Origin of the sequence: Streptomyces sp. NBC_00820, from assembly GCF_036347055.1 — a bacterium.
Classification (GTDB): Bacteria; Actinomycetota; Actinomycetes; order Streptomycetales; family Streptomycetaceae; genus Streptomyces.
In genome coordinates, this window is record NZ_CP108882.1 from 6859992 (window position 1) to 7088836 (window position 228845).

Genomic DNA, 228845 nt, shown 5'->3' on the forward strand with positions numbered 1-228845 from the left:
GCCATTGCAGCCATCCCCGGGCGGGCGAAGAATCGGTGGCATGACGCAGCGAACCGTCCTCGTCGTCCTCTTCGACGGCGTGCAGAGCCTCGACGTCACCGGACCCGTGGAGGTCTTCGCGGGTGCGGAGCAGATCCGCCCGGGGTCGTACCGCATTTGCACGGCCTCCCTGGACGGCGCCCCTGTGCGCACCTCCAGCGGGCTCACCCTCGTACCGGACACGGCGCTGGCGCGGGCGCCCGGACCGCACACTCTGCTCGTCCCCGGCGGGCAGGGCACCCGCCGCCGTGACCCGCTCCTGACGGACTGGCTGCGCGCGCACGCGCCCCGGGCCGAACGGCTGGTCTCGGTGTGCACCGGGGCCCTCCTGCTGGCCGAGGCGGGCCTGCTGGACGGCCGGCGGGCCACGACCCACTGGGCGTACTGCGACACGCTCGCCCGCGCCCACCCGGCCGTCGAGGTCGACCCCGCGCCGATCTACGTCCGCGACGGCGAGGTCTTCACCTCGGCCGGCGTCACCTCCGGCATCGACCTCGCCCTCGCCCTCGTCGAGGAGGACCTGGGCCGCGAGGCCGCCCTCACCATCGCCCGCCACCTGGTCGTCTTCCTGTGCCGGCCCGGCAACCAGGCGCAGTTCAGTGCCCAGCTCGCCGCGCAGACCGCGCGGCGCGAACCCCTGAGGGAAGTCCAGCAGTGGATCACCGAGCATCCCGCTGGTGACCTGGCCGTCGAATCGCTCGCCGCCCGCGCCCGGCTCTCGCCGCGTCACTTCGCCCGCGCCTTCCGCGAGGAGACCGGCATGACGCCCGGCCGCTACGTCGACCGCGTCCGTCTCGAACACGCCCGCAGGCTCCTGGAGGACAGCTCCGGCGGCATCGAGGAGATCTCCCGCGCCAGCGGCTACGGCACCCCCGAGGCGATGCGCCGCGCCTTCACCAAGGCGCTCGGCACCTCTCCGGCGGCATACCGCGGCCGTTTCCGCCCCGCCTCCGCCACCTCTTCCGCACGCTGAAGGCCACGCAGACGAAGGGAAACACCATGCAGATCGCCATCGTCCTCTACGACCGCTTCACCGCCCTCGACGCCGTCGGCCCCTACGAGACGCTGGGCCGGCTCCCCGGCGCCGAGACCGTCTTCGTCGCCGAGCGCACGGGACCCGTCCGCAACGAGACCGGCAACCTCGCGCTCACCGCCGACCGGACCCTCGCCGACGTGCCGGCCCCCGACATCGTGGTCGTCCCGGGCGGCCCCGGCCAGACCCCGCAGATGGACAACGAGGTCCTCCTGGACTGGCTGCGCGCGGCCGACGCCACCAGCACCTGGACGACCTCGGTGTGCACCGGCTCCCTGCTGCTCGCCGCGGCCGGGCTCCTGAACGGCCGCCGCGCGACCTCGCACTGGCTGGCCCTCGACACGCTGCGGGAGTTCGGCGCCGAACCCACGGGGGAGCGGGTCGTGTTCGACGGCAAGTACGTCACCGCCGCCGGTGTCTCCTCCGGCATCGACATGGGCCTCACCCTGCTCGGCCGGCTCGCCGGCGACGAACACGCCCAGGCCGTCCAGCTGCTGACCGAGTACGACCCGCAGCCGCCCTACGACGCCGGATCCCCGCAGAAGGCGCCCGCGCACCTCGTCGAGGAACTGCGCTCCGGGAGCCGGTTCATTCTGCGGTAGGCACGCTCCAGGTGAAGCGCGGCCGCCTGCGCTCCAGGAACGCGGCGACCCCCTCCGCGGTGTCGCCGCTACCACGGGCCTGCTCCGCCCAGTAGGCGTCCCGGTCGGTGCGGCCGTTCGCGAACTCCTTCGCCGCGGCCTGGGTGAGCTGAGAGCGGGACACCAGGACCTGGGTCAACTCGGCAACCCGCTTGCCGAGTTCGCCCTCGGGCAGCACCTCGTCCACCAGCCCCGTACGCAGCGCCCGCCCGGTGTCGATCAACTCGCCGGAGAACAGCAGGTACTTGGCGGCCGCAGGACCCACCAGCGAGACCAGCCGCCGGGTCGAGGACGCGGGATACACGATGCCGAGCTTCGCGGGCGTCACCCCGAACAGGGCGCCCTCCTCCGCCAGCCGCAGATCGCAGGCCGCCGCGAGCTGCGACCCGCCGCCCACACAGTGACCCCGGACCGCGGCGACGGTCGGCTTGGGGAACGCGGCGAGGGCCTCCTCGGCGGCCACCGCCAGCCGCTGGGCCTCCTCCGGCGAGCCCCGGAGCGTGGAGATGTCCGCGCCCGCGCAGAAGGTGCCCCCCTCGCCGGTCAGCACCAGCGCCCGCACGCCCGGGTCGGTGGCCAGTCCTTCCAGCAGGGGTGGCAGGGATCGCCACATCGCGGCCGTCATGGCGTTGCGCTTGGCCGGGTGGCCGATGACGACGGTGGCGACGGAGTCGGTGACCTGGTGCGACAGACGGGGCTCCATGAGGCCGGATGCTATCGGCCGGACGGTATCGGCCGTTACGGAGCCGTGGTCAGCGGGGACAAAGAGGGTGTAGCAGGCATGGAGGGCGACTGAGGAGGCGGCGATGGCCAGGTCCGGTAAGCCGCGGGGCAAGGCGGCGAAGCTGCATCGCGGGTTCAGCTGGCTCGCGGTGCTCGGTGTGGTGCTCGTGATCGCCGGACTCGTGGGGCTGGTCTACACCGGTGTGGCCACACTGACCTCGATGATCCTCTTCGGATGGCTGCTGCTGATCGGCGGAGTGGTGGGGCTGCTGCACGCGGTGCAGGCACGGGGCACCAGTTTCTTCTGGCTCGGCGTCATCGTCGCCGCCCTGAACATCGCCGCCGGTGTCGTCGTCATCCGCATGCCCCACGCCGCGGCCGCCGCCCTCACCATGTTCGCCGCCCTGCTGTTCCTCGCCGCCGGACTCTTCCGGGTCGTCGGCAGCCTGGTGGTACGCGGTTCCCAGTTCGGCTGGACGCTGCTGCTCGGCGCGTTCGACCTGCTGCTGGGCATCCTCGTCCTCATCTCCTGGCCGGGCAGCAGCCAGTACGTCATCGGCGCGTTCTTCTCGCTCTCCCTGCTCTTCGACGGCCTCGGCCTGATCGCCACCGGATACGGCGGCCGTCGCGTGGCCGGCCTCCTCGACGAGCAGACCCCGGGCAAACCCGTACAACACGAATAGTTCGCGAAGCGGCGCCCGGAGGGCAGGAACGGTCCTTTAACTGGCGACATCAGACGCAGGCGGTCAGAAACGTTCGATACTCGCTGACTTCTGTTCAGTCATCCGGAGTGATGCCGATCGTTACCAACACTCGACGTGTGGTGACAATCGAGCGCGAGGGTGGCGACCGGACGATGGACGACCACGGGCACGGGGGCGTCCCGCGACCAGCGGAGGGCGGCGCGCGGCAGCCGCCCGGCCCACTGCCGTACGAGGGAGTCTGGCGGTTCACCGCGGCCGCCGTGGACGCGTCGGTCCCGCAGGCGCGGCACGCCGTACGGGACCTGCTGCTGCGCCAGGGCGTACCGGTCTGCGACGACGTGGTGCACGGACTGCTGCTGATCGTCTCCGAGCTGGTCACGAACGCGGTCCGGCACGCGGCGCTGCTGTCGCCGATGCTCGCCGTGGAGGTGGCCGTCGGGGCCGAGTGGGTGCGGGTGTCGGTGGAGGACAACCACCCCTACCGCCCGACCGCCCTGGAGGCCGACCACGGCCAGACCGGTGGACGGGGCCTGCTGCTGGTCCGTGAGGTGGCCCGGGAGGCGGGCGGGGTGGTCGACGTGGAGCACACCGCGAGCGGCGGCAAGGTGATCTGGGCCGCCCTGCCGCTCAAGCCCGCGACCCTGCTGTAGGGGACCGGCCGCGCGGGCGGCTACCCCGGGTCGCGCGGGCCGGTACCCCGGGTCGCGGGGGCCGACTACCAGCCCGCGTGGGGGCCCGTCAGTTCCCTGATCGCCGGCCGGGCCGCGTCCAGCACGGTCATGAACCAGGCGGAGAACGGCTCCCGGGCGTGCCGCTCCGCGAGCTCGGCGGCCGTCACGAAGGCGGTCGCGCCGATCTCCTCGGGGTCCGGGGCGAGCGAGGCCTGCACCAGGCCGACGAACAGGTGGTTGTACTCCTGCTCGACCAAGCCCGAGGCCGGGTCCGGGTGGTTGTAGCGGACCGTGCCCGCCTGGGCCATGAGCGACGGCGAGACGCCCAGCTCCTCGTACGTCCGCCGGGCCGCCGCCGCGAAGGGTGCCTCGCCGGGGTAGGGGTGGCCGCAGCACGTGTTGGACCACACACCGGGGGAGTGGTACTTGCCGAGCGCCCGCTGCTGGAGCAGCAGCCGGCCCTGCTCGTCGAAGAGGAACACCGAGAACGCCCGGTGCAGCTGTCCCGGCGGCTGGTGGGCGGCGAGCTTCTCAGCGGTGCCGATCGTCACGCCGCTCTCGTCGACCAGTTCCAGCAAAATCGCCTCTGTGGCGCCGTTCGACGAGCTGTGCGTCTCGGTGGCAGGTGTGATCGGCATACCCATCCTTAGCCTCGGTCTTCGCACCCCAAGTCTGCCGTACGAATCCGGCACTCCCGGCACTTCCCCCGCACGTCCGCATGTCCGCATGTCCCGCGCACGGGGTGGCGCCGCAAGGGGGGACTCGATAGGGGATCGTGCCCGGGGCCCGACTCCGGGAACCTCGGTGACGTGTCGAACACAAGTGCACACGTTCAGCATGCCGCCGGCTCCGCGTGCGATGTCCCGCGACTCCGCCCAGGGACCCTCAACTCCGCCCAGGGACCCTCAGTGGCAGAGCCGCGACTCGTGCGCCGCGTGCCCGCTCGGCTCCAGCTGGAAGGTGCAGTGTTCCACGTCGAAGTGGCCGCCGAGGCAGCCCTGCAGCTCGTGCAGCATCTTCTCGTGGCCGATGGCGTTCAGCACGTCCGTGCTGACCACCACGTGCGCGGACACCACGGGCATGCCGGAGGTGATCGTCCAGGCGTGCAGATCGTGCACGTCCTCGACGCCGTCCAGACCCAGGATGTGGGCCCGGACCTCCGCCATGTCGACGTCCTTCGGGGCCGCCTCCAGCAGCACGTCCAGCGTCTCGCGCAGCAGCTTCAGCGTCCTCGGGACGATCATCAGGGCGATGGTCAGCGAGGCGATCGGGTCGGCGATCTGCCAGCCGGTGGTCAGGATCACGGCCGCCGAGATGATCACCGCCAACGAGCCCAGCGCGTCCGCGGCGACCTCCAGGAAGGCGCCGCGCACGTTCAGGCTCTCCTTCTGCCCGCGCATCAGCAGGACGAGTGACACGCTGTTCGCCACCAGGCCGATCCCACCGAACAGCATCATCAGACCGCCCCGCGTGTCCGCGGGTGTGACGAACCGCTCGACCGCCTCGAACAGCACGTATCCGCCGACGCCGAGCAGCAGCAGGCAGTTGGCCAGGGCGGCGAGGATCTCGGCGCGGGCGTAGCCGAAGGTGCGGTTGGTGCTCGGCGGCCGGTTGGCGAAATGGATGGCGAGCAGCGCCATGCCGAGACCCACCGCGTCGGTCGCCATGTGCGCGGCGTCCGCGATCAGGGCCAGCGAGTCCGCGAGCAGACCGCCGGCGATCTCGACCACCATGATCGTGAGCGTGATGCACAGCGCCACCCGCAGCCGGCCGCGGTACGCGGCCGCGGCCGTACCGGTGCGCGGCGCGTGTGTGTGGCCGTGGTCGTGCCCTGCCCCCATGAGAAAACCGTCCTTCCGCGTCGCGCCCTGGATCACAGTGAACTACTGGCGGGGGTCATCGGGCAACGCGGCACTGAACACCGTTGTCATGTGCCCTGACCTGCGTAAACGAACCGCTGGTCAGGGCGATGGCGGCCTACTTCGCGAGGTCGTGGTGCAGCCGCCAGCCCTGCCAGGCCGACTCGACCATCTCGCGCACTCCGCGCCGGGCCCGCCAGCCCAGCTCGGTGGCGGCCCGCTCGGCCGAGGCGACCGCGCGCGGCGCGTCCCCCGGGCGGCGCCCCTCCACGACGGGCGGCCGCCGGTCCCCGGTGACCTCCCCGACGACCGTGATCAGCTCGCGCACCGAGACGCCCTCGCCCCGGCCGATGTTCAGCGTCAGGTCTCCGGCCGGGCCGCCCTCGCCGAGCCGGCGTGCGGCCGCGAGGTGCGCCTCGGCCAGGTCGGCCACGTGAATGTAGTCACGGACACAGGTGCCGTCCGGCGTCGGGTAGTCGGCTCCGAAGATCCGCGGCGCCTCGTCGCGGGTGAGCCGGTCGAAGACCATCGGGACGATGTTGAAGACCCCGGTGTCGGCGAGTTCGGGCGCCGCGGCGCCCGCCACGTTGAAATAGCGCAGACATACGGTGGAGATCCCGTGCGCCTTTCCCGCCGCCCGCACCAGCCACTCCCCGGCCAGCTTGGTCTCGCCGTACGGGTTCACCGGCGCGCACGGGGTGTCCTCCGTGATCAGCTCCACATCCGGGTTGCCGTAGACGGCCGCCGACGACGAGAACAGCAGCCGCCGCACGCCGGCGGCGGTCATCGCCTCCAGCAGCACGGCCAGGCCGCCGACGTTCTCCCGGTAGTAGCGCGTGGGCTCGGCCACCGACTCGGCGACCTGCTTGCGCGCCGCGAGATGGACGACGCCCGTGACGCCGTACTCGGCGAAGACCCGCCTGAGCAGGTCCCCGTCCAGCGTCGAGCCCTCGACCAGCGGCACGCCCGCCGGGAGCCGCTCGGGCACGGCGGCCGACAGGTCGTCCAGCACCACGACGCGCTCGCCGGCCTCTGTCATGGCCCGTGCCACATGCGCTCCGATGTATCCGGCTCCGCCGGTGATCAGCCACGTCATGGTCGCCCACCCTATGCCGACCCGTGCCGGGTCCTCCCGCGCCCGTGACCACGATGTCCGTGATGACGGGGGATGCCCGGGTCTGTGGGCGCGGTTTGTGGGGCGGGCCCCGAATCCCTGATGATGATCGCGGCAAAGGCCGGGGCAGCCCCCTGTGGGCCGGTCCGTGAACGGCCGGTGAACGTCGGCCCCGGCCCATCGGATAGCCTCTGCCGACATGCCGCCCGGGAGTCGCAGGCCGCGGCGCCCACCACGCAGAAGACCGGCGCCGACGTGCCGGCACCCAGGGAGTGAGTTCGGTTGTCGACCGCCATCGTGACCGGTCAGCCGGTCCCCGGATCGTCTCTCGAGCACGATCTGCGGTCCCTCGGCTTCGACGTGCGTACGGCCGCCGATGCCGTCGAGGCGGAGACCCTGCTCGCGGCCGCCCCCACCGGTGACCGCGTCGCCCTGGTCGACGCGCGCTTCGTCGGCCACCCGCACGCGCTGCGCCTCGGCCTGACCGACCCGCGCTTCCCGCTGGCCGCCGTCCCCGGCGCCGTCACCGCCCAGCCGGCCGCCCGGCAGGCGCTGACCCGGGCACTGGCCCGCGAGACCTCCGCCGACGACCGCTCCGCCGAGAACGCGGACCCGGCGGAGCCGGAAGCCGTCGCCGACGGCCTCGCCGACCGCGTCGGCACCGCCCTCGACGCCGAGGACGCCGGTGTCCACCGCCCCGAGCTGGGCAGTCTGGTCGCCGCCGTCCCCGCCGACCCGCAGGCCCGCAACGAGGCACGGCAGGCCGTCGCCGCCGTGGACGACGAGGCCGTACGCCTGAAGTCGGCCGTGAAGTCCCGCGACGGCTTCTTCACCACGTACTTCATCAGCCCCTACTCGCGCTACATCGCCCGCTGGTGCGCGCGCCGGGGCCTGACCCCCAACCAGGTCACCACCGCCTCGCTGCTCACCGCGCTCATAGCGGCGGGCTGTGCGGCGACGGGCACGCGGGCCGGGTTCGTCGCGGCCGGCGTGCTGCTGATCGCGTCCTTCGTCCTGGACTGCACCGACGGCCAGCTCGCCCGCTACGCCCTGAAGTACTCCACGCTCGGCGCCTGGCTCGACGCCACCTTCGACCGGGCCAAGGAGTACGCCTACTACGCCGGTCTCGCCCTCGGCGCGGCCCGCGGCGGAGACGACGTGTGGGCCCTCGCGCTCGGCGCGATGATCCTGCAGACCTGCCGGCACGTCGTGGACTTCTCCTTCAACGAGGCCAACCACGACGCCACCGCCAACACCAGCCCCACCGCGGCCCTCTCCGACAAGCTCGACAGCGTCGGCTGGACGGTCTGGGTGCGCCGGATGATCGTCCTCCCCATCGGTGAGCGCTGGGCCATGATCGCCGTCCTCACCGCGGTCACCACCCCCCGCATCACCTTCTACGTCCTCCTCGTCGGCTGCGCCCTCGCGGCGACGTACACCACGGCCGGGCGCGTGCTGCGCTCGCTGACCCGCAAGGCGAAGCGGACCGACCGGGCGGCGCGGGCACTCGCGGAGCTCGCCGACAACGGCCCGCTCGCCGGGATCGCGGCGCGCGTGCTGCCCGCCCCCCTCGGCTCCCCGCTCCTGGTGGCGCTCGCCGGCACGGCGATCCTCGCGGTGTCCCTCTTCGCGGGCCACTCCGGGGAGACCTGGGCGCCCGTCGCGGGTGCCGTCGTCTACACCCTCACGTCCGGTCTGGCGCTGCGCCGCCCCCTCAAGGGCGCCCTCGACTGGCTGGTCCCGCCCCTGTTCCGGGCCGCCGAGTACGGCACCGTCCTCGTCCTCGCGAGCAAAGCGGGCGTGAACGGGGCCCTTCCTGCGGCTTTCGGCCTGGTGGCCGCCGTCGCCTACCATCACTACGACACGGTGTACCGCATCCGCGGCAACGCCGGAGCGCCCCCGGCCTGGCTGGTGCGCGTCACAGGGGGACAGGAGGGGCGGACTCTGCTCGTCACCGTCCTGGCCGCCCTGCTCACCGCCTCGCAGTTCACGGTCGCGCTCACGGTTCTCGCCGTGTACGTGACCCTGCTGGTGCTCGTCGAGAGCATCCGCTTCTGGGTCTCCGCAGGAGCCCCAGCCGTACACGACGAAGGAGAACCCGCATGATCGGCCTCGTGCTGGCGGCCGGCGCCGGACGGCGCCTGCGCCCCTACACCGACAGCCTTCCCAAGGCGCTGGTGCCGGTGGGGCCCGCGGGCATAGAGGGCGAACCCACGGTTCTCGACCTCACCCTCGCCAACTTCGCCGAGATCGGCCTCACCGAGGTCGCGATCATCGTCGGCTACCGCAAGGAAGCCGTGTACGAGCGCAAGGCGGCCCTGGAGCAGAAGTACGGCCTGAAGCTCACCCTCATCGACAACGACAAGGCCGAGGAGTGGAACAACGCCTACTCCCTGTGGTGCGGCCGTGACGCCCTCAAGGACGGCGTGATCCTCGCCAACGGCGACACCGTCCACCCGGTCTCCGTCGAGAGGACGCTGCTCGCCGCCCGCGGCGACGGCAAGCGGATCATCCTCGCCCTCGACGCGGTGAAGTCCCTCGCGGACGAGGAGATGAAGGTCGTCGTGGACCCCGCCAAGGGCGTCCGGAAGATCACCAAGCTGATGGACCCGGCCGAGGCCACGGGCGAGTACATCGGCGTCACCCTCATCGAGGGCGACGCGGCCCCCGAGCTCGTCGACGCGCTGAAGACCGTCTGGGAGACCGACCCGCAGCAGTTCTACGAGCACGGTTACCAGGAACTGGTGAACCGAGGCTTCAGGATCGACGTCGCGCCCATCGGCGACGTCCGTTGGGTCGAGATCGACAACCACGACGATCTCGCCCGTGGACGGGAGATCGCGTGCCAGTACTGACCCGGCTGATTCCCTCGCCGGTCGTCGTCGACATCCGCCCGGGTGCCCTCGACGACCTGGCCTCCGTCCTCGCCGACCAGCGCATCTCGCACTCGGGCCGGCTCGCCGTCGCCGTCAGCAACGGCTCCGGCGCGAAGCTGCGCGAGCGCATCGCCCCGACACTGCCGGGTGCCACCTGGTACGAGGTCGGCGGCGGCACCCTGGACGACGCGGTCCGGCTGGCCGGCGACATAAGGGCCGGCCACTTCGACGCGGTCGTCGGCCTCGGCGGCGGCAAGATCATCGACTGCGCCAAGTTCGCCTCGGCCCGGGTCGGCCTGCCCCTGGTCGCCGTACCGACGAACCTCGCGCACGACGGCCTGTGCTCGCCCGTCGCCACCCTCGACAACGACGCCGGGCGCGGCTCCTACGGTGTGCCGAACCCGATCGCCGTCGTCATCGACCTCGACGTCATCCGGGACGCCCCGGCGCGCTTCGTGCGCTCCGGCATCGGCGACGCCGTGTCCAACATCTCCGCCATCGCGGACTGGGAGCTGGCCAACCGGGTCAACGGCGAGAAGATCGACGGACTCGCCGCCGCCATGGCCCGCCAGGCCGGCGAGGCGGTGCTGCGCCACCCCGGCGGCATCGGGGAGAACGACTTCCTCCAGGTGCTGGCCGAGGCGCTGGTGCTCAGCGGCATCGCCATGTCGGTCTCGGGGGACTCCCGGCCGTCCTCCGGCGCCTGCCACGAGATCAACCACGCCTTCGACCTGCTCTTCCCCAAGCGCGCCGCCAGCCACGGCGAGCAGTGCGGGCTCGGTGCCGCCTTCGCGATGTACCTGCGCGGAGCGCACGAGGAGTCGGCGCACATGGCGGGAGTGCTGCGCCGGCACGGGCTCCCGGTGCTGCCGGAGGACATCGGCTTCACGGTGGACGAGTTCGTCCGCGTCGTGGAGTTCGCTCCGGAGACCAGGCCCGGCCGCTACACGATCCTCGAACACCTCGACCTCAAGACGAACCAGATCAAGGACATCTACGCCGACTATGTCAAGGCCATCGGTAGCTGAACTCCGTCCGGTCGTCCACCCCGCGGGGGTGAAGGACCGGCGCAGCGGTGAGCACTGGGGAGGGCGCCTCTACATGCGAGAGGTGTCCCTGCGCGTCGACCGCTACCTGGTGAACACCAGGGTCACGCCCAACCAGCTCACGTATCTGATGACCGTCTGCGGAGTGCTCGCGGCCCCGGCCCTTCTGGTGCCGGGGATCCCGGGCGCCGTGCTCGGTATCGTCGCCACCCAGCTGTACCTGCTGCTGGACTGCGTCGACGGCGAGATCGCCCGCTGGCGCAAGCAGTACTCGCTCAGCGGCGTCTACCTGGACCGCGTCGGCGCGTACCTCACCGACGCCGCCGTCCTGGTCGGACTCGGCCTGCGCGCCGCCGACCTGTTCGGCAGCGGCCGGATCGACTGGCTGTGGGCCTTCCTCGGCACCCTTGCCGCCCTCGGCGCCATCCTGATCAAGGCCGAGACCGACCTGGTCGGCGTCGCCCGCCACCAGACCGGCAGGGAGCCGGTCAAGGAGGCCGCGGCCGAGCCCCGCTCCTCCGGCATGGCGCTCGCCCGCCGCGCCGCCTCGGCGCTGAAGTTCCACCGGCTGATCCTCGGCATAGAGGCCGCGCTGCTGATCCTGCTCCTCGCGATCGTGGACCAGGTCCGCGGCGACCTGTTCTTCACCCGGCTCGGCACCGCCGTGCTCGCCGGCATCGCCCTGCTGCAGACCCTGCTGCACCTGGTGTCCATCCTCGCGTCCAGCAGGCTGAGGTGAACGGCATGAAGGTCGGCGCGGTCATCATCACCATGGGCAACCGGCCCGAGGAGCTGCGGGCGCTCATCGACTCCGTGGCCAAGCAGGAGGGCGACACCGTCGAGGTGGTCGTCGTCGGCAACGGCTCGCCCGTCCCGGACGTCCCGGAGAACGTACGGACCATCGAGCTGCCCGAGAACCTGGGCATCCCCGGCGGCCGCAACGTCGGCATCGAGGCCTTCGGGCCCGGCGGCCGCGACGTCGACGTCCTGCTCTTCCTCGACGACGACGGCCTGCTCGCCCGCCACGACACCGCCGAGCTGTGCCGGGAGGCCTTCGCGGCGGACCCGGCGCTCGGCATCGTCAGCTTCCGCATCGCCGACCCCGAGACCGGCGAGACCCAGCGCCGGCACGTGCCCCGGCTGCGCGCCTCCGACCCGATGCGCTCCTCCCGGGTCACCACCTTCCTCGGCGGCGCCAACGCCGTCCGCACCAAGGTCCTCGTCGAGGTCGGCGGCCTGCCGGGCGAGTTCTTCTACGCCCACGAGGAGACCGACCTGGCCTGGCGGGCGCTCGACGCCGGCTGGATGATCGACTACCGGTCCGACATGGTGCTGTACCACCCGACGACCGCACCCTCGCGGCACGCGGTGTACCACCGCATGGTCGCCCGCAACCGCGTCTGGCTGGCCCGCCGCAACCTCCCCCTCCCGCTGGTCCCCGTCTACCTCGGGGTCTGGCTGCTGCTCACCCTGCTGCGCCGCCCCTCGGGGCCGGCCCTGAAGGCCTGGTTCGGCGGCTTCAAGGAGGGCTGGACCACCCCGTGCGGACCGCGGCGCGCGATGCGCTGGCGTACGGTCTGGCGGCTCACCCGGCTGGGCCGCCCCCCGGTGATCTGACAAGCTCGACCGTGCGGGACCGTGCGCGTCCCCGGTGTTCCCTCGCGGACCGCCGGGTACGCGCACGACGAACGCAAGGCGAACGGCGGCGCGGCCGGAAGACGAACCGACGAACCCGACGCACTCGATGACGAGAGCTTCCACCCGTGAGTGAGCCCCTCGAGGGAGACCACATGAGTGAGACCGAATGAGCGAGACCCCGTGAGTGAGACAACGCATGACGGCACCGTCGCGGTGAGCGCGGCTCCGTCGCCCGACGAGGGACTGACGGCGGCCCAGCTCGCCGCCCGTTACGGGCTCGCCGTGAGCGGCGCCCGGCCCTCGCTCGGCGAGTACATCCGTCAGCTGTGGGGACGGCGCCACTTCATCCTCGCCTTCTCCCAGGCGAAGCTGACCGCGCAGTACAGCCAGGCCAAACTCGGCCAGCTGTGGCAGGTGGCGACCCCGCTGCTGAACGCCGGCGTGTACTACTTCATTTTCGGCGTCATCCTGCACGCGAGCCGGGGCATGTCCCAGGACGTGTACATCCCGTTCCTGGTCACCGGCGTGTTCGTCTTCACCTTCACCCAGAGCTCGGTCATGTCGGGCGTCCGCGCGATCTCCGGCAACCTCGGTCTGGTCCGCGCCCTGCACTTCCCGCGCGCCGCGCTGCCCGTCTCGTTCTCGCTGCAGCAGCTCCAGCAGCTGCTGTTCTCGATGATCGTGATGTTCGTCGTGGCGGTCGGCTTCGGCAGCTACCCGAGCGCGTCCTGGCTGCTGATCGTGCCGATCCTGGTGCTGCAGTTCCTGTTCAACACCGGACTCGCGCTGATCGTGGCCCGCATGGGCGCCAAGACGCCGGACCTCGCCCAGCTGATGCCGTTCGTCCTGCGGACCTGGATGTACACCTCGGGTGTCATGTTCTCCATCAGCAAGATGATGGAGGGCCGCTCCGAGCTGGCGGTCAGGCTGCTCCAGCTGAACCCCGCGGCGATCTTCATGGACCTGATGCGCTTCGCGCTGATCGACGGGTACAGCGCCTCGGACCTGCCTCCCCACGTGTGGGCCATAGCCCTGTTCTGGGCCGTGGCGGTCTTCTGCGGCGGCTTCGTGTACTTCTGGAAGGCGGAGGAGAGGTACGGCCGTGGCTGAGCAGAACGCGCAGAGCGCCGAGGACCACCGCCCGACCGTCATCGCCGACGGGCTGCACATCGTCTACCGCGTCAACGGCGCGAGGACCGGCAAGGGCAGCGCGACCGCGGCCCTCAGCCGCATCCTCAAGCGAGGCTCCGACGACACGGCGCGGGGCGTGCGCAAGGTGCACGCCGTGCGGGGCGTCTCCTTCACCGCCTACCGGGGCGAGGCCATCGGCCTGATCGGCTCCAACGGCTCCGGCAAGTCGACCCTGCTGCGTGCCATCGCCGGGCTGCTGCCCGCGGAGAAGGGCAAGGTCTACACCGACGGCCAGCCCTCCCTGCTGGGCGTGAACGCGGCCCTGATGAACGACCTCACCGGTGAGCGCAACGTCATCCTCGGCGGTCTCGCCATGGGCATGTCCCGCGAGCAGGTCAAGGAGCGCTACGAGGACATCGTCGAGTTCTCCGGGATCAACGAGAAGGGTGACTTCATCACCCTGCCGATGCGCACCTACTCCTCCGGCATGGCGGCCCGCCTGCGCTTCTCCATCGCCGCGGCGAAGGACCACGACGTCCTCATGATCGACGAGGCGCTGGCCACCGGTGACCGCAAGTTCCAGAAGCGCTCCGAGGAGCGCATCCGGGAGCTGCGCAAGGAGGCCGGAACGGTCTTCCTGGTCAGCCACAACAACAAGTCCATCCGCGACACCTGCAACCGTGTCCTGTGGCTGGAACGCGGCGAGCTGCGCATGGACGGACCCACCGAAGAGGTCCTCAAGGAGTACGAGAAGTTCACGGGCAAGTGACCCCCTGCCGACACGGGCCCCGCCGGAACCCTCCGGCGGGGCCCCGCGTCTGCAAAGGAAGCGTCAACTCCGGGCGCCCGTAGGAATCTTGGCGCCAATCGGTGTGTTGTTGTGATGCGCGGGACACCCCGACGGACCAAGGCGCGTTGTACAACGTAAGCTGTACCGGTCCCGGAATGCGGCAAGTGGGGCGATAATGCGCGACACCCACTGCCGGGCAGCCCCCGGACAGCCGGGCGGCGTGTCCGAAATAGTGTGTATTGGGTCGGCAGTGTAGAACGGGAGATGTGACGGCAATGGCTACGGAAACTCCCCAGCTCAGCGCAGCAGGTGCCGTCCCCGCCCCGGGCAGCGCGCGGTGACGGGAACCGACACGGCGCCGGAACTGGAGAGCGCCACGCTGGACAAGGCCGCGAGTGAGAACTTCCCCGTGGCCCCCTTCTTCCTGCCCCGCGACTGGCGCGACGACCTCATGGCCGTCTACGGCTTCGCCCGCCTGGTGGACGACATCGGCGACGGCGACCTGGCCCCCGGCGGCGCCGACGCCCGCGCCCTCGGGGTCGCGGCCGCCGAGGCCGAGGACCGCCTGGTCCTCCTCGACGCCTTCGAGGCCGACCTGCGCCGCGTCTTCGACGGCACCCCGCACCACCCCCTGCTGCGCCGCCTCCAGCCCACCGTCCGCCGCCGCGCGCTCACCCCCGAACCGTTCCTCGGGCTGATCGCCGCCAACCGCCAGGACCAGCTCGTCACGCGGTACGAGACGTACGACGACCTCGTTGCCTACTGCGAACTGTCCGCCAACCCCGTCGGCCGCCTCGTCCTCGCCGTCACCGGCACCGCGACGCCCGAACGGATCCGCCTGTCCGACGCGATCTGCACAGCGCTGCAGATCGTCGAACACCTCCAGGACGTCGCCGAGGACCTCGGCCGCGACCGGATCTACCTGCCCACCGAGGACATGAAGCACTTCCACGTCCAGGAAACGGACCTCGCCGCGAAAACCGCGGGCGCGTCGTTGCGCGCGCTGGTCGCGTTCGAAGCACAACGCGCCCGCGATCTGCTGAATGAAGGCTCCCCCCTGGTGGGTAGCGTCCACGGCAGGCTGAGGCTGCTGCTGGCGGGGTTCGTGGCCGGGGGAAGGGCGGCGATCCGGGCGATCACCGCCGCCGAGTTCGACGTACTTCCCGGCCCGCCCAGACCCGGCAAGGTCCAGTTGCTGCGTGAGGTGGGCGTGGCCCTGCGAGGAGAGGGGTGATCCAGGCCGTGGAGTCTCCACCGCACGTGTCCGCACCGGTACTCGCCGCCTACAGCTACTGCGAGACCGTCACCGGACAGCAGGCCCGCAACTTCGCGTACGGCATCCGTCTGCTGCCGGCGCCCAAGCGCCGCGCCATGTCGGCGCTGTACGCCTTCTCCCGGCGCGTCGACGACATCGGCGACGGCGCTCTGCCGGGCGAGATCAAGGTGGCACGCCTGGAGGACACCCGGGCGCTGCTCACCCGCGTTCGCGGCGGCGAAGTCGCCGAGGACGACACCGACCCGGTGGCCGTCGCCCTCACCCACGCCGCCCGCGCCTTCCCGATCCCGCTCGGCGGCCTCGACGAGCTGATCGACGGCGTCCAGGCCGACGTGCGCGGCGAGACCTACGAGACCTGGGACGACCTCAAGGTCTACTGCCGCTGCGTGGCCGGTGCCATCGGCCGCCTCTCGCTCGGCGTGTTCGGTACGGAACCGGGCGCCCGCGGTGCCGAGCGCGCCTCCGAGTACGCCGACACCCTCGGACTCGCGCTGCAGCTGACCAACATCCTCAGAGACGTCCGCGAGGACGCCGAGGGCGGCCGTACCTACCTGCCCGCCGACGACCTCGCCAAGTTCGGCTGCTCGGCCGGGTTCGCCGGACCGACCCCGCCGGAGGGCTCCGACTTCGCGGGCCTCGTCCACTTCGAGGTGCGACGGGCCCGCGCCCTGTTCGCCGAGGGCTACCGCCTGCTGCCCATGCTCGACCGGCGCAGCGGCGCGTGCGTGGCCGCCATGGCCGGCATCTACCGACGGCTCCTGGACCGCATCGAGCGCGACCCGGAGGCCGTGCTGCGCGGCCGCGTCTCGCTGCCCGGACGCGAGAAGGCCTACGTCGCCGTGCGCGGCCTGTCCGGCCTCGACACCCGGCACGTGTCCCGGCGGACCGTCAGGAGGCGCGCCTGATGACCCCCGCGGCCCGCGCCGGTTCCACCGGCCCGATGCGGCAGGCAACCCTCCGCTGCGGCGTGGCGTCCCAGACTGAGACGGCCGTGCGTGCACCGTTCAACCAGCACGCTCGGCACGTACGGGAGGACGCACGATGAGCGACGGCTCGCGCTCCGCGGCGGCACCCTCGGGAACCCCGGCACCCGCGGGCCCGGCGGCCCGCAGCGCCGTGGTGGTCGGCGGCGGGCTGGCCGGCGTCACCGCGGCACTCGCGCTCGCCGACGCGGGCGTCCACGTCACCCTGCTCGAAGGCCGGCCGAGACTGGGCGGCCTCGCCTTCTCCTTCCAGCGCGGCGATCTGACCGTCGACAACGGCCAGCACGTCTACCTGCGCTGCTGCACCGCCTACCGCTGGTTCCTCGACCGGATCGAGGGCACGGCGCTGGCACCGCTGCAGGACCGCCTGGACGTGCCCGTCGTGGACGTCACCAAGCCCGAGGGCCGGCGGCTCGGCAGGCTGCGGCGCGACCCGCTGCCCGTCCCCCTTCACCTGGGGCGCAGCCTGGCCGCCTATCCGCACCTCTCGCTCGCCGAGCGTGCCGCGGTCGGGCGGGCCGCGTTCGCGCTCAAGGGGCTCGACCTGACCGATCCGGCCCTGGACACCCAGGACTTCGGCAGCTGGCTGGCCGCACACGGCCAGTCGGCACGCGCCGTCGAGGCCCTGTGGGACCTGGTCGGTGTCGCCACCCTCAACGCGGTCGCGGGTGACGCCTCGCTGGGACTCGCCGCGATGGTGTTCAAGACCGGTCTGCTGTCCGACCCGGGCGCGGCCGACATCGGCTGGGCCCATGTCCCGCTGGGCGAACTGCACGACCGACTGGCCCGCAAGGCGCTCGACTCCGCGGGCGTGCGTACCGAGGTCCGTACACGCGTCACCTCCGTCTCCATCAACGAGAACGGGACCTGGAGCGTTCAGGTTCCCGGCGAGACGCTCCGGGCCGACGCCGTCGTCCTCGCCGTACCCCAGCGCGAGGCCCACGACCTGCTGCCGCCCGGCGCCCTCGACGAGCCCGGCCGGCTCCTGGAGATCGGCACCGCGCCGATCCTCAACGTGCACGTCGTCTACGACCGCAAGGTCCTCGCCCGGCCCTTCTTCGCCGCCCTCGGCACCCCCGTGCAGTGGGTCTTCGACCGCACCGACGCCTCCGGACTCGGCGAGGGCCAGTACCTGGCGCTGTCCCAGTCGGCCGCGCACGACGAGATCGACGCGCCCGTCGCCGAACTCCGCGCGCGCTACCTGCCCGAGCTGGAGCGGCTGATCCCCGGCACCCGCGGCGCCGCGGTGCGGGACTTCTTCGTGACCCGGGAGCGTACGGCCACGTTCGCCCCCACCCCCGGCGTCGGGCGGCTGCGGCCCGGCGCCCGCACCCAGACCCCCGGCCTGTACCTGGCCGGAGCGTGGACCGCCACCGGGTGGCCCGCGACCATGGAAAGTGCGGTCCGCAGCGGAGTGAGCGCGGCCGACGCCGCGCTGAGCGCCCTGGGCCGGCCCCGCCCCCGCCACCTCTTCGAGTTCGAGGAGGCGGCCTGATGCCCGACCAGTACGCGGCAGGCCCCCGCACCCCCGGAACCGCAACAAGAGGAGAGACTGTGCCCACTGTGCCCCCGGCCTCGAGAGCCGCCGACGCGGTGGACGTGACCGCGCTGCTGGAGCGCGGCCGGACGCTGGCCACACCGGTCCTGCGTGCGGCCGTGGACCGGCTGGCGCCTCCCATGGACACCGTCGCCGCCTACCACTTCGGCTGGATCGACGCCGCCGGCAACCCCGCCGACGGCGACGGCGGCAAGGCCGTACGCCCGGCCCTCGCCGTCCTCTCCGCCGAGGTCACCGGCGCCGCGCCCGAGGTGGGCGTCCCGGGCGCGGTCGCCGTCGAACTGGTCCACAACTTCTCGCTGCTGCACGACGACCTGATGGACGGCGACGAGCAGCGCCGCCACCGCGACACCGTCTGGAAGGTGCACGGCCCGGCCCAGGCCATCCTCGTCGGCGACGCCCTGTTCGCCCTCGGCAACGAGGTCTTGCTGGAGCTCGGCACCGTCGAGGCCGGCCGCGCCACCCGCCGCCTGACCACCGCCACCCGCGCCCTGATCGACGGTCAGGCACAGGACATCTCCTACGAGCACCGCGACCGCGTCAGCGTCGAGGAGTGCCTGGAGATGGAGGGCAACAAGACCGGCGCCCTGCTCGCCTGCGCCTCCTCCATCGGCGCGGTGCTCGGCGGCGCCGACGCCGCGACCGCCGACGCGCTGGAACGGTACGGCTACCACCTCGGCCTCGCCTTCCAGGCCGTCGACGACCTCCTCGGCATCTGGGGCGACCCGGACGCCACCGGCAAGCAGACCTGGAGCGACCTGCGCCAGCGCAAGAAGTCCCTGCCCGTGGTCGCCGCGCTCGCGGCGGGCGGCTCCGCCTCCGAGCGGCTCGGCGAGATCCTTGCCGCCGACGCCAAGAGCAGCGAGTTCGCGACCTTCTCCGAGGAGGAGTTCGCCGCCCGCGCCGCCCTCATCGAGGAGGCGGGCGGCCGCGCGTGGACGGCCGAGGAAGCGCGCCGCCAGCACGCCGTCGCCGTCGAGGCCCTCGACGCCGTCGACATGCCCGACCGGGTGCGGGACGCCTTCACGGCGCTCGCCGACTTCGTCGTCGTACGAAAGAGATGATCGCTATCGGTCGAATAGCCCTCGCTTAGTCGCCGGCCGGTGCGGAGGGACGACGCAGCACCGGCCGACGGCGGACCCGCAGCAGCACGACTCGTACGACTGCACGAAGGGGAAGCCATGACAGCGACGACCGACGGAAGCACCGGGGCCACGTTGCCGCCCCGGGCAGCCGCGGCCAGCGAAACCGACATCAGCACCCCCGCGGCGGCCGGGGTACCCCAAGCCGCCGAACGCGCCGCGAGGCGGGCCACCGACTTCCTGCTCACCCTGCAGGACGACCAGGGCTGGTGGAAGGGCGACCTGGAGACGAACGTCACCATGGACGCCGAGGACCTGCTGCTGCGCCAGTTCCTCGGCATCCGCGACGAGGCGACGACGAAGGCAGCCGCCCTGTTCATCCGCGGCGAGCAGCGCGCGGACGGCGCCTGGGCCACCTTCTACCGCGGCCCCGGCGAACTGTCCGCCACCATCGAGGCGTACGTCGCCCTGCGGCTGGCCGGCGACGAGCCGGACGAGCCCCACATGGCGAAGGCCTCGGCGTGGGTCCGCGAGCACGGCGGTATCGCCGCCGCCCGGGTGTTCACCCGGATCTGGCTCGCCCTGTTCGGCTGGTGGAAGTGGGACGACCTGCCCGAACTCCCGCCGGAACTCATCTACTTCCCGTCCTGGATGCCGCTCAACATCTACGACTTCGGCTGCTGGGCGAGGCAGACCATCGTCCCGCTCACCGTCGTCTCGGCCAAGCGCCCGGTGCGCCCCGCGCCCTTCCCGCTGGAGGAGCTGCACACCGACCCGGCCGACCCCAACCCGGCCAAGCCGCTCGCCCCGGCGGCCAGTTGGGACGGTGCCTTCCAGCGCCTGGACAAGGCGATGCACCAGTGGCGCAGGATCGCCCCGCGCCGGTTGCGCGAGGCCGCGATGAACTCCGCCGCCCGCTGGATCATCGAGCGCCAGGAGAACGACGGCTGCTGGGGCGGCATCCAGCCCCCGGCCGTCTACTCGATCATCGCCCTGCACCTGCTCGGCTACGACCTCCAGCACCCCGTGATGCGCGAAGGCCTCGCGTCGCTGGACCGTTTCGCCGTGTGGCGCGAGGACGGCGCCCGGATGATCGAGGCCTGCCAGTCCCCGGTGTGGGACACCTGCCTCGCCGCCATCGCGCTCGTCGACGCGGGCCTGCCGACGGACCACCCGCAACTGGTCAAGGCTGCCGACTGGATGCTCGGCGAGGAGATCGTCCGGCCCGGCGACTGGACCGTGAAGCGGCCCCAACTGCCGCCCGGCGGATGGGCGTTCGAGTTCCACAACGACAACTACCCCGACATCGACGACACCGCCGAAGTCGCCCTCGCGCTGCGCCGGGTCCGCCACCACGACCCGGACCGGGTGGACGGGGCGATCGGGCGCGCGGTGCGCTGGAACCTCGGCATGCAGTCCAGGAACGGCGCGTGGGGCGCGTTCGACGTGGACAACACCAGCCCGTTCCCCAATCGGCTGCCGTTCTGCGACTTCGGCGAGGTCATCGACCCGCCGTCCGCGGACGTCACCGCGCACGTCGTGGAGATGCTCGCCGCCGAGGGCCTCGCCCACGACCCGCGCACCCGGCGCGGCATCGACTGGCTGCTCGCCGAACAGGAGCCGGACGGCTCGTGGTTCGGACGCTGGGGCGTCAACTACATCTACGGCACCGGCTCGGTGGTGCCCGCGCTGACCGCCGCCGGCCTGCCCGGCTCCCACCCGGCGATCCGGCGGGCGGTGACCTGGCTGGAGCGCGTGCAGAACGACGACGGCGGCTGGGGCGAGGACCTGCGCTCCTACAAGCACGTCAGGCAGTGGAGCGGCCGCGGCGCCTCCACCGCCTCACAGACCGCGTGGGCGCTGATGGCGCTCCTCGCGGCCGGGGAACAGGACTCCAAGGCCGTCGAACGCGGCGTCCAGTGGCTGGCCGACACCCAGCGCGAGGACGGCTCCTGGGACGAGCCCTACTTCACCGGCACCGGCTTCCCCTGGGACTTCTCCATCAACTACCACCTCTACCGGCAGGTGTTCCCGCTCACCGCGCTCGGCCGGTACCTGCACGGCGACCCCTTCGACCGCGGGCTCCTCGACTCCGGCGCGAGGGCCCGCACCGAGGCCGAGGGGAGCTGAATGGACACCCAGCCCGCACCGGCCCCGCTGCTGATCGCCTGCGCGCTCGGCATCGAGCACCTCGCCCTGCGCACCGGCGACCGCGGTGGCGCCGGCGGGCCGTTCACCGTCGTCCGCACGGGCATGGGCCCGAGAGCGGCGGAACGCTCCGTCACCCAGCGCCTCGCCACCCCCGCGCTGGCCGACGCGGCGGTACTGGCCACCGGCTTCTGCGCCGGCCTCGCCCCCGGCATGCACCCCGGCGACCTGGTGGTCGCCGAGGAGACCCGCGACCCGCGCGGGACCGTCCCGTGCGTGAGCACCGACCTGCTGGTGAAGGAACTCGCGCGCGCCGTCCCCGGGCGCACGGTCCACACCGGCCCGCTCACCGGCTCCGACCACGTCGTCCGCGGTCCCGAGCGCTCCGCTCTGCTGGCGACCGGCGCGATCGCGGTCGACATGGAATCGGCGGCCACGCTTCTGAGCGCCGTCCGCGCGGGCGAGCGCCCGGTTGCGGCCGTACGGGTGGTCGTGGACGCTCCAGAACATGAACTCGTCCGGATCGGCACGGTGCGCGGTGGAATATCAGCCTTCCGCGTCCTTCGTGCCGTCCTTCCCGCATTTTTCGAATGGCACCGTTCCTTGCTGCTCCCCCGGAGGTGAGCCAGATGGCCATGCCGTTGCGTCAGTCCATCAAGGTCGCTACATACCTGGCTGAACAGAAGTTGCGCAGGCGGGACAAGTTCCCGCTCATCGTGGAGCTGGAACCGCTGTTCGCCTGCAACCTCAAGTGCGAGGGCTGCGGCAAGATCCAGCACCCGGCCGGTGTGCTCAAGCAGCGCATGCCGGTGGCCCAGGCGGTGGGCGCCGTGCTGGAGTCCGGTGCGCCGATGGTGTCCATCGCCGGTGGCGAACCGTTGATGCACCCGCACATCGACGAGATCGTGCGCCAGCTGGTGGCGAGGAAGAAGTACGTCTTCCTGTGCACCAACGCCATGCTGCTGCGCAAGAAGATGGAGAAGTTCACGCCCTCGCCGTACTTCGCCTTCGCGGTGCACATCGACGGCCTGCGCGAGCGCCACGACGAGTCCGTGGCGAAGGAGGGCGTGTTCGACGAGGCGGTGGAGGCCATCAAGGAGGCCAAGCGGCGCGGCTTCCGGGTGACCACCAACTCCACCTTCTTCAACACCGACACCCCGCAGACGATCGTCGAGGTGCTCAACTTCCTCAACGACGAGCTGGAGGTGGACGAGATGATGATCTCGCCCGCCTACGCCTACGAGAAGGCTCCCGACCAGGAGCACTTCCTCGGCGTCGAGCAGACCCGCGAGCTGTTCAAGAAGGCGTTCTCCGGCGGCAACCGCCGACGCTGGCGGCTCAACCACTCCCCGCTCTTCCTGGACTTCCTGGAGGGCAAGGTCGACTTCCCGTGCACGGCCTGGGCGATCCCGAACTACTCGCTCTTCGGCTGGCAGCGCCCCTGCTACCTGATGAACGACGGGTACGTGCCGACGTACCGCGAACTCATCGAGAAGACCGACTGGGACAAGTACGGCCGCGGCAAGGACCCGCGCTGCGCCAACTGCATGGCGCACTGCGGCTACGAGCCCACCGCCGTCCTCGCCACCATGGGCTCCCTGAAGGAGTCGCTGCGGGCCATGCGCGAGACCGTCTCCGGAAACCGGGAGTAAGGCGATGGCCGCCGTTCCCTTGGGCGTTCCCGAGGTACCGGCCCGGCCGGTCGCACCGCGGCGCGAGTCGCGGCGGATCCAGGTCGGGCCGGTGGCGGTCGGGGGTGGAGCCCCGGTGTCGGTGCAGTCGATGACGACGACCCGTACGTCGGACATCGGTGCCACCCTGCAGCAGATCGCCGAGCTGACCGCGTCCGGCTGCCAGATCGTCCGCGTGGCCTGCCCGACGCAGGACGACGCGGACGCGCTCGCGACCATCGCGCGCAAGTCGCAGATCCCGGTGATCGCGGACATCCACTTCCAGCCCAAGTACGTCTTCGCGGCCATCGAGGCCGGCTGTGCGGCGGTCCGGGTGAACCCGGGCAACATCAAGCAGTTCGACGACAAGGTCAAGGAGATCGCGCGGGCCGCCAATGACCACGGCACCCCGATCCGCATCGGCGTCAACGCCGGCTCCCTGGACCGGCGCCTGCTCCAGAAGTACGGCAAGGCCACCCCGGAGGCGCTGGTCGAGTCGGCCCTGTGGGAGGCGTCCCTCTTCGAGGAGCACGACTTCCGCGACATCAAGATCTCCGTCAAGCACAACGACCCGGTCATCATGATCGAGGCCTACCGGCAGCTCGCCGCCCAGAGCGACTACCCGCTCCACCTCGGCGTCACCGAGGCCGGTCCCGCCTTCCAGGGGACCGTCAAGTCGGCCGTCGCCTTCGGGGCGTTGCTGTCGAGGGGGATCGGCGACACCATCCGCGTCTCCCTGTCGGCGCCGCCCGTCGAGGAGGTCAAGGTCGGCCTCCAGATCCTGGAGTCCCTGGGGCTGCGGCAGCGCGGCCTGGAGATCGTCTCCTGTCCGTCCTGCGGGCGGGCCCAGGTCGACGTGTACAAGCTCGCCGACGAGGTCACGGCCGGCCTGGACGGCCTGGAAGTGCCGTTGCGGGTCGCGGTGATGGGCTGCGTGGTCAACGGGCCCGGCGAGGCCCGCGAGGCCGACCTCGGTGTGGCCTCCGGCAACGGCAAGGGCCAGATCTTCGTCAAGGGCGAGGTCGTCAAGACCGTCCCCGAGTCGAAGATCGTGGAGACCCTCATCGAGGAGGCCATGAAGCTCGCCGAGCAGGTGGAGCAAGCAGACGAAGTGGGTTGAACAACAGCACGGCACGGACCGAGAGGGGGCCCAGCGTGACGATTCTGGAGACTGTCCGGGGACCACGTGACCTGAAGGCGCTGTCCGAGGCGGAACTCGGCGAACTGTCCGCCGAGGTGAGGGAGTTCCTGGTGACCGCGGTGGCGAGAACCGGCGGCCACCTAGGGCCCAACCTGGGCGTGGTGGAGCTCACCGTCGCGCTCCACCGGGTCTTCGAGTCACCGGTCGACCGCATCCTGTGGGACACCGGCCATCAAAGCTACGTCCACAAGCTGCTGACGGGGCGTCAGGACTTCTCCAAGCTGCGCGGCAAGGGCGGCCTGTCCGGCTATCCCTCGCGCGAGGAGTCCGAGCACGACGTCATCGAGAACTCCCACGCCTCCACCGCCCTCGGCTGGGCCGACGGACTCGCCAAGGCCCGCCAGGTGCTGGGGGAGCGGGGCCATGTGGTCGCGGTCATCGGCGACGGCGCGCTGACCGGCGGTATGGCCTGGGAGGCGCTGAACAACATCGCGGCCGCCAAGGACCGGCCGCTCATCATCGTCGTCAACGACAACGAACGGTCCTACGCCCCCACCATCGGCGGTCTCGCCAACCACCTCGCCACCCTGCGCACCACCGACGGCTACGAGAAGGTCCTCGCCTGGGGTAAGGACGTCCTGCTGCGCACCCCGGTCCTCGGCAACCCGCTGTACGAGGCCCTGCACGGCGCGAAGAAGGGCTTCAAGGACGCCTTCGCCCCGCAGGGCATGTTCGAGGACCTGGGCCTGAAGTACGTCGGCCCGATCGACGGCCACGACATCGGCGCCCTGGAGTCGGCGCTGCGCCGCGCCAAGCGCTTCCACGGCCCGGTCCTGGTCCACTGCCTCACCGAGAAGGGCCGCGGCTACGAGCCCGCCCTCGCCCACGAGGAGGACCACTTCCACACCGTCGGCGTGATGGACCCGCTGACCTGCGCGCCGCTCGCACCGGCCGGCGGCCCCTCGTGGACCTCGGTGTTCGGCGACGAGATCGTGCGGATCGGCGAGGAGCGCGACGACGTCGTGGCGATCACGGCGGCCATGCTGCACCCGGTCGGACTCGGCAGGTTCGCCGAGCGCTTCCCCGACCGCGTGTGGGACGTGGGCATCGCCGAGCAGCACGCGGCCGTCAGCGCGGCCGGGCTCGCCACCGGCGGACTGCACCCGGTCTTCGCCGTCTACGCCACCTTCCTCAACCGCGCCTTCGACCAGCTGCTGATGGACGTGGCCCTGCACCGCTGCGGGGTGACCTTCGTCCTGGACCGGGCCGGCGTCACCGGAGTGGACGGCGCCTCCCACAACGGCATGTGGGACATGTCCGTCCTCCAGGTCGTCCCCGGCCTCCGTATCGCCGCCCCGCGCGACGCCGGCCAGCTCCGCGCCCAACTGCGCGAGGCGGTCGCCGTGGACGACGCGCCCACCCTGATCCGCTTCCCGAAGGAGTCGGCCGGCCCCGAGATCCCGGCGCTCGACCGTGTCGGCGGCATGGACGTCCTGCACCGCGGCGAGCGCCCCGACGTCCTGCTCGTCGCCGTCGGCGTGATGGCTTCGGTGTGCCTCCAGGCCGCCGACCTGCTGGCCGCCCGCGGCATCGACTGCACGGTGGTGGACCCCCGTTGGGTCAAACCCGTCGACCCCGCCCTGCCGGGGCTGGCCGCCGGACACCGCCTGGTCGCCGTGGTCGAGGACAACAGCCGTGCGGCCGGCGTCGGTTCGGCCGTCGCGCTGGCCCTAGGCGACGCCGACGTGGACGTACCGGTACGGCGGTTCGGCATCCCGGAACAGTTCCTCGCGCACGCCAAGCGCGGCGAGGTGCTGGCCGACATCGGTCTCACACCCGTCGAGATCGCCGGCCGGATCGGCGCGAGCCTGGCCGTCATGGACACCAGGGGCACGGCCGACGCCGACGGCACAGCCAAGGAGAGGCAATGACCACGGAGTTCGACCTCGGCGCCCTCCTCGCCGAGCGCGGGGCGGAACGCTACGAGCTGCACGCGAAGTACCTCAACCCGCAGCTGCCGCGCATGCTGCACACCATCGGCTTCGACAAGACCTACGAGCGGGCCGAGGGCGCCCACTTCTTCGACGCGGACGGCAACGACTACCTGGACATGCTCGCCGGGTTCGGGGTGATGGGCCTGGGCCGCCACCACCCGGTCGTCCGCAAGACGCTGCACGACGTGCTGGACCTGAGCCTCGCCGACCTCACCCGCTTCGACTGCCCGCCGCTGCCCGGCCTGCTCGCCGAGCGGCTGCTCGGCCACAGCCCGCACCTGGACCGGGTGTTCTTCGGCAACAGCGGCACCGAGGCCGTCGAGACCGCCCTGAAGTTCGCCCGGTACGCCACCGGCAGGCCGCGGATCCTGTACTGCGACCACGCCTTCCACGGCCTGACCACCGGCTCCCTGTCGGTCAACGGCGAGGGCGGTTTCCGGGACGGCTTCGCCCCGCTGCTGCCCGACACCGCCGTACCCCTCGGCGATCTCGACGCCCTCGCGAGGGAGTTGAAGAAGGGTGACGTCGCCGCCCTGATCGTCGAACCGATCCAGGGCAAGGGCGTGCACGAGGCGCCGCCCGGCTACCTGCGTGCCGCCCAGGAACTGCTGCACAAGCACAAGGCGCTGCTCATCGCCGACGAGGTGCAGACCGGCCTCGGCCGCACCGGCGACTTCTACGCCTACCAGCACGAGGACGGTGTCGAACCGGACCTGGTGTGCGTGGCCAAGGCGCTCTCCGGCGGCTACGTCCCGGTCGGCGCGACCCTCGGCAAGGACTGGATCTTCAAGAAGGTCTACTCGTCCATGGACCGCGTCCTGGTCCACTCCGCGAGCTTCGGCTCCAACGCCCAGGCCATGGCCGCCGGTCTGGCCGTGCTGTCCGTCATGGAGGACGAGCAGATCGTCGCCAGGGCCCGTACCACCGGCGAACTGCTGAAGTCCCGGCTCACCGCGCTCGTCGACAAGTACGAGCTGCTGGCCGACGTCCGCGGCCGGGGCCTGATGATCGGCATCGAGTTCGGAAAGCCCGGCTCGCTGAAGCTGCGCAGCCGCTGGACCATGCTCCAGACCGCCCGCAAGGGCCTGTTCGCGCAGATGGTCGTCGTACCGCTGCTGCAACGGCACCGGATTCTCACCCAGGTCTCCGGCGACCACCTGGAGGTCATCAAGCTGATCCCGCCGCTGATCCTCGACGAGGCCGACGTGGACCGCTTCCTCGACGCCTTCACCGCCGTGATGGACGACGCGCACAGCGGCGGCGGCCTGATGTGGGACTTCGGCAAGACACTGATCAAGCAGGCGGTGGCCAACCGGTAGCGCGGCACGCGGCCGGGGTTACGAGGAGAGCCCCGGCCGCCGGACCGGTCCACATCGCGGGGCGCCCCGGCCGCCGGTCCGGTCCACGCCGCGGGGCGCACCGCCCGCCCGCGTACCGGTTCCAGTCCGCCGCCGCCCGAATATTCGTTCGTGTGGGCGTGTCGCGACCTGCGACAATCCGCGGATGCCGACGACCGCGGAACAACTGCTCAGCGCACTCGAACCACTGCCGTTCCCGGCCCGCCTCACGCTCACCGCGCGGACCGGCCGCCGGCTCGCGGACGACGGTCGGCTCACCGCACTCCTGACCGACCTCGACGCGCGCGGGCCGTACGAGCGCCGGCTCGCGGCACTGGCCGCGCTCGCCGGACGGGACTGCGGGTTCCTCACCGCGCGGCTGGCCGACCCCGACCCGGTCGTCGCCGGGTACGCCCTGCGCGCGGCCCGCGTCCTGCCCGTACCGGACGAGGCGCTGGAGGCGGCGTACGACGACGCGCCGGCCGCGCTGCGCAAGCGGCTGGCCGCCACGCTCGCCGCCGGCGGCCGCACCGCGCTCGCCGAGCAGCTCGTGCGGAGGCTGGGAGCGGAGTGGGGAGACGCAGAGGCGGCCCGCCTGCTGGCCGTCTGTTCCACCGGGTTCGTCGCCCGGGAGCTGCCCCGGCTCGCACACGCCGTCGACGGCTGGACGAGGCTCGCCCGCCGCCATCCCGACCCGGTACTGGACCACGCCGAACGCGCCCTGGCCGAACGGGTCGGCAGCCGGCAGCGGGAGGACTGGTGGCGCCTGAACGCCACGACGGTCGCGGCGCTCGCGCAGCGCCGCCCCGAGCGGGTGCTGGCGCTGCTGGAACGGTACGGGCCGCACAGCCTGCCGCTCGGGCTCAACCGCGCGCTCGGCGCCCTGGTCGCCGCCGACGCCGACCGTGTGATCCGCTGGCTCACCTCACCCGACCGCCAGGGACAGCGTCACGAGGCGGTACCGCCCCCCGGTGTGCTGCGCAGGCTGGTGCGGGCCGAGCCGGAGTCGCTGCCGGAGCTGGGCCGTCACTGGCTGCGCCGCAGCGCCCACTTCACCGCGCTGGTCAAGGCCATGGCCCCCGGTCGCCGTCCGGCGTTCGTCGACGCGGTCGCCGGCGGCGCGCGCGGGGTCCCGGCCCCCTTCGTCGTGCTCGACCTGCTGCCCCGCGAACGCCGCTGGGCGGAAGTGCGGCGGGCGGCGGCCGATTTCGGGGACCCGGCCGATTTCTGGGACGACCTGGACACCCTCGCCCACGGCCCGTTCGACGAGGCACGCTCCGCGCTGTTCGCCGCCGCGCGCCGGCCCGACGCGGACGATCGGGAAACCGCCTGGTTCCTGCTGGTGACGTGTGCGGCCCGGGACGGTGGCCGTGAGGCCGTCACCGAAGCGCTCACCGCGATGGGGCGCCTGCGCAACGAGCGGGACCTCGTGCGCGCCGCCGCGCTCACCGCGCTCGGCGCGGTGCGTTCGCGCCGGTTCGACCCGGGCCACGCCCCCCTGCTCGACCGGATCGCCGTCGACGCCCTGAAGGCACGGGACTGTTCGGCCGGCAGCCTGACCGCGCTGCGCACCCTGGCCGAGCGCGTCCTGACCGAGCACGCCGAGGACAGCGACACGGCCCTGCGGAGCTGGGCTCTGAGCACCCTGGAGCGGATGGCCGGCCGGGTCGGCGTACCGGACCTCGGCCCCCTGTACCGGGTGCTGCGGCGCGGCCAGGAGCACGACGTGTTCGAGGCACTGCGGCCCTGGTTGCGGACCGCGGCCGGCCGATCCGAATTCCGGCTGCTGCTCGCCCTGGCCGACGCGTTCGGGCCGCGTGCCCGGCAGTTGCCCGAGCTGCAGGACATGCTGGCCACGGCCCTGGAGCACGGCGACGACACGACGTTCGAGGCGGCCGCCCGGCTGTGGCTGGCCGCACCGGCCACCCGTGACGAACGGGTGGCCAGGATCATCGCGCTCGAACCGTCGGCGGTCGTCCTCCCCTGCGTCCGGCGCGTGCTCGCCCGGTCGCGCACCGATCTGCTGGACACGCTGCTCGCCGACACCCCGCCGTACGGACGCTTCCTGGTCCCCGGTGCCGCGCGCCCGCTGCCGGACCTCGCCGACGCCGGTCGCTGGCTGCCCCGGCAGCAGCGGGCCGCGGCGCTCCTGGCCGGCCGGACGGCCGCCGACAGCTCCCTTCCGTCGGACGACCGGGCCGCCGTGCTCCTGGCGGCCGCACCGGTTCCGGAACTGGGACACGCCCTCGCGGTGCGGCACAAGGACGACGCCGACGTGGTGGTGGCCGAAGCGGCGCTCGCCGCCCTGGCCCGGACCGACCGGCCGCAGGACGCCCTGCCGGTACTCCTGGAGCAGGCCGGCACCGACCGGGCCCGGGTCGCCGTCTACGCGGCGAGCCGCGCCGCCCGCTTCACCGCTCCGTCCGAACTCGCGGTGGCCCTGGGTGCCCTGCTCACCGGGGAGAGCGCGAAGGTCACCTCGCGCAAGGAGGCCGCACGGCTCGCGGCCCGCCACCTGCCGCCCCGGCAGGCGGTCGCCCTGCTGGCGTCCTGCTTCCGTGCCCCCGGGAGTCACCCCGACATGCGGGCCGCCGTCGTACGTGCCCTGCCGCCGCTGCTGGACGTGCCGGAGGCCTGGAGCCTCCTCGACGCGACCGCGCACGACGACGCCTCGCAGGTGCTCCAGGCCGTGGTGGAGATCAGCCCCTGGGAACCGGCCGCCGCGCACCGCGCCAGGTACGCCGCCGTGATCGACGCGTCGTACGACGCGTGCCTGGCGCGGTACGACGGTTACTCCTCCTACGGTGTGCTGCGGGCCGTGGCCGTCTGGTCCCGGTATGCCCCGGAGCTGGCAGGCCGCCTCGCCCGTACGGTCGGCGACCTCGGCGACCGCAGACACTGGCAGTACGCTGCGTGGGCCCTGCGTGACCTCGCCGCCTCCGACGTCCCGCATCCCCTGGGCGGCGCGGCTCCCGGCAGCGTGCTGCACGGCGCCGTGACCGAGCTGCTGGCCGCGATGCACACGCCCGAGGGCGGCCGCGACGCGTTCGAGGACCGGGACCAGCCGGCGCTGCAACGGCTGCGGACCCTGGTGACACCGGCCTCCGGCGGGTCCGACCGGCCCGAGGTGCTCCGGGCGGTCGCCGGACTGCTGGCGCGGGAACCGCTGCTGGCGGCCGAACGCGCCGACCTCCTGTGCAGACTGGTCGGCCAGGCTGTGGAGCCGGACGACCTCTTCGCGCGGCTGCGGGATCTGGCGGACGCCCTGGAAGGGGCCGGAGTGAGCGTCGCCGTCCGGGCCGCGGGCCGGCTGGGGGCCGACTGGGCGATCGGCGTCCAGCCCCGGCGCGCCGAGGCCCTGCTCGTCGCGGCCGGCCGGCTGGCCCGCGAGGGCGGCACCGTCCCCGGCCTGCTGGCGGCCGGTCTGGTGACCGCAGCGGGCGGCGTTCTCGACTGGCCCGAGGAGTGGCGGTCGTTGCTGCGCCTGCTGCGCGCCCATCCGCACCCCGACGTACGGCACCAGGCGTACCTGAGCATGACGAAGAGCGAGTGACAGGATGAACATCGGGTCCGGTCCGGTCCGGGTCCGGTCGATCGCGGCCGTTTTTGCCTCTGAGGCAACAAAATTGCCCGGCAGGCAATTCTGCGGCTGAATAGAGGCATGAACGCCTCAGAAGCCGAACCGCCGGCGGGCCCGGGCGGTGCGGGCGGCGGCGAGCTGCCCGCCGTGGCGCCCCAGCTGCGGGCCCTGCGCCGACGCGCGGGCCTCACCCTGGAGGCCGCGGCCCGCTCGGCCGGGCTCTCCCCGGCCCACCTGTCCCGGCTGGAGACCGGGCAGCGTCAGCCCTCGCTGCCGATGCTGCTCGCGCTCGCCCGTATCTACGGTACGACCGTCTCGGAACTGCTCGGCGAGGCGGCCGCCGAGCGGGACGCCATCGTGCGCGCCGCCGACATGGAGCCGACCCGCGCGGGCGGCTGGACGTACCTCCAGGCGGGGGCGCCCGGACGCGGCATGCAGGCGCTGCGCGTCCAGGTGCCGTACGGCGCCCAGGGCGACATGGTGCGCGTGCACCCCGGCGAGGAGTGGCTGTACGTCCTGAAGGGACGGCTCAGGCTGCGCCTCGGCGACACCGCACACCTGCTCGCGCCCGGTGACAGCGCGCACTTCGACTCCCTCACCCCGCACCGCCTCGCCGCCGAGGACCACGACGGCGTGGAGCTGCTGTTCGTCCACACCCTGCTGCAGAGTCCCACGGCCACGCTGTGCCTGGGCCCGCTGACCGGAGAGCTGCCATGAGCGACTTCGAGGAGAAGTTCCCCCGTTCCCTCTGGATCCGCCTGATCATCTACATCGCCCTCGGGCACGTCCTGGCCGCGTTCCTCTATCTGCTGTTCGCGCTGGGCGCGAAGGGCTGACGAGGGCGATGCCCGGACGGGCTCAGTCCAGGAACCGGTCCCGCAGCCGCTCCCGGTGCGCGGCCGAGAAGCCCAGGCCGCTCTCCAGGTAGGCGTCGGTCCCGCCCCAGGTCTCCTCGATGCTCGCGAAGGCCGCCGCCAGGTACTCCGTGCGCGCGTCGAACAGCGGGCTGAGCAGCTCCATCACCTCGGGCGTGTACGCGTCCGCCGGAGCGCCGTTGCGACGGACCTTGTAGCGGCGGTGCTTGGCGTTGGACTCCAGGTAGTCGGCGGTGATCGCCTCGCGCTCCACGCCGAGCGCGAGGAGCGTCACGGCTATGGAGATGCCCGCGCGGTCCTTGCCCGCCGCGCAGTGCATCAGCGCGGGCACGCTGTCCTCGGCGAGGGCGTGCAGCACCTGGGAGTGCTCGGCCGTGCGCTCCTTGACGGTCCTCCGGTAGGAGACGACCATCCGGTCCGCCCCCTTGCCGTTCGCGAGAATCCCGCGCAACTGGCCGAGGTCGCCGTCGCGGACCAGCTTCCAGAACTCGGCACCGTCCGCCGGGTCGCTCAGCGGCAGGTTCACGTTCCGCACACCGGGCAGCTCGACGTCCGGGCCCTCCAGCCGCTGGTCGGCGGCGTTGCGGAAGTCGAAGACCGTGTGCAGGCCCAGGGAGGAGAGGAAGGCCGCGTCCTCGTCGGTCGCGTGCGCGAGGTGGCCGCTGCGGAACAGCACTCCGTGCCGCACCGTGCGCCCGTCGACGGTCGGCAGTCCGCCCACGTCACGGAAATTGCGGACTCCGGTCAGCTCGGGCTCGGTCGACGGGACCTGCTGCGTCACGGGGGCTCCTCCCGGTCGGCCCCGCCGGCGCTGATCGCGGACGGGCGCTGCGTCGACGATACGACATCGGTTTCCTGGGGTCGTGAGTTGTCCACAGGCATTGCCACCAGGGGATACGGGGCCTGATGATGTCCGCGCGTGAGCGTATCCGTTGACACCTGTGAGGTCTCGATGGTCGACATCGCCCGGAACGGTCGCACCTGGCTCCTGTCGGGGCCCGGCAGCAGCTACGCCCTGCACCTCACCGAGGCGGACGAGCTGGTGCACCTCCACTGGGGCGCGCGCATCGCCCTCGCCGACGCGGAGGAACTGGCGGCCCATCCGCTGCCCGGGTACCGGCCCTTCGAGTCCCCGCTCGACGGCCGCGAGGAGTACCCCGTAGAGGGCGGCCCCCGCTTCACCCGCCCCGCCCTGTCCGTGCGCACCGGGGAACGGCGCGGCACCGAGTGGCGCTTCGTGTCGTACGACATCCGGGGCCGGGGTCGGGGCGCTGACGGCGTCCAAGACGGTGCCGGTGGTGCCGGTGGTGCCGGTGGTCCCAGTGGTGCCGGTGGCTCCGGCGGGCCGGGGGACGCCGGGAGTGACGGCGGCGCGGAGTTGCGGCTGCGCTTCGACGACGACGGGCTCGCCGTGACCCTGCACTACCGGATGCGCGGGGACGTCGTGGAGCGCTGGGTGACGGTGGCGAACGCCGGCCACGCGCCCGTGGAGCTGCTGCGCGCCGACTCCGCCACCTGGACGCTGCCCGACCGCGAGGGCCGGCGGCTGTCCCAGCTGCACGGCCGCTGGGCCGCCGAGTCCCTGCTCACCACCGCGCCCCTGACCTACGGCGAGAAGATCATCGGCAGCCGCCGCGGCCACACCGGCCACCAGCACCTGCCCTGGGTCGCGCTGGACACCGACGCCACCGAGGAGCACGGCGAGGTCTACGGCTGCGCGCTCGGCTGGTCCGGCTCCTGGCGCATCGCCGTCGCCCAGCTCCCCGACGCGCGGGTACAGATCACCGGCGGCGCCGGCCACGACGACTCGGGCCTGCTGCGGCTCGCGCCGGGGGAGTCGTACACCACCCCCGTCTTCGCGGGCCTGTGGAGCGACGGCGGCTTCGGCGGTGCCAGCCGTGCCTGGCATGCCTACCAGCGGGCGCATGTCATCCCGGACGCGGAGCGGGACCGGCCGGTGCTGTTCAACTCCTGGGAGGCGACGAACTTCGACATCTCCGAGGAACAGCAGGCCGCCCTCGCCCGGCGGGCGGCGGAGATCGGCGTCGAACTGTTCGTCGTGGACGACGGCTGGTTCGGCGCCCGCACCAGCGACCGGGCCGGACTCGGCGACTGGACCCCCAGCCCCGACCGCTTCCCGCGCGGCCTCAAGCCGCTCGCCGACCAGGTGCACGGACTTGGCATGCGCTTCGGCATCTGGGTCGAGCCCGAGATGGTCAACCCCGACAGCGACCTCTACCGCGCCCACCCCGACTGGGTGCAGTACCAGCCGGGGCGCGGGCGCACCGAGTTCCGCAACCAGCTCGTCCTCAACCTCGCCCGCGAGGACGTCCGCGAACACCTGTGGGAACAGCTCGACGCGCTCCTGGCCGGCGCACCGATCGACTACGTGAAGTGGGACTTCAACCGCTGCTTCACCGACGCCGGCTGGCCCGGGGAGCCCTACCCGCAGCGGCTGTGGGTGGACCATGTCCGCGCGCTGTACGGCCTGCTCGACCGGCTGCGGGCGGCCCACCCCGAGGTCGCCTTCGAGTCGTGCTCGGGCGGCGGCGGCCGGATCGACCTCGGGGTGCTCGGCCGCACCGACCAGGTGTGGACGTCCGACAACACCGACCCGCTCGACCGCCTCGCCATCCAGCACGGCTTCAGCCAGATCCACCCCGCGCGGGTCATGGCCGCCTGGGTCACCGACAGCCCCAACACCCAGCTCAACGGGCGCCACAGCTCGCTGCGCTTCCGCTTCGTCAGCTCCATGGCGGGCGTGCTCGGCATCGGTGGCGACCTCACCGCGTGGACCGCGGAGGAACTGGCCGAGGCCCGGGGGTGGGTGGAGCTGTACAAGGAGATCCGCCCCGTCGTGCAACGCGGCGACCTGTACCGGCTGCGGCCGCCGACGGGCGGGGCGGGAGGGACGGGAGGAGCGGAACGGACGGACGGCCTGAGCGCGGTGCAGTACGTCCTCGGGGACGAGACGGTGGTCCTCGCCTGCCTCCAGGCCCAGCGTTACGGCGAGCCGGTGCCGGCGCTGCGGCTGAGGGGGCTCGACCCGACGGCGTCGTACGCGTGCCGCGAGACCGGCGAAGTGCACCGGGGAGCCGTGCTGCTGCACCACGGGCTGCGCCTGCGGCTGCGGGGCGACCTCGACGCGGCGGTCGTCCGGCTGCGCCGGATCCGAGTGCGGGGGTGATCGCACGGTCAACGCGCCCGCCACGAAGCGTATTCCTGGATGGCAAATCATTTATGAGTGTCTTATCTCACCCCCCGTCAACCCCTTCCTACGGTCGCGTAGGTCACATCGCAGGGTGAATCATGCATTCCTGTGGCAGACGATTCGAAGAATGACAACAGATCAGTGATCGGGTCGTACGTGGCGGTGGGGGACAGCTTCACCGAGGGCGTCGGCGACCCCGGCCCAGACGGGGCGTTCGTCGGGTGGGCCGACCGGTTCGCGGTCCTGCTCGCCGACCGGCGGCCCGAGGGCGACTTCGCGTACACGAACCTGGCCGTGCGCGGCAGACTGCTCGACCAGATCGTGGCCGAACAGGTGCCGAGGGTCGCCGAACTGGCCCCGGACCTCGTCTCCGTCTGTGCGGGCGGCAACGACATCATCCGGCCCGGCACCGACCCGGACGAGGTCGCCGAGCGCTTCGAGCGGGCGGTGGCCCGACTGACCGAGGCCGCGGGCACCGTACTGGTGACGACCGGCTTCGACACCCGTGGCGTCCCGGTGTTCAAGCACATGCGGGGCAAGATCGCCACGTACAACGGGCACGTACGCGCCGTCGCCGACCGGTACGGCTGTCCCGTGCTCGACCTGTGGTCCCTGAAGTCCGTGCAGGACCGCAGGGCCTGGGACGACGACCGGCTGCACCTCTCGCCGGAGGGGCACACGCGCGTGGCGCTGCGCGCGGGCCAGGCCCTCGGCCTGGCGATCCCGGCCGATCCGGAGCAGCCCTGGCCGCCGCTCCCGCCCCGGGGCACGCTGGAGATCCGTCGCGACGACGTCCACTGGGCCCGCGAGTACCTCGTCCCGTGGATCGGCCGGCGCCTGCGCGGCGAGTCCTCCGGCGACCACGTGACGGCGAAGGGCACCCTGTCGCCGGACGCCATCAAGATGCGGATCGCGGCGGTGGCCTGACGCCCCGCCTTTGGGCCGCGCCACCGCGGACAGGCGGCGACCGGACGCCCGTGAGGACGTCACGGGCCGCCGCCCGCCCGCGGCCGTCCGCGCCCCGCCCGCGCTCGCCCGATGCCGGACTGGTGCAGGTCGGTCCTTCGAGTGGCAGCTCACCCTTCCTGTGCGGCTCACCGCTCCCGCTCGGCTCACTGCTCCCGCTCGGTCAACGCCTCGCGCCCCAGACCCAGTTCGCGGTCCAGAGCCTCATCCGCCCATGCCTGGGCCCGGGTTCGCGGGATCGCGCCCGGATACGACGTCATCTGCACGGCCAGCCCGTCCAGGAGGGCCGTCAGCCGCAGGGCCGCGTCCGCCGGGTCGGGGCAGTCGAACTCGCCCGCGGCCACGCCTTCGGCGATGACCTCGGTGATCGAGGCCTTCCACCGCCGGTCGAGGTCCCGGGTGACCTCCCGGAGGGCGGGCTCGCGCAGCGACACCGCCCAGCCCTCGATCCACAGCCGCCAGCCCTTGGCCTGGCCCGTGGGCGCGTACCACCGTACGGCCGCCCGCAGCCGGCGCAGCGCGGAGGTGCGCCGGCCCAGCAGCTTGCGCAGATGCGCGAGGTCCCCCTCCGCGGCATGGGTGAACGCGGCGGAGACCAGCTTCTCCTTCGTCGAGAAGTGGTACAGCACCAGCGCGTTGCTCACCCCGAGCGAGGCGGCCACATCGGCGATCCTGACCGCCGCCACGCCCCTCGCCCCGATCTGCTCGATGGCGGCCCGCAGCAGCTCCTCCCGCCGCTCGGCCACGCTCAACCGCACTCTAGCCACGCGGTCACCCTAATCCGTGGGCCGGGAACGCGTGGAGCGGGTGGAGCGGGGCGTGCCGGTCACCGGTACCAGCCGAAGCGTTCCGCGATCACCGGCAGCCGGTCGTCCACCAGGGCGTGCGCGGCGGCGCGCGGGGTCGTGCCGTCGGCCTCCGCACGGGCCAGCATCAGGTCGATGAGGGTGCGCATCGAGCGGCGCACCCGCTCGAACGCCTCGTCGGCGAACGGGCCGATGTCCCCGAACAGGGTCCACCACCACCACGCGTTCGTCCCGGAGTTGACCACCACGTCGGGCAGCACGGTCACCCCGCGCGCGGCCAGCAGTTCCTCCGCCTCGGGCAGCACGGGCATGTTGGCGGCCTCGACGATCCAACGAGCCGTGATCCCCGCCTGGTTGACCGGGTCGATCGCGTACGACACGGCGGCGGGCACCAGCACGTCCGCCCCGGCGGACAGCCAGGCGTCGCCCGGCAGTTCGTGGTCGCCGGGACGTAGCGCGGAGCGGTCGACGGTGCCGAACGCGTCCCGTGCGGCCAGCAGCGCCTCGACGTCGAGGCCGGCCGGGTTGGCGATCGTCCCCTTCACGTCGGCGACGGCCACGACCGTCAGACCCGCGCGCGTGAGGAAGCGTGCCGTGGCCCCGCCCATCGTGCCGAGGCCCTGCACGGCCACCCGGGTCCCCCGGTACGGCACCGACGCCCGGTCCAGGGCCGCGAGGACCGACTCGGCGACGCCGCAGCCGCCGACCAGCTCGTCCAGGCCGATGCCGTCCACCTCGACCGCGAAGGCGTCCGCGAGCCGCTCACGGGCGGCCGTCTCGTCGTCCAGCAGCGGGTACACCGCCTGGATCGAGGAGACCAGACCGGCCTCCGCCGCCGCGCGGTCCACCAGGTCCTGGGTGAGGCCGAGGTCCTCACCGGTGGTCCAGAAGCTCTCGACGTGCGGCCGCACGGCACGCAGATAACGCACCAGCAGCCCGTACGCCTCCGGGTCCCGCGGATCGCAGTCGATGCCGCCCTTGGCGCCGCCCAGGGGGACGTAACGGCCCTCGGGGTCGTAGTGCAGGGCCTCCTTCATCGTCATGCCGCGCGCGAGTCCGGTGACCTCCTCCAGGGTGCAGCCGGGCCGCATGCGCAACCCGCCGCTGGCCACGCCCCGCACCAGCCGGTCGACGACCAGGAAACCCCGGCGGCCGGTGACGTGGTCGGTCCAGACGATCGACATCAGGGGCGCGGTCATGGGGTCTCCTCCGGATACTGAACGGCAGGTCAGTATCCGGAGTGGGTTCGGGCCATGTCAATGCGCTGAACAGAGGTTCAGTAGTGACGTGGGATGTGAGGGGACACACCGGAGCCACCCCTCCGGTACGCCGGCCGGCCGACCATAATGGAGACCTCAGCCATGCCACCTGGAGGTACCGTGACCGGTCTGCGTTCCCAGAGTTTCGGGCTCCGCGCGCTACAGCCCGAAGCCTTCGGCGCGGAACCTCGAGGTGAGCGCCTCGCGCGCATCCGTCGCTCGCCCCACTTCAAGGACGGCGTCTTCCAGAACCCCGGCGGCACCGCGCACACCCGGCCCTCCGCCTCCCCGCTGGACCTGGCGAAGATGTACTTCGACCAGGACACGCGGCCCCTGCGCGCCCCCGACGGCACCCTCCCGGTGCACGCCACCACCTTCGCCGACCTGGCGAAGCCGCCGGTCACCGGGTTGCGCGTGACCTGGATGGGGCACTCCAGCGTGCTCGCGGAGATAGACGGTCACCGTGTCCTGTTCGACCCCGTCTGGGGCGAGCGCTGCTCCCCGTTCCCCTTCGCCGGACCCAGGCGGCTGCACCCGGTGCCGCTGCCGCTCGCCGCGCTCGGCCCGGTCGACGTCGTCGTCATCTCGCACGACCACTACGACCACCTCGACATGCCCACGATCAAGGCGCTGGCCGGCACCGACACCCTGTTCGCCGTGCCGCTCGGCGTCGGCGCCCACCTCGAACACTGGGGAGTGTCCCCGGACCGGCTGCGCGAGCTGGACTGGCACGAATCCGCCAAGGTCGGCGGCCTCACCCTCACCGCCACCCCGGCCCGCCACTTCTGCGGCCGCGGGCTGCGCAACACCCAGCACACCCTGTGGGCGTCCTGGGTCGTCGAGGGCGACGAACACCGGATCTACCACAGCGGTGACACCGGCTACTTCGACGGCTTCCAGGACATCGGCGCCGCGCACGGCCCCTTCGACGTCACGATGATCCAGATCGGCGCGTACAGCGAGTACTGGACCGACATCCACATGACGCCGCAGGAGGGGGTGCGCGCGCACCTCGACCTCCAGGGCGGCACGCCGCACGGCGTGCTGCTGCCGATCCACTGGGGGACCTTCAACCTGGCCTTCCACCCGTGGGCGGAGCCGGGGGAGTGGACGAGGGACGCCGCCGAGGAGGCCGGCCAGGCGGCCGCGTTCCCCCGGCCGGGTGAACCCTTCGAGCCGGCGGGCACCCTCCCGGCCCAGGCCTGGTGGCGAACCGTGTCGGCGCCGATCGACCGTCCCTGGCGCCGCCCCGAGGCGCCGCGGATCTCGCCCGAAGCCCCCCGGACGGACATCGACCTCGCCTGCGACCGGTGACACCGGCGCGGCATCGCGTGTCCGTGCGAGCATGCCCGGCCCGTCCGCCCGCGGTGGGACCCAGGGCGACAGCCGACGCCGCTGTCCGCACGCGGGTTCAGCGGTCCGGGCGTGGAGGAGGGGCGACCGGAACGGGGTAACCGGTCGCGCCCCGCGTCACGCTCAGCCCCGCAGCCGGACCGGCACCTCCTGCCAGCCGAAGGCGATGAACGACGGCACCTGCCGCAGCTCACCCTCCTCGAAGGCCGGCGCCAGACCGGGGAAGCGGTCGAACAGCGCGGGCAGCGCCGTCAGGGCCTCCATCCGGGCCAGCGGCGCGCCGATGCAGCGGTGCACACCGATGCCGAACGCCATGTGGTCGTCGGCGCCGCGCGCGGCATCGAAGACGTGCGCGTCGTCGCCGTAGTGCGCCGGGTCCAGCCCCGCGGCGGCGTACGTCGTGATGATGGCGTCCCCGGCCGGAATGGTGACCTCCCCGACCTTGAGGTCGCTGACCGCGTAGCGCAGCGGCAGGGAGGTGATCGAGGGGTGCACCCGCAGCGTCTCGTCGATCACCGCGTCCCAGGAGATCTCACCGGACCGTACGGCCGCCAGCTGCCCCGGGTCGGTCAGCAGGGCGACGACGGCGTTGCCGATGAGGTTGACGGTGGTCTCGAAACCGGCGCCGATCACCAGCAGCAGCGTGTACAGCAGCTCCTCGTCGCTGAGCCGGTCGCCGTCCTCGTCGCGGACCCGGATCAGCTCCGTGGTCATGTCGTCGCCCGGGTGCTCGACCTTGAGCGCGATCAGGCCGCCCAGCACCGTCCCGATCCGCTCCTGCACGAACGCGGTGTGCTCCGGGCCCGGGTCGGAGGTGTCCATGATGGCCGCGATGAGCTCGGCGGTGTCCCCCCGCATCTCCGCGGGCACACCGAACAGTTCGCAGATCATCCGCATCGGCAGCTCGTGCGCGAACAGCTGCTTGACGTCCACCGGTCCGCCGTCGGCGCCCGCCTTCTCCACGGTGTCGAGCAGCTCGGCCGTGATCGCCTCCACGCGCGGGCGCATCGCCTCGGTGCGCTTGTGCGTGAAGCTCGGCGCCACCAGCTTGCGCAGCCGCGCGTGCTCCGGGCCGTACGTGGTGAACATGTTGACGACGCCCACCCAGCCCAGGACCCAGCCCCAGGAAGGGTGTTCGCCGAGCTCGGGCCACAACCGCCAGTGCAGCCGGGGGTCCTTGCTGACCTGTGGGTCGAGGATCAGTTCCTTGAGGACGTCGTATCCGGTGGGCGCCCAGGCCGGTATGCCTCCGGGCAGTTCGACGGGCACGATCGGGCCGAGGGCGCGCAGCTTGGCGATCTCTGCGGAGATGTCGGTGCCGAACGGGTCGATGACGACGCGGTCGACGGGGTCGGTCACGGTCACGGCAACTCTCCAGAAGGACGGGGGGATCGGGGACTGAACCGCACGGGCAGCGACGTCAGCGAGCGGTGGAAGGGACCGGGCCGCCAGCTGAGGTGCTCGCGCGGCAGGACCGGCTCCAGATCGGGCAGCCACTGGGTGAGGCGTTCGATGGCCTCCGTGGCGATGAGCAGCGTGTGCTGCTTGACGGGGCAGCCGTGCGGGCCCGCCGACCAGGACAGATGGGAGGCGTCCCGCGGCCTGCGGCTGCCCCCGGCCGCCTGCTCCGCGGTGTGGGCCAGCGCCCCGTAGGAGATGACGACCGGCACCGCGGCCCGGATCCACGCCCCGTGGAAGGAGACCGCCTCCCGGGCGAAGTGGATGCCGTAGTTCGCCAGCGGCGTCTCGTGGTGCAGGACCTCCACCACGGCGTCCATCACGGGACGCGCGCCGCTGGTGAGCGTGGAGTAGTACGCCGGGTTGCCGAGGATGCGGGAGAGCGCGTTGGACACCAGGTTCGCGGTCGGCTCGTGACCCGCGCCGAGGGTGAGGAACATCTGCCAGGTGACCTCCTCCGCGGTCAGCCCGGCCGGATGGTCCAGCAGCCGGCTCGGCAGGTCGTCGCCGCGCCGCTCGGCCTTGGCCGCGATCAGCTCCAGGACGTACTTCCCGAACTCCGCCTCGCCCTCGGCGGCTTGAGGACCACCCTCCATCATCTTGCCGAGGCCCTCGTTCAGGCGGTCGCCCGCCTCGTCCGGCAGCCCGAAGAGGTTGTTGAAGACCAGCGCCATCAACGGCCGGGCGAACTCGGTCACCAGGTCGGCCTCGCCGTTCGGACCGATGCGGTCCACCAGCAGCCGCACCGCCCGGTGCACCCGGGCCCGCAGGTCGTGCGGCTCGACCTGGTCGAACACGTCGATCAGCGCGGTGCGGTAGCGCAGGTGCGTGTCGCCGTCGGCGAACAGCGCGTTGGGCCGCCACCGCATCATGCCGAGCAGCGGACAGTCGTCGGCGACCGTCGCCTCCCACGGGCGCGGATCGTGCGAAAACGTTTCCGTGTCGTGCAGCAGGTCCAGTGCGGCCCGCCGGTCCGTGACGACGTACGCCGGTACGCCCGGCGCGAGTTCGGCCCAGCCGACCGCGCCCTGGGCACGCAGGGCGGCGTAGTAGCGGTGCGGGTCGAGCGCGAAGCCGTCCTCCCACAGGCGCACCGGCGCGGAGCGGGAGAAGGCGTGCTGAGCGGGGTAGGTGGTCACCGGCCCTCCGGGGGATGACGGTCGATGAGGTGCTGGACGAGGGCGAGCAGGGCGTCGATGGAGGAGTCGGTGTCCCGGGCGTCACAGGTCACCATCGGCGTGTGCCCCTCCAGGTCGAGGGCGGCGCGCAACTGCTCCTCGGTGTAGTGGCGCGGCGCGTCCGGGAACGCGTTGAAGGCCACGGCGTACGGCAGCCCGGTCTCCTCGACCAGACCGAGGACGTCGAACGAGGCGTCGATACGACGGCTGTCGACCAGCACGAGCGCACCGAGCGCCCCGTACGCGATGTCATCCCACAGCGGCCGGAACCGCTCCTGGCCGGGGGTGCCGAACAGGTACAGCACGACCCCGCCCGGCAGGCTGATCCGGCCGAAGTCGATGGCGACGGTCGTCGTCGACTTCTCCCGGATCCCGTCGAGGTCGTCCACCTGGGCGGACGCCTGGGTGAGCTGTTCCTCGGTGTGCAGGGGGCGGATCTCGGACACCGAGTCGATCAGGGTCGTCTTGCCCACCCCGAAGGGGCCCGTGACGAGGATCTTCACCAGGTCGCGGGCGGTGTCGGGCAGGTGGATGCCGCTAGTTGTGCTTGAGGGCGCGGAGGCCATCGGCCACTCTCTTCAGCAGGTCGGGGTCGAAGCGGTCGGCGGGCGGGATCGGCGCGCGGGCGAGAACCAGGTCCCGGTCGAGCAGGCCGGCGGCCAGCACCCGCACGGCGGAGACCGGCAGCTCCAGCAGAGCCGCGGTCTCCGTCACGGTCAGCGCACCGCCGTCCAGCAGGTCCAGCAGGGCCAGTTGGGCGGCGGGGAGATCGGCGGCCGGATCGACGGGCGCGGTCCGGTCGCCGGCGCTGAGCACCGACAGCCGCTCCAGATGGGGACGGCTGGGCTGGGCGACGCCTCCGGTCGACAGATACGCGGGAACCAGGGGACGGCCGCCCCTGCGGCCGGTCATGCCGGCGCGCCTCCGTCGGCGTCTCGGGGCGCGGCCGCCATCGCCTTCTCACCCAGCCGGGCCACCTGGGAGTGGACCCGGTGTGCGAGCAGGTCCAGACGCACCTCGGGGTCGCCGTAGGCGGCGACACAGGTGCCGTGGTCCGTCGGCACGATGAGGACGTATCCGTGGTCGGACTCGATGACGACCTGGCGTATCTCGGCCCGGTCCCGGTCGGCGAACGCGGCCGCCGCGGTACGGCAGGCGCCCTGCACGGTGCTGGTGATGGCGGCCACCCGCTCCGCGGAGGGCTGCGTCAGCGCGTCGGTGTAGCCCGTCACGAGTCCGTCCCTGGTGAGCAGGACGGCGGCGACGACGTGCGGCACTTCCAGGATGGGGTCGAGCACCCACACGGTGTCGCCTGCTTCGCGACTGGTGGTCATCGAGCCGCTCCCCCTTCGTTCTTGTTCGGTTCGGTGTCGTTGACTGTCGGTTCGGTGGGTGCGGGTCCGGTGTCCCGCGTGTCAGCCCGCCCGGGCGCGCGGCCGGCCGCGGTTCCGTGCTGGAGGGCGGCCATCGCTGCGGCCGACTCCTCGGGGCGGCGTGCCGGCCCGGCCGGAGCGGCCGCGGCGGGAGTGGCCGCTGCGGGAGCGTCGGCCCGGCCACGGCGCCGCCGCTGCGGAAGACCGCCGGAGTCCCGCGGACCCTGGTGCCCGGATCCCGGGGCGGTGTGCTCCTGTTCGGCTCCGTAGCCGTGGCCGGAGTCCTGGCCGGAGCCGTGGTCGGAGCCGTGGTCGGCGTCCGGGGCGGCGGTGGGCGCGGCCGGGGAGACGGCCGGCGCGGTCCGGGGCGTGGCCGCGCCGTCCGTGGCCGGTGCCTTCCGGGTCGAGCGCGGGGCGCTGGCCGCCGGCGGCTTCTCGGCCGGGTCGATCCTGCTGAGCAGGTGGCTCTCGACCCGCAGCACCGCGCGCACGCCGCCGTACGGCGACGGGGACGACAGGTCGACGCCCAGGTCGAACTGCCGGGTCAGCTGGCCGATCGCGGCCAGTCCCATGCGCGGCGGGTCCCCGAGATCGGTGAGCAGGATCGGGTCGGTGCCGGCCACCAGCCGCTGGGCGCGGGCGCGTTCGTCCTGGCTCATGCCGAGGCCCGCGTCGTCGACGGTGACACAGACCCCGTGGTGGACGTGCTCCAGGTTGACCACGACATCGGTTTCCGGGGCGGAGTGCCGCAGCGCGTTGTCGAGGAGTTCGGCGACGATGATGGCGACCGGCTCGACGGCGTGCGACACCAGGGCGGTCCCCGGTTCGAGATGGTTGTGGACCTTGATCCGGTGGTAGCCCGCGAGCCGGGCCTGCCCGCCGGTCACCGCGTCCACCAGGTGGGACTCCTCACGGGCGAGTCCCACCCAGGCCCCGCACACCACGGAGGCGACCTGCGCCCGACGCAGCGACTGCTCGTTCTCGTGGTCCAGGGCGTACAGGGTCTGCGCCAACTCGGGCTCGTCGTAGCGCTCCTGCAGCCCTCGCAGCGCGTCCTGCAGCCGGTACAGGGCCGCCTGGATCTCGCGGGTGGCACCGCGCAGGCCGGCCTGTGCGGCGGCGTCGATCCGGGTGCGCTGCGCGGTCAGTTCGGCGCGCAGCGAGAGCAGGAGCCGTTCGAGGGCGACCCCCGCCGGCGTTCCGGTGATCTCGGATCGCGCCGGGCCGGGCACCGTCACATGCGGATGGGTCAGCTGCCGGGCTGCGGCGGGTATGCGCTGGGCCGCCAGATGCTCCGCTTCGGCAGTGAACGACCGCTGGGTTTCCTCCAGTTGGGTGCGTAGCGTGGTCAGCTCGGCCCGCAACGCGTGCTGCCGGCGCAGGGACCGCAGCAGGCTGCCGCCGAGTGCCAGCGCGGACAGCGTGCCTGCGGCCAGACCGCCCGTCACCAGGTCCGGTGATTCGATCATCTGATGGGTTCCAAGGAAGTGGGCAAGGGGATTCCGTGACCCTCTCGCGAGGTGTTCGGTGCACAGTACACACCGTCATTGATCGATCTCGCACTGTTGGGCGGCAAGTTGTTCCGAAAATGATCAAGGACTGGTCGGCTTGCGTACGGACTGTCGGAAATGCCTTACGTCAGGGGCAAGTTGACCAGGCAGGGTGGCGGGTGGCGGCCCCGGTCACCCGGCGTCCGTACCCCCTTCGGCGTGCACGCCGTGGGCGGGGTTCGGCGCGGCGGTACGGGTCTCGGTCCGCACGGCGGTACGGGTCTCGGTCCGCACGGTGGCACGGGTCTTGGTCCGTGCGGTGGTACGGGTCTTGGTCCGTGCGGCGGCACGGCGGCGCGCCGGCGTGAGCGCTCGGGGCGTGAGGTGCGGGGCGCAGGGGTGCGGTGGCCGCCTGCCGGGGCGCCGCGATCGCGACGGGAGGGTCGGGGCGGCCTCGCCGCGGTCCTACGGCCGGGATGTCAGGCCGGGGCGCCGCGAAGGACGCCCCGGCTCAAGGTGACACGCGCGCGGCGACGTCCTCCACGCACTCCAGCAAGGCGGGCGCGTGCGCGCGGAGTTGGCCCTCGTCGGTGAGGATCACCGTGGCGGCGAGGGAGATGGCCAGGGGCTGGGAGCCCTCGGGCATGCCGGGCAGCGCTGCCGCGATCGAGCGCACCCCGATCTCGTTCGCCTCGTCGACCTCGGCCCAGCCGCGCCGTCGTACGAGTGCCAGCTCGGCGCGGAGCAGGTCGGGGTCGGTGACCGTGCGCGGGGTCACCGCCGCGAGCGGCTCCGACAGCAGGCGCTCGCGGTCCTCCTCCGGCAGTCCGGCGACGAGCGCCTTGCCGAGGGAGGTGGCGTGCCAGGGGTTGCGGGTTCCCTCCGCACTGCGCAACTGGAGGTGCTGGGTGCCCTGGACGGAGAGGACGAGCAGGACGTCGGCGCCCTGGAGGACGCCCGCGATGACGGGCAGGCCGGTGCGCGCGGCGAGCCGGCGCATCGGAGCCGCGGCGGCGGAGTAACCGGCGGGCGAGCGCTGGAAACCGCGCGACAGCTCCAGTACGCGCGAGCCCAGGGCGTAGCGCCGGGTGTCCTCGTCGTACGCGGCGAACCGTTCCTCGACGAGCCGGCCCAGGATGCGGTGGGCGCTGCTGACGGGGAGGTGCGCGGCGCGGGCGGCGGCGCTCACGCCGAGGCCGGCGGGGTGCTCGGCCAGTACGGTGAGCAGCCGCAGCCCCCGGCCCAGCATGTCGTCGCCGGATGGTGTGGTCACCGTGTGCGCCTCCGTCGTTCTGTGCCGCTGCTGCCGCTGCTGCCGCTGCTGCCGCTGCTGCCGCTGCTGCCGCTTGTGTCTGGGTCTGTTGCCGGGGCCGGGGCCGGGGCCGGTGGGGTGGGGTGCGGCGGCCGTCGTACGTACGCCGGGCCGGCCGCCGCTTCGACGATCACCGTACCGGGGCCGGCCGGGCGGTCACGGGCCTGGGCTCGGGCACGGCCAGGGTCAGTCCGGCGGCGATCAGGGCGCACACCGCCATCAGCCCGAAGGCGCCCGCGTCGCCCAGCTGGGTTCCGCGCACCCAGCCGACCAGGTAGGTCCCGGCGAAGGAGCCGAGTGCGCCGAAGGAGTTGACCAGCGCGACGGCGGCACCCGCGATCCCGGGCGGGGCGAGGGTCGTGACGAGCGCGAAGTACGGGCCGTACGGCGCGTACAGGCACAGGCCCGCCACCACGAGCAGGGCGAGGGCGAGCGGGAAGTTGCCGCCGGCCGCGTAGGAGGCGAGCAGGGCGAGTCCGCCGCAGGCCAGCCACGGCCACACGGCCACCCGCCGCCGCCCGCTGCGGTCGGACAGGCGGGAGTTGAGCAGCATCGCGCCGGCCGCGCAGGCGTACGGGATCGCGGTGAGCAGTCCGGTGGCGCCGATGCCCTCGCCGGAGCCCTTCTTGATGATGGCCGGGAGCCAGAAGACGAAGCCGTACATGCCGAAGGACCAGAAGAAGTACTGCGTGGCCATGGTGAGCACCGCGGGGGAGCGCAGCACCCTGCCGTACCGCTCGCGCAGCGTGCCTGTCACCGGCGGTGCGGCGGCCTGTTCCGCGGCCAGGTCGGCGCGCAGCAGGGCGAGTTCGTGCTCGGGCAGTCCGGGAGCCTGCTCGGGGCGGTCCTTGACGAGCCACAGGCAGCACAGGCCCCACAGCACCGAGGGCACCCCCTCGGCGATGAACATCACGCGCCAGTCGGAGACCGAGACCAGCCAGCCGGACACCGCCGACAGCCACATCACGGTGACCGGATTGCCCAGGATCAGGAAGGTGTTGGCCCGCCCGCGCTCGCCGCGCGTGAACCAGCGTCCGAGCAGCATGACCATCGACGGCAGCACCGCGCCCTCGACGACACCCAGCGCGAAGCGGACCGCGATCAGCTGGGCGGGGCTGCTCAGCAGACCCTGCGTCACGGCGAGCAGCCCCCAGGCCACGGTCGACCAGGCGACCAGCCGGCGGGCGCTGCGCTGCTCGGCGTAGATCGTCCCCGGGATCTGGAAGAAGAAGTAGCCGAGGAAGAACGAGGCCGCGATGAGGGAGTCGGCGCTGGCGGACAGCCGCAGGTCGTCGGCCATGCCGCCGGCGGACGCGATCGCGTAGTTGGACTTGTCGAGATAGGCGAGCGAGTACGTGACGAACGCGACCGGCATCAGGTACCGGGCGCGCGCCGACCGCCAGAATCCGGTGGGCGCGGGCACCGCCGGCTGCGTCGCGGCGGTGTCGGTGGCGGGTGACGTCGCTGTCATCCCTGACCCCCTGTTTTCCGTGAGGTGGAAAGTGTTTCACTGGACGGGAAGCACGGTACGAGAAGGAGAGTCCGATGACCAGAGCCCTTCACCACTCCGCCACCGGCGTACTGCTCCCCTGGCCCGATCTGGACCGGGGGTACGGCCCCTGGCCCCCGGGGGTGGAGGTGCACGTCTGGGACGGCGTGACGCCGGACGGCGAACCCGCCGAGGACGCGCTGGCCCGCATCGGGCTGTGGGTCATGCCCTACGCCGTGCCCGACGCCGCACGCCTGCTGCCCCGGCTGCCGCACCTGCGGGCGGTGCAGTCGCTCAGCGCCGGTGTCGAGAAACTCCTGCCGCTCCTGCCCGCCGGGGTCACCCTGCACAACGGCCGCGGCCTGCACGACGCCTCCACCGCCGAGCACGCCCTCGGGCTGATGCTCGCCGCGCAGCGGGACCTCCCGCGGTGGGTCACCGACCAGGCCGCCGGCCGCTGGGAACCCCACTTCACGCGCTCCCTCGCCGACGCCCGCGTGACGATCGTCGGCTACGGCTCCATCGGTGCAGCCCTGGAGCGGCGCCTGCTCGCCTGCGAGGCCCAGGTCGTCCGGGTCGCCCGGCGCGCCCGCCCCGAGGAGGGCGTCCACGCCGTGGCCGACCTGCCCGGTCTGCTCCCGGAGACCGACATCGTCGTCCTCGTGCTGCCCGAGAACCCGGACACGGTCGGTCTCTTCGGGCCCAAGGAACTGGCCGCGCTGCCCGACGGAGCGCTCGTGGTCAACGTGGGCCGGGGCCGGACGCTCGACACCGAGGCCCTGCTCGCCGAGACGCGCGGCGGCAGGCTGCGCGCCGCCCTCGACGTCACCGACCCCGAGCCGCTGCCCGCCGACCACCCCTTGTGGCATGCCCCCGGGGTGCTCCTCACCCCCCACGTCGCCGGTGGCTCAGCCGCGTTCCGTCCCCGCGCGGAACGCCTCGTCGTCGACCAGGTCCGGCGCTTCGCCGCCGGGCAGCCGCTGCTCCACCCGTTCCCCCGCGACTGACCCGCCTGTCAGGAAAAGGGCCGGTGCACATCTGTGCGCACCGGCCCTTGCTGTTTTCCGATGGCCATTTCTGATCGATTCAGATCGATTTCACTTTCCTTCGTCTCGGGAATTCGACGCGGTTATCGATCGGCCGTACGACGCTTAATACCAGAGCGGGATGCTGCGTGGGGGAGTTTGCCAACTGGCCTCCGAACGCCATGCGCAGGCAACTACCGTGAGTGTCCGTCGGGTGGCGCAAGGCCTGTTTCCGTCGGCTTTTCCCGCCGTCCGACACCGCGATCGCCCATGCCCGTATCGCGCACCGCGCGTGGAATTCCAGGCCCGACGGACCAGTACGAGGACGCAGATGTCTCATCTCCGTGCACCGGCCGCCCGAACCGACCGCAAAGAAGGCGGCCGGCACGGACGGCCGGTCGCCCGAACCGCTCCCGAACTGCCCGAGACACACATACGGCCCCAGCTCATGCGGCTCGCCGTGCTCCCGCCCGTCGCGGTCGCGCTCAGCGCCACCGCGGCCGTCATGTTCAGCATCCGTTCCACGGGAGCGCGTACCGGCATCACCCTCTGGGCGGTCCTGGCCGCGGCCGTCACCGTGACCGTCGCGGGCATCCTCATCGCCGCCGTGGCCGCCGACCGCGCCGCCCGTTCGGTCACCGAGCGCGTCGGGGCCCTGCGCCGCAGCGCCGCGCGCGGCGAGGCCGACCTGCGGGGTCTCGTGGAGGCCATGCGCCGGGGCGACACCCCGCCGCAGCGCAAGCCGCGCCGCAGACCGCCCGCGGACGCGGACGACTTCGAGCTGCTCGCCGCCGACCTGGCGCGCGCGCACGACGGCGCAGTCACCGCCGTCGTGCAGGCCGCCCAGCTCTCCAGCCACACCGGCAGCGAGCAGAAGCTCGAAGTCTTCGTCAACCTCGCACGACGCCTCCAGTCCCTCGTGCACCGCGAGATCTCGATCCTCGACGACCTCGAGAACGAGATCGAGGACCCCGACCTGCTCAAGGGCCTCTTCCACGTCGACCACCTGGCGACCCGCATCCGCCGCCACGCCGAGAACCTCGCCGTCCTCGGCGGCGCGGTCTCCCGGCGGCAGTGGAGCAACCCCGTCGACATGACCGAGGTGCTGCGCTCCGCCATCGCCGAGGTCGAGCAGTACTCGCGGGTCAAACTGGTGCCGCCCATCGACGGCGAACTGCGCGGCCACGCCGTCGCCGACGTCATCCATCTGCTCGCCGAACTCGTCGAGAACGCCACGGTGTTCTCCGCGCCGCACACCCAGGTCCTGCTGCGCGCCAACCTCGTCACCTCCGGGCTCGCCGTGGAGGTCGAGGACCGCGGACTCGGCATGCCGGTCGGCGAACAGACCAGGATGAACGCCCTGCTCGCCGACCCCGACCAGGTCAACGTGGCCAGCCTCCTGGCCGACGGCCGCATCGGGCTGTACGTCGTCTCACAGCTCGCCCGCCGGCACGGCATCAGCGTGCGCCTGCAGACCAACATCTACGGCGGCGTCCAGGCCGTACTCGTCGTCCCGCAGGCGTTGCTGGGGACGGCGCCGGGTGTGCTTGGTGCGGGTGCGGGTGCGGGTGCGGGTGCGGGTGTCGGTACCGGTTTTGGTTCCGGTTCCGGTTCCGGTTCCGACACCGGTGTGCATGGGGTGCTGGAGGCGGCGGGGGACGCGCGGATGCCCGTCCCTCCGCAGCAACTTCCGTCCGGGGCGGACGCGGTGGCCAAGGCGGGCGTGAACGGTTCCGGTCAGCCACCGGCCACCGGCCGGCGGCGGCACGCGCAGCGCGGCGGCGGCAGGGGCGGTGCCGGGAAGAACGGCGGCGCCGAGAACGCGGGCACACCGCCGCCGCTCCCGGTACGGGGCGCCCAGGAGCAGCGGCCCAACCCTGCCGAGGCCGTCCCCGGCATCAGCGCCGAGCACCGTCCCGTGGTCGAGGCCCACGCCGGTGCCGTGCCCACCCCGCGCGACGGAGTGGTCCGCGGCACCATGGACAAACCCCAACTGCCCCGCCGGCGCGCCCAGGAGCACATCGTGCCCCAGCTGCGCGGCGGCCCCGCCCCCCGCCAGGACGGTGACACGGTCCCCGGGCACGACCCCGGCCTGATGGCCGCCTTCCAGCGCGGGATCGGACTGGCCGAGGCACAGCAGCACATGGAGGCCGCGGAGTCGGCGGAGCAGGCGTACGGGGAGTCGTATCCCGTGGAGGCGGCGTACATGGAGCCGACACCCATGGGGGCGGCCCCTATGGAGCCGGCACACATTGAGGCGGCACCCATGGGGTCGGTGGACGGCGTGCCGGCATACCTGGGTTCGGCGGACACGGATGCCGGGCACACAGACGCCGCGCACATGGATGCCGTGCACACGGACTCCGTGTCCATGGAGCCGGCCGACGGGGCGGCGTACGTCCTGGAGACGACAGGAACGAATTCCGCGCACATGAACTCCGCGCACATGGGTGTTGCGCACCTGAACGCGGCGCACATGAACGCCGTGCACATGGGTTCCGCGCCCATGGAGCTGTCCTGCATCGAACCCGCGAACGGGGAGAGGACCTACACGGATCCCACGCCCGCATCCACCACCCCCGCATCCCCCACCCCCGTGGACCCCCTGAACGCGGTCCCCGCGTCTCAGCCGCACGTCCACACGCCGGCCCCCGCAGCCGCGCCCGACGCGGCGCCCGAGGCCGCCGGCCGATCCGACGGGAGCGCAACGGCCGGATGACCCCCGTCACTCCCACTCGCCGTCCGACCCGCGCCTCCCTTTCCACCCCCATCCCCACCCCCACCCCCACCGCGACCTCCACCCCCACTCCCAGCGCTCGCGCTGACCTTCGTACCCCAAGGAGTCGATCCACCATGGCGAGCGATGCGCCGAGCGCCCACGCGTCCGACCTCGACTGGCTGCTCAGCGGCCTCGTGCAGCGCGTACCGCACACCGGCAGCGCGGTGCTCCTGTCCTGCGACGGACTGGTGAAGGCCGTGCACGGTCTCGACCCCGACAGCTCCGACCACATGGCGGCCCTGGCCTCCGGGCTGTACTCCCTCGGCCGGAGCGCGGGCATCCGGTTCGGCGACGGCGGGGACGTCCGGCAGGTGGTCGTCGAGCTCGACTCGACGCTGCTGTTCGTCACCACGGCCGGCTCCGGCACCTGTCTCGCCGTGCTCGCAGGCAGGGAGGCCGACGCCGCCGTGCTCGGCTACGAGATGGCGATGCTGGTCAAGAGCGTGCGCCCCTACCTGGTGACCGCCCCCCGGCAACACGCCGTCGAACCCACGGTGATGAGGCCTTGAGCGTGGCCGCAGCCGGCGACGGGCCCTGGCTGGACGACGCGGCCGGGCGGCTGGTGCGCCCGTTCACGGTCAGCAACGGCCGTACCGAGCCGAGCATCGCCCTGGACCTGATGTCGCAGGTGATGGCCACCGGGGTCACCCCGCTCGGCTACCTCGGCCCCGAGCACGCGCAGGCGCTGAACCTGGGCCGCGCGCCCGTCTCGGTCGCCGAGGTCGCCGCGCATCTGAAACTGCCCGCCGTGGTCACCAAGGTGCTGCTCTCGGACCTCGTCGACTGCGGGGCGCTGACCACCAAGCCCCCCGCGTTCCACCACAACCCCACTGACCGGTCTCTGCTGGAGGCAGTGCTCGATGGACTACGACGACAGCTCTGACCCGTTCCCCACCGCGCTCAAGATCCTGGTCGCGGGCGGGTTCGGGGTCGGCAAGACCACCTTCGTGGGAGCGGTCAGCGAGATCGCGCCGCTCAGCACGGAGGAACTGCTCACCACGGTCGGCGCAGCCACGGACAACCTCGACGGCATCGAGAACAAGGTCGAGACGACGGTCGCCATGGACTTCGGGCGGATCACGCTCGATCCGGAGCACGTCCTCTACCTGTTCGGCACGCCGGGGCAGGAGCGGTTCTGGTTCATGTGGGACGAGCTGTCGGAAGGGGCGCTCGGCGCGGTCATCCTCGCCGACACGCGCCGCCTGGAGGAGTGCTTCGCGGCCGTGGACTTCTTCGAGGAGCGCGGCCTCGGCTTCGTCATCGCCGTCAACGAGTTCGACGGTGCGTTCCGTTACGAACCGGACGAGGTGCGCGCGGCCCTCGACCTCGACCCCGGCATCCCGGTCGTCCGCTGCGACGCCCGGATCTCCAGCTCCGGTGTGCAGACCCTGCTCACCCTCGTACGTCATCTCATCGCCCACGCCCCGGCGCCCGCACCCAGCCACGGCGCCCACATGTGACACCCCCACATGTGACACCCCGCATCTGTCCCCTCTGCAGCCCCCATCTGCCCCCACATGTGACCCAGCCACACCGCCCACGGAGACGTCATATGAGGTACGCCCACAGCGACGGAGCACGGTCATGAGCTACGAGCCCGCCCGGCCGGTCCGGGGCCTGCTGCTCACTCCCGAGGACAAGGAAGCCCCCGCCCGGATATCCCGGCTGCGCCGGATGGGGCTGGGGGACTGGCCCGAACCCGCCCTGGACGACTTCGCGGACCAGCTCGCCCGGCTCACCGGGGCGCCGTACGCCATGGTCAACTTCGTGGGCCAGGACCACCAGTTCTTCGCGGGTCTCAGCACCCCGCCGGCCGCGCCGGTGGTCCGGGAGGACGGCAGCAGGCCCGAGATCGGCCGCACGCTGCCGCGTGGCCATGGCTTCTGCCTCCATGTGGTGGTCCGCCGTAAGGCCCTGGTGCTGGAGGACGTCCGCGACTACCCCCGCTTCGCCGGCAACCCGGTCGTCGACGACTACGGCATCCGCTCCTATCTCGGTGCCCCGCTGACCGACGGCTCGGGCATGGTGCTCGGCACCGTGTGCGCCGCGGACACAGCGCCCCGGGCCTGGGGCAGGTCCGGGCTGGACACCATCAAGGCACTCGCCGCCGATCTCGCCGTACGCATCCAGCGGGCCGCCGACGACGGGCTGCCCGTCTGAGCCGCCGCGCCCGCCGGGCGGGGAGCTCCCGTGCGAGGAAACCCGCAGGCGGGAGGCGCGCGGCGGACGTGAAGGAAACCTGAGGCGCCGGTTAAGAAAAGATCGATGGACCCCGGCCCGCACATACGGCAGATTGCAGGGTGATTTCACCCCTCTGACCCGGTGCGGGCGCCTTCGGCATGCCCGCGGCCGGGACCTCACCCCACAGGAGCCGTGCGTTGAAGGCGCTGGTCAAGGACAAGGCGGAGCCCGGGCTCTGGCTCACGGACGTACCGGAGCCGGCCATCGGTGCCGGTGACGTACTGATCAAGGTCATGCGGACCGGTATCTGCGGCACCGACCTGCACATCCGCGCCTGGGACGGCTGGGCCCAGCAGGCCATCCGCACCCCGCTCGTGCTCGGACACGAGTTCGTGGGCCAGGTCGTGGAGACCGGCCGCGACGTCACCGACATCAGCGTCGGCGACCGGGTCAGTGGCGAGGGCCACCTGGTGTGCGGCAAGTGCCGCAACTGCCTGGCCGGACGCCGCCACCTGTGCCGGGCCACCGTCGGCCTCGGTGTCGGCCGCGACGGCGCGTTCGCCGAGTACGTCGCGCTGCCCGCGTCGAACGTCTGGGTGCACCGCGTCCCCGTCGACCTCGACATCGCCGCGATCTTCGACCCGTTCGGCAACGCCGTGCACACCGCGCTGTCCTTCCCGCTGGTCGGCGAGGACGTCCTGATCACCGGCGCGGGCCCGATCGGCCTGATGGCCGCCGCCGTGGCCCGGCACGCGGGCGCCCGCAACGTCGTCGTCACCGACGTCAGCGAGGAGCGCCTGGACCTGGCCCGCAAGATCGGCGCGACCCTCGCCCTGAACGTCTCGCAGACCACGATCGCCGACGGACAGCGCCAACTGGGCCTGCGCGAGGGCTTCGACATCGGCCTGGAGATGTCCGGCCGCGGCGAGGCCATGCGCGACATGATCGCCAACATGACGCACGGCGGCCGGATCGCCATGCTCGGCCTGCCGGCCCAGGAGTTCCCGGTCGACTGGGCCCGGGTCGTCACCTCGATGATCACCATCAAGGGCATCTACGGCCGGGAGATGTTCGAGACCTGGTACGCGATGTCGGTGCTGCTGGAGGGCGGACTGGACCTCGCCCCCGTGATCACCGGCCGGTACGCCTACCAGGACTTCGAGGAGGCCTTCGCCGACGCGGCGAGCGGCACCGGCGGCAAGATCATCCTCGACTGGACCGTGTAAGCGGCACGCAGCCGCACGTCCAACCCCCTTACGCGTCCGCATACTTCAGGAGCCCCCTCCATGTTCGACTCCGTCCGCGACGATCTGCGCGCCACCCTCGACGAGATCCGCGCCGCCGGCCTGCACAAGCCCGAGCGGGTCATCGGCAGCCCGCAGTCCGCGACCGTCAGCGTCAGCGCCGGCGGCCGCCCCGGCGAGGTCCTCAACTTCTGCGCCAACAACTACCTCGGCCTGGCCGACCACCCCGAGGTGATCACCGCCGCCCACGAGGCGCTGGACCGCTGGGGCTACGGCATGGCCTCCGTGCGCTTCATCTGCGGCACCCAGGAGGTCCACAAGGAGCTGGAGGCCCGCCTGTCGGCGTTCCTCGGCCAGGAGGACACGATCCTCTACTCCTCCTGCTTCGACGCCAACGGCGGCGTCTTCGAGACCCTGCTCGGCGAGGAGGACGCGGTCATCTCCGACGCCCTCAACCACGCCTCCATCATCGACGGCATCCGCCTGTCCAAGGCCCGCCGCTTCCGCTACGCCAACCGTGACCTCGCGGACCTGGAGGCCAAGCTCAAGGCGGCGACCGAGGCCGGCGCGCGCCGGAAGCTGATCGTCACCGACGGCGTCTTCTCCATGGACGGCTACGTCGCCCCGCTCGCCGAGATCTGCGACCTCGCCGACCGCTACGACGCGATGGTCATGGTCGACGACTCGCACGCCGTCGGCTTCGTCGGCCCGACCGGCCGCGGCACGCCCGAGCTGCACGGCGTCATGGACCGCGTCGACATCATCACCGGCACCCTCGGCAAGGCCCTCGGCGGTGCCTCCGGCGGCTACGTCGCCGCCCGCGCCGAGATCGTCGCCCTGCTGCGTCAGCGCTCGCGCCCGTACCTGTTCTCCAACACCCTCGCCCCGGTCATCGCCGCCGCCTCCCTGAAGGTCCTCGACCTGCTGGAGTCGGCCGCCGACCTGCGCGTGCGCCTCGCCGAGAACACGGCCCTGTTCCGCAGCCGGATGACCGAGGAGGGCTTCGACATCCTCCCCGGCGACCACGCCATCGCGCCCGTCATGATCGGCGACGCGGCCGAGGCGGCCCGCATGGCGGAGCTGCTGCTGGAGCGCGGTGTGTACGTGATCGGCTTCTCCTACCCGGTCGTCCCGCAGGGTCAGGCCCGCATCCGCGTCCAGCTGTCCGCCGCGCACTCCACCGAGGACGTCGACCGTGCCGTGGACGCCTTCGTCGCCGCGCGCGCCGAGCTGGCAGCCTGACCAGGGCGGACGCCTTGCGATAATGAGGGCATGATCGAAGCGCGGCGGCTCCACATCCTCCGTGCGGTGGCCGACCACCGCACGGTCACGGCGGCGGCCGCCGCGCTGTACCTCACCCCCTCCGCCGTCTCCCAGCAGCTGACGGCCCTGGAGCAGGAGACCGGCCATCGCCTGGTCGACCGCGGCGCGAAGGGCGTCCGGCTCACCCCGGCCGGCGAGATCCTGCTCAGCCACACCAACGCCGTTCTCGCCCAGCTGGAACGGGCTGAGGCGGAGCTGGCCGCCTACGGCTCGGGGGAGGCCGGCGCGGTCACCGTCGCGGCCTTCGCGACCGGCATCGCCCAGGTCGTCGCCCCCGCCGTGGCCCGCCTCGCCGCGGCCGCGCCCGGTGTCCGCGTCCGGGTCCAGGACGCGGAGGGCGACGAGAGCCTGTCGATGGTCCTGGACCGGCAGGTGGACGTGGCGGTCGCCGTCGAGTACCGGGGTGCGCCGCCCGCGGACGACCCCCGCTTCACTTACGTCCCGCTCTACGCCGAGCCCTTCGACGCGGTCGTATCGGTCGGCCACCGTCTCGCGGACGCCGCCGTGTTCCCCCTCGCCGAACTGTCCAAGGACCCGTGGATCGGCCCCTACCCCGGCAATCCCTGCCACGACGTGGTCGTCCTCGCCTGCGAGAGCGCCGGGTTCCAGCCCCGCCTCGAGCACTCCTCCGACGACTTCCGCGCCGTGGTCGCCCTGGCCTCGGCGGGCGCGGGCGTGGCCCTCGTACCCCGCTCGGCCCTGCGCGGCATGGACCTCACGGACGTGGTCGTCCACCCCGTCGGCGGGGTGGCGCCGACCCGGCGCGTCTTCGCGGCCGTACGCCGGGGAGCGGAGCAGCACCCGCTCATCCGCCCGGTGCTGGAGGCGCTGGGGCGCGCGGCGCGGGCTTAGGGAACCGGCCACCGGCCTTCCGCGGTCTGGGCTGTCATGCGTGTGACGATGATCCTCCCGGCCCTGACCGAGGCGACCAGCCCCCTGTTCCGGCCGATCAAGTACTCGCTCTTCCCGCCCCTCGGCCTCGCGACCCTCGCCGGACACCTCGACCCCGACGACGAGGTCACGCTCCACGACGAGCACGTGGAGCGCCTCGACCTGGACTCCCTGGACACCCCCGACCTGCTGGTGATCCAGCCGTACATCACCTCGGCCCGGCGCGGCTACGAGATAGCCGACCACTTCCGTGCCCGGGGTGCCCACGTAGCCATGGGCGGCCTGCACGTCACCTCGCTCCCCGACGAGGCGGCGGCCCACGCGGACACCGTCTTCACCGGCCCCGGGGAGGACACCTGGCCGCTGTTCCTGAAGGACTTCCGCGACGGCGTCCCCGCCCGCCGCTACGACTCCAAGTCCCGTACGCTCGCCGGACTCCCGCCCATAAGACGCGACCTGATCAAGCGTCACCTCTATCTGGTCCCCAACTCGATCGTGGTCACCCGTGGTTGTCCGCACCACTGCGACTTCTGCTACAAGGACGCCTTCTTCGAGGGCGGGAAGTCGTTCTACACGCAGACCGTCGACGACGCCCTCGCGGAGATAAACCGTCTGCCCGGCCGCCATCTCTACTTCCTCGACGACCACCTGTTCGGCAACCGCCGCTTCGCGGAAGCCCTGTTCGACGGCATGAAGGGCATGGGGCGGCTGTGGCAGGCGGCGGCGACGGTCGACTCCGTACTGAAACCAGGCCTGTTGGAGCGCGCCGTGGAAGCGGGGCTGCGCAGCCTCTTCGTCGGCTTCGAGACGGTCAACGACGCGAATCTCGCCGAGCGCCGCAAGAACCAGAACATCGGCACCGACTACGCGGCAGCCGTACGACGCCTGCACGAGGCCGGAGTCATGGTCAACGCCAGCTTCGTCTTCGGGCTCGACCAGGACGGCCCCGACGTCTTCGACCGCACGGTGGCGTGGGCGGTCGAGCAGGGCATCGAGACGGCGACCTTCCACATCATGACGCCCTATCCGTCGACCGGCCTGTGGAAGCAACTGGAGTCCGAGAACCGCATGGTCCACCGCGACTGGGACCTCTACGACACCCGTCACGTCGTCTACCGGCCCCAGAGGATGACACCGAGTCAGCTGGAGGAAGGCTACTGGCGGGCCTACCGCGACTTCTACCGCTGGTCCAGCATCTGGCGGGGCTCCGCCGCCCAGCCCGGACCGCACGAGCGGCTCCGGCACCTCGCGTACGCCGGCGCCTGGAAGAAGTTCGAGCCCGCGTGGGACCTGCTGATCCGCTCGAAGCGCGTGGTGCGGGCCCTGCCCGCGCTGGAGCGCACGCTGGCGGCGTTCGGCGGGAGGGAGTGAGCTGCCGCGGTGAGTGGTGAGTGGTGAGCGGTGACGGGTGACGGGGTTCCGGGGGAGGGAGACGGGGGGGCAGGGGGGCGAGAGGCGGGGGCCGGGGTGACTGTCAGTGGCACGGGCTACGGTGCGTGGCATGCCGGATGCAGAAGACGTACGCCGTGTCGCCCTGTCCCTCCCGGACACCACGGAGAAGGTCGCCTGGAACATGCCCACGTTCCGGGTGGCGGGGAAGATGTTCGCCACGCTCCCGGAGGACGAGACCTCCGTCGCCGTGCGCTGCCCGAAGGAGGAGCGCGAAGAACTGGTGCTGGCCGAGCCCGACAAGTTCTGGATCGCCGACCACGAGGTCCAGTTCGCCTGGGTGAGAGCGAGACTCTCCGCCGTGGACGACGAGGGCGAGCTGCGCGACATCCTCGCCGACTCCTGGCGCCAGGCGGCCCCGCCCCGTCTGCTGGAGGCCCACCCCGAGGTGGGCCCGCCCGGAAACCGCTGAACCCCGGCGGCAGCCGCGCCCGCCCGCTGCCTCGCGGGACGCTCACCTGCCGCCCGCGGCCGCCCGCGCTCCCACGAACGTCCCGATCCGCTCGCGCAGGCTCCCCGCGTCCAGCCCGTGCGCGGCCACGTGCTCCTCGATCGTCCCGTAGCGCCGCAGCTCGCGGCGCCCGACGCCGAGTCCCAGCACGCGGTGCGGCACGTCGGCCAGCGCCTCGCTCGCGGCGGCCGTGGACGTGCCGGCGAGATACGGCTCCACGAGGACGACGTCCGTGCCGGCCGCCTCGGTGGCCCGGCGGAGCCCGGCCGCGTCGAAGGGCCGTACGGTCGTCGCGTAGAGGACGGTCACGTCCAGACCCTCGGTGGCGTCGAGCACGGCGTCCAGCATCGGACCCACCGCGAGGACGACACCGGCGCGCCCCTCACGGACCCTGCGGAAGCGCTGCCCGTCCACCGGCCGCCCGAGCCGGTTGGACTGCGCGGAGAGGCGGACGTACACCTTGTCGTCGCCCGCGGCGACCGCGTGCCGCAGCAGGGTCTCCGCCTCGTCCGGGTGTCCGGGCACATGGACGGTCCAGCCGTCCAGGGTGTCGAGGAGGGCCACGTCACCGGGCGCCATGTGCGTGAAGCCGCCGGCCGGCCAGTCGAAGGAGGCGGCCGCGCTGACCAGTACCGCGCCCACGTCCTGGTGTCCCAGGTCCAGCTTGACCTGCTCGAAGGGACGCTCCACGAGAAAGGAGGCGAAGGTGTGCACGACCGGCCGGAGCCCGGTGAGCGCCAGTCCGGCCGCCGCCCCGACCAGGAGCTGTTCGCGGATGCCGACGTTGATCACCCGGTCCGGATGCCGGCTCTGTGCCGCGGCGAAGCCGTCCTTGCCGATCTCGGCGAGGACGACCGCGACCCGCGGATCCTCGTCGAGCAGCCGGGAGACGACGGGGGCGAAACGGTCACGCATGGTGTCCATGAGAGGGGCTCCTTCCACTGGTGCCACTGGTGCCATTGATTCCGCTGATTCCACTGGTCTTCGGGAAGCGCGCCGCCGTGAGGGCGGGCGCGAGGTCAGACGGCGTACTTCGGCTCGACCCGGGCGACGACGACGTGCGGGCGCCCCGGATGCGGTGCGGTGAACGCGGCGTGCAGAGCCGCGTGATCACGCCCGTCCACCGTCACCGCGGACCAGCCCGCGGCCTCGAACCGGGCCGCGATGCCACCGGGCAGGGCGTGGCTCGCGGAGGCGTTGTCCACGACGACCGCGTGCAGCCGGTCGAGCCCCGAGGCCCCGGCGAAGGCGATCGCCTCGTGGTTGCTGCCCTCGTCCAGCTCGGCGTCCCCGGTCAGCACCCACACGGCCGGATCGCCCAGCCCCTGCGCCCGCAGACCCAGCGCGGTGCCCACCGCGATCGGCAGCCCGTGTCCGAGCGATCCGCTGCCGATCTCGGCCCCCGGCACCAGCACCCGGTCCGGATGATGGCCGAGCGGGGAGTCGTACGCCCCGAACCCCGCCAGCCAGTCCAGCGGCACGAAACCCTTCGCGGCGAGGACGGCGTAGTACGCCATCGGCCCGTGCCCCTTGCTCAGCAGGAACCGGTCCCGGGCCGGGTCGTCCGCGCGCTCCGGCGTGACCCGGAGCACACGGTCGTAAAGCACCCACAGCACGTCGAGGGTGGAGGTGGCCGCCGGGCCGTGCTTCTCGTCCCCGGTCATGAGCGCCATCAGCCGGGGCAGGTCGTCGTAGCCGTGGGTCCCGCCGGCCGGGCCGTACGCACGGCTGTCTTCCGCTGTGATCGTCATGTCGGCGATCATGCAACCTCAACCAAACTTGAGGTCAACCCCCCGAGCGGGTGCGCGACCACCGACCCGAGTGCGGTATTGTTTCCCTGCACGTTGCGACCGGGGAAACCCCAGGTCAGACGGCAACGGGACGTGGCGCAGCTTGGTAGCGCACTTGACTGGGGGTCAAGGGGTCGCAGGTTCAAATCCTGTCGTCCCGACTCGTGAGAGTCGCAGTTCAGGGGCCGCTTCGGAGAAATCCGAGGCGGCCCCTGAACCGTTTTCGGGGACCGGTTGGGGACCAACTGCCTTGACCGTGCCAGTGGGCGACGGCGATCGGGTGCGGAAGGGATCGCGGGGCGCGTCGTCCCAGTGAGCGGCATCGCGCAGTGCGGCGGTGGAGGTGGCCGGCTCCCGTAGATCGAACGGGCACGAGCCGGCAGGCCAGGTGGAATGTTCCACTGGAGGATTAAGCTCAGCTTCATGCTTGATGTGCGTCGTCTGACGGTTCTGCGCGCCGTGGTGACCAGCGGCTCGGTGACCGCCGCGGCGGCCCATCTCGGCTATACGCCTTCAGCCATCAGTCAGCAGGTGGCGGCCCTGGAGAAGCAGGCGGGTGTGGCACTGCTCGAACGGGTCGGCCGGGGGGTGCGGCCGACGGCGGCCGGGCAGTTGCTCGCTGAGCACGCCGCCGTTATCGGCGGGCAGGTCGCCGCGGCGGAGACAGCGCTGGCCGACCTTCGGGAGGGTCGTACGGGCCGGTTGGCGATTCGGTACTTCACCACGGTCGGCTCTTCCGTGGTGGCGCCGGCACTCGCCCGCCTGCGGGAGGAGTTCCCGGGAGTGCGCATCGATCTGAGGATGAACGATCCCGACGACCCGCTGTCAGAGGTGACGCAGGGGCATGCCGACCTGGCCATCGTGATCAGCCCGCACGGCCGGACGTATGACGGCGTGTGCCTGGTGCACCTGCTCGACGACGCGTACCGCGTCGTCCTGCCGAAGGGGCACAGACTCGAGTCGAAGCGGGTCATCGATCTCGGCGATCTCGCCGACGAGTCGTGGGTGGGCAGTGAGCTGTCCGGCGCGTGCCTCGACACGGTGATCGATGCCTGTGCGGCCGCGGGTTTCAGCCCCGACTTCGTCGTGGAGAGCGGGGATTACGCCACCGCGCAGGGGTTCGTCGCCGCCGGGCTCGGTGTGAGCCTGGTCCCGAACATGGGGCTGCTCAGTCATCATCCCGGTGTCATGGTGCGGAAGGTGCGCAATCCCGAGCCGGTCCGAGCCATCCACGCGGCGGTACGGGAGGCATCACTTGGTCAGTTGGCCATGCAGGGGCTCATCCGCGCCCTCAAGGCCGCAGCGGCACGCTGAGTTTCCTCTGACGAGGTGACGCCCTCAATGCGTCGGGTGCACCTCGACGCCCGCCCGCCCCGTTTCACGATGTAGCCGGCCTTAATGCGGGTGTAGTTCTTTTCACTTGTCCTTCCAGGTTGATGCGAGCACCGTTTCACGCATCGACCGAACAAGGAGCAAGTGTGTTGAGCGGTGTCGCCGGCAAGACCTGGGCTTGGGCGCGGATGGGCGTACTCGCCCTCCTGTGGGGATCGACGTTCCTGTGGATCAAAGTGGCCTTGGAGGGGTTCTCCCCCGTCCAGGTCACCTTCGTGCGGTGCGTGCTCGCGTCGCTCACGCTGCTGGCGGTCTGCTTCGGGACAGGGCAGCGGCTCCCGCGCGGCACTGCGATGTGGGGGCGGATCTTCGTGGCCGCCTTCTTCTGCAACGCTCTCCCCTTCACCCTGTTCAGCGTCGGTGAGCAGTCCGTCGACTCCGGCGTGGCCGGTGTGCTGAACGCGACGACGCCGCTGTGGTCCGTCCTGATCGGCATCGCCATCGGGACGGAGCGAAGGGTGCGCCCGGTCCGGCTGGGCGGCCTGCTCCTGGGCTTCGTGGGAGTCGTGGTGATCTTCGCTCCCTGGCAGCAGACCGACAGTGTCGGCTGGGGCGCCCTGGCCATCGTCGGAGCGGCGGCGAGCTACGCCGTCGGCTTCGCCTGGATGGGACGCGCCCTCGTCGGCAAGGGCATTCCCACCATCTCACTGTCCTCGGCCCAGATCCTCGCCGCGACCGCGCTGACCGTCCTCACCCTGCCGGTCGGCGGCCGGTCGGCGGTGCACGCCCAGGCGACCACGGTGATCGCCGCCGTCGTCCTGGGCATCTTCGCGACAGGCGTCACCTTCCACCTCACGTACCGGATCATCGCGGACGAGGGTGCGACCAACGCCGCCACCGTCGGCTATCTGCTGCCGGTCGTTTCCGTTCTGCTCGGCGCCGTCGTGCTCGACGAGGACTTCAGCCTCCGGGTCGCCGCGGGAATGGTGGTCGTGCTCGTCGGCGTCGCCATGACCCGCCGTCAACAACGCACGCCGTCCCCGTCGGCCTCGCCTGCGCAGTCGTCATCCGCACCAACTGCCTCTCACGCCGGCCCGGTTCTGCCCAAGTGACAGTCCCGCTCGCCGCGACAGAACAGAAAGAGCAGGACACGCACGTGACCGCAGTGACCGTTTCCACCTCACCAGCAGCATCGCTGCGTACGGATGCCGTCGTGATCGGCGTCGCCAAGAGCTCGAAGGGCCTGGCCCTGGCACCGGGCGCGGAGGACGTGGCGACGTCGTACGACGGTGGCCTCGTCGAACTCCTGGGCACTCTCGGCATGACCGGTGCCGAAGGCGAGGCGATCAAGCTCCCCGCCCCCGCGTCGGCCCGGGCCGGCTTCGTCCTGGCCGTCGGACTCGGCGACGCCGTGGACGACGGCGCATACGACGCCGAAGCGCTGCGCCGGGCGGCCGGCGTCGCGGCCCGCGCCCTGTCCGGCACCGGCACGGCGGCCCTGGCGCTGCCTGCCCGGACCGCCGACGCGGTGGAGGCGCTGGCGCTGGGCGGTGTGCTGGGGGCGTACGCGTTCACCGGCTACCGCACGTCCACCGACGGCAGGGCCCCCGTCGGCGAGCTGGTGATCCTCACGGACCCCGAGGGCCACACCGCCGCAGCGGTCGCGGCGACGCGCGCCGAGGTGGTCGGGCAGGAGCTGAACCGTGCCCGCGACCTCGTCAACATGCCGGCGAACGACCTCTACCCGGAGAGCTTCACCGCGACCGTGCGCTCGGTCGGCCAGAGGTACGGACTGCAGGTGGAGGTGCTCGACGAGACGGCACTGGCCGACGGCGGTTTCGGCGGCATCATCGGGGTGGGCCAGGGCTCGGCGAGTCCGCCGCGGCTGGTGCGTATCGCCCACACGCACCCCGAGGCGCGGACGCACCTCGCGTTCGTCGGCAAGGGAATTACGTACGATTCGGGCGGCATCTCGTTGAAGCCGGTCGGCTTCAACGAGATCATGAAGCGGGACATGTCCGGCGCCGCGGCGGTGTTCGCCGCCGTCGTGGCCGTCGCGCGCCTGGGGCTGCCCGTCAACGTCACCGGTTGGCTGACACTGGCGGAAAACATGCCGTCCGGCTCCGCCGTCCGCCCCGGCGACGTGCTGCGGATGTACGGCGGCAGGACAGTGGAGGTGGTCAACACCGACGCGGAGGGGCGCCTGGTCCTCGCCGACGCCCTGGTGCGGGCGAGCGAGGACAAGCCGGACGCGATCGTGGACGTGGCCACCCTGACCGCGGCGATGAAGATGGCACTGGGGCACCGCATCTTCGGCGTCATGTCCAACGATGACACGTTCCTTGACCGTGTCCTGCACGCCGCCCGGCGGACCGGCGAGGAAGCGTGGCCGATGCCGCTGCCGGCCCAGTTGCTCACGGGCCTGGCCTCGCAGGTCGCCGACATCGCCAACTCCGGCGAGCGAATGGGCGGCGGCCTCGCCGCCGGCCTGTTCCTGCAGGAGTTCGTGCCGGCCGGCCTCTCCTGGGCCCACCTGGACATCGCAGGACCGGCCTTCCACGAGGGCAGCCCCTACGGCTACACGCCGCGTGGCGGCACCGGATCCGCAGTCAGGACTCTCATCGGACTGGCCGAGGACACGGCCCACCGTCCCCCGCACGCGGCAGCCGCGGAGGGACGCAAGTGAGCGCCATGTACGACGGCCGGGACCCGCAGATCAAGCCTCCGCTGGACCGCGTCGCCACCGAGGGCGTGCCGAAGCCCTTCGGCCACTACGCACAGGCCACCGTCACACCCGACGGCACGATCCATGTCTCCGCGCAACTGCCCGTCGGCGGGGGAGCGCTACCCGAATCCACTGTGCCCGTGCAGGCGCGCCAGGCGCTGTCCAATCTCCTGTCGATCGTCGAAGCGGCAGGCGGTGCAACTGATTCCGTTGCCAAGGTGACGCTGTATGTCACCGACATCGCCGACTGGGAAGCCGTCGACCGGGTCTTCGGCGAGGCGTTCGGTGACCACCGTCCGGCCAGAGCGGTTCTCCAGGTGGCGGGACTTCACCACGGATTCAAGGTGGCGGCGGACGCCGTCGCCTGGCGGATCGACGAACAAGCCGCCCGGCGGATCGACGAAGAACAGGGGACACGGCGACGGTGAGGACCCTCTACCAGATCGACTCCTTCACGCGCACGCCCTTCACCGGCAACCCAGCAGGCGTGGTGCCCGACGCGGAGGGCATGACGGACGCGGCCATGCTCGCGGTCGCACGCGAACTGAACAACTCCGAGACCGCCTTCGTGCTGCCTGCCGACGGCCCCGACCATGACGTGCGGGTCCGCTTCTTCACCCCGACCACGGAGGTTCCGGCCTGCGGGCACGCCACAGTGGGGGCGCACTTCGCGCGCGCGGTCGAGTACGGACTGCCGTCGTGCTCGGTCGTGCAGAAGACCGGTGGCGGACTGCTTCAGCGGGTGGAGATCCACCGCGACGGCGACCACGTGCGGATCGGCATCCATCAGGGAGCCGCCGCCTTCGGCCCGGAACTGGACGGCGACCAGGTCGACCGGCTGCGGGAAGCGCTGGGTGTCCGGGCCGGGGCTCTCACCGGCAGCGGTCCGGTCCAGATCGTGTCGACCGGGCACTCCAAAGTGCTCGTGGAGCTGTGCGACCGGGCAGTGGTGGACGGACTGCGCCCGGATTCCGCCGCGTTGACCGAGCTCAGCCGGGAGGTGGGGAGCAACGGGTTCTTCGTCTTCACCCGGGCCACCTCCGACCCCGGCCTGCTCACCTGGTCCCGGATGTTCGCGCCCGCGATCGGCATCCCGGAGGATCCGGTCACCGGCAACGGGCACGGGCCCCTCGGTGCGTACCTCGTGCACCACGGCATCGTCGCGGCCCCGGAGGACGGCTGACCTTCACCGGGCGTCAGGGAGCTGCCATGGGACGGCCCGGTGACGCCCACGTGTGCGTCGACGCGACGACCGCCGGCGAACTCCTGGTGTCCGTCACCGGTGACGCCGCGACCGCCTTCCGGACTCAGCTGAACGCCTGACGGTGCCCCGCGCACCTCATCGAGATATGTGCATCGTGAAATTGCAGGTCACGGGGCTGGTGTGCGCGGGGTTCAGGATGCTCAAGCCGGTCGGGGCCCATGGCTCCGGTCAAGATCGTCCGTCAGCGGGCGACTCCACGGTGCGTCAGGACGGGCAGAGCCCTCACCGACGCGGTCGCCCACGTCGGGTCGGCGCGTACGTTACCGAGGGCGCGTCAGTTCTTCAGGTGGGCGAACCCGTGCTCGACCGGTGCCCCGGACGGCCGTCAATGCCTTGTCGGACAGCTTCTGCCCTCGCGTCAGGGGCAGTTCCGGGCGGCCTTGTAGCCGGTGATCACCGCCGGGTGCGGATCAGCGCGCCGTCCAGTACCGCCACCCACCTCCAGTAGGAGGCCGGCGATGCGGGCGGTGCGGACAAGGCCGTTGGGGCCCTCGGCGGCGTGGCCCGCACGCCGCCGGATCGGACGCGTGCAAGCAGGAGCCTGGCCCGTCGGCACAATGGATTTGGGGATTTCCCCCTGCTCTGGGGGTCAAGGGGTCGCAGGTTCGAATCCTGTCGTCCCGACCATGCGGAAACGCGGGTCGGGGGTCGTTCCCTCATCCATGGGAGGGCGGCCTTTCGTGCGTTCGGGGGTGTGGTGGTCGCAGCCACGCAGCCACGCAGCCACGCAGGCCCGGTGGGCGGACCGCGGTGAGTCGCAGCGGAACCGTTCGGACGCTGCGGAGGCGGAGGCGGAGGCGGAGGCGGAGGCGGAGGTGGAGGTGGAAGCAGGGGTGGCAGCGAGGAGCACGGCGGCGCCAACCTCGGGGGACGACGCTGTACGTCGTAGGGGAGGAGCGGCCAGGGGTACTACTGGGCGTTGCTCCATCCGGTTGTGCTCGAATACGAGGCCAGCAGGTCCACCACGAAGACCAGGGTCGATCCCGCCGGGATCAACGGCGAGGGCGACTGGTTGCCGTAGCCGAGACGCGGGGGAACGATGATCTCGCGTCGGCCGCCGACCTTCATCCCCCTCACCCCCCGGTCCCAGCCCTTGATGACCTTGCCACTGCCCAGGGCGAACTTGTACGGCTCGCCCCGGTCCCACGAGGCGTCGAACTCCCTGCCGGACTCGAAGGTCACCCCGACATAGTGGACCCTGACCACCATGCCCGGCTTCACCTCGGGCCCGTCCCCGACGACCAGGTCCCGGACGGTCAGCTCGGTAGGAGCGTCACCCTCGGGAACCTCGACCTCGGGCTTCGTCAGTTCACTCATCGCAGCCTCATCACTCTCCGTCGGAAGCCGTCGCACGGTCCAGCCGTACACATGGACACTCCATGCGGCAGACGGCCACGCTACCGAGTCATCTCTACCTGTCCCCAATGTCCCGTGCGGGCCGCGCCGCCGCCCGCACGGCGACAGTCCGCTCGTCGGCGAGGAGTGGCCCAGCGGCCCGTATCCGGTGCTGACCTCCACAAGCGCGTTCGCCGCGAGCATCAGGGCCCTGGAGGAGGGGCGCAGCCCCGCCGACGGCTTCCTCTCCTTCGACGGCCGGCGACTCAGGCCTTGTCGAGCCAGTCGGGCAGCGGCTCGCGACGCTCCTGCCACGCGTCGGGGACTCCGGCCAGGCCGGTGCGCGCCGCGACCGTGCCGCCGGTGATCGCGCAGGTGGTGTCGACGTCGCCGAGCCCCTCCGCGGTGGTCCACAGCGCGTCGACGAGGCTGTCCAGGTGCCAGGCGGCGGACCACAGAGCGAAGGCCACCGTGTCGCTCGCGCGGATCCGCTGACCGTTGCCCAGGACATCGGCGGCCCGCCACGGCTCGGTGTCCGCGGGCAGGTCGGCAGCCTTGTGCAGGCCCTCGCGGACCTGCCCGGCGGGCGTGCGCTCGGCCACCTCCCGCAGCAGCGCCGAACCGTGCGGCGCGGGCTGGTTCCGGCTGCGCGCGGCCAGGGCCGCGGCCAGTGCCACAGCCACCGCGCCCGCGATCCCCTCCGGGTGCGCGTGCGTGACCTCGGCGGAGAACGCGGCCTGCTCCGCCACCTCGTTCAGGTCCTCACAGAACCACGCACCCAACGGCGCCACCCGCATCGCCGCCCCGTTGCCGAGACTGCCCTGGCCGCCGAAGAGGGTCCGCGTCTCCGCGCGCCAACTCGACGGCTGCTCCGCGAGCTTGGGCAGCAGTTGATGCATGCCGTACCCGTAGCCGCGGTAGGCGTCGGCGAGGTAGGTCGCGGCGAACGTGGCCGCCAGGTCGTCCTGGTGCACCGCGCCGTGCGCTGCCAGGACACGGTAGACCGACAGTGCCATCGCCGTGTCGTCCGTCCAGTGCCAAGGCGACTCCTCAGGCATCCGGCGCGCTCGGATCGCGTCGAACGCCTGCTGAGCGGGACGGAAGAGGGGAAACCAGCGCTCGCCGAAAGCGTCACCGAGGGCCAGGCCTTCCAAGGAATCACGAGCGGCATCAGACTGAGGCATGGGCTGCATGCTGCCAGCGCTCTTCACCCCCGCGCACCCGGATTCCGTCTCGGTCTCACCCGTGCCGCTGTGCCATGGCATCGGTCGGACGTGCTGAGTCCTCCGGTCCGGATCCCGATACGGGAGAACCTGGCCCGTAGTCGCCGAGCCGGGTGGTGACCTGGTCGGGTGGGGAGCCGCAGTCCAGGCCGTGGGCCGTGCTCCGGGCCACCACCTGGGCGAAGAAGGCGAGTTCACTCATCCCAGCCTCCCGTTCCGCGGCGGTGACGAACTCCTCAGCCGCAGGCCGGCGATCCGGTCCTCGACCGTACCGGGCCAGTGTGGGTTGGGCAGGCCGTCGTGGGCCATGTGCTCCCTGCGCCACAGGCGTGGCCACAGGTCCCGTTCGCGAGGGTGGAGGTAGTGAGGCCGATGGCAGGCACACGAGCGCTGTACCACTCCGCAGCCGCGGCACAGGTCGATGAACCCGTGGCCGGTCGAACGGGACACCGCGGGCAGGCCGCTGCCGCAGTCCGCGCAGCCGGGCAGTGCTTCGCCGTTCGCCAGGCCGATCTTGCGGTGGACGAACTCGGGCAGGGCCAGGGCTGGATGGCAGAGCGGATCGAGCTGGAAGCAGCTCTGCTGCCCGTGGCGGTGCCACCACGTGCCCGGGCGTCGTGGGGCTCGCTGACCGGCATGCTTCTCGCGTCGCCGCTGCTCGGCATACCGGGCGTCCTCGGCCAGACGGAGCAGGCGAGCCTCGTGAAGCTCGTGCACCGCACGTTCCAGGGACTCTGGATCGGCGTCGACGTCGCGGGGGATCGCGGCGCTGACGGTCAGGTGGTGGTACGTGGCGCGGAAGCCGTATGGGGCGTACACGGTGAGGCAGGTCCGCAGTGCCGCGTGGCGTCGCCGCGCCGGAAGCGTGCGGTCGAGCACGAGCCGACGGTGCGTCAGGAAGCTCGCCATCAGCTCGGCCTTCGCAGTGGTGCGGTGATGTCGAGCGACCGGTCGACCGCGCTGACCAGTGCCTGCGCCGACCGGGGCACGTGCTGCTCGGCCCATGCTGCGACCAGCAGCAGGAAGTGCGCGAGGTCCTGCTGGACCCCGGCGAGGAGCCGGGGGAGCTCGGTACGGGCGATCTCGATCACCGGGCCTGGGCGCTCGCCGTCCGGGTGGAGCCGGACGGTGCTCTCGCCAAGTTGCTCGGCCCACGGTGTCGGGTCGTGGCCGAGCCACAGCTCGTCACCGGCGGCGATCTCCAGCCACCCGCGCCAGTCCTCCAGTCCGCAGCAGCAGCCGGGCGTCAGCGTCGTGCCGGTGCGCGTGTCCTGTACACGGAGCCCCCCAGGGGCGACGAACCCCTCCTCGTGCAGCAGTGGGTTCAGAAAGGCGTCGGCCGGGTCGGTCGGACGGTCGTCGGCCCGGCTGGAGTTGTAGCCGGCCATGGTGGCCATCGCCATGCCGACCTGCTCATCGCTCAGCGTGCCGTTCAGCGGGGTGAGGTGGCAGGGCGGTTGCTCGGGGACCGGCCAGAACTCGAAGCCGGGGAGCGTGCCGGTCTCCAGTACGGGGTGTATGACGATCACCAGCCCAGTGTCGCGGACACCTGCCCCGGTGGCCGCCGAATATCAGCGCCACTGGATCGCCACCGTGAGGGGTGCCCGGGGGTGCCGGCCGATGACGTCGGCATGTCTCACGGAGAGTGCCCGGCGGCAGGGGCTGTGAGCCCGGTCGGGGACCACGCGGTGCGGACGGCGGTCCTCGGGGGCCAGGGGGCGCAGGTTCAGATCCTGTCGTCGCCTCACACGATCGTCGGCGGCAACCCGGCCCGGCCCATCTGTCAGCGCTTCGCCGACGACGGCATCGAGCGCCCTCTGCCGGCGGCGAGTCAGATGTCGCCGGTGCCGAGCTCGGTGCGAGCAGCCTTCAGGAACGGTTCGGCTTCTCGGAGAGGAAGGCCCAGACCGGCACCCCACCAGGCACATCGCTGTAGGTCGCGTCCGCCAGACGGCTCGCGAACTCGTAAGCGGTGCGGCGTACTTCACGCCCGGGCGACAAGTTCGATGGCCTTCTGCCGCAGCCACATCTCGTGGGTGAGCTCGGGAGAGCCGTGGAAGTACTCCTTCTCGTGGTAGCGGTGTTCAGCCGCCTTCTCCACCCGCTGGCAACTCTCCAGGAAGCCGAGAATCGCCTCTTTGCGCTCTGCCCTGAGAGCGGTCGCCGCTGCGGCGGCCGTACCCTTCTTGGACTCGACCATGTTGAGGTACTGCGCCGCGAACGTCGTTGCCGCTCCGGCGGCCACGCCGGCGATCGACACCACGGCCGTAGCCACATCCAGCGCCATCGAACCCCCCCCCCGCCGATGACGGAAGACCCTAGGGGGTGTCGTTTGGATCAGCTCGGGTCCGCGACGCCCGGCACGGCACCTCGCCGCGTTGTCGGATCAGCCGAGTACGTCCAGTACACGGCAGATCCTCCGCCTTGCGAGGCACCGCACCGGACGCCGCGGCCTGATCCGACCTGACCCAAACGACACCCCCTAGCGAACCGAAGCGCCGGCGACCAGATACCGCATGCTCTCCGAAACGCGGCGACGGTTCTCGGCCAGGGACCGTTCCGGAGGAGTTCGAAGCGGTCCCCGACGCGCTTTCCGGGGACCAGGTGCCGTTGACGGCCTCCTGGTCCGCCCCTTGCGGCCGCTCTCCTACTTGAGGCCGCTGAGCATGACGCCCCGGATGTAGTACTTCTGCAGCAACAGGAAGAGGACCAGGACCGGCAGGATGCTCAGGACGAGGCCGGCCATGACGATGGGCATCGTGCGGGCCGGGTCGACGTGGTCCTGGAGGAGCTGGATGCCGACGGGCAGCGTCATGACGTCAGGGTTCGCGGTCGAGACGAGCAGCGCCCAGATGTACTCGTTCCAGGCGTCGACGAAGGTCAGCAGCCCGAGCGTCACCAGGACCGGCTTGGTCTGCGGCACCACGATCCGCCACCACACGGCGAACTCGCCGGCCCCGTCGATGCGCGCGGCCTCCAGGACCTCGTCCGGGATCGCGACCATGAACTGGCGCGTCAGGAAGATCCCGAAGCCGTTGACGAGGAACGGCATGGCGAGTGCCGCGATGCTGACGGTCAGGCCCGCGCCGCCGCGTCCGAACAGGTCGTTGCCGCCCGCGAGCGGCCAGTGCACCAGGATCAGGAAGTGCGGGATGAAGAAGAGGAACGGCGGGAACATCATCGTCGAGAGGACGAGACGGAAGATGAAGTTCCGTCCGGGGAAGCGGAGTTTGGCGAGCGCGTAGCCCGCCAGCGACGACGTGAGCAGCACCGAACCGGTGATCAGGGCGGTGGCGACGACGCTGTTGCGGAACAGCACCGGCAGATCGAGCTGGTGGAACGCCGCCCGGTAGTTGGACAGGTCGAACGCCTGGGGAAGGAACCGGTACGGCAGGGTGCCGGACTCGCCCGGCCCCTTGAAGGACGTCATCACCATGTCGAGGAACGGCACCACCGTGAGCACGGCGCCGGTCACGACCACCAGGTACGACAACCACGGGAAACGGCGGCGGTTCATGCGTCCTCCCCCTTGCGCCGGAAGATCCACAACTGCACCAGGGTGACCATGAGGACCACCACGAACAGCACGAACGCGGCCGCGCTCGCCGTGCCCCAGTCGCCGTACGAGAACGCCTGCCGGTACATCTCCAGCGCGGCCACGTTGGTCGCGTCGCCCGGGCCGCCCTTGGTCATCACGATGATCAGCGCGAAGGACTGCAGGCCGGTGAGGAACTGGGTGACGGTCACGAACAGCAGGGACGGCCGCAGCAGCGGCAGGGTGATCTTCCAGAAGACGGTGACGGGCCCGGCGCCGTCGAGCGCGGCGGCCTCGTAGTACGACTCGGGTACGGACTTCAGCCCCGCCGTCAGGATGAGGATCGCCGAGCCGACCGAGGCCCAGGCCTGGACGACCACGACCGAGGGCAGCGCGGTGTCCGGGTCCGTGAGGAACGCCACCGAGTCCAGCCCGAGGGCGTTGAGGACGCCGTTGGCGAGGCCGCCCGGCTCGTACATGTACTTCCACACGTTGCCGACGGCGACGACGGTCGTGACGATCGGCAGGAAGTACAGGGTGCGCCACACCCCCTGGAACCGCAGGTTGTCGATGCAGGTGGCGACGAGCACGGAGCCGGCCAGCGCGAGGGCCACGGTGCCCAGGGCGAACAGCAGCGTGTTGGTGAGGATCGGCGCCAGGAACGTCGACCCGTCCGCGAACAGTCCGGTGAAGTTGTCCAGGCCGACCGGACGGATGTCGCCGAGCGCGAACCCGGCCCAGTGGGACATCGACAGCAGCAGCGCGAAGCCGAGCGGCAGGATCAGGAAGACCGCGAAGAACAGCAGCGTCGGCGCCAGGAACAGATAGGCGACGGCGGCCTGGCGGCGCCGGCTCCGGACGCGGCCGCCCACGGCGGGCCGGGCGGGCGCGGTGGACGTGGCGGGCCCGGCCGGCCGCGGGCCGTGTGCCTGACCGGTCGCCTCCGGCACCAGGGAGTTCACCATGAGCGCGACACCTCCTGATCGACCTGACGGCGGGTGACGCGCAGCGCCTCGTCGACCGACCGCTGACCTGTCCACAACGCCTCGAGGTTCTTGCGCAGCAGCGACTTGGCCTGCTGCGCGCCCGGCATGTTCGGCTCCGGCACCGCGTACGCCAACGCGTCCAGGAACGGGCGCAGGTTCGGATCGCCGCCCGCGCCCAGGAGCGTCCGCATGTCGTCGGCGCGGCCGGTGAGGGAACCGACCGACACCTGCAGGGAGCTCATCCGGGTCGCCGCCGCACTCCGGCCGGCGCTGCGCACGCTCACCTTCTCGGCGTTGAGCCAGCGCAGGAACTCCCAGGCCTCGCGCGGATGCCTGCTGGCCGTGTTGACGCCCAGCATGAAACCGGTCGAGAGCGTGGCACGCCGGTCGCCCGCCTCGGGCACGGGCACGGGCGCGACGCCGACATCGCGGTAGTCCGCGCCCATCTGAGCCTTCAGGCTCCCGGTCCACCAGCCGGCGCTGACCACCATGGCCACCTGCCCGGACTGGAACGCCTTGTACACGTTGACGCCGGGGGCGCTCGCGCCTTTGGCGACGAGGCGGTGCTCCAGGTCGAACACGGCCCGGCCGGCCGGCGAGTCGATGGCGGTGCGCCTGCCGTCCGCGGAGACGAACGTCCCGCCCGCCGCGTTGAGCAGGGCCAGGGTCTGGCCGACGGTGGTGGAGTCGTCGTAGGTCGACAGGCCGAACCCCTGCACCAGCGTGTTGCCGTACCGGTCCCGCCGGGTGGTGCGGTACGCCGTCTCCTCCAGCTCCCGCCAGGTCCGCGGAGGCCGGTCGACGCCGGCCTCGCGCAGCAGCCGCCTGTTGTAGTACAGGGCGTACGTCTGCACCTCGGTGGGATAGCCGTAGACCTTTCCCCCCACGGACGAGGATCCGACCGCGGCCCGGCCGTAGCCGCGCGTGATCTCCTCGGCGTGCTCGGACGGCGCGGACCGCAGGACACCGGCCCGGACGAGCTGGCCGTTCCACAGACAGTACGGCTGGAGGATGTCGGCGCCCTGGCCCGCGGCCTGCCGGACCATGAACGTGGTCAGCAGATCCGTGAACTCGACCGCCTTCGTAAGCACCTTGACCCGGTCGTGGGTGGCGTTCCACTCGTCGACCGGACCCCGCAACGCCTCCTTGAGCTCCCCGCTCGCGTAGTGGGAGAGCAGGGTGAGGACGATCGGGTCGCCGGGCCGTCCGGTGCCCTGGTGCGGTGCGGCGCATCCGGAGACGAGCAGTGCCGAGGGGAGCGCGAGCGCGAAGTGACGGCGGCTCAGGCCGCCGGTGTGCCGGGGCGGCGTCACCGGACGCTCTCCCGGCGCATCACGCGGAACACCCGGGTCGTGGTGAAACCGGTCTTCCGGTAAAGGTGTCCGGCCGGGGAGCGCTCGCCGGTCCACAGGAACCACGCGGAGTGCGCCCCGCGCGCCCGCATCCGCTCCAGGACCAGGTGGAGCAGGACCTTGCCGAGTCCGGTGCCGCGCATCTCCTCCAGTACACCGAACGGGCCGAACCGCTCGTCCACCGACGCGTACGCGCCGTGCATCGCCCAGCCGGCCAGGCGCTCCGAAGGGTCCCGTACGACGACGATCCGGTCCAGCGGTGTGCCCGCTGCCGCGTACTCCCGGATCGCGCGCGCCCAGTCCGCACTGAAGCGGCTCCCGGCGAGCGCGACCAGATCCACCAGGTCGTCGTCGGACGGGGTGGCGAACCGGTAGCCCCGCTCGGTCAGTTCGTCCCGGAGCAGCGCGACATCCTCCGGGAGGCGGTAGCCGACCAGGCCGCGGTCCATCGCCGCCGCCTCGTACAGCGTGCGAAAGCCGAGGGATTCGAGGAGGCCGGCCGCTTCCGGGTACGCCTCGGCGTCCAGGCCGGGGAGGACGTAGTGCGGGGTGTACGAGGCGAAGTCCACCCGGGTGCGGCCGTGGCCGTGCAGCCAGTCGAGGGCGTCGGTCAGCAGCCGGCGGCCTAGACCGCGCCCGCGGGCGGCGGGGTCGGTGAAGAAGAACGGGATCCAGCCCTGCTCCGGCTCCAGGTCGGTGCCGGTCATCGGCGTCAGGCGGCGTACGGCGTAGGCGGCGCCGACGACACGGTCGCCGTCGACGGCGACCCGGAGCCCCTCCGGATCGAAGTTGGCGTCGAGCAGCACCAGGGAGCGGAAGCGGTCCGGGGTGATGGGGTCGGCAGGCGCGCTCCGGCGCCACGCCTCCACCAGCCGCGGGCCGTCGCCCGCGCGAAAGCCGCGGATCCCGGCCCGGGACGGCGTCGTGCGATCGGTCATCGACGGGGTTGTCCTTCCATACGCGGGTCGCGGACGGCGTCGGCGGCCGCCCGCGGCGCTGCCTCGGTCTGGTGCGGGGGCGCGGCGCCACGGCGATGGGCGATGGGTGGTGGTGGCGACAGGTGGGTGCGGTGGCGGCGGCGGTGGTGGCGACGGGCTGTGGTGGGTGCGGCGACGGTGTGAGGGCAGTCCGGCGCGGACGCGCGGGAGGGTGTCCGTGCCGTGGGTGGCTGTCGGGTCGGCACGGGCGTCCGCTCCTCCTTTCGGGGCAGAACCGCAGGTCGCCGTGGTGGGACAGGGAGTCTCAGGAATAGAGCAGGGTGTCCTCGCCGGCCCACTGGCCGGGCGGCGCCGGGGGATCGCACAGCGGCAGTGGGTCGTCACCCGCGTCCACGGTGTGCCGCAGCCGGTCGGACCCCCAGAGCAGGTCGACGAAGTGACGGTGACCGGTGCCCTCCGCGCCGCCGTCCGGGCCTCGCCAGGCGAAGCCGTCCGGGTACAGCCGCCGAAGCGTGGCGAGCATCGCGACGGCGGTGCGCACGGGAGCGAACACCTTGCGGTCGGTGACGTGGAGCTGGACCCCGCGCAGCGGCCGTCCGGCGTACTTGTGGAAGGTCGGTACGTACCGCAGGTCACGGAAGTGCACCCCCGGCAGGGCGAGTTCGGCGAGCGAGGGCGCGAACCGCGCGTCGACGTACGGGGCCCCGACGATCTCGAAGGGCTGTGTCGTACCGCGGCCCTCCGAGAGATTCGTTCCCTCGAACAGGCAGGTGCCGGGGTAGACGGTGGCGGTGGCCGGCGTCGGGATGTTCGGCGAGGGCGCCACCCACGGCAGGCCGGTGGCCTCCGCGTCCATGGAGCGCTGCCAGCCGACGGCCTCGATCACCGTCAAGTCGGCTGCCCTGCCCGCTGCTTGGGGCACGGCCGAGGTGTTGAGGAGCCGGGCGAGTTCGCCGCAGGTGAGACCGTGCCGGACCGGCGTCGCGGCGCGCCCGACGAAGCTGGCCCAGGCCGGATCGAGCAGCGGACCCTCGCTGACGAGCCCGCCGAGGGGATTCGGCCGGTCCGCGACCACGAACCGTACGCCCGTACGGGCCGCCGACACCATCAGGTCGTACATGGTCCACACGTAGGTGTAGAACCTGGCCCCGATGTCCTGCAGGTCGTACACCAGGGCGTCGACGCCGCTCGCGCGCAGCAGTTCGTCGAGGCGCCCGCCGTCGCACCCGTAGGTGTCGTGGACCGGCAGGCCGGTGGCGGGGTCCGTCCGTGCGGCCTCGCTCTCGCCGGCCTGGGCGGTCCCGTGCAGTCCGTGCTCGGGACCGAACAGGGCGACCAGTCGCACGCCGGCGTCGAGCAGCGCGGGCGCGGCCGGGCGCAGGCCGGGGAGGACACCGGTGTGGTTGGTCACCAGCCCGAGCCGACCGGGCCCGGCGAGTCCGGGCGACGCGTGCAGGCGTGCGATCCCGGTCGTCACCGCGACTCGGTCGTCCGTGCTCATCCTTTGCCCCGTCTGCCGGTGACTCCTCAAGGCGACTGACCGAAATTTACTGTCATGTCTTGGAATTTGGCAATCATCCACCCATGGTTCGCGCCGAGTGGGAGCCGTCCGCCGGGGCCGGTGGCACCAGTTCCTCCATCAGGGCCGAAGGCAGCGACGGGTTGGCGGCAGCCGCTTGTACCACTTGCCAGTCGTCGTCGGCGAGCAGGCCGGCGATGACCTGCGGCGGCAGGGACGGGTGTCCGGCGGCCACCGGCCGTGCCCGCCGGTCCGCCAGGCAGGCGAGCAGCGCCGGTCCCGTCGCGTCGCGGCGCCTGGCGATCTCGCGCAGCGCCTTCCCGGCCGGCGGCACGTGTCCGCTCAGGTCCTCGAGCAGTGCCGGCGACGCGTCCGGGTTGCCGGCCACCATGGCGGCGACATGGACGCCGTGGCGTTCGAGCATGCTCCGCAGCTGAGCCTCCGACAGGCCCGGGTGCGGCGCTATGGACTTGACCACCTTCGCGTCGGGGTCGGCGGCCAGCGCGTCGCGGATCCCGGCCGGCAGATCGCGCCGTTCGGCCAGCAGCATCCGCATCACCGGATCCGGGGACCGGGACAGGTGCTCGACCTCGGAGGGGGAGGCGCGGGCGATCCGCGGGAGCAGGGTGGGGCCGATCCTGACGGCGGCGGCCAGGCGGGAGAGCACGTCGAGCGGCACGCACGGGTGGTGCGCGAGGGTGCGCTGTACGTCGTGGCCGCGGTCGTCGGCCAGCACACGGATCACGGCGTCGTCGATCGTCGGATTTCCCGCGAGCTCGGCTCGGACACCGGGGTCGGTGTCACCGGCGAGGCGCGCGGCCGTCCTGGGCGGCAGGCCGGGGCGGGCCGCGAGCCGGGCGCGCAGCAACGCCGAGGGGTGGTCCGCGAACCGCAGGAGGGCCTCGACGGGCGTGGCGGGGTTCTCGAGCGCTCGCTGCGCCAGCTCATGGACGGTGGACTCGTGGGAACCGTCGCACGAGGCACCGGACCGCAGATCGCAGTCGAGCCGGGGACACCCCGGATCGTGCGTGAAGGGCGTCTCCTCCCTGTCGCAGACCAGGCAGCGTTCCACCGGAGGCAGCCCCTCGCCGGTGACCAGCATCGCCAGCACCTCCGGCGGCGTCGCCTCGTTGGCCGCCACCGCCTGGCGGACCTCGGCGTGCGGATGCCGCGCGAGGCGGGCCGCCATGTCCGGCGTCGTCCACCACGCGAGTTCCGTGACGACCCGTACGTCCGGGTCGGCGGCGAGCGTCTCCCGTACGTCGGCCGGAAGGCCGGGACAGGCGGCCAGCCTCTCCCGGCGCCCGGCATCCGGGTCTCCGGCGAAGAGCCGTGCCCACTCCGGGGCACCGGAACGCTCCTCCAGCAGGGCGAGCGCGGCCCGCGGCTGTGCGACGGGGTCGATGTCGGCGGCGGTCAGCAGACCGGCGTACGCGAGTCGTACGGCGTTCTCCTCGGCCCGCGCGGCCAGTTCGGCCGTCTGCTCACGGGTGAGGTCCGCGCGATCGGCGAGGGACTCGTCGATGTCGGCGTCCGCGACGGCGATCAGGCGATCTACCAGCTCGAAGGGCAGCGCAGGGTTGGCGGCGAGCCCGCACAGTACGTCGTTCACGGGGCGCCATTCTGCCGATGCCGATGCCGATGCCGATGCCGATGCCGATGCCGATGCCGATGCCGATGCCGGGGCCGGGGTCGGGGTCGTGCGGGGGTGCGGCCGACGGATGAAGGTGTCGGTGAGTTGCCGCTGACGGGCCGCCATGTACTGAGTGGCGGAAGCGGCGCCGGAGCTTGGCGCCCGCTCCGGCCGACGCGTGCGCGCGTGCGTGTGTGAGCCGGTGCGGGCGGCTGCGGGCGTGGGCGGGTGCGGGCGGACCCGGCGGCAGGCCGGGCCGTGGGGGCGGCGTCCGGCAGGGTTCAGTGCCTCTGCGACGACAGCGCGGCGGCGACCCGTTCGGACACCCCCGGCGGGGTCGAGGCGTGCGGGGAGAACCTGAGCGAGTCGGTGCGCACCGTCGGCGTGACACCCTCGGCGTGCAACGCCTTCGCGACGAGGGACGGATCGCGGTCCGGCAGTGCGAAGGAGAGGATGCCCGCGCGCCGTGCCGGGTCGGTGGGGGAGAGGACGTGACCGCCATACTCCCTGACGACCTCGGTGAGTTCGGCGATCCGCGCGGCGATCGTGGCCTCGATCGCCGCGACGGTGTGCCGCTCCACGAGGTCCAGCGCGGCCGCGAACGAGGCGGCCGCCACCGGGCTCAGATTGGTGATCGACCACCGTCGCGCGTCAGGGGCGGGGGAGTGCTCCGCCCCGTCGAAGATGCCGACGTCCTGGACGCCCGTCCAGCCGGTGAGGACCGGCTCCAGGGTCTCCAACGCACGGTCGGACAGCACGGCGAAGCCGGTGCCCCAGCCCGCGCGCAGCCATTTCTGACCGCCCGCGACCACCACGTCGGCCGCGTCCCAGGCCATCTCGGCCACGCCGAACGCCTGGATGGCGTCCACGATCAGCAGCCGGTCCGGCCCGATCGCCTCGCGCAGTGCCCCCAGGTCGGCACGGAAGCCGGTGCGGAAGTCCACGGCGCTGACGGCCACGGCGACGACGTCGTCGGTCAGCGCGGCGCGGACCAGGCCGGGGGTGACCCCGCCGCCGGGCGCCGGGTCGAGCCAGCGCGGTGTGGCCCTGCCCAGGTGCGCCGCACGGCGCCACGGATAGTGGTTGGCGGGGAAGTCGGTGCGCGGCGCGAGGACCACGCCCTCCCGGATGCCGAGCGCGGCGTGGAACAGGCCGGTGGACGCGTTCGGGAGCAGCACGGTGTGCCGGGCGTCGGCGCCCGCGAGGCGTGCGACCGTGTCCCGCGCGGTCTCTTCCGCGCGCATCAGTCCGTCCACGGTGGTGTGGTCGGCGCGGGCGGACTCCTCCATGGCTCGCGCCGTGGCGGCCACGGCGTCCCGTGACGGCGGGCCGAACCGCGCGAAGTCGAGGTATCCGGCGGGCGTGTCGAAATGAGTTGCGTACGACGTGAGCACGGGGCTCGTCCTTCCGGGGCGGGGCGGGGCGGGGCGGGGCGGTTCGGGCGGCGCGGTTCGGGCGGCGCGGGCCGTGTGGTGGCGGGTGTGTCGGGTGAGGGGTGTGCGGTGCGCGCGTCGGCGTACTGGCGCGTCCCGCCGTCCGCCCTCGCGTGCGTGTCCCCGCCCGCGGGCACGGTACGCGCCCCGCAGCCTGCGGGCGGCCCCGGGGCTGTCCGCGATGGGTGTCGGTCCGCGGCGGGTGGCCCCCGTGGGTACGGCTCCCCGCCGGTGGGACCACAGGGGCGCGGGCCCTCGCGTCGCAGTGCCGCAAGCGCCGGCCGCGAGACTCCGGTGCCGGCGGGGAGGCGGAAGGGGACGGCCGGGCGCCCCTCCTCAGGGGTGCCCGGCCGTCCCGTTCGGCTGCGCCTGTGTCTGTGCCTGTCGCTGTGCCCGTGCGGGCCCGGCTCAGTGGCCGCCGGATCCCTCGGGGCGCGCGTGGCGCGGCAGGAGGAACGCGAGCAGGAACGTCAGGGCGAGCATGCCGTCGACGATCCACAGCACCGTCTTCATGACGGAGCCGAAACCGCTCTGGAAGGCCGACGACGCGGTGACCTTCAGCGCGGCGGGTATCCGGGCGCCGGCCTGGGGTGAGGTGATGGCGGACCGGGTGTCCTTCTCCAGGCGTGCGCAGGACGCCGGGGTCGCGGCGGGGTCCTTGGCGACGGCGCGGTCCGAGGCGCAGGCGCGCAGGTCCCTCACGACGCGGTCCTGAGCGGCGGGCGCGACGTGCGCGGCGGCCAACTGCCCCCGCAGCCCGGCCGAGTGGTGGTCGACGGCGGTGGCGATCCCGCCGCCCAGCAGGCCGAAGAACACGGTGCCGAGGATGGCCACGCCGAAGGCGCCGCCGAGCTGCTGGACCGCCGTCATGGTGCCGGACGCCGAACCCGTCTCGTGCTGCTCGACGCTGGCGAGCACGATGTCGAAGAAGGGCGCCATGAGCAGGCCCATCCCGATGCCGGTGACGAGCAGCGACGGCAGGAGCTGCCAGGGGCCGACGCCGCTGCCCACCGTGTCGAGGGTCAGCCACACGCCGAACACGCCGAGCGCCATGACCAGCGCGCCCGCCTGGAGCACGGTGCGTCCGAACCGGACGACACCCTGGGCGATCCCGAAGCCGACGATCATGCCGCCCGACCAGGGCACCATCACCAGTCCGGCCTTGAGCGGCGAGTAGCCGAGGCCGATCTGGGTGTAGAGGTTGAAGACCAGCATGAAGCCCTGCATGGCCGAGAAGAAGACCAGTCCGAGGATCATGCCGCCGCTGAATCCGCGCTTGCGGAAGAGGCTGGGGACGACCAGCGGGTCCCGGCCGGCCTTGCTGCGGGCCGCCTCGTACCTGCCGAAGGCGACGAAGACGACCACCGAGGCGCCCATCATCACGAACGTCCACACGGGCCAGTCGTACTCACGGCCCTGGACCAGCGGGAAGATGAGGAGCAGTGCGGCCAGCGAGACCAGGAGCATGCCGGGGATGTCCAGGCGCGGCCGGCTTTCGGACCGGCCCCTCGGGAGGTAGCGCAGCGCGCCGAGGAGGGCGGCGGCGCCCAGCGGCAGGTTGATCAGGAAGATCATCCGCCAGCCGGTGCCGAAGTAGTCGGCGTCCACGAGCCAGCCCGCCAGGATCGGCCCGCACACCGCGGACAGTCCCATGACCGGGCCGAACATGCCGAAGGCCTTCTGGGACTCCTTCGGCGGGAACATCTCCTTGATCATGCCGAGGCCCTGCGGCAGCATCACCGCGCCGAACAGCCCCTGCACGACGCGCGCGGCGATCAGCATCTCGGGCGAGGCGGATATCGCGCACAGCAGCGAGCCCAGGGTGAAGCCGGCGGCCCCCACCATGAACATCCGGCGGCGCCCGTAGATGTCCCCGAGGCGTCCTCCGGTGACGAGCCCGACGGCCATCGAGAGGGTGTAGGCGGCGGCGAGCCACTGCAGAGTGGAGGCGCCTCCGCCGAGGTCGGCCCGCATGGAGGGGCCGGCGATGTTCGTGACCACCGCGTCGAGGAGGTCCATCACCTCGGCCGCGAGGATCACGAAGAGCGCGGCCCAGCGCCACCGGTAAGGCGCTGGTGCGTCGGGGGGCGTCTCGGTGGACGCGACATCCGTGGTGGACATCGGAACTCCTCGCGGATCGGCCGCGCCGGAGTGAGGACCCGCGGGCGCGACGTGATGGATGGAAGGAATGACGGTCGGATGCGCCCTCCCGACTCGTCGGCAAGGCGGGAGAGACGCAACGGCCGGACGCGCGAGAGAACAGTGTTCACTTTAACAGAACACTGCTCACCTGGTGAACGGCGTTCATTAAGATATAGCGCAACTTCGATGCGCGGACAAGATATATCGCGTTCGCGTGCGGCGGACCTGCTCACCGAGGGAGAACACTGTTCTCCCGGCGCCTAGACTGTCCTCATGACCGACGCGGCCGCCGGCAACCCCGCATCCCCTCCGCCGTCTCCCTGGGAGCGCGAGCGTCCCGCTCGTCCGCACGCCGCCCCCGCGCGCGCACCGCTGTCCCGCGACCGGGTCGTCGAGGCGGCCTTCGCCGTGCTGGACCGGCAGGGGCTCGACGGGCTGTCGATGCGCCAGGTGGCGGCGGAACTCGGGGTCACGGTCTCCGCCCTCTACGCCCACGTCAGTTCCAAGGACGATCTCCTGGAGCTGATGTACACCCGGCTCTTCGACGGCTTCCAGATGCCCGAGCCCGATCCGCGGCGGTGGCGCGAGCAGGTCCGGGACTACGCGCGCTCCGGGCGGAAGCGGCTGCTGGCCCACCGCGACATGGCCAGGATCTCCATGGCTCACGTCCCCTTCACGGCCGAACTGCTCCCGCACGTCGAGGCGTTGCTCGCCGTCTTCCGTACCGCCGGACTGCCCGACCGCATCGTGGTGGAGGCGGGCGACCTCATCTCCACCTACATCGACGGGTTCGTGCTGGAGGAGGGCATGTGGCAGGACCGGGCCGCCCGGCACGGCGGTGGCGGCTCCTCCCTGGCCCGCCCCGACTGGCGCGAGATGGCCGACGAGATGCAGAACTACTTCGCGTCCCTGCCCGCGGAGGACTTCCCCCATCTGCGCGCCCTGGCCGGGATGATGGTGACGGAATCCTCCGACGAGCGGTTCGACACCGGCCTGGAGATCATCCTGCGCGGCCTGGCGAGCTACCTGCCGGACCCGGCGGCTTCGGGCCCCGACGCCTGACCCCACCGCAGCCTTACTGTGAGCCCGCCGCGGGCTCACTGCGGTCCCACCGCGCCTCCACCGCGACCCCGCCGCGACGACGCTGCGACCCCACCGCGATGCGCGGGGCGCGTCGGGTGTACCGCGGTGGGTGAAACATCCGGTGCTGGAGCCCGCCACCTGACGTTCCCTCTCGACCGTCCGACCTGCGTCCGGGCCGCACCAGAAGTGGTGGCAGCAGTGGTCGGAGGCCGACGAGCGGGCCGTCTTCGAGGCCCTGGAGCGCACCGACACCGCCGATCTCGCGGACCGCCTGGTGGACGAACTCTCCGGCGGCCGGCGGCAGCGGGTGTGGATCGCCATGGCCCTGACCCAGGACATCGACCTGCTGCTCCTCGACGAGCCCACGACGTACCTGGACATCGCGCACCAGGAGGTGGAGGTCCTGGACCTGGTGCGCGGGCTCGACCTCGAACGCGGCCGTACCGTCGGCGCCGTCCTGCACGACCTCGACCAGGCCGCCCGCTACGCCGACCACCTCGTCGCCATGAAGGACGGCCGCATCGTCGCCCAGGGGCCGCCGGAGGAGATCGTCGCCGCCGAGATGGTCCAGGACGTCTTCGGGCTTCCCTGCGTCGTCGTCCCGGACCCCGTCACCGGCGGCCCGCTCGTCGTCCCCGCTCGCGCCTGGCAGCCCGAGCCCGAGCCCGAGCCGGAGTGCGAGCCCGAGTCCGCGCCGGCGGCACCGACCCCCTGACCGTCCCGGCACCGACCCCCTGACCGTCCCGGCTCCGCCGTCGGGGCGAAAACTCCCGACCCGGGACCGGGACTCGCGGTGAGCCAGGTTTGGCGGCCGGAATTTCGGCCAGACGGACATACGTACCGTTTGTCCCCAGTCGCTGGGGCCGGGTGTTCGCCGGGACTGGGCAGGCGCTGGGACTGGGCAGGCGCTGGGACGGAGCAGGCGCCCATACCCCGGGCCTGCCCGGGACGGGCAGGCGGCGCGACGGCTGGGGGGACGATGGGCGAGGGTGGCATGCGCAGCGTGGGCGTGGAGGAGGAGCTGCTGCTGGTGCACGCCCGCAGCGGTGAGCCGCTGGCCCTGTCCGGTGCCTTCCTGGCGGCCGCGGACCGGTCGGCCGGGCAGCCGCCACCGAACGGGGGTGGGCCGGGACACGCCTTCGAGAAGGAACTGCAGCAGGAGCAACTGGAGTTCGCCACCCGGCCGGTGACGCAGATGGGTGAACTCCAGCACGAGATCGTCCGGTGCCGCGCCGAAGCCCGCCGGCACGCGGCGTCCGCCGGGGCGCTCGTCGCGGCCCTCGCCACCTCACCGCTGCCCGCGAGGCCCTCGATGAACGCGGGGAAGCGGTACGACTGGCTGGGCAGGCAGTTCGGCCTGACCGCGCAGGAACAGCTGACCTGCGGCTGTCACGTCCACGTCTCGGTCGAGTCGGACGAGGAAGGCGTCGCGGTGCTGGACCGGATCCGTCCCTGGCTGCCCGTGCTGACCGCGATGAGCGCCAACTCCCCCTTCTGGCAGGGGGAGGACAGCGAGTACGCGAGCTACCGCAGCCGGGTGTGGAACCGGCTGCCCTCGGCCGGCCCCGTGGACGTCTTCGGGTCCGCCGACCGCTACCACGAGCAGGTCCGTGCGATGCTCGGCACCGGTGTGCTGCAGGACGAGGGGATGGTCTACTTCGACGCGAGGCTGTCGGCGTCCTACCCCACCGTGGAGATCAGAGTGGCCGACGTGTGCCTCGACGCGAGGACCCCCGTACTCCTGGCCGCCCTCGTCCGGGCCCTCGTCGAGACCGCCGCCCGGGCCTGGCGCGCCGGGGAGCCGCCCGCCCGCATCGGCACGCACCTGCTCCGGCTGGCGGCATGGCGGGCCGGCCGGTCGGGCCTGGACGGCCCCCTCCTCCACCCGCAGACCATGACGGAGACGTCGGCGGAGCGAGCCGTCCGGGCGCTGTACGCCCATGTCCGGCAGGCCTTGGCCGAGTACGGCGACGAGGAACGGGTCCGGGAGGGCATCGCGGACCTGCTGGACCGGGGCAACGGCGCGCGCTTGCAGCGCGAACTCCTGCGCACGCGGGGCTCTCTCGCCGCCATGGTCACGGACTGCGCCCGTATCACCACCGGTTCCCCGCTCTGAGTCCGCTCCGGGTCAGCGGGTCTTGACCTCGTCGGCGCCCAGGCCGCGGTCGACGCCGTGTGCGACGACGTTCTGCCCGGCGTGACCACCGAGGGACGCGTCCAAGCGGGCGACGGGATCGTCCTGATCCGCAAAGGCCCGGAGGAACTCAGCGTCGCCGACACCGACGCCCTGCTCTACCTGCCCGACCGCGACCCCGAGAAGCTGCGCAGGGCGCTGGAGATCCCCGTCCTCAGCCCCGGATGGCAGCAGTCCTTCCGGGAACTCGCCGCCCGGCTGCCCGGAGGCGAGGCGGGTCGGCAGGGCGGACGCCCCGACGGCCGGCGGCCCGGAGAGGAGCCGGGATGGCCGGGCTTCAGGACGATGCGCGTCGCGCGCATCGTCCCCGAGACCCCGACCGTCTCATCGATCTACCTCGCCACCACCGACGGCACGCCCCTGCCCGAGGCCCGCCCCGGCCAGTACCTCTCGCTCCGGCTCACCGTCGACGGCACCGCCCCCGCGGTGCGCAGCTACTCGCTGTCGTCCGTGCCCACCGCGGACACCTACCGCATCAGCGTCAAGCGCGAGCCCCACGGCCAGGTGAGCGGCTACCTCCACGCCACGCTCCGTGCCGGGGACCTCGTGGACGTCGCCCGCCCGCGCGGAACCTTCGTCCTCGAAGACGGCACCCGTCCGGTCGTCCTCGCCTCCGCGGGGATCGGTGCCACCCCCGTGCTCGCCATGCTCCACCGGCTCGCCGCCGCACGAGACCCGCGCCCCGTCCGGTGGGTGCACATCGCCCACGACCGCGCCCACCACGCCTTCGCGGACGAGGCCCACGCCCTGCTGGCGCGGCTCCCGCACGCGCACGAGCACATCTACTACACCGCCGAGCCCCCGCAGCCCGGCGCCGCCCACATCACCGAGAGCCACATCGCCGAGGCCCACATCGCCGAGGGCCGCCCGACCGCCCGATCCCTCACGGCCATGGACATCCCCACCGACGCCGACGCCTATCTGTGCGGACCGCTCGCCTTCATGGACGACTTCGGCGCCCTCCTGCGCGATCACGGCCTGCGCCCCGAGCGAATCCGTACGGAACAGTTCAGCGCCCTGCCCGCCATCACCCCCGGTGTCGTCGCGGCCGCGGCGACCCGGCCGCACCAGCCGTCCGGCCCCGCCGGCACCGGCCCGCTCATCACCTTCGCCCGCAGCGGCATCGCCACCCCGTGGTCGTCCGGCTACGCGTCCCTCCTCGAACTGGCCGAGGCCTGTGACATCCCCACTCGCTGGTCCTGCCGTACCGGTGTCTGCCACACCTGCGTCACCCCCCTCGTGACAGGCGACATCGCCTACACCACCCCACCCCTCGAACCCCCCGAGCACGGCACCGTGCTCGTCTGCTGCAGCGAGCCGACCACCGAAGTCGTCCTGGACCTCTGAAGTCCGGGTCCGGTGGCCGCCGGCCGGGGAGCGGTGGCCGCGGGCAGGTGATCGGTGGTCGGGCCGTCAGCGGCGGGAGGCCGGGCGCTTGGGCGGTGCGATGCGCACCCGGCGCTCGACGGGGGCGTTCTCGATGTCGTCGAGCTGGGCGACGACCGTGCGGCGCAGGTCGTCGTAGTCCTCGAAGTGGTGGTCGTGGTACAGCGTGTGGCCGGTCCACATCAGGTTGGCGCACACCCGCGCCGGGACCCGGCCGGTCCGCGCGCCCATGCCGACCAGAGCCACCGACTCGATGCTGCCCGGCGCCTGCTGGTTCTGCCGGAGGATCGCCTGGAACGCGGCGGCGCAGGCCAGCGCCACGTTCAGGGTCTGGCTCACGTTCTGCGAGGACGTCTCCATCGTCGGCGTCGAGATCAGGAACTTCGGGGTGACGGCCCCCGACGGCACGCACACCGCGCTGCCCACGGGGAGGCTGCCCGCGAACCGGTCGCGGATCGCCCGCTGCACGCGCAGCTGGATGCCCGCCCCGAGGTGGCGCTTGATGGCCGCGTCGACTCCGCCGTCCATCCGGCCCCGGGAGTTGGTCGGGGTGACCCAGGCGTCGGTCTTCTCGTCGAGGATCGAGCCCTGGCGGATCTCTATTCCGGGGGTGTCGGCGAACGCCGCCCGCCAAGCCTCCACCACGTCCGTGTCGAGGTCGGTCAGTACCACCCTGAGCGGCGTCCGTACGCGGTCCGCGGTCATGGTTCGCTCCCATCGAGAAACGGCTGTCCAATTCGGTGATCACCACGCTATCGCCCACCACTGACAGTGGATCAAAAGGTGCGATCCGGACTCTGTTGACGCCGATCGCGATGTCAGACCCCGCTGTTAACGTGCCGCCCGTTCCCGATCGGTACGGTTCGACACCCCGGAGTCCCGCCACCATGAGCGATGCCAACACCCCTGTCACGCCCGACCCTCAGGACCCGCTGGGCCTGGCCGGCCTGTTCGACGGCGGCGGTGAAACGTGGCTTCCGCTGCTGAAGCCCGTCATCGAGGCGCAGCCGGACGCGGCCGACTTCATCGGCCCGGGGCGCGGACCCGAGGTCGTCCCGGTCCGCGAGCTGACCTTCCAGGCGCTCAAGCCCCACCCGCCGCACAAGTGGAAGGTCGTCGTCTTCGGCCAGAACCCTTACCCGCGGCCGGAGAGCGCCACCGGCATCGCCATGTTCGACAACACCTTCCACGACTGGAAGGACAGTCAGTTCGGCAGGGTCGTCAGCATCCGCTGCATCATCAAGGCGGCGGCGATGTGGAAGTACGGGATACCCAAGAAGACCCCGATCGCCGACATCCGCGCGCTTCTGAAGAAGCAGGACACCGTCCAGCCGCCGGAGTGGTTCCAGGCGATGCTCACGCAGGGCGTGCTGCTGCTCAACGCGGCGCTCACCGCCAGCGCTGACGGGGCGATGGGAACCGATCGGCACACGGCGTTCTGGCGGCCCGTCGTCGAGCGCACCGTCGAGGAGATCCTGCGCGCCAAGCAGGACGCGGACGAGGAGGACCGGGGTGTCGTCTTCGCGTGGTGGGGTGCGCACGCGCGCAATCTGAAGAAGATCGTCCTCCAGCTCCAGAAGAAATACCCCGACGTCGAAGTCCGCCATATCGACCACCCCAATCCGGCGGCCCAGGGCGACATCTTCTGCGAGGGCGATCACTTCGGCGTGGTGAACGACGCCCTCGCCTCGCTTGGCGCCGACGCGATCGACTGGCTGCCGAGCAAGGGCTGGAACCAGCATCCGGCGCAGGGCGACGGGACGGACGGCGAGGTCGCCGAGCGCATGGGAGCGTTCATCGCGTCCACCATGGAACTGCACCAGCTGTATCTGGAGCGGCTCGCCGGCGTGAAGGACGAGGGACTCGTCCTCCCCGAGATCACCGGCGTGTTCGACACCCCGCTCATGGACTTCCGGGAGGCCTCCGGCCCGGTCGCCAGGCTGCTGACGGGTCTCGACCGGCATGTCGAGCGGTCGTACGACTTCGGCAAGCGGCGGGCCGACGAGACGGCCGACGGCCTGTCCGCCGACGCGATCGCCGCCCTCCACCTCTACACCTGCGAGTCGGCGTTCTACCGGGAGATCAACGCCGCCCTGCGCGCCCCGGACCGGTCCAGGATCGTGCCGTACCTGCCGTATCTGCGCCTGCTGTTCTCCGCGGTCTCGCGGCTTCCCGCGCGCCGGGAGCCGCTGTGGCGCGGGGTGTCGCTGGACCTGCGCGCCCAGTACCCCCTCGGACGGACCGTGACCTGGTGGGGCGTGTCCTCGTGCACGCCCAAGCTGAGCGTGGCACGGGCGTTCCTCGGCGGCCGCGGCAAGCGCACGCTCTTCGAGGTGCGGCCCCTCCAGGCCGTGGGCATCCGCGACTTCTCCGCGTTCAGGGACGAGGAGGAGTTCATCCTCCCGCCGGGAACGCAGCTCAAGGTGACGGAGGTGAAGGCGGAACGCGGCGGCCTGTACACCGTGAAGCTGACCGAGCTGGAGGAGCAGACGCTCGTTTCCTGAGCGGCGGGAACGGGGCGGGAACGGGAGCGGGGGCGGGGTGGGAACGGGGGAGGGTCCCCGATCCGGGCACAGGTCACCGGCCGCCCACCCGCCCCTTGCCCGGTACGCACACCCACGCGAGGACCGCCGCGATCAGATAGGCGAGGGCGCCGACGGCCATGCTGGTGCGCACTCCGGCGCCGTAGCCCGCGCTCGTGGCGAGCAGGCTGCCGCCGAGGGCCACGCCGCTGGCGCTGCCGATCTGACGGGTGGTGTTGAACAGGGCGGAGGCGGCCCCCGCGTACGCCGGGGGCGCGGCGCTCATCACCGTGGCGGTCGAACCGGTGAGTGCGAAGGACGTACCGAATCCGACGGCCATCATCGGGGCCACCAGCAGTGGGTAGGCGGGATCGGTGCCCGCCGCGGCCCAGCCGGCCAGGCCCAGGGCGCCCAGGAGCATGCCGGTGACCACCAGCGGGCGGTCCCCGGTACGGCGGGCGAGCCGCCCGGACAGCACGGAGGCGAACATCGTCATCGCCACCGCGGGGAACAGCGCCAGTCCGGTCCTGAGGGCACCGAAGCCGCGCTGGTGCTGGAAGTCCAGGCTGGCGGTGAACACCATGCCGTAGAAGCCGAAGTTGAACAGCAGCCCGACGGCGGCCCCGCCGGTCATGGCGCGCGAGCGGAGCAGGCGCGGCGGAAGAACGGGAGACCGGGCGAGCCGCTCGCGCCACACGAACGCCCCGACGGCCGGTACGACCAGGCCCAGCCCGGTGAGGACGAGGGGGTCGGACCAGCCGCGCCGGCCCGCCTCGTTCAGCGCGCCGGTCAGCAGGGCCACCGCCGCCACCACGGCACACTGCGCCGGCCAGTCCAGGGCCCGGCCGGGCCGGCGCGGTGAGGGTGCCACGTACCTCGATGTGAGCACCAGGCAGGCCGCGCCGACGGGCAGGTTGATGAGGAAGACCCAGCGCCAGCCCGCCGTGGACACCAGCAGCCCGCCCAGCAGCGGTCCGGCGGAGGCCGCGATGCCCGCCATCGACCCCCACAGTCCGAAGGCACGCGAACGCGCCGCGGGCAGCGGGTAGGCCTCCTGGAGCAGGGCGAGCGAGCCGGGGACGATCAGCGCCGCGCCGAGCCCTTCCAGCAGCCGGGCCGCGACGAGGAACGCGGCGTCCGGCGCGGCGGCGCACGCGGCCGAGGCCGCCGTGAACACCGTGACGCCCGCGCGGAAGACGCGCCGGTTGCCCAGCCGGTCGCCCAGCGCGCCACCGGTCATCAGGAACCCGGCGAAGACCAGGGTGTACCCGTCCGTGATCCACTGGATGCCGGTGAGCGAGGCCCGCAGCTCCCGGCCCACCACCGGCACGGCGACGTTGATGATCGTGACGTCCAGGATGACCATGAAGTACCCGGTGCACACGGTCAGCAGCGGTGCCATGGACCGCCGCGCGGGCGCAGGGGGGCCGGACGCGCCGCCACCGGTCGACTCCGCGAAGGGCACGACGCCGGCTCCGTTCTGTCCGCGGGACCCCCGGACGGCCATCATGCCAAGGGGATCGCGGGCCCTCGGCCAGGGCGCGCCCGCAGACCGCCCGGTCCGCCCCGAGCACCCGGTCCGACCCGAGTGCCGGACCGACCGAATGCCGGACCGCTCGGTCTACCCCGAGCGCCGGTCCGCCGGACCGGCACTCCGAGTTGCCGCAAGTTTCTGCAACTTCTTGCCATGCGTGCGGCGGACTGTTTGACTCGCACAGCTCCCCGAGCCGATGAGTCGACGAGAGGAACCAGCAGACCTCCATGAGCACCGAGACCGACGTCCTCGTCCTGGGTGGCGCCGGCGTGGACACCATCGTCCACGTCCCGGAGCTGCCGCTCCCGTACGCCGACAGCTACATGATCCAGCCGGGAATCGAGACACGCGCGGGGCAGAGCGGGGACTTCGTGGCGCTCGGAGCGAGCGCCCTGGGGCTGCGCACCCATCACCTCGACCTGGTCGGTGACGACCACGAGGGTGACCTGGTCCGCGCGCTCCACCGCGACCGGGGCATCCCCTTCACCGGGATCCACTCGCCCGGCGGCACGAAGCGCGCGGTCAACCTGGTCGGACCCGACGGGCGGCGGCTGTCGCTGTACGACGTCACGCGCGCCCAGGAGCCCGACCGGCTGCCCGAGGAGACCGTGCGCGCCCTGGCCGCCTCCAGCCGTCACGCCCACGTCGTCATCACCCACCCGTGCGCGCTCGCCATGCCCCTGCTGCGCGAGGCCGGCCTGACCATCTCCACCGACCTGCACAACTGGGACGGCGTCAACCCCTACCACGAGCCCTTCGCCCTGGCTGCGGACCTCGTCTTCCTGTCGACCACCGCGCTCACCGACCCCGAGGCGACCATGCGCTCGATCGCCGCCCGCGGCCGGGCCCGGATCGTCGTGGCCACCGCCGGCGCCGAGGGCGCCTATCTGCTGGCCGACGGCGAGCTGACGCACGTTCCCGCCGTCGCGCCCCCGGCTCCCGTGGTCGACTCCAACGGCGCGGGCGACGCCTTCGCCTGCGGTTTCCTGTTCGGCTGGCTCGACGGCGAGGATCCCCTGCGGTGCGCCCGGTACGGGGCGGTGGCCGGGGCGTACGCCTGCACGGTGCCGTCGACGCGCGCGGACGCGATCGGCAGGGACGAACTCCTCGCCCGTGCCGCGGAGTCGCCCCACGAGGACGCCCTGGCGGGAGAGGCCGACGCACGGTGACCACCCCGACCGGCAACACCCCGCCACATGAGGCCAGTTCCGGCAGCCCGTCCGGCAACGCACCTTCCCGCGAAGCCAGTTCCGGAGCCCTGACCGCCCGTACCCCGGTCTCCGGGAGCGCGAACGAACTGCCCCGCGGACGGCTCGTGTACGGCTGCATGGGCCTGGGCGGCGGCTGGGACCGTACGCCGTACACCGCCCAGGACGTCGACCACGCCCAGGCCGCCGTGGAGGCCGCGCTGGACGCGGGGATCACTCGCTTCGACCACGCGGACATCTACCGCTTCGGCAAGTCGGAAGCCGTCTTCGGCGAGGTGCTGTCCCGGACGCCCGGGCTGCGCGGGCGGATCGAGATCCAGACCAAGTGCGGCATCCGGCTGCCCGAGGGCGACCGGCCCGGCCTGTACGACCTCAGGGCCAAGAGCATCCTGCGGTGCGTGGAGGAGAGCCTGACCCGGCTGCGCACCGACGTCATCGACACCCTGCTGCTGCACCGCCCCGACCCGCTGGCGGCCCCCGACGAGATCGCCGAGGCCCTGCACGCGCTGCACGGACAGGGCCTCGTACGGCGGTTCGGTGTCTCCAACATGAGCGCCGCGCAGATCGCCCACCTCCAGGCCCGCCTCGACGTGCCCCTGGTGGTCGACCAGCTGGAGATGAGCCTCGCCCGACGCGACTGGGTCGAGGCGGGCGTGCTCGTGAACACCCCGGCGGCGGCCGGAGTCGGCTTCCCCGAGGGCACCCTCGAACACTGTGCCGGCCACGGCATCGAGCTGCAGGCCTGGGGAGCGCTGGCCGGCGGCCGCTACACGGACGGCACGGACTCCCCGGCGGCGGCGCTGATCCAGGTGCTGGCCCGGCGGCACGGCACGACCCCGGAGACGGTCCTGCTGTGGTGGCTGCAGCACCATCCGGCGGGCATCGTCCCGGTCGTCGGCACGAGCCGGCCCGCACGCATCCGTGCCTGCCGGGACGCGGCCGTCCGCCCGTCCGCCCTCACCCACGAGGAGTGGTACGAGCTGTGGATCGCGGCCCGGGGCGCCCCACTGCCCTGACCCGCACCGCCGGACGCGGCCGCCGCCCCGCCCACAAGAGGCGGACCCTCGCGGGCACTTGCCCGCGAGGGGACGACGGACGCCACGAAGGCGACGGGACCGGTGCGGCGCGGAACTCCCGGGCCGGCGCGGGTCAGGACACGACACCCACGTGGGCCAGCGCCTGCTTCAGCAGCACTCCGTGCCCGCCCGGCATCTCGCTCTGCACGGCAGGCGAGGCGGCCTCCTGCGGGCTGAACCACACCAGGTCCAGCGCGTCCTGCCGGGGCCGGCAGTCGCCGGTCACCGGGACGACGTAGGCGAGGGACACCGCGTGCTGGCGCGGGTCGTGGTACGGGGTGACGCCCGCCGTCGGGAAGTACTCGGCGACCGTGAACGGCTGCATGGAGGGCGGCACCCGGGGGAGGGCCACCGGGCCGAGGTCCTTCTCCAGGTGGCGCAACAGCGCGTCACGGACCCGCTCGTGGTGCAGGACACGGCCGGAGACCAGCGTCCGGCTGACCGTTCCGTCCGGGCCGATGCGCAACAGCAGCCCGATGCTGATGACTTCGCCGTTGTCGTCCACGCGGACGGGCACCGCCTCGACGTACAGGATCGGCATGTTGGCCCTGGCCAGTTCCAGCTCGTCCGTGGTCAGCCAGCCGGGTGTGGTCTCGGTCATGTCAGACATTGCTTGATCATACTTTCCGGGTGGGGCGTCCGCCGGGTTCACGGGCGGATCGGGATTCGGGCAGTCCGTACAGTCGGCGGGCGTTGTCGTGGCTCGTCCAGGCCGCGACGCGCAGGGCGTCGGGCAGGCTCAACTCGTCGGCGGTCACCCGGGCTTGCAGCATCGCGGCCAGCCCCTGCCGGAAGGAGAGCGCGCCCAGGTGGTGGAACTCGGCCACACCATAGGCGTCGGAGCTGTACAGCAGTTTGCGGAACGGGGTGATCTCCAGCGCCTCCTCCAGCACCGCCCGGGAACGCGCCGGACCCGTGTAGTGCAGGGCGAGTCCGACATCGAGGTACACCCGTTCGAACACCGTTGCCAGGTAGGCGGCTTGACGGTGATAGGGCCAGCAGTGCAGCAGCAGGACCGGGATCGTACCGGCCGTCAGGTGCAGCCAGTCGGTCAGCAGGGCCGGGTCGGCGCGGTGCAGCCGTACGTCCGCGTCACCGAAGCCGGTGTGCAGCTGGAGGGGCAGGCCGAGATCGACGGCCGTCCACAGCAGGTGCCGTACGAGGACCGGTTCGGACAGCCGGCCGCCGTCCACGAGCCAGCGCGCGGCCGCCCGTGTCACCTCGGCGCCGGCGGGGCGGGCGGGGTCCAGGGCGAAGCCGGTGCGGTAGGCCGCGACCGACTTCACCGCCACCACCCCGGGCCGCCGTACGGCCTCCTCGGCGGCCGCCCGGAACTCCCGCGCGTACGCGTCCGCCTCGACACCGCGCGCGGCGACCGCCTCCGCGACCCCCTCCAGCCGTACGACCTCGTAGGCGGCGGCCCCGGGGGCCGCGGCCAGTTCGGCGGGGGAGGTGACGGGGTGCGGGGCGTAACCGGTGTCCACACAGAACGCCTCGGCACCGGAGGCGGTCAGGAAACGCCGGTTGACCTCGCGCCAGCCGAGTGCGGCGCGCCGGGCCAGGTAGTCGGCCGGCGGCGCGTGGCGGGGGAGGTCCAGCAGGGGCGCGCAGTGCCGTCGTACGGCCACGCCGACCGGGCTGTCGAAGGACGAGACACCCGGCCACGACTCGCCCTCGGTGATCAGCGACTCGAACTGCGCGGGGGTGAGGTCCGCGGTCACGGCGCCGTGACAGTGGTGGTCCACCAACGGCATCGCGGCGAGGGGCTCCTGGAGCGCGCCGGACGCGGCCATCGTCAGTACACCCAGCGGTAGGCCGCCGCCACCCGCGCGTCGTCCAGGCCCTCGGCGGCGGCCGCCTCGCCCCGCCGTACGGCCGTCACCGCGTCCGCCAGGACCGGGCCCAGCGCGGTCCGCAGCACCTGGTCGGAGTGGAACTCCCGGGCGGCCTCCGTCAGCGACACCGGCAGCCGGCGTACACCGAGGGCGGCCGCCTCGTCCGGGCCGTACCGTGCCGGGTCCCCGGTGATCTCCCCGGGCAGCGGGCGTGCGTCGGCGATCCCGTCGAGGCCGGCGGCGATGACGCAGCCGAGGGCGAGGTACGGATTCGCGGCCAGGTCGACGGGTTTGACCTCCAGGTTGGCGTCCTGGTCCCGGCGTCCGGCCGTCCCGGTGACGACGCGCAGCGCGGCCTCGCGGGTCTCCCGGCCCCAGGCGGTGAACACCCCCGCCCACTGGGAGGGCCTGAGCCGCAGATAACTGGCCGGGCTCGGCGCGGTCACCGCCGTCAGCGCGGGCAGCCGGGCCAGCACGCCGGCCAGGAAGGACTCCGCGGCGGCCGTCATGCCGTAGCGGCCGTCGCCGCCCGCGTGCAGGTTCCGGCCGTCGCGCCAGCAGGAGAGGTGGAGATGGCCGCCGTTGCCGACGCCCCCGGCGAGCACCGCCGGGGCGAAGGACACCCGCAGACCGTGGCGCCGCGTCACCGCCCGGATCGTCTGCCGCACCAGCACGCTGAGGTCGGCCGCCGCCACCGGGTCCAGCGCGCCCACCGAGATCTCGAACTGCCCGGCCGCGTACTCGGGATGGACCTGGTCCACGTCCACGCCCTGAGCGTCCAGCGCCGCCAGCAGATCGGCGGTGCAGTCGCTCAGCTCGACCTGCCGGATGGCGCCGTACGCCGGACCCGACACCGCGGGCACGAACTCCCCGGCGGGCGCCGAGTCCAGCCCGACCGCCCACTCGATCTCCACCGCGGCCCGGAAGGCCAGGCCGTGTCGCTCGGTGGCCTCCGTGACGATCCGGCGCAGGAACGTGCGGGAGCATCCCGGGTGCCGGGCGCCTTCCTGGGTGATCCGGTCCACCGGCGCCCACGCCCAGCCCGGCTGCCCGGCCAGGACGGTCAGCTGGTCGAGATCGGGGTAGAGGCGCAGATCGCCGTCGGGGGAGCCGAGGACGTCGGTGGTGACGACCGAGTCGTCGGCGAGGAACGTGTCGAAGACCGGCGACATGCCCACCCCCCAGGCCACCGCCGACTCCAGCCGCGCCGTCGGGATCGCCTTCACCCGGCCGACGCCCGCGGTGTCCACATACGCGAGCACGATCCCGCGCACGCCCCGCGCGGCCAGGTCCGCGCCGAGCGCGGCGACCCGCCGCAGGTCACCGGGACGCCCGCCTGGCACCGGATCGGCAAGGGTGGTCATACGTCCTCCTCGGCGGTTCGGTTCCCGCGCCACCCGGGCCGGGGGACGGCCCCGGCCCCGGCCGCGCGCGGACCGGGGGAGCCGGCCCGCCCCGGCGTGCACGGGTCGGGAGCCGCCCGCTGCCCGCGGTGCGGGAACCGGTGAGCGCCCCCGGTCCTCCGCGTTGTCGGGGTCAGGGTTTCACGGCCACCGCGCCGAACTGCGGCACCACCACGGCCGAGTCGGACGCGGGCCGCCACCGCGAGCACGGCACGAGCCCCGGCTCGACCAGGTCCAGACCGTCGAGGAACCCGGCGACCTCGGCGCGTGAGCGGGCGGTGATCGGTGGGGTGGCGTGGGCGTTCCAGAAGTCCATCGCCGCGATGTTGCCCTCGCCGCCGACGTCGGCGTCGGAGGTCGGGTGGCTGAGCACCAGGAAGCTGCCGGAGGGCACTCCTTCATGAGCCGGCGCACGACGTCCCGGGCCTCGTCCGCGTCGAGGACGAAGTTGAGGATGCCGAGCATCATCACCGCGACCGGCCGCCCCAGGTCGAGCGTCCCGGCGGCGCGTGCGACGACCGTGTCCGGGTCGCGCGCGTCGGCGTCGACGAAGGCCGTGGCCCCCTCGGCGGTACCGGTGAGCAGCGAACGGGCGTGCGCCGGCACGGCCGGGTCGTTGTCGACGTACACGATCCGTGACTCGGGCGCCACGGCCTGGGCGACCTCGTGGGTGTTGCCGCCCGTCGGCAGCCCGGTGCCCACGTCGAGGAACTGCCGTATCCCGCGCTCGGCGGCCAGGAAGCGCACCGCGCGCGCCAGGAAGCCGCGGTCCGCGCGGGCCACGGCGCGGATCACCGGGAACATCCCGGCCACGTGTTCGCCGACCCGCCGGTCCACCTCGTAGTGGTCCTCGCCGCCGATCCAGTAGTTCCAGACCCGCGCATTGTGCGCCACGGAGGTGTCCGGCCGCACCGGGCCCGCCACCGGGGAGTGGCTGTCGCTCACGTCGCCGCCTTTCTCGCGGGCCCACCTGGGCGCGTCCGCCGACATTGTGCCGCCCGCCCGGTCGCGCTGTCCCGGGAAACGCGCGGCGTGACGGCCGGACGACCCTCCGTACCGGCGTGCGAGGCGGCGGAGGCCATGAGGAACACTGGTCGGTGTTCGCGTGTTGTACCCCGCCCCGACCGGAAGCAGGACATGTCCGTCACGCCCGCCCCCCTCCTCGACGCCACCGACCTGCCGCCCGGCCCCGCCGACATCCGGCTGGTCGTCACCGACATGGACGGCACCCTGCTGGACGACGACAAGCGCGTACCCGAGGGTCTGTGGCCGATGCTCGCCGAACTGCGCCGGCGCGGGGTGCTCTTCAGCCCCGCGAGCGGCCGCCAGTACGCCACGCTGGCCCGGGAGTTCGCGGACGTCGCCGAGGGCATGGCGTTCATCGCGGAGAACGGCACCTACGTGGTCCGCGACGGCGTGGAGCTCAGCTCCGACCCGCTGGAGCGGTCCGTCGCCGCGCGGGTCGCCCGGACGGTACGCCGGCTCGTCGCGGACGGTGTCGACGCCGGAGCCGTCGTCTGCGGCAAGCGGTCCGCCTACGTCGAGCGGACCGACGAGGCGTTCCTGGCCGAGGTGCGCAAGTACTACGTCGAACACCGCGTGGTCGAGGACGTCACCGCCGTCGACGACGACGTCATCAAGGTCGCGCTGTTCGACTTCGGCTCCGCCGAACACACCACCGCCCCCGCGCTGGAGGAGTTCCGGGCCACCCACCAGGTCGTGGTCTCCGGCGAGCACTGGGTCGACGTCATGAACCGCACCGCCAACAAGGGTGCCGCCCTGCGCGGACTCCAGCGCGAACTCGGCATCACACCCGCCCAGACCATGGTCTTCGGCGACTTCCTCAACGACCTGGAGATGCTGGACGCCGCCGACTGGTCCTTCGCCATGGCCAACGCCCACCCCGAGGTCGCCCGCCGGGCCCGCCACATCGCCCCGTCCAACAACGACAACGGAGTGCTGCGGACGATAGCCCGGGTCGTCGGCGTACCCCTGTAACGGGCGCGTTCGGGACTTCAGCGGTTCGGCACGTTCAGGACTTCAGTGCGACCCCGCCGTACAGCGAGACCGGCCCGTCGTACGCCGGCCCGCCCTCGGGCCGCCAGTCGGCCACCGACACGATGCCCGGCTCGACGAGGCCGAGTCCCTTGAAGAACATGCCCACTTCGGCGTGCGAGCGGGCCACCAGGGTCACCCCGCCCGCCGCGTAGGCGGCGATGCCCCGCCGGACGTTCTCCGGTTCGAAGTCGGCCGTCATCATGGACAGCACCAGGGCGCTGCCCGGCGCCAGCGCGTCGACAAGGGTCGCCACCAGTTCGCGGGCGCCGTCCTCGTCCGCGACGAAGTGCAGCAGGGCGATGAGGGAGAGGGCGACGGGTCGGCCGAAGTCCAGGACGGCGGAAGCCTGTTCGAGGATGTTCTTCGGGTCGCGCGCGTCGGCCTGCACGTACTCGGTCACGCCCTCGGGCGTACCGCGCAGCAGCGCGCCGGCGTGGGCCAGCACGATCGGGTCGTTGTCGACGTACACCACGCGGGTGTCCGGGGCGACGGACTGGGTGATCTGGTGCAGGTTGGGCTCGGTCGGTATGCCCGTGCCGATGTCGAGGAACTGGCGGATGCCCGTCTCCTCGGCCAGCACCCGCGTGGCCCGGCGCATGAACGCGCGGTTGGCGCGGGCGGCCTTCGGGGCGCCCCCGTCGATGGCCGTGATCTGCCGGGCGAGTTCCTCGTCGACGGGGTAGTTGTCCTTGCCGCCGAGGAACCAGTCGTAGACCCTGGCCGGATGTGGCCGGGTGGTGTCGATCTCCTGGACGTCCGGTCCCGTGCCCGTCACGTGCCACTCCTCCGCTCGGCGGGTCCCGGCGCTCACCCGGGGCGTGCGAGCAGTCTGACATGGTCAAGTGGCCCGGCGCAGGGGGAATTCGGACGTCAGTCCGAACGGTTTGCTCTTCAACTCGGCTGCCCGCGAACTTGGTTGGGTGACGCCGTCGAGCCGTCGAGCCGTCGAGCCGTCGAGCCGTCGAGCCGTCGAGCCGTCGAGCCGTCGAGCCGTCGAGCCGTCGAGCCGTCGAGCCGTCGAGCCGTCGGTCAGCGGTGCGCGGATCAGCGGTGTGTGGGTCAGCGGTGCGCGGGTCAGCGGGGGAGTACCTCGTCGAGGAAGCGCGTCACGTCCGCGAACACCTCCGCCCGGTTGGTCTCGTTGAACACCTCGTGCCGTGCCCCGGCGTAGATCCGCTCGGTCGCCCGGCCGTCGCTCAGCCGCTCCACCCCCACCCGGCTGCCGGGCAGCGGCACCAGCCGGTCGTCGTCCCCGTGCAGCCACAGCAGCGGCAGCGGGCCGATGTCACCGCCCTCCGCGACCGTCTCCAGGGTCCGCACGAACGCCTGGAGCGTCGGCCGCTTCATCGGGCCGTGCCAGACCAGCGGGTCGGCGGCGTAGGCGGCGCCCACGGCGGGGTCGCGGGAGAGCGCGGCGGGGCTGATGGGGGTGTCCGGGATCTCGTCGAGGGCGAGCAGCCGCCCGGGCAGCTTCCACGCGCCGATCACCGGACCGGACAGGATCAGCGCGCTCACCTCGTCGCCGTACCGCTGCGCGTACCGGGCCGCGATCAGGCCGCCCATGGAGTGGCCGAGCACGACGAGCGGCAGACCGGGATGCGCGGCGCGAGCCGGCCCGGCCACGCGGTGCAGGTCGGTGACGACGTCCTCGAAGTCCTCGATCAGCACCCGCTCACCGGCCGACCTGCCGTGGCCGACGTGGTCCGGCGCGTACACGGCCGCGCCGTGGCCGGTGAGGACGTCCGCCAGTTCGCCGTACCGGCCCGCGTGCTCGCCGTAGCCGTGCGCCACCAGCACGAGCAGGCGCGGAGCCGGGTGCGGCCACTCGTGCACGGCCAGCGCCCCCCGGGTGCCGGCCAGGGGGTGCTCACGGACGCGGGGCGTGTGGGGCATGTCTCCTCCGGCTGCCTGGGTGAAGCTCCGGGGAGATCTTCCCAGGCGGTCGGTGCGCGGTCTATAGTCAAAAACTAGCAGTGCTAATTAAGAGGTACCGCCACCACACACGTCAGGTACGTGCTGATCCACAGCGTCGTCGGTCAGGAGTCCAAGTCGTGCGTTCCGTCCACTTCGCGGCCGCCCGCCGCACCCCCATCGGCAAGCTGCGCGGAGCCCTGTCCTCCCTGCGGCCCGACGATCTCGCGGCGACCGTGATCCGCCACCTCGTGGCCGAGGCCCCCGCCCTCGACCCCGCCCGGATCGACGACGTCTACTGGGGCGCCGCCAACCAGGCCGGCGAGGACAACCGCAACGTCGCCCGCATGGGCGCCCTCCTCGCCGGCCTGCCCGACTCCGTGCCCGGCGCGACCGTCAACCGGCTGTGCGCCTCCGGCCTCGAAGCGGTCACCGCGGCCGCCCGCACCATCGCCGCGGGCGAGGCCGACATCGTGATCGCGGGCGGCTCCGAGTCCATGAGCCGCGCCCCCTTCGTCCTGCCCCGCCCGGACGAAGCCCTGCCGCCGCGCATCGAGACCTACGACACCCGTCTCGGCTGGCGCCTGGTCAACCCGGCCATGAAGGACCTCCACGGCGTGCTGTCCATGGGCGAGACCGCCGAGGAGGTCGCCGACCGGTACGGCATCTCCCGTGACCGCCAGGACGAGTTCGCCCTGCGCAGCCACCAACGGGCCGCAGCGGCATGCAAGAACGGCCACTTCGACGCCGAAATCCTGCCCGTCGAGCGCCCGGACGGCGTCGTCGTCGAGCAGGACGAGTGCGTCCGCGAGGACACCTCGCTGGAGAAGCTGGGGCGCCTGAAGCCGGTCTTCCGGGCCGGCGGCACGGTCACCGCCGGCAACGCCTCGCCCATGAACGACGGCGCGGCCGGACTCCTGCTGGTCAGCGAGGAGGCCCTGAACGACCTGGGCCTGGAGTCCCTCGGCCGGTACGTCGCCGGCGCCTCGGCCGGCGTCCACCCCGACGTGATGGGCATCGGCCCGGTCCCGGCCACCCGCAAGGCGCTCGCCCGCGCCGGCTGGGAGGTCGCCGGCCTCCAGGAGGCCGAGTTCAACGAGGCGTTCGCCGCGCAGGCACTCGCCTGCGTCGACCAACTGGGCGTCGACCCCGACCTGGTGAACCCCTACGGCGGCGCGATCGCCCTCGGACACCCGCTCGGCTGCTCCGGCGCCCGCATCCTCACCACCCTGCTGCACCGGATGCGCCGCACCGGCGGCGCGCGAGGCCTGGCCACCATGTGCGTGGGCGTCGGGCAGGGCAGCGCGGTCCTGGTCGAGAGGCCGTAGGCCGTAGGCCGTGTCCGCGACGTCCCGCCCGGCCCGCGACCCGCGGGCGGACGACGTCACTTCGCGGACACGACCCGGCCACGAGCCGACCGGGGCTCCCGCACGGGGAGCCGGCAGGTCCGGCAGCAACACGAGCAGCAAGGCAAGCAAGGAACGGAGCACCACCCCATGGCAACCCTGTCCGTCGCCGCCATCCTCGCCGAGAACGCCCGGCGCCGCCCCGACAAGACGGCACTCGTCGAAGGCGAACTGCGGCTGTCCTTCGGGGAGGTGTGGCGGCGCTCCCTCGCCCAGGCCGGAGCGCTCGCCGGACTCGGCGTACGGCCGGGGGACCGGGTCGCCCTGATGGCTCCCAACACCGCCGAATTCCCCGTCGCCTACTACGCGATCACGGCGGCGGGCGGCGTCGTCGTCCCCGTCCACCTGCTGCTGTCCGCGCGCGAGGTGGAACACGTCCTGAAGGACAGCGGCGCCACGCTGCTCCTCGTGCACCCCGCCCAGGCGGAGACCGGCCGCGCCGCCGCCGACGCCCTCGGAGTCCGAGTGGTCGTACTGGACGAGGAGTTGGAGAAGCTCGCGGCCGACGCCGAGCCGCTGCCGTCGTACGAGACCCGGAACGCCGACGACCCGGCGGTGGTCTTCTACACCAGCGGCACGACCGGCGTGCCCAAGGGCGCCGTGCTCAGCCACTTCAACATCGTGATGAACGCGACCGTCAACGCCTTCGACGCCAACGACATCCGCGCCGACGACATCGCGCTCGGCGCGCTGCCCCTCTTCCACGCCTTCGGCCAGACGGTGTCGCTCAACTCCACCTGGCGCGCGGGCGCCACACTCGTCCTGCTGCCCCGCTTCGACGCGGCCCGCGCGATCGAGCTGATGGTGAAGGAGGGCGTGAACACCTTCCAGGGCGTGCCGACCATGTTCGTCGCGCTGGCCGCGGCCGCCGAGTCCGCGGCGGCCCTGCCCGAACTGCGCGTCTGCGTCTCCGGCGGGGCCTCACTGCCGGTGGCCGTTCTGGAGCGGTTCGAGGCCGCGTTCGGGGCGCGGATCTACGAGGGCTACGGGCTGTCCGAGACCTCCCCGACCGCCACCGTCAACCAGCCCGTCTTCGGCACCCGGGCCGGCACCATCGGCCACCCGCTGTGGGGCGTCGACGTCGAGATCGCCCGCGCGGACGCCGAGGACCGTGTCGAACTCCTGCCGCCCGGCGAGCTGGGCGAGGTCGTCATCCGCGGCCACAACGTCTTCTCCGGCTACCTCGGCCGCCCGGAGGCCACCGCAGAGGCCCTGGTCGACGGCTGGTTCCGCACCGGCGACCTCGGCGTCAAGGACGAGGACGGCTTCCTCAGGATCGTCGACCGCAAGAAGGACATCATCATCCGCGGCGGCTACAACGTGTACCCGCGGGAGATCGAGGAGATCCTGATGCGCCACCCCGGCGTCGCCCAGGTCGCCGTGATCGGCCTGCCCGACGAACTGCACGGCGAGGAGGTGTGCGCCGTCGTCGTACCCGCCCCGGGCACCGACCCCGACGCCGCCGGGATCACCGAGTGGTCCAAGGAACACCTGGGCAAGTACAAGTACCCGCGGCGCGTGGAGTTCACGGACGCCCTGCCGCTCGGGCCGAGCATGAAGGTGCTCAAGCGGGAACTCCGGACGCGGTACAGCGGCTGACGCGGGCGCGCGCCCGCGATCGCACCGGGTCGGCCCCGGATCGCTTCGCGTCGCACCGGGGCGGCCCTGAATCGCACCGGATGGACTCCGGACGGCTCAAGGTCGGCCCCGGATCGATTTCGGACGGCTCGAGATCGGCCTCGGATCGACCCCGGATCAGCCCCGGACCGCTTCGGATCGACCCGGATCGCTTCGAATCGCGGGACAGCGCTTACCAGGCCCGGATGTGTGCACATAGCATCGGTCTCCGCATGAACACGATGACGCTCTGGCACATATCCGGCTGGGAGTTCGCCGCCCTCGCCCTCGCAGCCCTTCTCGTGGGCTTCTCCAAGACCGCCGTCAGCGGGGCCAACACGGTCAGCCTCGCCGTCTTCGCGGCCGTCCTGCCCGCCCGCGCCTCCACCGGCGTGCTGTTGCCCCTGCTGATCGCCGGCGACGTACTCGCCGTCCTCACCTACCGGCGGCACGCCCACTGGCCCACGCTGTGGCGGCTGTTCCCGGCGGTGGCGGTCGGCGTGGTGACCGGCACCCTCTTCCTCGTCTGGGCCGACGACGGGATCGTACGGACCTCGATCGGCGCGATCCTGCTGCTGATGACCGGGGTCACGCTGTGGCGGCGGCGCCAGGCCGGGACGGAGGACGAGCCGGACGCCGTCACCGGCCGGGCGGGCCGCGTCAAGGCCGGCTCCTACGGCGTCCTCGGCGGGTTCACCACCATGGTCGCCAACGCGGGCGGCCCGGTGATGTCGATGTACCTCCTCTCGGCCGGCTTCCGGAAACTCGGCTTCCTCGGCACGTCCGCCTTCTTCTTCCTCATCGTGAACGTCGCCAAGGTCCCCTTCAGCGCCGGCCTCGGCCTGATCGACGGCCGCTCGCTGCTCCTCGACGCCGCGCTCGTGGTGTTCGTCGTACCCGGCGCGTTCGTCGGCAAGTGGGCCGTGAACAAGATCAACCAGCAGCTCTTCGACCGACTGGTGATCGCGGCGACGGTCGTGGGCGCGCTGGAGCTGCTGCTGAGCTAAGGGCCGCCTTCCGGGACGCCCCGCGGACGGACCATGGCGCGACACCGCATCCCCTACCCTCACCCCCATGTCCCCGCACGTCCTGATACTCGGCGGCACCACCGAGGCCCGGCGCCTCGCCACCGACCTCGCCGCCCGCCCCGGCGTCCGGGTCACCACCTCGCTCGCGGGCCGGGTCGCCCGGCCGGGCGCGCTGGACGGCGAGGTGCGCACGGGCGGCTTCGGCGGCGCGGAGGGGCTCGCCGAGTGGCTGCGCGCGCACCACGTGGACGCCCTGGTCGACGCCACCCATCCCTTCGCCGAGTCGATCACGGCGAACGCGGCCGCAGCGGCCAGGGCCACCGGAATCCCGGCGGTCGTGCTGCGCCGCCCCGGCTGGCAGCCGGGCCCCGACGACCTCTGGCACTCCGTCCCGTCCCTCGCCGTGGCCGCCGAGACCCTGCCTCGGCTCGGCCGCCGGGTGTTCCTCACCACCGGCCGCCTGGGCCTCGCGGCCTTCGCCCACCTGACGGACCGGCACTTCGTCATCCGCTGCGTGGAGCACCCCGACCCGCCACTGCCCCCGTGCACCCGAGTGGTCCTCGCCCGGGGCCCGTTCACCCTCGACGACGAGAGGGAGACGCTGCGCGTCCACCGCGTCGAGGTACTGGTCACCAAGGACAGCGGCGGCGCGGCGACCGCCCCGAAGCTGACGGCCGCCCGGGAACTCGGCCTCCCCGTCGTCGTCGTACGCCGCCCCGGCCTGCCACCCGGCGTCACCGCCGTACCGGACGTGCCGGCCGTACTGGACCGCCTGGGGTTCGGGACCCGGTGACCGCGTCTGCGGCGTGATCAGCCGGACAGGCCCTAACCCTTGTCCGGGTGCCGGCGCAGCAGATACGTGTCCATGATCCAGCCCTTGCGCTCGCGGGCCTCGGCCCGCAGCCGCTCGATGCGCGGAGCGGCCTCGGCGATCGGTCCGGATACGAGGATCTCGTCCGGGGTGCCCAGGTAGGCGCCCCAGTAGATGTCGATGTCCTCGCCGGCGTACTCCCGGAAGGCCTGGTGCGCGTCGAGCATGACGACGACGTCGTCCACACCCTCAGGGAAGCCCTCGGCGAGGCGCCGCCCGGTGGTGATCTGCACCGGGCGCGCCACCCGGTTCAGCCCCGTGCGGTGGCGGGCGACCAGGGTGGAGACGCTGCTGATGCCGGGTATCACGTCGTACGTGAAGTCCACGGCGCCGCCCTCCAGCACCTCCTCCAGGATGCCCAGCGTGCTGTCGTACAGCGAAGGGTCCCCCCAGACGAGGAACGCGCCGGTGCCGTCCTCGCCCAGCTCCTCGGCGATCAGCCGCTCGTAGATCCCGGCGCGGGCACGGCGCCAGTCCCCGACGGCCGGTGAGTACGCGTCCCCGCCCGCCTTCCGGTCCCGCTCCGGGTCCCGGACCGCCACGATCCGGTACGACCCCTCGGGCAGATGCGCGTCCAGGATGTCCCGGCGGAGCTGAGTCAGATCACTCTTCACCTCACCCTTGTCGAGCAGGAAGAACACGTCCGCGCCACGCAGCGCCCTGACCGCCTGCAGGGTCAGCTGGTCGGGGTCGCCCGCGCCGATACCGATGACATGAATCTTTCGCACACCCCGAGTCTGCCCCATCCCACTGACAGAGCGTCCACCGCCTCCTCACGGCCCGCGACGACGGGGCCGGGGGCGCGGCAACAGGGGTTGGGCCGCGGGGACAAGGGCCCGGCCGCCAGGGCGTGAGCGATGGCGGCCGGGCCCTGGAGTGGGCCCTGGAGTGGGCCATGACGTGGGCCATGGCGTCATCAGTGGCGGCCGGCCGGGGCATCAGGGGCCGAGCCGAGGTGCCTCCGCCCCCGCGTCGACCGGTCCGGCCCCCTGCTCCACCCGGGCCGCCAGCTCCCGGGCCCAGCCGGCGAGCCCGGCGATGTCCACTCCGTAGGGCCGGTCCTCGCCCCGCTCGGCAGCCCAGGCCTCGACCGCGCCCGCCCCGCGCCGCAGCAGCCGCGCGCCTCCGGTGGTGTTCCCGCGCGCCGAGTGCGTGAGCCCCACCGCCAGCTGGGCCATGCCCCGCCACAGAGCGCGCTCGTCCTCGGGGCCCGACTTCCAGGCGTCCTCGAACACCTCGTGCGCGTGGAACGGCTTCCCCGCCGCCATCAGTGCCCGCGCCTCGGCGACCGTCTCCTCCGGGGTCCGTACGACCCCCTCGGGCTGCCGCTCGACCCCTGCCGAGCCGTACGGCAGCGGCCGCCCCAGCCCGTCCCGGGGCCGGGCGCTCCGCGCCCGCCCGGCGATGTCCCGGTCCCGGCCGTCGGCCGGCCCTCCCGCAGCCGTGTCCGTGTCTCCCATGAGACCGATTGTCCCTCCGCGCAGGGGGCCGTCTTCGATACAGCCCCGTACGTGGGGTAAAGTGCTGTTCGCGCGATCACGCGGGTCACCGCGAGTGAGTGCATCGGGACGTGGCGCAGCTTGGTAGCGCACTTGACTGGGGGTCAAGGGGTCGCAGGTTCAAATCCTGTCGTCCCGACTCGAAAGAGTCGCAGATCAGGGGCCGTTTCGGAGAAATCCGGGACGGCCCCTTGATCGTTTTTGGGAACCAGTTGGGGACCAGCGCACTTGACTTCGCTGAAGCGCACCCTGACCAGTCAAGGTGCGCCATATCGTCCGTCGGTGCGCACACTTTCCGCCCTCCGCGGGGCAGCGGCGTGCCCGTGCTGCCGGCCACCTGTGCCCGGTGTGTCGAGGACGGCTTCCCGACCTCAAGAGACGGCTGGAGGCCGCGGGGAACCTCTCTGAGCTGCCGGACAGCGGCTGACGGTTCCGCCGGTCGGGCTTCGTCGATGGCCAAGCGATGACCTGCCTGCGCCGGGCGCGCACCACTTCTCGCCGCGGCCGAGGGCAGGCGCAACGCTTTCCAACTGTGTTGGTTGGGTGTGGGTGTGTGCACGGGGGAGTGCACCTGTGTTCATGGACGGCTCGCCACCGGATTGGGATCGGCTTCCGGTCTCGGCTGAACGACGGTGGACCCGGCTGGATGAGACGCAAAGTGAGACGGGCGCGGCGGTCGTTGCCAGAACAGCCCCGCACTGGGCCGTACTCGGCTGTTGGGCCAACGAAGCAAGAGGCCGTGCCGGGCGTCGCGAGCGTCAGAGGTCTTCGACCTGTGATCATGGAGCGTTCATTGAAAGTGATCGACGAGGACCTCCAGGTCGCGGGCGCCGACACACCGCCGCCGTGTGGCCCTCGCGGGAACGCGTTGTAGGTGATGTGGTGAACTGGTTGACCTCGCTGCCGGCGGTGGTGCTGGTTGTGGGCGGGCTCGTACTTGCCTTACTGGTCGCGGCCGTTGCGCGGGTCGGCGTCCGGGCGCTCGTACCGGTCGGGGAACAGGACCGGGTGCCGCAGATCGCCACGCCCCTGATGCCGACACTCGGCGCTGCCTTCGCGATCTTCGCGGCACTCTCGCTGGCCAGCGAGGCCGGCTACTTGCGCGCAGCAGAGGGACTGGTGAGCGACGAGGCGGCCGCGGCCTCCCGCCTGGCATGGGCGGCGACAAGTCCGCGAGTCCAGTCGGAGCCGATCCATGCGGCACTGCTGGACTACTTGCAGACCACGCGTGTCAGGGAATGGGCGGGTACAGCAGCGGCGTCCGGTGACGACCCGGCCACCGCTCGCGCGATCGCACGGCTGGAGCGGAGTGTGCGCACCGAGGCGGCTCGGCCCGAGGCGGGAACCCCGACTGGCACGGAGCTGGTGGTTTCCCTGGACGGTGTCACCAGCAGTCGTCGCGCCCGCGTCGCGGCCGCCTCGCGCGACGTCCCCGCGCTCTACCTGGTCACGCTTGTGGTCAGCGGACTGGCCTTGATCGTGAACTCTGGCGCACTGGTCTTCCGCAGCAGCCTGCGAACGTCACTGCTCGTCGTGGGTGTTGCGAGTGTGGTCGGGCTGAGCCTGGCGTTGCTCTTCGCGCTCAGCGCGCCCTGGAGTGGACCGCTCATCGTCAGTGGGCATCCACTCGACACCATCATCGGGGACCTGAAGTCCGGCTTCTTCGATGGTAGGCCATAGGCGGCGGGCGCGATCAGTACGCCGACAACTGGTCACCGCGGTGGCGTTGCGGCTGTTCGTGGAGCGCGGTCCGGATGTTCCGTTCACCGAGATCGCCAAGGAAGCGGGCGTGGGGGTCGGGACGGTCTACCGCCACTTTCCGGCGCGGGAGGACCTCATCGAGGCCGCATACCGTTCGGAACTCGATGCCGTGTGCGCTGCGGCCGGGGAGCTCCTCGCGGAGATGCCGCCCGCCGACGCCCTGCGCGTCTGGATGGACCGCTTCGTCGACTACTGGGCCACCAAGATCGGTCTGACGGATGCGATCCGGGCCGTCGTGGCCGCAGGCGGGAACCCGTTCGCGCAGAGCCGTGAGCGGCTCGATGACGTGGTCGGTGAGCTGCTGTCGGCGACCGCGGCGGCAGGAGTCACGCGACCCGAGGTCGATCCGGACGATGTCGTGGTGTCGCTCAGCGGCATCGCCATGGTCGCCGGCGTGCTCGAGGAGCGCGAGCAGGTAGGTCGGGTACTCGACCTCCTGTACGAGGGGCTACGAGCCAGGCCGTGAGCGGTGAGGCCGCCCGCGCCTCGCTCCGAGTTCGCGGGAACTCATGATCGGGGGCTCCGATCGGCATCGTCGCGAAGAGGGCGGGGTTCCGCGCTCGCCGGTCGAGGGGCGCGCCTCGCGGCCCTTCGCGCCCCATGGCCGGACGGCGGTCGCTCCGGCGGCAGTCCCGCTCGTGTGGAGCTTCGCCGGGTGGGAGGCGATCACCCACATGGCGGGTGAGTTCCGTTCCCCGGCCCGTGTCCTGCCGCGGGGGACGACGGTCGCGGTCGCCATGGTCGGGATGCTGTACCTGACGGCGGCCACTTCGACGAGCACGTGTGCGGCGGACCACGGCAACTCGGCGGAGGGCAAGCCTCATCCGGTGACGGTGTGCCGGGTTACGTCCCCGTCGTCGTACGTCCCAGTGCGGCAGGGTGCATGGCCGTCTTGCCGGTCCTCCTGGGTGTCAGGCCGGCGATTTGCGTGCGTACGGTGTGGAGCTTTGCCGGGTGTGCGCAGCGAGCCCGACTGTCCAAGCGTCCAAGATCTCTCTACGGTTGGTGACCGAGGTTCTGTGGGGCTGGATGGTCGAAGGGGGCTGTGTGGAAGCCGAGTTGGCTGCTCTTGCCGCGTCGGGGGCCACGACGCTGGTCGGGCTGATCGTGTCGGAGTCCTGGGAGCGGGCGAAGGGTGGCTTGGTCCGGTTCTTCGGACGGCGTGCTCCGGGTGCGGCTGCCGAGGAGGAACTGCAGGAAGAACGCGCGGAGTTGGACAGGGCGCGGACGGCAGGGGACGCCGATGCCCGGGAACGGGTCCAGGAGCGCCTGCGGCAGCGACTGGAGGAGATCCTCCAGGGGGATCCCGGCGCGGCGGAGGAATTGGCCCAGCTGTTGTCCGCGGTGGCGCCGGACGCGTCACGCACCTTCGTCAACCTGGTCAGTGGAGGGGTGAACCACGGTCCGGCCTTCCAGGGGTCGCACATCCATGGCGGCATCACCTTCCATGTCCAGTCGGCGCCGACTCCTGCTTCGGGCCTTGCGGTCAGACCTGATCAAGTGCCGCTCGTGACCGTGAAGTACAGCAACCGGCGGGCCGAACTCGCGTCCCTGGACGCCACACTCGGCCCCCGCGTGGAGAGGGCCGGATCCGTCGCTGTCGACGTACTGGACGGACTTCCCGGAGTGGGTAAGACGGCCATGGCCTGGCGGTGGGCGGAGACGGCCCAGGAGCGGTTCCCGGACGGGCAGTTGTACGTGGACTTCGCCGCCCTGCGTGACCAGGTCACACCGATGGCCGGTCCCGGGGCGGATGTCTCCGAGGCCCTGGCCATGTGCCTGCGGTCGCTGCCGGGAGGCGACATCGGCATGCCGGGTTCGCTGTTGGAGCGGACCAACCAGTTCCGGTCGCGGACGGCCGACCTGCGGATCCTGCTCGTCCTTGACGACGTGAACCATCCCGCGCAGGTCCGCGCGCTGATCCCCAAGGGGCCGGGCAGCGCTGTCCTGGCCACGAGCCGGCTCAGGCTCGGTGAACTGGCCGTGCAGAACGTCGCCCGGTTGATTCGCGTCGACCCCCTGGACCCGCACGGCGGGCTGGAGCTGCTGAGGGACCGGTGCGGTGCGGAGGCGGTCGAGGCCGAACGGGAGGCCGCGGAGCGCCTGGTGGAGCTGTGCGGCGGCCTTCCTGTGGCCCTGCAGGTCGTGGCGGCACGGCTGGTCACCGGTGACAGCCCGGGCATGGCGGAACTGGCCGCCGAACTCGACGACGAGGCCGGCCGGCTCGCCGCACTCGCACTGGACGGAGAGGAGTCTTCGGTGTCCGTGGTTCTTGGGCCCTCCTACCGGCTGCTGTCGCCCGACGCGGCCCGGCTCTACCGGCTGCTCGGATGGCTGCCGTTCGGCACCTTCGACGCCGGCGTGGCCGCGGTTGCCGCCGGCGTCGACACGAAGGGCGCGAAGCGCCTGCTGCGCGTTCTGGTGAAGGCGAGCCTGCTGGAGGCCATGAACGACGGCCGGTACCGCATGCACGATCTCGTGCGCCTGCATGCCCGGGAACGTGCGGTCGAGGAGGAGCCGGAACCTGAAAAGGCGGCGCTGACCGAGCGAGTGGGCACGCACTACCTTGTCCTGACCGCGTTCGCCGACCGGGCGCTCAGGAAGGAACGGCTGCGGATCGCCGAGCTTTCGGACCTGCTGCGGGACGCGGACGACCCGTTCGCCGCCGCCGACGGGCCGCCGGTGCTGGAGTGGCTGGACACCGAACACCCCGCCGTCCTGGCGATCCTGCGTGCGGTCGTCAGGTGCGAGCTGTACACCCTCGGCTGGCAACTTGCCGAGAGGTTCTCGGTGTTGTTCCTGTATCGCCGCTACCTCAGGGCGTGGCGGGAGACGCTGGAGCTGGGCATCGAGGCTGCTGCGGCAGCGGCGGCCTCCGCGGACACGACGGAGGAGAACGCGGAGGCCGCCAGGGCCGGGGAGGCCAGGCTGCGCAGCCTGTTGTCGCGCCCGTTGCTGGACCTCGGCGAGAACGACCGCGCGAAAGAGCAACTGGAGAAGGCCGTCGCTCTCGCCGACGCGACTGATCGCCTCGTTCTGCGTGCCTCCGTGCAGGAATTCCTCGGCCGGTACCTGGATGCCGTCGAGCCGGCCCGCGCTGTCGCGGCGTACCGGCGTTGCCTCGAACTCAATGAGCAGGCTGGCGAAACCCGTGGTGCCGCACTCGCCGTCTTCTTCCTCGGATGCGCTCACGACGCCCGAGGTGATCACGCGGAAGCACTGGTGCTGCTGCGTCGGGCACAGAGGGAGCTGGAGGGCCGTGCGGAGCCCGACACGCGGATGGCCGCGCGGGTGAGGGCCGCCATCGGTGTCGTACACGGTCATCTCGGCGACACCGAGGAAGCGATCCGTGAACTGCGAGAAGCGGTTCGGGGTCTGGGCGGCGTGGCGAAGGGAATGGAGTACGAGGCGAAGGCCCGGGAGCAGCTCGCCGACGTCGCGCAGCGGGCGGGCGGCCGTGCGGAACTGGTGCGGGAGTGCCTGAGCGCGGCCGCTGACATCCACGAGGCGCTCGGCAGTCACTCCCGGGCGCGGGAACTGCGGCGACGGTTGGGGGAACTCGGCGATTGAGGCCGGTTCTTCGGGCGGGAACGGGCGGCTATCCGGGTGACAGGGTGGGGCGGAGTCGTAGAACGACGTCCTCGTCCCGCACCTCACCGATCCGCAACGTCACTTGGGCGTCGTCCAGTGCGAGCCCCGCGCGCAGACAGGCGTAGACGACCGCCGTCGGAAGGCACGGGTCCATCGCCGGGCCCGTGACAGCCACCTCCACCACCCGGCCGTCCCTGAGCCCCACCAGACAGTTGCTCCCGCGCACCGACGAGGCGGCGAGAAGGCTTCCGGGCAGCCGGGTGAGGGTGTCCTCGATCCAGCGCAGCGCGCCGACCGGCGTGGGGGCGGGGTCCCGTCGGACAAGTACCGAGGCGCTCTCCGTCAGGCGGAGGTCACGCTCGTCGTCGGCACAGGCCAGGTGCGTGAAGCAGGTGGAGGATTCCGGGCGGGCTCCGCCGTACGCGGTCACGGCCGCCGGAACGCGGTGCACGGTGACGGTCGGCGTCGTACTGTCCCCGGTGACGTCGCAGGTCACCTGCCACGAGGTGACCGGCGTGGCAGGTGGATCCGGCACCGGCAGTACCAGGGAAGCCGGTGGTGGGGAAGCCGGCTCCGGGAGCTTCAGCAACTGGTAGAGAGCGGCACGGAGCCGGGCGAGGGCATGTCCCGGCTCGGCGAAGGCCTGCGCCGCGACCGTCGCGTACCGCTGGGGCGTGTGCTCGCGTACGACGTCCTCCACCTGTTGGCGCAGATCCCCCCGTGGATCGATCCGGGGCGCGACGGCCGCCAGGCTGTGGACGGCCGTTCCGGGCACCGCTTCGTGACCGAACGCGGCGAGCAGCAGCGGTGTACCGGTCGCCGCCCCGTACAGCGTCACCGAGCCGTGATCGCCCACGAGGACGTCCGCGGCGACGAGCGCGGACCGCCAGGCATGGATGGGCGGCATCAGCAGCAGGCCCGCGTCCAGGGCGGCGGCCTGCAGGTTGTGGAGCTGCCAGGCCCCGTGGGCCGACCACACATTGGGGTGGACGATCGCGCCGACGCGGGCCTCGTCGCAGGGGAGTCGGGCGAGGAGACGCGGGAGCAGGTCCGGATGGCTCCCCAGGAGGGAGGTGGGCCCCCAGGTGGAACTGACCATGACCAGACGCTGATCGTCCGCGACGCCCAGCGCCTGCCTGTATGCCTTCCTGCGTGTCCGGCTCGCGATCAGCTCGTCGAAGCAAGGGTCGCCGACCAGCAGGGTGCGTCCGGCCGCCTTCGGGTGGGTGGCGAGCAACTGCTCTTCCTGAGCCGGGTGCGAGACCGCGAGCCAGGCCCGCCCGCTCTCCAGCAGGGAATCCGGCACGACCCCGGACAGCCTCTCGCGCGAACTTCGCGAATCGGGCACGCGTTTCTGGAAACCGACGCCGTGGGGCAGTACCAGCACGGGGCAGTCGCCTTCGGGTACGTCGATGTTCTCGCTGGCGGAGAGGATGAGGTCGGGGGAGATGTGCCCCAACTGCTCCCAGGGGGCGACCCGGCACCCGGCAGCGTGGAGGAGTTCGAGGACGCCGGCGTTGAAGGCGGAGGTGGGGTCGTGGGCGAAGACGACGGTTACGCGACTGTCGCCGCGCAGGAGTGCCGGCAGCGTTTCGAGGACGCGTACGGTCGAGGTGACCGTACGGGCGGCCACGACCAGGGTGCGTTCGCCGTGGAAGGTGCTCCAACGGTGGGCGTCATGCCCCACGGGCACGCGCAGTGGCCGGCTATCGAACAAGGCCGCCACCCCTGACAAACCCAAGTCTCCACGCGGCTCGCGGCTCGCGGCTCGCGGCTCGCGGCTCGCGGCTCGCGGCTCGCGGCTCGCGGCTCGCGGCTCGCGGCTCGCGGCTCGCGGCTCGCGGCTCGCGGCTCGCGGCTCGCGGCTCGCGGCTCGCGGCTCGCGGCTCGCGGCTCGCGGCTCGCGGCTCGCGGCTCGCGGCTCGCGGCTCGCGGCTATGGTGCTCTTATCGGGTTTCAAGCCGTTTGGCAATCTTTCGGGGCCTTTTGTGGCGGGTACACGGGCGCGTGAACTCGTACACGGTAACGAATCACATCGACCGCAACGTAAGCATCGGTCACCCGGGGCGGCGAGGCACAGGGCGGACTCGTGGCCGGGGCGTAGAGGCATCGATTGACCGGGAGATCTAAAAGAAGCGGTCGAACTCCTCGCCTCGATTGATCCGGTTCCTGCGCTCGCTGTCTCAGCCGGGCTGGTCGGGGGAGGGGCTGATGGCGCTTTCCGCGCCGTAGAAGCGGCCCTGGTCGCACAGGGAGTCGATCTCGGCGTTGTCCTCCTCGCTCAGCTGCGCATCCAGCGCGACGCTGATGACGCGTCGGGCGTGCGCCAACCGCCGAGCGACTACGAACTCGTTCAGGTCCTGCAGGACTGCGACGACCTCGTCGAGGGACATGCGAATCTCTCGGGAGGACATGTCCATCGGTCGACCTCACTCCATAACTGGTTGCTCAGGCCCCAGATCCCGCTCTCGCGGACGCGGGGCTGGTCCGGGAACGCGGGCGGCTACCGATGAGCATCGGTACGTGAGCAGGCGATCCGACCGTGACCGCAGGTCAGCGCATAGATCCCGCGCGTTGGCGGGAGGTGTCATGCGCGGCACAGCTACCCGACGACCTGACGACCCGACGACCTGACGACCCAACGACCCGACGACCCCAAGGCGTCGATGCGTTACCAGGCCGGGCGGGGGTCCCGGAGTTCCGGCGGTGTGTGCTTGGGCAGTTTCTGGTGCATGTCAGTGCGCAGCAATGTGCCGGGGTTCGGCGCGTATCTCTCGGTCTGCGGTGCAGGCGGGTGGAACCGCTCCGTGCGCGGCAACGTCACCTCCACCAGCTTGCCGTCGTACATCATCCACAGGCCGAAGCAGTCGTCGTCCTGGTCGCGGATCAGCACCTGCACCCCGCCCGGATTCGACCAAGGCAGCGACTCCAGTTCCTTGAGGAGCCCGGACCGTCCCCGCTCCTTGTCGAACTCGATCGCCCAGCCGTACCCGAAGCCGCCGTCCTGGCCCTGCACCGGTTCGAACCGCCCCCGCCAGCTGCGCCCGGGTTGCTCCCGGGTCAGCGGTTCCATCACGTCGTCACTGTAAGGGGCCAGCACGATGACGTCCGCGGCTCTGCTCATGGCGAGATGGGACCACGCACCGCGCCGGCCCGGCAACCGATTACCCGCGCGAGCCCCAGCACTTCCCCGCCTCACCGCCGGCTTCATCGCCGGCTTCATCGACCGCGACCGGCAGGAGTCCGTGCTCAGTCCGCCCAGCGGCGCTCACTCTGCGCGGAATGACGTTCCCGCCTTGCCGCGGTGCTGTCTCACCGAGGAGATGGAGGCCACTGTCATGGTCCGGATGTCCCGCACGGCGCTCACGCTGAGCATCCTGATCACCGCGTTCGTCGCCCTGATCGCCACCGTGCTGACGGCCGTTCTTTCGCGGTTGGACGGCAGCCGATGGCCGGCCGCGGTCCTGGACGGCGGTGCCGCGTTCGGCGGTGCTCTCACGCTCGGCGCGCTGCTGATCGCCCTGTATCTGTCCCTCTGAGCGGCGGTCCGGGTCATGGCCACAGTCTGCTCAGGTCCGACAGGGCCCGGCACAGTGCCGTCGCCGCCGCGGCAGTCGTACGGCCCGCCGTCACCGAGAGCCGTTCCGGCGCCTGCGCGCCGCATGGCGACAGGATCTCCACGGCTTCATGACATGATGCTGACCAGTGGTCATGGCAGGGGAGGTGCGGGGTGCCGACGGGAACATGGGAGCGGTTGCCCGAGGCAAGGCGGGCGGCGATCGTCCGGGCCGCGGAGGACGAGTTCTCGGCCCGTGGTTTCTCCGGCGGCAGCCTCAACACCATCGCCCGCAACGCACGCGTGGCCAAGGGCAGCCTGTTCCAGTACTTCGCCGACAAGGTCGACCTGTACGCCTATCTCTCCGAGCTGGCCAGTCTGCGCATCCGGGCCGCGATGGAACTCCGGATCCGTACGCTCGACTGGGACGCGGGGTTCTTCGCGGCGCTCACCGGTCTGACGCTGGAGTGGGAGGCCTACTTCCATGACCACCCGCTGGAGCGGGCGCTGACCGCCGCGGCGAACCTGGAGCCGGACAGCGCGGCGCTGGGCGCGGTGCGCCGGGTGGTCAACGAGCACTACCTGGCCGTACTGGGGCCCCTGTTGAGGGACGCGAAGGACAGGGGGCAGCTGCGGGCGGACGCGGACCTCGACGCGTTCCTGTCCATGCTGCTGCTGGTGCTGCCCCATCTGGCGCTCGCGGCCCACCATCCCGGACTCGACCCGGTACTGGGGCTGAGCACCGGACGGTCCGAGGACCGTTCCGCCGCGGTCATCCGTCTTGTCGAGGTGTTCCGGGCGGCGTTCGGGGTGCGGGAGCCGTCGGGTCCGCGCTGACCGGGCCCCTGGCCCCGGGGAGCCATTCGAGCAGCGTGGTCAGCGGCGGTTCGCGCCAGTCGCGGTCGAGCATCAGGTCGTGGCCCATGCCGGGGAACTCGCGCAGGGTCGCGCCGTAGCGTCGTGCCGTCCTGCGTACGTCGCCGATCGGGACCAGGCGGTCGTCGGGCGTGGCCAGGACGAGGACCGGCGCTCCGCCGCGTGGCGGGGCGGGCGGCCGGTGGAACAGGAGCTGGTACTGCGCCAGCGGCGACTCCGCGCCGCAGCGGGCGGCCTGCCGTAGCGCCTCCTCCTGCGTCAGCTGGGCGAAGAGGTATTCGGGCCGTAGTGGCAGGGAGCCGCCGCCCATCATGCGCAGGGCGTCCAGCGGGTGCCGGCGGGCGATGGACAGCAGCGAGCCGAGAGCCGGATGCGCGGGCACCGGGGCGACGAGCACCCCGGCGTGGGCCGCGTAGCGGGCGAGCGCCTGCTGGACGACCAGGCCGCCCATGGAGTGGCCGACCAGGACGGGCCGCCGGGGCAGCGAGGCCGCGACGTGCACGACGTCGTCGACGAAGTGGGACAGCCGGGCCGTGCGCAGACGGCCTCCGCTGCCGCCGTGCCCGCGCAGCGAGAGCGCGTGGGCGGTGTACCCGGCGGCCGCCGAGGCCGCGAGCCAGTGCTCCCAGCACCACGCGCCGTGCCCGAGGCCGTGCACGAACAGCAGGGGTGGCCGGCCCGGCTTCTCGACGGCCGGGGTGGCGGTGAGTACTTCCAGGTCGCGGGGGCCGCGGCGCGATGTGATGACGACTGAAGGGTTGCCTGTCATGGGCCGCGACTCTAGTGTGACCGTCGGTCATATGACCAGTGGTCATGGCTGACTGAATCGCCACGCCAGTCATGTCCCTCCCTTCGAGCCGCCATGGAGACATCCATGTCCAGCCCCGTAGCCGCCTCCACCTCCGCCACCCGGCCCTCCCCGCCCCGTCCGAAGGCCTGTGTGATCGGTGCCGGATCCTCCGGAATCGCCGCCGCCAAGGTGCTGCATGAACGCGGCTTCGACTTCGACTGCTTCGAACTGTCCGACCGGGTCGGCGGCAACTGGGTGTTCGGAAACAGCAACGGCGTCTCGTCGTCGTACCGGTCGCTGCACATCAACACCTCGCGCTCGCGCATGCAGTTCAGCGACTTCCCGATGCCGGAGCACCTGCCGAACTTCGCCCGCCACGACCAGATCGCCGCCTACTTCGACGCCTACGTCGACCACTTCGGCTTCCGTGACCGCATAGCGTTCACCACGGGAGTCGAACAGGTGACACCCCTCGACGGCGGGGGCTTCGACGTGCGCCTCAGCACGGGGGAGACCCGCCGGTACGACGCCGTCCTCGTGGCCAACGGCCACCACTGGGACCCGCGCCTGCCGGAACCGTCCTTCCCCGGCGCGGAGACCTTCACCGGCGAGCAGATGCACTCCCACCACTACGAGGAGGAGTCGCAACTGGCCGGCAGGAAGGTCGTCGTGCTGGGCATGGGCAACTCCGCCATGGACATCGCGGTCGACGCCAGCTACCACGCCCAGGAGACGTACCTGGCCCACCGGCGCGGGGTGCACGTCATCCCCAAGTACGTCTGGGGGCGGCCCTACGACTCGATCGGCGGGCACGAGATGATTCCCGCCGCGCTGCGCTGGCCGATGGCCCGGATCCTCATGCGGGCGGCCACCGGACCGATGTCCCGCTACGGGCTGCAGGATCCCGACCACCGCTTCGCCGAGGCGCACCCGACCATGTCCAGCCGCATCCTGGACCGTCTCGCGCACGGCGCGATCACCCCGAAGCCGAACATCGACCACTTCGACGGCCCCGACGTCGTCTTCAGCGACGGCAGCCGCGTCGCCGCCGACCTCGTCGTCTACTGCACCGGCTACCGGATCTCTTTCCCCTTCTTCGACAAGGACTTCCTCGACCCCGGCGCCGACAACGACATCCGGCTCTACAAGCGCATGTTCCATCTGGACGTGCCCGGCCTGTACTTCATCGGCCTCGTCCAGCCGCTCGGCGCCATCATGCCGATCGCGGAACGCCAGTCACTGCTGGTCGCCGATCACCTCGAAGGGCGCTACGCCCTGCCGCCGCGCGCCGCGATGGACGGGGAGATCGACCGCTACCAGAAGTCCCTCGCCCGGCGGTACGTCGCGAGCAAGCGCCACACCATCCAGGTCGACTTCGACGACTACATGCGCGCCCTGCGCAAGGAGCGCGCCGCCGGCTCGGGAGGAACGCGCCGAGGACGGCCGGTACCGGCCCGCGGCTGAGTCGTCACACCGGCCTGCGGCTGAATCGCAGGTCCGAACTGCCGGGCTGAATCGCCGGGTTGAGCCGTCCGAACCGTGCTGGGCCATGCCGTGCCGTCCGGCCGTGCCGCCTCTCCCCTCCCCGGCAGGGCCGCCGTGGCCGGTCGCGAGGCCCGGTCAGGACGGTTCGGTGTCGCGCAGGCTCCGGAAGAAGGCGCGGATGTCGCCGACGAGCAGGGCGGGCTGTTCCATCGCGGCGAAGTGGCCGCCGCGGTCGAACTCCGTCCAGCGGACGATGTTGTCGCCGCGTTCGGCGATGTGGCGCAGGACGATGAAGTTCTCCTGCGGGAACGAGGCGAACGCGGTGGGCGCGGACGACGGCTCGGGCGGCTTGCCCCAATAGGCCGCGTGGGCACGCTCGTAGTAGATACGGGCGGAGGAACCGGCGGTCCCCGTCAACCAGTACAGCATCACGTTGGTGAGGAGGTGATCGCGGTCGACGGCGTCCTCGGGCCGGTCGGCGGAGTCCGTCCACTGCTTGAACTTCTCCGCGATCCAGGCGAGTTGGCCGACGGGTGAGTCGGTGAGCGCGTAGGCGAGGGTCTGGGGACGCGTCGACTGGATGTCGGCGTAGCCCTGCTCGTCCCGGCTCCACGCCCGCATCCGCTCCCAGGAGGCCAGGGTGCGCTCCCGCTCCGCCGGGCTCAGGACGGCGAGTTCCTCCTCGGTCGGCTCGGCCGTTGCCCCGGCGCCGGGGATCATGTTCAGGTGGACGCCGATGACCCGGTCCGGGCGGATGCGGCCCAGTTCGCGGGAGACGGCCGATCCCCAGTCGCCGCCCTGCGCCCCGTAGCGGTCGTAGCCCAGGCGGTGCATCAACTCGGCGAAAGCGGCCGCGACTCGACGGTACTCCCATCCGCTCTCGCGGGTGGGGCCGGAGAACGTGAAGCCGGGAATGCTAGGCAGGACCAGATGGAAGGCGTCGGCGGGGTCGGCGCCGTGTGCCCGGGGGTCGGTGAGAGGGCCGGCGATCCGCTCGAACTCCACGACGGAACCGGGCCATCCGTGCGTGATGATCAGCGGTGTGGCGTCCGGTTCCGGGGAACGGATGTGCGCGAAGTGGACGTCCGCGCCGTCGATCGTGGTGATGAACTGCGGCCACCGGTTCAGGCGGGCCTCCGCCGCCCGCCAGTCGTACGTGTGCCGCCAGTAGTGCGCCAGCTCCTTCAGGTAGTCGCGTGGGACGCCGTAGTCCCATCCGGCGTTCGGCAGCTCGTCCGGCCAGCGGGTGCGGTCGAGTCGGTGGTGCAGGTCGTCGAGGTCGCTGTCCGGGATCGATACGCGGAAGGGCCGGATGCCGGTCTCCTGGGGTGTCGTCATGCCGGCGCAGTCTAGGCGGCCGCCCGCCGGCCGGATCGGCAATTTCCGGGGGCCCCGATGGCGGGATCGGCAACTTCCGGGGGCGCGATGCCGGGCGCGGGCCCGCGCCGGGTGCTCGCGCGGACGGTCGGGTTGCTCATGATTCAGGCAGAGCGGCCGGGGAACTCGGCCGGGCATGATCCGGACCATTCTGCGAGGCGGCGTGGCCGGCGCCGCCGGTACGACCGTGCTCAATGCCGTGAGCTACGCCGACATGGCATGGCGCGGCAGATCCGCCAGCGGGGTTCCCTCCCAGGTCGTGGACAAGCTGGCCCGCGACGTGCGGCATCCCGTCCCCGGCTCCGGCGAGACACGGGACAACCGGCTGTCCGCCCTCGGCGCGCTCGCCGGCATCGGAGTCGGCTGCGTTGTCGGGGTGTGCGTCTGCCTGCTGTACGACGCCGGCGCCCGGATGCCCTGGTGGTGGGGAAGCGTGGCGACCGGGGCCCTGGCCATGGCCGCCGCCGACGTCCCCATGGCGCGGCTGGGGCTGAGCGATCCGACCACCTGGTCGGGCGCGGACTGGGTGTCGGACATCGTGCCCCATCTGCTGTACGGCGCAGCCACCTACGGCATCGTGGCGGCGACCGCGGAACGCCGCTCGTGACACCCGCCCCGACCGGATGACCGGCGACGCCCCGCCGTTCACGTAGGAACGCCGCCAGGTGGGGTACTCGGGACTCGGGTACCCGGTCACCCGGGCTAGGGGGTGTCGTTTGGATCAGCTCGGGTCCGCGACGCCCGGCACGGCACCTCGCCGCGTTGTCGGATCAGCCGAGTACGTCCAGTACACGGCAGATCCTCCGCCTTGCGAGGCACCGCACCGGACGCCGCGGCCTGATCCGACCTGATCCAAACGACACCCCCTAGGTGGCCCCCTGCCCGGCGCCGACCGCCGGGCTCCGGTCTCGCACAGAAGGAGGAACGGCCATGGGCACAGTGAGGGAATCGGTCGAGGTCGACGTACCGGTCCGGACCGCCTACAACCAGTGGACACAGTTCGAGGAGTTCCCGAACTTCATGGAGGGCGTCGAGGCGGTGGAGCAGCTCGACGACACCCACAACCACTGGATCACCAAGATGGGCGGGATACGGCGGGACTTCGACACGGAGATCGTGGACCAGCTCGCGGACGACAGGATCACCTGGCGCTCGATCAGCGGGGACACCCGGCAGAGCGGCAGCGTCCGCTTCCAGAGCCTGGGGAACGACCGGACCCGCGTGGAACTCGTCATGGACGTCGAGCCCACCGATCCGGTCGAGACGGTGGCCGACTGGATCGGCGTGATCGACCGGCGCGTCAAGGGCGACATGCGGCGCTTCAAGGAGTTCATCGAGACGCGCGGCGACGAGTCCGGTTCGTGGCGCGGCCGCGTCACCCCTGGCTGAGAGTCTTTGCCGGCTCCCGGCTCCCGGCTCCCGGCTCCCGGCTCGGCTCCCGGCTCCCGCCTCCGCCGCGCCGCCGCGCCCGCGTCACCCCTGGGCGGCGCTGCCCGCCCCCTCGTCGGCGACCACGGCGGACTCGCCGCCGGTCAGGGCCAGCAACTCGGTGAACGTCGTACGGAACACGGTGTGCGGCAGACCGGCGCCCGCCCACACGTGGTCGTGGTCGTCCAGGGCGACGTCGACCAGCGTCCGGACGGGTCGCGGGTGCCCCACCGGGGCCACGCCCCCCACCTCCTGGCCCGTCACGGCGAGCACGAAGCCGGGATCCGCGCGCCGGATCCGGCCGCGGCCCACGTTCAGGACGCGGGCCAGCAGCCGCGTGTCCGCGCGGTGCGCTCCGCTGGTCAGGACGAGCAGCGGTTCACCGCCCACGGTGAAGACCAGACTGTTGGCGACGGCGCCGACCGCGCAGCCGAGCTGTGCGGCCGTCTCCGCCGCGGTGGGCGCCGGGGCCGGGAGTTCGACCAGTTCCGCGGTGCTGCCGTGCTCACGCAGAGCCGCGTGAACGCGGCGTACTCTCTCGTGCAAGGTCACTCCCTGTCGTCTTTCATGGCGCTGAGCGCTGGTGCTGAGTGCTGAGCGCTGACTGCTGAGCGTCGAGTGCTGGGCGCTGAGCGTCGAGTGCTGAGCGCGAGCGTTGCGCTCAGGCGCGGACCGCGAAGTTCCGCGCCGTCACTCCTCGGCGGCGGGTTCGCCGGGGGCGGGCTCGTCGGTGGGTATGGCTGCGGGTATGTCGGCGGCGGGCTCGTCGTCCCAGGCCAGTGAGCTGATCCGCCAGCCGTCCGGCGTCCGGACGAACTGGACGGTCTTGTGGCCGGCGCCCTCGAACCACTCGCCGTAGAGGAAGCCGGACTTGCGGTAGTCGCTGAACCGCTGCGCGACCGAGCCGAACATCTCGGTACGCTCGGTGACCTCCGCCTCGGAGAACTCGGTCAGCGTCCCGTCGGTGAGCATCTTCTCGCGGGACGCGATGAACGCCTCGATGTCGTAGACGAGCGGATCGTCGCCGATGTTCTTGATGATCAGCCCCTGCGGGAGGAAGACCCGGCGGATGACGTCGAGGTCGGGCCGGCGGCCGCCGGTGGTGGTGAAGGCGCCGAAGAGGTCGCGCATCAGCCGGTCGATCCCGGCCTTGTAGCCGACGCCCGGTAGGTCCGCCGGGGGCGGCCACTCCTCGGCGAGGACCGACCAGACCTCGCTGTCGCGCCGCACCCCGCGGTACGTAGAGCGCTGCCGCAGCACACCCTCACGGGTCATGCCGAGCCGGCGGGCGACCTCGACGCTGCGGACGTTCCCGGGCGCGACCCACCACTCGACCCGGCTCATCCCGCGTTCCGCGAACGCCCAGTCGACGAGCGCCCGGCACGCCCGGGTGGCCAGGCCCTTGCCCTGCCCGGCCGGCTCGAGCCAGCAGCCGATCTCGCACGTCCCGGCGGCGGAGTCGAAGCGGGTGAACATGACGCCACCGACGAGCGTGCCGTCCAGCCAGATGCCGTGGATCCGGCCGCCGTCCGCGGCCAGACGGTCGGCGTAACGCTGGAGGGTCGCGGTGGCGGAGCCGAGGTCGGTGCTGAACGTCGCCCAGGGTATCCACGGGTCTACCAGGGGCCGGGCGCGGTCGATGTGCGCGAGGAACTCCTGGGCCTGCCAGGGTTCCAGCGGGCGGAGCTGGGCGGCGTCGGTCAGCGGCAGTGCGAACACGGGGCACCTCGTTCCCTAGGTACGTAACAAGCGTTCGGTACGTAAGCTAGCATCATGCCGCCCGCACCCGGAGACCGTGAAGCCCGCCGCGACGACGTATCGGAGGCCGTGTGGCGCGTACTCGCCGACAAGGGGTTCGGCGGACTGACCCTGCGCGCCGTCGCCGCCGAGATGGGCGCCTCCACCGGGCTGCTCATGCACTACTTCCCGACCAAACGCGCCCTGCTCACGCACGCCCTGGACCTGCTGGAGAGGCGCACGGCCCAGCGTCCCCGGCGCGCGCGTCCCGCCGCCGGCCTCGCCACCGTGCGCGTCATGCTCCTCGACATCCTCCCGCTGACCCCGGACGACACCGCCCGCAACCGCATCTGGGTCAGCTCCTGGGACCTGTCCCTGGCCGACGAGGAACTGACCGCGGACCAGGCGGGGCGCTACGCCCGGTTGCGCTCGACGATCCGCCCGCACCTGGACGACGCGCGGCGGCTCGGCGAACTCCCCGCCAGCGCCGACCCGGAGCAACTCGCCGCCACCGTCGTGGCGTTCACCCACGGACTGGTCGTCCAGGCGCTCTTCGACCCCGCCCGGTTCTCCGAGGACGCGCAGGTCGCCGCGCTCGACGGCTTCCTCGCCTCGCTCGCGTCGCCGTGCCCGGCGGGTGAGATCCGACGCGTCGCCGTGCCCGGCGGGTGAGATCCGACGCCGGGGACGATCCGGCGGCGGGAAAGGTGGGGGAGGGGAAGGCGTTCGAGGCGGGAGGGGTTCCGAGGGAGGAAGAGAACTGACGAAGGCGGACGAAACGCCGCGGTAATCCTTCCAGCCCTCCCCAAAACCGGCGAACATCCCCGTCATGGACCTCCTTCTCGTCGTCAGCGCGTTCAACAGCCTGTCCCAGCGCGTGTACGCGGAACTGTCCGACCTCGGGCACCGGGTGGACGTAGTCCTCGCCTCGCACGGCCCCGACGCGGTGCGCGCCGCCGTACGCGAGCGGCGCCCGGAGCTGATCCTCGCCCCCATGCTGAAGTCGGCGCTGCCCGAGGACGTGTGGCGGGAGCACACCTGCCTGATCGTGCACCCCGGACCGCCCGGCGACCGCGGCCCCTCCTCCCTGGACTGGGCCATCGCCGAGGCGGCGCCGCACTGGGGGGTGACGGTGCTTCAGGCGGAGGCGGCGATGGACGCGGGACCCGTCTGGGCCGCGGAGCCGTTCCCGGTACCCGCGGCGGGCAAGAGCGACCTGTACCGGGGCGAGGTCTCCGACGCCGCCTCGGCCGCCGTACTGCTGGCCGTACGGCGCTACGGCGACGGCTCGTACAAGCCGCGGCCGCAGACCGGACCCGACGTCCGCGTGGTCTGGCGCGACGCCTTCCGCCAGGAGCGGCGGCGGATCGACTGGGCGGACGACGACACGGACACGGTGCTGCGCAAGCTCCGCGGAGCCGACTCCCAGCCCGGCGTCCTGGACGAGATCCTCGGCCGCCAGGTGTTCCTGCACGGCGGACACCCCGAGGACCGGCTGCGCGGCCGGCCCGGTGAGCTGCTCGCCACCCGCAACGGCGCGGTCTGCCGGGCCACCCGGGACGGCGCGGTGTGGATCCCGGAACTGCGCCCCCGCAAGTCCTCGGGCGACCCCGCGCCCTTCCGGCGCCCGGCGGCCTCCGTGCTCGCCTCCTTCCCGCCGCCCGGCGCCGCGCGGACGGCGGGCCCGCGCTCCGGCGACCGCCCCTCGTGGCTGCCGGAGGACCCCGCTCCGCTCGAACTTCCCCGCGACCGGCACACCTGGACCGACATCCGCTACGAACAGCGCGGCGACGCCGGGTTCCTGACCTTCTCCTTCCCCGGCGGGGCGATGAGCACCGACCACTGCCGCAGGCTGCTGGCCGCCTACCGGTACGCGCTCACCCGCCCCACCTCGGTGCTGGTCCTCGGCGGAGCGCGCGACTTCTTCTCCAACGGCATCCACCTGAACGTCATCGAGGCGGCCGCCGACCCGGCCGGCGAGTCCTGGCTCAACATCAACGCCATCGACGACCTGGTCGAGGCCGTGCTGCGCACCACCGACCGGCTGGTGGTCGCGGCCCTCGGCGGCAACGCGGCGGCCGGCGGCCTCATGCTCGCCCTCGCCGCCGACGAGGTGTGGTGCCGCACGGGCGCCGTCCTCAACCCGCACTACCGGCGGATGGGCCTGTACGGCTCGGAGTTCTGGACGTACACGCTGCCGCGCCGCGTCGGAGCGCGCACGGCCGTCCGGCTGACGGACGAGGCACTGCCGGTGAGCGCCGCGACGGCCGCGCGGATCGGACTGGTGGACCGGCTGGTGCCGGTCCCGGCACGGGAATTCACCGCCGAGACCGGGCGCATGGCGGGCGCGCTCGCCGCGGGCCCCGGCCTCGCGGAACGGATCGCCGCCAAGGCCGCGGCCCGGCGGGCGGACGAGGAGGCACGGCCGCTCGCGGAGTACCGGCGCGCCGAACTCGCCCGCATGCGCACCGTCTTCTTCGATCCGCGCGCCCCCTACCACGCCCTGCGGTCGGCCTTCGTCCGCAAGCAGCCCGCGGGCTCCGCCCGGCCGCTGTCCCCCGTCGGCGAACAGACCACCGGAGGCCTCGCATGACCCGTACCGACGAGCGTCTGCTGATCGCGGGCGTCGGCAACATCTTCCTCGCGGACGACGCCTTCGGCCCCGAGGTGATCCGTGCCCTGGAGCAGCACCCGCTGCCGCCGGGGACCCTGGTGCGGGACTTCGGCATCCGCGGCCTCGACCTCGCGTACGAGCTGCTCGACGGCTACACCACCGCCGTCCTGGTCGACGTGGCCGAACGCGGCCACCGGCCCGGAACCCTGTCGCTGATCGAGCCGGACCTCCCCGACGGCCGCCCGGGCGCGGCCCCGCCCGAGGCCCACGGCATGGACCCGGCGAAGGTCCTGGCCCTCGCCGCCCACCTGGGCGACGGGACGCTCCCGCGCGTCCTCGTGCTCGCCTGCGAGCCCCAGGTACGGCCGCGCGCCGACGAGGACATCGCGCCCGGCCTCAGCGCCCCGGTGCGCGACGCCGTCGGGCACGCGGTCGAGGCCCTGCACGTCATGGTCCCGGTGCTGCTCGCCGACCCCGCCGCCACACCCCCGTTGAGCCGCCAGGAGGAATCCGCGGACCCGTCCGGGGCCGGTCTCGCGCGCTAGGCCGCCGGGGCGTCGAGGATCGGCAGTGCGACGCGTCTTGCCTCGATGTGTCCCCGAGCCGATCGCGAGGAGCAGCGCCATGTGCGATTCCGAGGACGTCACCCAGGCCGTCCTGGCGAAGAACGACAGCCTTGCCGAGAACCTGCGCGCCGAGCTGGCCCGGCGCGGTGTGAGCGTGGTCAACCTGCTGTCCAGCCCGGGCAGCGGCAAGACGGAGCTGCTCGGGCGGGTGCTGGCCCGTGCGGTGGAGCGGGGCGTGCCGGTGGCCGCGCTCACCGCCGACCTGGCCACGGAGAACGACGCCCGGCGCCTCGCCCGCTCGGGCGCGCCGGTGAAGCAGCTGCTGACCGACGGGCTGTGCCATCTGGAGGCCCGGCAGCTGCGCGGCCACGTGGACGACTGGATGCCGCGCGACACCTCGGTGCTCTTCGTGGAGAACGTCGGCAACCTCGTCTGCCCGGCGTCGTACGACCTCGGGGAGAGGCTGCGCATCGTGTTCATGGCGGTGACGGAGGGCGAGGACAAGCCGCTGAAGTACCCGACCTCCTTCGGCTCCGCCCACCTGGTGGTGCTCACCAAGACGGATCTGGCCGAGGCCGCGGGCTTCGACGAGGAGGCCTTCGTCGAGCACGTGCGGCGGGTCAACCCCGGGGTGGAGGTCCTGCGGTCCTGCGCCCGCACGGGCGAGGGCGTCGACCCCCTCCTGGAGCGCGTGCTCGCCGTGCGCGACGGCGCCCCCGTCCACCGGCCGCCCCTCGCCCCGCACCCGCACGGTCACGTCCACGTGCGCGACCACGCGGACGGCCACAGCCACAGTCACGGCGACGGCCCCGGTCGCGGCAACGGTCACGACCACGCGGGAGGGGACACCCGGGACGCGTCCGGCCTCCCGGCCGGCCGCGTCTCGTGACGACGACCCCCGAGGCGGTCCGCCGCCGCGTCCGGGTGCGCGGCACCGTGCAGGGCGTGGGCTTCCGCCCCTACGTGCACCGGCTCGCCACCGACCTGGCGCTCGCCGGCTTCGTGAGCAACACGGCGTACGGCGTGCTCATCGAGGTCGAGGGGCCGGCCCCGGGCGTCGCGGGCTTCTGCGACCGGCTGGCCGCCGAGCCGCCCCCGCTGGCCACCGTCACCGGTGTCGACGTCGAGCACCTGCCCGCCACGGGCGCCGACGGCGCCTTCACGATCCGCTCGACCGACCGGTCCCCGGGCCGCACCCAACTGCCGCCCGACACCGCGCCCTGCGCCGACTGCCTGCGCGAACTGGCCGATCCGGCCGACCGCCGCCACCGGCACCCCTTCGTCACCTGCACCCACTGCGGCCCCCGCTTCACCATCGCCACCGCGATGCCGTACGACCGGGCCGCCACGACCATGGCCGGCTTCCCGATGTGTCCCGCCTGCGCACGGGAGTACGGCGATCCCGGCGACCGCCGCTTCCACGCCCAGCCCGTCGCCTGCCCGGACTGCGGCCCCCGGCTGCGCCTGGTGCCCGCGGCCGGCAGCGGCATCCCCGCCGCCCGGGACGCCGACGCCCTGAGGGCCGCCAGGGCGCTGCTGGCCGACGGACGGATCGTCGCCGTGAAGGGCCTCGGCGGCTACCACCTGGCGTGCGACGCCACCGACGCCCGCGCCGTCGACACACTGCGCGCCCGCAAGGCGCGCGGCGGCAAGCCGTTCGCGGTGATGTGCCCGGACCTCGACACCGTGCGGCGCATCGCCGAGGTGTCCGCCGCCGAGAGCGCCGCCCTCAGCGGTCCCCGGCGCCCCATCGTGCTGCTGCGCCGCCGAACGGACACCGGCGCCCCCGCCCTCGCGCCCGGCGTCTGCCCCGGCAGCCCGCACCTCGGCGTGATGCTGCCCTACACGCCCGTGCACACGCTGCTGCTGGGCCTGCCCGGCGATCCGACCGGCCCGCGGACGCTGGTCATGACCAGCGGCAACCGCTCCGGGGAACCGATCGTCACGGACGACGACGAGGCGCTGACCCGGCTCGCCGGACTGGCCGACGCCTGGCTCGCCCACGACCGGGTCATCGCCTCCCCGTGCGACGACTCGCTGCTGAGGGTCCGCCCCGACGGCACCGAACAGGTGCTGCGCCGCTCACGCGGTTACGTGCCCCGGCCGGTGCGCCTGCCGGTCCCGGTACGCCCCGCGCTCGCGGCGGGCGGCGACCTGAAGCACGCGCTCTGCGTCGGCGAGGGCGACCAGGCGTGGTTCGGCCCGCACATCGGCGACATGGGCGACCTGGCCACGCTGGAGGCCGCCGAGCGCGCGGAGCGCCACCTGCGGAGCCTGACCGGCGTCGCCCCCGTACTCGTCGCGGCCGACCGGCACCCGGCCTACCACTCGGCCCGGTGGGCGCGCCGACGCGCCGCCCAACTGGGCTTGCCCGCACCGGTGTTCGTGCAACACCATCACGCGCACATCGCCTCGGCCATGGCCGAGCACGGCCTCGACGGCACCACGCGGGTCATCGGCGTCGCGTTCGACGGCACCGGATACGGAGACGACGGCACCGTCTGGGGCGGCGAGTTCCTGCTCGCCGACTACACCGGCTACCGGCGCTTCGCCCACCTCGCCCCCGCCCCGCTCCCCGGCGGCGACGCGGGCGTGGCCAACCCCTGCCGGCTGGCCCTGGCCCGGCTGTGGGCCGCCGGACTGCCGTGGGACGCCGACCTGCCCAGTGTCGCGGCCTGCGAGCCCGCGGAACTCGCCGTACTGGAGCAGCAGTTGACGCGTCAGGTGGCCTGCGTGCCGACTTCCGGCATGGGGCGGCTCTTCGACGCGGTGTCGTCCCTCGCGGGCGTGTGCCACCGCGCGGGGTACGAGGCGCAGGCCGCCCTGGAGCTGGAGGCCGCGGCAACCGCGGCTTGGGGCGCGGAGACGGCCGGGGGCCCCTCGGCGTACGCCTTCGGTATCGCCGCCGGCCCGGGTCCCGTGCGGTGCGACCCGGCACCCGTGCTCCGGGCGCTCGTCGCCGACCTGCGGCGCGGTACCCCGGCACCGGTGATCGCCGCGCGCTTCCACCACGGGGTCGCGCGGTGCGTCGTGGAGATCTGCCGGCGTGCGCGCCGGGCCACCGGCCTTGTCACCGTGGCCCTCACCGGCGGCGTCTTCGCCAACGCGCTCCTGGAACAGACGTGCGCGGCCCTGCTGGCCGAGGACGGTTTCACCGTCCTGCGGCACGGCGAGGTCCCGCCGAACGACGGCGGCCTGGCACTCGGGCAGCTGGTGGTCGCGGCACACGGACGACAGGGCCGGCCGGGCGTGCGGCGGACCTCGGACAGCGCATTCAGCAACGAGACGGAGTGACCCATGTGCTTGGCAGTGCCTGGCAAGGTCGTGGCCATCGACGACAGCGCCGACCCGCTCACCGGGCTGATCGATTTCGGCGGTGTGCAGAAGCGGGCGTGTCTGGAGTACGTCCCCGACGTGCGGGTGGGCGAGTACGTCATCGTGCACGTCGGCTTCGCGCTCCAGCGCCTGGACGAGGAGTCCGCGCTGGCGTCCCTGCGGCTCTTCGAGGAACTCGGGCTGCTGGAGGAGGAGTTCGGGGACGCGTGGCAGCAGGCGGAGCGCGAGGCGGGAACCGCCCCGGCGTCCACCGCCCCCGCGCCCACCGCCGCTGTGGCGGCGGACCAAACGGAGAGTGGGAGCGAGGCCCGGTGAAGTACATCGACGAGTTCAACGACCCCGCTCTGGCGCGGCGGCTGCTGGACGAGATCAGCGCCACCGCCACCCGGCCGTGGGCGCTGATGGAGGTCTGCGGCGGCCAGACCCACTCCATCATCCGGCACGGCATCGACCAACTGCTCCCCGAACAGATCGAGTTGATCCACGGACCCGGCTGCCCCGTGTGCGTCACCCCGCTCGACGTCATCGACCAGGCCCTGGAGATCGCCTCACGTCCGGACGTGATCTTCTGCTCCTTCGGCGACATGCTCCGCGTGCCGGGCAGCGACCGCGACCTGTTCCGGGTCAAGGGCGAGGGCGGCGACGTCCGCGTGGTCTACTCGCCCCTCGACGCCCTGGAACTGGCCCGCAAGAACCCGGACCGGCAAGTGGTGTTCTTCGCCATCGGCTTCGAGACCACCGCCCCCGCCAACGCGATGGCCGCGCACCAGGCCCGCCGCCTGGGCCTGACCAACTTCAGCCTGCTGGTGTCCCATGTACGGGTGCCCCCGGCCATCGAGGCCATCATGACCTCCCCGGTCTGCCGGGTGCAGGGCTTTCTGGCCGCCGGCCACGTGTGCAGCGTGATGGGCACCGCCGAATACCCGGCACTGGCCGAGCGGTTCGGCGTACCGCTCGTGGTGACGGGATTCGAACCGCTGGACATCCTCGAGGGCATCCGCCGGGCCGTGCGCCAACTGGAGCGCGGGGAGCACCGGGTGGAGAACGCGTACGCGCGGGCCGTGCGCGAGGACGGCAACCCGGCGGCCATGCGCATGATCGAGGAGGTGTTCGAGGTCACCGACCGGAACTGGCGCGGGATCGGACGCATCCCGTCGAGCGGCTGGCGGCTGACCGAGGCCTTCAGGGCGTACGACGCCGAGCACCGCTTCGACGTCGGCGGCATCCGCACCGAGGAGCCGGCCGAGTGCCGCAGCGGCGAGGTGCTCCAGGGGCTGATCAAGCCCACCGAGTGCGGCGCGTTCGGCACCACCTGCACCCCGCGTACCCCGCTCGGCGCGACCATGGTCTCCAGCGAGGGCGCCTGCGCGGCCTACTACCTGTACCGCCGGATGAACGGCCCGACGCCGCAGGCCGCCCGGGCCACGCGGGAGGAGATGAACCCCGTTGCCTGACCTCACCGACACGACCCCTGGGACGACCGCCGACACGAGCGCCGGTACGACCGCCGGCACGAGCGCCGGTACGGCCGTCGACCCCGCCGCCTGGACCTGTCCCGCCCCCCTGCGCGACCAGCCCGTCGTGGTGATGGGGCACGGTGGGGGAGGCGTCCTCTCCGCCGAGCTCATGGAGCACGTCTTCGCGCCCGCCTACGGCAACCCCACCCTCGCCGCGCTCGCCGACTCCGCCGTCCTCGAACTCGACGGCGCCCGGCTGGCGTTCTCCACCGACTCCTACGTGGTCCGGCCGCTGTTCTTCCCCGGCGGCAGCCTCGGCGACCTCGCGGTCAACGGCACCGTGAACGACCTGGCGATGAGCGGGGCGCGGCCCGCCTGGCTGTCCGCCGCCTTCGTGCTGGAGGAGGGCGTGCGGCTGACCGTGGTCGAGCGGATCGCGCGCGCCATGGGAGCGGCCGCCGAGGCGGCCGGGGTCACCATCGTCACCGGGGACACCAAGGTCGTGGAGGCCGGGCACGGTGACGGCGTGTACGTCACCACCGCCGGGATCGGGCTCGTCCCCGCCGGGGTCGACATCCGTCCCCAGCGGGCGCGGCCCGGCGACGCCGTCATCGTGAGCGGCCCGATCGGCCTGCACGGCGTGGCGGTCATGAGCGTGCGGGAGGGGCTGGAGTTCGGCGTCGAGATCGCCAGCGACACCGCCCCGCTGGCCGGTCTGGTCGCCGCGATGCTGGCCGTCACCCCGGACGTCCACGTGCTGCGCGACCCGACCCGGGGCGGTCTGGCCGCGTCCCTCAACGAGATCGCCCGCGCCTCGGGCACCGGCGTCCGGCTCCGCGAGCGTGCCGTCCCGGTGCCGGACGCCGTGGCCAACGCCTGCGGTTTCCTCGGTCTCGACCCCCTCTTCGTCGCCAACGAGGGGCGGCTCGTGGCCTTTGTGCCCGGCTCCGCGGCGGAGGAGGTCCTCGCGGCGATGCGCGCGCACCCGCAGGGCACCGGCGCCGCGCTGATCGGCGAGTGCGTCGCCGAACACCCCGGCATGGTCGTGGTCTCGACCGGACTCGGCGGCACCCGGGTGGTGGACCTGCCGCTCGGCGAGCAACTGCCGCGCATCTGCTGACCGGTACACACACGGCACGGCCCCGCCGCAGGCGCACAGCGCGCCGACGGCGGGGCCGTACCGCGTCAGGTTCGCGCCGGTCGCGGCTCGATCCCGGTGATCTCCAACTCCCGGCCGCTGCGCAGGTCGTTGGACGGCTGATCGCAGCGCGGGCACCAGAAGAACGGCGGCATGCCCACCGCGAACTCCTCGGCGCACGCGCCGCACCAGGCCTGGGCGGTGACCTGTTCCACCACGAGCCTGGCCTCCGCCAGGGCGGTGCCCTCACGGGCCACCTCGAAGGCGAAGTCCAGGGCGTCGGGGACGACCCCCGCCAGCTCCCCGACCCGGACGGTCACCGCCGCGACGGCGTCCGTCCCGTCCGCCCGGGCCCGCGCGTCGGCCTGCTCGATGATCGCGGTCGCGATCGAAAGTTCGTGCACGGCCGGCTCAGGGGTACCGGCGGTTCGCGCGGCAGCCGCCCGTCATCCGCCGGATGCGCACCTCACGCACCAGGCTCGGGAACTCCCGGACGACCAGTACCAGGGCGAGCAGACCCAGCGCCAGGGCCTGGGCCTTCAGTACCCGTGGTCCCGTCATCGTCCCGGCTCCCGTGCACGTGTCCGCTGGTCTTTGCGCTGCGTGGAGTTTCATCTGCGGTGACTCCCTCCTGCTTCCTCATCCCGGCGGGATGTTCGGCATGATCTCCAGGAGAGCGTCATGCCGCTTCGGGCTGATCCCGGTGGAGCGGCGGGCGTCCGCGGTGCCGTCCTCGTAGTGCCCGGGCTGTGCCTCGTACGGCCCCTCGTTGCCCTCGTGCATCCCGCACACATGCGTGGGGGTGTCGGGTTTGACCTGGGGCCGGCCGACTCTGATGTTGCCCATGAGGTGCTCTCCTTTCCTCGGCTTTTTCGGCTTTTCTCGCCTCCGCGCCGCGGAGGACGTGCTCACGGCCGCTCGGTGAGGTCCTCGAAGAACCGCTCCACGGCCGGCCAGACCCGCCCGCCACCGGACAGGCCCCGCCACTCCCGGCGTACGACCGCGATCATCCGGTAGCAGTCGTCGACCGGCACGATCCAGTGGTGGTCGAGACCGTGGACGGTGTTCACCAGCAGGGCCTCCACGTCGGGTGCCACGGACGCGAGCTGCGGAAACGCCGCCACCATCTGCTGCCAGGCCGCCGCGTCCACCTCCCACCGCATGGCGCCCGCCGGGCTGGGGCCCTCGGCGGTGACCGTGCCGTCGGACCGGGGCACGAAGAACACCAGCCCGACGGGTACGCCCAGGATCTCCGTGTCGACCCGGGGGAGCCGGACCCGGCGCCGCGGCAGGAGCCGGTAGCGCCCGTCGCCCGCTGCCTCGTCGCCGAACAGCACCGAACAGGGGCCACAGACGCAGCGCACCTCGTCGTCGCCGCGGTCGTACAGGTGACGGTGCTCCTCGGGCACCGGCGCGGCGCACAGCTCGCACCGCTCCGCCGCGGCCGTCGCCGTACGGTCGGCCGAGGAGCGGATCAGGCGGGCCAGCGCGCCGTCCGTGCTCACCGCGCACCCCGGAGGGTGAGCGTGGCCAGCGGGACGAACGCCGGTGCGGCCTGCCGGGCGGGGGCGGCCGGCAGCGCCTCCACCGCCGTCAGCTCCGGAGCCACGGCGAGCACGGCCTCGCGGACCGCGTCGGTGACCTCGGCCGTACCGCCGCCGGCACCACACCCGGAGCCGCAGCCGGAGGGCGCCGTCACCCGGATTTGGCCCACCTGCCCCTCCAGGCCGGCCCACTCGACGTCGCCGCCGCGTTCGCGTACGGCGGGCCGCAGCCGTTCGACGGCACGGGCGGCCCGGCGTTCGACGGGCTCGGGGTGGATCGCGTGCAGCACGAACAGGTGCCCCAGCAGCTCGTCGTCGGCCAGGCGTCCCGCCAGCTGCCCGTCCGCGTGGTCCATCACCCGGGCGAGCGCCTCGCCGTAGACCTCGGTGAGCAGCTGTACCGACTCGATCGCGGAGCGCGTGGCTGGGCCGGGCACCGATTCCAGCTCGGCGAGCAGCTGGTCCAGATGGGCGAGGCGGGCCTCCACCGCGGGGTCGGCCAGGCGGCCGGCGCCCTCGGCCTCAGCCATGGTTCGCCCCGTACGTCGGCGAGTGCAGGGTCGTCAGCGTCTTGCCCTTGCCGACGTACATGTGCACACCACACGGCAGACACGGGTCGAAGCTGCGCACCGTGCGCATGATGTCGACGCCCTTGAAGTCGTCCGGCCCGTTCTCCTCGAAGATCGGCTGCCCCTGGACGGCGTCCTCGTAGGGTCCGGGCGTGCCGAACTTGTCGCGGGGGCTGGCGTTCCACGGGGTCGGCGGGTACGGGTGGTAGTTGGCGATCTTCTTGTCCTTGATCACCAGGTGGTGGGAGAGGACACCGCGTACGGCCTCGTGGAAGCCGCAGCCGATCGCCTCGTCGGGCACCTCGAAGTCCTCGAACACCTTGGTCTCGCCGGCCTGCACCAGCCCCATGGCCTCCTCCACGAACTGCAGCGCCATGGCGGCCGCGTAGGCCACGAAGTACGGCCGTGCGCGGTCCCGCTCCAGGGTGTTGCTCCACTTCGGGATGCTCCACTCCAGGGTCGTCTCCGGCAGCGTCTCGCCCGCCGGCAGGGAGATGCGCACGCTGTTTCCGGTGGCCTTGATGTACGGGGTGTCGACCAGCCCGCTCAGCGCGGTCGACCACAGCCGGGCGAGCGGGCCGCCGCCGGTGTCGAGGGCGAGGTGGTCGCCGGTCCTCTTGTCGTACCAGCGCGGGCTCATCACCCACGTGTACTTGTCGTTGAAGTCCCGCTTCTGCGGCATGGGGATGGTGGTCTGGTTCCACGGGTGCCGCATGTCGACGGGGTTGCCCAGCGGGTCGCGGGTGACGAACGGCTGCTCGTTCACCCAGTCCTCGTAGAACGAGCTGCCCAGCATGATGCGGATGCCGAGGTTGATGTCGACCAGGTCGTTGGTGACCAGTTTGCCGTCGACGACGATGCCCGGGGTGACGTACATCGCCTTGCCCCACTCGTTCATCGTCTCGTAGCGGTAGTCGCAGACGGCGGGGTCCTGCCAGGCGCCCCAGCAGCCCAGCAGGATGCGGCGGCGGCCGACCTCCTCGTAACCGGGCAGTGCCTCGTAGAAGAAGTCGAAGACGTCGTCGTTCATGGCGACGGCCTTCTTGACGAAGTCGATGACCCGCATCAGCCGGCTGAGGTAGTCGGTGAAGACGGCCGGGGTCGGCATCGTGCCGACGCCGCCCGGGTACAGCGTGGACGGGTGGACGTGCCGCCCCTCCATCAGACAGAACATCTCGCGGGTGACCCGCGAGACCTTCAGGGCCTCCTTGTAGACCTCGCCCTCGAAGGGGTTGAAGGCCTTCATGATGTCGGCGATCGTCCGGTAGCCGTGGATGTCACCGCGGGGCGCGTCGGTGCGTTCGGCGCGGGCCAGCACACTGGGGTTGGTCGCCTTGACCATGGCCTCGCAGAAGTCCACGAACACCAGGTTGTCCTGGAAGATCGTGTGGTCGAACATGTACTCGGCCGCCTCGCCGAGGTTGACGATGTGCTCGGCGAGCCGGGGCGGCTTGACGCCGTACGCCATCTGCTGGGCGTAGTCGGAGCACGTGGTGTGGTTGTCGCCGCAGATGCCGCAGATGCGGGAGGTGATGAAGCCCGCGTCCCGCGGGTCCTTGCCCCGCATGAACACCGAGTAGCCGCGGAACAGCGACGAGGTGCTGTGACATTCCACGACTTCCTGGTTGGCGAAGTCGATCTTCGTGTAGATGCCCAGGTTGCCGATGATGCGGGTGATCGGGTCCCAGGACATGTCCACGAGCTGCGGGGGTTTGCGTCCTGTGCGCCCGGCCTCGGTTGTGGTCATCGGTGTTACAGCCCCTCGGTGTCGGTGTCGGTCTCTTGCGGGTGGGGGTCGCGCGCACGTCAGGCGCGCCAGTACGGGTCGTAGCCGGTGGTGAGCTTGCGGCCCTTGTGGCGCCACTTGGTCTCGTGGTTGACCATGTGGTTCGTGAGGCCGCGCAGGCGGCGGATGACCGCCCCGTACGGCTTGATGGCGAGCGTCGACAGCGTGGATCCGGGCGGCTCGTCCATGAACGGCATGAACGCGTCGGGGAAGGCGGGCATCGTGCAGCCGATGCAGATGCCGCCGACGTTCGGGCAGCCGCCGATGCCGGCCATCCAGCCGCGCTTGGGCACGTTGCAGTTCACGACCGGACCCCAACAGCCCGTCTTCACCAGGCACTTGGGGGAGTTGTAGTCCGTTGCGAAGCTGCCCTGCTCGTAGTACGAGCCGCGGTCGCAGCCCTCGTGGACCGTCTTGCCGAACAGCCACTGCGGGCGCAGCATGTGGTCCAGCGGGGGCGGGGGAGCGGTGCCGGCCGCGTGCCGCAGGACCCAGATCAGGGTCTCCATGAAGTTCTCGGGCTGGATCGGGCAGCCGGGCACGTTCACCACGGGCAGGCCGCTCTGAGCCGTGAAGTCCCAGCCCAGGTAGTCGGCGAGGCCCATGCAGCCGGTCGGGTTGCCGGCCATCGCGTGGATGCCGCCGAAGGTGGCGCAGGTGCCCGCGGCCACCACCGCCCAGGCCTTGGGGGCGAGTTTGTCGATCCACGCGTTGAGGGTCTCCGGCTGGCCGGTCTCCGGGTCGTTGCCGAAGGAGGTCCAGTAGCCGTCGCCCTCGATGACGTTCTGGTTGGGGACCGAGCCCTCGATGACGAGGATGAAGGGTGCGCCCAGGTCGCCGCGCGCCGCCGCCCGGTAGGGGGCGAGGAACTCCTCGCCGCCCAGGGTCGGGGAGAGCACCTTGTTGATCAGGTTGACCTTCGGCAGGCCCGGGATCAGGCCGAGTATGACGTCCTCGATGGAGGGCTGGTCGGCGGCCGTCAGGGAGACGGTGTCGCCGTCGCAGCTCATCCCCTCGGAGATCCAGAGGATGTAGATCTCGTCGAAGCCCCGCCGCACCTCGGCGCGGCCGGGGTCGCCGCTGACGTCGGTGGTGCCGCTGGTGCCGCTGTGCCTGGTCATGTCCTCGGCCTCCACTGGGGGTGTGGGAGTGGGTCGGGTGCCGCTGGGGGAGCCGGTGTCTACGGCTCGTCCGGGGTTCCGGCGGGCTCGATGGGCTCGAGTTCGTCGGGCCGGAAGTAGTGGAAGCGGCCGTACCAGGTGTGCAGCTCGGCCGCCGGATCGTCGTCGACGGTGACGGCCACGTGCGTGCTGCCGTCCACGTCGTGGAAGACGGCGGCCACCTGTGCGCTCCGGCCGGCCAGGAACATGTCCTGCGCGTCGGCGCCCCGGCCCCGCGGGCGCAGCCGCACGCGGCAGCCCTTGCCGACGCGCCTTCCGTCGACGAGCACGGTGTCGGTGGCCGGGGACAGGCCGTCGTCACCGCCCTCCTGCCACCAGGCCGGCCGGCCGGGGACAGCGGGACCAGCGAGGTCGGTGCCGACACCGAGGCCGGGGGCGAGGGGGCTCGTGGGGCCGTAGGGGTTGCCGGGGCCGCTGGGGCCGCTGGGCCCGACAAGGCCGGTGGGGCTGGTGAGACCAGTGTGGTCAGCGGGGCTGGTGAGACCAGTGTGGTCAGCGGGGCCGGCGAGACCAGTGGGACCAGTGGGGCCGGCCGGGGTCAGGGAGCGGACGGCGCCGTGCAGTCGCTCGAAGACCTCCGGGGGCATCGTGTCGACCCGGTCGAGGATCGCGGCGGCGCGCGGATCGGTGGCGCGCGCCTCGCGCTTCTCCTCGTCGGTCAGCAGCATCGTGCGCAGGGTGAGGATCTCGTCGATCTCCGCGGCGTCGTGCAGATCGCCCGGGCTCTCGGGCGCCACCTGCGGGTGATCGGGGAGGATGATCGGCGCGGAGAGCAGGAGGTCGCCGGTGGCCCCGTCTCCGTCCCCGTCGGCGTCGCCGTCGGCGCCGGCCGGGCCGGTGGGGGGTGCGCCGCCGAGGACGGGAAAGGTGAACTCGTTCCGGCAGGCCCGGGTGTCCTCGCGCAGCGCGGCGGGCGGATCGATCAGCGACACGAAGTCCACGCCCTCGCCGGCGAGGAGGGTGTGCGTCGCGATGAGGGCGCCGCGCAGCGCCTCGTCGCGCGGGGTTCGCGGATCCGGCGCGGGCCCCGCGTGCACCGTGCGCACCCGGAGCCGGCAGAGATCCTCGGACAGCCGCTCGGCCACGAGCGTGGTGCGGGCCCGCACCTCCTCGCGACGGCGCACCACCCGCCCGATCCCGTCGGGCAGCGGTTCGCTGTCCGTTCCGGCCGGCGCTTCCACCGCGAGGGTGTGCTCGCGCCGCAGCAGGTCCTCCAGTGGGACGGTGAGCCCGGCCTCGCGGGGCACCGCCTCGTCGAAGCTCAGATGGGCCGTGCCGTCGTCCGTGTGCAGGGACGCGACCGCCCGGTGGCTGCCGTCGCGGCCGGCCTCCTCCACCTGCTTGTGCTGCAGCTGGAGGTAGCGCACCCGGATCCGTACGACCGCGTCGGGCCGTCGTACGCGCAGCAGGCACTCGGTCCGCTGGTACCAGGAGTCCGCCGAACCGGAGACGCCGACGACGACGGGCCCGGACTGTTCCACCCAGTCCCGGGGGAAGAGCACCCCGAACTGCCAGCGCACGCGGTTCTTGGCCGAAGACCGGCGGTAGGGATACAGCAGGTAGCCCTCGTAGAGGACGGCGTCGGCGACGGCGCTCACCTGCTCGAAGCCGTACCGGGAGCGGCCTGCCGCCGGCCCCCTGTCGGTCTCGGTGACGGCACAGACCGCACTGCCGTCCTCGACCAGGCCCTCCGACATCCCGCCTCCTCGGATCCGTACGCGCGTGCGCCCATGCCTTCCACCACCGTCACACCGCCGACGCAGACTCGCCTCCTCCAGCCCAGCGGCGTTGAGCCGTTCGAGCGATCGGCGGTGGAATCGGCCGTGAGGTCGGCCGTAGGCGCGGGGCGGGGCGGGGCGTGGCACGGGTGCGACACGGATGCGACACGGGTACCGGGAACGCGACGAGGGGCCGTGCCGGATCTGGTCCGGCACGGCCCCTCGAAGGTCTTCAGTTGTGTTGCGTCGTACTGCTGCGTGCTGTGCCGTGCCGCGGTTTCGGGGCCGGCGGCCGCCGGGTCACGCCGCCCGCTGCCGCCGTCCCGCCATCACCGCGAAGATGATGATCCCGACGAACAGGAACAGCACGCCCTGGTACACCGCCGCGTAGCCGGCGCCCGCGACGAGCCAGACGGAGAAGCCGGCGGCGACGCCCGCGATCACCAGGTCGCGCACCAGCCGGGCCGGGGCGACCTGGTCGCGGCGGCCGCTGATCAGGTGGAACAGCTGCGCGGCGGCGGCCAGCAGGTACGGCACGGTGGCGGTGAACGTGGTGATGAGGATCAGGGACTCGAAGACCTTGCCGGAGCCCGACATGTAGTTGTAGACGGTCAGCAGCGAGGCCAGCACCACGGTGACGACGACGCCGACGGTCGGCACGCCCCGCTTGCGGCGGCCGAAGGCGGCGGGGAACAGGCCGTCCTGCGCGGCGGCGTACGGGGTCTGGGCGCTCAGCAGGGTCCAGCCGTTGAGGCAGCCCACCATCGACACCAGCGCGGCGAGCGCGACGGCCCAGCCGCCCCAGGTGCCGCCGAACATGGCGTTCACGGCGTCCGAGAAGGGCGCGGTGGACTTCACCAGGTGGTTGTGCGAGACCGTGCCGAAGACGGACAGGGTGCCCAGCAGGTAGACGATCGCCGCACCGGCGGTGCCGATGACCGTGGCGCGCCCCACGTTGCGCCGCGGGTTCTTGACCTCGCCCGCGCTGACCGCGGCGGACTCCACACCGAGGTAGGAGAAGAGCAGCAGCGCGGCGGAGGCGGACACCGCGCTCAGGGTGCTCCCGCCGCTCGCGTGGAAGGGCCCGAGCTTGTGCGGGTCGAAGAAGAACAGACCGCCGATCGCGACGAGGAGCAGCGGAGCGAACTTCAGCACGGTGGAGACGAGCTGCACGGCGCCCACGTACCGGGTGCCGGCGAAGTTGGAGAGGGCGGGCAGCCACAGGATGACCAGCGCCGCCAGGCACGCGGTCCAGCGGTGGCCACTGACCGGGATCAGCACGTCGAGGTAACCGACGGCCGCGACGGCGAGCGCCGCGTTGGAGACCCAGGTGGTGATCCAGTACGACCAGGCGGTGAGGAAGCCGGCGAAGTCGCCGAAGGCCTCGCGGGCGTAGACGTACGGGCCGCCGGTCGCCGGGTTGCGCTCGGCGAGGCGGCCGAACACCAGGGCGAGCGCGATGGCGCCGACGGTCAGGACGCCGAAGGCGACCAGGCTGACCGTGCCGAACGGGGCGACGGAGGCCGGGAGCAGGAAGATGCCCCCGCCGATGATGTTGCCCATGACCAGGGCGGTGGCGACGGGCAGCCCGAAGCGGCGGGCGTGCTTGCCGGTGTTGCCGTGCTGGTCCTCACCGGGAATCTCGTGGGCGCCCGGGGGCGCCGGAGCCGTCTGCGGGGCGGTCCCGGTGGCGTGCATGCGTGGCGTTACCTCTCAGAGAACTGGTGTTCCCGGGATCGCCGGGACCAGCCCATGGTCCGTGATGCACCGCGCCGGTGCCAAATCACCGTTTCTTGTGCCGTAAAGGACGCCCGATCATGCAAAAACCTTTCTTCGTAGGCGCGGGGGCCGGGAGAAATTGCGGTCGGTGTCCAGGGGGTCGCTCAGCGGAACCGGCTGGTCAGGCCCTGTACGAGCCCGAGGAACGGTCTCAGCGGCGCGGTCTCGGCCCCTGTCCGAGCCCGAGGCGCGGCCTCAGCTCTTGTTCGAGCCCAGGGTCAGGCCGCTGACGAACTGGCGCTGGAGCGCGAAGTAGACGATCAGGGTCGGAACGGCGGTGAGCAGGGCCCCGGCGGCGACCAGGTTGGGGTCGGTGAAGTACTGACCGGAGAGGTTGTTCAGGGCCGAGGTGACCGGCATGTTCTCGCCGGTCGAGATCAGCACGAGGGCCCAGAAGAAGTCGTTGTAGATCCAGATCGACAGCAGCGTCGCGAGGGCCGCCATCGCCGGCTTGCACAGCGGCAGCGTGATCTGCCAGTACAGCCGCCACACCGAGGCGCCGTCGACCAGCGCGGCCTCGGTCAGTTCCTGCGGCAGCGAGCGCATGTAGTTGCTCAGCACGAAGGTGCAGAACCCGGACTGGAACGCCACGTGGATCAGCACGAGCCCGAGCGCGGAGTCGTACAGCTTCCCGCTCGCGGTGACGCCGGGCAGGTCCGTGAGCAGGTACAGCCGGTACAGCGGGGTGATGATCACCTGTTGCGGGAGCAGGTTGCCCGCCGTGAAGACCAGCAGCAGCGCCAGATTGAGGCGGAAGTCGAAGCGGCTGACGCGGAAGGCGACGCAGGAGGACAGGAACAGGGTCAGCAGCACGGCCGGTACGGCGATGATCAGCGTGTTGCCGAAGTAGTGCAGCATGTCCGACTGCTCGAACGCGTTCGTGAAGTTGTCCAGGTTCAGCGTGTCCGGCCAGGACACGTAGCCCTTGGAGCTGGTCTCGCCGTACGGCCGCAGCGCGGAGAAGACCGCCCACAGCAGGGGCGCGAGCCACGCCAGGGCCGTACCGGCGAGGAAGACGTGCAGCATGATCCGGGCCGGACGGACCGGGGGCCGCCGCTTCGGTCCGGCGGTGACGGTGGAGGCGCTCACGATCGCCGTTCCTTCCGGAAGGCCGCCACCAGGTACGGGATGATCACCGCGAGGGAGATCACCAGCAGGACGACGGCGATCGCCGACCCGTAACCGATGCGGCTGGACTCGCCGATGATGTTGTTGGTCACCAGGATCGACAGCAACTCGGTGCCCTGCGCGCCCTTGTTGAAGACGAAGACCAGGTCGAAGGCGCGCAACGACTCGATGACGGTGACGACCAGGACGACCGTGTTGGTCGGGCGCAGGGTCGGGAAGACGACGTGCCTGAACGTCTGCCACTCGCCCGCGCCGTCCAGCGCGGCGGCCTCCCGCAGCGACGGGTCGACGCTCTTCAGGCCTGCCAGGTAGAGGATCATCATGTACCCGGTGTGCCGCCAGGACGCGGCGACCAGGACGGCCCACAGGTTGAGGTCGGGGTCGCCGATCCAGTCGATGTAGTGGCCGGGCTCGTTGGCTCCGGTCAGGCTGTTGATCAGGCCCGTGTCCGGGTTGTAGACGAGTTGCCAGACGAAGCCGATGCACGCCATCGAGATGACGACCGGCAGGAAGTACGCGGTCTGGTAGACCCGGCTGAACCGGATCCGCTTGTCCAGCTGCACGGCCAGGAACAGGCCGAACGGCGTCGGGACGAGGATCAGCGCCACGAACCAGACGGCGTTGTGCTGAAGGGCCGGCCAGAACTGGGGGTTGTCCTCGAAGAGCTGCCGGAAGTTGTCCAGGCCGACCCACTTGATCGAGTCGAACCCGATGCCGTCCCAGGTGGTGAAGGCCAGCGCGACGGAGGCGAGGGCGGTGACCCAGACCAGGATCAGGTGCAGGACCGTGGGCACGCCGACCATCGCGGCGAGCGTGAACCGGTCACGGCGGGTCAGCAGGCGCCGGCGGCTCCGCGCGGCCCGCCGCTTCGCGAGCGCGGGGCCCGCGGGCGGCCGCGCGGCCGCCTCCGGGGACTGGGTGGTGGTCGTGTCGGTGGTCATCGGGCCGCTCACGAGGACGCGAAGATGGTCTTCTTCTGGCGCTCGATCGACGACAGCAGTCCGTCCACGCCCTTGGGGTTCTGGATGAACTTCTGGAGCGCGGGCTGCATCACCGTGGAGGTGAAGTCCGGCCGGCTGTCGCGGTCCATGAACTGGGTGAGGGTCTTGGCGTTGCCGATCATCGTGAACGCCTTCTTCTGCAGCGCCGAGTACGCGGAGGTGTCGGCCTTGTCGGAGGCGGCCACCACGCTGGAGTCGGTCTTGAGGTAGACCTCCTCGGCCCCCGGAGTGCCCAGGTACTCCAGCAGCTTCGCGGCGCCCGCGTGGTTCTTCGGTGCCTTGCTGAGCATGAAGCCGTCGGTCGGCGCCTCGACCGTGTCCTGGCCGTAGGCCGGGTCGATCTCGGGGAAGGCGAAGAAGTCGAGGTCGTCCAGGTCCGCCTTGTCCGTGAACTGCTGGGCCACGAAGGAGCCGAGGAGGTACATGCCGGCCTTCTTCGCCACCAGCGTCTGCGCGGCGTCCTGCCAGGTACGGCCCATGGCGCCGTCCTGGTGGTAGGGCAGGATCTCGGTCCAGTGGTCGAAGACCGCCCTGACCCTGGCGTCGGTCCAGGAGGCCTTGCCGGCCATCAACTGCACGTGGAAGTCGTAGCCGTTGAGGCGGAAGTCGATCTGGTCGAAGGTGCCCATCGCCGGCCACGCGTCCTTGTCGGCGAAGGCGAGCGGCACGAGTCCGTCCCCCTTCATCCGCCGGCACAGGGCGACGAACTGGTCCCAGGTGGTGGGGACTTCGTAACCGTGCTGCCGGAAGACGCTGCGGCGGTAGAAGACGGCCCACGGGTACGACGTCATCGGCACGAAGTAGTACTTGCCGTCCTCGCCCTTGCTGAGCTTCCTCATCGCCTCCGGGAAGTTGCCGCCGATCTTCTGCCACACGTCGTCCAGCGGCGTGGCGAGCTTCTTCGCCGCGAAGAACTGCATGCGGTACCCGGCGAACCAGTTGAACACGTCGTCCGGAGTGCCCTGGAGGTAGGAGTTGATCTGCTCCTGGAAGGTGTTGTGGTCCTTGGTGTTCACGTGGACCGTGAGTCCGGACTGCTTCCTGAAGGCTTCGTAGACGGTCTCGAACGCCTTCTTCGGCACCGCGTCCGAGGCGTTGGAGCCTACGGAGACGGTCTTCGGGTCGGAGCCGGACCCGCTGCCGCCGCAGGCGGACAGCAGGGGTACGCCCGCGCCGGCGAGGACGGCGGCGCCGCCGGCTCCGCGCAGCAGCGAGCGACGGCTGGGACCCGGGACGCGGGGGTCGGAAGGGGAAAGGCGCATGGCGGCTCCTGAGGCGTGCGGGATTCGACCGAGGGGATGAGCCAGTCACCGAGAGGTGTTCAAAACCAGTCAGAAACCAACTAGGGCCTTTCTTCCGGATCAGGCCGGCTCCGGTCTGCGGTGCCTTCTGGCCGACCCGAGCGGGGTCTGGTGCGTGCAGCTGCAAGGCGGAGGAGGGAGTCGACGCGGCGCGTCGGCGAGTGACGACAACGCAGCAGATGTGCGTGCCAGACCCCGCGACCCCGGCAAGATCCGGAAGAGAGGCCCTAGGCCGAACACCGTGGCGTAATCACAGCCTCAGGTCCGCTCACGCGTCAATAGGTGTGCCGGTACGGGGGTGCGGCTTGCCTGAAACGTGATCGGCGCCTCCGCTCCGTCCGGGCCGGGCGTCAGGTCAAATTGCTTGCTGCTCAGGCCTGTTGGTGGGGCATGATGGCGCCGGAAGTGATCAGTGTTCCGTCGCTTTCCGCCGCCTGTGTGCCGCTCTGTCTGGACCTGATTTGAAATAATGTCTTGACAAAGTATTGACACTGGGTTCGGCAGGGACTTGGATCGCGTGCCAACGCAACAGCGTTCCTTCCCCCGTAGCGCAGTGAGGTGCACCAAAGATGGACCGCTCTTCTCGCTCCCGGTCCCGCAGGCCGGCCCTCGTCGTGGCCATGGCCACCGCGGTGGCCCTCACCCTCGCCGGCTGCTCCAGTGGCTCCGGAGGGAAGAAGGCCGAGGAGGGAGGGCCGGGTGCCTCGGCGGGCAAGGCCGACACCCCCCGGATGACGGTCGCGCTGGTGACCCATCAGTCGCCGGGCGACACCTTCTGGGACATCGTGCGCAAGGGCGCCGAGGCCGCCGCCGCCAAGGACAACGTCAAGCTGATCTACTCCGCGGACCCGAACGCCGGCAACCAGGCCAACCTGGTGCAGAACGCGATCGACCAGAAGGTCGACGGCATCGCCGTCACCCTGGCCAAGCCGGACGCCATGAAGGACGCCATCGGCAAGGCGAACGCGGCGAAGATACCCGTGGTCGGCCTCAACTCCGGGCTCAGCGACTGGAAGAAGCTCGGCCTGCTGGAGTTCTTCGGTCAGGACGAGACCGTGGCCGGCGAGGCCTTCGGCAAGAAGCTCGACGCGGTCGGCGCCAAGAAGGCCGTCTGCGTCATCCAGGAGCAGGGCAACGTCGGCCTCGACCAGCGCTGTGACGGGTTGAAGAAGACCTTCTCCGGTACGACGGAGACGCTGTACGTCAACGGCACCGACATGCCCTCCGTGAAGTCGACGATCACGGCCAAGCTCAAGCAGGACAGCGCCATCGACCACGTCGTCACGCTCGGCGCCCCCTTCGCGCTGACCGCGGTGCAGTCGGTGGGCGACGCGGGCAGCAAGGCCAAGGTCGCCACCTTCGACCTGAACAAGGACCTGACCGGCGCCATCAAGAAGGGCACCATCCAGTTCGCGGTGGACCAACAGCCGTACCTCCAGGGCTACCTGGCGGTCGACTCCCTGTGGCTGTACAAGAACAACGGCAACTACAGCGGGGGCGGCGAGCAGCCGGTGCTGACCGGTCCGGCCTTCGTCGACAGCTCCAACGTCGACCGGGTCGCCGAGTTCGCCACGAAGGGCACCCGGTGATGAGTGCGGCCCCACAGGCCGGGCCGGCGGTCGACGGGCCGCCGGCGTCCGGCCCGAAGGACACCGACGGCCGCACCGCCCACCGCCCGCCGGTCCTGCGCCTGCTGGCCCGGCCCGAAGTGGGCGTCTTCCTGGGCGCCATGGCCGTCCTGGTGTTCTTCCTGATCGCCGCGCCCTCGCTCCGTCAGGGCGGCTCGATGGCCACGGTCCTCTACCAGTCCTCGACCATCGGCATCATGGCCCTGCCCGTCGCCCTGCTGATGATCGGCGGGGAGTTCGACCTGTCCTCCGGCGTCGCCGTGATCACCTCCGCGCTCACCGCGAGCATGCTCAGCTACCAGCTGACCGTGAACGTGTGGACCGGTGTGGCCGTAGCCCTCGTCCTCTCCCTCGCGGTCGGCGCGCTCAACGGCTGGATGGTCGTACGGACCAGGCTGCCCAGCTTCCTGGTCACCCTCGGCACGTTCCTCATCCTCCAGGGCGTCAACCTCGCCGTCACCAAGCTCGTCACCCGCAACGTCGCCAGCGACGACATCAGCGACATGGACGGATTCGGCCAGGCCAAGAAGGTCTTCGCCTCGTCGGTCGACATCGGCGGCGTCCAGGTGAAGGTCACGGTCTTCTACTGGCTGGCCTTCGCGGCCCTCGCCACCTGGGTCCTGCTGCGCACCAAGTACGGCAACTGGATCTTCGCCGTCGGCGGCAGCAAGGAGAGCGCGCGTGCCGTCGGCGTCCCGGTGGACTTCACCAAGATCACGCTGTTCATGCTGGTCGGCTTCGGCGGCTGGTTCACCGGCATGCACAACCTGTTCTCCTTCAACACCGTGCAGTCCGGCGAGGGCGTGGGCCAGGAGCTGATCTACATCGCCGCGGCCGTCATCGGCGGCTGCCTGCTCACCGGCGGGTACGGCTCCGCGATCGGCCCGGTCTTCGGCGCGTTCATGTTCGGCATGGTGAACCAGGGCATCGTCTTCGCGGGCTGGAACCCCGACTGGTTCAAGACCTTCCTCGGCGCGATGCTGCTCGGCGCCGTCCTGATCAATCTGTGGGTCCAGCGCACGGCCACCCGGAGGTGAAGCGATGACCGACAACGGAACCGGAACCCACGGCGCCGTCCTCCCGGAGGCCGCGGCGTCGTCCACGGACGCACCCCTCGTCGAACTGCGCGGCGCGGGCAAGTCCTACGGCAACATCCGCGCCCTGCACGGCGTCGACCTCAAGGTCCACGCGCGGCAGGTGACCTGCGTCCTCGGCGACAACGGCGCGGGCAAGTCCACCCTCATCAAGATCATCTCAGGGCTGCACCGGCACACCGAGGGCGAGTTCCTCGTGGACGGCGTCCCGGTGCGCTTCGGCACACCGCGGGAGGCCCTCGGCAGGGGCATCGCCGCCGTCTACCAGGACCTCGCCACGGTGCCCCTGATGCCGGTGTGGCGGAACTTCTTCCTCGGCTCCGAGCTGACCAAGGGGCCCTGGCCGGTCCGCCGCCTGGACATCGCCCGCATGAAGGAGACCGCCGACCGGGAACTGCGCGACATGGGCATCGTCCTGGACGACCTGGAGCAGCCCATCGGCACGCTCTCCGGCGGCCAGCGCCAGTGCGTGGCGATCGCGCGCGCGGTGCACTTCGGCGCCCGCGTGCTGATCCTGGACGAGCCGACCGCCGCGCTGGGCGTCAGACAGTCCGGTGTCGTGCTCAAGTACATCGCCGCCGCCCGCGAGCGCGGCCTCGGCGTCATCTTCATCACCCACAACCCGCACCACGCTTACATGGTCGGCGACCACTTCAGCGTCCTGCGCCTCGGCACCCTCGAACTCAGCGCCGCGCGCGACCGCATCACCCTGGAGGAGCTGACCAACCACATGGCGGGCGGCGCCGACCTCGCCGCGCTCAGGCACGAGCTGGCGCAGGTGCGCGGGGTGGACGTGGCGGAACTGCCGGAGGCGGAGGACCTCGCCGCACCCGCGGCGGACCCTGCCGGGAACGAGGCCTGAAGGGCGGGAACCGGCGGACGGGCGCGGGCGTTGTCATGGATGACGGGGGCACCCGCCGGTGACGGGAGGGCGAGATGACAGACCGCACGCAGGCCCGGCAGACATCCGCGCGAGCCGCGGACGCGGAGGAAGCCGCGGAGGCCACGGAAATGGTGGTCGCCATGGTCGCGGCGGACGCCGTGGACGTGACGGGGACGACGGACGCGGCGGGTCTGCGCCGGGCCCGCTTCGGCGTTCTGCCCGAGCGGATACGCCCGCAGGACACGGTGGAGACCAGCCCCGCGACGCTGCCCGACCCGGCGCGCGACCGCTACCACGCGGACGAGTGGCTGGTGCGCTACTGCGGCTGAGGCGCGAGGGCGGGGACGGCGCCACGCGAGATCAGGCTCTCGGCGCAGTCCAGTACCGTCCGGGCGGCGGGCCGGGGCTGCCAGCCGAGCAGGCGGTGTGCCTTCTCGGTGATGTGCCGGCTGCGCCGGCCCAGTGCCGGGGTGATCTCGCGCAGCGTCCGGTCCCCGAACCGGGCCGCGAGACGTACGGCGAAGTCCGGGAGCCGGCGCGTGGAGACGAGCCGGCCCTGGTCCCCGAGTCCGTCCCGCAGCACCTGCGCCATGTCCGCCATCCACATGAACTCACCGGTGGCGAGGAAGCGTTCGCCCGCCGCGGCCGGCGCGGTCATGGCCCGCAGGTGGACGTCCACCAGATCCCGTACGTCCACGATCTCCAGACCGATCCGCGGGATGCCGCGCATCGCCCCGGAGAGCATGCGCGCGACGATGCCGACCGAGCCCAGGCTGTCCGTGGCGAGGACGGGGCCGAACACGGCGCCGGGCAGCACCGTGGTCAGCTCGGTCGGACCGTCGTGGCGGGCCATGAAGTCCCAGGCGGCCCGCTCCGCGAGGGTCTTGGCGCGGCGGTAGGGGATCAGCGTGGGATCGTCGGGATCGGTCCACAGCGACTCGTCGGTGACGCCGTCGGTGGCGTACGACGAGGGGCTCGCCGCGTTCGCCGCGGACGTCATCACCACGCGGGACACCCCGGCCGCCGTCGCGGCGCGCAGCACGCGCAGGGTGCCGTCCCGGGCCGGGGTGAGAAGGTCGCCCGAGGCCGTCGTACCCAGCGGTGAGGCCACGTGCTGGACGCGGTCCACGCCGTCGAGCGCGGCCTCCCAGCCAGCGTCGTCGGTGAGGTCGGCGACGGCGAAGCTCAGCCGCCCGGCCGGGTCGACCACCGTGGACACGGCCTCGGTGACGGCCCGCTCGCGGCCGGGGGAGCGCACGGTCGCGCGCACGGAGTGACCGCGCCGCAGCAGCTCGGCGACGCACCAGCCGGCGATGTATCCGGTACCACCGGTGACCAGGACGAGTTCGGACATGACCGTCCTCCACGGAAGAAGGGTGAGACAGGGTGGGGTATGCCAGAATGGCAGGAAACGGAGGGCCCTCCGCTATGACTCCAACGTACCGGAGGGGCCTCCGGTAAGCAATCGGAGACTGGACGGAAACCGCACCCGTGAACCCGCAGCCCGCGAAGCCGACCCGGAAAGACGCCCGCGACAACCGCGCCCGCATCCTCGCCGTCGCGCGCGAGGAGATCGCCGCGTCGAGCACCGCCTCCCTCACCGCGATCGCCAAGAAGGCGGGCGTCGGCATCGGCACGCTCTACCGGCACTTCCCGACCCGCGAGGCGCTGATCCTGGAGCTCTACCGCCGCGACCTCCAGTACCTCATCGACCTCGCGCCGCGCCTGCGCGACGAGCACCCCCCGCTGACGGCCCTGCGCCGGTGGTTCGACGAGGTCGCCCGGTACGGCCGGCTCAAGTTCGGCGTGGCCGAGGTCATCCACGCGGCGACGGACAACGGCCGCGAGGACGAGTTCTACGGACCCTTCGTCCAGGCGATCGCCGTCCTGCTGGAGGCCGGCGCCGCCGACGGCTCCCTCAAGGCCGGCATCGACCCGGAGGACGTGCTGCTCCAGCTCAGCGTGTTGTGGCGGATCGACCCGGCGCGTGACGGGGAGGCGCGGGCCGCCCGGATCATGGGGCTGATCGTGGACGGACTCCGCGCCTGACGTCCCCTCCCGAGGGCGCCGCCCGGGTCAGGCCGTGCGGACCTCCGCGAGGGTCACCGGCCGGTGCTCGCGCAGCGACAGGGCGCACGCCTCGGCGATCCAGCCCGCCTCCAGCGCGTCCTCGACGGTGCAGGGGGAGGGGCGCGTGCCGGCGACGACCTCGGTGAACGCCCCGAGTTCAGCGCGGTAGGCGGCGGCGAAGCGGTCCATGAAGAAGTCGTGCGGGGTACCCGACGGGAAGGTCACGCCGGGCTCGACCGAGCGCAGCGGCAGCCGGTCGTCCAGGCCGACGGCGATGGAGTCCGCGAAACCGTGCAGCTCCATCCTCACGTCGTAACCACGGGCGTTGTGGCGGGAGTTGGAGACCACCGCAAGCGTGCCGTCGTCCAGGGTGAGGAGCGCGGAGGTCGTGTCGGCGTCGCCCGCGTCCGCGATGTACTTGGCGCCCCGGTTGCCGCCGGCCGCGTACACCTCGCGGACCTCGCGCCCGGTCACCCAGCGGATGATGTCGAAGTCGTGCACGGAGCAGTCGCGGAAGATGCCCCCGGAGGCGGCGACGTACGCGGCGGGCGGCGGCGCGGGATCGAGAGTCGTCGAGCGGACCGTGTGCAGCGCGCCCAGTTCACCGGCCCGGACGGCGGCCCGCGCGGCGGCGAAGCCGGTGTCGAAACGGCGGTTGTAGCCGATCTGGACCGGCACCCCGCTGTCCCGCACCGCCTTCAGCACCTCGGTGCCCTCCGCCATCGTGCGGGCGACGGGCTTCTCGCAGAACACCGGGACACCCGCCTCGACGCAGGCCAGGACCAGTGCCGGGTGGGCGTCCGTGGCCGCCGCGACGACCACGCCGTCCACCCCGGCCGCCAGCAGCGCCTCCGGCGAGTCCGCGACCTCGGCCCCGAACCGCTCCGCGGCCGCCTTGGCCGCGTCCGCCGACGGGTCGGCCACGACAAGTGACTCGACGACGTCCAGCCCGGAGAGGGTCTCGGCGTGGAAGGCGCCGATGCGGCCGAGGCCGAGGATTCCGATACGCATGTGATCCGCTGCTCCCTGTGTGTGATTGCCGTGCGCGGCCGGGGCTCCGCCCCCGGCCGCCGACCGGCACGCGTGCCCGCGCGCCGATCCAGGTCGTCACGCCCCGTCCCGCGCCCAGGGCACCGCCATGTCGGCCCGGTCCCGGTCCCAGTTCCAGTCCCCGTCCCGCGCGCAGGGCGCCGTCACGTCGGCCCAGGTCCCGTACCGTGCCGGGGTGCCGTCACGTCGACCCACGTCCCGCTCGAGGCCGACTCCGCCATCGCGTCCAGCACGGCGGCGCTGTGCACCGCGTCCGCGAGCGTGGCGCCGTACGGCTCGCCCTCGGCGATCGAGCGCAGGAACCGGTAGGCCTCGATGACCTTCAGGTCGTCGTAGCCCATCGCGTTGGCCGCGCCCGGCTGGAACGCGCCGAACTCGCCGTCGCCCGGGCCGACGTACACCGTGCTCACCGGCTGGTCCTGGTACGCCGTACCGCGGCTGACACCCAGTTCGTTCATCCGGCGGAAGTCCCAGAACACCGCGCCCCTGGTGCCGTGCACCTCGAAGCCGTAGGCGTTCTGTTCGCCGACCGAGACCCGGCAGGCCTCCAGCACGCCTCGGGCGCCGGAGGCGAAGCGCAGCAGGCAGCCTGCGTAGTCCTCGTTCTCGACCGGGCCCGGCTCGCCGCCGGAGGCGAGGGCGTGACCGGCGGTGGCGCCCGTCGGACGGGGCCGCTCCGGGACGAAGACGGCCGTGTCGGCGGTGAGGGAGACGATGTCGCCGAGCAGGAAGCGGGCCAGGTCGGCACCGTGCGAGGCGAGGTCGCCGAGCACCCCGCTGCCCCCGCGCTCCCGCTCGTAGCGCCAGGTCAGGGCGGCGTCGGGGTGGGCCGCGTAGTCGCTGAACAGGCGGACGCGCGCATGGGTGACCCTGCCGATCTCGCCGGAGGCGATCAGCGCTCGGGCGGTCTCCACGGCGGGCGCGGAACGGTAGTTGAAGCCGACCGTGCCCTGTACGCCGGCCTTGGCGACCGCGTCGGCCACCGCTCGGGCGTCCGCGCCGGTCAGCCCGACCGGCTTCTCGATCCAGAGGTGCTTGCCCGCCTCGGCCATGGCCACGCCGATCTCCCGGTGCAGGAAGTTCGGGGACGTGACGCTGACGGCCCCGACACGCGGATCGGCGGCCACCTCACGCCAGTCGCGGGTGGCCGACACGAACCCGTACCGCTCCGCGGCCTCCTCGGCCCGGCCCGGTACCGGCTCGGCGACCGTCACCAGCTCGGGACGCAGGGGCAGACGCGGATAGTGGTGCCGGACGCGGGCGTACGCCTGGGTGTGCACCCGGCCCATCCAGCCGAACCCGACGACAGCGACACCGAGCGCTTCCACCATGACAGCCCCTCGTCCGACCGGTCCCTCTCCTGCCCGGGCCACCTTTGTGCGGACATGGCCGGGTGTCAACATCCCCACCGGCGGCGGACGCGTCGGGCCCGGGACGGGTGGCGGGCGTGCCGGGCGCGGGTGATCGTGGGGAGCATGGCTGACTCCACGGCGGCCGCCGGCGAGCCCCGCCGGGGGCACGACACGCGCGAGGCCATCCTGTTCGGCGGGGTGTACGGCGCCGTCCTCGCCAGCGCGATGGTCGCCGCGCTCAGCCAGCACGGCCACAACTCCGCCGGCAGCCGCCGCTACGACGCCGCGTGGCTGCTGGTCACCGCGCTCGCCTCGGCCCTCGCCCACGGCTACGCCCACTACATCGCCGAGCGCGCCCCGAACCATCGCGGGGCCGTCCTGCGCAGCCTCGCCGCCGAATGGCCCCTGGTCGTGACCGTCCTGCCGACCGTCCTGCTGCTGGCGGGCGGCGGCTGGGGCTGGTGGCCGTCGGACCAGGTGGAGTACCCGGCGTTCGCTCTCAACATCGCGATCCTCTTCGCCCTCGGGGTGATCACCGCCCGTCGGGCCGAGCGGAGTTGGCCGGGCGCGGTGCTCACCGGCCTGGTGGACGCGCTGCTGGGCGTCATCGTGGTGGTGGCGAACGCGTTCATCCATTGACCCGTACGGCCCTTTCACCTCCCTTCGCCAGGTACTCGGCGCGGGGTTGGGCATGCAGTCGGTATGACCACCGAAGACACCACAGCCGCGCCGGGTGCGCGTGTGCGCGCCGCGACCCGAGCCGTCGTTTCCGAGGACACCGCCGGCGCGATGGGCCGGGCTGCCGTACCCGGGGATGTCGCGGGCGCGATGGGCCGGGCTGCCGTACCCGGGGATGTCGCGGGCGCGATGGGCCGGGCCGTCGTACCCGAGGACGGTGCGGGCGCGGGGGACCGAGGTGCCGTACCCGAGGACGCCGTCGGCGCGGTGACCCGGCAGGTTCTCGACGGCCTGCGCGCCACCGGGGACGACCGCCTGCGCGAGCTGCTCACCGCGCTCGTCCGCCATCTGCACGGCTTCGCGCGCGAGACGCGGCTGACCCAGGGGGAGTGGGAGCGGGCGATCGGGTTCCTCACGGCCACCGGACAGGCCTGCACGGACACCCGGCAGGAGTTCGTGATGCTCTCCGACGTCCTCGGCCTGTCGATGCTGGTCGAGACGTTGCACGAGCACGGTGCGCCCGGCGCCACCGAGTCCACGGTGCTCGGCCCCTTCCACATGACGGCGTCCCCGCCGCGAGCCCTCGGCGCCACCATCGACCTGGTGGGCGGCGGCGAGCCCTGCGTGGTCAGCGGCCGGATCCGCTCCGCCGACGGCACCCCGCTGCCCGGCGCCGTCCTCGACGTCTGGCAGGCGGACGGCCACGGCTTCTACGACGTCCAGCGCCCGGACGTCCAGCCGCCCGGCAACGGGCGCGGCCTGTTCACCGCCGACGGCGAGGGACGCTTCCGCTTCCGCACCTGCGTGCCGAGCGCGTACCCCGTCCCCACCGACGGCCCCGTGGGCGCGCTGCTGCACGCCACCGGCAGGCACCCCTACCGCCCCCCGCACATCCACTTCATCGCCACCGCCGAAGGGCACGCCCCGCTCACCACCCACATCTTCGTGGCGGGTGGTGCGTACCTGGACTCGGACGTGGTGTACGCGGTGAAGGACAGCCTGGTGCGGGACTTCACCCCGACCGACGACCCCTCCCTGGCGCGGGAGTACGGCGTGGCGAACCCCTTCCGGCACGCCCGCTTCGACCTGGTGCTGGAGCGCGAGGCGGGCGAGGGGACGTAGGGGCGCGCGGAGGAAGGGGGAGCCGGCCTCAGCGGCCGGCGCGTACCCCGTCCAGCGCGATCGACAGGACACGGTCGCGCTGGGCGTCGTCCTCGAACGCGGTGGCCGTGATGCCGGCGACCATGCGCAGCAGGTCGCCGAAGTCCATGTCCTTGCGGGCCACGCCCTCCCGCTGGGCGCGCTCCAGGAGGGGACCGCCGGCCGAGTACATCGAGTCGCGGCAGGCGGTGAAGATGTCGGACTCGCCGTCGAGGGCCTCGCGGACCGCGCGCTTGGTGACCATGTAGCCGGCGAACCGCCTCAGCCACGCGGTCAGCGCCTCCCACGGCTCCCGGTCGGCGACCTCCACGGAGGCCTGGCAAAGGGCGTTGACCTCGTCCGCGTAGACGCTCTCGAAGAGGTCGCGGCGGTTGGGGAAGTTCCGGTACAGGGTGCCGATGCCGACGCCGGCCCTGCGGGCGATGTCCTCCAGGGAGGCGTCGGCGCCGTGCTCGGCGAAGGCCTCGCGGGCGGCCGCGAGGAGGGCGTCGTAGTTGCGGGCCGCGTCCTTACGGTGCGGCCGGCGGGACGCGACGATCTCGCTGACGGGGAACGGCGTGGCCGTCACTGATGCCTCCCGGGGGAACAGGTTGAAACGGAGGTGCGCCTCCGCTACAGTGGAGGGGTACCTCCACTTTACCAGTGGGGGGCTGTGTGGCCACGGGCGGTCATGCCCGGACCCCGACCTCCCCCTCGCCTTCTTGGCTTCCTCGTCTTCCTCGTCTTTCTTCTCTCACCCGTGTGGCACGGGACCGCGCCGGAAGCGCGGCCCGTCCCCGGTCCCGTACACGCAAACCCTCCGCGTCCTGACTCCGGAGAGGCTCCTCCATGCCCCGCAAGTCCTCCCGCCTCACCTTCGCGGTCCTCGCGACAGGTGCGGGCGTCTTCTCCATGCTGCAGTCGCTGGTCGCACCGGCCCTGCCGACCGTCCAGCACGCCCTGCACACCTCGCAGTCCACCGCGACCTGGGTGATGACGGCCTACCTGCTGTCCGCCTCGGTCTTCACCCCCATCCTCGGCCGCGTCGGCGATCTCGTCGGCAAGAAGCGCACCCTCGTGGCGGTCCTGGTGGCCGTCCTCGCGGGCTGCCTCATCGCCGCGCTCGCCCCGACCATCGGCGTGCTGATCGTCGCCCGGGTGGTCCAGGGCGTCGGCGGCGCCCTCTTCCCGCTCGCCTTCGGCATCATCCGGGACGAGTTCGCGCCGTCCGAGGTGAGCGGCAGCATCAGCAACCTGTCCGCGGTGATCGCCGCGGGCGGCGGCGTCGGCATGGTTGCCGCAGGCCCCATCGTCTCCGCCCTCGACTACCGGTGGCTGTTCTGGATCCCCGTGGCCGTCGTCGCCGCGACGATCCTGATAGCCCTGCGCTATGTCCCCGAGTCCCCCAAGCGTGCGCAGGGGACGGTCAGTTGGCTCGGCGCCGCCCTGCTGTCGGCGTGGCTGGTGGCGCTCCTGCTCCCGCTCAGCCAGGCCACACGATGGGGCTGGGGCTCCGCGAAGACCCTCGGCCTGTTCGCCGCCGCCGTGGCGCTGTTCGCGCTGTGGCTCACGACCGAGTCGCGCTCCCGCAGTCCGCTGATCGACTTGCGCGTGATGCGACTGCCCACGGTGTGGACGACCAACGCGGCCGCCCTGCTCTTCGGTGCGGGCATGTACGCGATCTGGTCCTTCCTGCCGGGCTTCGTCCAGATGCCGTCCGCGGCCGGCTACGGCTTCGGCGCGAGCGTCACCGAGTCCGGGCTGCTCATGCTGCCGATGCTGATCGCGATGTTCGCCTCCGGCATCCTCTCGGGGCGCCTGGAACCCCGCCTCGGCGCCAAGGTGCTGCTCACCACCGGCGCCGCGCTCGGCGCGCTCGCCTGCGGCTTCCTGACCTTCTGGCATGACGAGCAGTGGCAGATAGCCGTCGTCGCGGGCCTGTTCGGCCTCGGCATCGGACTGGCCTTCTCCTCCATGGCCAACCTCATCGTCGGCAGCGTCCCGCCCGAGCAGACCGGCGCCGCGACCGGCATGAACGCCAACATCCGCACCATCGGCGGCTCCATCGGCGCCGCGCTCACCAGCGTCCTGGTCACCGGCCGGCTCCAGCCCTCCGGACTGCCGTACGCCTCCGGCTACACCCACGGCTGGGCCCTCCTCGCCCTGCTCTGCCTCGCCGCGGCCGGCGCCGCCCTCCTGGTCCCGGTGCGCCGCACCGCCGGCCGCGTGGTCGACCCCGTTCCCGCGGAGGCGGCATCGGCACCCGTGCGCGTGCGGTAGTGTTGACCTGCGTGATCACGCGGAACGCTCCGTGTGAGACCGCAACGGGACGTGGCGCAGCTTGGTAGCGCACTTGACTGGGGGTCAAGGGGTCGCAGGTTCAAATCCTGTCGTCCCGACTCGTGAGAGTCGCAGTTCAGGGGCCGTTTCGGAGAAATCCGAGGCGGCCCCTGAATCGTTTTCGGGGACCGGTTGGGGACAGCCTGCCTTGACCGAGTCAGCGGGCGGACGAGGCGCCGGGTCGCGAACCTGACAGCCGATGTCGGTGGGGCAAGCCCCGCCCAGGGTGCGCAGCGCGGGGTGCGGGTCGGGCCTGTACGTGCCGTCCGACCCGGGCGGCCCCGACGAGCACGCCAAGCACGGCCAGCTTCTGGTCTCGATCGGCAAGATGTTCGAGAAGGGGCAGAAGATGGGCACCGGTCAGTGCAACGTCAAGCGGTACAACCGCCAGCTGCGTGACCTGATCATCTCCGGGCGCGCCAAGCCCAGCTTCGTGGTGTCCCACGAGTTGCCGCTGGAGCAGGCCCCGCAGGCGTACGAGAAGTTCGACAAGCGGATCGAGGGCTACACCAAGGTGGTGCTGCACCCCGGTCACGACCTCGCCGCCTGAGGCACGGGTCCGGGCACGCGCGGGTGCGCAGGGGGTCAGTGCAGCGGCACTGACCCCCTGCGCACCCGCGCGTGCCTCGTGCGGTGGTGGAGTGGCTTGTTTGCGATCGGGATCGATTTCGAGAGTGGAGTGCGCGCGAGCCGCTGGGGCTACCGCCGGTTACATGATGAAACCGCTCAAGTAGATTGCGTTTCACTGATCGCGGGGCGCCGGCGGATTTCGGCCGGGCGCTAACTGTTGTCCAGCAAACGGGAAGCGATAATGATCCGGGAGGCCGGCCCTATATCGCCCCGCGCCGTCATGGTTCGTCAAGCGGATCACCAAGGATTCCAAAAGCGGTCCAATCGGGCACCGCTCGTTGAAGTCGGTACAGACTGTTGACGCGGCCATTACACGGCAGACACAATCCTCCCCGGTGGACGCGGGTAGCGATGCCCCACCATCGAGAGGCGTACGATCCTGCGAAGGGGCGATATGCAAACGATCGACCGTGCACCTCTGATGGAGATAAGACCCCGGCTGCGTAATGACGTGGTATTCCTTCGCGTCGACACCGGAATCTATCTCAGAAGTTCAGAGACTTCCTGCGTCCTCAAAGGCGCCGGCGCGTATGAGTGGATGTCCGTCCTCGGCCCGCGAATGACCGGCGAATCCAGCATCGCCGAATTATGTGATGGGCTGGACGACAGCCGTCGTATAACCGCCGTCGGACTGATACGCACCCTGCTCGACCGGGGCTTCGCCCGCGCCGTTCCGCGTCCTGACGTGCAGGTGCTGCCGGCCGCCGTATCGGATCTGTTCGCGCCGCAGATCAACTTCGTGGAACATTTCATGCACGCGGACCAGCGGACGCCGCAGGAACTCTTCGCGCGGTTCCGCTCCTCCCGGATCCTGGTCAGCGGACCGCCCGGGAGCGTCGCGGCGGCAGCGGTGCGCGGCCTGTTGCGCAACGGACTGGCCGAGACCACGCTGGACGACGCCGCGTGGGGATCGGAATTCGACACCGAGACGGCTCGGCTCGCGGAAGCGGGCGCACCGGCACACGTCGTCGTGCTGCCGTCGACCCCCGAGGATCTGACGCCGTACGACGTCGTGGTGGCCGTGGCCGACGGCTCGCGCGGCGGTGCGCTGCTCGAACTGACCGAACGGCTGCACGGCGCCCTGCGGGGCCCGCGCCTGGTCCCGGTGGTGGCCGACCGGGACCACGTGGTGCTCGGGCCGGTCTCCGGACCCGCGGAGCAGCCCTGCTGGGTGTGCGCGCGGCTTCGGCTGTCCGCCAACTCCGATCCCCGGCTCATGGCCGACTTCTGGCGCGCGATGGCGATCGGCCCGACCGGCGGTGAGGCCCCGAACGCCGGTGACACCCCCGGCGGCAGCACGGTGGCGCAGTCCATGGCCGGCAACGCCGTCGCGTTCGAGGTCTTCCGGCTGCGCACCGGCCAGTTGCGGCCGGACGACGAGCGGCACGCCGTGATCCAGGACCTGACCACACTCGAGTCCGGCCGCGAACGGGTGCTGCCGCACCCCGGATGCCCGATGCGGCACCAGCGGGTGGAGCCCGACGACGCCGTACGCCCGCCCGCCGACGACAGTGACGCCTATGGGCGAGCGGCTGTTCTGGTCTCCCCGGAATTCGGTCTGCTGTCCGGCTGGACGGACGACTCGATCCGGCAGATCCCGCTCAAGACCGGCCGGGTGCGGCTCGGGCCGGCCGGATCGCCGGCCGACGAAGCGCGCGAGATCGCCGCGTTCGACGCCGACACCGTCCTGGTCGCCCGCACACGCGCGGTGCAGGCGGCGGTCGTCTGCTACCTGGGCAGGCTCGGGCCCTCCGGGCTGCCGGACCAGGCCGGCCCGGCCGCCCCCCTGGACGGGGACGTGGTGCCGGCCGAGCGGCTCGCCCTGTTCAGCGGCCTGCCCGTAGCCGAGGAGGACCCGGCAACGCGGGCCCGGCTGTCCGCCGTGTCCCTGCACGACGGCAGCCATTGGCAGGTGCCGGCCGCGGCCGTCCACCCGCTCTCCCCGGCCAACTCCCGGCTGCTGTTCGAGCCGAGCCCCGCGGGCGCGGCGGCCGGCTGGACTGTGGCGGACGTACAGGAACGCGGGCTGTGCTCGGCGCTGGCGCAGCGCGGGCTCGTCCGCGCGATCCGCGGCGAGGAACCGGCCCTGCCGCTCACCGAGGAGTGGCTGGCCGGCGACGACGAGACGGCCTTCGCGCTCGGCAGTCTGCGGCACATCGGCCGAACCGCCCGCCTCTACGCGCTGCCCGGCGCCGCACCGGCCTTCGCGGTGCTCGCGGTGGTCGAGGGCGCCGATGGCGGCGCGGTCGACTGGGCGACGGGCTCGGCGCTGTCGGTACGGGCCGCCGTACGCGAGGCGGTGCGGGACGCCGTCGGACTCGCCGTCGGCCGGCACTACGAGGGCGCGCCCCTGGACCCGGGCGACCCGCTCGTGGCCGACTTCGACCCCAGGACCCTCGCCGAGGGCGACGCGAAGGCCGAGTGGTCCTTCGACCAGCCCGGGATGCCGATGCCCGAAGCGCTCGGCCGACTGGACGCCGACGGCACGCGTGTCCTGTTCGCCGACACGACCCCCATCGACCTGAGCGCGGTCCGCGCCATGGTCACCGGAACGATCCTGCTCGCCGAGAAGTAGCGCGGCGGCGAGCCGGCCCGCGCCCCCGAGGCGCGCCACGGTTCTCGGAACACAGGTTCCGGGTGCACATCCCACATCACGAAGGGAGGATCGCCATGTCCGCTGAGCTCAAGGACGAACTGAGCGCTCTGGAGAGCGCGACGTTCGAGATCGAGGAGATGACCGACGAGTCCGTCGAGCTGGCATGGTCCAGCTCGTCCTGCTCGTGCTCCAGCTGCTGCTCCTGCTCCACCAGCAGCTGCTGCTCCTGCAGCAGCAGCACCAGCTGACGCAGGCAGCTGACCGGGCCGGTGCGCACCTGTCGCCGGCCCGGTCGTCCGGCTGACACGTGCGGCCGCCCGACGCGACGGACCCCGTCGCCGAGGCCGGCGGCCGCACCCCCCATCTTCGAAGTGACTGGGTGGACGGATGAATGTGGTGTCGAACGCGGTGACCACCGCGACGGTCCCGGACGACGGCCCCCGGGTGACCGACGTCGTCCGCGACTATCTGGCCGGCCGCGCCGGCGCGGGCGTCACGGTCGACGTCGGGGTACTCGGCCTGCCGGCACGGTCCGCGCCGGCAGCGTCGAACAGGGACCGCCCGGTCGGCGAACTCGTCTACCCGGTGCGCCTGTACGGCGGGACCATGCTGATGGGGCCGCTGCACCGGGCCGACGGCACGAGTCGGCCGTGCGGCCGCTGCCTGGACCGCCGCTGGCTGGCGCTGCGCCCGGTCGAGGAGCGCGGGCCGATCGAGGACGGCGCGGACGCGTGGGCCGCGGGCGACGGATCCTCACTCACCGCCTTCGCCCTGGAACAGATCGCGCAGATCGTGCACGCGGAGACCGCCGACGGTGAACTCGCCCCCGGCGACCGGCGGATCGGCCGGATCGTGGAGCTGCGGACCCGCGACCTGACGACCGTCCGCCACGACCTGATCCCCGACTCCGAGTGCGAGAACTGCGCCACCCCGGCACCCGACACCGCCGACGGCGCGCGACTGCCGCTTCACCCGCGGCCGAAGCCGGGACCGACCACCTACCGGGGCGCGTCGGCGGCGGATCTGACCCTGCCGACCGGCGGCCTGGTCAACGAGGTGTGCGGAGCGCTGGCGAGCGCGGCCCGCCGCGTCTACCAGTGCAGCGCCACCCTGCCCGTCAGCGGGTACTTCCGGGTGCGCAGCAAGTACGACTTCCACGAGATGTGGTGGAGCGGGCAGTCGCAGAGCTCGGCGAGCAGCGAGCGGTACGGCATCCTTGAGGGCCTGGAGCGGTACGCGGGTCAGTTCCCGCGGGCCAAGGACCCGAAGACGTACGGCAGTTACCGCGAACTGGCGCCGGACGCCCTCGACCCCGCGTCGATGGGCTCGTACCGCCCGGAGTTCTACGTCGGACACCACGACTACTACCAGCCCTACCGTCCGGACACCCCGACCCACTGGGTGTGGGGCTACTCCTTCGGCGATCAGCGGCCGCTGCTGGTGCCCGAGCAGTTCGTCTTCTACCTGGACCGCCGCCCGGACCGGAAGTTCGTCCAGGAGTGCTCCAACGGCTGCGCCAGCGGCAGCAGCGTCGAGGAGGCTCTCCTGCACGGCATGCTCGAACTCATCGAGCGCGACGCGTTCCTGCTGTGCTGGTACGGCGCCGCCAGGCTGCCGGAGATCGACCAGGCGACCGTCGTCGACGAGGAGGTCCAGTTCGTACTGGACCGGGTCGCGCGGCTCGGCTACCGGATGCGCCTGTTCGACATGCGGGTGGACGTCCCCGTACCCGCCGTGATGGCGGTGGCCGAACGGCTGGACGGCGGCCTCGGCCGGCTGTGCTTCGCCGCCGGAGCGAGCCTCGACCCGGTGGAGGCGGTGCGCGCGGCCATCGCGGAGACCGCCTCCTACATCCCGGGCATGGACGAGCGGGTGGAGGCGAGACTGCCCGACCTGCGCGCGATGGTCACCGACTACGACCGGGTGCACGAACTCACCCACCACGCGTTGCTGTACGGTCTGCCGGAGATGGCACCGGCCGTCGACTTCCTGCTCGACGCGGCGCCGCCCCGGTCGATGGACGAGCTGTACGGCGCCTGGCTCGCCCAGCGGCCCGAGAGCCTGGACCTGGCCGAGGACGCGCGGTTCGTGATGGAGCGGCTGCGCGAGGTCGGCAGTGACGTCGTCGCGGTCGACCAGACCTGCCCGGAGCAGGACGGCACCGGCATCCGCACGCTGAGCGTGCTGGCGCCGGGGCTGGTGCCGATCGACTTCGGCTGGGAGCGGCAGCGCGTACTCCAGCACCCGCGGCTGCAGGCCTACCTCGACGGCGAGCTGACGGAGATCCACGCCCGTGCCGAGGGGTTCGGCCCCACGGGGCTGAACCGCAGGCCGCACCCGTTCCCGTGAGCCGTCCGTCCCCGTCAGCGCGAGAGCCGGCCGAAGGAGGAGACCCCGTGTCCGAGGACCGCACGCAGGTCGTGAGCGACTATGTGGAGTCGGTGTTCCGGCGCGGCCGGGAGCCGATGGAGCCGGTCGGATTCACCCCCGACTGGGAGGACCAGCCCTCCCGGCACAAGACCTACCTGGGGGTACGGCGCTTTCCCCTGCCGGCGGGCACCGATCTGCCGCTGGCCGGCGCCGCGGACGTACTCCTCGGCGAACCGCCCGCCGGACAGGGCCCGCCCTGGACGCTCGACTCGCTCGCCGCGCTGCTGCGGCTGTCCTACGGCGTTCTCGACCGCAGGCTACGGGTGAGCTGGAACCAGGACAGCGATGTGCGGGTGCTCTACCCGGAGGCGCTGTGGGGGAGAGGCACCGCCTCCGGGGGAGGGATGTACCCGCTGGAGGTGTACTGGGTGGCCGGGCCGGGCGGACCGCTGACTCCCGGCGTCTACCACTACTCGACGGCGCACCACGGCTTCGAACGCCTGCTGGCCGGTGACCTCACCGACGAGGTGCGCGCGGCGTGCGAGTCCGGGGCCGGTTCCGGATCGGCCGACGGCTTCCTCATCGTGACCGTGCGGTTCTGGAAGAACTCCTTCAAGTACAACAGCTTCTGCTACCACGTGGTGACGCAGGACGCCGGTGCCCTGCTGGGCAGTTGGGAGCTGATCGCGCGGGGCACGGGCCGGCGCCTCACCAGGGTGCTGTGGTTCGACGACGAGCGGCTGAACCGGCTGCTGGGGCTCGACACCGACGAGGAGTGCGCGCTGGCCGTGGTCCCGGTGTCGTTCGGCACACCCGCCGCTCCTGCGGCCGATCCAGTCCACCGCGACGGCCCGGTCGGCCTGATCGACCGGCCCAGCTTCGAGAGATCGGCGCGCCTGCTCACCTTCGAGCAGATCGAGCAGGTGCACCACGCGGTCCTCGCGGACCGCCGTGAGCGCCCGGAGCCCGACGTGGCGCGCGGACTCGTACCGGTCCCGCCCGCCGGGGGCCAGGAGGTCGTACTGCCGGAGCCGCTGACGGACCGGCTGGGCCAGGACATCGGCGAGACACTGCGCTCCCGCCGCACCAGCTTCGGCTCCTTCACCCGCTCCCGCCCGCTCGGCCTCGACGAACTGGGCACCGTGCTCGCGGGCACCGCGTCGGGGCAGCGGTACGTCGCGGACGTGGTGCCCGACGACGTGGGGCTGACGGGGCTGTACGTCCTGGCGAACCGGGTCGCCGGACTGCCGAGCGGCACCTACCGCTACGACGGCGGCGGGCACCGGCTGCGCGTGATGCGCGAGATGCCGCTCGCCCAGAAGCTGCAACACGCCTACTACCTGAGCAACTACAACCTGGAACAGGTCGGCGCCGTGCTGGCGATCTCGGGGCGGTGGCGCAGCACGCTCGACGCCTACGGCAGCCGCGGCTACCGGGTGCTCAACTCCGAGGTGGGCGCGGTGGCGCAGACGGCCTACACTGCCGCCGCCGCGCTGGGCGTCGGCTGCGGAGCCGTGCTCGGCTTCGACAACATCGCCATCGACGAGTGGGCCGGCCTCGACGACGGGGACGAACGAACCTTCCTCTTCGTGCTGCTCGGCCACGAACGCGCGGACAGCGCGGACTTCGACTACCGGCTGGTCTGAGAGGGCTGATCCGTGAAATCCAGCGCGCTGCCGGCGCCGACGTCACATGTGGCGTCGGCCGCGACCCTGCCCGACCACGAGAGCGCGGAGCGCGTGCGCTGGCACCTGGTGCCGAGGTTCATGCTGCGCGTCGGCGGTCTCCCCTTCGAAACCGCCGCCGCGCTGGCCACTCCCGCGAGCGCGGCATGGGCGGACGACGTGCTCGACGCGCGGCGGCGGCTGCGCGAGCGCGGAGCCCGGCTCGCCGACCGCCTGCAGGAGCGGGTGGCACAGAGCCTCGACGACCCGGCGGCCCGCCGGACCCTGATCAACCTGCGCCGCGACGTCTTCAACTCCCGTGCGCCACGCGGCTTGGAGCGGGCCGAGCCGCTGCTGGCGGGCACCGAACTCGCGGAACTGCGCGCGTGGTTGACCGACCGGCAGCGGCACGAGGCGCTGCTGCGCACCGGCTCCGGCGTCCTGGCCGAGGAGACCGAAGCGGCCCGACGCGAGCTGCGCCGCACCGCGACGGAGACGGACCTGCGGCACGGCATCCAGCTGTCGTCCCCGTCGCTCGACGAGTACCTCGACGCATACCTGAACCGCGCCGACGCCGACGGCCCGCTGAGCAAGCGGGAGAGGCGCATCGAACGCTCGCTGCTGGAGTACCTGCTGCGCACCGCGTGCAAGACCAGCCCGTTCAGCACCCTGACGGCGGTGTCCGCGGGCCACTTCGCCGAGGCCGGCGGCCGGCCGCTCGTCGCGTCCGTCGACGGGTGGGAGAAGCGGGGCAGCACCCGGCTGAACATCGCGGTACTCGCCCGGCTCTCGGAACTGCTCACCACCAACCCCCGGATCCGCCACGAACTGCCGGTCCGCGCCACCAGCGGAACCGAGGTGCACCAGGACCGGGTCCGCTACCTGCGCAAGCTGCGCGGCGCCGACGGCAATGCCGACGCGGCGGTCACCCTGGACGCGGTCCACGAGAGCCTGTTCTACCTGCCCGGCGGAGACGCCCTCGCCGACGTGCTCAAGCTGTTCGGCGACGGCACGACGCTGCGGTTCGAGGACGCCGTACGGCAGCTGTGCGCGCTGGACGTCAAGCGCCCGCAGCCCGAAGTGGAGCGGTATCTGGCCCAGTTGCTCAGGCTGGGCCTGCTCGTCGTGCCGGATCTGCACCTCGACATCCACGACCCGGACCCGGTCTCCACCTACCGCGGCGGGCTGCGGGGACTGGGCACGAGCTGGGCCGACGACATCGCGGCGCTCGTCGAGCGGATGGGCGCGGACGTCGAACGGTTCGCCGGTGCCGGACTGGCCCGCAGGCGTGAACTGCTCGCCCACGTCAAGGAGTCGGTGGCCGAGACACATCGCCTCCTGGGCCGCGACGACACACCGGTCCTGCGCACCCTGGTCTACGAGGACACCACCCTGCCCGGACTGACGGTGACCGGTGACACCTCGACGTGGACCCGGAAGCTCACCCCCGGCCTGCGACAACTCGCCCGCATCCTGCCGGCGTTCGACGGCAACGCCGTACGCAGGATCGTCACCAGGGGGTTCTTCCGCGCACGCTACGGCGAAGGCGGCCGCTGCGAGGACTTCCTGTCCTTCGCCCACCAGTTCAACCAGGACTTCTACGACAACTACAACCAACGCCTGATGCGCCACCAGCGCTTCGACGGCACCACACCGCTTCCGTACGACAACTGGTTCCGGCAGGAGGAGATCACCGGCATCGACCGCGCCCGCGCCGCCGTGGCCGAGGAGATGGGACTCCGGTACGGGAAAGCCCGCGCGAGCGGAGCCGACGTCGAACTCGACGAGGACTTCCTCGCCACCGTGGAGGGACTGCTGCCGCGCACCGAGGACCTGCGGTCGCTGTCGTTCTTCCTCCAGCTCGCCGAGAACGGCACCGAGGACCCCCTCGTGGTCGTCAACCGCGTCTACTCCGGACTCACCCTCCTCTTCTCCCGGTTCGCGCACTGCTTCGACGACGCCCTCACCGCGTCACTGCGCCGCTCGCTGGACGACGCCGTACCGGAGGGCGCCGTGTTCGCCGAGCTCAAGGGCGGCTACGACGCGACCAACCTGAACCTCCACCCCGTCGTCACCCCCTACGAGATCGTCTGCCCCGGCGAGACCAGCTTCCGCCCGCCGCACGAGCGGATCCCGGTGGAGGACCTGGTCGTCGAGCACGACGCGGAAACCGACCGGCTGCGCCTGCGCTCCCGCCGGCTCGGCGTCGAGGTGATCCCCGTCTACCTCGGCTTCCTGCTGCCCATGGCGCTCCCCGAGGTGCAGCAGGTGCTGCTGAACTTCTCCTGTACGACCATGGTCCAGCTCGACCTGTGGGAGGGCACCGGCGTCCAGGAGGGCGACAGCGGTGTCCTCCCGCGCGTACGGCTGGGCAACGTGGTGCTCCAGCGCAAGTCCTGGCGGTTCGCCGCCGGCCAACTGCCGCCGGCGGTGGCCGGACAGTCGGACGACGAGTGGTTCCTGGCCTGGCGGGAATGGCAGCGGAGCGCGGGACTCCCGCGCCATGTGTTCGCCTCGCTCGGCGGCGAACACAAGCCGCAGTACGTGGACTTCGACTCCTACGCGTGCGTGCGGCTGCTGGAGACCGCCGTCCGCAAGAGCGCCTCGGCGGTGGTGCTCACCGAGATGCTGCCCGGCCCCGACCAGCTGTGGCTGCGCGACGACCGGCACCGGTACGTCACCGAACTCACGGTCCAGCTCGACGGCGTCAACGGAACGGAGACGGAGCGGTGATGGACGTGATGGACGGCAAGCGAGGACCGGACGACGGCGACACCGGCGGCATGAAGCACGGCGTCTCCGTCGAGACGGAGCAGGACATCGAAACGGAGCAGGACGGCGACGGCTGGATCAGCCTGCACGTCTTCTACGCCGCGAACGCCAACCCCGTACTGGTGCACTGCGTACGGCCGTTGGTGTCACGCCTGCGGGATCTGGGCATGCTGCGCTCGTGGTTCTTCATCCGCTACTGGCTGGAGGGCCCGCACATCAGGCTGCGCCTGCTGCCGGCCGACGCGTCGGCGGCCGGCGAGGTCGCGCGCACGGCACGGGAGACACTGGAGGCGTACCTGCGCGAGCGCCCCGCCCTCTACGAGGAGGACCGCAACGCCAGCGGCGACCTCTACAAGAACATGTTCCTCGCCGAGTACAGCGAGGAACGCTGGGACGAACTCTACGGCGCCGACGGCGAGATGCCGTTCCAGGGGAACAACAGCGTCGCCCCCGTCCCCTACGAACGCGAACTGGACCGCTACGGCGGCCCGGCCGGCATGGAGCTGGCCGAGTGGCACTTCCAGGAGTCCAGCGAGACGGTGATGACGCTGCTGGACACCACCAATGTGCACGTACGCACCGTACTGCTGGGCCAGGCCGCCCAGTTGACGGCAGGACTGTGCTTCGCCCTGCTGCGCGACGAGGACGCGGTGGCCCGGTTCCTCGGCCGCTACCGCACCATGTGGGAGACCTCGTACCAGGAGCCGAGCGACAGCCAGCACGAGCGCTTCGACCGCTCCTACGAACGGATGAAGGACCGGCTGGTACCCCGGCTGCAGCATGTGCGCGACAGCGCCCGGGGCGACTCCTCGGCCTCGCCCACCCCGCTGGAGCGGGCCTGGCTGGCACACTGCACCGAACTCCGCGACCGCGTACTGAAACTGGCCGACGCCGGACACCTGACGTTCCGCGACGGAGCCGTACCGGACCCCGAGGACGCCTTGGCCATCGTGCTCAGCTCCTACGTCCACATGACCAACAACCGGCTCGGGGTGAGCATCCTGGACGAGATCTACCTCTCCTACGTCATCTGCAAGGCGCTGTCCGACATGGCACCCCTGGAGGCGCTGCGGTGACCGAGACGGCCTACGACCGGCCGCGGCTCCGGCCCGAGGTGGTGCTCGGCCCCGCCCTGCGCTCCGGCCCGAAGACCGTGCACCACGTCAAGGACGCACGCACCGGCTGCTACTACCGGGTGGGGCCCCGCGAGCACTTCATCATGGGCCTGATGGACGGCGGCCACACCATCGAGGACATCGGGCGCAGCTACACCGACACCTACGACCGCCGGCTCGGACCTGCCCACTGGCAGCAGATGTTCACCATGCTCGGCCGCTACCAGCTGCTCGACGGACACGCCGACGACGCGGCCCTGGACAAGCTCAGACAGGCCCACGAGGCCAAGGAGTCGGCGCGTCAGAGCCTGCTGCGCCGACGCTGGGTGATGCTGCGCCCCGACCGGTTGTGCGCCACGCTCGCCACCCGGCTGGCGTTCGCCTTCCGCGCGGCGTTCCTGATCCCCGCGTCCGTCCTGGTGGTCGCTCTGCAGGTGTTCGTCTGGACGCACCTGTCCACCCTGACCCACGAGGCGACCCACCAGAAGTCCTGGATGATCACCGTGCCGCTGTCGATGCTGCTGTTCTGGGGCATCACCGTGCTGCACGAGTTCGCCCACGGCGTGACCTGCCGTCACTTCGGCGGCACGGTAACCGAGATCGGGCTCAGCTGGCGGTTTCCGATGCTGACCCCTTACTGCCGCACGGACGACATCGTGCTCTTCCCCCGGCGCGGGGCCCGGGTGGGTACCGCGTTCGCCGGCGTCTTCGTCAGCCTGCTCGCGCTGGTACCGGTGCTGGCCTGGTGGCTGCTGGCCCGGGACGGGGTGCCCGGACGCCCGCTCGCCGCCGCGCTGCTGCTGTTCGGCAGCTCAGGTGCCCTGATGAGTCTGCTGCCGGTTCTGCGATCGGACGGTTACGTCATGCTCACCCACGCGCTGGACCTCGTGGACCTGCGCCGCGAGTCCTACCGGTTCTGGCGGCTGCGCCTGCGCCGGCGCGACCCCGCCGCCCGGGAACAGCTCGACGCCTACCCGCCCCGCGACGCACGCGCCTACGCGGTCTACGGCATCACCTCGCTCCTGCTCCTCGCGTCGGCCTACTGCGGCCTGATGTGGGTCTGGTTCGGCACCCTCCAGCGCTGGACGGGCCCGCTGTGGGCGGCGGTGATCCTCGCCGTTGAGTCCGTGGTGGCGGCCGGCATCCTGGCGCTGGCCGCGCGGGGCCGCCGTACCGGCGAACGGCAGGCCGCCGATGCCTGACAGCGGCGACGCGATCGCGATCCGCACCAGCGGGCTGACCAAGCGGTACGGCCCGGAAACCGGTGTGTTCGACCTCGACATGACGGTCCGGCGCGGCGAGGTCTACGGATTCCTCGGACCCAACGGAGCCGGCAAGAGCACCACCATGCGCATGCTGGTGGGGCTGACCCGGCCCACCTCGGGCACCGCGACGGTGCTGGGCCACCGCGCCGGGACCCGGCGCAGTCTGCGTGGGACGGGAGCACTGATCGAGGCACCTCCGGCCCTGTATCCGCACCTGTCCGGCCGGGACAACCTGCGCGTCATCGCCGGCTACGCGTCCGTACCCGCGACCCGCATCGAGCAGGTCCTCGAAGAGGTCGGGATGACGGCCAAAGCGGACGTCGCCTTCCGCGCGTACTCGCTCGGCATGAAACAGCGCGTCGCGGTGGCCGCCGCGCTGCTGAAGGACCCCGCCCTGCTCATCCTCGACGAGCCGACCAACGGCCTTGACCCGGAGGGCATGGCGAGCATGCGCGAGCTGATCACCGGTCTGCGCCGGGACCACCGCACGGTGCTGCTGTCCAGCCATCTGCTGGCCGAGGTGGAGCACCTGTGCGACCGGGTCGGGGTGATCCGCCGAGGCCGGCTGATCGCCGAGGGCACGGTCGCCGAACTGCGCCGCAGCGCGGGCGAGGGCGGTCTGACGGTGACCGTGGACGCGCCCGAGCGCGCAGCCGAACTCGTACGGAAGATGCCGGCCGTCCGCTCGGCGACGGCCGTCGACGGGGAGCTGCGCGTGGTCGTCGACCCGCGCGAGGCGGCCGCCGTCAACCGGCTGCTCGTGGAGAACGGCCTGGAGGTCAGCGAACTGCGCAAGCAGGTCCTCTCGTTGGAGGACGTGTTCATGGACCTGGTGGAGGACCACCGGCCCGCCGGGCCGGAATCCATGAAGGTGGTGGGTCGTTGAACGGCGTGCTTCGGGCCGAACTGCTGGCGACACGCAGGCGTCCCGGTGTCTGGATCGTCGGCGGGGCATGGGCCGGCCTGGCGGTGGTCTTCGGCATGGTGGTGCCGTACATCGTCTGGCTGGCCATCAGGAACCGGCCGGTCGGCTCGGCGGGTGATCCGGAGCAACTGATCGGCGGCGTACTGCCGGACAAGTTCCTGTCCGGCACGGTCGACCTGTACCCGATGTTCGGCAGCGCGCTGATGCTGATCCTCGGCGCCGTCCTCGTCGGCGGCGAGTACCGGTGGGGAACCTGGAGCACCCTCCTGGTCCAAGGACCCGGCCGCAGCTCGGCGGTGCTCGGCAAGGCCATCGCGGCAGCGGTGGCGATCCTCTGCATCACGGTGCTGGTGCTGGCGGCGAGCGCGGGGGCGAGCGGGCTCGTCGCGGCACTCACCGGCCGCCCCGCCCACTGGCCGGACGCGGCCACGCTGCTGGGCGGGATCGGCGCCGTCTGGCTGATCAGCGTGGCCGCGGCGAGCCTGGGCATCTTCCTGTCGATCCTGCTGCGCGGCACCGGGGCGGCCATCGGAGTGGGCCTGCTCTGGCTGCTGGCGCTGGAGAACCTCGTCTCCGGACTGGCCGGCACGCTGCCCGCTCTGAAGTGGGTGCAGCGGCTGCTGATCGGACCGAGCGCCGGGTCGCTCGCCACGGCCCTCGATCCGTCCGGCAAGCCCAACACCTCGATCCCCGGCGTCGTCTCGGTCTCGGGCCCCCTGTCCGCGAGCCTGGTACTCACGGCGTACGTGGTGGTGTGCCTCGGCCTCTCCTGCCTGTTCGTCAACAGGCGGGACGTGAGCTGAGCGCCCTTGAACGCGGTCGGCGGAAAGGGAGTTGCGGAAAGTTGCCGCAACTTGTTGCCATGTGCGCGGCGGGCTGTTTCACTCGCCCGGCTCCCCGAGCCGACGACAGGAAGCACCACACCTCATGAGCACCGAGACCGACGTCCTCGATCCCTGCGGCGATGGCACGCAGGTCACGCATGTACTCCCTGACCTTCTCGATCATGTGGGGTCAGCGAAGCAAGTTCCTCACGCCAGACGGTTCTGACAGCCCTGGTTTGCAGGCTGTCGTCCCGACTCGTGAGAGTCGCAGTTCAGGGGCCGTTTCGGAGAAATCCGGGACGGCCCCTGAATCGTTTTCGGGGACCGGTCGGGGGACGCGACTACGAACGCCGCACCATCAGTGCCGAGGCGATGATCTACTGGTCGACGACCCTGCTCATGACCCGCTGCCTTGCCCGCCCACGCCCTCGCCCATGCCCACGCCGGTCAGCCTGCGTGAATCGGCCCGGCGCGGGCTCGTGAATCTCACCCGAGGCGCGATCCGGACTTTCGGAATTCGGTGGTCCGCGGATGTCGAGAACGTCCCACCGGCTCCGTCCCAGGGACAACGGCGGACACCACCGGCCGCACGAGGAAGAAGGAGAGACCAGCATGGCGATTCAGCGGATCGACAACGTCGGCATCGTCGTCGAGGACTTGGATGCCGCCATCGCGTTCTTCGTGGAACTCGGTATGGAGCTGGAGGGCAGGGGGGAGGTCGAGGGCCTCTTCGCCGACCAGTGCACCGGACTCGACGGCGTCCGCTGTGACATCGCGATGGTACGGACCCCGGACGGGCACAGTCGGCTCGAGCTGGCGAAGTACCGCACCCCCGCGGTGATCAGCGCCGGGCCGCGCGACCGGCCGCACAACATTCTGGGCACGCACCGCGTCATGTTCGCCGTCGACGACATCGAGGACACTGTTGCCCGCCTGCGTCCTCTCGGCGCCGAACTCGTCGGCGAGATCGCCCGGTTCGAGGACAGCTATCTGCTCTGCTACCTCCGCGGCCCGGAGGGCATCATCGTCGGACTGGCCGAGCAACTGCGCTGAGAAAGGGCGCGAGGGCCTGCGCGCTGACCGGCGTCGGAAGGCCGGCCGTGGTCAACTGGCAGTTGAATGGCCCAGGTGCTGGAGCGGCTCGACGAGTTTCCCTGCGCTTGCTCTTCGCCTCATTTGCTCGCTCACCGCGCAACTGCTGGACTTGCCCGAAGGGCCCGTGCGTTCGCCGGCCGCGCGAGACCGCGATCCGGATCGCGGTCGACCGGGGGGCACTCGGTACACGGGTCAAGCGGGAGCCTGGGCTCCGGTCACGCTGAACCATCCGGGCCGCGCCTCGGTCAGCAGGGGCTTCAGTGACTCCACCGCCGATCGCAGCTCATGCTCCGTGAGGTCGAGGGGATCGGGCAGGCTCCGCCCGTAACGGCGCAGCCGCCACAGGTCGAAGATCTCGGTGCCGTCGCTCGCGAAGTCGACATCGATCTCTGTGCCGTTCCGGCTGACGAAGCGACAGCCTGCGCCATGGACCCGGTAGAAGTAGGAGCCGATCTCGCCGTCACGGCTGATCTGGCGCGAACGGGCCAGGCCGAGCAAGTCCGCCAGTCGCCCGAGCGAGGGGATCGCCGTCCGTATCGCCTCGCCGGCCGCATGGAGAGCGCCGACGTAACCGATGGCAAGGTCGCGCGCTGTCGTCACGTGCGGGCCTCTCGCACCCGAAGCCTGGTCCATACTGTGCCCCCCTGTCGCGTTGTCGGGTCTCATCGTTCTACCCGGGCCTCTACCCGGGCCTCCACTCGTGCCTCAGCTCGGGCCTCCGCCTTCGCCGTCAGACCGCAGTCTCCAGAACCAGTTGGCCGTCGCCGCCGAACGGCCGGACCTGGGCGCGGTCATGAGAGGAAGGCTTCGGCGACGGTGAGGCCGGCGAAGGCGGCGCCGAGTCCCGCGGTGACGGAGGCGGCCACGTTGGCCGCGGCGAAGAACCTCGCGCCGGACTCGGCCAGGCGCAGCGTCTCGTAGGAGAAGGCCGAGTACGTCGTCAGCGCACCGCACAGGCCCGTTCCCAGGAGCAGTTGCACGGCGTGGGAGGCCGTACCGGACAGGGCGGCGCCGGTGAGGAAGCCGAGAATCAGGGAGCCCCCGACGTTGACGGTGAAGGTGCCCCAGGGGAAGACGGTGTCGTGGCGGGCCTGGACGGCGCGGTCGGTCAGGTAGCGCAGGAGCGCGCCGACGGCACCTCCCACGGCCACGAGGAGGAAGTCCTTCACCGCTGCTCTGTCCAGGCGTCTTCGTAGTGGACGGTCTGGACGGCCTCCAGGGTGATCAGCCCTTCGATGCCGAGTTCCTCCAGTTGGGGGAGGAACTCCTGGATGCGTTCGTCGGTGTCCACGATCACCACGGTGACCGGGAGGTCGTCCGCCAGGGACAGCAGGCGGGTGGTGTGGACGATCTGCCGGCTGCCGAAGCCCTCCACGCCGTGGAAGATCGAGGCGCCGCTCAGTCCGGCGCGGTGAGCCCGGTGGACGATCTCGCTGCAGACCGGCTTGTGGTGCCAGGTGTCGGTGTCGTCGACCAGGACGGTCAGGCGTACTGCCGGGGAGATGCGGAAGGTCATGACTCGCTCCGATTCGCCAGGAGGCGGCGTGTGCTGAACGCGCCGACGCCCACCGCGGCCATCGCCATGACGACGGTGGCCGCCATATAGGCGAGCGCTGTGGTGGCGTGGCGGCCGTCGAGGAGGTGTTCGACGTCGACGCAGTAGGTGGAGAAGGTGGTGAACCCGCCGAGCACGCCGGTTTTGAAGAACGGGCGCAGCAGACGGTGGGCCGTGAAGACCTCGGTGACCGTGACGAGGAAGACGCCGATCAGCAGGCAGCCGCCGGCGTTCACCGTCAGCGTCGTCCAGAAGGCGCCGGCGGGGGTGGGCCACAGCCGTACGGCCTCGAAGCAGGCCGCCGCACCGATGGCGCCGCCGGTCGCGATGGCGGCGAGGACCGTGCCGGTGCTGTCGCGCGAACGGGGCGGTTGCCGGTGTCGGCCGGTATGCGTCCGAGCGGCAGTGCCGCTGGCACCGCCCCCGCTGCCGCTGCCGCTGCCGGTGCCTTCGGGGGTGACGGCCGGGGCGACCGGCTCGGCCTGCCGCGAATCGTGGGAACGCATAGCTCTCCCTACACGTGGTCGCCGCCCGCGGGTGCGGACAGGACGGGTCACGAGTAGGGACCGTTGGCGGTCGGTGCCGCGGTTCGGGTACGGCGGGCCTCACCGCCGCGCAGCGGCCCGAAGGATGCTGCTTCTCCCAGCCTACCGGCGGCAGCCCGTACGCACGCTCCGCACGGCCCGACGGGCATGCCCTCACTGCTGCCCGTCGTGCACCTCGCGCGGACACGCGTCGTCCACCGGACGCCCGGCCCTCGTGACGGCGCGGAGCCGGTCGTCCCCGGTCCAGCCGTTCGCCAGGTGCGACTGCAGCCGCAGGTGCCGGAACTCGAAGCACGCCCCGGACCGCCGCAGCACCCCGCGCCGGTGCGCGTCCTCCAGGAACGTCATCAGCCGCCACGGCAGCCGCCCGGTCACCGCCAGCCAGATCCGTGCCACCGTGAAGCGTCCCCAGGCGCTCAGCGCGAGCGCCGCCGCGCCGAGCGGCAGCCACAGCTGGGTGCCCACGTGCGACAGCCCGCCCCAGTCGCCCGGCAGCGTCATCACCGGCACGCAGACGAGCGCGACGAGCAGCGCGACGACACCTCCGCGGGTGAAGGACGCCGTCCGGTCGGTGCGCAGCGAGGAGCCGGGCCCGGTCGCCCGCATGAGGTCCGACGGCACGCTGAGCGCCCGGTACACGCCGCACACGCACCCGCCCACCAGACCGATCAGTACCCCGCCGGCCGCGAACGGCGGCAGACAGCGCGTCAGCAGACCCACCGCCGGCCCCTGGGTGAGCCAGCCGCGGGCCTGCTTCGGCAACTCGGAGCGCAGGTTCGCCGCGTACGCCACCGTCCCCGGGGCCCGTTCCGCCGCCGGGCCACCGGCCAGGGCGAGACGGACGACCACCACCCCCTCCCGCGCCTCGAACACCGTGCGCCGGGACGTGAAGGGGCGGCACTTACGGCCGTGCAGCAGCGGGATCGTGCAGTCCGGGGGCTCGCCCCGGCCGGGGTAGGCGATCGGCCGCGCCCCGTCACCGGGGATCAGCAGCATGCCCCGCAGCGGTCGCGTGGTGGCCGCCGTCCGCACCCCGTGCCGTACCGCGAACCGCCAGTCGTCGATCCGCCGCCCGTCGAGTTCGGCGGGGGACCCGGACTTGAGCTCGGTCACCGCGACCGCGGTGACGCCCGCGGCCGTGCAGGCCGTCACCCCGATCAGCAGCGCGGCGGCGGTGCCCCGCACCACGCCCGCGGCGAACCGGCGGACCACACGCCCGACCCGCGGCGGATGCGCCCCGTCCTGCCCGGCCTGGTGGGTACCGCTCACCAGTAACGCCGTACCCACCCCCATGCACGTGGTGCCGATCAGCGCCGTCCAGGGATCGCGCGACCGGCCGAACAGCACCGTGCCCGCCGCGCACGCCCCGCCCAGCAGCAGCACCCCGCCGAGGACCCGGGCCACCGCCCGGCCCGCCGCACCGTTCCAGGGCAGGCTGAGCGGCACCGGTCGGCGGGGCAGTCCGGCGATGCCGAAGAACAGGGTGAACAGCAAGGAGAACAGGCAGCCGCCGAGCAGGTCGGGCACCCAGCCGTCGGTCACCGTGCCGTAGCGGAAACCGAACCGCAGATCGTCGGTGTAGGCGAAGGCCGCCCACAGCAACGCGCTCACCGCCGCGGTGAGCAGCGTCTGGCGCAGGACGAACCGCCGGCCCGGCAGGTCCCCGTCCGTCGGCAGCAGGCACGACGCTCCGAACGCGAAGCCCAGGGTCTGTCCGAACAGCGTCGCGCACACCGACATGACGTCCTCCGCCCCCGCCGTACCGCCCGCCACACGCGCCGCCATGACGGGCAGTACGAGCGCGGACAGTACGACGAGCGCGAGCAGCCCCGGGGCGTACACCCGCAGGACGCGCGGCAGCAGTGACTCCAGTTCCCACCAGGCCAGCCGCCCCGTGTCGCGCCGCTGCAGCGCCCGCGCCAGCACGGTCAGGCGCCGTACCGCGTCGCCGGTCGCCCGCGGCCCCGAGTCGGCGAACGCGGCGGGCACGAACGCCCCGAGCAGATGCTCCTCGACGGCGGCCACCGTGGGGAAGCGCTTCGTGTCCAGCAGCTCCGAGGGGTTGCCGGAGGTGTCGCCGTAGACCGCGCGGGCCAGCGCCACCATCAGGGGAGTCGTCAGGGCCCGCGCCGGCGCGGACTGCGGGCGCCGGTCCAGTTCCCGCAGCACCGGCGTCCACACGGTCACCCGCTGTCCGTCCGCCGTGTGCAGGGGGCGGGACGTGCGCTCCAGGTGCGCCGCGGCCTGCGCGAGGTCCAGGGGTCTGAGCTCGACCACCTCGGCGGCGGTGAGTACGTCGCCCTCGGTGACCGCCGCCGCCCACGCCTCGGCACGGCTGGTGAGCAGCAGCGGCAGGTCGTCGTCGAGTTCGGCGTTGACGCGTCGTACGGCCTCCCCGTAGGCGGGGCGCGGCAGTTCGTCGAAGCCGTCGAGGACGGGCAGGACGAGGCCCGCGTCCAGCAGGGCGCGGGCGAGGGTGCGCCGCCCGTCGGCCGCCGCGGCGAGCGGCGGGTAGTCGTCGGCGAGCCGGACCGCTAGCCAGTCGCGCAGCCCGGTGCGCCGCGGATCCCAGCCGGCGAGCGGGACGATCACCGGGACCGGCCCGCCGGGAGGCCGCGCGGCCAGTCTGCCGAGGACGAACCGCATGGCCAGCACGCTCTTCCCGGACCCCGGCCCGCCGAGCACCACCAGACGCCGGCCGGGCAGCGTCGCGAACGATCCGGTGAAGTCCTCCGCCTCGGCGTCCCGCGGCGCGGGCAGCGGCTGGGCCCGCCGGATGTTCTCCGGGTGATCCGCCAGCCGCCGGTCCGCCGGAGCCCAGCGCACCTCGATCGGCATCGGGTCCTGCAACCGCCGCAGCCGGGCCTCCGCCGCCCACTGGTCGCGCACGGCCTCGGCCAGGGCGTCGGCGGCCCGCCTCCGGTCCTCGGCCGCCGACCGGGGCGGCGGGTCGCCGTCGCCGCGCAGGATGTCGGCCACCAGCGCGACGATGGACACGAACGCGCCGATCGCCGAGATCAGGACGCCCGCGACCGCCGCGTTCCACCAGTAGAACTGAAGGACACCCGCGAGCGCCGCGAGCGCGACCCCGCACGCGGCGAACCCCAGCCGCCGCCGCGCCCGCGCCCTGTGCCATCCGCCTCGCATATGACCGCTCCCCGCGCCGGACTCCGGTGCCCTGCCAACTGTGTCGGAATCATCCGTTTTAGCCGTCGAACAGCCGAACAACGGGCTTTTCGAAACACGTGTGAGGGAGCGCGCGGAGTTGTTCGGGGGGCGGGTAAGAGTGCGAAGCGCGCGCCGGGCACACGCCGACAGCATCAGCGGTCGGCATATGTGACAAGCGCGCGGAGCCGGGTGCGGGTCCTTGCGGACGTGTTCGGGGGCGGGCGGCCCTGTGGCGGGCGCCAACGTGCTCGCACGCGCCCCCCATTGCGCGCCTCGCGCGCTCCTGCGGACGCTCGACAGGCCTGCCACGATCGACGCGGGCGGGTTCGGCCTCCGCCGTGACGGCCGGCTGCGGGCGGGCCTTGCGGCGAGGGGCGCGACGACGGCTGTGGGCGGGTCTTGTGCGGCGCGAGGGGTGCGAGCACAGCGGTCACGGCTGCCACGGCGGCTGCGACAAGGGCTGCGACAAGGGCTGTGGCGACGACTGCGGCAGGGGCTGTGACGGTGGCCGTGACGGCGGCTGCGACACGGGCTGCGACAAGGACTGTGACGGTGGCCGTGACGGCGGCTGCGACACGGGCTGTGACGAGGGGGGACGCATGGCGCGACGATGGCTCGTGACGGGGTGTTCTACGGGATTGGGGCGGGCGCTGGCGGCTGCCGCCGCCGAGGCCGGTGACCTGGTGGTCGCGACGGCCCGGCGGCCCGCCGTCCTGGAGGATCTGGCGGCGCGGTTCCCGGACCGGGTGACGACGACGGCCCTCGACGTGTGCGATCCCGGGCAGTGCGAAGCCGCCGTGGCTCATGCGGTCGACCGGTTCGGCGGGGTGGACGTGCTGGTGAACAACGCCGGAGCAGGCCTGTTCGGAGCCGTGGAGGAGGTGACCGACGACGAACTGCGCGCCCAGTTGGAGATCCTCACGGTGGCTCCGTGGCGCCTTGTCCGGCTGGTGCTCCCGCTGATGCGCCGTCAGGGCCACGGCCACATCGTCAACGTGTCCTCCCTCGCCGGACGTACGGGGTTCCCGGGCCTCGGCGCGTACGTGGCGGGCAAGTACGCGCTGGAGGGCATGAGTCAGGTGCTTGCGGTGGAGGCCGAGCCGTTCGGGATCCGCGTGAGCGTGGTCGAGCCCGGCGGCTTCGCCACCCGCTACGGCGCCGCCCTGGCCGAGGCCGCCACGCGCGTTGCCGCCTACGCGGAGATCACGCAGGACATGCGGGCGGGGCTGCGGGACATGGAGGACAACCCCGCGCTCGGCCGGCCCGAGACGTTCGCCACCCACGTCCTGCGGCTGGTCGCGGCCGACTCGGTACCGGTGCGGGTGCCGATCGGCGCCGACGCCTTCGCCTTCCTGGAGGTGGTCGAGGAGGCCGCCCGCGACGAACTGGCGAACGCCCGCACCTTCGTCATGGGCCCCGCCGCGGCGGCGGCCGGCACGGCGGAGGCCGCCGCCATGACGGAGGCGGCCACCGTGACGGTGGCGCCCACCACGACGGAGGCGGCCACCGTGACCGCGCCGGTCATCTAGGGGGTGTCGTTTGGGTCAGGTCGGATCAGGCCGCGGTGTCCGGTGCGGTGCCTCGCAAGGCGGAGGATCTGCCGCGTACTGGACGTACTCGGCTGATCCGACAACGCGGCGAGGTGCCGGGCGTCGCGGACCCGAGCTGATCCAAACGACACCCCCTAGGGGGCGGCGGCCGCCGCGCACGCCGTGTTCAGCGCAGCAAGTGCCGCAGGACCGCGCTGTGGGCGGCCCGTACGGCGCGGCGGGAGTCGTCGGTGTGGTCGGCGACGTCGAAGCCGTGGTGGCCGTCCGGGACGTCGATGGTCTCGATCCGGATGCCGGCGGTGCCGGCGGCGGCCAGGAACTCCGCCACGGTGGCCGCGATCGGCGCGTGTTCCAGGCCCGCCCGGGTGAGGACGACCGGCAGCTCGCCGGCGGTCCGGACCGCGTCGACGGGACGGAACCGCGCGTCCACGGTGTTCCAGCCGGGAAGCGGCGCCAGGACCGGATAGCTCGCGGCGACACAGCGAAGCCACGGCGGTGGCGCGGCGAGCCAGTCGGCGGCGAGCAGCCCGCCGCCGGAGAAGAACCACAGGGCGACACGGTCGGCGTCCACCCGGGGGTCGGCGCGGACGAGTGCGACGGCGGCGGCGACGTCCTCGGCGGCCCGCGCGTAGGCGGTGAGGTCGTGCAGGCCGTGGTCGACGGTCACTCCCACCGCCCCCCGGCTCGCCGCGTACCTGGCGTGGCCCGTGTAGTGCGGCCAGTCCCGGGGAGTGGGGCGCGTCCCGGCGGGGACCGGACCGCCGTGGACGAACACGACGGCGGGCCTCGGCCCGTCCGCGTCCGGCAGGAACAGGTCGACCGCGCCCGTCCGTTCACGCGGACACTCCGGGGGCGCCAGCACGAACGGCTTCGCGGAGAAGGGCTGTTCGTCGCCGCTCACGGTGATCCGGTGTCCCTCGCCCGCTGCCGCGGCGAGCAGAACGGCCGCCAGTCGGTCCGGTACGGAGAGCATCGGCCAGTGTCCGGTGGGGAGTTCGAAGAAGGTGACCCGGGGGTCGGCCAGCGCCCGGAAACGCGGCGGACCGGACCGTACGAGGGCCTCGGCCATGGCGATGGTCATCCCGGACGCGGTGCAGAACACCCCGGTGGTCGCCGCCGCGCCCGCCGCCCCGGTCAGCCGCAGCGGCTGGACGAGGGTGCCGGACGGCTGCGGCGCGGCGTTCCGGTCCAGCAGATCCAGAGCCCGCGCCGACAGCCCGGCGGTGCTGCCCCAGCGCTCCCACTCGCCGGACTTCGGCGCGGGAACCCGCCCGCCGTATTCGGCCGGGCCGTCCGGACGCAGCATCCGTTCACGGACCTCCTGGTCCGGGACGAGCGCCAGGGCGGCGTCACCGTCCTGCGGCACACCGGCGTCGAGATGGACGATCCGGCCGATCCGCTCCGGGCGGCGGTCGGCCGCGCCCAGCACGGGGTGGATGGCGTAGTCGTGGCCGACCAGCACCAGATCCGGTGCGTCGAGGTGGTCGATCAGCTGCACCACGTCCTCGATGTGCGTCTCCAGATCGGTGTCCGGCCCCGCCAGATGGCGCCGCTCCCCGAGCCCCGTGAGGGTCAGCGGACAGGCCTGGGCCCCTGCCTCGCGCAGCCGTCCGGCGGTCTCCCGCCAGACCCAGCCACCAGTGAAGGGGCCAGAAACCAGTACGAACGTCGTCATGTTCGCCTCCTCGCGTGGATCGGGTCCGCGCGGCCGGTCCTAATGGTGGTCCGCGCTCGCGGGTACGGTAGGAACTCCCCCTGAGGGAGGTTCAAGTCATGTCCCCTGAGGGGCTGTTGACCATCGGCGAGCTGGCCGAACGCGCGGGCGTCACCGTGAAGACCGTCCGCTTCTACTCCGACCGCGGACTGCTGCCCGCGACCACCCGCAGTTCCGGCGGCCACCGGCGGTACGGGCCCGAGGCGTTGGACAGGCTGCGGCTGATTCGTTCGCTCCGCGCCCTCGACCTGCCCGTGCCGGAGGTGGGCCGGGTACTCGACCAGGGCGACGGGCTGACGGGGGCCCTGGAGGACGCCGTCGACGGCCAGTTGCGCGCGCTTGGCTCCCAACTGACCGCTCTGCGCTGGCGTGAGGCCGCCCTGCGGCTGATCCGGGACTGCCCCGCCGAGGACCGCGCCGACCGGCTCCGGCTGGTCGGCGCGGTGTCCACCCCGCCCAGTACGGCGGCACTGGCGCGCTTCTGGCGCGGGGCGCTCCCCGTCCGGCTGTCGCCCCGGCTCGTCTCCTCGATTCTGGACTACGCGGTCCCGCGGCCGCCGGCCGATCCGACGCCGGCCCAGGTGCTGACCTTCGCCCGGCTGCACGCCATCGCCACCGCGCCCTGCCCGGCCGGCGACCCCCGCCGGGCGGCGGGCAACCGGACCGACGTCGTCCGCCACCCCGACGTGCTGTACGACGGCCTCTTCGACGCGTACACCCTGGCCGCCGCCGGCCTGAAGGCCGACCGGACACCGGAGCGGGGACAGGCGCTCGACTGCTTCGTCGCGGCCCACGCGGACGCGCGCGGCCTGCCGGACAGTCCCGGCTTCCGCCGCAGGCTCAGCGGCATGCTGGCACGGGGTACCGATCCGCTGATCGACCGCTACTGGGAGCTGACCGGTGAGCTGACCTCCTCACCGGAACCTACCCTCGGAGCCGTGCACGCGTGGCTGCGGTCCGCACTGCACACCGATGTCACCACGAGGGCGGGCTGACGAGGGCGGGCCGACGGGGGTACGGCGGTCGACCGAGGCGGCGGTCGCGGCGGTCGGCCGGGTGCGGCGGCGGACCGGCCTCGGCGCCCGCCCGGGCGCGGTGACGGGCTCCGGGGCGATGCCCGGCCACCAGCCCCACGGTTGCCGCTCGCCGCTCGCCGCTCGTCGGCCTTCGGCCGACGGCCCAAGCAGGGCGCCCACGGTCCAAGCGGACGCCCAAGGCCCGCGCGGGTCACCCCACGGACCGGTCAGGTCACCCGTGTCAGGACTGGTGCGGATTCGGCTTCAGCACCGCGAAGATCGCACCGCCCGGGTCCGCCAGCCACGCCACGCGGCCGCCGTCGGGCACGTCGGTGGCCGGGAGCAGTACCGTGCCCCCCTCGCTCCGTGCCGTCGTCACGGCGGCGTTCACGTCCATGACGGCGAAATAGGGGACCCAGCGCGCCTCGTGGCGGGGGTCCTGGAGCGCGGCCACGCCTCCGAAGGAGGTGTCCTGTTTCTCGTCCTCGGTCCGGGAGCTGAGCACCTCGTAGGTCATGTCGGTGTCCTTCATCTCCTCGGAGCGCCAGCCGAACAGCCCCTCGTAGAAGCGGATCGCCGCGACCGGGTCGGCGACGTACAGCTCGATCCAGACCAGCGCGTCGTTGTCGGAGACCCTCTCCAGGCCCGCCGCGGACTGCAGGACGGCGAAGTGGGCGCCCTGCGGATCGGTGCACTGGGCCATCCGGCCCTCACCCACGTTCTGCGGCCCGCAGCGCACACGGCCGCCGCCGGCGGTCACCTCACGGACGGTGGCCTCGATGTCGTCGGTACGGAAATACGTCATCCACGCCGGCCGGGCCCCTTCCTCGGTGAGCGGTCCGAGGCCGGCTGCCGTCCTGCCGTCCTTGCGGAAGAAGCCGTAACCGCCCGCCTCCGGGCCCGCGGACACGAACTCCCAGCCGAAGACGGCGCCGTAGAAGGCGACGGCCGCCGCGGTGTCCGGACTGCCGAGATCGATCCAGAAGGGTGATCCGGTGGGGAAGTCGGTGCCGAGCATGGGGGGTGCCTCCTGCGAGTCCGGTACACGGACCCGTCACTATGCCGACCACCGGGGCCGCCGCTCGGCACACCGCCCCGCCCGGCCCGCCCCTTTCACCCTGGGTGGGTACGGCATCCGCGCCTCAGGGGGATGTACGTCGCCTCAGGAGGATGTGCGTTCGCCCGTCAGGATTGCGGGCACAGGACGAAGTCGTCGTACGCCCGCCGGGTGAGGTCGTCGCCCAGCTCGGTGAGTGCCGCGCGGATACGGCGCAGATGGTCCGGGGTGAGCTGGAGCGGGGGCTCGTCGGGCTGGTAGGTGGTGCGGACCGGGTAGTCGACGCCCGGCTCCGTCGTCATCTCGATGTGGCAGCCGAGCACATGGGTGACCGGGCGCCGGCCGGCGAACTCGATCAGGCGGTCGATGCTGCGGGTGAAGGCCGGGACGTCCTGGATGTAGAGGCGGCCCGGATAGACGCTGTCGCCGGTGAGCAGGAAGCCCGTGGCGGGGTCGTAGTAGGTGACGGCCGCCTCGTGGTGGCCCGGGGTCGCCAGACACTCCAGCACCCGGCCGCCCAGGTCGACGCGGGCGACGGCGTCCGGGTCCGTGTCGAAGCCGAAGTACGGCCACGCCGTGCCGAGGTCGGCCCCCACCACCGTGGTGTCCGGCCGCCCCGTGAACTGGCCGTCGCCCGCCACATGGTCGCCGTGCCCGTGTGTGTGCAGCACGAGCAGCTCGTAGCCGTCCCGGGGGTGCCGGGCGAGCCGGGCGGCGATCAGCTCGTCGACCACGCGGCGCAGCGGGAAGAACTCGGCGGACTCCGTGGCGCCGGTGTCGATCAGCACCGCACGGTCCTCGCCGCACAGCAGGAACAGGAACGGCGCCTCGTAGTGCACCGCCATGTTCTGCCGCAGGACGTACGTGTCCTCGTCGTGGGCGTGGACCTGGATGTCCGGATCGGTGTTGTGCTTGGCCGACGGTGAGCCGTGGATCCAGGAGACGTCCAGCGGGCGCCCGCGGGGAGTCCCGTCCGCGCCAGGGGAGTCGGTCAGGTCGGCGCCGGCGTCCACGGCAACTCCTCGTCTCGCGGCCGGGGAAGCCGTACCCCAGCCCCCCGCCGGGACGCTACCACGCTGGTCAGCGGCCCTGCCCGGCAGCCGGGACGGTCAGTCGAACATGCCCGGGTCCGCGGGCGGAGTCTTGCCGGCGAGGACGTCCTTCAGCCGCTTCGCGCCCTGCTGGACCGCCGTCTTCGTACTGTCGTGGTCGACCTCGGAGGGCCCGCCGTTGGTGACGGTGATGCCCGAACCGCCGACCCGGACGACCGCCATGTCCAGGGCGAGCGTGACGGGCTCGCCGCCGGCGTTGCCCTGCACGGTCATGGTCAGACCCTGCCGGGCATCTCCCGCCTTCGGCAGCGACATGCTCACGACGTCCACCGTCCGCTGTTCACCGTCGGCGCCGTCGACGGTGAACCGGTCGCACTTCGCCGTGGCGTTCTCGACCCAGTCCAGGGACTTGTCCAGCGCCTTCTCGCCGTACTCGCCCACCTGGTACAGCAGCCTGGAGTCGCCCTCCGTGAAGCCGGTGAGCGCCGACGCGCCGGACGGGCGGCCCAGCACGGTCTCGTCGTACACGCTGTCGAGCAGCTTCTGGCAGTCCGCCGCGTCGGCCTTGCCGGTCAGGAACGCGGCGACGTCGACCTTGCCGGTCAGCAGCTTGTCGCGCCAGCTCGCCGCGTCGTCCACCTGCGTCCAGGCGTCCTCGATGTCCGCCTCGGTGATCAGCGCGGCCTTGGCGCCGTCCTTGGTCAGGCTGGGCGACGGCGACGGCGACGAGGCCGCCGCGGGCCGCTCCACCGCGGGCGTGGCCCGCGTGGACTCGTCGTCGCCCGCGCAGGCCGCGGTGACCAGCAGAGCCCCCGTCGCGAGGGCCGAGGCGAGAACACGTGCGGTTCGGGGCGGGCGGTTCATCGCGGCGGCCTCCTCGGAGCGCGGTACGTGCCTCCACGTCACCATCCGCCCCGACGCGCGACCAGCCACGCCGGTCCGTTCGGGTGAACACCCGTGTGGCACGCACCTGATGGCACGCACCTGGTGGCGGCCGGGGCGCCCGCGGGCGGGTTCCAGGCGTGGACACCCTCTTGACGCGGTACGGCGCCGGATCGACACTCCAGGGAGGGAACCCTAGTGAACAGGTAGGGAAACGATGCCGCGCCTGAAGACGGTCACCGGTCCAGCGGGCCGCACGCCGTTGCGCGCCCCCCTGCTCACCTCCCGCCTGCACATCGACCTGCTGCGCGTCTGCAGCGCCATCGGCGTCTCCGCCGGCTGAACCGGGCCCCTGCGGCCCCGCCCCCGGCGGCACCGCTCTCCACCCGCCGACGCCGCCTTCCGCTCGCCGACACCGCATTCCACCCGCCACCCGCCGCGCGCACGTCCGCATGCCGGCACGTCCGCGCGCTCTCGCCCCGGGGAGACGCATGTCTGTCGCACCGCCCGCCGCCGTCCCGTCCGTCCCCAGCGCCGCCGCCTTCCGGGGCCGGATCGGCCGGGATCCGCGCGGCGGCCACTACGCCGTCCCGCACCGCTACCGGCTCCATCTGTCGACCGCGTGTCCCGACGGCCTGCGCCTCGCCATCGGCCACAGCCTCCTGCGCCTCGACGACAGCTGTCCGGTCACCTTCCTGCCCGCCGTCCCGGACCGTCCCGACAGCGGCTACGCCGCACTGCGCCCGCTGTACGAGGCCGGAGCTCACCACTACACCGGACCCGCCTCGGCGCCCGTGCTCAGCGACGACTGGTCCGGACGCATCGTCAGCACCCACACCCCCGACATCCTGCGCGACCTCGACCGCTTCGCCCCGGACGGCCGCGCCCACCTTTACCCCCGTGGCTGGGAGTCCACCATCGATGCCGTCGAACGGCTCTGCGCCGAGGGCATCGAGGAGGCCGCCCAGCGCGCGGGACGCGCCGGAGCGCATCCTGGCGAACGGGCCGCCGCGCTCGACGTGCTGCTCGACACCCTCGGCCGGCTGGAGCGGTCGCTGGCGGGGGAGGAGTACCTGGTCGACGGCCGGCCCACCGCCGCCGACGTCGAACTGTGGGTCTCCCTGGTGCAGCTCGACACCGTGCACCGCTACCACCTCGACGCCTCCGCCGTCCATCGCGTCGCCGGCCATCCCGCGCTGTGGTCGTACGCCCGGCGCCTGGCCGCCCACCCCGCCTTCGGTACGCATCTCGACCTGGACGGCATCGCCCGGCGTCACCACGGCCACTGCCAGGGCCTCGAAGCTGCCGGAGCCGCCGTGCAGATCCTGGACTGGGCCGGACACGCGGCGGAGATCCCCGGCCCCGCGCGCAGGCGGGAGCCGTCCTCGCGCGTCCGTTTCCCGCACGGCAGCTGACGCTCCGGCGCGGCCGCCGGCCTTCCGGCGGCCCGCCTTCCGGCGGCCGGCCGCCGCACAGGAATCCGGTCACCGCACGGAATCGGGTCACCCGCACCGGAATCCGGTCACCCGGCCCGGGAGCACGCTGCGGGACCGGGACCGGGACCGGGAACGGGAACGGGAACGGACCACGGGCCCGGGAAGAGACGAACTGCGGGCCCGGGAAGAGACGAACGGACCGCGGGGCAGGGAGCATTCGCCTCAGCCGGGAATACCCGCCGCGACCGGGAACACCCGGCGGGGCCCGGACGTTGGGACAGACGACGAGACGCGCGAGGCGCCGCTCACGCGGCCCGCATCGCGCCGGCGGAAGGGGGTGACGGACATGACGCAGGACCTCGCGCACGCGCCGTGCCCCCGCCTGCTGAAGACCGCCCGCTCCGTCGTGCTGCACTCCCGGCCCCACATAGATCTCCAGCGCGTGGCCGGCGCGCTCTGTCGCCTCTGACCGGTCATCCCGGCCCGCCCCGGGCCGCGGATCCACTCGCCCCGCAGCGCCCGTTCCGCCCAGCGGCAGCCCCGCCGTGCCCGGACACCGTCCGCGCCCGGCGCCGCTGTGCCCGCCACCGCCGTGCCCCGCCGTCCGCGCGGGGCGACGCGCCCTCGTCCGGACATCCAGGAAGGCGTCACCCGTGCCCCCTGCTTCCCCTACCCCCTCCACTTCCCCTACCCCCTCCACTTCCCCCGCCCCCTCCACTTCCCCCGCCCCCTCCGCATCCCCCGCCCCCTCCGTATCCCCCGCCACCCCCGGTTCCTCCGCCTCCGCCCCTTCCTCCGCCCCTTCCTCCGCGCTCCTCCACCTCGCCGTCGCCCTGGAAGGCACCGGCTGGCACCCCGCCTCCTGGCGTGAGCCGGTCGCCCGGCCCCGGGAGCTGTTCACCGCCGGGTACTGGGCCGCACTGGTCGCCGAGGCCGAGGCCGGTCTGCTCGACTTCGTCACCATCGAGGACGAACTGGCCCCGCAGTCCACGCGTTTCCTGGAGCCCGACGCACGCACCGACCAGGTGCGCGGCCGGCTCGACGCGGTCCTCGTCGCCGCCCGCGTCGCACCGCTCACCCGGCACATAGGCCTGGTCCCGACCGTGGTGGCCACCCACACCGAGCCGTTCCACATCTCCAAGGCCATCGCGACCCTCGACTACGTCAGCTCCGGCCGCGCGGGCCTGCGAGTGCGGATCAGCGCCCGGCCGGACGAGGCAGCGCACTTCGGCCGCCGCACCATCCCCCGCATCGACGCCTACGACAGTCCGGCCGCCCAGGAGGTGGTGACCGATCTGTTCGACGAGGCCGCCGACCACGTGGAGGTGGTCCGCAGGCTCTGGGACAGCTGGGAGGACGACGCCGAGATCAGGGACGCGGCCACCGGCCGCTTCGTCGACCGGGACAAGCTGCACTACATCGACTTCGAGGGCCGCTTCTTCAGCGTCAAGGGACCCTCGATCACACCGCGCCCGCCGCAGGGCCAGCCGGTGGTGACCGCGCTCGCCCACCAGACGGTGCCGTACCGGCTGGTGGCCCGCCAGGCCGACGTCGGCTACGTCACCCCGCACGACACCGCGCAGGCCCGCGCGATCGTCTCCGAGATCCGTGCCGAGCAGGACGCGGCGGGCCGCGCCGAAGAACCCCTGCACGTCTTCGGCGACCTCGTCGTCTTCCTCGACGACACGGCCGCGGCGGCGGAGGCCCGCAGGGGGCGCCTCGACGCCCTCGCGGGCGAGCCATACGCCGGTGACGCCCGCGTCTTCACCGGCACCGCCACCCAACTCGCCGACCTGTTGGAGGAGTTCGCGGAGGCGGGGCTCACCGGTTTCCGGCTGCGACCCGCCGTCGCCGGCCACGACCTGCCCCGCGTCAGCCGGGACCTGGTACCCGAACTGCAGCGCCGGGGCCGCTTCCGTACCGCCTACGAAGCGGGCACCCTGCGTGGCCTCCTCGGGCTCGCCCGCCCCGCCAACCGTCACGCCCCCGGGCGCTCGGCTTCGCCCGTGCCCGCGGCGACCCCCGTCGCCTGAGCAGCCGGAGAGGAACGTACGTCATGAGCAAGCCCAAGAAGCAGATCCATCTCGCCGCGCATTTCCCCGGGGTCAACAACACCACCGTGTGGAGCGACCCGGCGGCCGGCAGCCATATCGAGTTCAGCTCCTTCGCGCACTTCGCCCGGACCGCCGAACGCGCCAAGTTCGACTTCCTGTTCCTCGCCGAGGGCCTGCGGCTGCGCGAACAGGGCGGCGAGATATACGACCTGGACGTCGTCGGCCGCCCCGACACCTTCACCGTCCTCACCGCGCTGGCCGCCGTCACCGAACACCTCGGCCTGACCGGCACCATCAACTCCACCTTCAACGAGCCGTACGAGGTGGCCCGCCAGTTCGCCTCCCTGGACCACCTCTCCGGCGGCCGCGCCGCCTGGAACGTGGTCACCTCCTGGGACGCCTTCACCGGCGAGAACTTCCGCCGCGGCGGCTTCCTGCCGCAGGAGGAGCGCTACTCCCGCGCCCGGGAGTTCCTGGCCACCGCGAACGAACTCTTCGACTCCTGGCGCGGCGACGAGATCCTCGCCGACCAGGCGACCGGCACCTTCCTCGCGGACGCCGAGGCGGGCGCCTTCGCGCACCGAGGACAGCACTTCGACATCCACGGCCGCTTCAACGTCCCCCGCTCCCCCCAGGGCCGCCCGGTCGTCTTCCAGGCCGGCGACTCCGACGAGGGCCGCGAGTTCGCCGCCGCCGACGCCGACGCGATCTTCAGCCGGTACGCCACCCTCGACGAGGGCAAGGCCTTCTACGCGGACGTCAAGGGCCGGCTCGCCCGGTACGGCCGCCGGCCCGACCAGCTCCTCATCCTGCCCGCCGCCACCTTCGTCCTCGGCGACACCGACGACGAGGCCGCCGAGCTGGCCGGCGAGGTGCGGCGGCAGCAGGTCAGCGGAGCCACCGCCCTCAAGCACCTGGAGTTCGTCTGGAACCGCGACCTGTCGGCGTACGATCCGGAGGGCCCGCTGCCCGACGTCGACCCGGTGGTCGCCGAGGAGCACATCTCACGCGGGCGCGCCCAGGTGCGGATGTACCGCGACCCCGTCGCCATCGCCCGCGAATGGCGCGAGCTGGCCGAGGCCAACAAGTGGTCCATCCGCGACCTGGTCATCAACACCGGCAACCGGCAGACCTTCGTGGGCTCCCCGGCCACCGTCGCCCGCACCATCGACGCGTTCGTGCAGGCGGACGCCGCCGACGGCTTCATCCTCGTCCCGCACATCACGCCCGGCGGCCTCGACGTCTTCGCCGACCAGGTCGTCCCGATCCTCCAGGAGCAGGGCGTCTTCCGCGCCGACTACGAGGGCACCACCCTGCGCGATCATCTCGGTCTCGCCCACCCCGACGCGGACGCCGGCGCCGGGCGGCGGGGGCGGGGGCGGCTCGCCGAGGCCGCGGCCACGTGAATCCGCCGGGTCCCCTTCCGGTGACCGCGGGGCCGGTCCCGGCGCGCAGTGCGGTCGGGAGGGCCGCCACGTCCGCCCGGTTCTGAGGCCGGGGCACAAGGTACCCGCGGCACACCGGTGTGGCGGCGAAACGTCTCCCTCCCCCGAAGGAGGCGTTCCGCCGCCGTCCCCCGGTGCCGGACTGCGGTTCCGAGAGCAAGAATGCCGTCCAAGGGGAGGGCGGCACCTGAGTCGGGGGCTACTCAAGTCGCCCTGTATCAGAACTGAGTAGGCGCACTCCTGTTGATGTGACGACTTACGAACAGGACGCCAAGACGCTGGAACTGCCCTGGCCGTTCACCGGCCGGGAGGACGAACTGGAGCTGGTCCGCCGCTCGCTCACCGCTGGACGGCACGGCATCGTGGTGACCGGACCGGCGGGCTGCGGCAAGACCCGGCTGATCACCGAGGCGCTCCGGGGCACCGACCGCGCCCGGGTGACCGGCACCCCCGAGACCCGCGGACTGCCCTTCGCGGCCTTCGCCCACCTGCTGCCCGAAGCGGTCTCGCTGCACCGCGCGGTCCAGCTCCTGCGCGGCGTACGGCTTCTCGTCGTCGACGACGCCCATCTGCTCGACGAGGCCTCGGCCGCGCTCGTCCACCAGCTCGCCGCGCACGGCAGCACCCGGCTGGTCGTGGTGGCCGCGGACGGAGCTCCGGCGCCGGAGGCGGTGTCCCGGCTGTGGACCGGGGAGCTGCTGCCCCGCCTGCCGCTGGAGCCGCTGCCCCGCGAGGACACCGCCCAGCTCCTCGCCACCGCCGGCCTGGAACCCCTCACCGTGGCCCGCCTGCACCGGCTGTGCCGGGGCGATCTGCGGCTGCTGCGCGAACTGCTGGGCGCCCTGCGGGAGTCCGGGCGACTGCGCCGCGGCGCCGGCGGGGAGGAGTGGGCCTGGCGCGGTCCGGTCCCCGTCACCGCGACCGTACGGGGCCGTCTGTCCGCCGTGCTGGACCGGTCCGGACCCGGTGAACGCGAGACGCTCGACCGCCTCGCCTTCGCCGAGCCCCTGCCGGTCCCCCTGGACGATCTGGACCTGCGCGTGCTGGAGGAGCTGGAGACGGACGGGCTGATCCACGTCGACGACCGCGGCGGTGTCACCCTGGCCCACCCGCTGCACGGCCCCGTCCTGCGCGCCACCGCCGGACGGCTGCGGGCACACCGGCTGACGATGGCGCCGGACCGGTGCGGCCCCGCGCTGGAGGCCGAACGGACGGAGATCGTACGGCGCTGGGAGCTGGACCTGGTGACGGCCGTGCCGACCCCGGTGGGGGACTGGCTGCTGTCCGAGGAACTCCCGGTGCCCGCCCCCTACGCCGCCGTACGCGCGCGGTACGCCCGGCTGCGGGGCGAACTGCGGGAGGCGGCGGCCTGGGCGTGGGAGGGACTGCGGGGGGCACCGGGGGACACGGCCTGCGCGGCCGAATTCCGGCTCACATACGGGCAGTTGGGGGAGGGCGCCGGGGATGGCGGGGACGGCGGGGGCGGGGGCGGGGACGGGGTGTGGGCCGCGGCCGCCCGCGGCGACCTCGACGGCGCGGTTGCCGGCATCGCCGGGATCAGTGGGGACGCCGGGGGCACCAGCGGTGCCGGGGGCGCCGGGGACGACGTCTTCGCGCTCTACGACGCCGTGCGCCTCGGGTCGCCCGAGCGGGTCGCCGGACGGCTGCCGGCCCACGGGGTGTTCGCCCGGCACGCGCAGGCGCTCGTCCGGGCCGACGGACACGAGCTGGACCGGGTGGCCGAGGAGCTGGCGGAGCGCGGCTTCGTGCTCTTCGCGGCGGAGGCGTGCGCCCAGGCCGTGCGCGCCCACCGTGACCCGCGCGCCGCCCGGCTCTCCCGCACGCGCGCGGTCGCGCTGGCCCGGCGCTGCCAGGGAGCCCGTACCCCGGCCCTGTCCGGCCTCGTCCTCGGCGAACTGACCGCCCGCCAACGGCAGATCGTCACCCTCGCGGCTGCGGGCCTCAGCAACCGGCAGATCGCCGAACGCCTGACCCTGTCCGTCCGCACCGTCGGCAACCACCTGTACAGCGCCTACACCCGGCTCGGCGCCAGCGACCGGGGCGCGCTGCCCTGGCTGACGGATCCGGCGGAGGTGGAGGCGAGGTCGGCGTAGCGGACGCGCGGACTATCGGCCGAGTCGGCGCGAGCACGCCTCCCACGCCGTCGGCGACATCAGATCGCGCGCGCTGCGGAACAAGCGGTGCAGCGCGGGGCCGTAGCGGTCCGCCAGCTCGGCGTTGTGGGCGAACACGTCGAGTTCGTTAGCGGCCGTGATGTCGAGGAAGGCGCGCACGTCCGCGTCCGCGGGGACGTGCTCCCGGCCGGTGAAACGGTCACGGAAGACGACCGGCCGGGCGCCGTCGAAACGCGGGTACACGACCTCACGGTCACAGCTCGCGTAGAGGTGGACCAGCGCCTCCGCCCGCTCACCGATCAGCTCGGCCAGCGTGCCGCGCTCGGCGACGTCCAGGAGGGTCCGGTCGAACCCGTCCGTGCCGTATGCCGCGTGGCACAGCCCGGCGACCTGGACGGCAGGGTCGGCGCCCCACTCGTCCAGGACCCGTGCGACGCGGTTCAGGTGCTCCAGCAGTGTTCCCCCCGGGTGGGGCATCCCGGCCGCGCCTCGGACGCGCAGGAAGTACTGGATCCCGGGCGTCGACGCCGGACAACCGGGCCCGTCGTCCGCGGAGTTGTTCTCTGATGGGGCGAACGGTCGCATCAGACCTCCTCGTCGGCGCGGTGGCCGGCCGTGCCGGGTCGTATCAGGGTCGGGCCGGGCGGGGCTGTGCCGTGCCATGCCGTGCCGGGGCGGCGGCGTCGGTGTCGCGTCGCCGTTCAGGACGGCGGCCCAAGGCTAGCCGGTCATCGTTTCGCGCAGAGGGCTGATGACCGACAGCGGCAGGCGGGACTTCGCGGACACAGCCTTCCGATCCGCCGGACAGGTCACTTGCCTCGTGTCAGGGCCTTGACCTCCGGAGGCAGGCTGCCAGCGGGCTGGACGGCGAGGAGCATGACCTCGTCCGAGGTGTACCGCATCGCGATGGCGATACGTGGATCCAAGCCGTCGACGGTATAGGCCGTGGTCGGTTCGTGCCCTGCGGCATTGTCGTCGTGGCCCGGTGTGTCGTCGCAGGGCGGGAACTCGGCGGGGCCGAGTGCTTTGCCCACGGTGAAGTCGACGTTGGCCACCTGCGTATAGGTGCGTCCCCCGTACACGGCGGCGATCGCGCATGACCCTTCGGCCTCCCCGCCACCGCCCTGTGCTGAACAGGCGGTGGTCAGCGCGGCCACGACCATGACCATGCCCGAGTACAACGGCAGCCGCCGCGACCGCGTCGACATGTCGGCGTCGCGTCGGCGTGACATTCTGATTCGCATCAGTGGGCTCCTTCTGGAGCGTGCGCGCTCCGTCTCACCGGGTGCCGCGTAACCCATGGGGCGTGCGGGCCCCGGGCGCGTCTCCCGATCAGTTCATGACCATGACGGAGCTCGGGGCGAACCGGTTCGTTCCGCTTTCGGTGACTCGCCCTTCTCACATGATCCGAACGAGAGGCCCTATGCCGCGCCGAACGCCGCGAACGCCCAGCCCGTCGCCTGGTGGACCGCGTCCCCGGGCTGGGCCGCCCGGGCGTCGCGCAGCGCCTCGGCCAGGGAGAGGCCCGCGTCCAGGCCCTTGTGCAGGGCGAGCATGAGCGGGACCACGGCCGCGTCGTTCACCGGCGCGCTGCTGGCCACCACCCCGGCCGTGCCCAGGGGGAGCAACGCGGTGACGAGGCCGAGGAGTTCGTCGGCGCCCACCGAGGCCAGGCGGGCGGTGTCGCAGCTGGAGAGGATGATGCGGTAGGGGCTTCGGGTGAGACGCTCGAAGTCGTGGACGATGAGGGGGCCGTCGGCCATCCGCAGGGCGGAGAACAGGGGGCTGTCGGCGCGGAAGGTGCCGTGCGCGGCGAGGTGGGCGAGGGCCGCGCCGTCCAGTTCCGCCAGGACGCGCGGGACCTGCGCGGCCTCGCCCTCCAGCACGGTCGCGCCGGCGTCCCGGGCGGCGAGACCGGGTACCTCCGCGCCGCCCGTCGCGAGACCGGGGCCGCGTACCAGGACGTGCCGGCCGCCCGGCGGGGGCTCGGTCTCGCGGGCGCGCAGCCAGCTGCCCGCCGACGGGGAGACGCTGAGCACCCGGTCGCGCAGCGCGGGCAGCAGGGCCCACGGCACCCGGTGCAGCGCGCCCGGCGGCACGATCACCACCGGCCCGGAGCCGAGGTGGGCGGCCGCCCCGGCCAGCAGCAGCTCCTCCAGGCGCCGCCCGGCCGCGGCGACCAGCGGCAGCCGGGCCTCGCCGCCCGGGTGCGCCAGCCGCCGCAGCCCGGCCTGGACGTGCTCCGCCTCGGCCACCGCCTCGTCGAGCGCCCCGCCCGCGAACCGCCGTACCCGGCCGTGGGCACAGAGCAGGACGTGCACCCGCCCGTTCACCACGGCGAGTTCGACCAGCCGCGTCCCGCCGAGCCGGTCGAGCAGGCGGCCGGTGTCGAAGCGGTCGCCGCCGCCCGGGACGTCGCCGCGTATGTGGTGGGTGCGGGAGCGGATCTCCCGCTCCAGCCGCCGCTGTTCGCGTTCCAGCGCCGGCATCGGGCGGCCCTCGCCGCGTGCCGCCTCCGCGCGCGCGGCGATCTCCCGGTAGGCGGTGAGGCTGCCGAGGAGGACCGGGTCGGCGGGCGGCCGGGCGGGCGGTGCGGACAGTACGGTCGCCCGCCAGCGCTCGCTCCACTCCAGCAGCCGCCGGGGGCTGCCCTGGGCGAGGCTCGCCTCCTGCGCCAGCGCGGCGAGTTCGGCGCCCTGCGCGGTGGCGCGGGCCCGCAGTTCGGAGGCGCCGAGGGTCATCCGGTGGTCGTCGAGGACGTCCAGGCCCCGCCGGCACGCCTGCAGCACCCCGCGCGCGGAACCCGCCGACCGGGCCCGCAAGGCCTGTGCCGCCCAGCCCGTCATACGGGCCTGCGGAGGTCCGCCGCGGCGGCTGCGCGCGGCCGCAGCCAGGTGCCGTTCCGCGTCCTGCGGACGGCCCAGTGCGAGCGCGACACGCCCGGCGAGCAGCGAGGCCTCGGAGGCGGCGGGTGAGCCGAAGGAGGCCAGCCGCTCCGCCACCGCCGCCGCGTCGGCGACCAGACGGCCCGAGCCGCGCCCGGCCGCCCCGCGCGCCTCGGTCAGCACGAGCCGGGCGTGCGCCTCCCACCACGTCCGCCGCTGCCCCGCGAACAGTCGTACGGCGTCGGCCGCGCGGGCGATTGCGGTGTGCGGGTCGCCGGCCGAACGGGCGGCCAGTGCCGCGGCGAGCAGCAGTTCGGCCTTGCGTGTCGACTGGCCGCCGATCCGGTCCAGTTGCGCGATGGCCGTGTCCGCCTCGGTCAGTGCCTCCGGGGCGAGTCCGGCCGCCATCAGCACCTCGCACCGCCGGATGGACAGCATGAACGTCGGCGTGGCCAGCTTGGCGTACCGCTCCTCCGCCTCGTCCAGCAGGCGCAGCGCCGCCGGGATGTCCCCGGAGCGGAACGCGGCCAGGCCCCGGCTCTCCACCGCGTCCGCCTTGTCGTGCTCCTGGCCCGTGGTCTCCCACAGCCGTTCGGCCGCCGTGAAGTCCGCGTCGGCGCGGTCCACGGCGCCCACCGCCAGATGCACCGTGGCCCGCAGGGTCAGCGCCCGCGCGGTCCAGATGTCGTCCCCTGCCTGGCGCAGCACGGGCAGCGCCCGGCGTACGTCCTCCAGCGACTCCCGGTGCCGGCCCAGCACCCACCACACATAGGCCCGCCGGTACAGCACCCGCGCCCGGGTGTGTCCCGTGCCCCGTGCCACCCCGCGCTCGAAGGACACCAGTCCCTGCCGGGTGCGCCCGGCGTGCACCAGCGCGACCCCCAGCGTCGCCAGCACATCGGCCTCCCGCTCGGCCGACTCGGCGCGCGCGGAGAGGTCCCGGGCCCGGCGCAGATGGTTCAGCGCGGTCCGCATGTCGCCGAAGTCGCGCTCCCAGATACCGAGTACCTGATGGGCGACCCCGGCGTGCAGTGGTGACGCGCCGGCGCGCAGGATCTGCTCGGCGCGTGCCCGGGCCTCGGCCGGATCGGCGAAGACCATCGGCAGCAGCTCGAGTACCGGCTCGCTTCCCGCTGTCACTCCTCGCATGGTAGCGGCCTGCGCAGACCCGTCACACGGGTTCTCCGCCGTCCCGTTCATCCACGTCCGCCGTACCCGTCATCCGTGTCCGCCGTGTCCGTTGTGCGCACCCGCCGTACCTGTCATCCGTGTCCGCCGTGTCCGTTGTGCGCACCCGCCGTACCTGTCATCCGCGTCCGCCGTACCGGTCGTGCGGGTGTGTCCGACGTGCCGGCCACGCCGCCGTACCCGTCCTTTCGCTGTACGCGTCCCGCCCGCGGGATGTATCAATCGGTCGTCCGGCGACTCTGAACTGTCGGACGACCGGTTCCGGGGGAGGACACAGCATGGCACCACAACGATTCCACGAGCAGTTCGACCACATCCAGCGCCAGATGCCCGGCATCCCCCTCGCCATGGGCCCCGAGGACGCGGGGGAGTTCCTCTACGAGAGGGGTGTCGTCCTCGCGCGCGACGGCGAGGAGGCCCGGCTGGTCGAGGACACTGTGCGCACCCACTTCACCGAGACCCAGGGCCTGGTCCCCGACCACGTGCGCCGCACGGGGCCGCAGGCCAACCGCACCGGCGTCACCCGCATCCGGGTCGGCGACCCGGCCCAGGGCGACGACGTCGTCCCGCACGCACTGCGCGCGCTGCGGGAGGCCGAGGGCCGGCAGGGCCGCTCACTGCTCAGCCGCAACCACGTCGTGCACATCGCGGTCAACGCCTGTCCCGGCGACGAGCCGGTGCCCGTGCCGCGCGGCGAGTCCCCCAATCCCGCCGCCGCCGAGGGCACTTACGACCCCGACACCGCCGTCGGCGTCCTCGTCATCGACACCGGCCTCGTCCGCGACCACGCCTCCTACCCCCTCCTCGCCCGCGCCACAGGCGATCTCCAGGCCGTCGAGACCGACGCCGACGGGGTGCTGCGGCAGTACGTCGGCCACGGCACGTTCATCGCCGGGATCGTCGCCGCCGTCGCACCCAACACCGACATCACCGTGCGCGGCACGCTCAACGACGCGGGCGCCGTCCTGGAGTCCGAGTTCGGCGCCAAGCTGTTCGAGGCGGTCGACCGGGGCGGCTGGCCCGACATCATCAGCCTCTCCGCGGGCACCTCCACCGGCGGCACCGGCGGACTCCTCGGGCTCGACGCGTTCATGCGCGAACTGCGCGCGCAGCGAACCCTCTTGGTGGCCGCCGCGGGCAACAACGCCGCCGAAAGCCCGTTCTGGCCCGCCGCCTACGGGTCACTGCCCGGATACGAGGACAGCGTGCTCTCGGTCGGCGCGCTGCGCGGCGACGGAGAGTCCGCCGCCTGCTTCAGCAACCACGGTCCATGGGTGGCGGTCCACGCCCCGGGCGAGCGCCTCACCAGCGCCCTCACCGGCTTCGGCGCACCCGTGCCGTACATCTACCAGCACTCCACCTACGACGCCTGCCGGTTCGGCTTCGACTACGCCTGTACGTGTCAGTACCCGCGCCACACCGGGGTGTTGAGCGAGGCACGGGAGAGCACCGCGGCCAAGCCGGACCAGGTGATGTTCGACGGCCTCGCCCAGTGGAGCGGCACCTCCTTCGCCACCCCGGTCGTCGCCGCGATGGTCGCCGCCCACATGACGGCGCACCAGGAGCGCGACCCGCGGGCGGCGCGCTCCCAACTGCTGCGGTCCGTCACGGAGTCCGCCGAGGTGCGCGGGGAGCGCGTACCGGCGCTCAGGCCGCCGACCTGGCGCGCTGTTCCCGTCGCGATCACGGCGCAGCCCGCATGAGGGCCGGAACCCTCCCCTCCACGGCGTACGATGACGTGCCGTACACGAGGGGTGGAGCCGTGGACCGAGCAGAGGTCGGCGCGCTGGTCAGGTCGGCCGTCGACGGTGACGGGGCGGCCTGGAAGGCGCTGGTGGAGGGACTGAGTCCGCTGGTGTGGTCGGTCGTGCGCGCGCACCGGCTCTCGGACGCCGACGGCCACGAGGTATACCAGACCGTGTGGTTCCGCTTCGCCCAGCATCTCGGCCGGCTCCGGGAACCCGACAAGGCGGGCGCCTGGCTGGCCAGCACCGCCCGGCACGAGTGTCTGAAGGTGCTCAAGGGGCTGACCCGGCTGACGCTGACGGACGATCCGCAGATCCTCGACCGGGCCAGCGAGGAACGGACACCGGAGCAGTCGCTGCTCGACTCCGAGGAGGCGGCGGACCGCGCCGAGCGGGTCCGCAGGCTGTGGCAGGAGTTCGAACAACTCGGCGACCGGTGCAGGCAGTTGCTGCGCGTGCTGATGGCCTCACCGCCGCCCAGCTATGGAGAGGTGTCGGCCGCGCTCGGTATCGCGGTCGGCAGCATCGGGCCCCTTCGCCAGCGCTGTCTGCGCCGGCTGAGGGCCCGCCTGGACGCACGAGGGGCGGCGTGAACGCGATGGACGAGAACGACTACCCCCGCGAGGAGTTCTCCGCGGAGGACTTCGGCGGATCCGGTCCGGAGGACGGCCTGCTGGAGGAGGAGTTGCGCCAGGCGGCCGCCGTGCTCGACCCCGTCCCCGCCGGACTGCTCCAACTGGCCCTGGACGCCTACGCGTTGCACGACCTCGACGCCCGGATCGCCGAGCTGACCTTCGACTCGCTCGTGGACGCGCTGCCGGTCAGGGGCGTGCCGCAGGCCCCGCGCATGCTGACCTTCCAGGCCGGTGAGCTGACCGTCGACGTGGAGGTGACCGGCGACGGACTGATCGGCCAGCTGCTGCCCCCGGGCTCGGCGCGCGTCGAGGTGCTGGGCGGTCCGCAGACGGTCCGGCCGGTCCCGGTCGACACCCTGGGCCGCTTCACGAGTGACGCGCCGCCCACCGGCCCGTTCGCCCTGCGGCTGCGCACCGGCGGGGACGTGATCGTCACGGAGTGGCTGCGAGCCTGACCCCACCCGTCGTACGCCAGGCCGCCGTACGACGGTCCGCCGTACGACAGCTGGTCGTACGGCCGGAGGCCTACGCGGCGTCCACGAGCGCGGCCAGGGCGGCGGCGAGCCGTTCAGCCCCGGGCCGGCCTGCCCGCCGGGCTCCGTCATGTACGTGTCCCGCCGGATCTCCACCATGAGCGCGCTCACCCGGCGGTCCCGTCCGTAGTACTCCAACGGCACGTAGGTGCCGCTGAACGGGCTGTCCAGTCCCGTCTCCCCGCACCCCGCGAACGCGGCCAGGGCCGCCTCGCCCAGCCGGGGCGGCGTGTGGAAGCCGTCCGTACCGAGGCAGACGGCGGGGCGCGGTCCCTCGCCGTGCAGCTCGTACGGCAGCGGTTCGGCGGGATAGGAGTGCACGTCGATCACGACGGCCCGCCCGGTCGCCGCGAGCCGCCCGGCCACCGCCTCGGCCATGGCGCGCGCGTACGGCCGGAAGTACCGCTCGACCAGCGGCCCGGGGTCGGTGCCGGCGGCCCGCAGTTCCCCCTTGTGCGTGGTCCGCGTGTACACCGCCCCCATCCCCACGGCGAGCATCTCCTCCCGCTCGTCCGGGAACCGTTCGGGGTCCACCACCAGCCGCGAGAGCCGGTTCACGAACCGCCACGGCCGCGCCCCCGCGAGCCCGGCGGCCACCTCCGCGATCCGCGCGGTGTGCGCGTCGGTGATGTGGTCCAGTTCCCGCGCGAGCGCGTCGTCGTCGAGCACGATCCCCTCGCGCACGTCGTCGGGTATCGCCCGCGACGAGTGCGGGACGTGCAGCAGCACGGGCGAGTCGGCGTCACCGGGCAGAAGGGCGAAGGAGGACGGCGACGGCGACAGGGACGTGGACGGGTACGAGACGGAGGAGGGCACGGACGAGGAAGCAGACGAGGAAGCGGACGAGGACGTGGGAGGGACGGACACGGGCGGCTCCAGGGTCTTGGTGCGGGACATCAAGACGATCAAGGTGTCACACGGCACCGACAACGGGGCCGCGACGGTCGTCGCGGGACGACATGACTCCGCCCCGGCCGGGGAAGTCCCGGCCGGGGCGGAGTCGGAGCCGCGCCGTGGTGCTACGCGCCGCGGGCGTCAGTTCACAGGGACGCCAGCGTCTCGTTCCACGTGGCCGACGGGCGCATGATCGCGTCCGCCTTGGCCTTCTCCGGCTGGTAGTAGCCGCCGATCTCGGCCGGGGAGCCCTGGACCGCGTTCAGCTCCTCGACGATCTTCTGCTCGCCCGCCGCGAGGGCCTCGGCGAGCGGCGCGAACGCCTTGGCCAAATCGGCGTCCTCGGTCTGCCCGGCCAGCTCCTGCGCCCAGTACAGGGACAGGTAGAAGTGGCTGCCGCGGTTGTCGATGCCGCCGACACGACGGGTCGGGGACTTGTCCTCGTTGAGGAAGGTCGCCGTGGCGCGGTCGAGGGCGTCGGCGAGGACCTTGGCACGGGTGTTGCCGGTGGCCGCCGCGAACTGCTCCAGGGAGGGCACGAGCGCGAAGAACTCGCCGAGCGAGTCCCAGCGCAGGTAGTTCTCCTTGACCAGCTGCTGGACGTGCTTCGGCGCGGAGCCGCCGGCGCCCGTCTCGAACAGGCCGCCGCCCGCCATCAGCGGGACGACCGACAGCATCTTGGCGCTGGTGCCCAGCTCCAGGATCGGGAAGAGGTCGGTGTTGTAGTCACGCAGCACGTTGCCGGTCACCGAGATGGTGTCCTCGCCGCGGCGGATGCGCTCCACCGACAGCTTGGTGGCCTCGACCGGGGCCAGCACACGGATGTCCAGGCCCTCGGTGTCGTGCTCCGGCAGGTACTGCTGGACCTTGGCGATCAGGTTGGCGTCGTGGGCGCGGGTCTCGTCCAGCCAGAACACGGCCGGGTCGCCGGTGGCGCGGGCGCGGGAGACGGCCAGCTTGACCCAGTCGCGGATCGGGGCGTCCTTGGTCTGGCAGGCGCGGAAGATGTCGCCCTCGGCGACCGGCTGCTCGATCAGGACGTCGCCGGCCTGGTCGACCAGACGGACCGTGCCCGCGGCCGGGATCTCGAAGGTCTTGTCGTGGGAGCCGTACTCCTCGGCCTTCTGCGCCATCAGGCCGACGTTCGGCACCGAGCCCATGGTGGACGGGTCGTAGGCGCCGTTCGCGCGGCAGTCCTCGATCACGGCCTGGTAGACACCGGCGTAGGAGGAGTCCGGGATCACCGCGAGAGTGTCGTGCTCCTGACCGTCCGCGCCCCACATGTGGCCGGAGGTGCGGATCATGGCCGGCATGGAGGCGTCGACGATGACGTCCGAGGGCACGTGCAGGTTGGTGATGCCCTTGTCCGAGTCGACCATGGCGAGGGCCGGGCCCTCGGTCAGCTCGGCGTCGAAGGAGGCCTTGATCTCGGCGCCCTGGGGCAGGTTCTCCAGGCCCTTGAAGATGCCGCCCAGACCGTCGTTCGGGGACAGGCCGGCGGCGGCGAGGACCGCGCCGTACTTCGCGAACGTCTTCGGGAAGAAGGCGCGGACCACGTGACCGAAGATGATCGGGTCGGAGACCTTCATCATCGTGGCCTTCAGGTGCACGGAGAAGAGGACGCCCTCCTCCTTGGCGCGGGCGACCTGCGCGGCGAGGAACTCGTTCAGCTCGGCGACGTGCATGACGGAGGCGTCGACGACCTCGCCCGCGAGGACCGGCACGGAGTCCTTCAGCACGGTGGTGGTGCCGTCCTCGGCGACCAGCTCGATGCGGAGCTTGCCGTCCTCGGCGATGACCACGGACTTCTCGGTGGAGCGGAAGTCGTTCTCACCCATCGTCGCCACGTTGGTCCTGGACTCGGAGGTCCAGGCGCCCATGCGGTGCGGGTGGGTCTTGGCGTAGTTCTTGACCGAGGCGGGGGCGCGGCGGTCGGAGTTGCCCTCACGCAGGACCGGGTTCACGGCGGAACCCTTGATCTTGTCGAAGCGGGCGCGGATCTCGCGCTCCTCGTCGGACTTCGGGTCGTCCGGGTAGTCCGGCAGCGCGTAGCCCTTGGCCTGCAGCTCGGCGACGGCGGCCTTCAGCTGCGGGATGGACGCCGAGATGTTCGGCAGCTTGACGATGTTGGCCGCGGGGGTCTTGGCCAGTTCGCCCAGCTCGGCGAGGGCGTCCGGGATGCGCTGGTCCTCGTTCAGGTACTCCGGGAAGTGCGCGATGATGCGCCCGGCCAGCGAGATGTCGCGGGTCTCCACAGGCACACCGGCCTGCGCGGCGTACGCCTGGATCACCGGCAGGAACGAATGCGTGGCCAGGGCCGGGGCTTCGTCCGTGTAGGTGTAGATGATGGTCGAGTCAGTCACCGGGTGCTCCGCTCCACGTCTGCAACATTGCTCGACATCAAGATATCTCGTGGGCGAGGCGGGCTCGACAGGGGCCCGCGCCTGGGAATGCCGCGCTCTCGCAACCGATCTTCGCCTTTTGTGGTCATGACAAGCGATCGTCCTTGATCATGGACGACGCCCACTGACCCACGGCCGGACGTCCCCGTCCGGCAGCACGAGCGAAGGCGGACCATGAGATATCGCAGCAGAGTGACGGCTCCGGCGGCGGTCCTGTTCGGCACGGCGGCCGCACTGGCAGCCGGAGGCGCGGCCCCGGCCCAGGCGGCACCGACGGCCGGCCCGGGCCCGGAGACCCTGGGAGACCCCGTCTTCCCGTCGCTCGGCAACGACGGCTACCGGGTGAAGGCGTACAACCTGGACGTCTCCTACGACGCCACGACCAAGCTGGTCTCCGCGACGGTCACCATCACCCTCACCGCCACCCAGGACCTGACCCGCCTCTCGCTCGACGCCCTCGGCCTCAACATCACCTCCGCGACCATCAACGGCCTCGGGGCCGCCCGGGCACAGGTGGGCGAGAAGCTGCGGCTCATACCCGCCAACACGCTCCCGGCGCAGACGGACGCGACCGTGGTCGTGAAGTACACCGTCGACCCGCGCGCCACCCTCGCGCACACCGCCTGGGTCCCCACCCCGGACGGCTTCGCCACCTGCCCCCAGCCGAACTCCGCGCACACCGTCTTCCCGTGCAACGACCACCCCTCGGACAAAGCGGACTTCACCTTCCGCATCACCGTCCCGAACGGTGTGCGAGGCGTCGCGAACGGCGTGCTCACCGGCACGGAGACGCTGTCCGGCGGGCGTACGGCGTACTCGTACCACTCGCTCTCCCCGATGGCGACCGAACTGGTCCAGATCACCGTCGGCGACTACGTGGTCAAGAACCGGCAGGGCCCCAGCGGCCTGCCGCTGCGCGACATCGTCCCCACGGCCCGCGCCGCCGCCCTGGAGCCGTCCCTGGCCCTCACCCCGGGCCAGCTGACCTGGGTGGAACAGCGCCTCGGCGCCTTCCCGTTCGAGACGTACGGCCTGCTGCCGTGCAACTCCGACGACGCGAACGCCTTCGACTTCACCGGCCTGGAGACCCAGACCCTCACGCTGTACAAGCCGGGCTTCCTGCTCCAGTCCGAGCAGAGCATCGGCTCGCACATGATGCACGAGCTGGTCCACTCCTACTTCGGCGACATGGTCAGCCCCGGCACCTGGGCCGACCTGTGGATCAACGAGGGCCACGCCGACTACTACGGGCTCCTGTACCGCTACGAGCGGGGCTGGGCCGACTCCCTGGGCCTGACCACCATGGAAGCCCGGATGCGGGACACCTACGCCCGCGGCGACCAGTGGCGCCACGACTCCGGCCCGGTGGCCTCGCCCAACGAGACCAACCTGTTCGACAGCCAGCGCTACCTCGGCGGCGTCCTCGTCCTGTACGCCTTCCAGCAGCTGGTCGGCGCGAGCACCTTCAGCACGGTCGAGCGCGCCTTCCTCGACCGCTTCCGCGGCACCTCGGCGACCACCGACGACTACATAGCCGTCGCCTCGGAGATCACCGGCACCGACCAGTCCGGCTTCCTGCGCGACTGGCTCTACGGCACGAAGACCCCGCGCATGCCCGGACACTCCGACTGGACGGTCACCCCGGTCGGCTCGTCCCTGGCGGCCCCGCACAGCCTGCGCGGCGGCCACCGGCACGAGAACTCGGCCACGCTCTGATCAACCGCGGCGGGCGGGGCCGGCTCCGGCGTCGCCCGTCATCTCCCGCTCGATCCACCTGAGGATCACGTCCACCACGTACAGATGCTCCGCACGGCTCAGCTCCCGCCCCTTGGGGATGTCGTGCCATCGCTGGAGACAGGTCCGGCAGCAGGTGGCGGTCGCGTGCTGGGCGACGAAGACGGGATGGCCCCGGTACGGCGTCTGCTTGCCGTCCTTGTACGGCTCGGCCGGGGCCAGTCGCCTGGCGATCAGGTCGTAGGCGTGCCACCGGATCGTGGCGGGCCCCTTCAGCTCGGCGGTCGCCCGGTCGCGTCCTCGCAGGTGGAACTTGGCCCGGAAGGGATGCCGGCCGATCGCGTCGAGCCGGGCGTCGAGCGAGCGGGGCGTACGGGCGGGGAGCTGGGGGTCCGGGGGAGTGGTCATACCGCTTCGAGCGTACGTCGAGGTCGTACCGTCCCGATGACGGACGACCTCGGATCCCGTCCCGTACGCCCTGGGCGCGCCCCCCGTACGGCGCGCCCCCCGTACGACGCGCCCCCCGTACGTCGCGCCCCCCGTACGTCGCGCCCCCCGTACGTCGCGCCCCCCCGTACGTCGCGCCCCCCGTACGTCGCGCCCGCCCGGTGCGGCGGCCGGAGCAGGCCTAGTCGGCCAGGGCCGCGCCCGGCGCCAGGTCCTCCGAGCCGCGCTGATGCGGTATGACTATGGCCCCCTGCTGGAGGGAGACCGTCCGGGTCGGGGCCGGGATGCTGATGCCCTCCTCCCGGTAGCGGCGGTGCAGGCGCTTGACGAACTCGTGCTTGATGCGGAACTGGTCGCTGAACTCGCCGACGCCGAGGATCACCGTGAAGCCGATGCGCGAGTCGCCGAAGGTGTGGAAGCGGATCGCGGGCTCGTGCTCCGGGACGGCACCGGTGATCTCGGTCATCACCTCGGTGACCACCTCCGCCGTCACGCGCTCGACCCGGTCGAGGTCGGAGTCGTAGCCCACCCCGACCTGCACCAGGACCGTCAGCTGCTGCTCGGGCCGGGTGAAGTTGGTCATGTTGGTCTTCGCGAGCTGGCCGTTGGGGATGACCACCAGGTTGTTGGACAGCTGCCGGACCGTCGTCTGGCGCCAGTTGATGTCCACGACGTAGCCCTCCTCGCCGCTGCTGAGCCGGATGTAGTCGCCCGGCTGCACGGTCTTGGAGGCGAGGATGTGGACGCCCGCGAAGAGGTTGGCGAGGGTGTCCTGGAGGGCCAGCGCGACGGCGAGGCCGCCGACGCCCAGGGCGGTGAGCAGGGGCGCTATCGAGATGCCGAGCGTCTGGAGCATCACCAGGAAGCCGATCGCGAGGACCAGCACACGGGTGATGTTGACGAAGATGGTCGCCGAGCCCGCCACGCCCGAGCGGGACTGGGTGACCGTGTGGACCAGGCCGCCGATCACCCGCGCCGCGGACAGCGTCACCACGAGGATCAGCCACACCTCCAGGGCCAGGTGGACGTCGCGCTGCACGGTCTTGGTCAGTGGCAGCGCCACCGTGGCCGCCGCCGCGCCGCTCGCGATCGACGCCCACGGGACGACGGAGCGCAGCGCGTCCACGATGACGTCGTCACCGGTCCAGCGGGTGCGCTTGGCGTGTTTGGCGAGCCAGCGCAGCACCGTGCGGGAGAGGAAGGCCAGCACGAGGCCCGCGGCCAGCGCGATGCCGGCGAGGACGAGGTCGTCCAGGGTCAGGTCGCGGGTCAGGGCATGGCTCACCGCGCACCTCCGGGCCGCGAAGCGGTTGCGTGGAGCCTGATGTGATGTCTCGTCACGATGTCACCTGCTCGATCTCCGGGATATGCGAACGCGCCGCCCGCCGGATCGGCGGCGGTCGGCGCGTTCACTCATCCTGCCGTATCCGGGAGGGCGGTTCGTACCGGACCGGCGTCAGGATGCGCTGTTCAGACGATTCCCTCCGCGAGTTCGGCCTGATCGCGATCGTCGCCGTAGGCGGCGGTGGCGGGCGTGCCGTACGAACGGCGGGCGACGTACCACCAGACGCTGGCCAGCAGCAGGACGACGGCGAGGGCCACCACCGCGTAGTTCATGGTGTCGGCGGTGACCGGCGAGGACTGCGGCAGACAGAACAGGACCGTCACACACGCCACCCAGACCACCGCGATCCAGCCGACCGGCCTGCTCCACCGGCCCAGGCTCCAGGGGCCCGGCTGGAAGCGGTCGCCGGCGCGCAGCCGCAGCAGGACGGGGATGGCGTACGCCGGGGTGATGCCGATGACGTTGATGGCGGTGACCGCGCCGTACGCCGTCGCCGAGTACAGGGACGGCAGGGTGAGGACGCCCGCGACCACGACCGACAGCCACACGGCGGCGACCGGGGTCTGGGTGCGCGCGCTGACCTTGCGCCACAGGTGCGAGCCGGGCAGCGCCCCGTCCCGGCTGAACGCGAACACCATGCGGCTGGCGGCGGCCACCTCGGCGTTCCCGCAGAACAGCTGGGCGACGATCACGACGAGCAGCAGCGCGCTCGCGCCACCGGTGCCGAGCCCGTCGAGCAGGATCTGCGCGGGCGGCACGCCGGTGGCGGTGGTGCGCGTGCCGTCGTAGTCCTGGATCGCGAAGGTCAGCCCGGCGAGGAGCACGAAGCCGGCGATCCACGACACCCAGATGGACCGTACGATGCCCTGCGCCGCCGACACCGAGGCGTTGGAGGTCTCCTCGGAGAGGTGGGCGGAGGCGTCGTAGCCGGAGAAGGTGTACTGGGCGAGCAGCAGGCCGATCGCCGCCACGTAGACCGGATTCGACCAGCCGGTCTCGTTGACGTACTTGGTGAACACGAAGGACGCGGACTGGTGGTGGTCGGGAACGATCGCCAGCGCGCCGACGATCAGCGCGACACCGGCCAGGTGCCACCACACGCTGACGGAGTTGAGCAGGCTGACCAGGCGGACACCGAACAGGTTCAGCACGGCGTGCAGCAGCAGGATGCAGCAGAAGATCAGCATCGTCTTGCCGGGCGTCGGCTCGAAGCCCCACTGGAGATTGGCGAAGGCCCCGGTGAACAGGGCGGCGCCGTAGTCGATGCCGGCGATCGCGCCCAGCAGGCCGAGCAGGTTCAGCCAGCCCGTGTACCAGCCCCAGCGGCGGCCGCCGAGCCGGTCGGCCATGTAGTACAGGGCGCCGGAGGTCGGGTAGGCGCTGGTGACCTCGGCGAGCGCGAGACCGACGCACAGCACGAACAGGCCGACGCCCGCCCAGCCCCACAACATCACGGCGGGACCACCGGAGTTGAGGCCGAAGCCGTACAGGGTCATGCAGCCGGACAGGATCGAGATCACCGAGAAGCTGATCGCGAAGTTGCCGAAGCCGCCCATCCGGCGGGCCAGCACCGGCCGGTAGCCGAGTTCGCGCAGCCGCTGCTCCTCGTCGTGCTGCGGTACGCCGGACGACGGCGCCGCCCGGTCGGGGGTGGGGGACATGCGGAAACCTCCGGGAATCTTGCGGGTTGGGTCATCAGGGGGGTGGCAAGCGGGGTGGCACGGTGGTGTCAGGGGGCAGGAGGGCGGTGTCAGGGGGCGGGGGTCCGGGCGGCGGAGGGGATGTCAGGGGCCGGTGGCGGAGTCCTCCGAGGCCGCCAGGCAACGGGCTCTCGCCTGTGCGAAGACCTCCACGGCACGACCGTGGTCGGGGGTGCGGTACATCCAGGGCGGCGGTGTGAAGTACGGGCCGATCGCGTCGAACACGCGGGCCGCGTCCGGAAAGCGGAGCGCGCCCCACAGCGCGTGGGCCAGGTGGTTGAGGTCCAGCAGGGAGCGTTCGGCACGGTACGAGTGCTCGAACCAGGAGTGCAGCGCGCGCCGCGCCTCCCGGGTCGCGTCCTCGGCCACCCAGTGCAGGTCGAGTGCCGCGTCGAGCCCGCCGCCGCGCCGGTAGCGCTCGACCCGGACGTACAGCGGCAGCAGGTGCAGGGCGGAACCGGGCGGAGCCGCGCCGGCCGCCCACTGCGCGTACCCCGCGGCCTCCGCGAGCCGGCCCGAGGAACCGCCGCGCGCGTACAGGAACTGCAGCACGCGGTGGTGGGCCTCGCGGTTGTGCGGGTCGCGCTTGTCGGCCTCGGCGAGCAGACCCCACGGGCCCGTCGGCAGCATGGGCTCGGGCGGCGCTTCCCGGTGCTCCTGCCGCTGCCGCTCCGGATCCAGCCGGGCCAGCGCCAGCAGACAGATCCAGGGCACGGGGTCCGCCGGGGCGAGCCGGGCGGCGGCGTGGGCCACGTCGCGGGCCTCGTCGACCAATTCGCCTGCAGTGGCGTGCTGTTCGCGTTGCGCCCTCAGTGCCCGCTCCACCCCCACCCTGGCGTGCATCACCGCCGCCGGCACGCTGTGCGGCTCCTCCGCGAGCCAGGCCCGCACCACGTCGGTGCCGGCCGCGGCGGCCGCGAGGACCTGGGTGCGCTGGGTCCACTGCCACCAGGTCGCGGTGTCCGCGAGCAGGCCGCGCATGGCCATCCAGCGTCCGGTGCGCAGATCCTGCAGCGCGGCGCGCAGCGCGGCGTCGTGACCGGCGGGATCGTAGGCGGGACGTGGGGGACGCGCTCCTTCTCTGGCCATCAGCCGCCCGCCCCGATTCGCGCGTGGACGGGCAGGACGGCGGAACGAGGTGGCAACTGCGCTCCCCTGAAACGTGGTTGAGGGATCTTGATCCGGGACGGCGGTCACTATAGGGGGTGTCGTTTCCGGCTTTCCATGGTCAACTCCAGCTTTTGTGCGCTCAGTTGGTCCTCGGCCGGGCGCTTGACGCCGGACCCGGCCGACGGCAGGCTGTGCGCGGTGATCTTCGGAGGGCCGGTGGACCGGCCCGCGGACCGGCCGGTGGACCGGCCTCGGGGAGGAAGCGATGACGGGGCCGGTGCTCGCCGTCGACCAGGGCACGTCCGGCACCAAGGCCCTCGTGGTCTGTCCCGAACGCGGCGTCATCGGCGCCGGTTTCGCCGCCGTGCGACCCCGCCACCTCCCCGGTGGCCTGGTCGAGGCCGACCCGGAGGCGTTGTACGCCTCGGTGCTCGACGCCGGTCACCAGGCCCTCGCCGAAGCGGCCGAGGACGTCGTGGCGCTCGGCCTCGCCAACCAGGGCGAGACCGTCCTCGCCTGGGACCCGGTGAGCGGCCGCCCGCTGACCCGGGCCCTGGTGTGGCAGGACCGGCGGGCCGAGCCGATCTGCACCGAACTCGCCTCGCACGCGGATGAGTTGCGGGAGCTGACCGGACTTCCCCTGGACCCCTACTTCGCCGCGCCCAAGATGGCCTGGATCCGCCGCCACCTCACCCGCGAGGGCGTCGTCACCACCTCCGACGCGTGGCTGGTCCACCGCCTCACCGGCGCCTTCGTCACCGACGCCGCCACCGCCGGCCGCACCCAGCTCCTCGACCTGGACCACGCCACCTGGGCGCCCCGGGCCCTGGAGGCGTACGGACTCTCCGGCGAACGGCTTCCCGAGGTGGTCGCCAACGCGCAACCGGTCGGCACCACCACGGCGTTCGGAGCCGAGATCCCGCTCACCGGCCTCGCGGTCGACCAGCAGGCCGCGCTGCTCGCCCAGAGCGTCACCGGGCCGGGCGGCGCCAAGTGCACCTACGGCACCGGCGCGTTCCTGCTCGCGCACACCGGTGACACACCCCGGCGCGGCACCTCCGGCCTGGTCAGCTGCGTCGCCTGGCGGCTCGCCGGAAACACCAGTTACTGCCTGGACGGACAGGTCTACACGGCCGCCTCCGCCGTGCGCTGGCTGACCGACCTCGGCGTCATCTCCTCCGCCGCCGACCTCGACCCGGTCGGCAACGCCGTCCCCGACAGCGGCGGCGTCACCTTCGTCCCCGCCCTCGCCGGACTCGCCGCCCCCTGGTGGCGCGGCGACCTGCGCGGCTCCCTGACCGGGCTCGGCCTCGACACCGGGCCGGGACACCTGGTGCGCGCCCTGTGCGAGGGCCTCGCGGCCCAGGTCGTGGAGCTGGCCGAGGCCGTCGCGACCGACCTCGGCACCCCGCTCGACGCGCTGCGCGTCGACGGCGGCCTCACCCGCTCCGCCCTCCTCATGCAGACCCAGGCCGACCTCCTGCAGCGCCCCGTCGAGGTCTCCGCCCTCCCCGACGCCACCGCACTCGGCGTAGCGGCCCTCGCCCGCCTCGGCGCGGACCCCGCGCTCGGCACCGCGGACGCCCTGCCCGACTGGAAGCCCGCCGCCGTGTACGAACCCCGCATCCCGGCCGACCGGGCCGCCGAACGCCTGGCCGGCTTCCGCACCGCGGTCGCCGCACTGCTCGGCTCATGACCGTCACCGCCGAGGGGCCACTGCCCGAGCGGACGTACGACGTGGCGATCGTCGGCGCCGGGGTCGTCGGCTGCGCCATCGCCCGCGAACTCGCCCGCCACCCCCGCCTGGGCGTCGCCCTGATCGACGCCCAGGACGACGTCGGCCAGGGCACATCCAAGGCCAACACCGCGATCCTGCACACCGGTTTCGACGCGAGCCCCGGCTCCCTGGAAGCCCGGCTGGTCCGCGAGGGCTCCCGCCTGCTGGCCGCCTACGCCACCGAGTCCGGCATCCCCGTCGAGGAGACCGGAGCCCTCCTCGTCGCCTGGGACGAGGAGCAGCTCGCCGCGCTGCCCCGCCTCGCCGAGAAGGCCGAGCGCAACGCGTACACCGACACCCGGCTCCTGGGCGCAGGCGAGCTGTACGCCCGCGAACCCCACCTCGGACCCGGCGCGCTCGGCGCCCTGCACGTGCCCGGCGAGAGCATCATCTGCCCCTGGACGACGACCCTCGCCTACGCCACCCAGGCGGTCCGCGCGGGCGTCGACCTGCACCTGAACACCCACGTGACACAGGCGAGCCGGGAAGCGGACACGCACACCCTGACCACCTCCCGCGGCACCCTGCGCTGCCGCCTGCTGGTCAACGCGGCCGGACTGCACGCCGACACCCTCGACCGGGCGCTCGGCCACGACGACTTCACCGTCACCCCGAGGCGCGGCCAGCTCATCGTCCACGACAGGCTCGCCCGCCCCCTCGTCCGGCACATCCTCCTGCCCGTCCCCACCGCCCTCGGCAAGGGCGTCCTGATCGCCCCCACCGTCCACGGCAACGTCCTGCTCGGCCCCACCGCCGAGGACCTGGACGACAAAGGGGCCACCGACTCCACCGCCGAAGGACTCGCCCTCCTGCGGGAGAAGGGTGCCCGCATCCTGCCCGCGCTGCGGAATCAGGAGGTCACCGCCGTCTACGCCGGGCTGCGCGCGGCCACCGAGCACGAGGACTACCGCATCACCGCCCACCCCGGGCAGGCCTGCGTCACCGTCGGCGGCATCCGCTCCACCGGTCTCACCGCGTCTCTGGCCATCGCCGCGCACGTAGTCGCCCTGCTGACCGACACCGGTCTGGACGCGGGCCCCGCCCAGGACCTCCCCCCGGTGCGCATGCCCGACCTCGGCGAGACCTCCCCACGCCCCTGCCGCCGCCCCGAACTCGTCGCCGCCGACCCGGAGTACGGCACCCTCGTCTGTCACTGCGAACACGTCTCCCGAGGCGAGATCCGCGACGCCCTGACCAGCACGATCCCGCCGCGCACGCTGGAGGGTCTACGACGCCGCACCCGGGCCCGCGCGGGACGCTGCCAGGGTTTCTACTGCGGCGCGGCGGTACGGCAGTTGTTCGAGGAAGCGGGCGGATGAGGGATGAGGGGATGAGGGGGGAGACGGGAGTGTGCGGCGCGGGTGGTCTCGGCGCGTACCGGGGCGCGGGTGCAGGTGCGGATGCGGGTACAGGTGTGGCCGTTTCCTCCGCGCCGGCGGGCCTGTGGTGCGAAGAGGTGGGCGGATGAGCGCGGAACCTCGAGTGCGCCAGGTCGACGTCCTCGTCGTCGGCGCCGGGCCCGCCGGACTCGCGGCCGCCGCACGCCTGGCCGTGGCCGGTGCGGGCCGGGTCGAGGTGCTGGAGCGGGAGGCATACGCCGGGGGAGTTCCCCGGCACTGCGCGCACGGCGGGTTCGGCACCTGGACGCGCCCGCTCAACGGTCTTGAGTACGCCCGCCTGCTCACCGAGGCGGCTCTACGCGCCGGTGCCGTGGTGCGGACCGGAGCGACCGTGCTCGACTGGGCGGCGGACACGGGTCGGCCCGCCCTGGAGGCGTCAGGTAGCGCACCGGAGGGGGGCTTCGCCCCGCACGCGGGTGCGGGAGCCGCCGACGGGGGCCTGGGGATGCCGTACGCGGGGCCGGGAGCAGACTGCGCGGTGTCCAGGCCGCCGGGACTGCTTCTCACGGTCGTGAGTCCGCGGGGACTCGAGACGATCGCGGCGCGGGCCGTCGTCCTGGCGACCGGTTCCCGCGAACGCCCTCGCGCCGCCCGCCTGGTGCCCGGCACCCGGCCCGCCGGTGTCTACACCACCGGCGAACTCCAGCAGGCGGTGCACCTGTTCGGGCAGTCGATCGGCACCCGGGCGGTGGTGGTCGGCGCTCAGGACGTCTCCTACGCGGCGGCCGACACCGTCCGGGCCGCCGGGGCCGATGTCGTCGCGCTGGTCACCGAACAGCCGCGCGCCGAGGCGAGACCGGCCCGCGTCCACGCGGCCCGCCTGCGCCACCGCATCCCGCTCCTCACGGACACCACGGTCACCGGACTCCTCGGGCGGGGACGCCTGTCGGGGGTCGGTGTCCGCCACCGGGACGGCCGTACGGCCACCCTGCCCTGCGACACGGTCGTCTTCACGGGCGACTTCGTCGCAGCCGACGAACTCGCCCGCCAGGCGGGCATCCAGCTCGGCGCGACCCCGTACAGCTCACACCCGGGCGTCTTCGCGGCCGGCGCGCTGCTGCTTCCCGGCCGCCGCGCCGGGGAGGCGGACCGGGACGGTGTGGAGGCCGCCGGCGCCGTCCTGGCATGGCTGGCCGGCGGGAAGTGGCCGACGCCGAGCTGAGGCGAGGTGCGGTGAGGTCCCGTGCGGCGCGTGGTGGCGTGCGACCGGCCTCAGCGGCGCAGCGCCGCGTCGAGTTCGCGCAGGATCTCTCCCGCTCGGCCGCCCCCGGGCGGTGCGGCGGGCAGCCGGCCGAGTACCGCGACGACCGCCGCCGGCGCGTGATGACGTGCCCACTCGAGCGTCTCCGCGGCGGCATGCCCGTCGTCCCCGTACGCCAGTTCCTGCGCTCGTGCCGCGTGTGCCGCCGCGCCGAGGATGTGTTTGACCTGATGCGCACTTGCCCTGGGGTGAAGATACGCGGCGGCGGCCGCGTGGCTCGCCGCCAGTGCCGCGTCGCCCGCGGCGGGAGAGGCGGGAGGGGTCGGAGGGGCAGGCGAAGCGGGAGAGGCGGGTGAGGCGGTGGCGGCCTCTCGTGCCGCCCTGTACGCCGCCCACGCGCTCCGCCGCAGGGCCGCCGTACGCCGGCCGCCCCCGGCGAACGCGTACGCCGCCGCGACGGCGTCGCGAGGGCGGGTGTCGGCGGGGTGGCTCTGCTCGAAGAGCGGCAGCACCCGGTGCGCGACGTCAGCCGCGTAGCCCGCGATCTCACGCAGTTCGCGCTCGTTCAGTTCGATCCCGTCCGGCTCGGTCGCCATAATCGCTCCAATCGCTCCAATCGCTCCTCGATGGCTCACAGGTCCGTGAAGGAGCCGTGCCGTCCCGCACCCCCGGCGAAGCGCGCGGCGCCCTGCTGGGACTCCGTCAAGACGTTGATTCCGTAGGTGAGTTCACGCCGCATCGCCGTCTCCTCGTCCAGCCCCTCCTGGTCCAGCACCGAGGCCCGGTCGCTGCGCAGGCAGACCTGCGGGAAGCGGGCGACGGCCGCCGCCAGCTCCTCGGCCTCCGCGCGGGCGCGGCCGGCCGGGACGAGACGGTCGGCGAGGCCGATGGCGTGGGCCTCGGGAGCGGGGACCGGGCGCCCGGTCAGGATCATGTCCATGGCCCGGCCGGTGCCGATCAGCCGGGGCAGCCGTACCGTGCCGCCGTCGATCAGCGGGACGCCCCAGCGGCGGCAGAACACCCCGAACACGGCGTCCTCCTCGGCGACCCGCAGATCGCACCACAGGGCCAGTTCGAGACCGCCCGCCACGGCGTGCCCCGCCACGGCCGCGATGACCGGCTTGGACAGCCGCATCCGGGTCGGCCCCATCGGCCCGTCACCGCCCTCGGCGACCCGGTTGCCGCGCTCGGTGCCGATGGCCTTCAGGTCGGCGCCCGCGCAGAACGTGCCGCCCTCACCCCACAGCACGGCCACCCGGGCGTTGTCGTCCGCTTCGAACTCCCGAAAGGCGGAAGCCAGTTCGGCCGCCGTCGGGCCGTCCACCGCGTTACGCGCCTCGGGGCGGGACAGGATGATCGTGGTGACGTGCTCCACGCGCTCCACACGGACCGGCACGGCGGATGCTCCTTCTCGGGTGCGGATCGGGAAGGACACTCTGCCGCAGATGACCTTCAGCCGCACCGGCGCAGACGTACCCGAGGGGCAGCGTGGGACCGGAGGGCAGGGGGTGAAAAGCCGCCGACATTGACCTCAACGAAGCTTGAGGTCTTACGGTCTCTTACATGAGCATGGAAACGACCGCATGGACGCAACTGCACAGCGTGATGACCGCGCAACAGGAGCGTCGCCCCTTCGCCCGCGCCACCCTGCGCCGCATCGCCGCCTTCGCCCGCCCGCACCGCTCCGGCATCGCCCGGTTCGTGCTGCTCGGAGTGGTGACCGCACTGCTCGCCGTGGCCACGCCCGTCCTCGCCGGCCGCGTCGTCGACGCGATCGTGGCGGGCCACGACTCCGGAACAGTCGTACGGCTCTCCCTGCTCATCGCGGTGGTCGCCCTCGCGGAGGCGGGGCTCGGTATCCTCGGCCGGCGCCTGTCGTCGACGCTCGGGGAGGGGCTCATCCTCGACCTGAGGACCGCTGTCTTCGATCACGTGCAGCGGATGCCCGTCGCCTTCTTCACCCGCACCCGGACGGGCGCGCTCGTCAGCCGTCTCAACAACGACGTGATCGGCGCCCAGCGGGCGTTCGCCAACACCCTGTCCGGCGTGGTCACCAACCTGGTGACCCTGCTGCTCACCCTCGCCGTGATGCTCACCCTGTCCTGGCAGATCACCCTGCTCGCGCTCGTGCTGCTGCCGGTGTTCGTGCTGCCCGCCCGCCGCATGGGCGGCCGGATGGCCAGGATGCAGCGGGAGGCGGCGGCGCTGAACGCGGAGATGGGCACCCGGATGACCGAGCGCTTCTCCGCGCCCGGCGCCACCCTGGTCAAGCTGTTCGGCCGCCCGGACGAGGAGTCGGCGGAGTTCGCGGCACGGGCCGCCCGGGTCCGCGACATCGGCGTGCGCACGGCGACGGCCCAGTCGGTCTTCATCACCTCCCTCACCCTGGTCTCCGCCCTCGCGCTGGCCCTCGTCTACGGCCTCGGCGGCTGGTTCGCGCTGCACGGCACCCTGGAGGCCGGCGCGGTCGTCTCCCTCGCCCTGCTGCTGACCCGGCTCTACGCCCCGCTCACCTCGCTCGCCGGGGCCCGGGTCGAGGTGATGAGCGCGCTGGTCAGCTTCGAGCGGGTCTTCGAGGTGCTCGACCTGAAGCCGCTCATCGAGGACAGCCCGGACGCCGTCGAGGTTCCCGGGGGACCGCTCGCCGTCGAGTTCTCGGACGTGCGCTTCTCCTACCCGGCCGCCGACCAGGTCTCCCTCGCCTCCCTGGAGGAGGTCGCCGCACTCGACACCCGCGGCGGCGCCGAGGTGCTGCACGGGCTCTCCTTCCGTGCCGAGCCCGGCCAGACCGTGGCCCTGGTCGGCTCCTCCGGCGCCGGCAAGTCCACGATCGCCCAGCTGCTGCCGCGCCTGTACGACGTCGACGCCGGAGCCGTGCGCGTCGGCGGGGTGGACGTCCGTGACGTGACCGCCGCGTCCCTGCGGGCCACCCTCGGCATGGTCACCCAGGACGGCCACCTCTTCCACGACACCGTCCGTGCCAACCTGCTGCTGGCCCGCCCGGACGCCACCGACGACGACCTGTGGGACGTACTCGGCCGCGCCCGCCTCGCCGAGGTCGTACGGTCCCTGCCCGACGGTCTGGACACCGTGGTCGGGGAACGCGGTTACCGCCTCTCCGGCGGCGAGCGCCAGCGCATGACCATCGCCCGGCTGCTGCTGGCCCGCCAGCGCGTGGTCATCCTCGACGAGGCCACCGCCCACCTGGACAACACCTCGGAGGCGGCTGTCCAGGAAGCCCTCGCCGAAGCCCTGGAGGGGCGCACCGCCGTGGTGATCGCCCACCGCCTGTCCACCGTGCGGGCCGCCGACCAGATCCTGGTCGTCGAAGCCGGCCGCATCGTGGAACGCGGCACCCACGACGAACTCCTCGCCGCGGGCGGCCGTTACGCGGAACTGCACCGCACGCAGTTCGCCCGGCCCGGCGACGAGGTGCCCGCGACCTGAGGAACGGGATGGGGGGCGGGACGGGGAACGGCATGGGGAGCGGACCGGGAGTGGGGCGGCAGGCAGGGCGGGCAGCGGGCTGACGAACGGGGGACGGCGGCCGCCGGTGGGGGCGGCCGCGCCCACAGGCTTGACGCGCGTGGTCCGTACCTTTAACTTCACGCCTTAATCAAAGACTCCGGACGTGCTCAACTCCACTCCTCCACAAGTGAGTTGTGCCCGCGTCCGGTCCCCCCACCTGAAAGGCCACCCCGCATGGCCAGACCTCTCGCCGCGGCCGTCTCCGTCGCCGCCCTGTCCCTCGCCACCGGCCTGCTCACCGCGGTCCCCGCCCAGGCCGACACGGGCGCCATCACCGGACTCGCCGGAAAGTGCCTCGACGTCGCCGCGGCCTCCTCCGCCGACGGCACGCCCGTCCAGCTCTACGACTGCAACGGCACCGCCGCCCAGCAGTGGACGGTCGGCTCCGACGGCACGATACGCGCCCTCGGCAAGTGCCTTGACGTGACCGGCAATTCGACCGCCGACGGTGCCAAGACGCAGCTGTGGACCTGTACCGGCGCCGCCAACCAGAAGTGGACCGTCAGCGCCGCCCACGACATCGTCAACCCCCAGGCGAACAAGTGCCTGGACGTCACGGACAACAACTCCGCCAACGGCAGCCGCGCCCAGATCTGGACCTGCTCCGGCGGCGCCAACCAGAAGTGGAACGCCCCGGCCGCCGGCGGCGGGGGAGGCGGCACCTCCGCGCCGATGGCCGTCGCGCCCTACCTGTACAACGGCTGGGGCAGCCCGCCGAGCCCGAGCACGATCACCCAGGCCACCGGCGTGAAGTGGTTCACCCTCGCCTTCGTGCTCAGCAACGGCTACTGCAACCCCCAGTGGGACGGCGGCCGCGCGCTCACCGGCGGCGTGGACCAGCAGACCGTCAACACCGTGCGGGCGAACGGCGGCGACATCATCCCGTCCTTCGGCGGCTACAGCGGCAACAAGCTGGAGAGCTCCTGCTCCAGCGCGGGCGAACTCGCCGGCGCCTACCAGAAGGTGATCAACGCCTACGGCCTGAAGGCGATCGACATCGACATCGAGGCCGACGCCTACAGCAACGGCACGGTGCAGCAGCGCACGGTCGACGCGCTCAAGACCGTCAAGGCCAACAACCCCGGCCTGAAGGTGTACATCACCATCGGCACCGGGCAGAGCGGCCCCGACACCATCCTGATCAACCGGGCCGCCTCCTCCGGGCTGACCGTGGACGCCTGGGCCATCATGCCGTTCGACTTCGGCGGCGCCGGACAGAACATGGGCAACCTCACCACGCAGGCCGCCGAGGGCCTCAAGAACGCGCTGAAGAACGCCTACCACTACAGCGACGACCAGGCCTACCGCGACATGGGTATCTCGTCCATGAACGGCATCACCGACAACAACGAGACCGTGACGGTGAACGACTTCCGCACGATCCTCGCCTATGCGCAGGCGCACCACCTGGCCCGGCTCACCTTCTGGTCCGCCAACCGCGACCGCCCCTGCACCGGCGGCCCCGCCGACAGCTGCTCCGGTGTCTCCCAGTCCGCCTGGGACTACACCCGCGTCTTCGCCGGCTACACCGGCTGACCGCTCCCGCCCGGGGGTCCTCACCGGTCGTACCGGCCGAAGGCCCCCGGCCCCGGAGCCCGCGGCTCACCGCCGGCCGCACCCCCACACCCCCGCTCCTTCCGCGAGGAGAACCCGTGCCCTCCCTCTCACGCCGCGGCAGATCCACCGCCGCCGCACTGGTCGCCGTCACCGCCGCGGCCCTGCTCACCGGCGCCCCCGCGCGCGCCACGACCACCACGACTGCCGCGGCCACCGCCCTGCCCACCGGCTTCGCCACCGTCGTGAACGCCGCGAGCGGCAAGTGCCTGGACGCCAGGGCGGCCGGCACCGCCAACGGCACCGCCGTTCAGCAGTACGCGTGCAACGGCTCCACGGCACAGCAGTGGAGCCTCACCGACGCCGGTAACGGCTACGTCCACATCGACAACCGCAACAACACCAGCCAGTCCCTCGACGTCACCGACGTCTCCACCGCAGACAACGCCCCCATACAGCTGTGGAGTTACAGCTCGGGAGCCAACCAGCAGTGGCAGCCGGTCGACGACGGCGGCGGCGCCTGGCACTTCGTGAACAAGAACAGCGGCAAGTGCCTGGACGACCCCGCCGCCTCGACGGCCGACAGCGTCCAGTTCGTGCAGTACACCTGCAACGGCACCGCCGCCCAGCGCTTCCAGGTGACCCCCGTGAACCCGTCGGGCGGCGACCCCGATCTCGGCCCGAACGTGGTCGTGTTCGACCCCTCGATGCCGGCCTCGACCATCCAGAGCAGGCTCGACTCCGTCTTCCGGCAGCAGGAGACCAACCAGTTCGGCTCCCAGCGCTACGCCGTGATGTTCAAGCCCGGCACCTACAGCGCCAACGTCAACGTCGGCTTCTACACCCAGGTCCTCGGCCTCGGCCTGACCCCCGACGCGGTCTCGGTCAACGGCGCCGTGCACGCGGAGGCCGACTGGTTCCAGGGCAACGCCACGCAGAACTTCTGGCGCGGCGCCGAGAACCTGTCCGTCAACCCGACCGGCGGCGGCGACCGCTGGGCCGTCTCGCAGGCGGCCGCCTACCGCCGGATGCATCTGCGCGGCAACCTCGCCCTGGACGACGGCGGCTGGTCCAGCGGCGGCTACCTCGCCGACACCAAGGTCGACGGACAGGTCAACTCCGGCAGCCAGCAGCAGTGGCTGACCCGCAACTCCCAGCTCGGCAGCTGGACCGGCTCCAACTGGAACATGGTCTTCGTGGGCAGCCAGGGCGTCCCCGCCACCAGCTTCCCCAACCCGCCCTACACGACGGTCGCCCAGAGCCCGGTCACCCGCGAGAAGCCGTTCCTGTACGTCGACGGCGCCGGCGCCTACCAGGTCTTCGTGCCCTCCGTGCGCACCAACTCCACCGCCACCAGCTGGGCGAGCGGCACTCCGGCGGGCAGCTCGCTGCCGATCAGCCAGTTCTACGTCGTCAAGCCCGGCGCCACCGCGTCCCAGATCAACGCCGCCCTCGCCGCCGGACAGAACCTCCTCGTCACCCCGGGCGTCTACCACCTCGACCAGACCCTGAAGGTGACCCGGCCCGACACGGTCGTCCTCGGCCTCGGCCTCGCCACCTTCGTCCCGGACAACGGCGTCACCGCGATGAGCGTCGCCGACGTCGACGGCGTGAAGATCGCCGGGCTCCTCTTCGACGCGGGCACCACCAGCTCCAAGACCATGGTCGAGGTCGGTCCGGCCGGCTCCTCCGCCTCCCACGCGGCCGACCCGACCTCCCTGCACGACGTCTACTTCCGCGTCGGCGGCGCGGGCGTCGGCAAGGCGGGCACCAGCCTCGTCGTCAACAGCGACAACGTCATCGGCGACCACATGTGGATCTGGCGCGCCGACCACGGCAGCGGCGTCGGCTGGACCAGCAACACCGCCGACACCGGACTCGTCGTCAACGGCGACGACGTGACGATGTACGGCCTGTTCGTCGAGCACTTCCAGAAGTACCAGACCATCTGGAACGGCAACGGCGGCCGCACCTACTTCTTCCAGAACGAGATGCCCTACGACCCGCCCAACCAGGCCGCCTGGATGAACGGCTCCACCCAGGGCTACGCCGCCTACAAGGTCGCCGAAACCGTCACCAGCCACCAGGCCTACGGCCTCGGCAGCTACTGCTACTTCAACGTCAACCCCGGCGTCACCGCCGCGCACGCCATCGAGGCGCCGAACAACCCGAACGTCCGCTTCACCAGCATGGTGACCGTCTCCCTCGGCGGGACCGGCACCATCAGCCATGTCGTCAACTCCACGGGAGGCCCCTCCAACTCCACCACCAACGTGGCCAACCTCGTCCGGTATCCCTGACCGGCGCACGCGGCCGAGGTGACCGACGCGGCCGAAGTGACCGACGCGGCAGCCCTCGTCCACCCCGGGCGGGGGCTGCCCGTCGTGCACCGGCACGGCCCTTCGGCGCCCGCGATCTCGACGGCGGCGCCGATCGGGACCACTATTCCCTGGCACGGGTCACGGCGCGCGAGCGCCGGCCGGGCGGAGGACCGGGCAGACCGGGTCGACCGGGAGAGAGGAACGGCGAGAGATGAGCACGACCGGCCGGGCGCGACCGACCGACCAGGCGGCACAAATCGGCGACGGGACCCACCTGTTGAGGGTGCTCGCGGTGGACGACGAGGAACCGGCGCTCGAAGAGCTGCTGTACCTCCTGGGCGAGGATCCACGGGTCGGCACCGTCATGCCCGCCCTGGAGGCCGCCGAGGCACTGCACCGGCTCACCCGGGCCATGGAGGACGGGCCGGGCGGCGCCGAGGCCGGGCGTGTTGATGTCGTGTTCCTCGACATCAACATGCCCGGACTCGGCGGCCTCGAACTGGCCCGCCTGCTCCACGGCTTCGCCGCCCCGCCGCTCATCGTCTTCGTCACCGCCCACGAGGACTTCGCGGTCCGCGCCTTCGACCTCAAGGCCGTCGACTACCTGCTCAAGCCCCTGCGCAAGGAGCGCTTCGCGGAGGCCGTACGGCGCGTGGCCGAACTGACCCGGGCCGGACAGGGCCCTCGGCCTGCTACTGGCCGGGAGGCGGGTCACACCCCCGGCGACGGCGTGGGCGGGGCGTATCCGGGGAGCGCGTTCGGCGATCAAGTTCCCGTGGAACTGGGCGGAGTGACGCGGTTCGTGCCCATAGCCGACATCGCCTACGCCGAGGCGCACGGCGACTACGCCCGCCTGCACACCCGGCGCGGCAGTCATCTGGTGCGCGTCCCGCTCTCCACGCTGGAGGATCAGTGGCGCTCCCGGGGGTTCGTCCGGATCCACCGCAGCCACCTCGTGGCCCTCGGCCGCATCGAGGAACTGCGCCTGGACGGCGGAAACCTGACCGTCCGGGTCGGGAGCCGCGTCCTCGCGGTCAGCCGGCGCAACGCCCGCGAGCTGCGGGACCTGCTCGCCCGGCAGGCCAAGAACACCGCGGGCAGGGCGCGTTGACCCTCCCGGCGCCGGAGGGCGGCCGGCGCGGCGCCGTTCCGTGACGGCCCTGTGCCGAACCGCGCCGGGTGTCTACCTCACCACTGACGCGCTGCGTACACTCGCCGCAACAAGGTGATCACGCGGGCACGGGGGGTGCGTCATGGGTGCGGAGCCCACCCCTGGCGGAGAGACGGCCACCGGCCGGGATGCGACCACCGGACAAGATTCGATCGCCGGACGGGAAGCGATCACCGCGATCACCGGGCGGGAGGTGGTCACCGGACCGCCGCGTGCCGCCGGCACCGCCCACGACACCCGCTCGCGCCCCCGCTCCGCCGCCGTCACGGTCCCCGGACACGACGCCGTCGTAAGGATTCTGATGCGCCGTCAGATGCGCACGGCGCTCACCGCGACGGTCCTGCTCGCCGCCCTGCTCGGCCTGCTCCCCCTGGTCTTCCGGCTGCTGCCCCTCGCCGGCGGCCGCCCGAGTGCGCCCCTGGCCGTCTGGCTCGTCCTCGGCGTGGCACCGTACCCGGCCCTGCTCGCCATCGGCGCGTGGTACGTCCGCCGCGCCGAGCGCAACGAGGGTGATGTGACCGGGCGTTGAACCAGACGTACGGAATCGCGGGGGTCTCGGCCGTGGTGCTCGCCACGGCACTCGTCGGCGCACTGGGCCTGCGCGTCTCGCGGACGACCTCCGACTTCTACGTCGCCTCGCGCACCGTCGCCCCACGGCTCAACGCCTTCGCGGTCAGCGGCGAGTACCTGTCCGCCGCCTCCTTCCTCGGCATCGCCGGGCTGCTCCTCGCCCAGGGCGTCGACATGCTGTGGTTCCCCATCGGCTACACGGCCGGATTCCTCGTCCTGCTGGCCTTCGTCGCCGCCCCGCTGCGCCGCTCCGGCGCCTACACCCTGCCCGACTTCGCCGAGGCCCGGCTGGAGTCCCGGGCCGTGCGCCGGATCGCCGGCGTCCTCGTCGTCGGCATCGGCTGGCTGTACCTGCTGCCGCAACTGCGCGGCGCCGGACTGACCCTGCGGCTGCTCACCGGCGCGCCCGGCTGGCTCGGCGGACTGGTCGTCGCCGTCGTGGTCACCGCGGCCGTCGCCGCCGGCGGCATGCGCAGCATCACCTTCGTCCAGGCCTTCCAGTACTGGCTGAAACTCACCGCCCTGCTCGTCCCCGTGGTGTTCCTGCTGCTCGCCTGGCACTCCGACCGCACCCCGGCCCCCGCCTGGGACGACCGCCCCGTCTTCCACCGCTCCACCGAGGTCCGCGTCGACCGGCCGCTGACCGTGACCGTCCGCGAACCGGTCCGCGTCACCGCCACCGGATCCCTCGACGGCCACCCGCTGCGCGGCGCCGCCCTCACCCTCGCCGAGGGCCGGCACCGGATCGGCGCCGGCACCACCCTGCGCTTCCCCTCCGGCGCCCGCGTCCCGCTGCCCGACCGGGACCCCGGCCGCGCGACCCCGTCGAGCTGGGCGACCCCGCTCGCGTCGAGCCGCGAACAGCACGGCCTGTACGCCACCTACGGGCTGATCCTCGCCACCTTCCTCGGCACCATGGGCCTGCCCCACGTCGTCGTGCGCTTCTACACCAACCCCGACGGCCGCGCCGCCCGCCGCACCACCGTGATCGTGCTCGGCCTGCTCGGCGCCTTCTACCTGCTGATGCCGCTGTACGGCGTGCTGGGCCGGCTGTACGCGCCCGACCTGCTGCTCACCGGCGACACCGACGCCGCCGTGCTCGTGCTGCCCCAGCGGCTGCTCGGCGGGGCCGGCGGGGACCTGCTCGGCGCCCTCGTCGCGGGGGGAGCCTGCGCGGCCTTCCTTTCCACGGCCTCCGGACTGACCATGTCCGTCGCAGGCATCCTCGCCCAGGACGTGCTGCCGGCCCTCGGTGTCCGGCACTTCCGGCTGGCGGTCGTCCCGGCCATCGCGGTGCCCGCCGCAGCGAACACCGTGGTCGGCGACCTGCCCGTGGCCGACGCGGTGGGGCTCGCCTTCGCCGTGTCCGCGTCCTCCTTCTGCCCGCTGCTCCTGCTCGGCATCTGGTGGCGCGGCCTGACCCCGCAGGGCGCCGTCGCCGGGCTGCTCCTCGGCGGCGGCTCGGCGCTCGCCGCCGTCACCGCGACCATCGCCGGCGGAGTCCGCTCCGGCTGGCTGCACACCCTGCTGGCGTGGCCCGCCGTGTGGTCGGTGCCCGTCGGCTTCGCGGCGATGGTGCTGACCTCCCTCGCCACCCGCGACCACGTCCCACCCGGCACCGGCGCCACCATGGCCCGCCTCCACCTGCCGGAGACCACCCCCCACGGCCACGCACCGACCACCCCCTGACCCGGAACCCCGCCCTGCGAACACCGTGTCCGCCTCCATCGCCATGTCCCGCCCCCACCGAACACCGCGTCCTGCCCCCACCGACACCGTGTCCCGCCCCCACCGGCGACCACGGACCGCCCCCGACCATGCCCGACCGCCCCGACCACTCCCGACCGCCCCGACCGAGGAGATCCCGCACATGAACGACAGTCACCCGCGAGGCGTCGGAGGCCGTGACCGGTGAGTGTCCTCGGTGTGCTCCTGCTCGCCGTGGCCGGCCTCGCGCTGTTCGTCCTCGGGGCCGCGCTCGGGCATGTGTCCCTGCGCCGCCAGCAGGAGAACCCGGCCGGCCCCGGCACCCCCGTCGAACAGGCCACGTTCCACACCCTGCACACCGCCTCGCTCGCCGCCCCGCCCCTGCGCGCCGGACTCACCCGGGACACGGCCCGCAAGGCGGCGCGACGGCTGCGCCCGCTGCTCGGCACGGTCGCCCTCGCCCTCACCGACGAGGAGTCCGTCCTCGCCTGGGACGGCGCCGGCGACCATCACCGGGACGCGACGGAGGCGTGGCTGGCCGAGGTCGTGCGCAGCGGCCGTACCCAGGCCGTCGAGCTGTCCTGCGAGGACGAGGACTGCCCGGTCCGCAGGGGGGTCGTCGCGCCGCTCACCGTGGACGGCCGGGTGACGGGGGCGCTCGCCGCGTTCGGCGCGGGGGAGTCCGCCGTCCTGGTCCGCGCGGCCGGGGAGGTCGCGCGCTGGGTCTCGGTACAGCTCGAACTCGTCGACCTCGACCGGGCCCGCTCCAGTGCGATCGAGGCCGAGATCCGCGCCCTGCGCGCCCAGATCTCCCCCCACTTCATCTACAACTCCCTGGCCGGCATCGCCTCGTTCGTCCGCACCGACCCCGAGCGCGCCCGCGAACTCCTCCTGGAATTCGCCGACTTCACCCGCTACTCGTTCCGCCGGGGCGGCGACTTCACGACGCTGGCGGAGGAGCTGCGCTCCATCGAGCAGTACCTCGAACTCGCCCGCGCCCGCTTCGGCAAGCGCCTGGAGGTCACCTTGCGCATCGCCCCGGAGGTACTGCCCGTCACGCTGCCGTTCCTGTGCCTGCAACCCCTCGTCGAGAACGCCCTCAAACACGGTCTGGAGGAGTCCGTCGAGCGCAGCCGCATCACGATCACCGCGGAGGACGAGGGGACCGAGGCCCGGGTCGTCGTCGAGGACAACGGCATCGGCATGGAACCGGACCGGCTGCGCGCACTCCTGCGCGCCGCACCGGGCCCGGCCACCGGCATCGGCCTGAGCAACGTCGACCGCCGGCTGCGCCAGGTGTACGGCGACGCCTACGGTCTGGTCATCGAGACCGGCCTCGGCGCCGGCACCAAGATCACCGTACGCGTGCCGAAGTTCCGCCCCGGCATACGGCCGGACCCCGGACCCGCGTGAGCGCTCCCGGGGTGTCGTGAGCGCTCACGCGGGTGTGCGGCAGCGTCAGGCCGACCAGCGGCCGTTGGGCTGGCGGCGGTCCTGCTGCTGACGGTTGTTGCCCGGCGGCTGGCTCTTCGTCTGCCGGGCCGCCGCCTGGGGAGCCTGCGTGTGGTAGTAGAGCTGCTTGCCCTGTCCGCGTGCGCCCAGGCCGTGATGTCCCTTGACCGGAGAATTGTGTCTACCCATGACCCGACTCCTTGCCCGCGGCAGGCCCGCGTTCCCCGGAGCTCGGCCACCACCCGCGTGTGGCGGCGGCCGCTTTTTGTTACCGCTCACGGTACGCCGCCCCCGCCCACCCGGCGACTGGGCCGAAAGGGTGGGTTTTCCGGAGGCGGGTTTCCCTGCGCGGACCGGAAGCCTTTCGAGGTGCGGGTCCCGGGGCGCGGTGCGACGCTGACATGGTGCATACGTCTGATCTCACTCCCGAAATCCGGGCCGCTCTCAGTGAGCAGCGGCCGTATCCCGCCATCACGCTCGTGCTGCCGACCGATCCGGATTTCCCCTTCAGCGAGAAGAACCGGATCCTGCTGCGCGACCTCGTCACCGAGGCCAAGCGCAAGCTGGCGGACGACCCGGACGTGGGGCGGGAAATGAAGCTGGAACTGCGGGACCACCTGCTGGATCCCGCCGTGGTCGAGAACGCGATCGACCCGTTCCACCCCGACGACGCGATGGTCGTCTACCTGGCGGCGAACGAGCCGGTCCAGGTCTGGCAGATGACCTCGCTCACGGCCGTACAGCCACGCGTCGAGTTCGCCGACTCCTTCCTCACCCGGTACCTGGTGGGCGCCGAGCAGCGGTCCCGGCCGTACCTCGTCCTGGTCCTCGATCAGGAGATGTGCCGCCTTTACCACGGTTCCGTGAAGCGCCTGGACCAAGTGGAACACCACGGATTCCCGTGCGCCCCGGAAATTCCGTCGCCCGAGGACGCCATTCCCGGAGCCATTCCGCACTCGGCGCCTTACGAAGGGCACAAAGCGCGGGTCGAGCAGTATCTGCGGCGGGTCGACAAACGGCTCGGCGACGCGCTCGGCGAGCACTCCGGACTGCCGCTGTTCGTCATCGGCGGCGACAAGATCCTCTCGGCGTTCAAGACCCTCTCCTCCCACGGCAACCACATCGCGGGAACACTGCCGCTGGCCGGAATGGACAACGTGCGGGCACAGGACCTGATGAAGCGACTGGAGCCGATGCTCGCCGACTTCCGCGCGAAGCAGGTCGCCGCTGCCGTCTCCGAACTGGCGGAGGCGCAGGGACACGGCAAGTACGCCGGCGGCCCGCTGGAGGTCTGGACGGCCGTCGCCGACAAGCGGGTGCAGCTCCTCCTGGTGGAAGAGGGCCTGGAACTCGCGGGCCGGATCACCGGGGACGGCCGGCAACTGGAACTGGTCGAGGTGCCCAGACCGGTGACCCTGCCGGAGCCGATTCAGGACATCGAACCCCCGGCGCACACGATGGGCGTGGCCACCGACATCGTCGAGCAGCTCGTCGACGCCGCGATCAGGGCCGACACCCAGGTCCTCTTCGTACCCGACGGGACCCTGCAGGGATCCTTCGGCGTGGCCGCCGTACTGCGGTACTGAGTGCCGCCGCACCGCGGTAACCGGCCGGGACCCCATCTCGGGAGACCGGACGGGGACCCCGCGCCGGGACATCATGTGAGGGGGGCCGCTCCAGGAGCGGCCCCCCTCACATGCGCGCGGCTACGCGGCTAGCCTTCCGCCGCCGCCTCCTGGATGTCGCGTTTCGCGTGCCCCAGCACCTCGTCCATGTCCCCGAGTCCCGCGTCGAGCCGCTCCGCCCGCGGCGCGGCCTCCTGGAGCCACGCCAGGGTGGCCAGCGCGAGGTCGACGGCCTTCTTCCGCTCGCCGTCCCCGAACAGTTCCTCGATCTTGTACGCGACACCGGCGAGCGTCTCGGCATCGGTGTCCGGCACCAGACACCCCTCCAGACCGGGCGGACAGGGCGTCCGCTCCCGGGACTCGCGCAGGGCGGTGACGACCGCGGGGTCCGCGCTGTACCGGTCGAGGAGTCCCATCAGGACGTACAGCCGCGCCGCCAGCCGCGGCAGCCCCGGGTACCGGTCCAGCCAGCCCATCAGCTTGCGCTGCCCGCCCAGGTACGCGACGACCTGCGCCAGCTCCTCGGTCGGCGTGTTCGACAGGGCGTAGTGGAACGGCAGGACCCGCGCCACCTCGTCGGCGAGCGTGGCCTTGCCCTGCTGGTCCAGCCCGCCCGAGACGAACCGCGCGACCAGTTCGCCGTCCAGCCCGAACCCGGGCGGCGCCGACCGGTCCCGTGAACTGTGCGAGGAGTCGTGGCGCAGCCGCAGGAGCTCATCGGCGATCTTGCTCATCGGTTTCTCGTGCACGGAATCTCCCGCAGGCCAAGACGTCGCTGTTCCCGGACGCCCGCAGCCGGGACACACGAGGTGCCGTGAACAGCCGCCCGGAGCAGGCATCAAGACTGTCCCGCCCGAGCGCGGGGAGTAAGCGTGAGTTGGGCCAGCCGGGCTATGCGGCCGCCGGGGCGCTCCTCGTCGCGGGGCCGCGTGGACAGCGGACTCGCCTGAGGTGGAAGGGCCGTTGGAGGCTCGGACGGTGGCGGCTGGCTCTACGATTGCCACGTCGCCGTGTCGCCCAGGGCGCGATCCGGCACAGCCACGTCCGCAGTGGCTGATCGCGGAGGGAGCACCGTGTCGAATCTCCGGCTGGACGACCACTTCGTGGCCGACGGCCCCGGTCAGGCCGTCCGGTCGTGTCCCGCCGCCGACGGGGGCCGGGAGCCGCTGGACCAGGGCCTGGACCATCCGGTGCTGACGGAGGTGCTGCGCCACCTGCTGGAGCGGGAGAAGCGGTCGGCGGGCCGGCCGATCGCGTACTACGAGGACAGTCCCTGAGGTGAGACACGGTCCGGAGGGGGGAGCGGGGGCTTCGGCGGACGTGCACGCGTCGGCTCCGTGGCCGCACCGGCTGCTGGACGTGCCCGCCCTGCGCCGCGCGGGTACCGCGCCGGTGCCCTTCCACCAGTTCGTCCTGAAACTGAACAGCCGCTGCAACCTGCTCTGCACGTACTGCTACGTGTACAACGCGGCGGACGCCTCCTGGCGGGGCCGGCCCGTCCGGGTCGCCGAGGACGTGCTCGAACGCAGTGCCGAACGGATCGGTGAACACGTCGCCGCCCACGGCCTGCGGCGGATCCGCGTCGAACTGCACGGCGGCGAACCGCTGCTGGGCGGTGTGGAGACGGCCCTGCGGCAGGTCCGCGAGGTCCGCGCCGCGGTGCGGGCGGCCGCCGGAGCACCGTGCGAGGTGCAGGTCAGCGTGCAGACGAACGGCACCCTCCTGACCGCCGACACCGTACGGCGGCTGGCGGAGGCCGGCGTCCGGGTCGGCGTCAGCCTCGACGGCGGCCGCCCCGAGCACAACAAGCGGCGCGTCGACCACGCCGGGCGGCCCGCCTGGGAGGCCGCCACCCGCGGCCTCACCACGCTGGCCCGCCACCCCGAGGCCTACGCCGGCATCCTGTGCACCATCGACCTCGACCTGGACCCCGAGGACGTCTACGACTCCCTGACGGCGTTCCGTCCCCCGGCCCTCGACCTGCTCCTGCCGCACGCGAACTGGGCGTCACCGCCCCCCGGCAAGGGCCCCTCCAGCGCCGGCTCGGCGCCCTACGGCGAATGGCTCGCCCGCGCCTTCGACCGCTGGTTCGACGGCGACCGCCACCACATCCGGAT

Annotated in this window: 199 protein-coding genes, 3 tRNA genes and 4 pseudogenes (1 of these 206 only partly in view); 120 read left to right on the forward strand and 86 right to left on the reverse strand. The window is 72.4% G+C overall.

What is annotated here, in order from left to right; translation table 11 throughout:
* Positions 1 to 40: 40 nt before the first annotated feature.
* Together OIB37_RS30605 and OIB37_RS30610 are read left to right on the forward strand one after the other, a co-directional pair.
* Positions 41 to 1012 (forward strand): GlxA family transcriptional regulator, encoded by a 972-nt coding sequence (locus tag OIB37_RS30605; protein WP_330460848.1) that lies wholly within the window; start codon positions 41 to 43, stop codon positions 1010 to 1012.
* Between the two features lie 26 nt (positions 1013 to 1038).
* Complete coding sequence (locus OIB37_RS30610; protein ID WP_330460849.1) at positions 1039 to 1674, forward strand: DJ-1/PfpI family protein; 636 nt, start codon at positions 1039 to 1041, stop codon at positions 1672 to 1674.
* Here the strand turns inward: OIB37_RS30610 and OIB37_RS30615 are convergent.
* On the reverse strand, positions 1661 to 2416 hold the full coding sequence (locus OIB37_RS30615) for an enoyl-CoA hydratase/isomerase family protein (RefSeq protein WP_330460850.1): 756 nt from the start codon (positions 2414 to 2416) through the stop codon (positions 1661 to 1663). The two genes, OIB37_RS30610 and OIB37_RS30615, sit on opposite strands and share 14 nt — an antisense overlap.
* Positions 2417 to 2519: 103 nt before the next feature.
* Between OIB37_RS30615 and OIB37_RS30620 the strand changes: the two genes are divergently transcribed.
* Together OIB37_RS30620 and OIB37_RS30625 are read left to right on the forward strand one after the other, a co-directional pair.
* Positions 2520 to 3119: an HdeD family acid-resistance protein gene (locus OIB37_RS30620; RefSeq protein WP_330460851.1), complete on the forward strand. Its 600-nt coding sequence runs from the start codon at positions 2520 to 2522 to the stop codon at positions 3117 to 3119.
* Positions 3120 to 3292: 173 nt separating this feature from the next.
* Positions 3293 to 3790: an ATP-binding protein gene (locus OIB37_RS30625; RefSeq protein ID WP_330462026.1), complete on the forward strand. Its 498-nt coding sequence runs from the start codon at positions 3293 to 3295 to the stop codon at positions 3788 to 3790.
* Between the two features lie 65 nt (positions 3791 to 3855).
* On the opposite strand, the gene idi is transcribed toward OIB37_RS30625, so the two are convergent.
* The 3 genes from idi to galE all read right to left on the reverse strand — a co-directional run bounded on the left by idi (position 3856) and on the right by galE (position 6766).
* Complete coding sequence (idi, locus tag OIB37_RS30630; RefSeq protein WP_330460852.1) at positions 3856 to 4449, reverse strand: isopentenyl-diphosphate Delta-isomerase; 594 nt, start codon at positions 4447 to 4449, stop codon at positions 3856 to 3858.
* A gap of 267 nt (positions 4450 to 4716) precedes the next feature.
* On the reverse strand, positions 4717 to 5652 hold the full coding sequence (locus OIB37_RS30635) for a cation diffusion facilitator family transporter (RefSeq protein WP_330460853.1): 936 nt from the start codon (positions 5650 to 5652) through the stop codon (positions 4717 to 4719).
* Positions 5653 to 5788: 136 nt separating this feature from the next.
* Entirely contained in the window at positions 5789 to 6766 is a 978-nt protein-coding gene (gene galE / locus OIB37_RS30640; RefSeq protein ID WP_330460854.1) for a UDP-glucose 4-epimerase GalE, read from the reverse strand.
* Positions 6767 to 7066: 300 nt separating this feature from the next.
* On the opposite strand from galE, the gene OIB37_RS30645 reads away from it, so the two are divergent.
* The 21 genes from OIB37_RS30645 to OIB37_RS30740 all read left to right on the forward strand — a co-directional run bounded on the left by OIB37_RS30645 (position 7067) and on the right by OIB37_RS30740 (position 31870).
* Positions 7067 to 8890 carry a DUF5941 domain-containing protein gene (locus tag OIB37_RS30645; protein ID WP_330460855.1) on the forward strand — a complete coding sequence of 608 codons (1824 nt, stop codon included), beginning with the start codon at positions 7067 to 7069 and terminating at the stop codon, positions 8888 to 8890.
* Entirely contained in the window at positions 8887 to 9639 is a 753-nt protein-coding gene (locus OIB37_RS30650; RefSeq protein WP_330460856.1) for a phosphocholine cytidylyltransferase family protein, read from the forward strand. The genes OIB37_RS30645 and OIB37_RS30650 overlap by 4 nt, the downstream gene beginning before the upstream one ends.
* On the forward strand, positions 9627 to 10688 hold the full coding sequence (locus OIB37_RS30655) for an iron-containing alcohol dehydrogenase family protein (RefSeq protein WP_330460857.1): 1062 nt from the start codon (positions 9627 to 9629) through the stop codon (positions 10686 to 10688). Before OIB37_RS30650 ends, OIB37_RS30655 begins: the two co-directional genes overlap by 13 nt.
* Positions 10666 to 11445, forward strand: a complete 780-nt coding sequence (locus OIB37_RS30660) for a CDP-alcohol phosphatidyltransferase family protein (RefSeq protein WP_330460858.1) — start codon at positions 10666 to 10668, stop codon at positions 11443 to 11445. Before OIB37_RS30655 ends, OIB37_RS30660 begins: the two co-directional genes overlap by 23 nt.
* A gap of 5 nt (positions 11446 to 11450) precedes the next feature.
* Positions 11451 to 12323, forward strand: a complete 873-nt coding sequence (locus OIB37_RS30665) for a glycosyltransferase family 2 protein (protein WP_330460859.1) — start codon at positions 11451 to 11453, stop codon at positions 12321 to 12323.
* A gap of 201 nt (positions 12324 to 12524) precedes the next feature.
* Positions 12525 to 13454, forward strand: a complete 930-nt coding sequence (locus tag OIB37_RS30670; protein WP_330460860.1) for an ABC transporter permease — start codon at positions 12525 to 12527, stop codon at positions 13452 to 13454.
* Positions 13447 to 14244, forward strand: a complete 798-nt coding sequence (locus tag OIB37_RS30675) for an ABC transporter ATP-binding protein (RefSeq protein ID WP_330460861.1) — start codon at positions 13447 to 13449, stop codon at positions 14242 to 14244. Before OIB37_RS30670 ends, OIB37_RS30675 begins: the two co-directional genes overlap by 8 nt.
* A 358-nt stretch (positions 14245 to 14602) precedes the next feature.
* Positions 14603 to 15499, forward strand: a complete 897-nt coding sequence (hpnC, locus tag OIB37_RS30680; RefSeq protein ID WP_330460862.1) for a squalene synthase HpnC — start codon at positions 14603 to 14605, stop codon at positions 15497 to 15499.
* Positions 15496 to 16446: a presqualene diphosphate synthase HpnD gene (gene hpnD, locus OIB37_RS30685; protein ID WP_330460863.1), complete on the forward strand. Its 951-nt coding sequence runs from the start codon at positions 15496 to 15498 to the stop codon at positions 16444 to 16446. Before hpnC ends, hpnD begins: the two co-directional genes overlap by 4 nt.
* 35 nt (positions 16447 to 16481) lie before the next feature.
* A complete protein-coding gene (locus tag OIB37_RS36370) occupies positions 16482 to 16586 on the forward strand; it encodes a DUF6380 family protein (RefSeq protein ID WP_443058292.1) in 105 nt (34 codons plus the stop codon).
* Positions 16583 to 18019 carry a hydroxysqualene dehydroxylase HpnE gene (hpnE, locus tag OIB37_RS30690; RefSeq protein WP_330460864.1) on the forward strand — a complete coding sequence of 479 codons (1437 nt, stop codon included), beginning with the start codon at positions 16583 to 16585 and terminating at the stop codon, positions 18017 to 18019. Before OIB37_RS36370 ends, hpnE begins: the two co-directional genes overlap by 4 nt.
* Entirely contained in the window at positions 18019 to 19146 is a 1128-nt protein-coding gene (locus OIB37_RS30695) for a polyprenyl synthetase family protein (RefSeq protein ID WP_330460865.1), read from the forward strand. The genes hpnE and OIB37_RS30695 overlap by 1 nt, the downstream gene beginning before the upstream one ends.
* Positions 19147 to 19263: 117 nt before the next feature.
* A complete protein-coding gene (shc, locus tag OIB37_RS30700; RefSeq protein WP_330460866.1) occupies positions 19264 to 21294 on the forward strand; it encodes a squalene--hopene cyclase in 2031 nt (676 codons plus the stop codon).
* Complete coding sequence (locus OIB37_RS30705; RefSeq protein WP_330460867.1) at positions 21295 to 21936, forward strand: phosphorylase family protein; 642 nt, start codon at positions 21295 to 21297, stop codon at positions 21934 to 21936. It begins immediately after the preceding gene.
* A gap of 5 nt (positions 21937 to 21941) precedes the next feature.
* Positions 21942 to 22964: an adenosyl-hopene transferase HpnH gene (gene hpnH, locus OIB37_RS30710; protein ID WP_330460868.1), complete on the forward strand. Its 1023-nt coding sequence runs from the start codon at positions 21942 to 21944 to the stop codon at positions 22962 to 22964.
* A 4-nt stretch (positions 22965 to 22968) separates the two neighbouring features.
* On the forward strand, positions 22969 to 24102 hold the full coding sequence (gene ispG, locus OIB37_RS30715; protein ID WP_330460869.1) for a flavodoxin-dependent (E)-4-hydroxy-3-methylbut-2-enyl-diphosphate synthase: 1134 nt from the start codon (positions 22969 to 22971) through the stop codon (positions 24100 to 24102).
* Positions 24103 to 24137: 35 nt separating this feature from the next.
* Positions 24138 to 26054, forward strand: a complete 1917-nt coding sequence (gene dxs, locus OIB37_RS30720) for a 1-deoxy-D-xylulose-5-phosphate synthase (RefSeq protein WP_330460870.1) — start codon at positions 24138 to 24140, stop codon at positions 26052 to 26054.
* Positions 26051 to 27436, forward strand: a complete 1386-nt coding sequence (locus tag OIB37_RS30725) for an aspartate aminotransferase family protein (RefSeq protein ID WP_330460871.1) — start codon at positions 26051 to 26053, stop codon at positions 27434 to 27436. The genes dxs and OIB37_RS30725 overlap by 4 nt, the downstream gene beginning before the upstream one ends.
* A 184-nt stretch (positions 27437 to 27620) precedes the next feature.
* Entirely contained in the window at positions 27621 to 31007 is a 3387-nt protein-coding gene (locus OIB37_RS30730) for a hypothetical protein (RefSeq protein ID WP_330460872.1), read from the forward strand.
* Between the two features lie 108 nt (positions 31008 to 31115).
* Positions 31116 to 31751, forward strand: a complete 636-nt coding sequence (locus OIB37_RS30735) for a helix-turn-helix domain-containing protein (RefSeq protein ID WP_330460873.1) — start codon at positions 31116 to 31118, stop codon at positions 31749 to 31751.
* Positions 31748 to 31870 (forward strand): DUF6126 family protein, encoded by a 123-nt coding sequence (locus OIB37_RS30740; RefSeq protein ID WP_330460874.1) that lies wholly within the window; start codon positions 31748 to 31750, stop codon positions 31868 to 31870. Before OIB37_RS30735 ends, OIB37_RS30740 begins: the two co-directional genes overlap by 4 nt.
* 22 nt (positions 31871 to 31892) lie before the next feature.
* On the opposite strand, the gene OIB37_RS30745 is transcribed toward OIB37_RS30740, so the two are convergent.
* Positions 31893 to 32690, reverse strand: coding sequence for a tyrosine-protein phosphatase (locus OIB37_RS30745; protein WP_330460875.1), 798 nt, complete (start codon positions 32688 to 32690; stop codon positions 31893 to 31895).
* A gap of 171 nt (positions 32691 to 32861) precedes the next feature.
* Between OIB37_RS30745 and OIB37_RS30750 the strand changes: the two genes are divergently transcribed.
* Both OIB37_RS30750 and OIB37_RS30755 read left to right on the forward strand, forming a co-directional pair.
* Positions 32862 to 35096 (forward strand): alpha-galactosidase, encoded by a 2235-nt coding sequence (locus OIB37_RS30750; protein ID WP_330462027.1) that lies wholly within the window; start codon positions 32862 to 32864, stop codon positions 35094 to 35096.
* Positions 35097 to 35261: 165 nt separating this feature from the next.
* The gene (locus tag OIB37_RS30755; RefSeq protein WP_330460876.1) at positions 35262 to 36047 is read left to right on the forward strand and encodes an SGNH/GDSL hydrolase family protein; all 786 of its coding nucleotides are present in this window, start codon (positions 35262 to 35264) and stop codon (positions 36045 to 36047) included.
* Between the two features lie 185 nt (positions 36048 to 36232).
* On the opposite strand, the gene OIB37_RS30760 is transcribed toward OIB37_RS30755, so the two are convergent.
* Together OIB37_RS30760 and OIB37_RS30765 are read right to left on the reverse strand one after the other, a co-directional pair.
* Entirely contained in the window at positions 36233 to 36853 is a 621-nt protein-coding gene (locus OIB37_RS30760; protein WP_330460877.1) for a TetR/AcrR family transcriptional regulator, read from the reverse strand.
* 59 nt (positions 36854 to 36912) lie between these two features.
* Positions 36913 to 38091, reverse strand: a complete 1179-nt coding sequence (locus OIB37_RS30765) for a glutamate dehydrogenase (RefSeq protein ID WP_330460878.1) — start codon at positions 38089 to 38091, stop codon at positions 36913 to 36915.
* A 180-nt stretch (positions 38092 to 38271) separates the two neighbouring features.
* On the opposite strand from OIB37_RS30765, the gene OIB37_RS30770 reads away from it, so the two are divergent.
* Positions 38272 to 39465: an MBL fold metallo-hydrolase gene (locus tag OIB37_RS30770; protein ID WP_330460879.1), complete on the forward strand. Its 1194-nt coding sequence runs from the start codon at positions 38272 to 38274 to the stop codon at positions 39463 to 39465.
* A 162-nt stretch (positions 39466 to 39627) separates the two neighbouring features.
* On the opposite strand, the gene OIB37_RS30775 is transcribed toward OIB37_RS30770, so the two are convergent.
* From OIB37_RS30775 to OIB37_RS30810, 8 genes are all read right to left on the reverse strand, one after another.
* The gene (locus tag OIB37_RS30775; protein WP_330460880.1) at positions 39628 to 40869 is read right to left on the reverse strand and encodes a cytochrome P450 family protein; all 1242 of its coding nucleotides are present in this window, start codon (positions 40867 to 40869) and stop codon (positions 39628 to 39630) included.
* Positions 40866 to 42101: a cytochrome P450 gene (locus OIB37_RS30780; protein ID WP_330460881.1), complete on the reverse strand. Its 1236-nt coding sequence runs from the start codon at positions 42099 to 42101 to the stop codon at positions 40866 to 40868. The genes OIB37_RS30775 and OIB37_RS30780 overlap by 4 nt, the downstream gene beginning before the upstream one ends.
* Positions 42098 to 42706, reverse strand: coding sequence for a GTP-binding protein (locus OIB37_RS30785; RefSeq protein ID WP_330460882.1), 609 nt, complete (start codon positions 42704 to 42706; stop codon positions 42098 to 42100). Before OIB37_RS30785 ends, OIB37_RS30780 begins: the two co-directional genes overlap by 4 nt.
* Positions 42678 to 43052 (reverse strand): DUF742 domain-containing protein, encoded by a 375-nt coding sequence (locus tag OIB37_RS30790; RefSeq protein ID WP_330460883.1) that lies wholly within the window; start codon positions 43050 to 43052, stop codon positions 42678 to 42680. Before OIB37_RS30790 ends, OIB37_RS30785 begins: the two co-directional genes overlap by 29 nt.
* A complete protein-coding gene (locus tag OIB37_RS30795) occupies positions 43049 to 43474 on the reverse strand; it encodes a roadblock/LC7 domain-containing protein (RefSeq protein ID WP_330460884.1) in 426 nt (141 codons plus the stop codon). Before OIB37_RS30795 ends, OIB37_RS30790 begins: the two co-directional genes overlap by 4 nt.
* Positions 43471 to 44982, reverse strand: a complete 1512-nt coding sequence (locus OIB37_RS30800) for an ATP-binding protein (RefSeq protein WP_330460885.1) — start codon at positions 44980 to 44982, stop codon at positions 43471 to 43473. Before OIB37_RS30800 ends, OIB37_RS30795 begins: the two co-directional genes overlap by 4 nt.
* A gap of 532 nt (positions 44983 to 45514) precedes the next feature.
* A complete protein-coding gene (locus tag OIB37_RS30805; RefSeq protein WP_330460886.1) occupies positions 45515 to 46276 on the reverse strand; it encodes an IclR family transcriptional regulator in 762 nt (253 codons plus the stop codon).
* A 169-nt stretch (positions 46277 to 46445) separates the two neighbouring features.
* On the reverse strand, positions 46446 to 47786 hold the full coding sequence (locus OIB37_RS30810; RefSeq protein WP_330460887.1) for an MFS transporter: 1341 nt from the start codon (positions 47784 to 47786) through the stop codon (positions 46446 to 46448).
* Between the two features lie 74 nt (positions 47787 to 47860).
* Between OIB37_RS30810 and OIB37_RS30815 the strand changes: the two genes are divergently transcribed.
* From OIB37_RS30815 to OIB37_RS30865, 11 genes are all read left to right on the forward strand, one after another.
* Positions 47861 to 48811, forward strand: a complete 951-nt coding sequence (locus tag OIB37_RS30815; RefSeq protein ID WP_330460888.1) for a 2-hydroxyacid dehydrogenase — start codon at positions 47861 to 47863, stop codon at positions 48809 to 48811.
* A 349-nt stretch (positions 48812 to 49160) separates the two neighbouring features.
* Positions 49161 to 51548, forward strand: a complete 2388-nt coding sequence (locus tag OIB37_RS30820; RefSeq protein ID WP_443058224.1) for an ATP-binding protein — start codon at positions 49161 to 49163, stop codon at positions 51546 to 51548.
* Between the two features lie 134 nt (positions 51549 to 51682).
* On the forward strand, positions 51683 to 52117 hold the full coding sequence (locus tag OIB37_RS30825; RefSeq protein WP_330460889.1) for a roadblock/LC7 domain-containing protein: 435 nt from the start codon (positions 51683 to 51685) through the stop codon (positions 52115 to 52117).
* A gap of 2 nt (positions 52118 to 52119) precedes the next feature.
* Positions 52120 to 52491, forward strand: coding sequence for a DUF742 domain-containing protein (locus OIB37_RS30830; protein ID WP_330460890.1), 372 nt, complete (start codon positions 52120 to 52122; stop codon positions 52489 to 52491).
* A complete protein-coding gene (locus OIB37_RS30835; RefSeq protein WP_330460891.1) occupies positions 52469 to 53068 on the forward strand; it encodes a GTP-binding protein in 600 nt (199 codons plus the stop codon). The genes OIB37_RS30830 and OIB37_RS30835 overlap by 23 nt, the downstream gene beginning before the upstream one ends.
* A 124-nt stretch (positions 53069 to 53192) precedes the next feature.
* A complete protein-coding gene (locus OIB37_RS30840; protein WP_330460892.1) occupies positions 53193 to 53768 on the forward strand; it encodes a GAF domain-containing protein in 576 nt (191 codons plus the stop codon).
* 218 nt (positions 53769 to 53986) lie between these two features.
* Positions 53987 to 55015 carry an L-threonine 3-dehydrogenase gene (gene tdh, locus OIB37_RS30845; protein ID WP_330460893.1) on the forward strand — a complete coding sequence of 343 codons (1029 nt, stop codon included), beginning with the start codon at positions 53987 to 53989 and terminating at the stop codon, positions 55013 to 55015.
* A gap of 60 nt (positions 55016 to 55075) precedes the next feature.
* Entirely contained in the window at positions 55076 to 56275 is a 1200-nt protein-coding gene (locus OIB37_RS30850) for a glycine C-acetyltransferase (protein ID WP_330460894.1), read from the forward strand.
* Between the two features lie 30 nt (positions 56276 to 56305).
* Complete coding sequence (locus tag OIB37_RS30855) at positions 56306 to 57208, forward strand: LysR family transcriptional regulator (protein WP_330460895.1); 903 nt, start codon at positions 56306 to 56308, stop codon at positions 57206 to 57208.
* A gap of 48 nt (positions 57209 to 57256) precedes the next feature.
* Positions 57257 to 58618, forward strand: coding sequence for a B12-binding domain-containing radical SAM protein (locus tag OIB37_RS30860; RefSeq protein WP_330462028.1), 1362 nt, complete (start codon positions 57257 to 57259; stop codon positions 58616 to 58618).
* Between the two features lie 130 nt (positions 58619 to 58748).
* Positions 58749 to 59108, forward strand: coding sequence for an MmcQ/YjbR family DNA-binding protein (locus OIB37_RS30865; RefSeq protein ID WP_330460896.1), 360 nt, complete (start codon positions 58749 to 58751; stop codon positions 59106 to 59108).
* A gap of 42 nt (positions 59109 to 59150) precedes the next feature.
* Here the strand turns inward: OIB37_RS30865 and OIB37_RS30870 are convergent, their stop codons facing one another.
* Together OIB37_RS30870 and OIB37_RS30875 are read right to left on the reverse strand one after the other, a co-directional pair.
* Entirely contained in the window at positions 59151 to 60071 is a 921-nt protein-coding gene (locus OIB37_RS30870) for a transketolase family protein (protein WP_330460897.1), read from the reverse strand.
* A 95-nt stretch (positions 60072 to 60166) separates the two neighbouring features.
* On the reverse strand, positions 60167 to 60898 hold the full coding sequence (locus tag OIB37_RS30875; RefSeq protein ID WP_330460898.1) for a transketolase: 732 nt from the start codon (positions 60896 to 60898) through the stop codon (positions 60167 to 60169).
* A gap of 126 nt (positions 60899 to 61024) precedes the next feature.
* Between OIB37_RS30875 and OIB37_RS30880 the strand changes: the two genes are divergently transcribed.
* The 6 genes from OIB37_RS30880 (at position 61025) to OIB37_RS30905 (ending at position 66177) form a co-directional block, all read left to right on the forward strand.
* Positions 61025 to 61098 (forward strand) — tRNA-Pro (locus tag OIB37_RS30880).
* A gap of 262 nt (positions 61099 to 61360) precedes the next feature.
* Positions 61361 to 62251 carry a LysR family transcriptional regulator gene (locus tag OIB37_RS30885; protein ID WP_330462029.1) on the forward strand — a complete coding sequence of 297 codons (891 nt, stop codon included), beginning with the start codon at positions 61361 to 61363 and terminating at the stop codon, positions 62249 to 62251.
* A 206-nt stretch (positions 62252 to 62457) separates the two neighbouring features.
* Positions 62458 to 63381: a DMT family transporter gene (locus tag OIB37_RS30890; RefSeq protein WP_330462030.1), complete on the forward strand. Its 924-nt coding sequence runs from the start codon at positions 62458 to 62460 to the stop codon at positions 63379 to 63381.
* A 44-nt stretch (positions 63382 to 63425) separates the two neighbouring features.
* On the forward strand, positions 63426 to 64955 hold the full coding sequence (locus OIB37_RS30895) for a leucyl aminopeptidase (RefSeq protein ID WP_330460899.1): 1530 nt from the start codon (positions 63426 to 63428) through the stop codon (positions 64953 to 64955).
* Positions 64956 to 64960: 5 nt separating this feature from the next.
* Positions 64961 to 65422, forward strand: a complete 462-nt coding sequence (locus tag OIB37_RS30900) for a RidA family protein (RefSeq protein WP_330462031.1) — start codon at positions 64961 to 64963, stop codon at positions 65420 to 65422.
* A complete protein-coding gene (locus OIB37_RS30905) occupies positions 65419 to 66177 on the forward strand; it encodes a PhzF family phenazine biosynthesis isomerase (RefSeq protein ID WP_330460900.1) in 759 nt (252 codons plus the stop codon). The genes OIB37_RS30900 and OIB37_RS30905 overlap by 4 nt, the downstream gene beginning before the upstream one ends.
* A gap of 990 nt (positions 66178 to 67167) precedes the next feature.
* Here the strand turns inward: OIB37_RS30905 and OIB37_RS30910 are convergent.
* From OIB37_RS30910 to OIB37_RS30975, 14 genes are all read right to left on the reverse strand, one after another.
* A complete protein-coding gene (locus OIB37_RS30910; RefSeq protein WP_330460901.1) occupies positions 67168 to 67575 on the reverse strand; it encodes an FKBP-type peptidyl-prolyl cis-trans isomerase in 408 nt (135 codons plus the stop codon).
* A gap of 284 nt (positions 67576 to 67859) precedes the next feature.
* Entirely contained in the window at positions 67860 to 68777 is a 918-nt protein-coding gene (locus tag OIB37_RS30915; protein ID WP_330460902.1) for an ADP-ribosylglycohydrolase family protein, read from the reverse strand.
* Positions 68778 to 68832: 55 nt separating this feature from the next.
* On the reverse strand, positions 68833 to 69018 hold the full coding sequence (locus tag OIB37_RS30920) for a hypothetical protein (RefSeq protein ID WP_330460903.1): 186 nt from the start codon (positions 69016 to 69018) through the stop codon (positions 68833 to 68835).
* The gene (locus tag OIB37_RS30925; protein ID WP_330460904.1) at positions 69015 to 69725 is read right to left on the reverse strand and encodes a hypothetical protein; all 711 of its coding nucleotides are present in this window, start codon (positions 69723 to 69725) and stop codon (positions 69015 to 69017) included. Before OIB37_RS30925 ends, OIB37_RS30920 begins: the two co-directional genes overlap by 4 nt.
* Positions 69725 to 70345 (reverse strand): hypothetical protein, encoded by a 621-nt coding sequence (locus OIB37_RS30930; protein WP_330460905.1) that lies wholly within the window; start codon positions 70343 to 70345, stop codon positions 69725 to 69727. Before OIB37_RS30930 ends, OIB37_RS30925 begins: the two co-directional genes overlap by 1 nt.
* Positions 70346 to 70800: 455 nt before the next feature.
* Entirely contained in the window at positions 70801 to 71103 is a 303-nt protein-coding gene (locus OIB37_RS30935; protein WP_330460906.1) for a hypothetical protein, read from the reverse strand.
* A gap of 360 nt (positions 71104 to 71463) precedes the next feature.
* Complete coding sequence (locus OIB37_RS30940) at positions 71464 to 72333, reverse strand: carbohydrate ABC transporter permease (RefSeq protein WP_330460907.1); 870 nt, start codon at positions 72331 to 72333, stop codon at positions 71464 to 71466.
* A complete protein-coding gene (locus OIB37_RS30945) occupies positions 72330 to 73316 on the reverse strand; it encodes a carbohydrate ABC transporter permease (protein WP_330460908.1) in 987 nt (328 codons plus the stop codon). The genes OIB37_RS30940 and OIB37_RS30945 overlap by 4 nt, the downstream gene beginning before the upstream one ends.
* Complete coding sequence (locus OIB37_RS30950) at positions 73310 to 74650, reverse strand: ABC transporter substrate-binding protein (RefSeq protein WP_330460909.1); 1341 nt, start codon at positions 74648 to 74650, stop codon at positions 73310 to 73312. The genes OIB37_RS30945 and OIB37_RS30950 overlap by 7 nt, the downstream gene beginning before the upstream one ends.
* Positions 74647 to 75627: a GNAT family N-acetyltransferase gene (locus OIB37_RS30955; RefSeq protein ID WP_330460910.1), complete on the reverse strand. Its 981-nt coding sequence runs from the start codon at positions 75625 to 75627 to the stop codon at positions 74647 to 74649. The genes OIB37_RS30950 and OIB37_RS30955 overlap by 4 nt, the downstream gene beginning before the upstream one ends.
* 304 nt (positions 75628 to 75931) lie before the next feature.
* Positions 75932 to 77128 carry an exo-beta-N-acetylmuramidase NamZ family protein gene (locus OIB37_RS30960; protein WP_330460911.1) on the reverse strand — a complete coding sequence of 399 codons (1197 nt, stop codon included), beginning with the start codon at positions 77126 to 77128 and terminating at the stop codon, positions 75932 to 75934.
* Between the two features lie 73 nt (positions 77129 to 77201).
* Positions 77202 to 78758 (reverse strand): hypothetical protein, encoded by a 1557-nt coding sequence (locus OIB37_RS30965; protein WP_330460912.1) that lies wholly within the window; start codon positions 78756 to 78758, stop codon positions 77202 to 77204.
* Between the two features lie 302 nt (positions 78759 to 79060).
* On the reverse strand, positions 79061 to 80173 hold the full coding sequence (locus OIB37_RS30970) for an aminotransferase class V-fold PLP-dependent enzyme (RefSeq protein WP_330460913.1): 1113 nt from the start codon (positions 80171 to 80173) through the stop codon (positions 79061 to 79063).
* Between the two features lie 447 nt (positions 80174 to 80620).
* Positions 80621 to 82333, reverse strand: a complete 1713-nt coding sequence (locus tag OIB37_RS30975) for an MFS transporter (protein WP_330460914.1) — start codon at positions 82331 to 82333, stop codon at positions 80621 to 80623.
* A gap of 294 nt (positions 82334 to 82627) precedes the next feature.
* Here OIB37_RS30975 and OIB37_RS30980 point away from each other — a divergent pair, with 294 nt between their 5' ends.
* From OIB37_RS30980 to OIB37_RS30995, 4 genes and pseudogenes are all read left to right on the forward strand, one after another.
* A complete protein-coding gene (locus OIB37_RS30980; RefSeq protein ID WP_330460915.1) occupies positions 82628 to 83416 on the forward strand; it encodes a TetR/AcrR family transcriptional regulator in 789 nt (262 codons plus the stop codon).
* Between the two features lie 196 nt (positions 83417 to 83612).
* Positions 83613 to 84152 (forward strand): annotated as a pseudogene (locus tag OIB37_RS30985) (ABC transporter ATP-binding protein); the annotation flags it as partial.
* Between the two features lie 279 nt (positions 84153 to 84431).
* Positions 84432 to 85553, forward strand: coding sequence for a glutamate--cysteine ligase (locus OIB37_RS30990; protein WP_330460916.1), 1122 nt, complete (start codon positions 84432 to 84434; stop codon positions 85551 to 85553).
* Positions 85554 to 85610: 57 nt separating this feature from the next.
* Positions 85611 to 86978 carry a 3-alpha domain-containing protein gene (locus OIB37_RS30995; RefSeq protein WP_330460917.1) on the forward strand — a complete coding sequence of 456 codons (1368 nt, stop codon included), beginning with the start codon at positions 85611 to 85613 and terminating at the stop codon, positions 86976 to 86978.
* A gap of 66 nt (positions 86979 to 87044) precedes the next feature.
* Here OIB37_RS30995 and OIB37_RS31000 read toward each other — a convergent pair whose 3' ends face one another.
* The gene (locus OIB37_RS31000) at positions 87045 to 87722 is read right to left on the reverse strand and encodes a macro domain-containing protein (protein WP_330460918.1); all 678 of its coding nucleotides are present in this window, start codon (positions 87720 to 87722) and stop codon (positions 87045 to 87047) included.
* A 182-nt stretch (positions 87723 to 87904) separates the two neighbouring features.
* Between OIB37_RS31000 and OIB37_RS31005 the strand changes: the two genes are divergently transcribed.
* A complete protein-coding gene (locus OIB37_RS31005) occupies positions 87905 to 89521 on the forward strand; it encodes an ADP-ribosyltransferase domain-containing protein (RefSeq protein WP_330460919.1) in 1617 nt (538 codons plus the stop codon).
* Between the two features lie 73 nt (positions 89522 to 89594).
* On the opposite strand, the gene OIB37_RS31010 is transcribed toward OIB37_RS31005, so the two are convergent.
* On the reverse strand, positions 89595 to 91004 hold the full coding sequence (locus tag OIB37_RS31010) for an MFS transporter (RefSeq protein WP_443058225.1): 1410 nt from the start codon (positions 91002 to 91004) through the stop codon (positions 89595 to 89597).
* 296 nt (positions 91005 to 91300) lie between these two features.
* On the opposite strand from OIB37_RS31010, the gene OIB37_RS31015 reads away from it, so the two are divergent.
* Together OIB37_RS31015 and OIB37_RS31020 are read left to right on the forward strand one after the other, a co-directional pair.
* Positions 91301 to 92242, forward strand: a complete 942-nt coding sequence (locus OIB37_RS31015; protein ID WP_330460920.1) for an adenosine kinase — start codon at positions 91301 to 91303, stop codon at positions 92240 to 92242.
* Complete coding sequence (locus OIB37_RS31020) at positions 92239 to 93297, forward strand: aldo/keto reductase (RefSeq protein WP_330460921.1); 1059 nt, start codon at positions 92239 to 92241, stop codon at positions 93295 to 93297. The genes OIB37_RS31015 and OIB37_RS31020 overlap by 4 nt, the downstream gene beginning before the upstream one ends.
* Positions 93298 to 93430: 133 nt before the next feature.
* Here the strand turns inward: OIB37_RS31020 and OIB37_RS31025 are convergent, their stop codons facing one another.
* The 4 genes and pseudogenes from OIB37_RS31025 to OIB37_RS31040 all read right to left on the reverse strand — a co-directional run bounded on the left by OIB37_RS31025 (position 93431) and on the right by OIB37_RS31040 (position 97540).
* On the reverse strand, positions 93431 to 93958 hold the full coding sequence (locus tag OIB37_RS31025) for an NUDIX hydrolase family protein (RefSeq protein WP_330462033.1): 528 nt from the start codon (positions 93956 to 93958) through the stop codon (positions 93431 to 93433).
* Positions 93959 to 93974: 16 nt separating this feature from the next.
* Positions 93975 to 95150, reverse strand: coding sequence for an amidohydrolase family protein (locus OIB37_RS31030; protein WP_330460922.1), 1176 nt, complete (start codon positions 95148 to 95150; stop codon positions 93975 to 93977).
* Between the two features lie 2 nt (positions 95151 to 95152).
* Positions 95153 to 96556: a glutamine synthetase family protein gene (locus OIB37_RS31035; protein WP_330460923.1), complete on the reverse strand. Its 1404-nt coding sequence runs from the start codon at positions 96554 to 96556 to the stop codon at positions 95153 to 95155.
* 172 nt (positions 96557 to 96728) lie between these two features.
* Positions 96729 to 97540 (reverse strand): annotated as a pseudogene (locus tag OIB37_RS31040) (SAM-dependent methyltransferase).
* A 192-nt stretch (positions 97541 to 97732) separates the two neighbouring features.
* Between OIB37_RS31040 and OIB37_RS31045 the strand changes: the two are divergent.
* Positions 97733 to 98593 carry a Cof-type HAD-IIB family hydrolase gene (locus OIB37_RS31045; protein ID WP_330460924.1) on the forward strand — a complete coding sequence of 287 codons (861 nt, stop codon included), beginning with the start codon at positions 97733 to 97735 and terminating at the stop codon, positions 98591 to 98593.
* A 34-nt stretch (positions 98594 to 98627) separates the two neighbouring features.
* Here OIB37_RS31045 and OIB37_RS31050 read toward each other — a convergent pair whose 3' ends face one another.
* Positions 98628 to 99428, reverse strand: coding sequence for an SAM-dependent methyltransferase (locus OIB37_RS31050; protein ID WP_330460925.1), 801 nt, complete (start codon positions 99426 to 99428; stop codon positions 98628 to 98630).
* Between the two features lie 299 nt (positions 99429 to 99727).
* Entirely contained in the window at positions 99728 to 100546 is an 819-nt protein-coding gene (locus tag OIB37_RS31055; RefSeq protein ID WP_330460926.1) for an alpha/beta hydrolase, read from the reverse strand.
* A 158-nt stretch (positions 100547 to 100704) separates the two neighbouring features.
* Here OIB37_RS31055 and OIB37_RS31060 point away from each other — a divergent pair, with 158 nt between their 5' ends.
* The 4 genes from OIB37_RS31060 to OIB37_RS31075 all read left to right on the forward strand — a co-directional run bounded on the left by OIB37_RS31060 (position 100705) and on the right by OIB37_RS31075 (position 105408).
* Complete coding sequence (locus OIB37_RS31060; RefSeq protein WP_330460927.1) at positions 100705 to 101892, forward strand: thiolase family protein; 1188 nt, start codon at positions 100705 to 100707, stop codon at positions 101890 to 101892.
* Between the two features lie 168 nt (positions 101893 to 102060).
* Positions 102061 to 103569, forward strand: a complete 1509-nt coding sequence (locus tag OIB37_RS31065) for a long-chain-fatty-acid--CoA ligase (RefSeq protein ID WP_330460928.1) — start codon at positions 102061 to 102063, stop codon at positions 103567 to 103569.
* 251 nt (positions 103570 to 103820) lie between these two features.
* On the forward strand, positions 103821 to 104594 hold the full coding sequence (locus OIB37_RS31070) for a sulfite exporter TauE/SafE family protein (RefSeq protein WP_330460929.1): 774 nt from the start codon (positions 103821 to 103823) through the stop codon (positions 104592 to 104594).
* A gap of 67 nt (positions 104595 to 104661) precedes the next feature.
* Positions 104662 to 105408: a cobalt-precorrin-6A reductase gene (locus OIB37_RS31075; protein ID WP_330460930.1), complete on the forward strand. Its 747-nt coding sequence runs from the start codon at positions 104662 to 104664 to the stop codon at positions 105406 to 105408.
* A 32-nt stretch (positions 105409 to 105440) separates the two neighbouring features.
* On the opposite strand, the gene cobF is transcribed toward OIB37_RS31075, so the two are convergent.
* The gene (cobF, locus tag OIB37_RS31080; RefSeq protein WP_330460931.1) at positions 105441 to 106214 is read right to left on the reverse strand and encodes a precorrin-6A synthase (deacetylating); all 774 of its coding nucleotides are present in this window, start codon (positions 106212 to 106214) and stop codon (positions 105441 to 105443) included.
* Positions 106215 to 106424: 210 nt separating this feature from the next.
* Complete coding sequence (locus OIB37_RS31085) at positions 106425 to 106946, reverse strand: DUF309 domain-containing protein (protein ID WP_330460932.1); 522 nt, start codon at positions 106944 to 106946, stop codon at positions 106425 to 106427.
* 104 nt (positions 106947 to 107050) lie between these two features.
* Between OIB37_RS31085 and OIB37_RS31090 the strand changes: the two genes are divergently transcribed.
* From OIB37_RS31090 to OIB37_RS31110, 5 genes are all read left to right on the forward strand, one after another.
* Positions 107051 to 107124 (forward strand) — tRNA-Pro (locus tag OIB37_RS31090).
* A 743-nt stretch (positions 107125 to 107867) separates the two neighbouring features.
* Positions 107868 to 108665: a bestrophin-like domain gene (locus OIB37_RS31095; RefSeq protein WP_330460933.1), complete on the forward strand. Its 798-nt coding sequence runs from the start codon at positions 107868 to 107870 to the stop codon at positions 108663 to 108665.
* 40 nt (positions 108666 to 108705) lie between these two features.
* On the forward strand, positions 108706 to 109212 hold the full coding sequence (locus tag OIB37_RS31100; RefSeq protein WP_330460934.1) for a TetR/AcrR family transcriptional regulator: 507 nt from the start codon (positions 108706 to 108708) through the stop codon (positions 109210 to 109212).
* Between the two features lie 43 nt (positions 109213 to 109255).
* Complete coding sequence (locus OIB37_RS31105; RefSeq protein WP_330462034.1) at positions 109256 to 110242, forward strand: amino acid permease; 987 nt, start codon at positions 109256 to 109258, stop codon at positions 110240 to 110242.
* A complete protein-coding gene (locus OIB37_RS31110) occupies positions 110139 to 112316 on the forward strand; it encodes an NB-ARC domain-containing protein (RefSeq protein ID WP_443058293.1) in 2178 nt (725 codons plus the stop codon). The genes OIB37_RS31105 and OIB37_RS31110 overlap by 104 nt, the downstream gene beginning before the upstream one ends.
* 28 nt (positions 112317 to 112344) lie before the next feature.
* On the opposite strand, the gene OIB37_RS31115 is transcribed toward OIB37_RS31110, so the two are convergent.
* The 3 genes from OIB37_RS31115 to OIB37_RS31125 all read right to left on the reverse strand — a co-directional run bounded on the left by OIB37_RS31115 (position 112345) and on the right by OIB37_RS31125 (position 115461).
* Positions 112345 to 114030, reverse strand: coding sequence for a hypothetical protein (locus tag OIB37_RS31115; RefSeq protein ID WP_330462036.1), 1686 nt, complete (start codon positions 114028 to 114030; stop codon positions 112345 to 112347).
* Positions 114031 to 114520: 490 nt separating this feature from the next.
* Positions 114521 to 114730, reverse strand: a complete 210-nt coding sequence (locus tag OIB37_RS31120; RefSeq protein ID WP_330460935.1) for a hypothetical protein — start codon at positions 114728 to 114730, stop codon at positions 114521 to 114523.
* Positions 114731 to 115008: 278 nt separating this feature from the next.
* Positions 115009 to 115461 (reverse strand): hypothetical protein, encoded by a 453-nt coding sequence (locus OIB37_RS31125; protein WP_330460936.1) that lies wholly within the window; start codon positions 115459 to 115461, stop codon positions 115009 to 115011.
* A 199-nt stretch (positions 115462 to 115660) separates the two neighbouring features.
* On the opposite strand from OIB37_RS31125, the gene OIB37_RS31130 reads away from it, so the two are divergent.
* Together OIB37_RS31130 and OIB37_RS31135 are read left to right on the forward strand one after the other, a co-directional pair.
* Positions 115661 to 115876: a hypothetical protein gene (locus tag OIB37_RS31130; protein WP_330460937.1), complete on the forward strand. Its 216-nt coding sequence runs from the start codon at positions 115661 to 115663 to the stop codon at positions 115874 to 115876.
* Between the two features lie 191 nt (positions 115877 to 116067).
* Positions 116068 to 116730, forward strand: a complete 663-nt coding sequence (locus OIB37_RS31135; protein ID WP_330460938.1) for a TetR/AcrR family transcriptional regulator — start codon at positions 116068 to 116070, stop codon at positions 116728 to 116730.
* Here OIB37_RS31135 and OIB37_RS31140 read toward each other — a convergent pair.
* The gene (locus tag OIB37_RS31140) at positions 116666 to 117538 is read right to left on the reverse strand and encodes an alpha/beta hydrolase (RefSeq protein ID WP_330460939.1); all 873 of its coding nucleotides are present in this window, start codon (positions 117536 to 117538) and stop codon (positions 116666 to 116668) included. The two genes, OIB37_RS31135 and OIB37_RS31140, sit on opposite strands and share 65 nt — an antisense overlap.
* 105 nt (positions 117539 to 117643) lie before the next feature.
* On the opposite strand from OIB37_RS31140, the gene OIB37_RS31145 reads away from it, so the two are divergent.
* Positions 117644 to 119023 (forward strand): flavin-containing monooxygenase, encoded by a 1380-nt coding sequence (locus tag OIB37_RS31145; RefSeq protein WP_330460940.1) that lies wholly within the window; start codon positions 117644 to 117646, stop codon positions 119021 to 119023.
* Between the two features lie 156 nt (positions 119024 to 119179).
* Here the strand turns inward: OIB37_RS31145 and OIB37_RS31150 are convergent, their stop codons facing one another.
* Positions 119180 to 120382, reverse strand: a complete 1203-nt coding sequence (locus OIB37_RS31150) for an epoxide hydrolase family protein (RefSeq protein WP_330460941.1) — start codon at positions 120380 to 120382, stop codon at positions 119180 to 119182.
* A gap of 175 nt (positions 120383 to 120557) precedes the next feature.
* On the opposite strand from OIB37_RS31150, the gene OIB37_RS31155 reads away from it, so the two are divergent.
* Together OIB37_RS31155 and OIB37_RS31160 are read left to right on the forward strand one after the other, a co-directional pair.
* A complete protein-coding gene (locus OIB37_RS31155) occupies positions 120558 to 121028 on the forward strand; it encodes a hypothetical protein (protein ID WP_330460942.1) in 471 nt (156 codons plus the stop codon).
* A 323-nt stretch (positions 121029 to 121351) separates the two neighbouring features.
* Complete coding sequence (locus OIB37_RS31160) at positions 121352 to 121810, forward strand: SRPBCC family protein (RefSeq protein WP_330460943.1); 459 nt, start codon at positions 121352 to 121354, stop codon at positions 121808 to 121810.
* An 84-nt stretch (positions 121811 to 121894) separates the two neighbouring features.
* On the opposite strand, the gene OIB37_RS31165 is transcribed toward OIB37_RS31160, so the two are convergent.
* Entirely contained in the window at positions 121895 to 122401 is a 507-nt protein-coding gene (locus OIB37_RS31165; RefSeq protein WP_443058226.1) for a YbaK/EbsC family protein, read from the reverse strand.
* 138 nt (positions 122402 to 122539) lie between these two features.
* Positions 122540 to 123568: a GNAT family N-acetyltransferase gene (locus OIB37_RS31170; protein WP_330460945.1), complete on the reverse strand. Its 1029-nt coding sequence runs from the start codon at positions 123566 to 123568 to the stop codon at positions 122540 to 122542.
* Positions 123569 to 123622: 54 nt separating this feature from the next.
* On the opposite strand from OIB37_RS31170, the gene OIB37_RS31175 reads away from it, so the two are divergent.
* The 8 genes from OIB37_RS31175 (at position 123623) to hypE (ending at position 132679) form a co-directional block, all read left to right on the forward strand.
* The gene (locus OIB37_RS31175) at positions 123623 to 124258 is read left to right on the forward strand and encodes a TetR/AcrR family transcriptional regulator (protein ID WP_330460946.1); all 636 of its coding nucleotides are present in this window, start codon (positions 123623 to 123625) and stop codon (positions 124256 to 124258) included.
* Between the two features lie 157 nt (positions 124259 to 124415).
* Complete coding sequence (locus OIB37_RS31180; RefSeq protein WP_330460947.1) at positions 124416 to 126179, forward strand: hydrogenase maturation protein; 1764 nt, start codon at positions 124416 to 124418, stop codon at positions 126177 to 126179.
* Positions 126176 to 126745: a hydrogenase maturation protease gene (locus OIB37_RS31185; protein ID WP_330460948.1), complete on the forward strand. Its 570-nt coding sequence runs from the start codon at positions 126176 to 126178 to the stop codon at positions 126743 to 126745. The genes OIB37_RS31180 and OIB37_RS31185 overlap by 4 nt, the downstream gene beginning before the upstream one ends.
* 79 nt (positions 126746 to 126824) lie before the next feature.
* Positions 126825 to 127655, forward strand: coding sequence for a hydrogenase nickel incorporation protein HypB (hypB, locus tag OIB37_RS31190; protein ID WP_330460949.1), 831 nt, complete (start codon positions 126825 to 126827; stop codon positions 127653 to 127655).
* Positions 127652 to 130060 (forward strand): carbamoyltransferase HypF, encoded by a 2409-nt coding sequence (gene hypF / locus OIB37_RS31195; protein WP_330460950.1) that lies wholly within the window; start codon positions 127652 to 127654, stop codon positions 130058 to 130060. Before hypB ends, hypF begins: the two co-directional genes overlap by 4 nt.
* Positions 130061 to 130063: 3 nt before the next feature.
* A complete protein-coding gene (locus OIB37_RS31200) occupies positions 130064 to 130417 on the forward strand; it encodes a HypC/HybG/HupF family hydrogenase formation chaperone (RefSeq protein WP_330460951.1) in 354 nt (117 codons plus the stop codon).
* A complete protein-coding gene (hypD, locus tag OIB37_RS31205) occupies positions 130414 to 131556 on the forward strand; it encodes a hydrogenase formation protein HypD (protein WP_330460952.1) in 1143 nt (380 codons plus the stop codon). The genes OIB37_RS31200 and hypD overlap by 4 nt, the downstream gene beginning before the upstream one ends.
* Positions 131557 to 131689: 133 nt before the next feature.
* On the forward strand, positions 131690 to 132679 hold the full coding sequence (gene hypE / locus OIB37_RS31210) for a hydrogenase expression/formation protein HypE (protein ID WP_330462037.1): 990 nt from the start codon (positions 131690 to 131692) through the stop codon (positions 132677 to 132679).
* 65 nt (positions 132680 to 132744) lie between these two features.
* On the opposite strand, the gene hypA is transcribed toward hypE, so the two are convergent.
* The 12 genes from hypA to OIB37_RS31270 all read right to left on the reverse strand — a co-directional run bounded on the left by hypA (position 132745) and on the right by OIB37_RS31270 (position 144665).
* The gene (gene hypA / locus OIB37_RS31215; RefSeq protein ID WP_330460953.1) at positions 132745 to 133101 is read right to left on the reverse strand and encodes a hydrogenase maturation nickel metallochaperone HypA; all 357 of its coding nucleotides are present in this window, start codon (positions 133099 to 133101) and stop codon (positions 132745 to 132747) included.
* Positions 133102 to 133108: 7 nt separating this feature from the next.
* Positions 133109 to 133258, reverse strand: coding sequence for a hypothetical protein (locus OIB37_RS31220; protein ID WP_330460954.1), 150 nt, complete (start codon positions 133256 to 133258; stop codon positions 133109 to 133111).
* 78 nt (positions 133259 to 133336) lie between these two features.
* Positions 133337 to 133543: a hypothetical protein gene (locus OIB37_RS31225; protein ID WP_330460955.1), complete on the reverse strand. Its 207-nt coding sequence runs from the start codon at positions 133541 to 133543 to the stop codon at positions 133337 to 133339.
* Positions 133544 to 133605: 62 nt separating this feature from the next.
* Complete coding sequence (locus OIB37_RS31230; protein ID WP_330460956.1) at positions 133606 to 134202, reverse strand: DUF5947 family protein; 597 nt, start codon at positions 134200 to 134202, stop codon at positions 133606 to 133608.
* Positions 134199 to 134771, reverse strand: coding sequence for a NifU family protein (locus OIB37_RS31235; protein WP_330460957.1), 573 nt, complete (start codon positions 134769 to 134771; stop codon positions 134199 to 134201). The genes OIB37_RS31230 and OIB37_RS31235 overlap by 4 nt, the downstream gene beginning before the upstream one ends.
* Positions 134764 to 136557, reverse strand: a complete 1794-nt coding sequence (locus OIB37_RS31240; RefSeq protein WP_330460958.1) for a nickel-dependent hydrogenase large subunit — start codon at positions 136555 to 136557, stop codon at positions 134764 to 134766. The genes OIB37_RS31235 and OIB37_RS31240 overlap by 8 nt, the downstream gene beginning before the upstream one ends.
* Before the next feature lie 59 nt (positions 136558 to 136616).
* Positions 136617 to 137717 (reverse strand): hydrogenase expression protein HypE, encoded by a 1101-nt coding sequence (locus OIB37_RS31245; protein WP_330460959.1) that lies wholly within the window; start codon positions 137715 to 137717, stop codon positions 136617 to 136619.
* A 59-nt stretch (positions 137718 to 137776) separates the two neighbouring features.
* Entirely contained in the window at positions 137777 to 139474 is a 1698-nt protein-coding gene (locus OIB37_RS31250) for a hypothetical protein (protein WP_330460960.1), read from the reverse strand.
* A 321-nt stretch (positions 139475 to 139795) separates the two neighbouring features.
* A complete protein-coding gene (locus tag OIB37_RS31255; RefSeq protein ID WP_330460961.1) occupies positions 139796 to 141193 on the reverse strand; it encodes an amino acid permease in 1398 nt (465 codons plus the stop codon).
* Positions 141194 to 141469: 276 nt separating this feature from the next.
* Entirely contained in the window at positions 141470 to 142300 is an 831-nt protein-coding gene (locus OIB37_RS31260) for a carbohydrate ABC transporter permease (protein ID WP_330462038.1), read from the reverse strand.
* 59 nt (positions 142301 to 142359) lie between these two features.
* Positions 142360 to 143343: a carbohydrate ABC transporter permease gene (locus tag OIB37_RS31265; protein ID WP_330460962.1), complete on the reverse strand. Its 984-nt coding sequence runs from the start codon at positions 143341 to 143343 to the stop codon at positions 142360 to 142362.
* Positions 143344 to 143351: 8 nt separating this feature from the next.
* On the reverse strand, positions 143352 to 144665 hold the full coding sequence (locus tag OIB37_RS31270) for an ABC transporter substrate-binding protein (RefSeq protein ID WP_330460963.1): 1314 nt from the start codon (positions 144663 to 144665) through the stop codon (positions 143352 to 143354).
* Between the two features lie 608 nt (positions 144666 to 145273).
* On the opposite strand from OIB37_RS31270, the gene OIB37_RS31275 reads away from it, so the two are divergent.
* The 4 genes from OIB37_RS31275 (at position 145274) to OIB37_RS31290 (ending at position 148638) form a co-directional block, all read left to right on the forward strand.
* Positions 145274 to 146293 carry a sugar ABC transporter substrate-binding protein gene (locus OIB37_RS31275; protein WP_330460964.1) on the forward strand — a complete coding sequence of 340 codons (1020 nt, stop codon included), beginning with the start codon at positions 145274 to 145276 and terminating at the stop codon, positions 146291 to 146293.
* On the forward strand, positions 146293 to 147369 hold the full coding sequence (locus tag OIB37_RS31280; RefSeq protein ID WP_330460965.1) for an ABC transporter permease: 1077 nt from the start codon (positions 146293 to 146295) through the stop codon (positions 147367 to 147369). Before OIB37_RS31275 ends, OIB37_RS31280 begins: the two co-directional genes overlap by 1 nt.
* A gap of 4 nt (positions 147370 to 147373) precedes the next feature.
* Positions 147374 to 148288, forward strand: coding sequence for an ATP-binding cassette domain-containing protein (locus tag OIB37_RS31285; protein ID WP_330460966.1), 915 nt, complete (start codon positions 147374 to 147376; stop codon positions 148286 to 148288).
* 74 nt (positions 148289 to 148362) lie between these two features.
* Entirely contained in the window at positions 148363 to 148638 is a 276-nt protein-coding gene (locus OIB37_RS31290) for a hypothetical protein (RefSeq protein ID WP_443058228.1), read from the forward strand.
* On the opposite strand, the gene OIB37_RS31295 is transcribed toward OIB37_RS31290, so the two are convergent.
* Positions 148626 to 149663, reverse strand: a complete 1038-nt coding sequence (locus tag OIB37_RS31295) for an NAD-dependent epimerase/dehydratase family protein (protein ID WP_330460967.1) — start codon at positions 149661 to 149663, stop codon at positions 148626 to 148628. The genes OIB37_RS31290 and OIB37_RS31295 overlap by 13 nt on opposite strands.
* Before the next feature lie 137 nt (positions 149664 to 149800).
* Between OIB37_RS31295 and OIB37_RS31300 the strand changes: the two genes are divergently transcribed.
* Entirely contained in the window at positions 149801 to 150358 is a 558-nt protein-coding gene (locus OIB37_RS31300) for a TetR/AcrR family transcriptional regulator (protein WP_330460968.1), read from the forward strand.
* A 27-nt stretch (positions 150359 to 150385) separates the two neighbouring features.
* Here OIB37_RS31300 and OIB37_RS31305 read toward each other — a convergent pair whose 3' ends face one another.
* Entirely contained in the window at positions 150386 to 151390 is a 1005-nt protein-coding gene (locus tag OIB37_RS31305) for a Gfo/Idh/MocA family protein (RefSeq protein WP_330460969.1), read from the reverse strand.
* Positions 151391 to 151572: 182 nt separating this feature from the next.
* Positions 151573 to 152760 (reverse strand): Gfo/Idh/MocA family protein, encoded by a 1188-nt coding sequence (locus tag OIB37_RS31310; protein ID WP_330460970.1) that lies wholly within the window; start codon positions 152758 to 152760, stop codon positions 151573 to 151575.
* Between the two features lie 144 nt (positions 152761 to 152904).
* Between OIB37_RS31310 and OIB37_RS31315 the strand changes: the two genes are divergently transcribed.
* Positions 152905 to 153420: a hypothetical protein gene (locus OIB37_RS31315; RefSeq protein ID WP_330460971.1), complete on the forward strand. Its 516-nt coding sequence runs from the start codon at positions 152905 to 152907 to the stop codon at positions 153418 to 153420.
* 228 nt (positions 153421 to 153648) lie between these two features.
* On the forward strand, positions 153649 to 154581 hold the full coding sequence (locus tag OIB37_RS31320; protein ID WP_330462040.1) for a dioxygenase family protein: 933 nt from the start codon (positions 153649 to 153651) through the stop codon (positions 154579 to 154581).
* Positions 154582 to 154609: 28 nt separating this feature from the next.
* Here OIB37_RS31320 and OIB37_RS31325 read toward each other — a convergent pair whose 3' ends face one another.
* Positions 154610 to 155188, reverse strand: coding sequence for a TetR/AcrR family transcriptional regulator (locus tag OIB37_RS31325; RefSeq protein ID WP_330460972.1), 579 nt, complete (start codon positions 155186 to 155188; stop codon positions 154610 to 154612).
* Positions 155189 to 155448: 260 nt separating this feature from the next.
* On the opposite strand from OIB37_RS31325, the gene OIB37_RS31330 reads away from it, so the two are divergent.
* From OIB37_RS31330 to OIB37_RS31390, 13 genes and pseudogenes are all read left to right on the forward strand, one after another.
* Positions 155449 to 156879 carry an MFS transporter gene (locus tag OIB37_RS31330; protein WP_330460973.1) on the forward strand — a complete coding sequence of 477 codons (1431 nt, stop codon included), beginning with the start codon at positions 155449 to 155451 and terminating at the stop codon, positions 156877 to 156879.
* A gap of 45 nt (positions 156880 to 156924) precedes the next feature.
* Positions 156925 to 156998, forward strand: a tRNA-Pro gene (locus tag OIB37_RS31335).
* Between the two features lie 191 nt (positions 156999 to 157189).
* A pseudogene (locus OIB37_RS31340) lies at positions 157190 to 157489 on the forward strand (aldehyde dehydrogenase); the annotation flags it as partial.
* Positions 157490 to 158128: 639 nt separating this feature from the next.
* Positions 158129 to 160144, forward strand: a complete 2016-nt coding sequence (locus tag OIB37_RS31345) for a TOMM precursor leader peptide-binding protein (RefSeq protein WP_330460974.1) — start codon at positions 158129 to 158131, stop codon at positions 160142 to 160144.
* Positions 160145 to 160239: 95 nt separating this feature from the next.
* On the forward strand, positions 160240 to 160413 hold the full coding sequence (locus tag OIB37_RS31350; protein WP_330460975.1) for a hypothetical protein: 174 nt from the start codon (positions 160240 to 160242) through the stop codon (positions 160411 to 160413).
* A 139-nt stretch (positions 160414 to 160552) separates the two neighbouring features.
* Entirely contained in the window at positions 160553 to 162514 is a 1962-nt protein-coding gene (locus OIB37_RS31355) for a TOMM precursor leader peptide-binding protein (RefSeq protein WP_330460976.1), read from the forward strand.
* 47 nt (positions 162515 to 162561) lie between these two features.
* On the forward strand, positions 162562 to 164181 hold the full coding sequence (locus tag OIB37_RS31360) for a SagB family peptide dehydrogenase (protein ID WP_330460977.1): 1620 nt from the start codon (positions 162562 to 162564) through the stop codon (positions 164179 to 164181).
* A 12-nt stretch (positions 164182 to 164193) separates the two neighbouring features.
* Positions 164194 to 166932, forward strand: coding sequence for a lantibiotic dehydratase (locus OIB37_RS31365; protein WP_330460978.1), 2739 nt, complete (start codon positions 164194 to 164196; stop codon positions 166930 to 166932).
* Positions 166932 to 168047 (forward strand): thiopeptide-type bacteriocin biosynthesis protein, encoded by a 1116-nt coding sequence (locus tag OIB37_RS31370; protein ID WP_330460979.1) that lies wholly within the window; start codon positions 166932 to 166934, stop codon positions 168045 to 168047. The genes OIB37_RS31365 and OIB37_RS31370 overlap by 1 nt, the downstream gene beginning before the upstream one ends.
* Positions 168044 to 169288 carry a hypothetical protein gene (locus OIB37_RS31375; RefSeq protein ID WP_330460980.1) on the forward strand — a complete coding sequence of 415 codons (1245 nt, stop codon included), beginning with the start codon at positions 168044 to 168046 and terminating at the stop codon, positions 169286 to 169288. The genes OIB37_RS31370 and OIB37_RS31375 overlap by 4 nt, the downstream gene beginning before the upstream one ends.
* On the forward strand, positions 169281 to 170237 hold the full coding sequence (locus OIB37_RS31380) for an ABC transporter ATP-binding protein (protein ID WP_037855625.1): 957 nt from the start codon (positions 169281 to 169283) through the stop codon (positions 170235 to 170237). The genes OIB37_RS31375 and OIB37_RS31380 overlap by 8 nt, the downstream gene beginning before the upstream one ends.
* A 5-nt stretch (positions 170238 to 170242) precedes the next feature.
* Positions 170243 to 171079: an ABC transporter permease gene (locus OIB37_RS31385; protein ID WP_330462041.1), complete on the forward strand. Its 837-nt coding sequence runs from the start codon at positions 170243 to 170245 to the stop codon at positions 171077 to 171079.
* Between the two features lie 633 nt (positions 171080 to 171712).
* A complete protein-coding gene (locus OIB37_RS31390; RefSeq protein WP_330460981.1) occupies positions 171713 to 172153 on the forward strand; it encodes a VOC family protein in 441 nt (146 codons plus the stop codon).
* 234 nt (positions 172154 to 172387) lie between these two features.
* Here OIB37_RS31390 and OIB37_RS31395 read toward each other — a convergent pair whose 3' ends face one another.
* The 5 genes from OIB37_RS31395 to OIB37_RS31415 form a co-directional block, all read right to left on the reverse strand.
* On the reverse strand, positions 172388 to 172795 hold the full coding sequence (locus OIB37_RS31395; protein WP_330460982.1) for a DUF6896 domain-containing protein: 408 nt from the start codon (positions 172793 to 172795) through the stop codon (positions 172388 to 172390).
* 191 nt (positions 172796 to 172986) lie between these two features.
* A complete protein-coding gene (crcB, locus tag OIB37_RS31400; protein WP_330460983.1) occupies positions 172987 to 173364 on the reverse strand; it encodes a fluoride efflux transporter CrcB in 378 nt (125 codons plus the stop codon).
* Positions 173361 to 173711, reverse strand: a complete 351-nt coding sequence (locus OIB37_RS31405) for a DUF190 domain-containing protein (RefSeq protein ID WP_330460984.1) — start codon at positions 173709 to 173711, stop codon at positions 173361 to 173363. The genes crcB and OIB37_RS31405 overlap by 4 nt, the downstream gene beginning before the upstream one ends.
* Complete coding sequence (locus tag OIB37_RS31410; RefSeq protein ID WP_330460985.1) at positions 173708 to 174256, reverse strand: fluoride efflux transporter FluC; 549 nt, start codon at positions 174254 to 174256, stop codon at positions 173708 to 173710. The genes OIB37_RS31405 and OIB37_RS31410 overlap by 4 nt, the downstream gene beginning before the upstream one ends.
* A gap of 192 nt (positions 174257 to 174448) precedes the next feature.
* Positions 174449 to 177442 (reverse strand): NACHT domain-containing protein, encoded by a 2994-nt coding sequence (locus OIB37_RS31415; RefSeq protein WP_330460986.1) that lies wholly within the window; start codon positions 177440 to 177442, stop codon positions 174449 to 174451.
* Between the two features lie 620 nt (positions 177443 to 178062).
* Here OIB37_RS31415 and OIB37_RS31420 point away from each other — a divergent pair.
* On the forward strand, positions 178063 to 178992 hold the full coding sequence (locus OIB37_RS31420; protein WP_330460987.1) for an SDR family oxidoreductase: 930 nt from the start codon (positions 178063 to 178065) through the stop codon (positions 178990 to 178992).
* Between the two features lie 187 nt (positions 178993 to 179179).
* Here OIB37_RS31420 and OIB37_RS31425 read toward each other — a convergent pair whose 3' ends face one another.
* Complete coding sequence (locus OIB37_RS31425) at positions 179180 to 180688, reverse strand: dienelactone hydrolase family protein (protein WP_330460988.1); 1509 nt, start codon at positions 180686 to 180688, stop codon at positions 179180 to 179182.
* Positions 180689 to 180786: 98 nt separating this feature from the next.
* Between OIB37_RS31425 and OIB37_RS31430 the strand changes: the two genes are divergently transcribed.
* The gene (locus OIB37_RS31430) at positions 180787 to 181722 is read left to right on the forward strand and encodes a helix-turn-helix domain-containing protein (RefSeq protein WP_330460989.1); all 936 of its coding nucleotides are present in this window, start codon (positions 180787 to 180789) and stop codon (positions 181720 to 181722) included.
* Between the two features lie 262 nt (positions 181723 to 181984).
* Here OIB37_RS31430 and OIB37_RS31435 read toward each other — a convergent pair whose 3' ends face one another.
* The 3 genes from OIB37_RS31435 to OIB37_RS31445 all read right to left on the reverse strand — a co-directional run bounded on the left by OIB37_RS31435 (position 181985) and on the right by OIB37_RS31445 (position 184716).
* On the reverse strand, positions 181985 to 182761 hold the full coding sequence (locus OIB37_RS31435) for a VOC family protein (protein ID WP_330460990.1): 777 nt from the start codon (positions 182759 to 182761) through the stop codon (positions 181985 to 181987).
* 167 nt (positions 182762 to 182928) lie between these two features.
* The gene (locus tag OIB37_RS31440; RefSeq protein WP_330460991.1) at positions 182929 to 183813 is read right to left on the reverse strand and encodes an MBL fold metallo-hydrolase; all 885 of its coding nucleotides are present in this window, start codon (positions 183811 to 183813) and stop codon (positions 182929 to 182931) included.
* A gap of 96 nt (positions 183814 to 183909) precedes the next feature.
* Complete coding sequence (locus tag OIB37_RS31445; protein WP_330460992.1) at positions 183910 to 184716, reverse strand: hypothetical protein; 807 nt, start codon at positions 184714 to 184716, stop codon at positions 183910 to 183912.
* Positions 184717 to 184951: 235 nt separating this feature from the next.
* Between OIB37_RS31445 and OIB37_RS31450 the strand changes: the two genes are divergently transcribed.
* From OIB37_RS31450 to OIB37_RS31475, 6 genes are all read left to right on the forward strand, one after another.
* On the forward strand, positions 184952 to 185077 hold the full coding sequence (locus OIB37_RS31450; protein ID WP_330460993.1) for a putative leader peptide: 126 nt from the start codon (positions 184952 to 184954) through the stop codon (positions 185075 to 185077).
* A gap of 148 nt (positions 185078 to 185225) precedes the next feature.
* Complete coding sequence (locus tag OIB37_RS31455) at positions 185226 to 186149, forward strand: glutathione S-transferase C-terminal domain-containing protein (protein ID WP_330460994.1); 924 nt, start codon at positions 185226 to 185228, stop codon at positions 186147 to 186149.
* 367 nt (positions 186150 to 186516) lie between these two features.
* Positions 186517 to 186639, forward strand: a complete 123-nt coding sequence (locus OIB37_RS31460; RefSeq protein WP_330460995.1) for a putative leader peptide — start codon at positions 186517 to 186519, stop codon at positions 186637 to 186639.
* A gap of 364 nt (positions 186640 to 187003) precedes the next feature.
* A complete protein-coding gene (locus tag OIB37_RS31465) occupies positions 187004 to 188203 on the forward strand; it encodes an LLM class flavin-dependent oxidoreductase (RefSeq protein WP_330462042.1) in 1200 nt (399 codons plus the stop codon).
* Positions 188204 to 188226: 23 nt separating this feature from the next.
* Entirely contained in the window at positions 188227 to 189630 is a 1404-nt protein-coding gene (locus OIB37_RS31470) for an NtaA/DmoA family FMN-dependent monooxygenase (protein WP_330460996.1), read from the forward strand.
* 287 nt (positions 189631 to 189917) lie between these two features.
* Positions 189918 to 191783 carry a LuxR family transcriptional regulator AbsR2 gene (locus OIB37_RS31475; RefSeq protein WP_330460997.1) on the forward strand — a complete coding sequence of 622 codons (1866 nt, stop codon included), beginning with the start codon at positions 189918 to 189920 and terminating at the stop codon, positions 191781 to 191783.
* 12 nt (positions 191784 to 191795) lie between these two features.
* Here the strand turns inward: OIB37_RS31475 and OIB37_RS31480 are convergent, their stop codons facing one another.
* The 3 genes from OIB37_RS31480 to OIB37_RS31490 form a co-directional block, all read right to left on the reverse strand.
* On the reverse strand, positions 191796 to 192389 hold the full coding sequence (locus OIB37_RS31480; RefSeq protein ID WP_330460998.1) for a DUF6817 domain-containing protein: 594 nt from the start codon (positions 192387 to 192389) through the stop codon (positions 191796 to 191798).
* 224 nt (positions 192390 to 192613) lie between these two features.
* Positions 192614 to 193048: a DUF6281 family protein gene (locus tag OIB37_RS31485; RefSeq protein WP_330460999.1), complete on the reverse strand. Its 435-nt coding sequence runs from the start codon at positions 193046 to 193048 to the stop codon at positions 192614 to 192616.
* Between the two features lie 177 nt (positions 193049 to 193225).
* On the reverse strand, positions 193226 to 195838 hold the full coding sequence (locus OIB37_RS31490; protein ID WP_330461000.1) for a CHAT domain-containing protein: 2613 nt from the start codon (positions 195836 to 195838) through the stop codon (positions 193226 to 193228).
* A 317-nt stretch (positions 195839 to 196155) separates the two neighbouring features.
* Here OIB37_RS31490 and OIB37_RS31495 point away from each other — a divergent pair, with 317 nt between their 5' ends.
* The 3 genes from OIB37_RS31495 to OIB37_RS31505 are packed head-to-tail and all read left to right on the forward strand — an operon-like array spanning position 196156 to position 198712.
* Complete coding sequence (locus tag OIB37_RS31495) at positions 196156 to 197580, forward strand: S8/S53 family peptidase (RefSeq protein WP_330461001.1); 1425 nt, start codon at positions 196156 to 196158, stop codon at positions 197578 to 197580.
* On the forward strand, positions 197577 to 198215 hold the full coding sequence (locus tag OIB37_RS31500) for an RNA polymerase sigma factor (RefSeq protein ID WP_330461002.1): 639 nt from the start codon (positions 197577 to 197579) through the stop codon (positions 198213 to 198215). The genes OIB37_RS31495 and OIB37_RS31500 overlap by 4 nt, the downstream gene beginning before the upstream one ends.
* A 5-nt stretch (positions 198216 to 198220) precedes the next feature.
* Entirely contained in the window at positions 198221 to 198712 is a 492-nt protein-coding gene (locus OIB37_RS31505; protein ID WP_330462043.1) for a hypothetical protein, read from the forward strand.
* 70 nt (positions 198713 to 198782) lie between these two features.
* On the opposite strand, the pseudogene OIB37_RS31510 reads toward OIB37_RS31505, so the two are convergent.
* Both OIB37_RS31510 and OIB37_RS31515 read right to left on the reverse strand, forming a co-directional pair.
* A pseudogene (locus OIB37_RS31510) lies at positions 198783 to 199573 on the reverse strand (N-formylglutamate amidohydrolase).
* A 257-nt stretch (positions 199574 to 199830) separates the two neighbouring features.
* The gene (locus tag OIB37_RS31515; RefSeq protein WP_330461003.1) at positions 199831 to 202047 is read right to left on the reverse strand and encodes an NADP-dependent isocitrate dehydrogenase; all 2217 of its coding nucleotides are present in this window, start codon (positions 202045 to 202047) and stop codon (positions 199831 to 199833) included.
* 213 nt (positions 202048 to 202260) lie between these two features.
* Here OIB37_RS31515 and OIB37_RS31520 point away from each other — a divergent pair, with 213 nt between their 5' ends.
* A complete protein-coding gene (locus OIB37_RS31520; protein WP_330461004.1) occupies positions 202261 to 203802 on the forward strand; it encodes a M1 family metallopeptidase in 1542 nt (513 codons plus the stop codon).
* Here the strand turns inward: OIB37_RS31520 and OIB37_RS31525 are convergent, their stop codons facing one another.
* From OIB37_RS31525 to OIB37_RS31540, 4 genes are all read right to left on the reverse strand, one after another.
* Complete coding sequence (locus OIB37_RS31525) at positions 203803 to 204228, reverse strand: DUF4186 domain-containing protein (protein ID WP_330461005.1); 426 nt, start codon at positions 204226 to 204228, stop codon at positions 203803 to 203805.
* 220 nt (positions 204229 to 204448) lie between these two features.
* Positions 204449 to 205540 (reverse strand): mechanosensitive ion channel family protein, encoded by a 1092-nt coding sequence (locus OIB37_RS31530; RefSeq protein WP_330462044.1) that lies wholly within the window; start codon positions 205538 to 205540, stop codon positions 204449 to 204451.
* A gap of 197 nt (positions 205541 to 205737) precedes the next feature.
* Entirely contained in the window at positions 205738 to 207273 is a 1536-nt protein-coding gene (locus OIB37_RS31535) for an amino acid permease (protein ID WP_330461006.1), read from the reverse strand.
* Positions 207274 to 207396: 123 nt separating this feature from the next.
* The gene (locus OIB37_RS31540) at positions 207397 to 208401 is read right to left on the reverse strand and encodes a hypothetical protein (RefSeq protein WP_330461007.1); all 1005 of its coding nucleotides are present in this window, start codon (positions 208399 to 208401) and stop codon (positions 207397 to 207399) included.
* A 286-nt stretch (positions 208402 to 208687) separates the two neighbouring features.
* Here OIB37_RS31540 and OIB37_RS31545 point away from each other — a divergent pair, with 286 nt between their 5' ends.
* The 3 genes from OIB37_RS31545 to OIB37_RS31555 all read left to right on the forward strand — a co-directional run bounded on the left by OIB37_RS31545 (position 208688) and on the right by OIB37_RS31555 (position 212761).
* Positions 208688 to 210118 carry an FGGY family carbohydrate kinase gene (locus OIB37_RS31545; RefSeq protein WP_330461008.1) on the forward strand — a complete coding sequence of 477 codons (1431 nt, stop codon included), beginning with the start codon at positions 208688 to 208690 and terminating at the stop codon, positions 210116 to 210118.
* The gene (locus tag OIB37_RS31550; RefSeq protein WP_330461009.1) at positions 210115 to 211518 is read left to right on the forward strand and encodes an FAD-dependent oxidoreductase; all 1404 of its coding nucleotides are present in this window, start codon (positions 210115 to 210117) and stop codon (positions 211516 to 211518) included. The genes OIB37_RS31545 and OIB37_RS31550 overlap by 4 nt, the downstream gene beginning before the upstream one ends.
* A 145-nt stretch (positions 211519 to 211663) precedes the next feature.
* Complete coding sequence (locus tag OIB37_RS31555) at positions 211664 to 212761, forward strand: FAD-dependent oxidoreductase (RefSeq protein ID WP_330461010.1); 1098 nt, start codon at positions 211664 to 211666, stop codon at positions 212759 to 212761.
* A gap of 50 nt (positions 212762 to 212811) precedes the next feature.
* Here OIB37_RS31555 and OIB37_RS31560 read toward each other — a convergent pair whose 3' ends face one another.
* Both OIB37_RS31560 and OIB37_RS31565 read right to left on the reverse strand, forming a co-directional pair.
* Entirely contained in the window at positions 212812 to 213396 is a 585-nt protein-coding gene (locus OIB37_RS31560) for a putative immunity protein (RefSeq protein ID WP_330461011.1), read from the reverse strand.
* Positions 213397 to 213431: 35 nt separating this feature from the next.
* On the reverse strand, positions 213432 to 214196 hold the full coding sequence (locus tag OIB37_RS31565) for a crotonase/enoyl-CoA hydratase family protein (RefSeq protein WP_330461012.1): 765 nt from the start codon (positions 214194 to 214196) through the stop codon (positions 213432 to 213434).
* 173 nt (positions 214197 to 214369) lie between these two features.
* Here OIB37_RS31565 and OIB37_RS31570 point away from each other — a divergent pair, with 173 nt between their 5' ends.
* The 7 genes from OIB37_RS31570 (at position 214370) to OIB37_RS31600 (ending at position 225064) form a co-directional block, all read left to right on the forward strand.
* Positions 214370 to 216247, forward strand: coding sequence for an ABC transporter ATP-binding protein (locus OIB37_RS31570; RefSeq protein ID WP_330462045.1), 1878 nt, complete (start codon positions 214370 to 214372; stop codon positions 216245 to 216247).
* A 255-nt stretch (positions 216248 to 216502) separates the two neighbouring features.
* Positions 216503 to 217864 (forward strand): lectin, encoded by a 1362-nt coding sequence (locus tag OIB37_RS31575; protein ID WP_330461013.1) that lies wholly within the window; start codon positions 216503 to 216505, stop codon positions 217862 to 217864.
* 116 nt (positions 217865 to 217980) lie between these two features.
* Positions 217981 to 220182, forward strand: a complete 2202-nt coding sequence (locus OIB37_RS31580; RefSeq protein ID WP_330461014.1) for an RICIN domain-containing protein — start codon at positions 217981 to 217983, stop codon at positions 220180 to 220182.
* A gap of 295 nt (positions 220183 to 220477) precedes the next feature.
* Entirely contained in the window at positions 220478 to 221314 is an 837-nt protein-coding gene (locus tag OIB37_RS31585; RefSeq protein ID WP_330462046.1) for a LytR/AlgR family response regulator transcription factor, read from the forward strand.
* Positions 221315 to 221456: 142 nt separating this feature from the next.
* Entirely contained in the window at positions 221457 to 221903 is a 447-nt protein-coding gene (locus OIB37_RS31590; RefSeq protein ID WP_330461015.1) for a hypothetical protein, read from the forward strand.
* Positions 221900 to 223633, forward strand: a complete 1734-nt coding sequence (locus tag OIB37_RS31595; protein WP_330461016.1) for a sodium/solute symporter — start codon at positions 221900 to 221902, stop codon at positions 223631 to 223633. Before OIB37_RS31590 ends, OIB37_RS31595 begins: the two co-directional genes overlap by 4 nt.
* 222 nt (positions 223634 to 223855) lie before the next feature.
* Complete coding sequence (locus OIB37_RS31600; protein WP_330461017.1) at positions 223856 to 225064, forward strand: sensor histidine kinase; 1209 nt, start codon at positions 223856 to 223858, stop codon at positions 225062 to 225064.
* 45 nt (positions 225065 to 225109) lie between these two features.
* On the opposite strand, the gene OIB37_RS31605 is transcribed toward OIB37_RS31600, so the two are convergent.
* Complete coding sequence (locus tag OIB37_RS31605; RefSeq protein WP_330461018.1) at positions 225110 to 225292, reverse strand: hypothetical protein; 183 nt, start codon at positions 225290 to 225292, stop codon at positions 225110 to 225112.
* A 212-nt stretch (positions 225293 to 225504) separates the two neighbouring features.
* Here OIB37_RS31605 and OIB37_RS31610 point away from each other — a divergent pair, with 212 nt between their 5' ends.
* Complete coding sequence (locus tag OIB37_RS31610) at positions 225505 to 226689, forward strand: baeRF3 domain-containing protein (RefSeq protein ID WP_330461019.1); 1185 nt, start codon at positions 225505 to 225507, stop codon at positions 226687 to 226689.
* A gap of 128 nt (positions 226690 to 226817) precedes the next feature.
* Here the strand turns inward: OIB37_RS31610 and OIB37_RS31615 are convergent, their stop codons facing one another.
* Positions 226818 to 227477 carry a hypothetical protein gene (locus OIB37_RS31615; RefSeq protein ID WP_330461020.1) on the reverse strand — a complete coding sequence of 220 codons (660 nt, stop codon included), beginning with the start codon at positions 227475 to 227477 and terminating at the stop codon, positions 226818 to 226820.
* Positions 227478 to 227801: 324 nt separating this feature from the next.
* On the opposite strand from OIB37_RS31615, the gene OIB37_RS31620 reads away from it, so the two are divergent.
* Positions 227802 to 228005, forward strand: a complete 204-nt coding sequence (locus tag OIB37_RS31620) for a hypothetical protein (RefSeq protein ID WP_330461021.1) — start codon at positions 227802 to 227804, stop codon at positions 228003 to 228005.
* A gap of 1 nt (position 228006) precedes the next feature.
* A protein-coding gene (locus tag OIB37_RS31625; RefSeq protein ID WP_330461022.1) for an FxsB family cyclophane-forming radical SAM/SPASM peptide maturase crosses the window boundary here: on the forward strand, positions 228007 to 228845 show its 5' portion. It continues 427 nt past the right edge of the window; the window shows 839 of its 1266 coding nt (coding positions 1-839); its start codon is at positions 228007 to 228009; the stop codon falls past the right edge of the window.

What these genes read in the sequence shown, in the direction of transcription:
- OIB37_RS31605 (WP_330461018.1), bottom strand. Translation starts at nt 225,292, where the DNA reads ATGGGTAGACACAATTCTCCGGTCAAGGGACATCACGGCCTGGGCGCA.
- OIB37_RS31055 (WP_330460926.1), bottom strand. Translation starts at nt 100,546, where the DNA reads ATGCCCCACACGCCCCGCGTCCGTGAGCACCCCCTGGCCGGCACCCGG.
- OIB37_RS31545 (WP_330461008.1), top strand. Translation starts at nt 208,688, where the DNA reads ATGACGGGGCCGGTGCTCGCCGTCGACCAGGGCACGTCCGGCACCAAG.
- OIB37_RS30725 (WP_330460871.1), top strand. Translation starts at nt 26,051, where the DNA reads ATGACCACGGAGTTCGACCTCGGCGCCCTCCTCGCCGAGCGCGGGGCG.
- OIB37_RS31275 (WP_330460964.1), top strand. Translation starts at nt 145,274, where the DNA reads ATGGACCGCTCTTCTCGCTCCCGGTCCCGCAGGCCGGCCCTCGTCGTG.
- hypE (WP_330462037.1), top strand. Translation starts at nt 131,690, where the DNA reads ATGGGGCACGGTGGGGGAGGCGTCCTCTCCGCCGAGCTCATGGAGCAC.
- OIB37_RS31540 (WP_330461007.1), bottom strand. Translation starts at nt 208,401, where the DNA reads ATGGCCAGAGAAGGAGCGCGTCCCCCACGTCCCGCCTACGATCCCGCC.
- OIB37_RS30890 (WP_330462030.1), top strand. Translation starts at nt 62,458, where the DNA reads ATGGGCGTACTCGCCCTCCTGTGGGGATCGACGTTCCTGTGGATCAAA.
- OIB37_RS30860 (WP_330462028.1), top strand. Translation starts at nt 57,257, where the DNA reads ATGATCCTCCCGGCCCTGACCGAGGCGACCAGCCCCCTGTTCCGGCCG.
- OIB37_RS31260 (WP_330462038.1), bottom strand. Translation starts at nt 142,300, where the DNA reads ATGCTGCACGTCTTCCTCGCCGGTACGGCCCTGGCGTGGCTCGCGCCC.
- OIB37_RS31575 (WP_330461013.1), top strand. Translation starts at nt 216,503, where the DNA reads ATGGCCAGACCTCTCGCCGCGGCCGTCTCCGTCGCCGCCCTGTCCCTC.
- OIB37_RS30855 (WP_330460895.1), top strand. Translation starts at nt 56,306, where the DNA reads ATGATCGAAGCGCGGCGGCTCCACATCCTCCGTGCGGTGGCCGACCAC.
- OIB37_RS31180 (WP_330460947.1), top strand. Translation starts at nt 124,416, where the DNA reads ATGGACCTCCTTCTCGTCGTCAGCGCGTTCAACAGCCTGTCCCAGCGC.
- OIB37_RS31140 (WP_330460939.1), bottom strand. Translation starts at nt 117,538, where the DNA reads ATGACAGGCAACCCTTCAGTCGTCATCACATCGCGCCGCGGCCCCCGC.
- OIB37_RS30940 (WP_330460907.1), bottom strand. Translation starts at nt 72,333, where the DNA reads ATGAACCGCCGCCGTTTCCCGTGGTTGTCGTACCTGGTGGTCGTGACC.
- OIB37_RS30800 (WP_330460885.1), bottom strand. Translation starts at nt 44,982, where the DNA reads ATGATCGAATCACCGGACCTGGTGACGGGCGGTCTGGCCGCAGGCACG.
- OIB37_RS31350 (WP_330460975.1), top strand. Translation starts at nt 160,240, where the DNA reads ATGTCCGCTGAGCTCAAGGACGAACTGAGCGCTCTGGAGAGCGCGACG.
- hypB (WP_330460949.1), top strand. Translation starts at nt 126,825, where the DNA reads ATGTGCGATTCCGAGGACGTCACCCAGGCCGTCCTGGCGAAGAACGAC.
- OIB37_RS31315 (WP_330460971.1), top strand. Translation starts at nt 152,905, where the DNA reads ATGGCTGACTCCACGGCGGCCGCCGGCGAGCCCCGCCGGGGGCACGAC.
- OIB37_RS30620 (WP_330460851.1), top strand. Translation starts at nt 2,520, where the DNA reads ATGGCCAGGTCCGGTAAGCCGCGGGGCAAGGCGGCGAAGCTGCATCGC.
- OIB37_RS30750 (WP_330462027.1), top strand. Translation starts at nt 32,862, where the DNA reads ATGGTCGACATCGCCCGGAACGGTCGCACCTGGCTCCTGTCGGGGCCC.
- OIB37_RS30765 (WP_330460878.1), bottom strand. Translation starts at nt 38,091, where the DNA reads ATGACCGCGCCCCTGATGTCGATCGTCTGGACCGACCACGTCACCGGC.
- OIB37_RS31220 (WP_330460954.1), bottom strand. Translation starts at nt 133,258, where the DNA reads ATGACGGGACCACGGGTACTGAAGGCCCAGGCCCTGGCGCTGGGTCTG.
- OIB37_RS31235 (WP_330460957.1), bottom strand. Translation starts at nt 134,771, where the DNA reads ATGGCTGAGGCCGAGGGCGCCGGCCGCCTGGCCGACCCCGCGGTGGAG.
- OIB37_RS31610 (WP_330461019.1), top strand. Translation starts at nt 225,505, where the DNA reads ATGGTGCATACGTCTGATCTCACTCCCGAAATCCGGGCCGCTCTCAGT.
- OIB37_RS30915 (WP_330460902.1), bottom strand. Translation starts at nt 68,777, where the DNA reads ATGCCTCAGTCTGATGCCGCTCGTGATTCCTTGGAAGGCCTGGCCCTC.
- OIB37_RS30730 (WP_330460872.1), top strand. Translation starts at nt 27,621, where the DNA reads ATGCCGACGACCGCGGAACAACTGCTCAGCGCACTCGAACCACTGCCG.
- OIB37_RS31345 (WP_330460974.1), top strand. Translation starts at nt 158,129, where the DNA reads ATGACCGGCGAATCCAGCATCGCCGAATTATGTGATGGGCTGGACGAC.
- OIB37_RS31035 (WP_330460923.1), bottom strand. Translation starts at nt 96,556, where the DNA reads ATGACCACCCTTGCCGATCCGGTGCCAGGCGGGCGTCCCGGTGACCTG.
- OIB37_RS31265 (WP_330460962.1), bottom strand. Translation starts at nt 143,343, where the DNA reads ATGACCACCGACACGACCACCACCCAGTCCCCGGAGGCGGCCGCGCGG.
- OIB37_RS31460 (WP_330460995.1), top strand. Translation starts at nt 186,517, where the DNA reads ATGACGCAGGACCTCGCGCACGCGCCGTGCCCCCGCCTGCTGAAGACC.
- OIB37_RS31485 (WP_330460999.1), bottom strand. Translation starts at nt 193,048, where the DNA reads ATGCGAATCAGAATGTCACGCCGACGCGACGCCGACATGTCGACGCGG.
- OIB37_RS30980 (WP_330460915.1), top strand. Translation starts at nt 82,628, where the DNA reads ATGACCGACGCGGCCGCCGGCAACCCCGCATCCCCTCCGCCGTCTCCC.
- OIB37_RS30900 (WP_330462031.1), top strand. Translation starts at nt 64,961, where the DNA reads ATGTACGACGGCCGGGACCCGCAGATCAAGCCTCCGCTGGACCGCGTC.
- OIB37_RS30870 (WP_330460897.1), bottom strand. Translation starts at nt 60,071, where the DNA reads ATGGACACCATGCGTGACCGTTTCGCCCCCGTCGTCTCCCGGCTGCTC.
- OIB37_RS31410 (WP_330460985.1), bottom strand. Translation starts at nt 174,256, where the DNA reads ATGCGTTCCCACGATTCGCGGCAGGCCGAGCCGGTCGCCCCGGCCGTC.
- OIB37_RS31445 (WP_330460992.1), bottom strand. Translation starts at nt 184,716, where the DNA reads ATGAACCGCCCGCCCCGAACCGCACGTGTTCTCGCCTCGGCCCTCGCG.
- OIB37_RS30790 (WP_330460883.1), bottom strand. Translation starts at nt 43,052, where the DNA reads ATGACCGGCCGCAGGGGCGGCCGTCCCCTGGTTCCCGCGTATCTGTCG.
- ispG (WP_330460869.1), top strand. Translation starts at nt 22,969, where the DNA reads ATGGCCGCCGTTCCCTTGGGCGTTCCCGAGGTACCGGCCCGGCCGGTC.
- OIB37_RS30885 (WP_330462029.1), top strand. Translation starts at nt 61,361, where the DNA reads ATGCTTGATGTGCGTCGTCTGACGGTTCTGCGCGCCGTGGTGACCAGC.
- OIB37_RS30705 (WP_330460867.1), top strand. Translation starts at nt 21,295, where the DNA reads ATGGACACCCAGCCCGCACCGGCCCCGCTGCTGATCGCCTGCGCGCTC.
- OIB37_RS31450 (WP_330460993.1), top strand. Translation starts at nt 184,952, where the DNA reads ATGCCGCGCCTGAAGACGGTCACCGGTCCAGCGGGCCGCACGCCGTTG.
- OIB37_RS31425 (WP_330460988.1), bottom strand. Translation starts at nt 180,688, where the DNA reads ATGACGACGTTCGTACTGGTTTCTGGCCCCTTCACTGGTGGCTGGGTC.
- OIB37_RS30735 (WP_330460873.1), top strand. Translation starts at nt 31,116, where the DNA reads ATGAACGCCTCAGAAGCCGAACCGCCGGCGGGCCCGGGCGGTGCGGGC.
- OIB37_RS30840 (WP_330460892.1), top strand. Translation starts at nt 53,193, where the DNA reads ATGAGCTACGAGCCCGCCCGGCCGGTCCGGGGCCTGCTGCTCACTCCC.
- OIB37_RS31330 (WP_330460973.1), top strand. Translation starts at nt 155,449, where the DNA reads ATGCCCCGCAAGTCCTCCCGCCTCACCTTCGCGGTCCTCGCGACAGGT.
- OIB37_RS30610 (WP_330460849.1), top strand. Translation starts at nt 1,039, where the DNA reads ATGCAGATCGCCATCGTCCTCTACGACCGCTTCACCGCCCTCGACGCC.
- OIB37_RS31520 (WP_330461004.1), top strand. Translation starts at nt 202,261, where the DNA reads ATGAGATATCGCAGCAGAGTGACGGCTCCGGCGGCGGTCCTGTTCGGC.
- OIB37_RS30820 (WP_443058224.1), top strand. Translation starts at nt 49,161, where the DNA reads ATGTCTCATCTCCGTGCACCGGCCGCCCGAACCGACCGCAAAGAAGGC.
- OIB37_RS31105 (WP_330462034.1), top strand. Translation starts at nt 109,256, where the DNA reads ATGATCGGGGGCTCCGATCGGCATCGTCGCGAAGAGGGCGGGGTTCCG.
- OIB37_RS31160 (WP_330460943.1), top strand. Translation starts at nt 121,352, where the DNA reads ATGGGCACAGTGAGGGAATCGGTCGAGGTCGACGTACCGGTCCGGACC.
- OIB37_RS31155 (WP_330460942.1), top strand. Translation starts at nt 120,558, where the DNA reads ATGATCCGGACCATTCTGCGAGGCGGCGTGGCCGGCGCCGCCGGTACG.
- OIB37_RS31570 (WP_330462045.1), top strand. Translation starts at nt 214,370, where the DNA reads ATGGAAACGACCGCATGGACGCAACTGCACAGCGTGATGACCGCGCAA.
- OIB37_RS30910 (WP_330460901.1), bottom strand. Translation starts at nt 67,575, where the DNA reads ATGAGTGAACTGACGAAGCCCGAGGTCGAGGTTCCCGAGGGTGACGCT.
- OIB37_RS31555 (WP_330461010.1), top strand. Translation starts at nt 211,664, where the DNA reads ATGAGCGCGGAACCTCGAGTGCGCCAGGTCGACGTCCTCGTCGTCGGC.
- OIB37_RS31120 (WP_330460935.1), bottom strand. Translation starts at nt 114,730, where the DNA reads ATGTCCCTCGACGAGGTCGTCGCAGTCCTGCAGGACCTGAACGAGTTC.
- OIB37_RS30795 (WP_330460884.1), bottom strand. Translation starts at nt 43,474, where the DNA reads ATGACCACCAGTCGCGAAGCAGGCGACACCGTGTGGGTGCTCGACCCC.
- OIB37_RS31380 (WP_037855625.1), top strand. Translation starts at nt 169,281, where the DNA reads ATGCCTGACAGCGGCGACGCGATCGCGATCCGCACCAGCGGGCTGACC.
- OIB37_RS31130 (WP_330460937.1), top strand. Translation starts at nt 115,661, where the DNA reads ATGGAGGCCACTGTCATGGTCCGGATGTCCCGCACGGCGCTCACGCTG.
- OIB37_RS31390 (WP_330460981.1), top strand. Translation starts at nt 171,713, where the DNA reads ATGGCGATTCAGCGGATCGACAACGTCGGCATCGTCGTCGAGGACTTG.
- OIB37_RS31495 (WP_330461001.1), top strand. Translation starts at nt 196,156, where the DNA reads ATGGCACCACAACGATTCCACGAGCAGTTCGACCACATCCAGCGCCAG.
- OIB37_RS30935 (WP_330460906.1), bottom strand. Translation starts at nt 71,103, where the DNA reads ATGGCGCTGGATGTGGCTACGGCCGTGGTGTCGATCGCCGGCGTGGCC.
- OIB37_RS31370 (WP_330460979.1), top strand. Translation starts at nt 166,932, where the DNA reads ATGGACGTGATGGACGGCAAGCGAGGACCGGACGACGGCGACACCGGC.
- OIB37_RS31490 (WP_330461000.1), bottom strand. Translation starts at nt 195,838, where the DNA reads ATGCGAGGAGTGACAGCGGGAAGCGAGCCGGTACTCGAGCTGCTGCCG.
- OIB37_RS30695 (WP_330460865.1), top strand. Translation starts at nt 18,019, where the DNA reads ATGCCCGACCAGTACGCGGCAGGCCCCCGCACCCCCGGAACCGCAACA.
- OIB37_RS31025 (WP_330462033.1), bottom strand. Translation starts at nt 93,958, where the DNA reads ATGACCGAGACCACACCCGGCTGGCTGACCACGGACGAGCTGGAACTG.
- OIB37_RS30815 (WP_330460888.1), top strand. Translation starts at nt 47,861, where the DNA reads ATGACCAGAGCCCTTCACCACTCCGCCACCGGCGTACTGCTCCCCTGG.
- OIB37_RS31405 (WP_330460984.1), bottom strand. Translation starts at nt 173,711, where the DNA reads ATGACCTTCCGCATCTCCCCGGCAGTACGCCTGACCGTCCTGGTCGAC.
- OIB37_RS31200 (WP_330460951.1), top strand. Translation starts at nt 130,064, where the DNA reads ATGTGCTTGGCAGTGCCTGGCAAGGTCGTGGCCATCGACGACAGCGCC.
- OIB37_RS31070 (WP_330460929.1), top strand. Translation starts at nt 103,821, where the DNA reads ATGAACACGATGACGCTCTGGCACATATCCGGCTGGGAGTTCGCCGCC.
- OIB37_RS30955 (WP_330460910.1), bottom strand. Translation starts at nt 75,627, where the DNA reads ATGACCGATCGCACGACGCCGTCCCGGGCCGGGATCCGCGGCTTTCGC.
- OIB37_RS31505 (WP_330462043.1), top strand. Translation starts at nt 198,221, where the DNA reads ATGGACGAGAACGACTACCCCCGCGAGGAGTTCTCCGCGGAGGACTTC.
- OIB37_RS30665 (WP_330460859.1), top strand. Translation starts at nt 11,451, where the DNA reads ATGAAGGTCGGCGCGGTCATCATCACCATGGGCAACCGGCCCGAGGAG.
- OIB37_RS31065 (WP_330460928.1), top strand. Translation starts at nt 102,061, where the DNA reads ATGGCAACCCTGTCCGTCGCCGCCATCCTCGCCGAGAACGCCCGGCGC.
- OIB37_RS30875 (WP_330460898.1), bottom strand. Translation starts at nt 60,898, where the DNA reads ATGACGATCACAGCGGAAGACAGCCGTGCGTACGGCCCGGCCGGCGGG.
- hpnH (WP_330460868.1), top strand. Translation starts at nt 21,942, where the DNA reads ATGGCCATGCCGTTGCGTCAGTCCATCAAGGTCGCTACATACCTGGCT.
- OIB37_RS30605 (WP_330460848.1), top strand. Translation starts at nt 41, where the DNA reads ATGACGCAGCGAACCGTCCTCGTCGTCCTCTTCGACGGCGTGCAGAGC.
- OIB37_RS31455 (WP_330460994.1), top strand. Translation starts at nt 185,226, where the DNA reads ATGTCTGTCGCACCGCCCGCCGCCGTCCCGTCCGTCCCCAGCGCCGCC.
- OIB37_RS31480 (WP_330460998.1), bottom strand. Translation starts at nt 192,389, where the DNA reads ATGCGACCGTTCGCCCCATCAGAGAACAACTCCGCGGACGACGGGCCC.
- OIB37_RS30825 (WP_330460889.1), top strand. Translation starts at nt 51,683, where the DNA reads ATGGCGAGCGATGCGCCGAGCGCCCACGCGTCCGACCTCGACTGGCTG.
- OIB37_RS30785 (WP_330460882.1), bottom strand. Translation starts at nt 42,706, where the DNA reads ATGGCCTCCGCGCCCTCAAGCACAACTAGCGGCATCCACCTGCCCGAC.
- idi (WP_330460852.1), bottom strand. Translation starts at nt 4,449, where the DNA reads ATGCCGATCACACCTGCCACCGAGACGCACAGCTCGTCGAACGGCGCC.
- OIB37_RS31420 (WP_330460987.1), top strand. Translation starts at nt 178,063, where the DNA reads ATGGCGCGACGATGGCTCGTGACGGGGTGTTCTACGGGATTGGGGCGG.
- hpnE (WP_330460864.1), top strand. Translation starts at nt 16,583, where the DNA reads ATGAGCGACGGCTCGCGCTCCGCGGCGGCACCCTCGGGAACCCCGGCA.
- OIB37_RS30975 (WP_330460914.1), bottom strand. Translation starts at nt 82,333, where the DNA reads ATGTCCACCACGGATGTCGCGTCCACCGAGACGCCCCCCGACGCACCA.
- OIB37_RS31280 (WP_330460965.1), top strand. Translation starts at nt 146,293, where the DNA reads ATGAGTGCGGCCCCACAGGCCGGGCCGGCGGTCGACGGGCCGCCGGCG.
- OIB37_RS30740 (WP_330460874.1), top strand. Translation starts at nt 31,748, where the DNA reads ATGAGCGACTTCGAGGAGAAGTTCCCCCGTTCCCTCTGGATCCGCCTG.
- OIB37_RS31430 (WP_330460989.1), top strand. Translation starts at nt 180,787, where the DNA reads ATGTCCCCTGAGGGGCTGTTGACCATCGGCGAGCTGGCCGAACGCGCG.
- OIB37_RS31320 (WP_330462040.1), top strand. Translation starts at nt 153,649, where the DNA reads ATGGGCCGGGCCGTCGTACCCGAGGACGGTGCGGGCGCGGGGGACCGA.
- OIB37_RS31125 (WP_330460936.1), bottom strand. Translation starts at nt 115,461, where the DNA reads ATGAGCAGAGCCGCGGACGTCATCGTGCTGGCCCCTTACAGTGACGAC.
- OIB37_RS31145 (WP_330460940.1), top strand. Translation starts at nt 117,644, where the DNA reads ATGTCCAGCCCCGTAGCCGCCTCCACCTCCGCCACCCGGCCCTCCCCG.
- OIB37_RS31175 (WP_330460946.1), top strand. Translation starts at nt 123,623, where the DNA reads ATGCCGCCCGCACCCGGAGACCGTGAAGCCCGCCGCGACGACGTATCG.
- OIB37_RS31290 (WP_443058228.1), top strand. Translation starts at nt 148,363, where the DNA reads ATGACAGACCGCACGCAGGCCCGGCAGACATCCGCGCGAGCCGCGGAC.
- OIB37_RS30625 (WP_330462026.1), top strand. Translation starts at nt 3,293, where the DNA reads ATGGACGACCACGGGCACGGGGGCGTCCCGCGACCAGCGGAGGGCGGC.
- OIB37_RS31240 (WP_330460958.1), bottom strand. Translation starts at nt 136,557, where the DNA reads ATGACCACAACCGAGGCCGGGCGCACAGGACGCAAACCCCCGCAGCTC.
- OIB37_RS31075 (WP_330460930.1), top strand. Translation starts at nt 104,662, where the DNA reads ATGTCCCCGCACGTCCTGATACTCGGCGGCACCACCGAGGCCCGGCGC.
- OIB37_RS31560 (WP_330461011.1), bottom strand. Translation starts at nt 213,396, where the DNA reads ATGGCGACCGAGCCGGACGGGATCGAACTGAACGAGCGCGAACTGCGT.
- OIB37_RS31310 (WP_330460970.1), bottom strand. Translation starts at nt 152,760, where the DNA reads ATGGTGGAAGCGCTCGGTGTCGCTGTCGTCGGGTTCGGCTGGATGGGC.
- OIB37_RS30925 (WP_330460904.1), bottom strand. Translation starts at nt 69,725, where the DNA reads ATGGCGAGCTTCCTGACGCACCGTCGGCTCGTGCTCGACCGCACGCTT.
- OIB37_RS31590 (WP_330461015.1), top strand. Translation starts at nt 221,457, where the DNA reads ATGGGTGCGGAGCCCACCCCTGGCGGAGAGACGGCCACCGGCCGGGAT.
- OIB37_RS30835 (WP_330460891.1), top strand. Translation starts at nt 52,469, where the DNA reads ATGGACTACGACGACAGCTCTGACCCGTTCCCCACCGCGCTCAAGATC.
- OIB37_RS30865 (WP_330460896.1), top strand. Translation starts at nt 58,749, where the DNA reads ATGCCGGATGCAGAAGACGTACGCCGTGTCGCCCTGTCCCTCCCGGAC.
- OIB37_RS31250 (WP_330460960.1), bottom strand. Translation starts at nt 139,474, where the DNA reads ATGTCGGAGGGCCTGGTCGAGGACGGCAGTGCGGTCTGTGCCGTCACC.
- OIB37_RS30850 (WP_330460894.1), top strand. Translation starts at nt 55,076, where the DNA reads ATGTTCGACTCCGTCCGCGACGATCTGCGCGCCACCCTCGACGAGATC.
- OIB37_RS31500 (WP_330461002.1), top strand. Translation starts at nt 197,577, where the DNA reads ATGAGGGCCGGAACCCTCCCCTCCACGGCGTACGATGACGTGCCGTAC.
- OIB37_RS31225 (WP_330460955.1), bottom strand. Translation starts at nt 133,543, where the DNA reads ATGGGCAACATCAGAGTCGGCCGGCCCCAGGTCAAACCCGACACCCCC.
- OIB37_RS30810 (WP_330460887.1), bottom strand. Translation starts at nt 47,786, where the DNA reads ATGACAGCGACGTCACCCGCCACCGACACCGCCGCGACGCAGCCGGCG.
- OIB37_RS30920 (WP_330460903.1), bottom strand. Translation starts at nt 69,018, where the DNA reads ATGAGTGAACTCGCCTTCTTCGCCCAGGTGGTGGCCCGGAGCACGGCC.
- OIB37_RS30960 (WP_330460911.1), bottom strand. Translation starts at nt 77,128, where the DNA reads ATGAGCACGGACGACCGAGTCGCGGTGACGACCGGGATCGCACGCCTG.
- OIB37_RS31305 (WP_330460969.1), bottom strand. Translation starts at nt 151,390, where the DNA reads ATGCGTATCGGAATCCTCGGCCTCGGCCGCATCGGCGCCTTCCACGCC.
- OIB37_RS30650 (WP_330460856.1), top strand. Translation starts at nt 8,887, where the DNA reads ATGATCGGCCTCGTGCTGGCGGCCGGCGCCGGACGGCGCCTGCGCCCC.
- OIB37_RS31535 (WP_330461006.1), bottom strand. Translation starts at nt 207,273, where the DNA reads ATGTCCCCCACCCCCGACCGGGCGGCGCCGTCGTCCGGCGTACCGCAG.
- OIB37_RS31150 (WP_330460941.1), bottom strand. Translation starts at nt 120,382, where the DNA reads ATGACGACACCCCAGGAGACCGGCATCCGGCCCTTCCGCGTATCGATC.
- OIB37_RS31355 (WP_330460976.1), top strand. Translation starts at nt 160,553, where the DNA reads ATGAATGTGGTGTCGAACGCGGTGACCACCGCGACGGTCCCGGACGAC.
- OIB37_RS31030 (WP_330460922.1), bottom strand. Translation starts at nt 95,150, where the DNA reads ATGGCCGCGTCCGGCGCGCTCCAGGAGCCCCTCGCCGCGATGCCGTTG.
- OIB37_RS31085 (WP_330460932.1), bottom strand. Translation starts at nt 106,946, where the DNA reads ATGGGAGACACGGACACGGCTGCGGGAGGGCCGGCCGACGGCCGGGAC.
- OIB37_RS31525 (WP_330461005.1), bottom strand. Translation starts at nt 204,228, where the DNA reads ATGACCACTCCCCCGGACCCCCAGCTCCCCGCCCGTACGCCCCGCTCG.
- OIB37_RS31270 (WP_330460963.1), bottom strand. Translation starts at nt 144,665, where the DNA reads ATGCGCCTTTCCCCTTCCGACCCCCGCGTCCCGGGTCCCAGCCGTCGC.
- OIB37_RS30635 (WP_330460853.1), bottom strand. Translation starts at nt 5,652, where the DNA reads ATGGGGGCAGGGCACGACCACGGCCACACACACGCGCCGCGCACCGGT.
- OIB37_RS31285 (WP_330460966.1), top strand. Translation starts at nt 147,374, where the DNA reads ATGACCGACAACGGAACCGGAACCCACGGCGCCGTCCTCCCGGAGGCC.
- OIB37_RS31015 (WP_330460920.1), top strand. Translation starts at nt 91,301, where the DNA reads ATGAGCACCGAGACCGACGTCCTCGTCCTGGGTGGCGCCGGCGTGGAC.
- OIB37_RS36370 (WP_443058292.1), top strand. Translation starts at nt 16,482, where the DNA reads ATGCGGCAGGCAACCCTCCGCTGCGGCGTGGCGTCCCAGACTGAGACG.
- OIB37_RS30945 (WP_330460908.1), bottom strand. Translation starts at nt 73,316, where the DNA reads ATGGTGAACTCCCTGGTGCCGGAGGCGACCGGTCAGGCACACGGCCCG.
- OIB37_RS31415 (WP_330460986.1), bottom strand. Translation starts at nt 177,442, where the DNA reads ATGCGAGGCGGATGGCACAGGGCGCGGGCGCGGCGGCGGCTGGGGTTC.
- OIB37_RS31045 (WP_330460924.1), top strand. Translation starts at nt 97,733, where the DNA reads ATGTCCGTCACGCCCGCCCCCCTCCTCGACGCCACCGACCTGCCGCCC.
- OIB37_RS31295 (WP_330460967.1), bottom strand. Translation starts at nt 149,663, where the DNA reads ATGTCCGAACTCGTCCTGGTCACCGGTGGTACCGGATACATCGCCGGC.
- OIB37_RS31185 (WP_330460948.1), top strand. Translation starts at nt 126,176, where the DNA reads ATGACCCGTACCGACGAGCGTCTGCTGATCGCGGGCGTCGGCAACATC.
- OIB37_RS31550 (WP_330461009.1), top strand. Translation starts at nt 210,115, where the DNA reads ATGACCGTCACCGCCGAGGGGCCACTGCCCGAGCGGACGTACGACGTG.
- OIB37_RS31245 (WP_330460959.1), bottom strand. Translation starts at nt 137,717, where the DNA reads ATGACCAGGCACAGCGGCACCAGCGGCACCACCGACGTCAGCGGCGAC.
- OIB37_RS31255 (WP_330460961.1), bottom strand. Translation starts at nt 141,193, where the DNA reads ATGCACGCCACCGGGACCGCCCCGCAGACGGCTCCGGCGCCCCCGGGC.
- OIB37_RS30660 (WP_330460858.1), top strand. Translation starts at nt 10,666, where the DNA reads ATGTCAAGGCCATCGGTAGCTGAACTCCGTCCGGTCGTCCACCCCGCG.
- OIB37_RS30990 (WP_330460916.1), top strand. Translation starts at nt 84,432, where the DNA reads ATGCGCAGCGTGGGCGTGGAGGAGGAGCTGCTGCTGGTGCACGCCCGC.
- shc (WP_330460866.1), top strand. Translation starts at nt 19,264, where the DNA reads ATGACAGCGACGACCGACGGAAGCACCGGGGCCACGTTGCCGCCCCGG.
- OIB37_RS31000 (WP_330460918.1), bottom strand. Translation starts at nt 87,722, where the DNA reads ATGACCGCGGACCGCGTACGGACGCCGCTCAGGGTGGTACTGACCGAC.
- OIB37_RS31005 (WP_330460919.1), top strand. Translation starts at nt 87,905, where the DNA reads ATGAGCGATGCCAACACCCCTGTCACGCCCGACCCTCAGGACCCGCTG.
- OIB37_RS30615 (WP_330460850.1), bottom strand. Translation starts at nt 2,416, where the DNA reads ATGGAGCCCCGTCTGTCGCACCAGGTCACCGACTCCGTCGCCACCGTC.
- OIB37_RS31470 (WP_330460996.1), top strand. Translation starts at nt 188,227, where the DNA reads ATGAGCAAGCCCAAGAAGCAGATCCATCTCGCCGCGCATTTCCCCGGG.
- galE (WP_330460854.1), bottom strand. Translation starts at nt 6,766, where the DNA reads ATGACGTGGCTGATCACCGGCGGAGCCGGATACATCGGAGCGCATGTG.
- OIB37_RS31435 (WP_330460990.1), bottom strand. Translation starts at nt 182,761, where the DNA reads ATGCTCGGCACCGACTTCCCCACCGGATCACCCTTCTGGATCGATCTC.